The organism is Rhodococcus sp. SJ-3, from assembly GCF_051918125.1.
Taxonomy (GTDB): domain Bacteria; phylum Actinomycetota; class Actinomycetes; order Mycobacteriales; family Mycobacteriaceae; genus Rhodococcus.
This window is the reverse complement of sequence record NZ_CM123306.1, coordinates 4,867,338-5,098,023: the sequence shown is the minus strand read 5'-3', so window position 1 is coordinate 5,098,023 and position 230,686 is coordinate 4,867,338. Positions and strand designations below refer to the sequence as shown.

Below are 230,686 nucleotides of genomic sequence, written 5' to 3'. Positions count from 1 at the left end.
TGGTCGTCGGTGGCCGCGAACCGGAACTCGATCTGGCCGAGAGCCTGTTGCGCGGACAGTCCCGCCGCGACCAGGGCTCGGACGTATTCGATGCCTGCAGCGATCGCCGCACCGAGTTCTTCAGCGTCGGATGCGCCCGAGTTGTGGAAGGCGGTGCCGTCGACGGTGATGGCGCGGACGGTCTCGACGCGTTCTGCGGACGCGACGGCGAGCGCGACGGCGTCGTCGACGGTGACGTCAGCGCGGCCGGAGAAGGCGCTGGTCAGCGGCGCGGCGCCGAGTGAGATACGCACTGCGCCGCGGTCGGCGACGTCGGTGCGTGCGTCGAGCAGCGCGTACAGGGACTCCGCGGCGGCAGCGAGGTCGCTGTCTGCGTCGAGACTGACAGGCGCGAGGTCGAACAGCACCTTGTCGAGTGCCGCGGACAGTCCGTCGACGGGCAGTGCACCCTCGCCGACTCGCAGCCACAGGGCGCTGACACCGTTCTCGAGAGCATCGAGGATGCGCTCGTTCAGGTCTTTGGCGTCGCTCCCGTCGAACCGGGCGCTCACGAGCCAGCCTGCGTTGACGTCACGGGTGGACGAGCCGCCACGGGTGTACGGGAACTGCCCGGGCAGCGGAGCCTCCGGGCGTTCGTCGCGGCTGCTGTAGAGCGGAGCAACCGTCACGTCGTCGTACGTGGTGGTCTCAAGCAGGCGCTGCGGCTCCGGGCCGAGTTCTGCCGGATCGACGCGGCGCGACTTGGCGAGTACGCCCGCGACCGCTTGCTGCCACTGCGCGTATGCGCGCGCGGCGTCCTCGGCCTCTGCTGCTAATGACACGTGCGATTTCCTCCTACTGCGGGTGGGCAGGCTCTCGAGCGGCCGGGGTGGGCCGCGGGGCATGACGCCTCGCAAACACTAAGCCGATGTAGTTGTGATGCTAGCCGCACACTCCGGTGTGAAATCGTGGGGATCACCACAATTTCTCTAGCGATCGATAACCGTGGATGCTCCAGGATGCGACCCCCAGCTCGCATTCCTCCGTGCCACATGCCCACGCACCCCGCCGGGTACGCTGGGTCCCCGTGATGAGGATTCTCAGGGACCGCAGGGTCATCGGCATCCTCGCACTCCTCGCAGCACTGGCCGCGGCGGCGCTTCTGCTCCCCCATCCGTCGATCGCGCAGATCCGCCAGTGGTCGGAATCTGTCGACGGTCCGCTGCTGGTCCTGCTCTTCTTCGCTGTCCATTCGCTCGTGACGATCAGTCCGGTACCGCGCACGGTGTTCACTCTCAGTGCCGGGGTCCTGTTCGGTCCCGCCGTGGGTATCGCGGTCACCACGGCAGCCACCACGGTAAGCGCAGTCCTCGCTTTCCTGCTGGTACGGGCGCTGGGTCGGGGTGTCGTGACGTCATACCTGACCCATCCTGCAGCGAAGGCCGTCGATCTGCGTCTCGCCCGGCGCGGTTGGCTTGCCGTCGGGTCGCTGCGATTGATCGCCGCGGCGCCGTTCTTCGTCGTGAACTGCTGCTGCGCGGTGTCGTCCGTGCGCCTGGCGCCGTACACCGTCGCCACCGTGATCGGGATCCTGCCTGGCACCGTTGCCGTGGTGCTGCTGGGCGACGTGCTCACCGGGCAGTCGAGTCCTGCATTGGTGGCAGTGACGGCGCTCTGCATTGTGCTCGGTGTCGGCGGCCTCCTACTCGAGGCACGCCTTCCTCAGCCTGCGGGGTCGGCACTTGATGCCATCACGGGCACCCAAGACGAGGAGACAAGCCTGAAGGCTTGATTTCTTGATTTCAAGCCTCCATCCTTGTTCCATGTACGTGTTGACGGTCGACCAACGCGGCAGTCGCCGCGACATCGATCGCGTCGAAGATCTGCTCGTCGAACTCCACGACGTTCCCCTGCTCCGCAAGTTCGAACGCACCGCCGGCGACGAAGTCCAGGCCGTGTCCGACGACTCCGGCACGGTGATCGATCTCGCATTGGATCTGCTCGAGCGGGACAACTGGAGTATCGGCATCGGGATCGGCCCCGTCGAAACACCGCTTCCTGCCCAGACCCGAGCCGGTCGCGGTCCCGCGTTCGAGCACGCCCGCACCGCCGTAGAACGCGCCAAGAATGCGCCCGGCCGAATCGCTGCCGACGGCACCGACGCCGATTCGGCATCCGACGTCGACGCGGCCCTGACCCTCCTCGCGACCATCGTGGTGCGCCGTACCGACCAGGGTGTCGAAGCCGTCACGCTTGCGCGCGCCGGACTGTCCCAGTCCGAGATCGCCACCGAACTCGGCATCAGTAAACAGGCCGTGTCCCAGCGCCTGCTCACTGCCGGGTGGCAGGCCGAACTCGCCGGCCGTCTGTTGCTGCACCGACTCCTCGAAAGGGCCGATCGTTGACCGTCACCTCTCTGGCGCTCCTCGCTGTCGCAGCCGCCGCGCCTGCCCTGTCCTTGATCCCGCGGCTTCCGGTGTGGATCGGGGCGGCAGTGACCGCGATCGCACTCGGGTCAGCGGCTCTCACCGCAGCCGCAACCGATCCCGCTCAGGGTTTCGCGCTCGGGGCGACGCTCACCCTCACCACCGTCGTCGCCATCACCGGGGGCGGACCGGCCGTGCTCGTCGCGTTCCGGATCGCCAGGCGGCAGCCCGACGCGGGACCGACACCGACCCCACCACCGGGGCCGCTACGCGGCGGCCGGGTCATCGGCGTCCTCGAGCGCGGCGCGGTCGCGGCATCCATCCTGGCGGGATGGCCGGAAGGCATCGCGATCATCATGGCGGTCAAAGGCCTGGCCAGATACCCGGAACTGCGTGAACCGCAGGCGTCCGAGCAATTCATCATCGGCACGTCGACGAGTGTGTTGTGGGCCGCCGCGGCGTGTGGGGTCGGCCACGCCTTGATCACTTGAGTTCTCATCGACACAGCCGGACTGGCATACTTGCGGGCGCAACTGAATATGCCATTGAACTGCGGCGGGAGAGTCCCGCATCTGCGGGCGCCGAAGGAGCAACCTCCCGGGAATCTCTCAGGCCCACAGACCGCCGCACGCGAGGCAACTCTGGAAAGCAGTCCTTCGGGGCTCACCGACGGTGTAGGCGGATCCGACAGGATCCGTGAAAGCTCTCAGGTCCGATGACAGAGCGGGGAACCACCGCCCCCGGTGCGTGATGCACCCTGTCCGGAGGAAGTTCCTTGACGCTGACCGTCGGCGCATCCCCGCGCGTCCAGACTGTGCCCGCTCCCGTCGCACCGACGACCACGCCCCGGCCTGCGCGTACGAATCGACGGCTCGGCATCGCCGCCATCGTCATTTCCGCAACCGCCATGGGCGCCGCAGGGCTTTTCGGTCGCATGGCCACCCCGCCCGGCGCAGCACTGGGCGAGGCTCTGACCCTGGGCCGGATGCTCGTCGGCACCGTGGGGATGCTGCTCCTGATCGCCTTCTCCCGTCGGCTCGGCGCGATCCGCCGCACGCGGTTGTCACCGTCGATCGTGCTCGGCGGCGTGTTCCTCGGCTTGTCGCTGGCCACCTATCTGTCTTCCACGCTGCTCACCGATCTGTCGCGGGCCGTTGTTCTGCACTATCTCGGTCCGCTCATCGCAACGGTGCTTGCCCGGGTTCTTCTCAAAGAATCGATCACGCGTCTGGACGCCCTGTCGCTGGTCACCGCGTTCGCCGGAATGCTGCTGGCCGCCGGACTGATCGGCGGTGACCCGCCAGCAGGGTCCGACCAGGAGAGCCTGGGTACGGTGCTCGGCGTCGCGTCGGGCCTCTTCTACGGTCTGGCGCTGCTCTGCTACCGGTATCGCTCCGATATGCCCGCCGACGTCCGCAGCTTCTGGAACTTCGCCTTCGGTGCGGTCGCGACCGCGGCGATGGTCGTGGTCACCCGGCCCGACGTAACGGGCATGACCGCTATGAACTGGGCGTGGGCCGCCGGATTCTTCGTCGTGTGCGGTCTGCTCGCTCTGGGTCTGCTCGTCGTCGCGGGCAAGCACCTGCGGGCCGCGGAATTGTCGGGGCTGTCATATCTCGAGGTCGTGGTCGCGTTGATTCTCGGTGCCCTGGCGTTCGGCGAATCGATCTCACTCCTCGCCACCCTCGGCGCCGGGATGATCATCGCGGCGATGACGCTCCCGCTCGCCACCGGTCGCCGGCGCCGCAGCAAGATTCCCGCAGCGCAGGTCGGATCGGCGGCATGACAACGTCGCGGCCCGCACATCGGATGTGCGGGCCGCGACGGGTACCAGCGGAAGCGCTACTGCTGTTGGGGCGGGTACTGCTGGGGATCCGCTTCCTGCTCCGGCTCACCGGTGGGCATCCACCCATCTTGCGCAGGCTGTGACTGCGGCAACGCCTGCGGCGGCGTTCCTGCGGTCTGGCCTGCCTGGTGCCGCGAAGCCGATCCGGGCACATCGGGGTCGACCGGCTTGCGTGCCACCGCCTCCGCTTCGGCGACGGCCTTCGCCACGGCCGGATCGCTCTTGGTGGTGAACCAGTCCTCGACCTCGGCCGAGTCGTCCTCGGGACGCTGCAGATCCTCCTCGACCGGGCTCGGCTCGAACCGGAACACGCCGTCGTCGCCGGGCGCACCGAGGTTCTTCGCGAATCCCTTGAGGGCATCACCGAAGTCGCTGGGCAGTAGCCACACCTTGTTCGCGTCGCCCTGCGCCATCTCCGGCAGGGTCTGCAAGTACTGGTAGGCAAGCAGTTCCGGTGTCGGTTTGCCTGCCTTGATCGCTGCGAACACCTTCTCGATCGCCTTCGCCTGACCCTGTGCCTCCAGATAGCTGGCCGCACGGTCGCCCTGAGCACGCAGGATCCGCGACTGCCGATCGGCTTCCGCTTCGAGAATCGCCCCTTGTTTGGCGCCTTCCGCCGACAGGATGCGGGACTGCTTGTCACCCTCGGCGGTCTTGATCGCGGCTTCGCGGTGCCCCTCGGCGGTGAGGATCATCGCGCGCTTCTCGCGATCCGCTTTCATCTGCTTCTCCATCGATTCCTGGATCGACGGCGGTGGATCGATGCTCTTGAGTTCGACGCGAGCTACCCGCAGCCCCCATCGGCCGGTGGCCTCGTCCAGCACCCCGCGAAGCTGTCCGTTGATCGAATCACGCGACGTCAAGGTCTCTTCGAGGGTCATCCCGCCGACCACGTTGCGCAGGGTCGTCACCGTCAACTGTTCGACAGCGGCGATGTAGTTGCTGATCTCGTAGACCGCGGCCTGCGGATTGGTGACCTGGAAGTACACAACCGTGTCGATGCTCAACGTCAGGTTGTCCTGGGTGATCACCGGCTGCGGCGGGAACGAGACGACCCGCTCACGCAGATCCACCTTTGCCCGGATCCGGTCGACGAACGGCACGAGGAAGGTCAGCTGACCCGAGGCCGTTCGGTAGTACCGGCCGAGTCGTTCGATCACCGCCGCCTCGGCCTGCGGCACCAGCGACACCGATTTCGCCACGACTATCACGACCAGTGCCACCACTACGGCGAGCACGATCAACGCTTCCATCCTCTACACACCCCTCCATACGACGGCAGTAGCGCCGTCGATCTGCATCACTGTCACGGTCGTGCCGGGTTCGTACACTTCGGTCGCGTCGAGCGCCCGCGCGGTCCATACATCGCCGTCGATCTTCACGCGGCCCGACCTCTCGTCGACCTGCTCCAGAACCACAGCGGGTTTTCCGGGAAGCGCCTCTATTCCGGTCGGCAAGGCGGGCGGCGTGGCGTACCGGCGGCGGAGTGCGGGCCGCACCCCCAGCAACAGCAGTAGCGACGCCGCTCCGAACACGATCGCGTCGGCCCACACCGGGAAGTCGGTCGCCGCCGAGACACCGGCGGTAGCAAGTGCGGCGCCCCCGAGCATGAGCAACGCGAAGTCTCCGGTCAGCGCTTCACCCGCGGCCAGAGCCACTCCTACGATCAGCCATATCAACGCCGCCACAGCCCCCATCGAACCACAAATCGGACACGACAGCAGCAGCGCTGGTAGGAGCGGTTCGTCCGGAACCCGTGTCGCGCAGTCGTTCCTCAGGAAGAACCGCGTCCCCTATTGCTGCAGCTTCACGACGGCCGCAACGGCTCCGGCAGGATCTCGGCGGGCACGGTCCATTCCTGTGGCACAGCACGGACGAGTAGTCCGGCCACCGCCATTCGGCGAGGGCAGGAACACAGCACCCCAGATCTGTGGAGTCCCTTCTGCCGCAACATGTTCGACAGTCGCCATGCTGGTTCGTCGTCGCTCGCTCGGACGGCCCCGGAGAGGGGCGGTCTTTCAGCCCTCCCCTGGATCGGTGACGAAATCGACGAGCCGTTCGACCGCACCGATGAGGTTCGATTCGAGATCGCGGAACGAGTTCACCGCCGAATACACGCGCCGCCAGCCGTCCTGCGGGGTACCCCAGCCGAGTTCGCGGCACACACCCGTCTTCCAGTCCTGACCACGCGGGATGGTGGGCCAGGCGCTGATGCCGAGCGCTTGCGGCTTCACGGCCTGCCACACGTCGATGTACGGGTGACCGGTGACCATCACGTGCGGGCCGAGATTCGCGGTGAGTCGTTCTTCCTTGGAACCGGTGACGAGGTGATCGGCGAGGACACCCACGCGCCGGCCCGGGCCCGGTTCGAACTCCGTGAGCCGGGCACCGAGATTGTCGAGTCCCTCGAGTTGTTCGACGACAACCCCTTCGACGCGCAGGTCGTGCCCCCACACTCGCTCGACGAGCGCCGCGTCGTGTACGCCCTCCACCCAGATGCGGCTTCCCCGAGCCACGCGTGCCCGCAGCCCCTCCACGCGCGTCGATCCGGAGGCGGACACCGTGGGCCGAGCAGCAGGACGAGTCTTGGGCCGCACGAGCGTGACGGGGGCACCGTCGACGAGGAACGCGGCGGGGCGCATTGCGAACAGACGCGTCCGTCCTTGCCCGTCCTCGAGTCGGACGAAGTCTCCGTCGTAGGTCTTCTCGAACCCCACGACTGCTCCGCACCATCCCGTCGCTGCGTCCTCGACGACCACACCGCGGTCGGCCGGCAGTTCCGGGACGGGCTTCTTCTTCGTGCGGGTGTGGCCGGCGAAGATGTCGCCGCCGTACATGTCGCGTGGGCTCACGCCGTTCCACGTTAGGACATCGTCGGCGAGGGGTGCCGCCGCCACGCCGAGCGTCCCCGCCCGACGTCGCCGTATGCTGCGTCGGTGAGTTCTCCGAGTCTGACCCTGACACTGTGGGGCGGGTCGTGGCTCTCCGGCCACACGTCCATCGACGACATGATCGACGCACTTCACGTGTGGGCACCGCTGCAGTTGGTCGCAGCGCACGACGAACCCGCATCCGCGGCCTCGGGGGTAGCCCTCGAGCCTGTCGTCGGCGCCGCTACGTTGTCGGCTGTCATCCGCCGGGCCGCCCCGACGGATGGCTCGGGGATCCGGTTGGTCCTTCCGGCCCCCGGTGATGTGCAGGGCCTACCGACCGGAACCGCTTTCGCGACGGCGGCGCTCACGGGTGGACAGGGTGTGCTCGTGGGTGTCCCGGGCACACCCGGACTCGGGCTGGTGCCGGTCGCCGAGGGACCGGATGTGCTCCGCTGGAACGTTTTCGCTGTACCCGAACTTCCCGAGCCGTCCGCCGGCCCTGGCCTCGGCGAGGCCGAGTTCACACTGCGGGAAGCCGTGCGTGGTGCCGCGGAGGCCCTCGGAGGTATCCGAACCGTCGGTCTCGACGGCCGGGGCACCGATCCGCGGGCCGAGATCGCCGACGTCGTGGCCGAGCAGGCCCGTCACCGGTATCCGGACCACCTGCCGTCGCGGGCCGTCCGGATTCTCGATTCGGCCGATCAGGTCGCGGCGATCCTCACCGTGGCGTCCGGAGGTCGGGGCCTACAGGCCGGTTCGGCGTCAGCGGTGTCCATGCGCGAGGAGGCGTTGCGTCCGTTGTGGGCGACGGTTCGCACAGCGCGTCTGGCAGCGGCGATCGCAACATTGGAGAGCTGGCACAGGAGTGACCGGGCGACTGGCGGATGAGGAAACGGACATCGACCTTGTCGGGCCGATATACGGGACGGTGACGCGCAGCAGACGTCCGGATGGACGAACGGTGAACACACGCCACCGGCCCGCGGTGGCCTGTGCGCAGTGTCTAGTCTGGCGGCCTGAACCCGCCGGAGTCCCCCGGCGCCGGGACGAACAGGACCCCCCACGTAATGTCACAAACCCCCGAAGGATCATGGCGTTCGAACACTACGCTCGCTCGACTTCGCGCCGGACTGGGCTCGCTCGGACCGAGTGAACAGCGGGTTGCGAGGGCTGTCCTCGCCGAGCCCGCATCCGTCGTCGAACTGTCCACGGCCGAATTGGCGGCGACGTCCGGTACCTCGCCTGCGACTGTCGTCCGCGCCTGCCAGCGCCTGGGTTTTCGCGGCTTTCAGCACCTTCGTCTCGAACTTGCCCGTGCCGCACCCGATCCCGAACGCGCCGCGTCGACACCGGTCGATTCGGCGTTCGATGCAGCGGCCGAGGCACTGACCGCGACGCGCGCCACGATCGACTCCGACACGTTCGCGGAGGTGGTCGACTCCATGGTGCGCGCCCGACGGATCCTGCTGGTCGGCAACGGTTTCTCATCTCCCCCGATCCAGGACGCGGCGTTGCGTTTCACCACCGTCGGCCGCAGCGTGGAAGCGCCGCTCGACATTCTGGGGCAGCAGTTCTCGGCGCGACTGCTCACGGCCGAGGATCTGTGCCTGGCGGTCAGCTATTCGGGGGCGAACACCCACACCCTTCGTGCGTGCGCCGCCGGACGCGAGCGTGGGGCGACGATCGTCGCGGTGACCAGTTATACGAACACACCCCTGACCCGCCTCGCAGATTTCGTATTGTGGGCGGGCGCCGGTGTCCACGAGCACGAAGCGGATTCGTTCTCGGCCCGCATCAGCCAGTGCACGATTCTCTATTCGCTCACGCGGGGCATGCTGACCCATCCGGAGCAGCACGTTGCAGGTCTCGGCGTTCACGACGTGGTGGCAGACGCCCTCAGCGACACCTTGCCCGGACACCCGGATCATTCGAACAACTACGACACTCTACCCATATCCGACTGTTAACCTGCGTGTCGTCGCCTGTTCCGGCAACCGGACCCGCTCATTCAATCGGGCCCCTCACGATGTGTCCGGTCGGAACGCCGTTCCGACCGTGTTGGAACGTTGAGTGACGAAGGACGAACCGTGGATCCGATCGAAGTGGCCGGCACGTTCAATGTGCGCGCGATAGCAGGACCTGGGATCGCTCCCGGAATCCTGTACCGATCCGCAGCACTCGATCACCTCACCGAGGACGGCCGAAATCTTCTGCGCGCCCGAGGAATCACGACCGTCCTCGATCTTCGCGACGCCACCGAACGGCGGGTGGACGAAAACACCTTCTGGAAGGTCGTGCACAACCCTCTGTTCGACCCCCGGGTCGGGCCGCCTCGATCGGGTGACATCGTCGCGACCTATCACGCGTTGCTCGAAGAGCGCGGACATGCACTTGTCGCCGCGCTCCGGACACTCGCCCAGTCCCCCGGTCCCGCCCTGGTGCACTGCGCCGTCGGCAAGGATCGCACCGGTCTGGTGGTCGCGCTCGCACTGGCGGCCGTGGGCTTCCCGGACGATCGCATCGTCGACGACTACGCCCGGTCCGGCGTTCAGGTCCGACCGCACCGGGAGGCCGCGGTCCACGAGTTGCTGAGCGGACTGCCCCTCGACCCCGCCGAACATGCGCGCGCCCTCGAGTTGCACCTCGACTCACCTCCGGCGGCGATGGCCACAACACTCGCGTACCTACGTGACCGCTACGGAAACGTGCCGGGATATCTTCGCGCCCAAGGATTTACCGACGAAGACTTCGAGGCGCTGCGAACGAGACTGTGCGGCGGCGCGTCCGCGTCCGGTGAGCTCACGGTCCTGCACCTGAGCGATGTGCACGCCACCTCGGCCGAACCGCTCTTTCCCGGAGTCGACGGCATCGACCGGATCGGGCGCGTTGCCGAGCACGTCGAATCATCGCTGTTGCGGCCGGACGCCGTCGTGGTCACCGGCGACCTGGCGCAGCGCGGCGTAGCGTCGGCGTATCCGGCGTTGGCGGCGGCCCTGGACGAACTGGGTACGCGCCTGGCGTGTCCGGTGATCGCCGTTCCGGGCAACCACGACGACGAGGCAGCTTTCGCGGCGTCGTTCGGGCGGCGGCCCGTCGAGCACATCGGTGGTTTCCGGCTGATCGGCATCGACAGTTCGACCGGCAGGATCCGACGCGACGATCTCGAAGCTCTGCGCCTCGAATTACGTTCGGCTGCACCGGAAGGCACGGTGCTGGCTCTGCACCATCCACCGGTTCCGTCCCCTGCGGCAGCGCTGTCGGAGCGGGAGCTAGCCGCCCCCGACGAACTCGCCTCGGTGCTCGCCGGATCCGACGTCATCGCGGTTCTCGCAGGCCACTTCCACCATCCGATGAGTGGCGTCTTCGCCGGTATTCCTTTGTGGGTGGGCAGTTCGCTCGCCTATCTGCAAGATGTGGGATCCCCGGCCGACACCGTCGTCGGATTCGACGCGCCGAGCTATTCCATCGTTCGGTGCTCTCGACGCGGAGTCAGCGCTCTGCCCATCTCACTCCATACTCCCGAGGTGCTGTTCCGGTCACGCCCCACACCGACCGTCGCCGCCCACTGACCATCTCATCCCCCCTCGACCAGGAGAATCTTTCGTGACATCACTTCCCCGTTTCGTCTCGGTCGCCGCATTCGGCACCCTCGCCGCGGTCACCCTCGCCGCATGCTCGGAACCCGCTGCCTCCGAAACTGATTCGACCGGTGCCCCGGTCTCGGCCGGAGAGCAGGTCCTGACGGTCTACACCTCCGAGCCCCAAGCCAAGATCGATGCGCTGACCGCCGCGTTCACCGAGGAAACCGGCATCGACGTCGAAGTTTTCCGTGCCGGTACCGGCGACCTCACGGCCCGCATCGAGGCCGAACGTGCCACCGGGGAGATCGGTGCGGACGTCCTGCTCGCCGCGGACGCACCCACCTTCGAGCAGTACAAGGCCGACGGTCTGCTGCAGCAGTACGTCCCCGCCGACGCGGACGCGCTCAACCCCGACGTCGTCGATCCCGACGGCTACTACGTCGGCACCCGGATCATCCCGACCGTCATCGCCTACAACACGACCGCCGCCGATGCACCGCCGACCTCCTGGCAGGACCTCACCGATCCGCAGTACCTCGGCAAACTCACGTTGCCCAACCCGGATGTGTCGGGAGCCGCCGCATTCAACACCGCCGTCTGGATGAACACCCCCGAACTCGGCGAAGGCTGGCTCGAGGCGCTGGCCGCCAACGAACCCGTGATCGCGGAGAGCAACGGCCCGGTCGGGCAGGCCGTCGCCGCGGGCACCCAGCCGGTGGGGATCGTCGTCGACTACCTCGTGCGTGAACTCGCAGCGAAGGGATCTCCGATCGCACTGTCGTACCCGACGGACGGTGTCCCCTTCGTCTCCCAGCCGGCCGGCATCTTCGCCGACTCCGACAACACCGAGGCGGCTCGCAAGTTCGTCGACTTCCTGGTCGGCAAGCGGGGCCAGGAAATGGCCGTCGAGCAGCAGTACCTGCCCGTGCGCGGGGACGTCGGAACCCCGGAGGGCGCTCCGGCCCTGTCCGATCTCCCGCTGCTGACCCCCGACCTGGCGGAGATCACCCGGACGCAGAGCGACGCGGTCCGGAAGTTCAATGACCTCGTCGGCTGACGTTCCCGAAAAATTGTCCGAAAGCGATACGGCGCCCGCCGTCCGGATTCCCTCCGGGCGGCGGCCCGATCCCGTGACCTACGTCCGGATCGCACTGTGGGTGTTCGTCGCCGCGATCGTCGTCGCCCCACTCGCTACCGTCGTCTCCCTGGGCCTCGGCGGTAATCATGTTCGACAGCTGGTCGACGACGACATCGCAGGTGCCGCCGTCAACAGTGTCGTCTCCGCGGGCCTGTCCGCATTCTTCGCCGTGGTCCTGGCCACCGTGATGGCGCTGCTCCTCGACCGGACCGACCTCCCCGGACGCGGCGTGCTGCGATTGTTCCTGCTGTCTCCCTTGCTTATTCCCCCGTTCGTCGGAGCCATCGCCTGGACCGGGCTGCTGGGGCCGAGCGGCATGGTGAACCAGTTCTGGACCGAACACTTCGGTGGACCGCTGTGGAACATCTACGGCGGTGACGGCGTGGTGTTCCTGCTGACCGTGCACTCGTACCCGATGGCGTATCTGATCATCTCGGCCGCACTGCGGAAGATCCCCGGCGATCTCGAGCAGGTCGCACGGATCGGTGGGGCCTCTCCCGGACGTGCCCTGCGCACGGTGACGGTGCCTCTGCTGCGACCTGCCCTGCTGGCTGCGTTCACCTTGACCGCGGTGGGCAATCTCGCCGACTTCGGGATCCCCGCCCTGATCGGGCTACCCGAGCGATACGTGACCTTGTCGACGATGGTCTACCGCTACATCCAGTCCGGCACGGTGGACCGGCCCCTCGAAGTGGTCTCCACCATCGGCATCGCACTGCTGTTGCTCGCGGTTCTCGCTGTCGCTGCCGACCGCCGGCTGGCCGGGCGTCGGAGGCAACTGGACGGCCCTGTGACCGCTCCTGCACTCCTGCCTCTCGCGGGCGCGCGCACGCTCACCGGAGCCCTGGCGTGGACCGTCGGTCTCGCACTGACCGTGCTGCCCATCCTCGCCCTGGCGACGCAGGCGTTGCTTCCGGCTCCCGGAGTACCTTTCACGTGGGAAAATCTGACGCTCGACAGCATTATCGCTGCGGTCACTGCACCGGGCACCGTCGTCGGTGTGCAGAACTCGCTGATGCTCGCCGTGGGCGCCGGACTCGTCTGCGGTGTGATGGGCCTGGCGATCGGGGTGCTCACCACGCGCACCCGATCACGCGACAACGCCGGTCTGGACCTACTCGCGATGTTGCCGCAAGCAGTGCCCGGACTGGTCATCGCAGTGGGCTGGCTCATCGTGGGCCGGTACACCGGACTGTTCGACACACGCTGGGTCATCCTGTGTGCGTACATCACCGCGTTCCTCGCAATCGTGGTGCAGGCGGTTCGGGCACCGTTGTCCACCACCCCGGCAGCGCTCGAGGAAGCGGCGAGGTCGTCGGGCGCGTCCCGACTGCGGTCGTTGCGGGACGTGCCGTGGGCGATGACCATCCCGGCCGCTGCCACCGGCGGCGTGCTGGTCGCGCTGACCGCTGTCCGCGAACTGACCATGTCGGTGCTGCTCGTAGCACCGGGCACCCAGACTCTCGGCGTATCGATCTTCAACCTGCAACAGGCCGGCGACTACAACGCCGCGTCTGCGCTGTCCCTGCTCGTCGCACTCGTCGGCATCGCAGGCCTCGGTGTGGCCGCAGGCGCCCGCACAGGCCGTTGACCCCCCACAGATCGGAGTTCACCTCTCATGTCCGCGATCACTCTCACGGGTGTGGACCTGCACTACCCCGGCGGAACGACCGGGTTGACCGGCATCGATCTTGCCGTCCGCGACGGCGAGTTCGTGGCACTGGTGGGGCCGTCGGGTTCCGGTAAGACCACGCTCCTGCGCACCGTCGCCGGCTTCCTCGATCCGACTGCGGGCACGGTGTGTCTGGGAGGCGACGTCGTCGCCGACGCCCGCCACAGCGTGCCACCGGAGAAACGCGGTCTCGGCATGGTGTTCCAGCAACATGCCATCTGGCCGCATCGCAGTGTGGAGCGCAACGTGGCGTATCCGCTCGAAGTGGCGAAGGTGCCCCGCGCGCAGCGCGCAGAACGCGTCTCCGAGGTACTCGACCTGGTCGGGTTGCCAGGTGTCGAGAAACGGGATCCGGCGACCCTGTCCGGCGGACAGCGTCAGCGTGTCGCTCTGGCACGCGCACTGGCCGGAAAGCCTCGTGCCCTGCTCCTCGACGAGGCGCTGTCTGCACTGGACGAACCGCTCCGCGACCGGTTGCGTCTCGAACTGCGCACACTGACCCGTGCTCAGAACCTCACGGTCGTGCACGTCACGCACGACCGCGCCGAAGCACTTGCGCTTGCCGATCGAGTCGTCGTGCTCGACGGTGGACGGATACAGCAGGTCGGAACACCCGAGGAACTCGTGCACCGCCCACAGTCGGCGTTCGTCGCGAAGTTTCTGTCGGACGCGAATCTGCTGCGCGGAACCGTGACGACCCACGAATTCACCGGAATCGACGCCGACGTGATCGTGAGCCGGGATCTGTTGCAGGACGGTGTCACCGGCGAGGGAACCCTCGCGGTACTGCCCGGGGACATCGATGTCACGACGGTCAGCGATGCCGATACAGCCCACGGAATCGTGATGTCGTCACTGTTCGGCCGGGACGCGAGTGATGTGGTCGTGTCCTGCCGAGGCGTCGAGTTCCGGTGCTCGGTCCGTGGCGTGCGGCCGTCGGTCGGCGACCGTGTCGGGCTGTCCGTTCGGCGCGCGCTGTTCTATCCGGATGCCCCCGCGACGAGTGGGGCACCGCACCGGACGGTCGCTCTGACTGGCAGTGCGCGATGAGCAGGTCGACGCTCGCACTGGTCCGGCACGGACGGACCGAATGGAATCGTCTCGGATTGTTGCAGGGAAGAAGCGATATTCCGCTCGACGAGGTAGGGCAGGAGCAGGCACGGGCGGTCGCAGCGATGCTCGCCGACGAGGAATGGGACACCGTGATCACCTCGACGGCGGCACGAGCCGTCGGGACGGGGCGGATCATCGCGGCACACCTCGGAGTGAGCACCGCGGCTCCTCTGCCCGCACTCGTCGAGCGCAGTTACGGTGCAGCCGAGGGACTTTCCCGGTCCGATGCCGCGGCGCGCTGGCCGGACGGCCGCTACCCCGACCTCGAGTCGCTCGCGGCGGTCGCGAAACGAGGACGCCGCGCGCTCGATTCGATCGTCGCGGCGCATCCGTCCTGCCGGATCGTGGTGGTCGCGCACGGAGCACTCATTCGGGCCGTCCTGGACGACCTGTCGGGCGAACCGGCGCCGCGCATCCTCAATGGCGCGGTGAGCGAGATCGAGTGGTCGCAGGGGTGGGCGGTGCGATCGGTCAACCGCACGCCCGGACCTCCCCCTTCTCCCCGAACGTCCGGGCGGTTGTCGGAAGCCCGGTAGCGGACCGCCCTTCCCACGTGTGGGCAGCACTCAGTCGGCGCGACGAGCAGTGACCAGGAGATATTCCCAGTCCATCGCTCCTGCACCGGTGTCGTACTCACGTGCAAGGTCGGCGAGGTCCCGATCGAGGGCGGCGACCCGGTGGGGGTCGTTCGCGATGTTCCGGTAGACCGCGATGGTCGGACCGTAGGTGGCCTTGAAGAAGTCCCGGAACTCCTCGCCGGTGGAGAAACGCCCGACGTGCAGAACTGCGGTGCGGGCCGAGAAGTCGGTGACCCGGGCTCCGAGCAGCGAACGCACGTGCGTCTCGTCGCCCCACAACGGGGGCGGCTGGGCGCCGGCGGGCGGCGGCGGCGCGTACGGCTTCATGGTGGCGAACATCTGCCCGATGAAACCGGACGGGGTCCAACTCAGCACGCCGATCCGACCGTCCCGTCCGGTGACGCGGACGAGTTCGTCTGCGGCGACCTGATGGTGGGGCGCGAACATGATCCCCACACACGAGATCGCCGCGTCGAAACTCGCATCGTCGAAGGGCAACGATTCGGCATCCGCCTCGCGCCAGTCCACCTGCACCCCCGCTCCGAGCGCATCCCGGCGACCGGCCTCGAACAGTTCCGGTGTCAGATCCGTCGCGACCACCCTGGCCCCTGCTCGTGCGGCCGGGATCGAGGCGTTGCCCGATCCTGCGGCGATGTCCAACACCCGATCTCCTTCGCCGACGCCCACGGCGGACACGAGGACGGGTCCCAGTTCTGCGATGACTTCGCTCGCCACGGCGGGATAATCGCCGAGCGCCCACATCGCTCGATGTTTCGCCTTCAGTTCGCGGTCGGCCGCCGCTACGGTGATGGATTCGGTCATCACGCTCCTCCTTCGTCCGGAGTCGGCCCGAGTCGTCGGAAAGTTCCGTGGGCCGTATCTCGACTGTAGGAACGGTCGTGGATCGCCATCCAGTACGGAATCTGTACCGGAACGGCGCCGCGTACGCACTGTTCGTCGGCGCCGCAGCGGCATACCATCCGACTATGGGGTCGTCGTACCACCAGTTCTGTCCCGTCGCCAAGGCGATGGAACTGTTCGACGAGCGGTGGACGTTGCTCGTCGTACGCGAACTCGTCCTCGGAAGCGAACACTTCAACGACCTGCGTCGGGGCCTTCCCCGGATGTCACCGACATTGTTGTCGGCGCGCTTGCACCGACTCGTCTCCGCGGGCATCGTGCAGCGTGTCGCCGAAGGATCCGACGTTCGTTACGTGCTCACGCCGGCCGGACGCGACCTGGAACCGGTGGTCGAGGCACTGGGTGCATGGGGCCTGCGGTGGACGGGCCGACTCGGCGACGCCGACCTGGACCCGAAACTGCTGATGTGGGACATGCACAGAAATGTCGTTCACAGTGCGGTGCCGGAGACCGAGGTGGTCGTGCAGTTCACCTTTCCCGGAACGTCGTGGGTGTCGCAGCGATGGTGGCTCGTCATCACCGAGACTGCGGTCGACGTGTGCGATACCGATCCCGGGTTCGACGTGTCCGTGCGTGTCACCGCTGGCCTTCGCGAGTTGACGGAGATCTGGCGCGGTGAACTCGGCTGGTCGGAGGCCCTCGATTCCGGAGCGGTCGTCATCGACGGTCCGTCGTTTCTGTGCCGTTCGCTGCCGGAGTGGTTCGCGCCGCCGCTCGCCGCCGGCGACGCTCTCATCGGCGAATAGTGCTGTGCCGAAAGACAGTTTCAGTCGGCGGTCGGCCGGGACGGTCGGCGTGGCGGGGCACAACAGTCCACCGCGCACAAGCTCCCGTCGCAACCCACACCGAGCAACGGTTCGGAACCACGGCGTCTCGGCGAAGCAGAGTCGGTCTGTTCCTGCACCAGTTCGCGGACCAGTTCCGCAAATCGTGGATCCGTTCCCGCAGTGCCGGCCCGAACGAACGCCATCCCGAGTTCCTCGGCTCGTCCCCGGGCCTCGGTGTCGAGGTCCCACACCACCTCGAGGTGGTCGGAGACGAATCCGATGGGCGAGACGATCACGGCATTCACTCCCGACTCGTGCAGGCTGTCGAGGTGGTCGACGATGTCGGGTTCGAGCCACGGTACCTGCGGCGGCCCGGAACGGGACTGCCACACCAGGTCGTATTCGCCGACTCCGACGGCCTCCGCGACGAGCCGTGCGGCCTCTGACACCTGCCTGCTGTAGAGGTATCCGCCTTCTGCTGCGGGTCCGCCCGTCGCGTCGGTGGCGATGGGGATGGAGTGAGCGGTGAACACCAGCCGTGCGGTGTCGCGTACGTCGTCGGGCAGTTCGGTACGGGCGGCGTGCACCGCGTCGGCTACCGCATCGAGGAACAACGGATGGTCGTAGAAATGACGCAACTTGGTCAGCCGCGGAGCGTTCTCCACCGCCTCCCCCGCCCGGGCGATGTCCTCGTGGTATTGCCGGCAACCCGAGTACCCTCCCCACGCGGACGTGGCGAACACCAGGGCGTTCTTCACACCGTCGTCACGCATCTGCGTCACGGTGTCCTCGATCATCGGGTGCCAGTTGCGGTTGCCGAAGTAGATCGGCAGGTCGATGCCGTGCGCACTCAGTTCGGTGTGCGCCGCATCGATGATCGCGCGGTTGAGCGCGTTGATCGGAGAGACACCACCGAAGTGGAGGTAGTGCTGGGCGACGTCGTCGAGTCGTTCCGGTGGGATGCCCCGCCCGCGGGTGACGTTCTCGAGAAACGGACGGACATCGTCGGGGCCTTCGGGACCGCCGAACGACAGCACTACCAGTGCGTCGTATTCCTCGGAGTTGTTTCCCATCGACACGGCCCTTCTGCTCGTAAGGCCCTCAGCCGCCCAAACCGACCTGGGAATGGAAGCCGCCATCGACGTAGACGATGGATCCGGTGGTGCCGGGCAACCAGTCGGACAGCACGGTGCACACGGTCTTCGCGACCGGAGTCGGGTCGTCGACGTCCCAGCCGATCGGCGACGCAGCCGCCCAACCGTCGTTGAGCTTGTTCATCTCGGCGCCAGGCCCGGTGGCGTCGCCGGCGATCGCCTTTGCAGCGAGGGTCTTGATCGGGCCGGCAGACACCAGATTCGAGCGGATGCCGCGCGAGCCGACCTCCTTCGCCACATATCGGTTGACGGATTCGAGGGTGGCCTTGGAGACACCCATCCAGTTGTAGAACGGGACGGCGCGGGCGGGGTCGAAGTCCATACCGACGATGGAGCCACCGTCGTTCATCACGGGCAGGACGGCCTTGGCGAGCGCGGCGTATGAGTACGCGGACACCTCCACCGCCACCGCGACGTCCGACCAGGGAGCGTCGAGGAACGGGCTTCCCAGGCACGAGCGCGGCGCGAAGCCGATCGAGTGCACGACGCCGTCGAGACCTTCGGGCGCCAGTTCCCGGATCTTGTCTGCCAGGCCCTCGAGTTGCTCAGGATTCTGTACATCCAGCTGGATTGCGGGCGGCACCGGCTGCGGCAACCGTTGCGCGATGCGATCGATCAGCCGGAGCCGGTCGAATCCCGTGATGATCACTTTCGCGCCCTGGTCCTGCGCGATCTTCGCGGTGTGGAACGCGATCGAGGCATCGGTGATGATGCCGGTGACGAGAATGGTCTTGCCCTCGAGCAGTCCGCCCATGAGTGTGTCGATCCTCCAGTGAGTTTCGGATGTGGTTCGGTTTCGCGGGCTGCTAGTGGCCCATGCCCATACCGCCATCGACCGGAATGACGGCGCCGGAGACGTACGCGGAGTCGTCCGAGGCGAGGAAGCTGACGACCGCCGCGATGTCCTCGGGCTTGCCGAGGCGCTGCAACGGGATGAACTTCTTCGCCATGTCGCGCATGTCGTCGGACAGATCAGCAGTCATGTCGGTCTCGATGAAACCGGGCGCGACGACGTTGGCGGTGATCGACCTGGAGCCGAGTTCGCGAGTCACCGAGCGTGCCAGGCCGATGACACCGGCCTTCGAGGACGCGTAGTTGATCTGACCTGCCTGGCCTGCCATCCCGACCACCGAGCCGAGGAAGATCATCCGGCCCCAGCGTCCCCGCAACATCGCGCGGTTGGCCCGTTTCGCACACCGGAACGCGCCGGTGAGGTTGGCATCGAGGACGTTCGTGAACTGATCTTCGGTCATGCGCATCAGCAGAGTGTCGTCGGTGATTCCTGCGTTGGCGACCAGTACCTCGACCGGCCCCTGGTGGTCCTCGACCTCGGTGAAGGCACGGTCGACGGAGTCGCTGTCGGTGACATCGCAGACGACGCCGAACAGGTCTTCGGGCACGCCGGATCCGCGGTGGGTGACGGCGACCTTGTGTCCGTCCGCCTGAAGGCGGCGGGCAACGGCAAGGCCGATGCCCCGATTTCCTCCGGTGACGAGGACCGAACGGGGGGTGGTCACGTGCCGCGACGGTGTGGCGCTGGTTGCGTCAGTCATGCCGTCAAACCTATCTGGTAGGGACTCGAGTTTCGAAAAGACACCGCTGGTGCCACAACGGGCGTCAAGGCAGTCGCTGACGGAGCACCATGGCGGCGATCAGCCCCCCGGCGACAGCGAAGACACCGAGCATCAGCCACGGACGGCTGGCATCGCCGCGCGTGGTCTCGAATCCGATCTGCTCTTCGAGGGTGTCGTAGGCGCCCTCGAGTTCTTCGAGGCTGGATGCTGCAAAGAAGCTGCCGCCGGACAACTCGGCTATCTCCTCGAGCGACGGATCATCGACGGGGACAGGGATCTGTTCGTCTTCGATCGTCACGCTGCCGTACTGGGTCCCGAACGAAATGGTGGACACCGGGATGCCCTTCTCGGCTGCCTGGCGGGCCGCGGTGAAGCCGCCGCGGGGATCGTCCGGGCTTTCGGGCACCGTCTGCTTGCCGTCGGACAACAGGACGATGCGGGCAGGCGGTGCCTGGTCGCTGCCGCCGAGGACCGCAGCGAGGGTCTCGATCGATTGCATCGAGGTGAAGATCGCCTCGCCGGTCGCCGTGCGTTCACTCAGTTGTAGATGGTCGATCGCGGTCTTCGTCGCCTCCCTGTTGGTGGTGGGTGAGACGAGGACCGATGCCGTACCGGAGAAGGCGACGAGCCCGAGGTTGATGCCGGGGGTGAGATCGTCGGCGAACGACTTGGCCGCTTCCTGTGCCGCCGCCAACCGGGATGGCGCGACGTCGGTGGCTTCCATCGACAGCGACACGTCGATCGCGAGCACCACCGTCGCTCGGTTGCGGGGAACTCGCTGCTCCGAAGTCGGCCCGGCCAGCGCGATGGTCAGCAACGTCAGTCCGACGAGCAACAGTGCAACGGGGATGTGTCGCGCGCGTCCCGGTCTGTCGGGTGCGACCTTCTCGAGCAGTTCGAAGTTGGTGAACCGGAGGGTGTGGGCGAGCCGGCGGCGTTGCACGAGGACATATCCGACGGTGAGTGCCGCGACAACGACCAAGAACAGCAGCCACCATGGGGAGGCGAAACCGGAAAAACTCATCGTCGCCCCTGTCCTGCGCCGATGCTGTGCCTGCGGGACGCGACGAAGCGGACGACATCGCCGATCCAGTCACGGTCCGTGCGCAGGCTCAACCGGGGTGCGCCACACCGGCGCAGCGCCTGTTCCACTGCGTCGCGGTGGTCGGACGCCGCCTGCGCGAAGTCGGCCCGCAGTTGCGCGGTGGTGGTGAATTCGCGAGTCCGGCCGGTTTCGGGATCGTGCAGTACGACGTCGCCGAGATCGGGCAGTTCGAGATCTCGCGGGTCGAGGACCTCGACGGCGAGCACGTCGTGCCGACCGGACAGGGCCCGAAGCGGTCGCTCCCAATCGATGGGTCCGAGGAAATCGCTGATGACCACGATCAGTCCGCGGCGGCGCTGTGGGCGACGAAGTGAATCGATGACTCCCCGCAGATCGCCGCGGGTGCCGTCCGGAGGGTGCGGGGTGGTGGCGATCGTTCGCAGCATCGACTGTGCGTGCAGACGCCCACCGCGAGCAGGCATGCGTACGAAGTCGCGGCCGTTGGACACCACCGCACCGATGCGGTTTCCGCCACCCCCGGTGAGATAGGCGATCGCAGCGACCGAAGCGATGGCGAGGTCGCGTTTCTCGCAGATTCCGGTGCCGAAATCGAGGCTGGCCGACAGATCGAGCGCCAGCCAGGTCTCGAGTTCCCGGTCGGCGACGGTCTGGCGGACGTGCGGGTGGGTAGTGCGGGCGGTGACCGACCAGTCCATCTGCCGGACGTCGTCGCCGGGCTGATATTCGCGGGCGTCGCCGGGCTCGGATCCGGGGCCGGGAATCAGACCGAGGTGATCACCGTGCAGAACACCGTCCAGACGGCGCCGGACCGTCAATTCCAGCGTGCGCAGCGCGGCGGTCAGCTCGGGTTCACGCAGTTGACCGGCACGGAACGTCGGCGGCGACCCGGGGGCGCGTTCACTCACCGGGGCGCCGCACCCGCCTCGGGTGCGGTGGAGGACGCGCCGGCACGTGCCGGCTGCGGAGCCGACGCGAGAGGCGCGACCTGCGGCAGCCCGACGGTCTGCAGAATCCGGCCGATGATGTGATCCGGCGAGACGTCGTCGGCGAGCGCATCGTAGGACAGCACCAACCGGTGGCGGAGCACGTCGGGAATGACATCGATGATGTCCTGAGGGATGACGTAGTCGCGTCCGCGTACCAGTGCCAGCGCACGGGCAGCAGAGATGATGCCGAGCGTCGCGCGGGGTGATGCGCCGTAGGCGATCCAGCCCTGCACATCATCGAGGCCGACTTCGGCAGGCGCGCGGGTCGCGAAGATCACTCGCACCACGTAGTCGACGAGCGCATGGTGCACGAACACGCGGCTTGCGACCTTCTGCAGGCGGATCAGTTCGTCGCTGCCGAGGATCTGCTTGGGCTCGGGCGCGGCGACACCCATGCGGTAGACGATTTCCCGCTCTTCTTCGACGGTCGGGTAGTCGACGAGAACCTTGAACAGGAACCGGTCGCGCTGCGCTTCCGGGAGGGGGTAGACGCCCTCGTTCTCGATCGGGTTCTGGGTTGCCATGACGAGGAAGGGGTCGGGCATCGGGAAGGTCTTCCCGCCGATGGTCACGTGCCGCTCGGCCATCACCTCGAGCAGCGCCGACTGCACCTTCGCGGGGGCGCGGTTGATTTCGTCGGCCAGGACGAAATTCGCGACGACGGGGCCGAGTTCGGTATCGAACTCTTCACGACCCTGCCGGTAGATCCGGGTGCCGACCAGGTCGGTCGGGACGAGGTCGGGGGTGAACTGCACGCGGGAGAACGAACCGCCGACGACCTTGGCGAAGGTTTCCACCGCAAGGGTCTTGGCCACCCCGGGTACACCTTCGAGCAATACGTGGCCGCGCGCGAGGACGCCGACGAGCATTCGCTCGACGAGCAGATCCTGTCCGACGATGACTCGTTTGACCTCGTAGATGGCGCGCTCGAGGAGCCGGATGTCCTGAGCAGGATCAACCGCCTTCGGCGCGCCGTTGCCGTCGCGGCTCCGGCCGTCGGGTGTCGGGCCGTCGTTGCGCGGCGCGGCGGGCTTCTGCGCCTTCGTCGTGTTCACTGCTGCGTTGTTCGCCGTCGGGGTGTTCCCCGTCGGGGCATTCACAGCATTGCCTCGCTCGCCGCTCTTCTGGACGGTCGATTCGCTCTTGTCGTTCGACCCTGCAGTCCCCGACGTCCCACCCTCGCGTGAGGTCACCAACAATCCACCGCTTTCGCCTGTCGCTCCGCTGGAAACACCTGCCGGCACCACTATTGCAGGTACCGGTATTCCGTGTCGTCACCCCCGCGCGACCTGCGTCGCGTTGCCGTCACGACACCATGCGCACCACATACGGTGTCATGCCGTCCCAGCGTACCGGCGAGATCTTCACGTGCGCACCCGACTGCGGCGCCTCGAGCATGGTGCCGTCGCCGAGATACAGACCTACGTGCTGGCTTGCGTTCGGTCCGTAGAAAATCATGTCACCGCGTTTCATCTCCGAGGCGGGAACCTGTCTACCAGCGGTGTATTGGTACCCGGTGTAGTGCGGGAGGGAGACGCCGATTCCTGCGAACGCATAGATCATCAGTCCGGAACAGTCGAAGCCGACTTTGTTGTAGTCGCCGTAGCTGTCGGCGACACCACCGTCCCGGATCCCTCGGGTGGGGCCGGTCTCGTCACCGCCACCCCACGCGTAGGGCACACCGATCTGCGAGAGTCCTCGGTCGATCACCGTTTCGACGGCAGCAGCCCCGGTCAGTGTCGGACGCTGGGTTGTGCGTGGGGACGAGCGAGGGCTGGACTGGCGAGGTGTCGATGGACCCGTTTCGTCGGCGGGGTCGGGATTCGTCCATTCGCCGACGTCGTCGTCCTCGTCGATACCGGTGTCGGTGTCGGCGCCTGTTCCAGTGCCGGTGTCCGTGTCGTCGGACTCGGTTCCGGTGCCGTCGGACTCGGTGCCGGGACCGTCGGATTCGGTCGGTTCGGTCTCGGCGACTTCCGTCTCGCTCGGCGCAGTCACTGTCGGCGCCGGGATGTCGAGTTGAGTGTGGGGTCGCTGTCCGTTCGAGAGTTCTGCGGCACGCGCTCGCGCGGCGGCGTCCGCAGCCACCCGCACCGCTGCTTCGGATGCGGCCTGCGCAGCGACCTGCGCGGCCGCCGATGCGGCAGCTTCCTCCGCGCGACGACGATCGTCCCACGCCACATACTCCGCGCGCTGCCCTTCGAGCCCTGTGACATTCGTCCGTGCCTGGTCGAGTGCGGTCTGGGCCTGTGCGCGTTCCTGCTCGATGCGTTGTTTCTCGCTCGTCTGCGCCTCGAGCGCCGCCCGAGCAGTCGAAATGGCAGCTTCCGCCTCGGATCGGCGTTGTTCGGCAGCGGTCGCGGCGGCGTCGGCGTCGAGCTTCGCCGCGCGGGCCCGGGAGTTGCTGTTGGCCTCGGTGGCGCGGGCACGCTCCAAGGCCTCCAGCACCGCGGTTCTGCCTGAGGACAACAGCCGCATCACCTGTGCTCGGTCCAGAAGATCGTCAGGTCCGTCCGTCGAGAGAAAGGATGCGAGCGATGCGCCGTTGACCCCCTGCGTGTAGCTGCTGCGTGCGAAGTCGTCGAAATCGTCCTGCGCGTGCCGGATCCGGGCTCCGGCATCCTGCAGTGCCAGTTCCGAGGTGGCGACCTCTTGCGCGGCCGCATCCGCGGCGTCGCGAGCCGATTGGAGATCCACGAGTGCACGGTTGACGTCTTCGCGCTTGATCGCCACCTGCGCGTCGAGTTCGGTCAATTGCTGGTCGGCGTCTGCAATCTGCACGATCAGTGACCCGATTCGGTCGACGCCCGAACTCACCGCGGCGCCTGCAGCGTCGAGTTCCGACTCGCTCGGATTCGGTGGCGGGGGTGGCACCGCGCCTGCGGTGGACCCGAGCCCGACGACCACTGTCGTGATCAGCCCCAGCCCCGCCAGTAGCCGCGGAATGCGCCGCGCTGTTGGAGAGGACACACCCCGATCCCGGCCGGGCGGCACATCTCTGTGGGTAGCCCCGCTGCCGGATGACCAGGACTGTGGCGGAATCCCCCCGTGGATGCCGAACCGTCGCACTGTGCTCTCCCTCGATCGTGCCGACCGATCGCACCGGCCGACCCCGACGCCCGGAGAAGAGCACACAGAGAAGAGCGCACAGCACCGATCGTCCGCGGTTGTGCGGCCGATCGCTGATGATCTCGTGCGGGTAACGGGTCAGCGTCCCGCTACTCGGGTTGTGACACTTCTTCCCCAAGAGCGCCACGTGAACCGTACGACACTGTGGGCACCTCCCGCACGACAGTCACAGATATTCGTCGGAAACGCCCTGGTCATTCATTACGGGACAGCGCCGACCCCGCGCCGTCGGCGTCGCACTGGGCGGTCACTCCGACAGGAGAATCGGCCGCGATCGGGTGAAGGCGCGGCATCCGGGAGATTTCAGCGCGAAGAACTGTCCCTTTCGGGAGAAACCTGCCCCGTTGCGGAACCCGCCTCCGATTCGGCGTGCGCACGCCTGATCTTCGCGAGATACGTCAGGCCCCCGGCGGCCGCGACCAGGAGAATCAGCACGAGGGTCATCGCAGTCCACGGCGGGGAGGGTTCGAGTAGCGAGTCGACGAAGTTGGTTGTCGACTCCACCGGATCTCCCGTGTAGGTCCGGTCCTGCGCCGCTTCGAGCGTCACACGATCGAGCGCGTCGCTGAAGGTGCCCACCCAATTGGGGCTGAGTACGAGCACGGTGCCACCGTCCTCGGATCCGACGGCTGTGGCGAGGTCGCGCAGTTGCGAATCCATGTAGGGGTTGCTGTCGACCACGACGACACTGAGGTCGATGCCGTGGTCCTGGGCACGTTGTACCTGCTCGACAAGTTGAGAGGGATCGAGTTCCGAATCCGCGCTGTCGGGGACCGAGACCTGATCGTCGGCCAGGTCCGCGAGGATCGTCTCTAGAGCGACTCCGGGAGGGAGGTCCGTGGCCGCGGGCCCGGGTATACGAAGAAGTGGCGCAGACATCTCTCTCCGGTGGTCCTGGTCAGAAGCGGACGAACCGCACTCGCCGCAACAACCGGGTGCGGCGAGGACGCCGTCGGTGTCGCAGGTATGCCGCACTCGTACGGCACCCCCGCACATTACGCGATCGACCGGACCGGATCGGAAACCGCACCTCGGGCCGAGAGCCCGCGTCGCGACCCTTTCGCACCCACCCCCGGTATGTAGGACAAGCGTACTGTTAGACTTGTGGCGAGATGCCGCGGCACCGGTCAACCCCGGGCATAGTCGTGAGCCTCGCTTGAGCCGTCGACACAGCCCCGTCGACGGCGAGCCGTGACGACGAGTGGAGCTGATGTGAGCACCAGTATTGATTCGTTCGGCGCCAAGGGGACGTTGCAGGTCGGAGAGAACTCGTACGAGATCTTCCGTCTGTCGTCGGTCCCCGGCACCGAGAAACTCCCCTATTCCCTCAAGGTCCTCGCCGAGAACCTGCTGCGCACCGAAGACGGCGCAAACATCACCGCCGACCATATCCGCGCGATCGCGGGCTGGGATCCGTCGGCCGATCCGAGCATCGAGATCCAGTTCACGCCCGCCCGCGTGATCATGCAGGACTTCACCGGCGTGCCCTGCATCGTCGACCTCGCGACGATGCGTGAGGCAGTCACCGCCCTCGGCGGCGACCCGAACAAGGTCAACCCGCTCTCCCCCGCCGATATGGTCATCGACCACTCGGTCATCCTCGATGTCTTCGGCCGCGCCGACGCTCTCGAGCGCAACGTCGACCTCGAGTACCAGCGCAACGGTGAGCGTTACCAGTTCCTGCGTTGGGGCCAGGGCGCGTTCGACGACTTCAAGGTCGTCCCCCCGGGCATGGGCATCGTCCACCAGGTCAACATCGAGTACCTGGCGCCCACCGTCATGACCCGTAACGGTCAGGCCTACCCCGACACCTGCGTCGGCACCGACTCGCACACCACCATGGTCAACGGCCTCGGCGTGCTCGGCTGGGGCGTCGGTGGCATCGAAGCCGAGGCCGCGATGCTCGGCCAGCCCGTCTCCATGTTGATCCCGCGCGTCGTCGGCTTCAAACTGACCGGCGAGATCAAGCCCGGTGTGACCGCCACCGACGTGGTGCTCACCGTCACCGACATGCTGCGCAAGCACGGCGTCGTCGGCAAGTTCGTCGAGTTCTACGGCAAGGGCGTCGCCGAGGTGCCCCTGGCGAACCGCGCGACGCTGGGCAACATGAGCCCCGAGTTCGGTTCCACCGCCGCGATCTTCCCGATCGACGGCGAGACCATCAACTACCTGCGCCTGACCGGCCGCAGCGACGAGCAGCTCGCGCTCGTCGAGGCGTACGCCAAGGAACAGGGCATGTGGCACGACGCCGACGCCGAGCCCAACTACTCCGAGTACCTCGAGCTGGATCTCGGCACCGTGGTGCCGTCGATCGCCGGCCCGAAGCGCCCGCAGGACCGAATCCTGCTGTCGGATTCGAAGAACGCGTTCCGCCGCGACATCCACACCTACGTGGAGGATCAGGCCCCGGCCGATCACAGCCAGCTGGATGAGGCCGTCGAGGAGTCCTTCCCCGCGTCCGATCCCGCCGCACTCACTTTCGCCGACGACCATGCAGGTGCTGTGGCGTCCGCCGCTAACGGCGCCGAGGGCCGCCCCTCCAAGCCGATTCGCGTGACCACCCCCGAGCAGGGCGAGTTCGTGCTCGACCACGGCGCTGTCGTAGTCGCGGGTATCACCTCGTGCACCAACACCTCGAACCCGTCCGTCATGCTGGGCGCTGCCCTGCTGGCCCGCAACGCGGTCGAGAAGGGCCTGTCCACCAAGCCGTGGGTCAAGACCAACATGGCGCCGGGCTCGCAGGTCGTTTCCGACTACTACGAGAAGGCCGGCCTCTGGCCGTACCTCGAAAAGCTCGGCTACTACCTCGGTGGGTACGGCTGCACCACGTGCATCGGCAACACCGGTCCACTGCCGGAGAACATCTCGAAGGCGATCAACGACAACGACCTCTCGGTGACCGCGGTGCTCTCGGGTAACCGCAACTTCGAGGGTCGCATCTCGCCGGATGTCAAGATGAACTATCTGGCGTCCCCGCCGTTGGTCATCGCCTATGGTCTTGCAGGCACGATGGACTTCGACTTCGAGACCGACGCCCTCGGCCAGGACACCGACGGCAACGACGTGTTCCTGAAGGACATCTGGCCGTCCGCTCAGGAAATCGACGACACCATCAAGTCGGCGATCAACCAGGACATGTTCCGCAGCTCCTACGCCGATGTCTTCAAGGGCGATGAGCGCTGGCAGAACCTTGCCACTCCCGAAGGCGATACCTTCGCGTGGGACGAGAAGTCCACGTACGTCCGCAAGGCGCCGTACTTCGACGGTATGACGATGGATCCGGCTCCGGTCACCGACATCAAGGGTGCCCGCGTGCTCGCGTTGCTCGGCGACTCGGTCACCACCGACCACATCAGCCCGGCAGGCCCGATCAAGCCCGGCACCCCCGCCGCGCAGTACCTGGATGCCAACGGCGTCGAGCGCAAGGACTACAATTCGCTCGGCTCGCGTCGCGGCAACCACGAGGTGATGATCCGCGGCACGTTCGCGAACATCCGCCTGCAGAACCAGCTGCTCGACGGAGTGTCCGGTGGTTACACCCGGGACTTCACCCAGGACGGTGCGCCGCAGGCGTTCATCTACGATGCGTCGCAGAACTACCAGAAGGCGGGCATCCCGCTCGTCGTGCTCGGCGGCAAGGAATACGGATCCGGATCGTCGCGTGACTGGGCAGCCAAGGGCACCAGCCTCCTCGGCGTCAAGGCCGTCATCACCGAGTCCTTCGAGCGCATCCACCGCTCGAACCTGATCGGCATGGGCGTCATCCCCCTGCAGTTCCCGGCCGGTGAGTCGTCGTCGTCGCTCGGACTCGACGGCACCGAGTCGTTCGACATCGCGGGCATCGAGGCGCTCAACGAGGGCACCACGCCGAGCACCGTGCATGTCACCGCCACCAAGGCCGACGGCAGCAAGGTCGAGTTCGACGCGGTCGTGCGTATCGACACTCCCGGTGAGGCGGACTACTACCGTAACGGCGGCATCCTGCAGTACGTGCTGCGGAACATGATCCGTAGCTGATCCGACCCCCGTGGCCACGCGGCCACTCCGGTACGGCACCGGCGGGCCCGGGACACAACTCGTCTCGGGCCCGCCGTGCCACCACCGACCGCCTCGTTTCCGCCACGGCCCTGTTCCGGAAGGATGTAGGTAGTGCCCAAGGTCAGTGAGGATCACCTCGCCGCGCGGCGCAGCCAGATTCTCGACGGCGCACGACGCTGCTTCGCCGAATTCGGCTATGACGGAGCGACCGTCCGACGTCTCGAGATCGCCACCGGTCTCTCTCGCGGCGCGATCTTCCACCATTTCAAGGACAAGGACGGGCTGTTCCTCGCGCTCGCGCAGGAAGATGCCAAACGCATGGCGGATGTCGCCAGCAATGAGGGTCTCGTCCAGGTCATGCGTGACATGCTCTCGACGCCCGCGCAGTTCAACTGGCTCGGAACCCGGCTAGAAATCACACGCAGACTCCGCACCGATCCCGAATTCGCGAAGGCGTGGACCCAGCATTCGGCCGAGCTGACCGAGGCCACGGTCGGCCGCCTCGAGCGTCAGCGTGACGCCGGGAAGCTCCGTGACGATGTGCCGACAGAAGTGCTCGTCGCGTATCTCGATCTGGTCCTCGACGGGCTCATCTCGCGGCTCGCGTCAGGTCATGCGGAGGATGAACTCGGACAGGTGCTCGACCTCGTCGAAGAGTCGGTCCGCCGTCGCGACTGACCGCGATCATCGCAGGTCGGCGCCAGACGGTCTCAACTACCGCTGTTGCTCGCGGATGCGGCACGCCGACGATTCGGGCCACCGCGGCCGCGCAACCGCACCTGCGATTCCACCAGCACGTTGTGCACGAAGCCGTATGACCGCCCGGTTTCCTGCGCCAGTGTCCGAATACTCGCGCCGGCCTCGTAGCGTCGCTTGAGCTCGGCCTGTAACCGGTCTCTGGACTCCCCGGTCACTCTGGCTCCCTTCGCGTACGAAGGCTGCCCAGTGTCAGGATTTCGCGCCATCGAATCCTCCCGTCGCCTCGCCGAAGGTCCCAGCACCAGGCTAGTTCACGCAGGCAGCGCCCGGAGCGGATCGCGCAACGCCGACCGGATCGAGGGACGAACTCTCGGTCCGGGAACCTGCCTCGGGCCTCGCCGTCACGCCAGCTGGATCAGCTCGAGGTAGTCCTGAGACCAGTGGTCCTCGGTGCCGTCCGGCAGCATGATGACGCGCTCCGGATCGAGCGCCTCGGCAGCTCCCGGATCGTGCGTGACCAGAACCACGGCGCCTTCGTAGCTCCGTAGCGCATCGAGCACCTGCTCGCGAGAGATCGGGTCGAGGTTGTTGGTCGGTTCGTCGAGCAGCAGCACATTCGCTGCAGACGACACCAGTCCGGCGAGTGCCAGACGGGTCTTCTCACCACCGGACAGTGTGCCTGCCGGCTGATCGAGCTGCGGACCGGTGAACATGAACGCGCCGAGGAGACCGCGCAGGTCCTGCTCACCGGCGTCGGGTGCTGCGTGCCTGATGTTCTCCCACACCGTTGCCGCGTCATCGATCGTGTCGTGCTCCTGCGCGAAGTAGCCCACCTTGAGCCCGTGCCCCGGCTCCAGTTCTCCGAGATCGGGGGTCTCGACACCCGCCAACAGACGCAGCAGCGTGGTCTTACCGGCGCCGTTGAGTCCGAGGATCACGACGCGGCTACCACGGTCGATGGCCAGATCGACGCCGGTGAAGATCTCGAGGGATCCGTAGACCTTCGTCAATTCCTTGGCCATGAGCGGCGTCTTGCCGCAGGCTGCGGGCGTGGGGAACCGGATCTTGGCGACCCGGTCGGCCACGCGCACGTCATCGAGATCGTTGAGCAGTTTTTCGGCGCGCTTGGCCATGTTCTGCGCCGCAGTGGCCTTTGTCGCCTTGGCACCGAGCTTCGCTGCCTGTTTCTGCAGCGCCGAAGCCTTCTTCTCCGCGTTGGCGCGTTCGCGCCGGCGGCGCGCCTCGTCGGTCGCGCGGGCGTCGAGGTACTTCTTCCACCCCATGTTGTAGATGTCGGCCTCGCCGCGCACAGCGTCGAGGAACCACACCTTGTTGACCACGTCGGCGAGAAGATCCACGTCGTGGCTGATGACCACGAGGCCACCCTCGTGGTTCTGCAGAAAACCACGCAGCCAGGTGATCGAGTCTGCGTCGAGGTGGTTGGTGGGCTCGTCGAGTAGCAGCGTGGTGTCCGACTTGCCGCCGGATCCGTCGGACGCGGCGAACAGGATCCGAGCCAGTTCGACGCGGCGGCGCTGCCCACCGGACAGCGTGTGCAACGGCTGACCGAGAACTCGGTCGGGTAGACCGAGGCTGTGACAGATCCGGGAGGCCTCGGACTCGGCGACGTACCCGCCGAGCGTCGAGAACCGCTCCTCGAGCGAGCCGTATTTGCGCACGGCACGGTCGCGGACCTTGTCGTCGGCAGCTTCGGCCATCAGCGCCTGCTGCTTCTCCATGCTGCGGAGAATCTCGTCGAGTCCGCGCGCGGAGAGCACCCTGTCCTTGGCGAGGACCTCGAGATTTCCTTCTTTCGGATCCTGGGGAAGATAGCCGAGATCGCCCGAGCGAATCACGGTGCCCGCGTACGGTTCGCCCTCCCCGGCGAGGATGCGCAGTGTGGTGGTTTTCCCGGCGCCGTTGCGTCCCACCAGCCCGATCCGGTCACCCGCCTGGATACGCAGCGCTGATCCTGGTGAGGAGAGCAGCGTCCGCGCGCCGGCGCGGACTTCCAGGTCGGTGGCGGTGATCACGCGTAGAGCTCCTCGATGGCTGAGACTGTGTGTGGAACATGATGCCGGGCATACGGCACACGAACCATTCATTTTACTGCGCCACGCGCCGTTTCACGAGGTGAGATGCACTACGTCGGCGCGAATGCGGATTAGTGTGGCGATCATGATCAGGCTGAGAACCGTACGGCCACGACAGTGACCACGGATGTGCTGGTCGCAGGTCTGGGGCCGTCCGGGCGTGCGTTGGCCGCGCGTTGCGCGGAGGCCGGTCTGTCGGTGCGGGCCGTCGACCCGTCCCCACACCGGCCGTGGACCGCAACCTACGGCGCCTGGGCGGACGAATTGCCGTCGTGGCTACCCGACAATGTTCTCGCGACGCGGATCGAGTCCCCGGGAGTGTGGACCACGCACCCTCACGTCCTCGACCGTCCGTATGTCGTGCTCGACACCGCTGCGCTGCAGCAGTCGCTGTCACTCGAGTCGGTGGCGGTGACGCAGGCCAGCGTCCGCTCGGTCGGTCCCGGTGCGGTGGTTCTCGATGATGGGAAACGACTGCGTGCCTCACATGTGTTCGATGCCCGCGGGGTACCGGCACCGCCTACGTGTGCTCAGCAGACAGCCTTCGGCGTGGTGACCGACGCGCACACTGCGGCGCCGGCTCTCGAGGGCCACTCGGCGTGGTTCATGGACTGGCGGCAGGACAACGGCACCAGCGATGCGGACACTCCGTCGTTTCTGTACGCCGTGCCGTTGGACGACGAACAAGTTCTGCTCGAAGAGACTTGTCTGGTGGGAAGACCCGCGCTCCCCCTCCCCGAACTACAGCGCAGACTCACGAGACGACTGGCCGCACGAGACGTCGAGGTTGCTGCCACCGCCTCGGTGGAGCGGGTTCGGTTCTCCGTCGAGGGCGGAGCGCGACGGCACGACGGCGCGCTCGGTTTCGGTGCCTGTGGCGGGCTGATGCACCCGGCGACCGGTTACGCGGTTGCCGCCGCGCTCACTGCCGCGGATCCAGTGGCATCGGCGATCCGGTCGGGGGCGGATCCCTACCGGTCCCTGTGGCCGAGTTCAGCGCGTACTGTCGCTGCTCTACGGACACTCGGGCTGCGAGTGCTGCTCGGCCTGCGCCCGGCAGAGGTCCCCGAGTTCTTCGCCGCGTTCTTCGACCTGCCGCCCGACCGGCAACGCGCCTACCTCTCGGGGCGAACCGACGTCCTGGGAACCCTCGATGGCATGCGCCGACTGTTCGCAGCGGTCCCGTGGGGTGTTCGCGGATCGATCATGCGTGCAATCCTCTGAAGCGCAGCGCGGCAGGTCGAGGTCGATCATGATGGAGCCATGCGTTCGATCTGGAAGGGTGCAATCGCGTTCGGGCTCGTGAACGTACCCGTGAAAGTGTACTCGGCCACCGAAAGTCACGACATCCGGTTTCATCAGGTCCATGCGGCCGACGGTGGCCGGATCAAATACCAGCGTGTGTGCAGCGAATGCGGTGAGATCGTCCCTTTCCAGGACATCGACAAGGCCTACGAATCCGATGAGGGTGTGCGCGTCGTGCTCACCGAGGACGACTTCGAGAAGTTGCCTGCCGCCGAGAAACACGAAATTCCGGTCCTGCAGTTCGTCCCCACCGAGCAGATCGATCCGATCCTGTTCGAGAAGACGTACTATCTCGAACCCGATTCGGCTTCCCCCAAGGCCTATGCGCTGCTCGCGGCGACACTCGAACGCAGCGATCGCACCGCTCTGGTGCATTTCACGCTGCGGCAACGCACCCGGCTCGCGGCGCTGCGAACCACCGACGGGGTACTTGTCCTGCAGGCGCTGTTGTGGCCGGACGAGGTACGTGCCGCCGAGTTCGGTGCGCTCGACGATGTCGCGGCGCCGACCGACAAGGAACTCGCGATGGCCGAGACACTCGTCGAGTCGATGTCCGAGGATTTCGATCCCGCCGAGTTCACCGACGAATACCAGATGGAACTGCGTGCGCTGCTCGACGACGCGATCGAGCGCGGCGGCGAAAAGGTCTTCCAGGTCGCCGAAGCGTCGACCGAGGGTGAGGACGCCGAGGTCCTCGACTTGGTGGCCGCGCTGCAACGCAGTGTCAAGGCTGCGGGTGGGAAGCAGGACACCGACGATCAGGACGGCGGTACGAAGAAGGCCGCGACGAAGTCGACCGGGCGGAACGCATCGGCGAAGAAGACTGCTGCCAAGAAAGCGGCTCCGAAGAAGGCCACCGCGTCCAAGAGCACCGCGAAGAAGAGCACTGCGCGCAAGCGCGCCTAGAACGAGAGGCGATCCACAGTCGGTGCCGGTCAGTCTTCGTGTGCTTCGATCGAGTCGCCGAGGCGGCCGAGAAGCTCACCGAGTAGGCGGATGTCGGTGCTGTCCCAGTCCGACAATCGGGTGCGCCACTGCTCGGTCTGCACCGATTCGAGTTCGCTGAGGCGTTCGCGGCACAGCGGGGTCAGTGCCAGGAGACGAGCACGCGCATCGTGCGGGTCGGGTGTCCGCTCGACCAGACCCAGACGAACCGTGCTGTCGATCCGGCGAGTGAGAGTGGATTTCTCGATGCCCAGGTCCGCATGAAGATCGGCCATCGCCACAGCATCGGCGCGGCGCAGCATCATCAGCATCGGATAACAGACCGGATCGAGTTTGGGATGCACCGCTGCCGCACGCTCGCGAATCAGACCGCGGACGCGACGCCACAGGATCACCAGGCCCTGTTCGAGCCCGACCACCGGGTCGGCGCCGGGGCCCGAATCAGCGGCGTCCGCCGGCACCGAGGCCGACGGCGCATCCGCCGATTCAGAGGTATCTGTAGTCGTCACACCGTGAAACCGAGCGCGCGCAGCTGCTCACGCCCATCATCGGTGATCTTGTCGGGTCCCCACGGCGGCATCCAGACCCAGTTGATGCGCAACTCGTCGCACAGTCCACTACGCACCAGGGCACCGCGAGCCTGATCTTCGATCACATCGGTGAGCGGGCACGCGGCGGATGTCAGCGTCATATCGACGGTGACGGCCTCGGCAGATTCGGAAATTCCGTAGACGAGCCCGAGGTCGACGACGTTGATGCCGAGTTCGGGGTCGACCACATCGCGCATCGCTTCCTCCAGCTCATCGAGGCGCACGGGGTCCAGCGGCGGTGCTGTGTCGGCCACCAGTGCCGCAGCGTCGTCGGTGATCTGCTCGGTGTCTCCGACAGCGGTGTCGGGGGCGGGTTCGGTCATCGGTTCGGTCCTCCGCTCGATACGGTTTCGTCGTCGCTCGTACTGGCGGCGATCTGCACGACAGCATCCTTGAACGCCATCCAACCCAGCAGGGCGCACTTGACCCGCGCGGGGTATTTCGACACCCCGGCGAAGGCGATACCGTCGCCCAGCACGTCCTCGTCGCCGTCGATGGTGCCGCGGCTGCCGACCATCTCGGCGAAGCTCGCGACGGTGGTCATCGCGTCCTCTACCGGCATGCCGATCACCTGGTCGGTGAGCACCGACGTCGAGGCCTGACTGATCGAGCAGCCCTGTCCGTCGTAGGACACGTCGGCGACAACGCCCTCCTCGACGTGCACGCGCAGGGTCACCTCGTCACCGCAGGTGGGATTGACGTGGTGCACTTCGGCGCCGTACGGATCGCGCAACCCCCGGTGGTGGGGGTGTTTGTAGTGGTCCAGGATCACTTCCTGGTACATCTGTTCCATTCGCATCAGCCACGCACCCCGAAGAAGTCCTGTGCACGGCGGATCGCGGCGCCGAGCGCTGCGACCTCGTCGAGCGTGTTGTACACCGCGAAGGACGCACGCGCAGTTGCGGCAACGCCGAATCGACGGTGCAACGGCCACGCGCAGTGGTGTCCCACACGAATTTCCACGCCCTCGTCGTCGAGGATCTGGCCCAGATCGTGGGCATGGATACCGTCGACGACGAACGACACTGCGCTGCCGCGTTGTTCCGGTGTGCTCGGGCCGATGATATGCAACCCGTCGATGTCACCGAGTTCGGCAAGGGCAGCAGCGGTCAGTTCGTGTTCGTGCGCTGCGACCGCGTCCATACCGATGTCCTGTAGATACCGCACGGCGGCACCGAGACCGACGGCCTGCGACGACATCGGCGAACCGGCTTCGAATCGTTGCGGCGGAGCCGCAAACGACGTCGCGTCCATGCTCACGGTTTCGATCATCGATCCGCCCGTGATGAAAGGCGGCACCTCGGCGAGGAGTGCACGGCGTCCGTAGAGGACGCCGACACCGGACGGTCCGAACATCTTGTGCCCGGAGAACGCGGCGAAATCGACTCCGAGTGCCCGGAAATCCACCGCCATGTGCGGAACGGACTGGCATGCATCGAGCACTACCAGCGCTCCGACCGCTTTCGCGCGACGGACGATTTCTTCGACCGGGGCGACCGCCCCGGTGACATTGGACTGATGGGTGAACGCCACGACCTTGACCGCGTCGGTGAGCTCGAGTGAATCGAGATCGATGCGGCCGTCATCGGTGATGCCGTACCAGCGGAGGGTTGCGCCCGTGCGCTGGGCCAGTTCTTGCCACGGCACCAGGTTGGCGTGGTGCTCGAGTTCGGTGATGACGATCTCGTCGCCGGGGCCGAGCCGGTGCGCGAAGCGGGCGTCGGCGAATGCGTAGGCGACGAGGTTGAGCGACTCGGTGGCGTTCTTGGTGAACACCACCTCGTCGGGATCGACCCCGACGAACGAAGCGATGACGGCGCGTGCACCTTCGTATGCATCGGTCGCTTCCTCGGACAACGCGTGCGCGCCGCGATGAACCGCAGCATTGCACGTGAAGAGGAAGTCGCGTTCGGCATCGAGCACCTGCACGGGACGCTGCGAGGTCGCCCCCGAATCAAGGTAGACCAGCGGCTTGTCGTCGCGCACCGTGCGCGCGAGGATCGGGAAGTCCTCCCGTATCCGGGTGACGTCGAATGTCCGCACCGGCACCGTCATACGGTCACGCTCCCTGGGTGTCTGCCGTCGCTGCAGCGGCGGTGAAGCGCTCGTAGCCGTTCGCTTCGAGCTCATCGGCGAGCTCGGGGCCGCCGGACTCGACGATGCGGCCACCGACGAACACGTGCACGTGTTCGGGCTTGATGTAACGCAGGATGCGCGTGTAGTGGGTGATCAGCAGAACGCCGCCGTGCTCACGCTCGCGGTAGTGGTTGACCCCCTCGGACACGACGCGCAGCGCATCGACGTCGAGGCCCGAGTCGGTCTCGTCGAGAATCGCGATCTGCGGCTTGAGCAGTCCGAGCTGGAGGATCTCGTGACGCTTCTTCTCACCACCGGAGAATCCTTCGTTGACGCTGCGTTCGCCGAAGGCAGGGTCGATGTCCAGCTCGCTCATCGCCTCTTTGACCTCCTTGACCCAGTGGCGGAGCTTAGGAGCTTCACCGCGGGCGGCGGTGGCGGCAGTGCGCAGGAAGTTCGACATCGACACGCCCGGCACCTCGACGGGGTACTGCATCGCAAGGAACAGCCCGGCACGTGCACGCTCGTCCACGCTCATCTCGAGGACATCCTCACCGTTGAGGGTGATCGAACCCGAGGTGACCTCGTACTTGGGGTGTCCGGCGATTGCGTACGACAGTGTGGACTTGCCGGAACCGTTCGGGCCCATGATCGCGTGGGTCTCACCGGAGCGAACCGTGAGGTTCACCCCCTTGAGGATGTCGATCGGCTCGGCGTTCGCGTCGGTCTGCGCGACGCGCGCGTGCAGGTCTTTGATCTCGAGGACGTTCTGGGGGCTGGACATCGGTTTACTGATTCCTTCGAAAGTCAATGGGAGTAACAGCGGAGGGGCGTGTCAGACGCCGACCGCAGCGAGTTCGGCCTCGACCGCGGCTTCGAGTCGCTCACGAACCTCGGGCACGGTGATCTTCTCGAGCAATTCGTGGAAGAAGCCGCGCACGACGAGCCGCCTGGCCTGATCCTCCGGAATGCCGCGGGCACGCAGGTAGAAGAGCTGCTCGTCGTCGAAACGGCCGGTGGCGGAGGCGTGCCCGGCCCCGACGATCTCACCCGTCTCGATTTCGAGGTTCGGAACCGAGTCCGCGCGCGCACCGTCGGTGAGCACGAGGTTGCGGTTGAGTTCGAAGGTGTCGGTGCCCTCGGCCTCTGCGCGGATCAGCACGTCGCCGATCCACACAGTGTGGGCGTCGGGCTTACCCGAATCGGGGTCGCCCTGGAGCGCACCCTTGTACACCACATTCGACTTGCAGTGGGGCTGCGAGTGATCGACGAGAAGACGCTGTTCGAGGTGCTGGCCCGCGTCGGCGAAGTACAGGCCGAGAAGCTCGGCGTCGCCGCCGGGGCCGTCGTACTTGGTGGTGGCGGAGAGACGCACCAGGTCGCCGCCGAGCCCGACGGTGAAGTGCCGCAGCACGGCGTCGCGCCCGAGTCGGGCGTGGTGTGCCGCGACGTGCACGGCGTCGTCCGCCCAGTCCTGAATCGCAACGACCCGCAGTTGTGCGCTGTCGCCGAGGACGAACTCGACGTTCTCCGCGTAGGTGCCGCCGCCCTTCTGGTCGAGCACAACGGTGAGCTGCGCGAACGCGTCGAGTCGGATCTGGAGGTGCCCGAAGGCCACGTGTCCTTCGCCGGGGCCGGTCACCGTGATGGTGACGGGTTCGGCCACCTCGACCTCGCGACCGACGGTGACGACGGTCGCCGTCTCGAACGACGAGTACGCCTGCGCGGCGACCCGGTCGAATGGCACGCCACCCCGGCCCAGTCGGCTGTCGTCGCGACCCACCGTTTCGACCTGCACATTGTCGACGTCGCTGACCTCGATGGCCGCGGTGCTGTCGGCGACGGCAGTGCTGTCATGCAGTCCGCGCAGTCGGCGCAGCGGGGTGAACCGCCACGCCTCGTCCCGGCCGCCGGGGATCTCGAATGCGTTCACGTCGAACGACGTGAACACCTCACCCTTGTTCGTGGCAGGCACCGCCTGCGTGTCGACGGCCGGTGCGCGGTTCTCGCCGCGGACGGCGTCCTGGACGCCTTGCCCGCCGGCGGTCGTAATGTTCTTCGCTTCCGCAGTCATTTAGCCGACTGCCCCTTCCATCTGCAGTTCGATGAGCCGGTTGAGCTCGAGTGCATATTCCATCGGCAGTTCCTTGGCGATGGGCTCGACGAAGCCGCGCACGATCATCGCCATCGCCTCGTCCTCGTTCAGTCCGCGGCTCATCAGGTAGAACAGCTGATCGTCGCTGACCTTGGAGACGGTGGCTTCGTGGCCCATCGTCACGTCGTCCTCGCGGATGTCGACGTAGGGGTAGGTGTCGGAGCGGCTGATCTGGTCGACGAGCAGCGCGTCGCACTTGACGGTCGACTTCGAGCCGTAGGCGCCCTTGTTGACCTGGACGAGACCGCGGTACGACGCACGGCCACCGGCACGCGCGACAGACTTCGACACGATTGTCGAGGAGGTGTGCGGCGCCAGGTGGAGCATCTTCGCGCCGGTGTCCTGGTGCTGGCCCTCGCCGGCGAATGCGACCGAGAGCACCTCGCCGCGGGCGTGCTCGCCCATCATCCACACCGCGGGGTACTTCATCGTCACCTTGGATCCGATGTTGCCGTCGATCCACTCCATCGAGCCGCCCGCCTCGACCTTGGTGCGCTTGGTCACCAGGTTGTAGACGTTGTTCGACCAGTTCTGGATCGTCGTGTAGCGGCAGTGGCCACCCTTCTTGACGATGATCTCGACGACCGCGGAGTGCAGCGAGTCGGACTTGTAGATCGGTGCCGTGCACCCCTCGACGTAGTGCACGGACGCATTCTCGTCGACGATGATCAGCGTGCGCTCGAACTGACCCATGTTCTCGGTGTTGATCCGGAAGTAGGCCTGCAGCGGGATGTCGACGTGGACACCCGGCGGGACATAGATGAACGAGCCACCCGACCACACCGCGGTGTTGAGCGCGGAGAACTTGTTGTCGCCGGCCGGGATCACCGTGCCGAAGTACTCGCGGAACAACTCGGGGTGTTCGCGCAGACCCGAGTCGGTGTCGAGGAAGATCACGCCCTGCGACTCGAGGTCCTCGCGGATCTGGTGGTAGACCACCTCGGACTCGTACTGAGCGGCGACACCCGAGACGAGACGCTGCTTCTCCGCTTCCGGGATACCCAGCTTGTCGTAGGTGTTCTTGATGTCGTCGGGCAGGTCGTCCCAGCTCGCAGCCTGCTTCTCCGTGGAACGCACGAAGTATTTGATGTTGTCGAAGTCGATCCCGTCGAGTTTCGAACCCCACACCGGCATCGGCTTCTTGTCGAAGGTCCGCAGCGCCTTGAGACGGATGTCGAGCATCCAATCGGGCTCACTCTTCTTCGAGGAGATGTCACGCACGACGTCCTCGGACAGGCCGCGCTGCGCCACCGCGCCGGCAGCGTCGGAGTCCGACCAGCCGTATTCGTAGTGACCGAGAGACTCGATGGCCTCTTCCTGCGTCAGCGGTGTACCGGCGCCGGATGTCTGGTCCGATGTGACGGTCATGCGGGCTCCTTCCGGAGTGGGGTGGTTGTCGGCGCGGGCTGTACCGACGGACGAACTTCGGGTTGTCTGGTGTTTCTGATCTCTTGCGGTTCGCTGCGGATCACGGGCTCGGCGGCTCCTTGGCCGGGAGCACCGGCACATGGGTGGTGCAGAATGCGTCGCCGTTCGCGATCGTCGCGAGACGCTGCACGTGGCTGCCCAACAACTGCACGAATGCGTCCTGTTCGGCCTCGCAGAGTTCGGGGAACTCCTCGGCGACATGGGAGACCGGGCAGTGGTGCTGGCAGATCTGGACGCCGGCCCCGACGCGGCGTGTCGACGCCGCGAATCCCGCCGCACTGAATGCCGCGGCGATCTCATCGGCCACCGTGTCGATCTCGTCGTCCGATTCGACCGGTTCGATACCGCCCACGATGGATTGGACCCGGCGGCGCGCGAAATCTTCGATCGCGGCGGAACCGCCGAGTTCGCGCAGGTGGCGCATAGCGGCGCCTGCGAGATCGTCGTACGAATGTCCGAGTCGGGCACGACCGAGGGAAGTGAGCTGGAAACGCCGGGCGGGGCGTCCTCGGCCCCGCGCCTTCGCTCGCGGCGGCACCACCGACTGGGCTTCGCCCGACTCGATGAGTGCGTCGAGGTGGCGGCGCACTCCTGCTGCGCTCAGGCCGAGTCGCTCTCCGATGTCGGTTGCTGTGATCGGCCCGTTCTCGACCAGCAGTTTCACGACTGCGGCACGGGTCTGCCCTTCGTGGTGCTCGCGTCCGGCCGATGGACGTACAGAACCCGCGGCAGGTGTTCGACCTGCGCGTTCTGTATGTTCCACGAACTCTGACGGGCTTTTCACAACACCAGTGTGACGGAATTCAGAGCCCGGGTCCACCAAGGGTGCCCTTCCTCACCGCGGGAATAGTGGGATTAGATGGCACTGGCAGACACGTCCGGGCGCTTTCCCGGCGCCCGTTACGCTTCCTGAGTGCCGTCGACACCACCCGAAACCGATTCCCCCTCGGATCCGCGCTCCGACGGAACCGGTATCGGCACCCGCGCGCTCACGCTCGTCCAACGCGTCTTCGGCCTCGACGGCCGTGGCGCACGCCACGACGTGGCCGCGGTCCTGCACGGCGACGAGACCGAAGGACGCGGACTCGATGCCACCGAGACCGTCCAGCTGCACCGTATCCGGCTGTTCGGTGCGACCGGCGCCGTCCTGATGGCCATCGGCGCGCTCGGCGCCGGTGCCCAGCCCGTCCTGCAGAATCCTGTGCAGGGCGTCCGCGCGCTCGGGCTCGCCGCCCGGATGCCCAGTGCCGCGCTGACCCTGACCATGACGGGAACCGTCCTCGTCGTCCTCGCGTGGCTCCTGCTCGGGCGTTTCGCGATCGGACGCCGCGACCCCGACGGGCAACCGCGTCGCCTGACCCGGTCGCAACTCGACCGCACGCTGCTGCTGTGGATCCTCCCGCTGGTCGTGGCACCCCCCATGTTCAGCAAGGACGTGTATTCCTACCTCGCGCAGAGTGAGATCGCCGCACGCGGCATGGACCCGTACGGCATCGGGCCGGCCGGGGCGCTCGGAGTCGATCACGTCCTGACCCGGACCGTGCCGAACATCTGGCGCGATACCTCCGCACCGTACGGACCCGCGTTCATCTGGCTCGGTGAGAAGGTTGCCTTCCTCACCGGTGAGAACATCGTCGCGGGCATCTTCGTGCACCGGCTGTTCGCACTGCTCGGCGTCGCCCTGATCGTGTGGGCGCTGCCGCGTCTGGCGCGACGGTGCGGGGTGGCCCCGGTGAGCGCGCTGTGGCTCGGCGCCGCGAATCCGCTGTTGCTGTTCCATCTGGTGGCGGGCATCCACAACGAAGCGCTGATGCTCGGGCTCATGCTCGCGGGTGTCGAACTGGCACTGCGCGGGGTCTACAGCGACACCGCCCGCACCTCGCGGTGGCACGTCGCCGCATGGCTCGTGGCCGGCGCCTCTGTGATCTCGTTGTCGTCGATGATCAAGGTCCCCTCACTGCTCGCGCTCGGCTTCGTCGGCATGGCCCTCGCGCGGAAGTGGGGCGGATCGGTGCGATCGGTACTCACGGCAGCCGCGGCGCTCGGTGTCGTCGCGCTCACGGTCATCGCGTTGATCAGTTGGGGCAGCGGCCTCGGGCTGGGCTGGACACACACCTTGGGCACCGCCACCGAGGTCCGCAGCTGGATGTCGATCCCCACCCTGCTCGGCGTCGGCACCGGCCTGGCCGGAGTCGTACTCGGCCTGGGCGACCACACGACTGCGGTGTTGTCCATCACACGGCCAATCGCCGCGCTCGTGGCGGCGTTCGTCACTGTGCGGATGCTGCTGGCAGTGCTGACGGGGCGACTGCATCCGGTCGGTGCTCTGGGTGTCTCGCTCGGTGCGATCGTGCTGTTGTTCCCGGTGGTTCAACCGTGGTACCTGCTGTGGGCGGTAATTCCGTTGGCTGCGTGGGCGACCCGACCTGTCTTCCGCATCCCGACGATCGTGTTCTCCTCGGTGGTCAGCGTGATCCTGATGCCCAACGGTGGCGAGTACCAACCGTTCATCATCGTGCAGGCTGCCATCGCCACGATCGTGGTCGCAGGTCTTCTGATCGTCGCGACCCGCACCCTGCTGCCGTGGCGCGGTGAAGATCACGCACCAGCGCGCCCCACCGAGACCGCCGACGCCTAGGCTGGAAACCCGTGACCTCGAAATCTGCCGCAGGTGCGGCTCCCGCTGTGCGCCTGGACGGCGTCGTCAAGAAATTCGGGGGTGTGACCGCGGTCGACGGACTCGACCTGACAGTCGAACCCGCTCAGGTGCTCGCTCTACTCGGTCCCAACGGCGCCGGTAAGACCACCACGGTGGAAATGTGCGAGGGATTCGTCACCCCCGAAGAGGGCACCGTCCGTGTTCTCGGACTCGACCCGATCACCCAGTCCGACCTCCTGCGGCCACGGATCGGGGTCATGCTGCAGGGCGGCGGCGCCTATCCGGGTTCCAAGGCCGGGGAGATGCTCGATCTGGTGGCCGCCTACTCCGCCGACCCGCTCGATCCGGATTGGCTCCTGCAGCGCCTCGGCCTCGAGGATTCGCGCCGCACCCCGTACCGGCGGCTTTCCGGTGGGCAGCAGCAGCGCCTCGCGTTGGCCTGCGCGCTCGTCGGCCGCCCGGAACTGGTGTTCCTCGACGAACCCACGGCCGGATTGGACGCCCAGGCCCGGCTGTTGGTGTGGGAACTGATCGACGCCCTGCGCCGCGACGGTGTCAGCGTGTTGCTCACCACTCACTTGATGAACGAAGCGGAAGAACTCGCCGACGAGATCGTCATCATCGATCACGGCAAGGTCGTCGCTTCGGGAACTCCCGAAGAGGTCACCCGGATCGGTGCGGAGGGCCAACTGTGGCTGTCGGCGCCACCCGATCTCGACGTCGCCATCTTGCGGACCGCGCTGGCGGAGCACCGGGTGCGCGAGGCGCTGCCCGGACGTTATCTCGTCGAAGGCGATATCGATCCGTCCGTGGTCGCCGCGGCAGCCACGTGGTGTGCCGAGCAAGACGCGCTGGCCACAGAGATCCGCGTCGACCAGCGCAGCCTCGAGGACGTATTCCTCGAACTCACCGGACGGGAACTGAGAGGTTGAGTGTGACATCCCGCGACCGCCTGGCCGACAATCGCTTCGCTCCCGGCACCTTCACACCGGGCCCACGACCGAATGCGCCCGTGAAGATGCTCGTGGCACAGTCCCGGATGGAACTGACCCTGCTCCTGCGCAACGGCGAGCAACTCCTTCTGACGATGTTCATCCCGATCACGTTGCTGATCGGGCTCACCCTCCTGCCGATCGGCGATCTCGGCGACGCCCGCGTGGACCGGGTGCTGCCCGCGGTGATGATGGTGGCGGTGATGTCCACCGCGTTCACCGGCCAGGCAATCGCCGTCGGATTCGACCGCAGGTACGGTGCACTGAAAAGGATCGGTGCGACCGCGCTCCCGAAATGGGGCATCATCGCAGGTAAGAGCACTGCTGTCGGCATCGTAGTAGTGATGCAATCAATTCTTCTCGGCGCCATCGGACTTGCGCTGGGCTGGCGCCCGAGCGCGACGGGGTTGATCATCGGAGCGGTGGTCATCGCGCTGGGAACGGTGATGTTCGCGACGCTCGGACTGCTCCTCGGCGGCACGCTGCGCGCGGAGATCGTGCTGGCGCTCGCGAACATCGTGTGGTTCGTGCTGCTCGGCATCGGCAGCGTCGTACTACTCGACGACGTGATCCCCGAAGCCCTGGTGCACGTCGTGCGTCTGGTTCCGTCGGGTGCTTTGACCCTCTCGCTCGACTCGGCGATCGCAGGGGCCGTGGACTGGTTGTCCATCGTCGTGATGGCGGTGTGGGCCCTGATCGGCGGCGCGGCCGCGAGCCGGTGGTTCCGCTTCATCTGATCCTTGCCCGAACCACCCAACTACAGGCCGTAGTGGACGGAGTCGTACTATCGTCTCCGTGTTGTATCGCGGCTACCTGAGCCTTGTCGACCGTCTCCCTCTGCCGTCCCTTAGGACCCAGCGGGCTATCGCCTTTCTGTCGATCGTGGTGCAGGGCGGTATCGCGGTGACCGGCTCGGTGGTACGCGTGACCGCATCCGGTCTCGGATGCCCCACCTGGCCGCAATGTTTCCCCGGGTCCCTGGTTCCGGTCGGCGTATCCAGCAGCGTGAACACGCTCCACCAGATCGTCGAGTTCGGAAACCGCCTGCTCACCTTCGTCGTGGTGCTCGTCGCGGCCGCAATTGTGCTTGCGGTGACACGCGCGCGCCGTCGCCGTGAGGTCATCGCCTGGGCGTGGCTGATGCCCGCAGGCACCGTGCTGCAGGCCATCATCGGTGGCATCACCGTCCTGACGGGCCTGCTGTGGTGGACCGTCGCGATCCACCTGCTGGTGTCGATGGTGATGGTCTGGCTCGCCACCGTGCTCTTCGCGAAGGTCGGCGAACCCGACGACGGTGCGGTGGTGCAGATTCTCCCGCAGCCACTGCGGTGGTTGACCGCGCTGTCCGGTGCCGCGCTGGCCGGGGTCCTGATCGCCGGGACGATGGTCACCGGGGCGGGCCCGCACGCCGGAGACAAGAGCATCGACCGGCCTGTGCCGCGACTGGATATCGACATCACCACACTCGTGCACCTGCACGCCGAACTGCTCGTCGCGTATCTGGCGCTGCTCGTCGGCCTCACCTTCGCCGTGTATGCGGTGGAGACCACGAATGCTGTGAAGCTTCGCCTCAAGGTCGTGCTGGCCCTCGTCGTCGCGCAGTCCTGCATCGGTCTCGTGCAGTTCTGGACCGATGTCCCGGCGGTGCTCGTGGTGTTCCACGTCGCAGGGGCCGGACTGTGCACCGCCGCCACCGCCGCGGTCTGGGCCGCAGGTCGGATCCGCACCCACTCGCCCCACCGCGAGCCGGTCACGGTGTGACCATTCCTGCAGATACCACTTCGGCCGCCCGATGAACTCGGGCGGCCGAAGTGTCGTTCTGAGAGTTCCGTTCAGCGTTCGTTACGTGCCTTCGGGAAACGAGTCTGATTTGCGACCCAACCCGCCATCTTCTTCCAGTGCCCCCGGGCCGGATCGGCGATACTGGTGACCTCACGCTCCCATCCGGAGACGGTGACGTTGGGCAGTGCCGCGACGACCGCGTGAGCGGTCGGCAGGTCGGCGACCATACGATCACCGAGCACACCGTCCTCGGCGACGACGGTGATCCGCACGCCGGCATACCCGACGGGCTGAATGACCGCCTTGGCGGTTTCGCCGTGCTCGGCGACGAAGCTGCGGAGGGACGAGACGATGTCGGCCGGTGCCTGCGTGGTCTGGGTTTCGACGCTCATGTCTGCAGAATACTGTGGCGGTATGCGCGCAATCCAAGTGGCACAGCACGGCGGCCCGGAAGTACTCGTCCCCGCCGAACTCCCCGATCCCGAACCCGGCCCCGGCGACCTGCTCGTCCGGACCGAGGCCATCGGCGTCAATTTCATCGACACCTATTTCCGGACCGGGATGTACAGCACGGATCTACCGCACATCCCGGGTTCGGAAGGTACCGGCACGGTGGTGGCCATCGGCGCCGATGTCGACGACATCAGCGTCGGGCAGCGTGTGGCGTGGTGCGCGGCACCGGGCTCCTACGCCGAACTGGTCCGCGTCCCGGCTTCCGTGGCAGTGCCCGTCCCGGACACGGTTCCCGCAGAGCAAGCCGCGTCGGTGCTGCTGCAGGGAATGACCGCGCACTACCTGATCGAGTCGACCTATCCGGCGCAGCCCGGCGACACCGTGCTCGTGCATGCGGGAGCCGGCGGTGTCGGGCTGCTACTGACACAGCTCGCGGTTGCCAAGGGCGTCCGCGTGATCACCACGGTCTCGACCGACGAGAAGGAGACATTGTCGCGGGAGGCGGGTGCCGCTGAGGTCCTGCGGTACGGCGAGGATCTCGCCGAGCAGGTCCGGGCGCGCACCGGCGGCGACGGAGTCGCCGCCGTGTACGACGGGGTCGGTGCCGCGACCTTCGAGGCGTCGCTGGCGTCGCTGCGTATCCGCGGCACGCTGGCACTGTTCGGGGCCGCCAGCGGCGCAGTGCCCCCGTTCGATCTGCAGCGACTCAACCCGGCCGGATCGTTGTTCGTCACCCGTCCGACGCTGGCGCACCATACCCTGACCCGCGAGGAACTGCTTTGGCGTTCCGGCGACGTGTTCGCGGCGATCGCAGCGGGGACGCTCGACATCCGGGTCGGCGCGACGTATCCCCTCGCCGACGCCGCCCGGGCCCACACCGACCTCGAGTCACGGCGCACCACCGGTTCGATCGTGCTGCTCCCCTGACACGGCGATGCACGCGATCACCCCGGTTTCCCGAACCGAGGTGGGAAACCGGGGTGATCGCAGAAACGGGTCAGAAGTACGACGTGATGGTCGACAGGTCCAGCACCGAGTCCACCGCGAGACCGAGACACACCACGGCCAGATAGTTGTTGGACTGCAGGAACAGCTTGAGCGGCTTGACCGATGCGCCACCGCGAACGCTGTTGTACAGCTGGTGCGCGACATAAAGGAACCACGCCCCCGCCAGCACCGTCACCACTGCGTAGATGAAGCCGGCCGCGGGCACGATGACCAGTGTCGCGAGGACCGTCGCCCACGTGTAGAACAGAATCTGCTTGGTCACGTGCTGCTCGGTGGCGATCACCGGGAGCATCGGCACCCCGGCGGCCTTGTAATCCTCTTTGTAGCGCATCGCGAGCGCCCAGGTGTGCGGCGGAGTCCAGAAGAAGATCACCAGGAACAATACGATCGGTTCCCAGCTCAGGGACCCGGTGACCGCGGCCCAGCCCACCATGACCGGCATGCATCCGGCGGCCCCGCCCCACACGACGTTCTGCCACGTGCGGCGCTTGAGCACCATCGTGTAGACGAGCACGTAGAACGCAATGGTCGCCACGACCAACAGGCCCGCGAGAAGATTCGCACGCCACCACAACCACAGGAACGACGCGAGCCCCAACACCACACCGAACACGAAGGCGTTGCGGGTCGGAACGGCCTGGCGCGCGAGAGGCCGCAGCGCCGTGCGTTTCATCACCTTGTCGATGTCGGCGTCGACGACGCAGTTGAGCGCGTTCGCGCTCGCGGCACCCATCCACCCGCCGAAGAGGGTGCTCAGGATCAGGACGATGTCGACGCTGCCACGGTCTGCGAACAGCATCGCGGGGATTGTCGCGACGAGCAGCAACTCGATCACACGCGGCTTGGTCAACGCGATATAGGCGAGCACCGTGCCGGAAAGACGACCCCACGCGGTATCCGGTCGTGGCGTGGCGGGAACCTCCGGGGCGCCCAAGCCGTGACCTCCTGGTCGCCGCCCTGCTCGCACACTGTCTCCTTGTACCACGCGAATACGCACCTTCGCTCGCCCGCTCACGGTCGCCCGGTCGTTCGGACGCGCCACTACTACGGACGATGGTAGACCGCAGCCATCTGCGCACCGAATCGACCCGCTCACCACCGGGCATTAGTCTGGAGGAGCGCGTGGGGCTTTGACACCCGCCGGCACCCCGTACACCCATGTCAGGAGACTTCTGCTCGTGTCGATCACAGACGAGATCCGCACCCTCACCGAGGCGGTCCATCCCGCCGACTGGACCGACCTGGACACCAAGGCCGTCGACACCGCGCGGATTCTCGCCGCCGACGCCGTCCAGAAGGTCGGAAATGGGCACCCGGGCACCGCTATGAGCCTCGCTCCGCTGGCCTACACGCTCTACCAGCGGGTTCTGCGACACGACCCGACCGATCCGAAGTGGGTCGGTCGTGATCGCTTCGTGCTCTCGTGCGGACATTCCAGCCTGACGCTGTACGTGCAGCTGTACCTGTCCGGTTACGGACTCGAACTCGCCGACCTCGAGTCACTGCGCACGTGGGGTTCACTCACGCCCGGCCACCCCGAGCACGGCCACACCGCCGGTGTCGAGATGACCACCGGGCCGCTGGGTCAGGGGCTGGCCTCCGCCGTCGGCATGGCGATGGCCGCCCGCCGCGAGCGTGGCCTGTTCGACCCCGAGGCCGCGCCGGGCGCGAGTCCGTTCGACCACTACATCTACGTCGTCGCCTCCGACGGCGACATCGAAGAGGGCGTCACGTCCGAAGCGTCCTCGCTCGCCGGCGTGCAGGAACTCGGCAACCTGATCGTCTTCTACGACGACAACAAGATCTCCATCGAGCACGACACCGCGATCGCCCTCGGCGAGGACGTCTCCAAGCGCTACGAGGCCTACGGCTGGCATGTACAGACCATCGAGGGCGGCGAGAACGTCTCCGCGCTGCTCGAGGCCGTCGAGAACGCCAAGTCCGTCACCGACCGGCCGTCGTTCATCTCGGTGCGCACCATCATCGGTTACCCCGCCCCGACGAAGATGAACAGCGGCGACGCGCACGGGGCCGCGCTCGGCGCCGACGAAGTCGCCGCGGTCAAGACGGCCCTCGGGTTCGACCCCGAGAAGAACTTCGATGTCGCCGCCGAGGTGATCGAGCACACCCGCCGTGTCGTCGATCGCGGCACCAAGGCCCGCGAGGCCTGGCAGGCCGACTTCGATGCGTGGGCCGAGCGTGAACCGCAGCGCAAGGAACTGTTCGACCGCCTGCACGAGGGCAGCTTCCCCGAGGGGTGGGTGGACGCACTTCCCACCTACGAGCCGACCGAGAAGGGACCGGCCACGCGAGCCGCCTCGGGTAAGGCACTCGCTGCCCTCGGCCCGATCCTGCCCGAGCTGTGGGGTGGGTCCGCCGACCTCGCGGGCAGCAACAACACCACGATCGCCGGGTCCGAGTCGTTCGGCCCGGCCTCCATCTCGACGAAGGACTGGACTGCACAGCCGTACGGCCGCACCCTGCACTTCGGCATCCGTGAGCACGCTATGGGATCGATCCTCAACGGCATCGCGCTGCACGGTCCCACCCGTCCGTACGGCGGCACGTTCCTCGTGTTCTCCGACTACATGCGCCCCGCGGTGCGTCTCGCTGCGCTGATGCAGACCCCGGCGATCTACGTGTGGACGCACGATTCGATCGGTCTCGGTGAGGACGGCCCGACCCACCAGCCGATCGAGCACCTCACCGCGCTGCGCGCCATCCCGAATCTGGCGGTGATCCGTCCTGCGGATGCCAACGAGACCTCGTTTGCGTGGAAGTCGGCACTGGAGAACCGCACCGGCCCCACAGCGCTCGCCCTGACCCGTCAGAACGTTCCTGTGCTCGAGGGGACACGCGAGAAGGCGGCAGAGGGCGTCGCCCGCGGTGCCTACGTGCTCGCCGAGGCGTCGAACGGCACCCCCGAGGTCGTGCTGCTCGCCACCGGTTCCGAGGTCGAACTCGCGGTCGCCGCCCGCGACACGCTCGAAGCCGGCGGTGTCCCGACGCGAGTGGTGTCGGTCCCGGTGCTCGAGTGGTTCCTCGAGCAGGATCAGGCGTACCGCGATGAGGTGCTCCCACCGTCGGTCAAGGCCCGTGTTTCGGTGGAAGCCGGTCTGGCGATGTCCTGGTACCGACTGCTGGGGGATGCGGGTGAAGCCGTCTCACTCGAGCATTACGGCGCCTCGGCCGACTACAAGACTCTGTACCGCGAGTTCGGCATCACCGCCGAGGCCGTCGTCGACGCTGCCCGCCGCTCGCTCACCCGCGTGAAGGGATGACCCCGATGACCCAGCAGGTTTCCACTCAGAACGAGAAATTGGCGCAGCTGTCCGCCGAAGGCGTGTCGGTTTGGCTCGACGACCTGTCGCGTGAGCGCATCGAATCCGGCAACCTCGCCGAACTCGTCGCCACCCGCAGTGTCGTGGGCGTCACCACCAATCCGTCGATCTTCCAGGCGGCGTTGTCGAAGGGCCACGCGTACGACTCGCAGATTCGCGACCTCGCCGCCGCCGGCGCCGATGTCGACGCCACGATCCTCGCCGCCACCACCGACGACGTGCGGGCGGCATGCGATGTGCTCGCCCCGGTCTTCGACGCTTCGGGAGGCCTCGACGGACGTGTGTCCATCGAGGTCGATCCCCGCCTGGCGCACAAGACCGACGAGACAGTCGAGCAGGCACTCGAGCTGTGGAAGATCGTCGACCGTCCCAACCTGTTCATCAAGATCCCGGCGACGGTCGCGGGGCTGCCCGCAATCGCCCGGGTGATCGGTGAGGGCATCAGCGTGAACGTGACGCTGATTTTCTCCGTCGACCGCTACGAACGAGTGATCGACGCGTATCTCGACGGTCTCACCGCCGCCAAGGCCGCGGGCCACGACCTGTCGCAGATCCGGTCGGTGGCGTCGTTCTTCGTCTCCCGCGTCGATACCGAGATCGATCCGCGCCTCGACGAGATCGGCACCGACGCCGCGCTCGCTCTGCGCGGCAAGGCGGGGGTCGCCAACGCCCGCCTCGCCTACGCTGCGTACCGGGCGGCGTTCGAGACCGGCGCGCGGTTCCCGTCACTCGAGGCCGCTGGTGCCCACCCTCAGCGGGCCTTGTGGGCCTCGACAGGCGTGAAGAACCCGGACTACCCCGACACCCTGTACGTCACCGACCTCGTGGCGCCGAACACGGTCAACACCATGCCGGCGAAGACCCTCGAGGCCGTCGCCGACCACGGTGAGATCACCGGCGACACCGTCACCGGCAACATCGCGGCCGCCCAGCAGGTCTTCGATGCGCTCACCAAGATCGGTGTCGACCTGCCCGATGTCTTCCGCAAACTCGAGGACGAAGGCGTCGAGAAGTTCGAGGTTTCGTGGAACGAGTTGCTGGCGGCCACATCCGAGCAGTTGGCTGCCCACGCTCCGGGCACGGAGGGCTGAGCGTGCGCGAATCCGGCGCGGCGGCGTGGGTCAACCCGCTGCGGGATGGCAGAGACCGTCGTCTTCCTCGCATCGCGGGACCATGCGCCCTCGTGATCTTCGGGGTCACCGGCGACCTCGCCCGACGGAAACTGATGCCCGCGGTCTACGACCTGGCCAATCGGGGTCTGCTGCCGCCCGGATTCGCATTGGTCGGTTTCGCTCGGCGGGACTGGGCCGACGAGGACTTCGGTCAGATCGTGCACGCCGCGGTCCGTGACCATTCCCGTACCCCGTTCCGCGAAGAGGTGTGGCAACGTCTCTCCGAAGGAATCCGCTTCGTGCAGGGCTCCTTCGACGACGACAGCGCCTTCGCGGAATTGACTGCCACACTCGAGAAACTCGACCGTGAACGCGGCACCGGCGGGAACCATGCGTTCTATCTGTCGGTCCCGCCTGCCGCGTTCCCGGTGGTGTGCGGACAGTTGTCCCGATCCGGGCTCGCCGAACCTGAGAACGGCGCGTGGAGCCGCGTGGTGATCGAGAAGCCGTTCGGGCACGACCAGGAAAGCGCCCGCGAGCTCAATTCCGTCGTCGGTGAGGTGTTCTCCGAGGATTCGGTGTTCCGAATCGACCATTATCTGGGCAAGGAAACGGTCCAGAACATCCTGGCGCTCCGTTTCGCGAACCAGCTGTTCGACCCGATCTGGAACGCGCACTATGTCGACCACGTGCAGATCACGATGGCCGAAGACATCGGCCTCGGTGGTCGCGCGGGGTATTACGACGGTATCGGCGCGGCCCGCGACGTCATCCAGAACCATCTGCTTCAGCTGCTCGCTTTCACCGCCATGGAGGAACCGGTCAGCTTTGCGCCGTCCGAGCTGCGCGCCGAGAGAATCAAGGTGCTGTCCGCGACCCGTCTCGCCGAGCCGCTCGACGAGACCACCGCCCGCGGCCAGTACACCGCGGGCTGGCAGGGCGGCGAACCCGTGGTGGGGCTGCTCGAAGAGGACGGGTTCGCGTCCGATTCGACGACGGAGACCTACGCCGCGATCACCCTCGAAGTCGATACCCGCCGGTGGGCGGGAGTGCCGTTCTACCTCCGCACGGGTAAACGGCTCGGTCGCCGTGTCACCGAGATCGCGGTGGTGTTCAAGCGCGCACCGCACCTTCCGTTCGACACCACGATGACCGAGGAACTCGGCCAGAACGCCCTCGTCATCCGGGTTCAGCCCGACGAAGGCGTCACGATGCGTTTCGGCTCGAAGGTCCCCGGCTCCGAGATGGAGGTCCGGGATGTGAACATGGACTTCAGCTACGGCCAGGCGTTCACGGTGTCGTCCCCCGAGGCGTACGAGCGGTTGTTGCTCGACGTACTGCTCGGTGAGCCGTCATTGTTCCCGGTGAACCAGGAGGTCGAATTGTCCTGGCACATCCTCGATCCGGTACTCGAGCACTGGGCGAAGTCGGGTCGCCCCGAAGGGTACGAGTCGGGTACGTGGGGCCCCGCTGCCGCCGACGAGATGCTGCGCCGCTCCGGCCGCGAATGGAGGCGACCGTGAGAGTTCAGTTGCGCGACACGTCCGCCGTGGATGTCAGCAAGAAGATCGTGGAACTGCGGCGCACGGGCGGTGTCGTCACGCAGGGTCGCGTTCTGACGTTGATCGTGTGTGCGGGCGACGCACGGCGTCTCGAAGCGTCGATCTCGGCGGCGACCGACGCGTCCCGCGAACATCCGTGCCGTGTCATCGTGATCGGCCGGGGACGCATGGACGGCCCCCCGCGCCTCGACGCGGAGATCCGGGTCGCCGGGGAGGCCGGGGCATCCGAGGTGCTGATCCTCGCGTTGCACGGCGAGCTCGGCGACCATCAGGAATCCGTGGTCGTCCCGTTCCTGCTTCCGGACACACCGGTGGTCGCCTGGTGGCCGAATCAGGCCCCCGCCGTTCCGGCCCTGGATCCGGTCGGGAAGCTCGCGGTGCGGCGCATCACCGATGCCACCAATGCGATCGATCCGCGGGCCGACATCGTGGGGCGCCTCACGGGCTACCGGCCCGGCGACACCGACCTTGCGTGGGCCAGGATCACGTACTGGCGCGCGCTGCTCGTCTCCGCGTTGGATCAGCCACCCTACGAGAAGGTCCTCTCGGCGACAGTGTCGGGTCTGCACGGGGAGGTCGCGATCGATCTGCTGGCGGGGTGGCTCGCGAGCCGGCTCGATTGCCCGGTCCAGCGCGCAGTCGGCGAGCTGCGCGTCGAGTTGCACACCGAAACTCAGACGATCGTGCTCGATCGGCCTCAGGACGGGCGTGTGGCGACGCTGCAGCGCACCGACAAACCCGACGCCCTGATCACCCTGGCTCGCCGTGACTCTGCCGAGTGTCTCGCAGAGGAGTTGCGGCGCCTCGATCCCGACGAAATCTACGAGGCCGCGCTGGCCGAACTGTCGAAGGTGGAATATGTCTGAGTTCGGACCCGTGGAGGTCGCGAAGTTCGCCGATGCCGATGCGGTCGCAAAGGCTGCTGCATCGCAGTTCGTCGAGGCGATCGTCGCCGCACAACGCGAGCGCGTGCAGGCATCTGTTGTCCTGACCGGCGGAGGTACCGGCATCGCGGTTCTCGAGCACGTGCGACGCGATCAAGGCGGCATCGATTGGTCGGCGGTGAACGTGTTCTTCGGCGATGAGCGCTTCCTGCCGCCCGGCCACCCCGACCGCAACGAGGTGCAGGCCCGCGCCGCGTTGCTCGATCTGGTTCCGATCGGCGCGTCGCGCGTCCACACGATGCCGGGGCTCGGCGAGAACGGCTGCACCACGCCGCAGGAGTCCGCTGCTCGCTACGCGGAGGTGCTCGCCCAGCACTCCCCCGACAACACCGTCCCCACCTTCGATGTGCACCTGCTCGGCATGGGCGGGGAGGGGCACATCAATTCGTTGTTCCCCCATACCGATGCGGTGCGTGAGGACGCCCGGTTCGTCGTCGGTCTCGACGATTCCCCGAAACCCCCGCCCGCGCGGGTGACGCTGACGTTGCCCGCGATTCAGCGGGCGCGACAGGTGTGGCTGCTCGTCACCGGTGCAGCCAAAGCCGACGCGGTCGCCGCGGCGGTCGGCGGCGCCGATCCGCATGAGATTCCCGCAGCGGGTGCGAGGGGCCGCGAGCGGACAGTGTGGTTCGTCGATCCGGCTGCGGCAGCGGATCTCCCGAAGCCCTGATCGTCCGACCTGTTCTACGCTCCGCGGAAGCTCATGCGGTAGTCGCGCGGATTGGTTCCGACAACACGCCTGAAGTGGTATCGGAAGGTTTCCGCGGCATCGAATCCTGTTGCACGTCCGATCGCCTCGACCGGCCGATCGGTGTGTTCCAGCAGCGACATCGCCGCTCGAATGCGCTGGCGGACAAGCCAGTCCAAGGGCGAGAACCCTGTGTATGCCCGGAATCTCCGATGTAGTGTGCGCGGCGACACGTTCGCTTCGGCCGCAAGATCCTGAACTGTCCACGGGCGGCCGACGTCGTCACCGACCGCACCGAGTATGCGCGTGAAGGCGGGGTCGTCGCGCACCTGAATCCGGTCGACGTCGACGAATTGGGCCTGGTCTGCGTGGCGATGTGGTGTCATGACCAACCGCCTGGCGATGTCGTTGGCGCGGTCCGGCCCGTGATCGTCCCGGATGAGGGCGATGCTGAGGTCGAGACCCGCGGATGCTCCGGCGCTGGTGACGAAGTTGCCGTCGCGCACGACGATCGCTGCGATGTTCAGGTCGACGGCCGGAAATGCGGACCTCATGAGGTGTTCGTGCCGCCAGTGTGTCGTGGCCCGTCGACCGTCGAGGAGTCCCGCTTCGGCGAGGGCGAACGCACCGGTGCAGACCGACACCATCCGGGCGCCACGTGCGGCGGCGGTGCGAAGCAGGTCGCCCCACTCGGCACAACGGTCGCGGTCGACATCGCGGACACCGGTCACGATGACCGTGTCTGCGTCGGCGATCGCCTCGATCGGGAATCGAGGGACGAGCGCCGCACCACTGAGCGTGGTCACGCCGGTCTTCGGCCCGCAGCTGCGCAGTTCGTAATCGAGTTCGGGCAGCTCGGACCACCGGAATCCCAGGGCTTCGATCACCGCCCCGTATTCGAGCAAGGTCATGCCGTCGTACACCGGAAGCGCCACCACGTGCGACATGGCCAAATATTACCGATACATGGCATCACTGCCACTGTTTCTACGGCATCGGCGGTGGTGTGCTCGAAGTGCCCGAGTAGTGATTCCGAACAGTGATTCCGAGGAGGTTCGTCCGTGAAGACCCACCCGTTGATCTCGACGCTGCATCATTTCCTCGCCGGGCTGGATGCTGCGACCCTGACCCACCACGGTATTCCCATTCCACCGACCCACCTCGCCCGCACAGCACCGGACGCCGCTCCGCAGCTCACTCCTCCCGCTCGTTCCGATCCGGGTCGTCCTGACCCGACCGATGCTGCGGCGTAGCCCCTCCCACATGCACGCAACGCATCTGCCTCAGGGAACGCGGGCCGCGGGCCACACGCAGGGTCCTCAGTGGTGACCTGGTTGGTACACATCGCGTCGTGCGTGGATCCATGCGGCGGGCTCCTCACGTGGTTGCCGCGGCGTGTCGCCGCGTGATTTCCCTCTCGTCAAGTTCGACGCGGCGGAGACCCGAACGGTTCCCTCCCCCACCCAATATGTCACCGCAACGTCGGCACACTGCGCGACAATGGGTGGAGCACGACGCCCAGAACGTGGGAGAGGAGAGTCACTGTGAGCACCCCGACGACCATCCCCGGAGCTGTTCGCCCCGAGCAGGATTGCCCGGACGGCTCGACCCTGGTCACGCTGCGGTATCAGCGCGTGGTCGTCTGTTCACTCGGCGAGATGTGGACCGCCCTGACCGATCCCGAATCCCTTTCCCGCTGGTACGGCTCTTACACCGGCGACCCCACTACAGGATGGATTCGACTGACGATGTCGGATCAGCACGACACGAGCACCAGCGATGTACGGGTGGTGACCTGCACTCCTCCGACGGGGTTCGTCGTCGACATCGACGGATGGTTGCTCGAAGTAGCGCTGCACTCGATCGGCCGGGTCACCACCGTCGAATTCTCCCATCGACACGTGCCCCGCTCGCAGGTCGGAGAAATCGGTCCCGGCTGGCAGTACTACCTCGACCGGCTCGAGGCTGCGGTGCTCGGGACCCGGCTACCACGGTGGGACGAATATCCCGATCTCGCCGACGAGTATCGGTAGTCTTCGTGCCTCACTTCGGCGTGATCTCGCTGAGCTTCATCGACAGGTACCGGCGTTCGGGCGCGGTACCCGCGAGGTCCAGCGCGCGCCGATACAACTCGGCGGCTTCATCGTGACGTCCGAGGCGGTGCAGCAACTCGGCTCGGGCTGCGGCGTACGGGTGGTGATTGCGAATAGCCGGTTCGCCGGCCAGGTCCTCGAGCAGAGTCAGTCCCGCAGCGGGACCGTCGCGCATCGCAACAGCCACCGCGCGGTTCACCGCGACGATCGGTGACTGCGTGAGGGCGCCGAGCACGTCGTAGAGCGCCACGATCTGCGGCCAGTCGGTGTCGTCGGCGCGCTCCGATTCGTCGTGCACCGCCGCAATCGCCGCCTGCACCGCATAGGGGCCGGGACGTCCGCCGGTCAATGCTTCACCGACCAGATACCGACCTTCGTCGATCATCGGGAGGTCCCAGCGAGTGCGGTCCTGATCGGCGAGCAACACCAGCGCGCCCGACGAATCGGTGCGCGCTTCGCGGCGGGCGTGCACGAGCAGTGTCAGGGCAAGAAGCCCGGTCACTTCACGTTCCGAGGGCATCAGCCTGCGCAGGATCCGGGCCAGGCGGATCGCTTCTTCCGCGAGGTCGAGGCGCTGCAGTGACTCTCCGGTGCTCGCCGTGTACCCCTCGGTGAAGATCGAGTACACGGCGCCGAGCACCACCGGCAGCCGCTCCGGCAGCTCGTCGGGGCGCGGCACCCGGAACGGGATGCGTGCACCACGAATCTTGTTCTTGGCACGCACGATCCGCTGGGCCATGGTGGTGCGCGGGACGAGGAAGGCCCGCGCAACCTCGCCGGTATCGAGTCCAGCGAGGCAGCGCAGGATCAGCGCGATGCGGTCGTCCGGCGACAATGCCGGATGGGCGCATGCGAAGAAGAGTTCAAGCCGATCGTCGGGCAGGTCGTCGCCCTCGGGAACCGTGCGGGGCGCGGATCTCTCGGATTCCACTGCGAGGACCGCCAGCCGCTCTGCGTAGGCGCGGTCACGGCGGAGACGATCGAGAGCGCGCCGGCGTGCAGTTGTGAGCAACCACGCTCCGGGGCGATCCGGGACGCCGTCCACCGGCCAGTGAATCAAGGCAGCTTCGATCGCTTCGGACGCCACTTCCTCGGCGAGGTCGAGGTCACCGAACCGGTGGACGAGCGCCGCGAGCAGCCGGCCGTGTTCCTCCCGGAACACCGTCTCGATCCGCAGCGCGGCATCTGCGGAGGTGTCCGGGTCGGTCACAACTTAGGCCCCGAACTCCGCGATGGGTCGCACCACGACACGGCCGCCGTCGCGGGACCCGGGGCAGCGTGCCGCCCAGTCGAGCGCGACGTCGAGGTTCGGTACGTCGATGACGTCGTACCCTCCGAGAACCTCACGACTCTCCGCGAACGGGCCATCGGTGACGCTGCGACGGCCTTCGGCGTCCACCTGGACGGAGGTGGCGGTGACGAGGTCTTCGAGGGCATGCCCGGAAACAAGGATCCCCGCCTCCTTCAACTCCTTGTCGTATTGCTGCCAATCCTCGAAGTCACAGGTGGGCTCGATGTCGGTTGCGGTGTCTGCGTAGATCATCAGCATGTATTTCACGACGGATCTCCAGTGTGCGGATGTGCGGCCGGGTTGCCGTACATGATGACGACGAACGGACCTGCCTCGAATCGACATACCGCGCGAAATTTCTTTCGGGGGATCTCAGCCGCTGTTGCGCAGCGCGGTGGCGAGTCCGTTCATGGTCAGCTGTATCGCACGCTTGACCTCGTCGTTGTCCTCGCCGCCACGATATCGCCGCAACAGTTCGACCTGCAGGTGGTTGAGCGGTTCGAGATAGGGGAACCGGTTGTGAAGCGACCGTTCCAAGGCGGGGTTGTCGGCGACCAGCGAGTCGTATCCGGTGATCTGCAAGTACACCTGCACCGTGCTCTCGTGTTCGGCGACGATCCGACCGAACACCCGCGCGCGTAGTCCTTCGTCCTCCACGAGTTCCGAGTAGCGGGCCGCCAACCCCAGATCCGATTTGGCCATGACCTGGGCCATGTTCGACAGTACGGAACGGAAGAACGGCCACCGTCGGTAGAGCTCCTGCAGAGTCGCGAGCCGGTCGGGGGCGTTACCGATCCATTCCGTAATGGCACTGCCCGTGCCGTACCAGCCGGGAAGCATCACACGCGACTGGGTCCAGGCCAGCACCCACGGGATGGCACGCAGGTCGGCTATCGCCTCGGTCGGTTTACGAGACGCCGGGCGGCTCCCGATGTTCAGATCACCGATCTCGGCGACGGGAGTCGAAGTGGTGAAGTACTCGACGAAGCCCGGTGTATCGTGCACCAGGCTCCGGTAGGCCCGATAAGCGAGATCCGCTAGTTCGTCGAAGACTCTGTAGGCCGCCGGTGCGTCGGCACCGAGGCCTTCGACATCGAGGAGCGTCGACTCGAGTGTGGCGGCGACGAGTGCCTCCAGGTTTCGGCGGGCCAGAACAGGATCACGGTACTTCGCGGAGATCACCTCGCCCTGTTCGGTCAGGCGCAGCGATCCGTTCACCGCGCCAGGTGGTTGCGCGAGGATCGCATCGTAGCTCGGGCCGCCGCCGCGGCCGACCGTGCCGCCCCTGCCGTGGAACAGCCGCAGCCGGATTCCGGTCGCGCGCGCGGCATCCACCAAGTCCAGTTCGGCGCGATACAGCGCCCAGTTCGCGGCGAGATAGCCGCCGTCCTTGTTCGAGTCCGAATACCCGAGCATCACTTCCTGCACGCCGTCGTGGGCATCGACGAGGCTGCGGAACTCGGGGACGGCAAGTGCCGCGGTCAAGGTCGTCGCTCCCCCACGCAGATCGTCGATGGTCTCGAACAGAGGTATCACCTGGACGGTGCATCGTGGGTAGCCCGCGTCGAGATCGAGCAGCCCCACCTCCTTGAGCAACACCTCCACTTCGAGCAGGTCCGAGACCGACGTGCACATGCTGATGACGTAGTGCTCGATCGCGGTAGGACCGATGCGGCGCACCGCAGCCGCAGCGGCACGGAGGATCGCGAGTTCTTTTGCGGTCTCCTCCGTCAGGTGGGCCTCGGGCGTGCTCAATGGCCGACGGACGCGCAGTTCCGCGGTGAGCAGTGCGACCCGGGCATTCTCGTCGAGCTCACGGTAGCGGTCGGTCACCCCCGACCAGGCGAACAACTCGGCCACGACGCGTTCGTGGACCTCCGAGTTCTGGCGCAGGTCCAGCGGGGCGAGGTGGAATCCGTACACCTCGACAGCCCCGCGGAGCCGGGCCAGGCGGTCATCGGCGATCACCGCGCTGCCCGCACCCCGCAACGAGACGTCGAGGATTCCGAGATCGGCGAGCAACTGGGCCGGCCTCACGTAACCCACCGGCTCACCGTCGACGGTGTCGGCCAGTTCGAGTCCCGGATGCAGGCGCATCACGGTCGCAGAGAGCCGGCGGCGGATCCCGTGGACCGCTCGGCGGTACGGCTCGTCGCAATGGGCAGGGTCGTTGTCGCCGGAACCGTCCGCGAGCGCCTTCAGCTGTTCGGTGACCGGAGTGATCCGAGCCGACATCGACAGTTCGCGCTCTAGCGCCGCGAGTTCGCCGAGGTGGTGACGCAGCGCCGTCGCGCTGGCTCTGTCGCACGCTGTCGCCACGACGTCGGCGTCGACGTTGGGGTTGCCGTCGCGGTCACCACCGATCCACGACCCGGGGCGCACCAGGGGCTGGGTGAGGATCGCTGCACTGGGCCAGCGGCGGCGCAATTCGCGGCGGATCTCGGTGTTGAGTTCGGGGACGACATCGAACAGCGCGAGTTCGTAGTACCGCAGACCGTTCTCGATCTCGTCGCTGATCCGTGGCCGCGACAATCGGATCAACGCCGTCTGCCACAGCGTCAGGATCTGTCGGTGCAGGTCTTTGTCGAGTAGCTCACGCGCATGCGCGTCGGCCACGTTGTCGCGGCGACGCATGAGTTCGGTGACGGCGGTTTGCACGTCGAAGATGGTGCGGCGACGGGTTTCGGTCGGATGCGCGGTGATGACGGGAGCGACAAGCGCGGCGGCGAGGGCGTCGGCGACAGTGCCCGGATCGAGGTGCGCCGCATCGAGCCGGATGTAGGTCGCGGCGAGGGAGCTGTCCGGTGCTGGGTCGCCCGCATGGACGTGGACGGCGCGGCGACGTTCGCGGTGGAGATCTTCGGCAAGGTTCGCGAGCAGAGCGAAGTGACTGAAGGCACGCACCACCGGAATGGCATCGGCGGTGGGGACCGCGGTGAGACGCGCGGCCAGCTCGGAGCGTTCCAGTTCGGAACGCCGGATCTGGAAGCTGGCGACACGTGCTGCTTCGACAAGACCGAAGATCTCGTCGCCCGCATGTTCTCGGACGACGGCGCCGAGGATGCCGCCGAGCAGTCGGATGTCGTCGCGGAGTGGTTCGGTGGCCGAAGCCGGAGCGGTGTCGGTCATGCGCTCAGTATCCGCGGCCGGTTGCCGCTCCGCGAGCGCTACAGCGTCAGCTGAACTTGATCTGCAGCCCGATACCGAGGATGGAGATGACCCAGATGATGCCGACGAAGAGGGTCACTCGGTCGAGGTTCTTCTCCGCGACGGTCGAACCGGACAGGCTCGATTGGACTCCGCCACCGAACAGGCTCGACAGGCCGCCGCCCTTGGCGCGGTGCAGCAGCACCAACAGGATCAGCAGGAGGCTGGTGGCGATCAGGAGGATGTCCAGGAACAGTGCCATGTCGGTGTTCGGTGTCCTTCGGCTGGTGGGTGACGTCGGCCGTCAGCTTACCCGGTGGCCGGGTGCATGCAGATTCGCGGCACCGCAGTCATGCATGACCTCGCGTTGCCGCGAAACGCAGTCGAGCTTCGACAATGACTGTGGGGTGCAGGATCAGCACGGATCCTGCACCCCACAGCGGTGACACCAGCGTGTCGATTGCCTAGAGCAGCGGGCCTCCGGCAGCGATCGCCGACAATTGCGCGAACTCGTCGGCCTTGAGCGATGCACCGCCCACGAGACCTCCGTCGACGTCGGTTTGAGCGACGAGCTCACCGACGTTCTTGGCGTTGACGGAACCGCCGTAGAGGACACGGACGGACGCCGCGACCTCGGGCGAGGCCAGCTCGGCGAGGGTGGCCCGCACCGCGGCACACACCTCCTGAGCGTCGGCGGCCGAGGCCACCTTGCCCGTGCCGATGGCCCAGACCGGCTCGTATGCGACGACGATCTTGGCGATGTCGTCGGCGGACAGCCCGGCGAGCGAACCCTTCAACTGTTCGACGTTGTAGGCGACGTGGTTGCCCGCCTCACGAACGTCGAGACCTTCACCGATACATACGATCGGGATCAGACCGTGCGCGAGCGCAGCCTTCGCCTTGTCGCGGACGAGCTCGTCGGTCTCTCCGTGGAGGGTGCGCCGCTCGGAGTGTCCGACGACGACGTAGGTGCATCCGAGTTTGGCGAGCATGGCACCGGAGATCTCGCCGGTGTAGGCACCGGAACTCTGCGCCGACACGTCTTGCGCACCGTAGGTGAGCCCGATCTTGTCGCCTTCGATCAGGGTCTGCACCGAGCGGATGTCGGTGAACGGCGGGATGACCGCGACATCGACCTTCTCCAGGTACTTGTCGGGGAGGGTGAACGCGATCTTCTGCACCAGTGCGATGGCCTCGAGGTGGTTGAGGTTCATCTTCCAGTTGCCCGCGATGAGCGGTTTGCGTGCCATCTCATGCCTCCAGAACAGCGATGCCGGGCAGTTCCTTGCCCTCGAGGTATTCGAGGGAAGCGCCACCACCGGTCGAGATGTGCGAGAACCCGTCGTCGGGCAGACCCAGCTGACGCACCGCCGCTGCGGAGTCGCCGCCGCCCACGACGCTGAACGCACCCTTACCTGTGGCTTCGACGATGGCCTCGGCTACGCCTCTGGTGCCTGCCGCGAACTTGTCGAATTCGAACACGCCCATCGGGCCGTTCCAGAACACGGTCCGGGCCGCCGTGAGCAGCGACGCGAAACGCTGCACCGACTCCGGGCCGATGTCCAGCCCCATCCACCCGTCCGGAATCTCGGCGACGGGAACGGTCTTCGCTTCGGCATCGGCGGAGAAACTGTCGGCCACCACCACATCCTGCGGGATGTGGAGGACGTCGGCGAACCGGTCGAGCAGGCTCTTGCACGTGTCGATCATCGACTCCTCGAGCAAGGAGTTCCCGACGGAAATACCCTGTGCGGCAAGGAATGTGAAGCACATACCGCCGCCGATGACGAGGGTGTCCACCTTCGGTGCGAGCGCTTCGATCACCGCAAGTTTGTCGGAGACCTTCGAACCGCCGAGAACCACCGCGTATGGACGTTCGGTATCGGTGGTGAGCTTGGCCAGCACCTCCACCTCCGCAGCGACGAGACCGCCCGCGTAGTGCGGAAGCAGCTTTGCCACGTCGTACACCGACGCCTGTGCGCGGTGCACGACACCGAAACCATCGGAGACGAACGCGCCGTCGTCACCGACTAGCTCGACGAGCTCACGGGCGAGCGCCTGACGCTGAGCCTCGTCCTTGCTGGTCTCACGCGGATCGAACCGAATGTTCTCCAGCAGGAGGATGTCGCCGTCGGTCAGGCCCTCGGAACGAGCGAGGGCGTCCTGCCCGACGACATCGCCGGCGAGCTGGACGTTGCGGCCGAGCACCTCACCGAGCTTCGCCGCAACGGGAGCAAGCGAGAACTTCGGATCCGGCTCGCCCTCGGGGCGACCGAGGTGCGCGGTGACGACAACCTTGGCGCCCGCTTCCGCGAGTGCTGCGATCGTCGGCGCAGACGCGAGGATACGTCCGGGATCGGTAATCGTCGCGCCGTCCAGGGGGACGTTGAGGTCGGAGCGCACGAGCACACCGCGCCCCTCCACCCCGGCGTCGAGCAGATCCTTCAGGGTCTGAACTGCCACTGTTCGGGTGTCCTGTTCGTGTGGGGTGTCAGAGCGACTTGGCGACGAGACCGATGAGATCGGCCAGGCGGTTCGAGTAACCCCACTCGTTGTCGTACCAGGAAACGATCTTGACCTGGTCGTCGATGACCTTGGTCAACGGCGCGTCGAAGATCGACGAATGCGGGTCGGTAACGATGTCCGACGACACGATCGGGTCGGTGTTGTACTTCAGGATGCCCTTCAGCGGTCCCTCGGCAGCAGCCTTCATCGCCGCGTTGATCTCGTCGACGGACGCCTTGGTGCGAAGGTTGGCGGTGAGGTCGGTGACCGAGCCGGTGGGGATCGGCACACGCAGTGCGTAGCCGTCGAGCTTGCCGAGCAGCTGCGGGAGGACCAGGCCGATGGCCTTGGCGGCACCGGTGCCGGTGGGGACGACGTTCAGTGCGGCGGCGCGGGCACGGCGCAGGTCGGAGTGCGGACCGTCCTGCAGGTTCTGATCCTGCGTGTAGGCGTGGACCGTCGTCATGAGGCCCTTCTCGATGCCGAAGCTGTCATCGAGGACCTTGGCGATCGGGCCGAGGCAGTTGGTGGTGCACGACGCGTTCGAGATGATGTTCTGGCTGCCGTCGTACTTGTCGTCGTTGACGCCCATCACGATGGTGATGTCCTCGCCCTTGGCGGGCGCGGAGATGACGACCTTCTTGGCGCCTGCGTCGAGGTGGCCCTTGGCCTTGGCTGCGTCGGTGAAGATACCGGTGGACTCGACGACGACGTCGACACCCAGGTCGCCCCACGGCAGTGCGGCGGGGCCTTCCTTGATCTCGAGAGCCTTGATCTTCTGGTCGCCGACCACGATGAAATCGCCCTCGACACGCACGTCCTTGTCGAGGCGACCGAGGATCGAGTCGTACTTCAGGAGCGTCGCCAGGGTGTCGTTGTCGGTGAGGTCGTTGACCGCGACGATCTCGATGTCCGTGGTGCCGAGCGCCTTCTGCGCCTCGACAGCACGGAAGAAGTTACGTCCGATACGACCGAAGCCGTTCACGCCTACGCGGACAGTCACAGTGAAGCTCCTTTGCCCAGAATTTAAGTTTGCCCAGAATCCAAGATGAGTCTGCTGGTGTGACCACTACTCTAATGTGCGTGGTTCACCACTCGGGATCCGCCCTTGCGTGGCACGAATCACCACATCAGAGTGAAGCCCTAGGCTTCCTCGAGCAACTCCGCAGTCACCGCGGACTCGGTGTCGGGGACCCCGATTTCCTTCGCACGGCGATCGGCCATGGACAGCAGCCGTCTGATCCGACCGGCGACAGCGTCTTTGGTCATCGGCGGATCCGCGAGCTGACCGAGTTCCTCGAGCGATGCCTGTCGGTGCTGCACCCGCAGCGTGCCCGCTGCCGCGAGATGATCCGGCACATCGGCGCCGAGGATGGCCAGTGCCCGCTCGACCCGGGCAGCCGCCGCGACCGCGGCTCGCGCCGACCGCCGCAGATTCGCATCGTCGAAGTTCGCGAGCCGGTTGGCGGTCGCACGCACTTCACGCCGCATTCGACGCTCTTCCCAGATCAGCCGGGTGTCCTGCGCGCCCATGTGGGTCAGCAACGCACCGATGGCCTCGCCGTCGCGGATCACGACGCGATCGGCGCCGCGGACCTCACGTGCCTTCGCGGTGATCCCGAGACGACGGGCGGCACCCACCAGGGCGAGCGCTGCCTCCGGTCCGGGGCAGCTGACCTCGAGGGCAGAGGAGCGACCCGGTTCCGTCAGTGAGCCGTGCGCAAGGAACGCACCGCGCCACGCTGCAGCGGCATCGGACACGCTGCCGCCGACCACCTGCGCAGGCAACCCCCGCACCGGTCGACCGCGGTTGTCGAGCAGTCCGGTCTGCCGTGCGAGTGCCTCACCGTCCTTGCCGACCCGCACCACGTAACGCGAACTCTTGCGCAACCCGCCGGCACCGAGTACGAGCACCTCCGCCTGGTAGCCGTACAGCTCGAAGATCTCCTTGCGCAACCGCCGCGCGATCGACCCGAGATCGGCCTCCGCCTCCACGACTACACGTCCCGCGACGATGTGCAGACCGCCCGCGAACCGCAGCAACGAGGACACCTCGGCCTTGCGATTGCTGGTGCGGGTGACGACGAGCCTGCTCAGCTCGTCCTTGACCTCCGCTGTCATTGCCACGAGACGATCTCCCTTCCGCCACCGCCCACGGAACTGCTGCGTCCGTGCGGCGTGGTCAGATACTGTCCGAGCGCCCTCGCCAACTTGGCGGGGTCGTGCCGATGGGTGCCGGGTTCTGCGACGTCGACGAAGTCGACATCGGCGCCGAAACCGGTCGCAGCGCGCCGAAGGTGCTCACGTTCGCGACCGGCGGGTACCGATGCTTCGTCGACGACGACATTGTCGACGCGGAAGTCCGGCGCGTGCTGCGCCAGAACGTGCAGGTGGCGTTCCGCAGAGAACCCGGCGGTTTCGCCTGGTTCGGCAGCCAAATTGAGCACAAGCACCTTACGGGCGTTCGTGTGGATCAGGGCATCGTTGAGATCCGGGACCAACACGTGCGGGATGACGCTCGAGAACCACGAGCCCGGCCCGAGCACCACCATGTCGGCATCGCACACCGCGTCCAGCGCCTCGGGACCGGCCGGTGGGTTGGCCGGGATCAGCCGCACACGCCGCACTTTCCCCGGTGTGGTCGCGACCGCGACCTGTCCGCGGATGCATCGGCTCGCCCGCGGATCTGCTTCGAGGCCGGAGACGTCTGCCTCGATGTCGAGCGCAATCGGTGACATCGGCAGGACCCGACCACGCACCTGCAGGAGGCGGCCCACGGCATCGAGGGCGGCGACGGTGTCACCCAGCACCTCGGTCAGGCCCGCGAGAATCAGGTTACCCACCGAATGCCCGGCAAGGGCACCGGTACCACCGAAGCGGTGCTGCACGGTCTGCGTCCAGATATCCACCTCGGCATCGGCGGCAGACATCGCGGCGAGCGCCATCCTGAGGTCGCCGGGGGGGATCACGCCGAGCTCGGCGCGCAGCCGGCCCGATGACCCGCCGTCATCGGCGACGGTGACGACGGCCGTGACCCGGTCGGTGAGCCGGCGCACGGCGCGCAGCGTCGCGAACAGGCCGTGTCCCCCGCCGAGTGCCGTGATCGCCGGACCTGTCGGAGAATTTCCCAGATAGGTGCTCACTCGCGCCCCAGATCACGATGTACCACGTGCACGTCGAGTCCGGGCTCGCCGCTCAATCGACCCGCGAGGGCTTCGGTCATGGCAACGCTGCGGTGCTTGCCGCCGGTACAACCCACCGCGATGGTCATGTAACGCTTCCCCTCGCGCCGATAGCCGGCGGTGGTCAGTTCGAGCATCCGCTGGTAACTGTCGAGGAACTCCGGTGCACTCTCGTGGGACAGGACGTAGTCGCGCACCGGCGCATCGCGGCCGGTCTGCGGACGCAGGTCGGGAACCCAGTGGGGGTTCGGAAGGAAGCGCACATCGCATACGAGGTCGGAGTCCATCGGCAGACCGTACTTGAAGCCGAATGATTCGACGGTCACCTGAATGGTGTCGGACGTCGCGTCTCCGAAGGCCGTTTCGATCTTGCGCCGCAGTTCCGGCCCCGTCAGCGCGGACGTGTCGACGACGAGGTCGGCCGCTGCCTTTACGGGTGCGAGTTGTCCGCGTTCGGCCGCGATCCCGTCGGTGAGCGTGCGGTCGGCGGTGTCGGACTGCAAGGGGTGACTGCGCCGGACCTGCTCGAATCGTCGGACGAGCACGGCATCGGTGGCCTCGAGGAACAACACACGGGTCTGGACCGGCCGCGCAGCCAGTTCGTTGACGACCTGACCGAGATCGCCGGTGAACAGACGGCTGCGCACATCCATGACGATGGCCAACCGTTCGAGTGGCGGCTCGGCGCGCACCGCGAGATCGATCATGGAGATGACCAACTGCGGCGGAAGATTGTCGGCGACGAACCATCCGAGGTCTTCGAGCGCGGTGGCCGCGGTGCTCATCCCGGCCCCGGACAGTCCGGTGATGATGATCACCTCGGCGCGGGGTGCGGCACCGCCTCGACCCGATCCGATGGTGTCACTACCGACATCCGTCATTGCTGCGACTCCGCTCGTATTTCCGACACGCCGACTGTGTCATCATTGCCCACCGGCGTGTCTCCTGCATCCGGACCGGGTTCCGGAGTCGAGTCGGGTGGGGACGTCGAGACACCGCTCACCATCTCGCCGCGGAGTGCGTCGTGCACGGTCTGCGCGGTCGCGCGACCGATCCCCGGGACCGCCGTGATCTCCTCGACGGTGGCCAGACGCAGTTTCGCCACCGACCCGAAATGCATCACGAGCGCTTTTCGCCGCGTGTCACCGAGCCCCCGGATCCCGTCGAGCGCGGATGCTGTCATGCGCTGCGAGCGTTTGCTGCGGTGGTAGGTGATCGCAAACCGGTGTGCCTCGTCGCGCACTCGTTGCAGCAGGTACAACGACTCGCTCGCGCGCGGCAGAATGATCGGGTCGTCCTCGCCGGGCACCCACACTTCCTCGAGGCGCTTGGCGAGACCGATCACGGCAACGTCGGTGATACCGAGATCATCGAGGACTTCTGCGGCCGCCGCCACCTGTGGCGCACCACCGTCCACCACATACAGGTTCGGTGGATACGCGAAGCGGCGCGGCCTGCCGGTGGCAGGGTCGAGCGCGGCCTCCGGTGCTGCGTCACCACCGTCACCACCGCCCTCGCCGGTCGCGGCGTGCGCGACGTCGCGGTTGTGCCGGAGGAACCGGCGGCGCGTGACTTCGGCGATCGAACCGACATCGTCGGATCTGCCCTCACCCGCAGCTTCCTTGATCGCGTAGCGCCGATAGTCGGATTTGCGCGGAAGCCCGTCTTCGAAGACCACCAGCGACGCAACGACATCTGTGCCCTGCACATGGCTGATATCGACGCATTCGATGCGCAGCGGCGCCGAGTCGAGGTCGAGGGCCTCCTGAATACCCTGCAAGGCCGCCGACCGAGCGGTGAAATCGCCGGCCCGCCGCAGTTTGTGCTGCGTCAACGCTTCTTTCGCATTGCGCAGCACCGTCTCGGCGAGCGCCTTTTTGTCGCCGCGCTGCGGTACGCGCAGCCGCACCGGTCCGCCCCGAAGACCCGACAACCAGCGGCTCATCTCGTCCGGGTCCGGTGGCAGCGCCGGAACCAGGACTTCACGTGGTACCGCGCTTGCGGCGCGGTCGCTGTCAGCAGCGGTGGTGACCGCAACCTCCTCGCCGTAGAACTGTGTGAGGAACTGTTCGACGAGCAGCGACAACTCTTCGTCGCGATCGGCGTCGTCGGATCCGGACGGCCGCGCGTCGCGATCCGCCGGACGGTCGACGACGTCGCCGGACTTCTCCACGACCCAGCCACGCTGACCGCGGACGCGGCCACCGCGCACGTGGAACACCTGGACGGCGACCTCGAGATCGTCGCCGGCGAACGCGACGAGATCGGCGTCCGTTCCGTCACCGAGTACCACGGCCTGCTTCTCGAGCGCCTTCCGCAGCGCGCCGAGATCGTCGCGCAGACGTGCTGCAAGCTCGAAATCGAGTTCCTCGGAGGCAGCGTGCATTCGTGTCTCGACCTCGCGGACGAGCCGGTCGGTGCGGCCGGCGAGGAAGTCACAGAAATCGTCGACGATCCGGCGGTGTTCGTCGGCGTCCACCCGACCGACACAGGGAGCCGAGCACTTGTCGATGTAACCGAGCAGGCACGGCCGCCCGATCTGCGAGTGCCGTTTGAAGACGCCTGCCGAGCAGGTACGGGCGGGGAACACCCGCAACAACAGGTCGAGGGTTTCCCGGATCGCCCACGCGTGGGAGTAGGGACCGAAGTAACGCACGCCTTTTCGTCGGGGACCGCGGTAGACGAACAGTCGCGGGAACTTCTCCCCCACACTCACGGCCAGCATCGGATACGTCTTATCGTCCCGATACCGCACGTTGAAGCGCGGATCGAATTCCTTGATCCAGTTGTACTCGAGTTGCAGCGCCTCGACTTCGGTGCGCACCACCGTCCACTCGACGCTGCCTGCGGTGGTGACCATCTGCCGGGTGCGCGGGTGCAACGAGGAGACGTCGGCGAAATACGAGTTCAAACGCGAACGCAGGCTCTTGGCCTTGCCGACGTAGACGACCCGGCCGTGCGGGTCGCGGAATCTGTACACCCCCGGCTCCGTGGGGATGGTGCCGGGGGCGGGGCGGTATGTCGAGGGGTCGGGCACGACGTCCAGGCTAGCCGTCCGCGCCGACACCCCGGCCGTACCGTGCTTCTATCGCACGAAAGCGCTCCAAGGCGTCGACAGCGTGTGCGCCGTCGCGGGCCTGCACCGCGACCACGGCCAGATACTCGTCGTCGGGAAGTTCGAGATGAGCCCAGGGCGCGTCGTGCGGAAATGAGATTCCGCGCACCTGATTCCAGCCGAAATGCTTCTCCTGGAACATGTTCCGAATCGAGATACCGCTCGCACCTGCACGCAGCCGGGGGCGGGTGAACAACAGTACCCCGGCCGCGACCACGAGTCCGATCAGGACCATCGCGATCTGATCGGCGACCCGCAGGTGCACACCGGTGTCGCCGCCCGACCGCAGGACCACGGCCGCTCCGATGTGGCCGACCACCAGGAACCCGGCGATGATCTGCGCCACCCGGGTCATCTTGCGTGCGCGGACGTCGAGTTCCCACGCGGTATCGGTCGCTGCCGTCACCGCGCCGCTCCTCGGAGCCGTCGCAGAGTCACGGCGGTGTCGAGTGCGGCTGCACATGCCTGGCCGCCTTTGTCCTCGATCGAATCCGGCAGCCCGGCACGGTCGAGTGCCTGCTGCTCGGTGTCGGTGGTGAGCACACCATTGCCGACCGGGGTGCCCTCGTCGAGGGCGACGCGGGTCAATCCGTAGGTCACGGCGTCGCACACGTATTCGAAATGCGGGGTCCCGCCGCGGATCACGACACCCAACGCGACCACGGCATCGTGTGTGCGGGCAAGTTGCTGCGCGACCACGGGCAGTTCGATCGCACCTGCGACACGTTCGACGGTGATCTCGGTGATCCCGGCGTCCACGGCGACTCGCCGGGCCCCGGCGATGAGCGCATCGGAGAGCGCGGTGTGCCACCGGCCCGCAACGATCGCCACACGCAGACCGGCGGCGTCCGCAAGTTGCAGGTCGGGTAGCCCTTCACCGCTCATCAGGCGTCACCGGCCTCGTAGTCGTCGAGTCCGATCAGGTCGTGACCCATCCGGTCGCGCTTCGTACGCAGGTAGGTGAGATTCTCCGCGTTCGCACGCAGCGGCATCGGGACACGCTCGGTGATCTGCAGGCCGTATCCGTCCAGCCCGACCCGCTTGGCCGGGTTGTTGGTCAGCAACCGCATCGACGCGATACCGAGATCGACGAGGATCTGCGCGCCGATGCCGTAGTCGCGTGCGTCGGCGGGCAACCCCAGTTCCAGGTTCGCGTCGACGGTGTCGGACCCCGCATCCTGCAGCTGATAGGCCTGCAGTTTGTGCATCAGCCCGATGCCGCGGCCCTCGTGCCCACGCATGTAGAGCACGACACCGCGCCCCTCCGCTGCCACCATCTCGAGTGCCGCGTCGAGTTGAGGACCGCAATCGCAGCGCAGCGATCCGAAGACGTCACCGGTCAGGCATTCGGAGTGCACGCGCACCAGCACGTCCGCACCGTCACCGTCGGGGCCGGCGAGGTCACCGCGGACGAGCGCGACATGCTCTACCTCGTCGTAGATGCTCTGGTACCCGACCGCGGTGAAGTCACCGTGCCGGGTGGGGATACGGGCCTCGGCGACCCGCACCACGTGCTTCTCGTGCTTGCGACGCCACGCGATGAGATCCGCGATGGAGATCAGGGCGAGGTCGTGTTCGTCGGCGAACACCCGGAGCTCGTCGGTGCGGGCCATGTGGCCCTCGTCCTTCTGCGAGACGATCTCGCAGATCACGCCTGCCGGGCGCAGATCTGCCATTCGGGCGAGGTCGACGGCCGCCTCGGTGTGGCCGGGGCGTCGCAGGACGCCCCCCTCCTTCGCGCGCAACGGCACGACGTGGCCCGGACGCGTGAAGTCCAGCACGGTCGAGTCGGGGTCTGCGAGCAGCCGCATCGTGGTGGCACGGTCGGACGCCGAGATGCCGGTGCCGATACCTTCCTTCGCATCGACCGTGACCGTGTACGCGGTACCGTGCTTGTCCTGGTTCGTGGAGTACATGGGGGGCAGACCGAGCCGGTCGCAGTCGTCGCCGTCGAGCGGCACACACAGATAACCGGAGGTGTAGCGCACCATGAACGCCACGAGTTCGGGAGTGGCCTTCTCCGCAGCGAAGATGAGGTCGCCCTCGTTTTCACGGTCTTCGTCGTCGACCACGACGACCGCCTTACCGGCGGCGATGTCGGCGACCGCGCGCTCGATGGTGTCGAACCTCGTCACTTGCCCTGACTCCAAATCTTCTAGTCGGACGACTCGTGCTTCGCGTCCACTGTCCTGTTCCACAGTACGACCTCTCACCGAGCGTTCTGCAGTCGCTCCACGTACTTCGCGATCACGTCGACCTCGAGGTTGACGGTGGTACCCGCCTCGGCGCCACCGAGCGTGGTCAGCGACAACGTCGTCGGGATCAGCGAGATCTCGAACCATTCGTCGCCGGGCTCGCCGCCGAGCGCCGACACCGTCAGCGACACGCCGTCGACCGTGATCGAACCCTTCTCGACGACATACCGGGCGATGCTCGCAGGCAACGAAATCCGGACCACCGTCCAGTTCTCGGACGGCGTGAGCAAGAGCACGGAGCCCGTCCCGTCGACGTGGCCCTGGACGATGTGCCCGCCGAGTCGGCTGTTCACCGCTGCCGCGCGTTCGAGGTTGACGCGGCTGCCCGCGGCAAGGCCCTCGAGGCTCGAACGGTTCAGTGTCTCCTGCATCACGTCCGTGGTGAACGAGTCGGTGTCGACGACGTCGACGACGGTCAGGCACACACCGTTGACCGCGATCGAGTCACCGTGTTTGGCGTCGGCTGTCACCACCGGCCCCCGCACAGTGAATCGAGCGGCATCCGCGAGGTCTTCGCGCGCCACGATTTCACCCAGTTCTTCCACGATGCCGGTGAACACGGTCGGCTCCTTCACTCCCGGTCGGTGACCGGGTTCGTCAGTCCCGGTCCGGGACCAGGGTCATGAGGACATCGGCGCCGACGGTCTCGACGCGCTCCCGACGAAACCGTAGCGCCTCGGTGATCGTGGTGACGCCCGCGTCCTGCACGGCGGCGCTCCCGTCTCCGAGCACGACCGGCGCGATGTAGGCCTGGATTCGATCGACCCGGCGGGCCGCCAGGAATGCCCCCGCGAGACGCGGGCCACCCTCGAGAAGCACGTCGGGGTGGTCGGCGAGCGCGGCAAGGACCTCGTCGACGTCGTGGGTGCGCAGTACGAGGGTGGGCGCGCTGTCGTCGAGCACCCGCGCATCGGTGGGGATGTCACTGAACCCGACGACCACACGCAAGGGCTGATGGGGTGCGAGATCACCGTCGGGCAGGCGCGCGGTCAGCCACGGGTCGTCGGCGAGAACGGTGCCGGTGCCCACGACGATCGCGTCCAGTCTGCTGCGTTCGTCGTGCACGCGTGTGCGGGCGTCCGCTCCGGAGATCCACTGACTGGTGCCGTCGGCGGCCGCGCTGCGGCCGTCGAGCCCGGCCGCGTATTTCCAGGTCACGTGCGGACGGCCGGTGCGCTGCCGATGCAGCCACGCGCGAAGTGAGCTGTGGGCCACGGTGTCCGCGCCGAGACCTTCGTGGACCGCCACGCCTGCGCCACGCAGGGTGTCTGCGCCGCCCCCTGCGACCGGGTTCGGATCTGCGATCGCGTAGTGCACTATCGCAATACCGGCATCGATCAAGGCTTGTGCGCAGGGTCCGGTACGACCGGTGTGGTTGCAGGGTTCGAGGGTCACGACGGCGGTTCCGCCACGCGCCCTGTCTCCGGCGGCCGCGAGGGCGCGCACTTCGGCGTGGGGACCGCCGGGCGGTGCGGTGGCCCCCACTCCGGCGATTCGACCGTCCGCGTCGACGATGGTCGCGCCCACCGGCGGATTGGGGCTCGTCGTCCCGCGCACTGCTTCCGCGGCGTCGAGCGCGAACTGCAGCGCTTCGGTGAGTTCCGGCGCGATCACGGCGCGAGGGTCAGGTGCGCGGAGGCCCTCCCGGCCTGCGCGCGCAGTTTGCGCACCGCTTCTGCGGGATCCTCCGCGCCGTAGACAGCGGAGCCTGCGACGAAGCAATCGACACCGGCCTCGGCAGCGGCCTCGATGGTATCGGCGTTGATCCCCCCGTCGATCTCCACGAGCAGACGCAGTTCACCGGAATCCACCAGTTTCCGGACCGCGCGGGCTTTGCCGAGCACGTCGGGGATGAAGGACTGGCCACCGAATCCCGGTTCGACACTCATCACGAGGAGCGTGTCGAACTCCTTCAGGATCTCGAGGTACGGCTCGATGGGAGTTCCGGGCTTCACAGACAGCCCGGCCTTACCACCTGCGGCGCGGATATCCCGCGCGACGGCGATGGGATCGTCCGTGGCCTCGGCGTGAAACGTGACGTTGTGCGCGCCTGCCTCGGCGTACGGCGGCGCCCACCTACCCGGATCCTCGATCATCAGATGACAGTCGAGAGGAATGTCGGTTGCCGCGAGCAACGACTGCACGATCGGCAGGCCGAGAGTCAGGTTCGGCACGAAATGTGCGTCCATGACGTCTACATGCAGCCAGTCGGCGCCGGCGACGGCCTCGGCCTCATCGGCGAGGCGCGCGAAGTCCGCGGAAAGAATGGAGGGGGCAATCATCGGGTGGGCCACATCGGGAAAGTCTAGTGCGCGGCCGGACCCGATCGAAAACAATGCCGGGTCGCCACCGCCGACGTAGATGAGGACCTATGGCACTGGCCCCCGAAGCCGCGAAATGGTTGAGTCGAGGCTGATCAACTCTTCACTCACCGGTGCATCGTGCCGATCCGACCCGAGCGATACTTCGGGGCGTCACTCGGCGACCGATCGATGGCAAGTGAATGACCTGGCCGGGGTTGCGGCCACCACAGCGCCGCAGGGGGGCGCTCCGGTGACCGCGGTCCCGGGGCACGGACGGATCCGCTCCCGAAAGCCACCAAGTACGCCCATACTCGACGGCATCCGACGAAGGGGCACAGGTGAGCACTCCGAATCCGGCACCACTGGCCGGCAAAACCATGATCATGTCCGGCGGAAGCCGTGGGATCGGCCTCGCCATCGCACTGCGCGCCGCCCGGGACGGCGCCGACATCACACTGATCGCCAAGACCGACACTCCGAATCCGAAGCTGCCCGGCACCATTCATACCGCCGCTGCCGAACTCGAGAAAGCAGGCGGACGCGTGCTGCCGTTCGTCGGCGATGTCCGCGACGACGACGCGGTCGCCGAAGCGGTCCGGCAGACGATCGAGCGGTTCGGTGGGATCGACATGGTCGTCAACAACGCCTCCGCGATCGACCTGTCACCCACCACCGACATCGCGATGAAGAAATACGACCTCATGCAGGACATCAACTGCCGCGGCACGTTCCTGCTCTCGAAGCTGTCCATCCCCGCTCTGCGCGACTCGGCGAAAGCAGGCCGTAACCCGCACATCCTGACGCTGTCACCACCACTGAACCTCTCCCCCAAGTGGGCAGGAGCGCATCTTGCCTACACGATGGCCAAATACGGGATGAGTCTGACGACACTCGGTCTCGCCGAAGAATTGAAGAACGACGGAATCGGCGTCAACTCGCTCTGGCCGCGCACCACGATCGCGACCGCCGCCGTCCGCAATCTCCTCGGCGGTGAGCAGATGGTCGATTCGTCGCGGACGCCGGACATCTACGCCGACGCCGCGTACGCCGTCCTGACCTCACCGAGCACCGAGGCGACCGGAAACTTCTACATCGACGACGAAGTGCTCGCCGATGCCGGCATCACCGACCTCGAGCCGTACCGGGCGGGCACCGGCGAACTCCAACTCGATCTGTTCCTCGACTGATGAGAGGTACCACGCGCAGCGACCGGGATGCGCGTGGTACGGCAGGCACGAAGCCGCGGCCCCGTCGACATCACAGACTGCGGGCGAGGGCGTCGAAGCGATCGATGTCTTCGCGCCGGCAGACGTGGCTGCCTGCTGTGAGCAGCGCGGCGGAGCCGCAGGCGATTCCCAACGCCAACGCATCGCGCAGCGGCCGATCCTGCAACAACCCCACTACGAGCCCCGCCACCATGCTGTCACCGGCCCCGACCGCGCTGCGCACCTCGACGTCGAGGGCGGGCACCTGCACCGTTTCGGCGGCGGTGACCATGATGGCCCCGTCGGCACCGAGGGAGACCACGACGACCTCCGCGACACCGCGGTCCACGAGTGCGCGGGCGGCGCCGATCCGGTCCTCCGATGTGGGGAGGTCGTGACCGACCCACTCGCACAATTCGTCCAACGACGGTTTGACGAGAAACACCCCCGACTCGATGCTCGCGAGTGCGTCACCCGAAGAGTCGAGGACGAACCGCGCTCCGGCGTCGCGGGCGGCCTCGGCGATCTGCCGCACGAAGGTGCCCGGCACACCGGGCGGGAAGCTTCCGCTGGCGACGACATACTTAGCGTCCTTCGCCACCTTCGTGAGCGCGACCAGGCACTGTTCCTGTTCCTCGGCTGTCAGCTCTGGGCCGGGAGTGACGAACCGGTACTCGAGGCCGCTCGCGCGGTCGATCGTCGTGAAGCACTCCCGGGTGTCGTCGACGATGGGCACGATGTGCTCTTCGACATCGTCGTCGTCGAGTAACCCGCTCATCTGTTCGCCGCGTGCACCTCCCGCCGGGTACACCGCGGCGGCCGACGCACCGAGCACGCGCGCGACCTTCGCGACGTTCACCCCGCCCCCGCCTGCATCGTAGAACGGCTCGTCGCACCGGAGTTTGCGGGTGGGAACCACCCGGTCGGTGAAAGTGGTGACATCGAGGGCCGGGTTCATGGTCAGTGTGACGATGTCGGGCATACGCGAACCCTATTGGCAGGGGTGCTTGCACGTCGACCCGGAGAAACTTGCCGTGGTCGGCGCCGACCTCTAGGCGAGCGAAATCCTCGTCACGCCGCGGTCGCCGCGGCGACCTGCCGTTTGTTCTTCTTACCCCACCCCTTGCTCCGGCATGCGACGGCGGAGCCGAGCATGAGCAAACGCATCGATCGTGCTGCGGCATCGACGAGCAGGTCGTGACCGTTGGCGACGGCGTCCTCCAGTTTCATCGGGACGGGGATGATCGACGCGATCGCACCGATTCCGACGTCGTGTACGTCCAATGCGCCTGGGCCGAGCGACCCGGCGAGCGCAAGCACCGGTACCCCGACTCGCTGAGCGCGCCGAGCGATCTCGGCGGGTACCTTGCCGCGCGGTGTCTGGAAGTCGATGCTCCCCTCTGCGGTGATGATCAGGTCGGCGCGCGCGACGAGGGCGTCGAGGTCGATGCAGGAAAGGCCGCTGTCGAGCAGTACGTCGAAACGGGACGCGATTCGGGCCCCGATAACGGCAAGTCCTGCGCCGAGCCCGCCCGACGCCCCACTGCCCGGGCCGGTCCTGACATCGAATCCCGTAGTAGTGCAGTGCTGTTCGAGCACCGTCGCCCACCTGTCCAACGCGGCCGAAAGCTCCTCGACCTGCGCGGGACTCGCACCCTTCTGCGGCCCGAACACGCGGGCGACACCCCCCGGCCCGCACAACACGTTGTGGGTGTTGCACGCCAGGACGATCTCTGCATCGGCGAGCGCTGGGTGCAGGGCGTCGAGTTCGAGCCGATCGGACCGAGCCAGATGGTGACCCCCGTCGGGAAGATCGTGCCCGTCACAGTCGAGGATCCGAGCGCCGAGCGCCTGCAGGGCGCCGGCACCTCCGTCGCAGGTGCCGGAGTCGCCGCATCCGACGATGATGCGGCGGACGCCGTCGTCGAGTGCGGCAGCGATGAGCTCACCCACACCTCGGCTTGTGGTCCGGCCGGGGTCGCGGCGGTCGCCGGGCACGAGGCGCAGGCCCGCGGCCGAGGCCATTTCGATCACTGCAGTGCCAGCGGCAGCGCCCCCGAGTAGTGCCCAATGCGCGACCACTGGTTCGCCGACGGGGCCGGTGACCGTGGTCGGCACGAGAGTGCCTCCGGTGGCCGCCGCGAGGATCTCGGCGGTACCCTCCCCTCCGTCCGGGATCGGGACGGTGTCGACGGCGACGCCGGGCAGTGCCCTCCGGACACCGACCGCGATCGCCGAGGCCACGGACGGGGCGTCGAGACTCTCCTTGAATCCGCTGGGCGCGACGAGAATTCGGTGTGGAACCTTCAGTGCCATGACGTCGCTCCTATCGGTACGGTGAAAGCATTCAGTGGGGACCATGGGCGGAATCACGGGAACAGCGCCATGCCGAGCAACGGCCAGACGAACCACGCGAACACGAGCACCAGCACCGCGCTGAGCGGGCCGAGCACCATGGACAACCGCAGCAGGTCCCTGCTCGTGTACGTGGGGAGTTCCGGCACCGACGAGAACAGCGTCACCGGTTTCGCGGAACTGGGTAGGGTATGACAGAAGCCGGCCGCGGCGGTCGAGACGAACGCTGCCGCGAGTGGATCGACGCCCACACTGGGAGCGAGTGCCACGACCACGGGGATGAGCACCGCCGACCTGGCCGAACGTGACTGGATCACCAGGTGCGCAGCAGTCGAGATCAAGACGACGACCACGACGAAGAGCGGCCCCGCCGCGGCACCGCGTGAGGTGAGCGGACCGAACGCGGTGGTTGCCAGCCAGTCCGCTGCGCCGCTGGTAGTGAGCGCGGTACCGATCGACAACGTCGCGGCCATGAACAGCAACAGCGTCCACGGCACGGTCTTCAGTGCTGCTCCGAGCCTGACCGACCCGTAGCGCGGTGAGGTCGCCACGAGCGCGCCGAGCAGCGCCACCACAGCAGGATGGATGCCGTGCAGCGGTTCGGTACACCACAGCACCGTCACGACGGCGAGCAGCAGCGCTGCCCTGGACTCGGCGACGGTCAACGGACCGGTTACCGGAGTCGAGGACTGCGCACCGATGTCCTCGGCGGTGATCGACAGGTCCCGGTGACGGTCCTCCGTGTCGGTGAACATCCAGAGCACCAGTTCCGCCGCAGCATGCGACGAGACGATCGCCAGGGGCAGCCCCAGCAGCATCCACGTCGCGAAATCGAATCCGCTGCCGGTCGCGGCGGTGACGATCCGGCTCGTGATCAGGTGTGCACCGGCACCGAGCAACGATGCCACGGCCGACAGAAGTATCACGGTCGGGAACAGCAGCGCCAGGGCGCGCACCAGCCGGGGGCGGTCCGCCAGGGCGGTGGCAATCGCGACGAAGACCGGCAGCACGAGCGCCGCACGCCCCGATGTCGACGGCACGGCGAACGCAGTCACCACCAGCGCCGCGGTCACCAGGTGGATCAGAGCCCGTGGCGTTCGCGCGCCGGTGACGAGGAACGTAGCGCCGCGGGTGGCCAGCCCGGAGGAGGCAACGCCTGCGGCGATGACGAACGCCGACAGGAGCAGCCAGACGATGTCGTCGCCGAGCGCGGCGAACAGCGCATCGGCGTCGGTGACTCCCACGACGGTGAGCGTCGCGGCAGCACCGAGCGCTATGTAGGTGTCGTCGACACGGGTGAAGATCCACAACCACACCGCGATCACGAACACGATCAGGGTGAGTGCGGCGTCCGCGCTCAGAGCGACATCGGTGCGGGCGAGATACACGATGCCGGCGCATGCGACGAACAGGACGACGAGGGCAGACAGACGGCCGGGGGCCGGCAAGCGCCGCTCCCACCGAGGTGAGGGCGGCGAGGTTGCCGGCGCGCGCGGTGGCGTGGTCGCGAAGTACGTCATCGCAGCCGATACCCCGCTCCGCGGATCGTCTCCACCCGGTCGCCGCCGATCTTGCTGCGCAACGCGCGGACGTACACATCGACGACGTTGGAGGCCGGGTCGAAGTCGTAGCCCCACACGTGCCCGAGGATCTGTTCACGGGAGAGCACCTGGCCGCGATGCCGCAGGAATACCTCGAGCAAGGAGAACTCGCGGCTGGTGAGGTCGACGGTGGCGCCACCGACTTCGACGCGGCGGGTGCGGAGGTCCAGTGCAAGATCGCCGTCGCCCAGCACCGACGTCGGATCGGTCGCGCCGACGTCACCGATGCGCAGCCGGATCCGTGCGAGGAGTTCGGCGAACTGGAACGGTTTGCTCACATAATCGTTGGCTCCGCCCTCGAGCCCCGCGACGGTGTCGGTGACGCTGTCGCGTGCGGTGAGCACGATGACGGGGGTGCGGACCCCTTCGCCCCGGAGCCGGTCGAGCACGGTGAACCCGTCCATCTTGGGCAGCCCGATATCGAGGATGACAAGGTCGAACGCGTCACTGCGGGCCAGCAGCAGCGCCGTCTCCCCGTCGCCCGCATGGGTGATGGTGTAGCCGGCAGCGCGCAGCCCCTTCTCCAGGAAGGCGACGATCCGTGGGTCGTCCTCGGCGATCAAGATGCGGCTCAATGGATTACGGCCTCTCGAGGGTTGGGGCTGATACGGGCTCGCGGGGTCCCGGCTCGGTGTGTTCGCGGTGGTCGATGGCGTGGACGCGTGCACCGGGACCGTCTGCAGGCAGGTCGATACCGAAAGTGGCGCCCTCTCCCGGGGTGCTGTCTACCCACACCGATCCGTGGTGGGCGTCGGTGATGGCCCGCACGATCGCCAATCCGAGTCCCGCACCGCCACGTTCGGGTGCCTGCCCGCCGACGTCGGCAGGGCTGGGGTTGCCACGCCGGAACCGCTCGAAGATGCGACTCGCGTCTTCCGGTGCCACACCGGGGCCGGTGTCCTTCACCCACACGCGGAACAGACGATGCCCGTCGTCGACGACGAAGGCGGATCCGAGCTGGATGATGTCGCCGTCGTGAGTGTGGGAGACCGCGTTGGTGGCGAGCTGCAACGCGGCCTGGGTGACACGCTGGCTGTCGATGTCGGCGACCCCCTCGGCCACTTCCATGAGCTGCCAGTCGCGGGTCCCGAGCATCTGCGCCTTGGCTTCGATGTCGAGCGTCAGGTCGGTGACATCCACCTCGCGGCACGTCACGAAGTCGGGGCGTTCGGCCTTGGCAAGCACCAGCAGGTCACTGACGATGCGGGCCATGCGATCGAGCTCGTCCTCGACGAGGCGAAGAGTCGCGGCGCGGGTGATGGCATCGGCGGTTCGGTCGAGTTCCATCACTTCGAGGTGCCCGCGGATCACGGTGATCGGCGTGCGCAATTCGTGTCCGGCGTCATCGACGAACCGTTGCTGGGTGGCGTGGGCCTGTTCCAAGCGATCGAGCATCGAGTTGAAGGTTTCGGCGAGCGCGGCGATATCGTCGCGCCCGTGGACGGGCACCCGACTCGTGAGGTCTTTCTCTCCGATCGCCGCGGCGACTTCGCGCACCTGCCGGATCGGGGCGAGTATCTGGCCGGCGACAAGCCAGCCGATGACTGCGGTGAGTCCGAGTCCTCCGACCGCGACGAGGGCGATGGTGCCGATGGTTTCGCCGACCTGGGCTCGTTGTTCAGCGGTGAACACCGCAACGACCAGTGCGCCGTCGTCATTGCCCGAGGTGACGTCGGACCGGGCCCACCGGACCCGCCCGCCCTCGGCGTCTATGACACCCGAGTTGGTGGGTGTGCCGAGCATCCGGTCGAAGAGATTTCCGTCTTCGGTCAGGCCCGGCGGCAGGTCGGGCCGGTCGAGGGCGATACGCCGATCGAACAACAACTGACCACCGACGACCCCGACGATCACCTCACCTTCCGAGGTGTGTTGCCGGTTCAGGTACACCTCGAGCATCCGGTCGACACTGGTGAACGGCGCAGCGGTGGTCGGGTCGACACCGACGGACGCGAAGGCGCGGAACTCGTCGATCTCCTGCGTGATATCGGCGTTCGCGTCATGGTCGACATCGTTGAGCAGCAACGCTCGGGTCGTGACAACGACCGACACCAGTGCGACGGCGGTGGTGAGGAGAATCCAGGTGAGGATGCGCCAGCGGGCCGGCAGGGCTGATCCTCGCGGTCCTCTCACCCCGTCACTCGCCATCGTCGTCCCAGTCATCATCCTCGGTGTCGTCGTCCCAGTCGTCGTCCCCATCGTCATCGTCCCAGTCGTCATCCCATTCCTGTGCGGGAGCGGGAAGCGGCTGCCGTTGCACATCGGAGATCTGAGGTGCGGGGGGCACCGTGTTCTCTGCCGTCGGCGCGACAGGTTCCACCGCAGGAACCGGGCCGGGACGCATTGCCTCGGGTCCCGGCGCGTCGGTTTCCTCTGCACCGGCACCGGGTGGCTGCGGTTCGCGCCCGCGGGGAGCGTCGTCGGTCGTGCCGGGGTCGCGAGGATCGACCGACACCGTGATCGAAGCGTTGCCCACGTCCGGGGACCCGGCATGACCGCCGAGCAACTGGCCGGCCCATGCGAGTCCGGCCGGGATGATCAACAGGGCCACCAGTGCAGAGATGCGCTTCACGACTGCCATGGCAACAATGCTCTGACGTCGGCGTGAACAGTTCGTGAAACGAAGATGAGAGAGTCTTCATCTTCGGCATACGCTGCGGCACTCGACCGTCGCGAGGTTCACCGGTCGCATCGCTGCACCGTAGGGCCGGTTACGCCACCGGCTTCCGGAGCGCCGCCATGAACATCGCGTCGGTGCCGTGCCGATGCGGCCACAGCTGCACGCCCGGTCCGGCACCGAGTTGCGGCACCCCCGGGACGAGCTCACGGGTGTCGAGTTCTTCGACCCCGTGGCGGCGCACCGCGTCGGCGACGACCGCCACCGTCTCGGACACGTGCGGCGAGCACGTCGAATACAGCACGACACCGCCCGGACGCAACAGTCCGATCGCAGATGCGAGGAGTTGCTTCTGCAGGCGCACCAGATCGGCGACGTCACCGGGTCGGCGCCGCCACCGCGCTTCAGGCCTGCGACGCAGTGCACCGAGCCCGGTACAGGGTGCATCGACGAGGATACGATCGTAGCCGGGTTCGAGTCCCGGTTCGCGACCGTCCGCCACATGCACGGTGACCGGCAGTCCGCGGGCGGTCTTACGGACCAGATCGGCGCGGTGTTCGATCGGTTCGACGGCATCGACGGTGTAGCCGTCGAGGTCGGCGAGGGCGCCGAGCAACGCGGCTTTCCCGCCGGGCCCGGCACACAGGTCGAGCCAGCGTCCACTGTCGTTGCCGGTGAGCGGAGCGAGAGTCAATGCCCGGGCGACGAGTTGGCTGCCTTCGTCCTGCACGGCGGCCATGCCTTCGCGGACGGGTTCGAGCCGACCGGGATCGCCGTGGTCGAGATGCACCGCGTACGGCGACCACTTGCCTTGTTCCCCACCGGTGATGAGCGCGAGTTCCTCGGCGGTGATGATGCCGGGGCGTGCCACGAGGTGCACGATCGGGCGGGCATCATCTGCAGCGAGCACCTCGGCGAGCTCCCCGGCGTCCTGGCCGAGTGCATGCGCGAACGCCTGCGCTATCCACACCGGGTGTGCGTGGCGGAACGCGAGGTGTCCCACCGGATCCCGGTCCGCGTCCGGGGCCAGCCGCTCGACCCACTGGTCCTCGGTCTGCTCTCCCACTCGCCGCAACACCGCGTTGACGAATCCTGCTCGGCCCTGGCCGAATTCGGTGCGGACCAGATCCACGCTGGTCGCGACAGCAGCGTGATGCGCGACGCGAGTCCGCAGCAGCTGGTAGGTACCCAGGCGCAGCACGTCGAGCAGCGCACCGTCGATCTCGTCCACGGGACGCTGCGCGGCGGACTCGATGACCGCGTCGAGCATCCCTTGAGCGCGGCACGCACCGTACGTGAGTTCAGTCGCGAGCGCCGCGTCGCGGGAATCGAGCTTCCGTTCGCGCAACAACGCGGGAAGTACGAGATTGGCGTAAGCGTCACGGTCCCGTACCGCGCGCAGCACGTCGCGAGCTGCGGTGCGCGCCGGATCCACCGCAGACTGCGACGGGCGCCTGGCCTGACGCGGTTTCGGGTTGCGATCCCCGGTTCCTTTTCCGGGACGCCGTGCGGGCCTGCGGGATTCGGTCACTGTGCACTCACTTCGGTGTCGAGGCGGGCGCCGCGCGCCCAGTCGGCGGCGGCCATCGCCTTCTTGCCGGGTGGCTGGACGGTGCCGAGCCGGACGGCGCTGGTTGCCGTTCCGATGAACAGGCCGTCTTTCCGAGCGAGAATCTCGCCGGGTTCGAGAGACTCGTCCGTTACGGTGACGGGTCCGAGCTTCACACGCAGGTCACCGATCATGGTCCACGCTCCGGGTGCCGGGCTGACGGCACGGATGTGGCGGTCGACGACGTGCGCGGGATGCGTCCACGTGACCCGGGCCGCGTCGACTGTGATCTTCGGGGCCAGCGAGACTCCATCGGAGGATTGGGGTGCGGGGCTGAGTATGCCGTCGGCAATGCCGTCGAGGGTCGATTCGAGGAGGATCGCTCCAGCGTCGGCGAGACGGTCGAGGAGGTCACCGGCCGTGTCGGTGGGGCGAATGGTCTCGGTGACCACGCCGTAGACGGGACCCGTGTCGAGTCCGGCCTCGAGCCGGAAGGTGCTCGCGCCGGTGATCTCGTCACCCGCGGCGAGCGCTGCCTGCACGGGGGCGGCACCGCGCCACGCAGGCAGCAGCGAGAAATGCAGATTCACCCAGCCGTGGACGGGGATGTCGAGCACGGGCTGCGGGAGCAGCGCTCCGTACGCGACAACCGGGCAGCAGTCCGGTGCCAGCTCGGTCAGCCGCGCGATGAAGTCCGGGTCGCGCGGCGAACGCGGGGTGAGCACCTCGATGCCGTGTTCGTCGGCGAGTCGGCCGACGGCCGAACGCACCGTCTTCCGGCCGCGGCCGGCGGTGGTGTCGGGGCGGGTCACCACGGCGACGACGTCGTGCCGGGCGGACTCGATCAGGCGGCGTAGCGACGGGACAGCGGGTTCGGGTGTGCCCGCGAACACGACGCGCATGTCAGCGCACCACCGGCACGACGCGATGCGGTGTGGTGGGGATGGGTCCGGCCGGACGTGTCACGAATACTGCTCCCGAATCTCGACGACGATGATTCCCACAGTCTAGGGAGTCGACCAGCATGGGGAGTCGACCAGTACGGGAGTCGACGGGCGGCAGATCTGATGCAGTGGAATACCGGTGGGCTCAGAAGTTGCTCTGGATGATCATCTCGGGGATACCGGTACCCAAAGCCACGGGAACGCAATCGCCGAGCCCGTAGCGGTCCGGATCGAGGGCGTGCCGCATCAGAGACAGCGCGAACGGATCGTAAACCATGTTGAAATGCCCGGTCAGGTCCTGCGGGCACAGATCCTGGATCACGTAGTTCACCGCGTCACCGCTGCGCAGCGCGACGTTACCGGCGGGTTGGATCACCTCGTCGACATTCGTGCCGATCGTCGTGTACCGCACTCCGGGCACCGTGTCGGTGGGGGTGTTGAGCTGCTCGAGCAGGTCCGAACCCTCGAGCTGCTGGACCAGCGCCACGGAGAACGACTCCTCTGCGAGCTCCAGCGCACCGGGCACCAGGGCAGCAGCGGCACCGAGACCGTAGAAGGTGCCCCCATAGCTGGGGGACGCGACACCTACCCAGCGGTCGACGACGTCGGCACCGCTGAGCTCGTTGATGTAGTAGCGGGCGACGGTGGCACCCTGCGAGTAGCCGAGGAGGTCGACCTCGTCGGCACCGGTGGCCGCACGTACGGTGTCGACGAAACCGCCGAGCTGGGCGGCACTGACACGAATGTCTCCGGTGCCGTACTCCTCGTCGCCCGCGGCGAGGCCGTAGTTCAGGACGAACACGCACCAACCGGACTCCACGAGCAGTGGGGCAAGAGCAGCGAAATCCGAGTAGCTGTTGGAATCCGTACCGTGCGCCAGAATCACCGGCTTGGGGTGTTCGTTCGAGGGCCGGCAGGTGAAGTCGTTGGTGCCGTCCGGCGCTGCACCCGGATGAGTTTCGGCGTACTCGGCAGCCTCTGCGTGCGTGTGCACAACCGGACCGGGGGTCACAGGGACGAACTCGGTGGAGCCTCCGGCGGGTTGTGCACCCGCCGGTCCCGCGACGAGAGCAAGGGTGCACAGCGCACCCACGACCGCCGCACCCACTGTCCGATGTCTCCGCACAGCGACTTCCTTTCCTCTGGACCAACCCCACATAATTGTGACCTGTAACAGCTCGCTTGTCGTGCCGGTAGGAGGCAATACAGTGCGAAGGGTAGGTCTCCCGTGAGTCGCGGCTAGCATGTCGGGGTGGCAACAACCGGAGTGATCACCGTCAGTGCAGTGGTGTTGAGGAACGCAGCGGGATCGTCGGTGCTGACCGTCCGCAAGCGCGGAACCACCAGCTTCATGTTTCCCGGCGGCAAACCCGAACCGGGCGAGACCGCCGCCGAGACACTCATCCGTGAATTGGAAGAGGAACTGGGGGTGCGCTTGGATCCGGCCGCGCTGCGTCCACTCGGGGTGTTCCGGGCTGCAGCGGCCAACGAAGCCGGCTTCGAAGTCGAAGCCACGGTCTTCGAGCATCCGACGGTGCCGATAGGCGGCCCGGCTGCCGAGATCGACGAGGTCCGTTGGCTCGACCTCGGTCTCGAGATCATCCCCGACGACATCGCGCCACTGACCGCACTGATGCTCCCCGCTCTACAGGCCGATCCGCAGGAGCGCTGACCTTCTCCGGCTAGCCGATCTTCGGCGGGTCCATCTGCACGCGCAGCGGCCCGTTCGCACGGCGCGCGGTACGCGTCGCCTGCGCTTGACGCAGCGCCAGACCGAGCTCCCGCCCGCGGGTGCGTGCAACTCTGATGAGCATGCGGTGCACCTCGTCGGGCTCCGGAGCGTCGGCACTGAAGGGCAATCGCTGACCGGGCGGCAGCGGCACCGGACCGAGCACTTCCGCACCTTCGGGGAGATGTGTGGCCGCGATCAGCTCGGCAACCGCCGACGACCCCCCGTCGACAGCCGCCATGTGCACAGCCGGCGGGAATCCCACCTCGGCGCGCTCCTCGACCTCGGTCCGGGCGTGCCCCACCGGGTCCCAGCGCACGAGCGCCTGCACGGTGGGGATCCCGGAATCGGCAACCACGACCACCTGACCGCCGTCCGCAGACGAGCGCACCAGCGCCGACGCAGTGAGCCACCTGCGCATCGTCTCTTCCGCGGCTCTCAGGTCGGCACGCCCGAGCAACGCCCACCCATCCAGCAGAAGCGCGGCACCGTATCCCCCGGGCGCAACCGGTTCCGCACCGACGGTGGACACCACGAGTGCCGCTCCTTCCGGAGCAACGGCCTTCACGTCTGCTCCACCCGAGGTCACCACCGGTACACCGGGAAACGCGCGACCCAACTCCTCGGCGGTGCGTCCTGCTCCTACCACGACCGCACGCAACGACCGGGCACCGCACGCATGGCACCGATGAGTGGCGTCGACAACACCGCACCAGCGACAGGCCGGCACCGCCGCCCCGTCGGATCCACCGGCCGACGGCAGCGCCAAGGGCCCGTTGCAGCGGCGGCACCGAGCGGGTGCTCGGCACTTTCCGCACGCCAGAGCGGGGACATAGCCGCGACGCGGTACCTGCACCAGCACACCGTGCCCCGCACCGAGCGCGGAGCGGGCTGCTGCGAAGGCAATCGCGGGGAGCCGCGCTGCCCGGGCCGCAGGATCACGAGCCAATGCCTGATCGCTATCGGCGAGCGCGGTGACCTTCGGTGCCCACGCACGCAACACGTCGCGGGACGGGACGAGATCGTGTGCCCATCCTGCCTCGACGAGCGCCTGGGTCTCAGCGGTGCGAGCATGCCCGGCGATCACCACCGACGCGCCCGTCGCGTGGGCGCGAAGCGCCGCGACCTCCCGGGTGTGTGGGTAGGGCGAGCGTGGTTCGCAGTGTAGGTCGTCGCCGTCGTCCCAGATGACGAGCAGTCCGAGCCGCGATGTGGGGGCGAACACGGCGGCGCGAGTACCGACCACGATGCGGGCCGAGCCGCGCAATGCAGCCAGCCAGCGTCGATACCGCTGCGCGGGACCGAGACCGGCCGCGAGACCCACGACGTGTTCGGCCCCGGCCACTTCGACGCACGCGGACAGGACCCGGTCGAGGTCCCGCTGATCGGGGACGACGAGCACCGCCGCGCGGTCACCGGCCGCGACGAGTGCCGCTAGCTCGGCGAGTCGTCGCGGCCAGTCGTCGCCGGGAAGTACCTGCCACGCGGCACGAACGGCACGACCGGCGCCGAGCGCTTCGAGAAAGTTGGCGCCATGTCGGTAGCGGGCCCACGCCGCGTGATCGATCTCGGGCACCGGAGGCACCGCGGTGACGCGGGGGGTTTCGGCTTCGACGCGGGCGTGTCTCGGCGGGACCGCGAGTCGCAAGACGTCTGCGCGGGTCCCGGCGTAGCGAGTCGCGACCTCGTCGGCGAGTCCGACGATCTCCTCGGTGAGGACCACTTCCCCGGACACCACGCGATCGAGCCAGCCCAGCTTTCCTGGATGATCACTCGTAGCGACGCGGGACAGCAGGAATCCGTCGACGAGCCGCCCGGCAAACCGCACGCGGACGCGGACGCCCGGTCGGGCGTCCGCGTCGAGTTCGTGCGGGATCAGGTAGTCGAATTCGCGGTCGAGGTGCGGCAACGGAAGCAGTGGAAGTATCCGCGCGACCGGGTCGACTTCGGCGGCGTGTCGTGGTTCGGCCACCGCTGTCCGATCCCGGGGTTACAGACCGGCGGCCGCGCGGAGTTTCTCGGCGCGGTCGGTGCTCTCCCAGGGCAGGGAGATGTCGGTGCGACCGAAGTGGCCGTACGCGGCGGTCTGCGCGTAGATCGGACGCAGCAGGTCGAGGTCGCGGATGATCGCGCCGGGGCGCAGATCGAACACCTCGCCGATGGCCTGCTGGATCTGCGCGGGATCGGTCTTCTCGGTGCCGAAGGTCTCCACGAACAGCCCGACGGGCGCGGCCTTGCCGATGGCGTAAGCGACCTGCACCTCGATGCGGTCGGCCAGGCCGGCGGCGACGGCGTTCTTCGCGACCCAGCGCATGGCATAGGCGGCCGAACGGTCCACCTTGGACGGGTCCTTGCCGGAGAACGCACCGCCGCCGTGGCGTGCCATGCCGCCGTAGGTGTCGACGATGATCTTGCGGCCGGTGAGCCCCGCATCGCCCATGGGGCCACCGAGCACGAACGATCCGGACGGGTTGACCAGCAGCCGGATGTCGGAGGTGTCGAGCTGCGCGAGGTTGGGGTCGGCCAGCACGGCATCGACGACATGGGTACGCAGGTCGGGGGCGAGCAGGTTGTTCAGATCGATGTCCGCGGCGTGCTGCGTGGAGATGACGATGGTGTCGAGACGAACGGGGATGTCGCCGTCGTACTCGATGGTGACCTGGGTTTTGCCGTCCGGCCGCAGGTACGGGAGTACACCGGTCTTCCGGACCTCGGTGAGCCGACGAGCCAGCCGATGCGACAGGGAGATCGGAAGGGGCATCAGTTCCGGGGTGTCGGAGCAGGCGTAGCCGAACATCAGGCCTTGATCGCCGGCTCCCTGGAGGGCCACCTCGTCGTCGGTCAGCGTGCCGGTGCGTGCTTCGTGGGAGACGTCGACGCCACCCGCGATCTCCGGGGACTGCGCGCCGATCGCGATATTGACGCCACACGAGTTTCCGTCGAAGCCCTTGGACGACGAGTCGTATCCGATCTCGAGGACACGGTCACGCACAATTTTGGGGATGTCTGCGTAGGCAGAGGTGGTGACTTCGCCGACGACATGGACCTGCCCGGTGGTGACGAGGGTTTCCACCGCTACCCGCGAGCGGGGATCCGCAGTGAGCAGCGCGTCGAGGACGGAGTCGCTGATCGCGTCACAGATCTTGTCCGGGTGTCCTTCTGTCACGGACTCACTGGTGAAAAGACGACCGCCGGTCTTGCTCACAGAACTCCCTCTCGCCTGTTGGATGTAGCGCTGAACCGTACCTGGTGGAACACGAATGCTGCCGATCGGAACACATCCGACCACGTGCCGACGCTACTGCTCCCGGAGCGTCGGCGCGAGTGCTGAAAATCACTCGAGCAAATTGCCGGGTGGGTCGCGATCAACTCGGCCGGGGAAGCAGCGGACGCAAGGCGTCGAGGACGCGACTGGCCATGAGTGCCTTCGAGCCGTGCGCGAGCGCGGTCTCCGAGCCGTCTGCCGCGAGCAGCCACCCGTCGTTGTGATCGACTTCGAACGCTTTACCGTCGCCGACCGCATTGACCACGAGCAGGTCGCATCCCTTGCGGGCGAGCTTCGCGCGCGCATAGGTGAGCACATCGCCCTGTTCGTCGCCGGTCTCGGCAGCGAACCCGACGATGACCGTCTCGGCCGACAGGTTGCCGTCGTTGCGGGACTGCACCAGACCGGCGAGGATGTCGTCGTTCTTGGTCAGTGCGATCGAGTCCGGCTCCCCCGCACCTTTCTTGATCTTGCTACTGGCGAAGGTCGCGGGCCGGAAATCGGCGACTGCGGCCGACATGATGACGGCGTCGGCACCGACGGCGTGTTTGGTGACGGCCTCGCCCATCTGCTGGGCGGTCTGGACTTTCACCACGTTCACTGCGGCCGGATCGTCGAGTCCGGCGACCGCCCCGGCGACGAGGGTGACCTCGGCGCCGCGCTGCGCGGCGAGGCGCGCGAGCGCGTAGCCCTGCTTACCGGAGCTGCGGTTTCCGAGGAAACGCACCGGATCGAGTGGTTCACGGGTACCGCCGGCCGAGATCACCAGGCGGCGACCTGCGAGGTCGCGGGGCAGGGCATCCGCGCGTTCGAGGAGCAACGAGGCGAGCGCGAAGATCTCATCCGGTTCAGGCAGGCGCCCGGCTCCGGTGTCCTTGCCGGTCAGTCGTCCCGACGCGGGCTCGACGACGATGCTGCCGTGTCGGCGCAAGGTGGCGACGTTCTCGACCGTGGCAGGGTGTTCCCACATCTCGGTGTGCATCGCGGGCACGAACATCACCGGGCAACGCGCGGTGAGCAGTGTCGCGCTCAGCAGATCGTCGGCGCGTCCGGTAGCGGCACGCGCCATCAGGTCGGCGGTCGCGGGGGCGATCACGACGAGATCGGCTTCCTGACCGAGTCGCACGTGCGGTACCTGCGGCACATCGGTGAACACGCCCGTGTGCACGGGGTTCCCGGAGAGTGCTTCGAAGGTGGCACGCCCGACGAACTCCAGAGCGGATTCGGTCGGCACGACACGAACCTGGTGCCCGGACTCGGTGAGGGCGCGGATCAGCGCGCAGGACTTGTAGGCGGCGATACCACCGGCCACCCCGACGACGACGCGACGGCGCCCGGAGTCCGGGGCGCCGTCGACAGCCGGAGCGTTCACTCGCCTTCGGTGTGTTCGAGCAGATCCGAGTGGATCTCGCGCATCGCGATCGACAGCGGCTTCTCCTGCAGGCCCGGCTCGACAAGGGGGCCGACGTACTCGAGGATGCCGTCGCCGAGCTGGTTGTAGTAGTCGTTGATCTGGCGGGCACGCTTGGCCGCGTAGATCACCAGCGCGTACTTCGAGGACGCACGCTCGAGCAGCTCGTCGATCGGCGGGTTGGTGATACCCAGCGGGGTGTCGTAGACCGGGAGGGCGTCGCCCGCCATGTCGGTCGCGGCTGCCTGAATGCTGCTCACTCGGTGTTCTCCTGAGTATTGGCGGGAATGAAAACTGTGGCGCACGCGCCCCGAACCGCAGTCGACCGAGGGGTCGGTCGGGAACGTCGGCTAGGTGGCGCGGGATCCAACCAACAAGGATACCAACTCCGCGCAAGCGCGGTCGACATCATCGTTGACGATCACAGTGTCGAACTCGTCTTTCGCCGCGAGTTCGGTGCGCGCGGTCTCGAGTCTGCGGGCCACCACATCCTCGGATTCCGTGCCGCGACCGGTCAGCCGCTCGACGAGCACCTCCCAGCTGGGTGGTGCAAGGAAAGCGAGTGTGGCCTCGGGCATCGCAGCGCGCACAGCGCGGGCACCGGCGAGATCGACCTCGACGAGTACGGGCCGGCCGGCGGCCAGCGCTTCCTCCACCGGCCCGGCAGGCGTTCCTGATCGTTGCAGGCCACCATGGATGTCCGCCCATTCGAGCAACTCACCGTTGCCGATCATGCGATCGAAGGCATCCCTGGTGACGAAGTAGTAGTCGTGTCCCTCGACTTCGCCGGGTCGCGGGTCGCGGGTCGTCGCCGACACGCTGAACAGCAGATCCGGTACAAGGGTGCGCAGGACGCGCACGACAGTCGACTTCCCGACGGCGGAGGGGCCGGCCAGAACGACCAGCCGACCCCTTCGCGTCTCGGGTGCGCTGTCCGACACAGGTTGTGCGTCAGCCACCACGGTGCTCAGGCTTCGAAATCGAACCTGGCAAGCAGTGCCTTGCGCTGGCGATCGCCGAGTCCGCGCAGACGGCGGGTCGGAGCGATCTCCAGTTCGGTCATGATCTCCTGCGCCTTGACCTTGCCGACCTTCGGCAGTGCCTCGAGCAGGGCAGACACCTTCATCTTGCCGAGGATCTCGTCGTTCTCGGCATCAGCGAGCACCTGCTTGAGGTCGGTGCCGCCACGCTTCAGGCGCTCCTTGAGCTCTGCCCGGGCACGACGGGCAGCAGCCGCCTTCTCCAGAGCAGCGGCGCGCTGCTCGTCAGTCAGCTGGGGAAGGGCCACGGTTCCTCCGTCTCATCGTTGGAAAACAGTCTTCGACCGCTGTAACCAGCGGCGATAGCGACCGTACTCACGCGCGCCGACGATTGCGAACCCGACCCCCGCCGTTCCACTCGAAAATCCGTGCGGTAATGCACGCGGATCCCGCGGCGCGGAACGCGCAGGTCGCCGCGCCCCCAGAACGGCCGTCCCCTCCCCTGTCGACGAAGAACCGCAGGTGAGAGGCACATGCCACGGCGTTCGCCTGGCCCCGGCAGCACGCGCACCCGGCCGCCGCGAATCGAGCGCGGGTCCTTCGAAGCGCCGGACGAAAAAAATCTGTGCCCTGCGCGTGTCGCGCAGGGCACAGAGCTGCGAAAAGGCGTGCACCGTGCATGTTCGGCCCGTCGGCCGGCCCGGCGCTCAGGCTCGGAGGAACGCGAACCCGTCGACGGTGCGTGCCACCGCGTCACGCAATGCCGCGACAGACGGTCCCGCTCGCAACACGTCACGTGAGACGTTCGGCACCACCCACCCGAGCGCGTCACCGGCGAGACGACGCACGTCGTCGGCGGTCCCTCCCTGCGCGCCGACTCCGGGCATCAGAATCGGTCCGTGCAGTGCACTCAGGTCCGGAGCATCGGTCAGGGTCGCTCCGACCACCACACCCACCGAGCCGAGGGTGTCGGCGCCTGCGTTGCGGGCGGCCGCCTCGTCGACCATCACCTGCGCGACGGTCCGGCCGTCTTCCACCCTGGCGCGTTGCACCTGGGCGCCCTCCGGGTTGGAGGTGGCGGCGAGCACGAATACCCCGCGCTGGGTCTGTGCAGCCAGCTCCAGGGCCGGAGCAAGCGCTCCGAAGCCCAGGTAGGGCGATACGGTCACAGCGTCGGAGCGCAGCTCGGAGGGGTCGGAGAGCCAGGTGCGTGCGTACGCGTCCATGGTCGAGCCGATGTCGCCGCGTTTGGCGTCGGCGAGCACCAGGGTGCCCGAAATCCGCAATGCCTCGAGGGTGCGTTCGAGCACAGCGATCCCCGCCGACCCGAAGGCCTCGAAGAACGCCACCTGCGGCTTCACCAGCGCAACCGAGCCGAACGCCTCGACGCACCGTTCGCTGAACGCCTCGAGTCCTGAGACATCGACGGTCAGGTCCCATTCGGTGAGCAACCGCGGGTGCGGATCGATGCCCACGCACAGCGGCCCACGCTCGGCCATGGCCGACGCGAGCCGCTTCCCGAACGGCGTGCCTGCTACGTGCTCGGTCACTGGGCAGCGCTGTCGCGCAGCCGCGCCTGCAGACGCTGGATCGACGCGACCCCGATGTCCCCACGCAGGGCCGCCTCGATGCCCTGGATCGCGGCGGACGCACCCTGCACGGTCGTGACACACGGAATGTTGGCCGCGACCGCCGCACTGCGGATCTCATATCCGTCGACGCGCGGACCGGAGTTGCCCCACGGAGTGTTGATCACCATATCGACGTCACCGGCCCTGATGCGGTCGACGATGTCCAGCGCGCCCTCTGGGCGGTCTTCGCCCGACACCTTGTACACCTGCTCGCACGGGATACCGTTGCGGCGCAACACCTCCGCCGTACCGACGGTAGCCATCACATGGAACCCGAGATCCGCAAGCCTCTTCACCGGGAAGATCATCGACCGCTTGTCCTTGTTGGCGAGCGAGACGAACACCACTCCGGAAGTCGGCAGCGGACCGTATGCGCCGGCCTGGCTCTTGGCAAACGCGGTGCCGAAGTCGTCGTCGATGCCCATCACCTCACCCGTCGACTTCATCTCGGGGCTGAGGAGGGTATCGACACCGGTGCCATCGGCCCGGCGGAACCGATTGAAGGGCAGCACCGCTTCCTTGACCGCGACCGGGGTGTCGAGCCGGGTGTCGCTGCCGTCGCCGGTTGCGGGCAGGATGCCCGATACGCGTAGTTCAGCGATGGTCTCACCGAGCATCACCCGTGCACACGCCTTGGCCAGCTGTACCGCGGTCGCCTTCGACACGAACGGCACCGTGCGGCTCGCGCGGGGGTTCGCCTCGAGGACGTAGAGGATATCGTCCTTGAGGGCGTACTGCACGTTGAGCAGACCCTTGACACCGATGCCCTTCGCGAGCGCTGCCGTCGAGCGGCGAACGTTGTCGATGTCGGCACGGCCGAGGGTGATGGGAGGCAGCGCGCACGCCGAGTCGCCGGAGTGGATTCCGGCCTCCTCGATGTGCTCCATGATGCCGCCGATGTACACCTCGGTGCCGTCGCACAGGGCGTCGACGTCGATCTCGATCGCGTCGTCGAGGAACCGGTCGACCAGCACGGGCCGATCGTCGGAGATCTCGGTGGCGTTCTCGATGTAGGTGGCGAGTGATTTCTCGTCGTAGACGATCTCCATGCCGCGCCCGCCGAGGACGTACGACGGGCGCACCAGCACCGGGTAACCGATTCCGGCGGCGATCTCGCGTGCGCCGTCGAACGTGGTGGCGGTTCCGTACTTCGCGGCGGGCAAGTCCGCCTCGTCCAGCACACGACCGAATTCGCCGCGGTCCTCGGCGAGGTCGATGGCCTCCGGACTGGTGCCGACGATCGGGACGCCCGCGTCCTTCAGTCGGCGCGCCAGTCCCAGCGGTGTCTGGCCGCCGAGCTGCACGATCACGCCCTCGACCGTGCCGGATTCACATTCGGCGCGGTACACCTCGAGCACGTCTTCGAAGGTGAGCGGCTCGAAGTACAGACGATCGGCCGTGTCGTAGTCGGTGGAGACGGTCTCCGGGTTGCAGTTGACCATGACGGTCTCGTATCCGGCCTCCGACAGGGTCATCGCCGCGTGCACACACGAGTAGTCGAACTCGATGCCCTGGCCGATGCGGTTCGGACCGGAGCCGAGGATCAATACCTTCGGCTTGTCCGGCTGCGGGGCGACTTCGGTCTCGGCCGCGGGGTCCAGCTCGTAGGTCGAGTAGTGGTACGGGGTCTTCGCCTCGAACTCCGCGGCACAGGTGTCGACGGTCTTGTAGACGGGGTGGATGCTGAGCTCTCCGCGCAGCGCCCGCACGTCGTCCTCGGACCGGAACTGCGTGGGACGCAGCTCCGCGATCTGCCGGTCGGAGAACCCGTGGTGCTTCGCATACCGCAGCTCGGTCGCGCCGAACTCGCCGGCCGAACGCACGTGCTCACCGAGCTCGGAGATCTGCTGGAACTGATCAAGGAACCAGGGATCGATTGCGGTGGCATCGAACAGCTGCTCGACGGTCGCACCCAGGTCGAGAGCCCGCGCGATCTGGTAGAACCGCCCGTCGGTGGGGGTCTTGATCGCCTCGAGCAACTCGTCGAGGGTGCCCTCCACCTCGGGGCCGGTCCAGAACCCGGCGCGCTTGGTTTCGAGCGAGCGCAATACCTTGCCGAACGCCTCGGTGAAGTTGCGGCCGATGGACATGGCCTCTCCCACCGACTTCATCGTGGTGGTGAGGGTGCCGTCGGCGCCCGGGAACTTCTCGAACGCGAACCGCGGCGCCTTGACCACGACGTAGTCGAGCGTCGGCTCGAAGCAGGCCGGGGTTTCCTTGGTGATGTCGTTGACGATCTCGTCGAGCGTGTAGCCGATCGCGAGCTTGGCAGCCATCTTCGCAATCGGATAGCCGGTCGCCTTCGAGGCGAGCGCCGAGGAACGTGACACGCGCGGGTTCATCTCGATGACGACCAGGCGCCCGTCCCGCGGGTCCATCGCGAACTGGATGTTGCAGCCGCCGGTATCGACACCGACCTCGCGCAGGATCGCGATCGACAGGTCGCGCATCGCCTGGTACTCGCGGTCGGTCAGCGTCATGGCGGGGGCGACGGTCACCGAATCACCGGTGTGCACGCCGACCGGGTCGACGTTCTCGATCGAGCAGACGATGACGACGTTGTCGCGCCCGTCGCGCATCAACTCGAGTTCGTATTCTTTCCATCCGAGGATCGACTCCTCGATCAGGACGTTCGCGGTCGGTGACGCAGCGAGACCGCCGCCGGCGATACGTTCGAGGTCGGCTTCGTCGTAGGCCATGCCGGAGCCGAGACCGCCCATGGTGAACGACGGCCGGACCACGACGGGGTACCCGAGGTCGGCGACGGTCGCACGTACCTCGTCCATCGTGTAACAGACTGCCGAACGGGCAGATTCGCCGCCGCACTTGGCGACGATGTCCTTGAATTTCTGCCGGTCCTCGCCGCGCTGGATGGCGTCGAAGTCGGCACCGATGAGTTCGACGTCGTACTTGTCGAGGATTCCTTGCTCGGACAACGCGACAGCGGTGTTGAGCGCGGTCTGTCCGCCGAGTGTCGCGAGCACCGCATCGATGGGGGTGCCGTTCGCCGCCTCGGTCGCGAAGACCTTCTCGACGAATTCGGCGGTGATCGGCTCGATGTAGGTCGAGTCGGCGAATTCCGGGTCGGTCATGATCGTCGCGGGGTTCGAGTTGACGAGCGAGACCCGCAGGCCTTCCTCGCGCAGCACCCGGCAGGCCTGTGTGCCGGAGTAGTCGAACTCACAAGCCTGACCGATGACGATCGGACCTGAGCCGATGACCAGAACGTGGGAGAGATCGGTACGGCGTGGCATCAGTTCTTCTCTCCCTCGAGCATGCGGGTGAAACGGTCGAACAGGTAGGCGGCGTCATGGGGTCCGGCAGCCGCTTCCGGGTGGTACTGAACGGAGAACGCGGAACCGTCGGCGAGCTTGACGCCCTCGACGGCACCATCGTTGGCGCACGTGTGGCTGACCACCGCACGACCGAACGGGGTGTCGAACTCTTGGCCGGCTTCTCCTTCGAGCGCGAACCCGTGATTCTGTGCGGTGATCGCGATGCGACCGGTCTCGTGCTCGACGACCGGGATGTTGATGCCGCGGTGGCCGAACTTCATCTTGTAGGTGCCCAGCCCCAGCGCGCGGCCGAGGATCTGATTGCCGAAGCAGATCCCGAACAGCGGCAGCCCCTGCCCGAGCACCTCCTTGGTCAGGTGAACCGCCCCGTCGGCGGTGGCCGGGTCACCCGGCCCGTTCGACAGGAATACGCCGTCGGCCTTCAGGTCGAGGATGTCGTGGAGCGTCGCGGTGGACGGCAGCACGTGGACTCGGATACCGCGCTGCGCGAACATGCGCGGCGTGTTGGTCTTGATGCCGAGGTCGATCGCCGCGACAGTGAAGCGCGGTTCACCGTCGGTGGGTTCGACGACGTACCCGCTGGTGGTGCTCACTTCCCCGGCGAGATCGGCGCCGAGCATCGACGGCTGACTCTTCACGCGGTCGACAAGGGTGTCGATGTCGAGGTCGTCGCCCTTCCACACGAGCGCGTCGCCGGAGAACACGCCGGCACGCATCGAACCGCGAGTGCGTAGGTGCCGCACCAGCGCGCGGGTGTCGATCCCCGCGAGTCCCACGACGTTCTGTCGCTCGAGCTCGTCCTGGAGCGAGCCGGTGGCACGCCAGCTCGACGTGCGACGGGACGGGTCGCGGACCACGAATCCCGCCACCCAGATCTTCGACTCGGCGGACTCGCCGGTCGGGCCGACCGACTCGTTGTCTTCCTGGTTCCAGCCGGTATTGCCGATCTGCGGCGCGGTGGCCACCACGATCTGGCGGTGATAGCTGGGGTCGGTCAGAGTCTCCTGGTATCCGGTCATGCCGGTGCTGAAAACGGCCTCACCGAGAGTCTGGCCGACGGCGCCGAAAGGGACGCCGCGGAATACTCGCCCGTCCTCGAGAACCAACACTGCGGTGCCACCGCCGAATGTTCTGCCGCTCATGCGTTGTCTCCGTTCTGTTCGACCTCACCAGAGCCGGCCGCATGGGCTGAATTCTCGCGTGTCGTGATTGTCGTGATCGTCATCGTCGTTGTGATCGTCACAGTCCTATGAGTTTTCGTTCTCGTCGCGGGTCCAGGCCGGATACACCGACTTGTCATCGCCGCGGAATCCGGTGTCGATCTCGGTGCCCGAGGGCAACTCCCAGCGAATCACCAGGACGCCGTCCTTGGTCATCACCTTCCCCGCCAGTCCCCGTTCGGTTCGGATGGCGCGGATCGAGTCCTGCGGAATCCAGATGGGCGTCTCACCGCTACGCCGCAACAGGATGCCTTCGGTGTAACGGCTCAGTTCCGACTCTGCCCGGTGCCCGAGGTCACCGACCGCGATGCGGTCCTGCCAACTCGGGGCGAGAGTGCTGCCGACGTACAAACCGGTGCTCGGGGCGATCAGTTCGCTGCCGAGATCGTCGGGCAGCGTAGGCAGCTCGCCGACAACGTCGGCCTGTCGTCGGGCGCGACCGCGCCAGCCCTTCCACATGAGCAGGACCAGCACCACCCACAGTGCAGCGAAACCCAGAGTCAGCAGAATGCGGTCCATCAGAGCACTCCTTCGCCGCCGTGACGCGGGAACACCGCACCGTCACGGGCAGTGATGCGCCCGCGCAGCACAGTGGCCGTCACCTTGCCCGGCAACGTCATCGCGTCGTAGGGAGTGTTGTGCGAGATGCTCGCCAGATCGGGCCCGCTGACGGTCCACTCGATGTCAGGGTCGACGAGCACCACGGTGGCAGGTTCACCGACTTCGAGCGGCCGGCCCTGATCGTCGAGACCGACGATCTGCGCGGGTCGCTCGCTCATCACCTTCGCGACACCGCGCCAGTCGAGAAGGCCCGGGCGCACCATCGTCTCGATCACGATCGACAGGGCCGTCTCCAGCCCCAGCATGCCCGGGCGGGCCTGGGAGAACTCACAGCACTTGTCCTGGTCGGCGTGCGGGGCATGATCGGTGGCCACACAGTCGATGATTCCTGCGGCCAGACCGCGACGGAGCGCTTCCACATCGGAGCGTTCACGCAGCGGCGGGTTGACCTTGTTCACTGCGTCGTAGGTCTCGAGCCTCGAGTCGTCGAGCAGCAGGTGGTGTGGGGTGACCTCGGCGCTGATCGAGATACCCTGCCCGCGAGCCCATTCGACGAGCGCGACTGTGCCCGCTGTGGAAGCGTGGCAGATGTGCACGCGCGCCCCGGCGTCGCGAGCGAGCAGCGCGTCGCGCGCTACGATCGATTCCTCGGCTGCGCGCGGCCAGCCTGTCAGGCCGAGTCGCGCGGCGGTAGGTCCTTCGTGCGCGACCGCACCGACCGTCAGCCGCGGCTCTTCTGCGTGCTGCGCGATGAGCACTCCGAGCGAGCCCGAGTATTCGAGCGCACGCCGCATGATCAGGGGGTCGTAGACGCATTTGCCGTCGTCGGAGAACATCTTGACCTGACCGATGCCCGCGGCCATGGTGCCCATCTCGGCGAGCTGCTTGCCCTCGAGCCCCACGGTCACGGCCCCCACCGGGTGCACGTCGACGAGGCCGCATTCCTGGCCGCGGCGCCACACGTGGTCGGTGATGACCACCGAGTCGGCGACCGGGTCGGTATTGGCCATGGCGAAGACAGCGGTGTAACCGCCGAGCGCGGCTGCGGCCGAGCCCGTCTCGATCGTCTCGGTGTCCTCACGACCGGGTTCACGCAAGTGTGTGTGCAGATCCACGAACCCGGGCAGCAGGATCTGTCCGGTTCCGTCGAGGACGGTCGCGCCGGCGGGCGCTGCGACGGCGGTGCCGATCTCGAGGATCTGTTCGTCGCCGAGCAGGACGTCGACCGGATCCCCTTCGCCGTAGAGCCGGACGTTGCGGATGAGCACCTGCGGCGTCACCGGGGTATCTCCTGTTCCTGAAGGGTGGGTCATGACAGCTCCCCTTCCGCGCCGACGAGCAGCCGGAAGAGCACCGCCATACGAACGTGCACACCGTTGGTGACCTGCTGGAGGACGGCGGTCTGCGGTGCATCGGCGACCGGGAATCCGATCTCCATGCCGCGCAGCATGGGGCCTGGGTGCAGCACCACGGCGTGCTCGGGCAGCATCGCGGCACGTCGGGCGTTGAGTCCGTAGCGGATCGAGTACTCGCGTGCGGACGGAAAGAACCCGCCGTTCATGCGTTCGGCCTGCACGCGCAGCATCATGACCGCGTCGAGTGCCGGCAGTTCGGCGTCGAGCGAGTCCGCGACGGTCACCGGCCACGTTTCGACCCCGACCGGCAGCAGCGTGCGCGGGGCGACGAGCACGACCTCCGCACCGAGCATGCTCAACAGCAGCGCATTCGATCGGGCGACGCGGCTGTGCAGGACGTCGCCGACGATCGCGACGCGGCGGCCCTCGACCGAGCCGAGCCGCTGACGGATCGTCAGAGCGTCGAGCAGCGCCTGGGTGGGGTGTTCGTGGGTGCCGTCACCGGCATTGATCACTGCCGGACCCGATCCGGATTCGTTGGTCCACTCCGCAATGCGGTGCGCAGCACCGGATGCGGGATGCCGGACGATCAGGGCGTCCGCGCCGGCAGCGTGCAGTGTCAAGGCGGTGTCGCGCAGCGACTCGCCCTTTGCCACCGACGAACTCGATGCGGACACGTTGATCACGTCCGCGCTCATCCATTTTCCGGCGACCTCGAAGGAGACGCGCGTACGGGTGGAATTCTCGAAGAACACGGTCATGACGGTGCGGCCCCGCAGCGTAGGCAGTTTGCGGACCTCACGGCCGAGCAGTGCCTGTTCGAAGCGTTCGGCGTCGTCGAGAAGCTCGGTCGCGGAGTCCCGGGTCAGGTCCGCGATGGAAAGCAGGTGCTTCACGAGGTCTTGCCTCCCGAGATTTCCACGGCATCGCGGCCGTCCTGTTCGTCGAGCAGCACGCGGACGTCTTCGGTGCGCGCGGTCGGGACGTTCTTCCCGACGTAGTCGGCGCGCAGCGGCAGTTCACGATGTCCGCGGTCGACGAGGACAGCCAGCTGCACGGCGTCGGGCCGACCGAGGTCGCGTAACGCATCGAGGGCAGCGCGCACCGAACGTCCGGAGAAGAGCACGTCGTCGACGAGGACGACGAGAGTGTGGTCGACGCCGCCTTCGGGCACAGAAGTGCGTTCGAGGGGACGGTGCGGTTTGGTGCGCAGGTCGTCGCGGTAGAGGGTGATGTCGAGTGATCCCACGGGGACACGCACACCGGAGAAGTCTTCGATACGGTCTGCGAGGCGGTGTGCCAGTGTGATGCCCCGGGTCGGGATCCCGAGCAGGACGACGCGGGGTGCGCGGTCGTCGGAGGCATCCAGTGCGGTCTTCTCGATGATCTGATGCGCGATGCGCGCGATGGTCCGGCTGACATCAGCGGCGGACAACAGTTCGCGGGCCTGCGCGGACACGTCGGGTGTCGACTCGGGTGAAGCTGTGGACCTGTCCTCGGACATGGCCATGCAGCGACCTCCTTCTCCGCCTCACTGGACGGGTCGTTAAAGGATGCCTGACGGTCAATCAGCCTATCAGCGGCCCGGCAGCACCCGGCCCCGGTTCCCGGGTGAAGCTCAACACAGCCACTGCAGCAACGTCGGCCGCCGACACATGAGGAAAACGTGTGAGCGGGCCCGCCAGAAGACCCGGACGAACCCGCTCACACGGAACAGCTGAGGAGGCCCGTCAGGACCGGTCGACGCCTGCCGAGTCCCCGCCGGAGCCCGCTTCCTCGGTGGCCGGACGGGCCGACGTGGCCGCAGCCGCCGCACGCACCTGGTCCGCGAGGGTCACGATCTGGCCGAGCACACCGTTGATGAAGGCCGGCGAGTCGTCGGTCGAGAGCTGCTTGGCCAGCTCGACGGCCTCGTCGACGGCTACTACCGGCGGCACATCCGCGGTGTGGAACAGCTCCCAGACCGACAACCGCAGGATCGCGCGATCCACGGCAGGCAGACGATCGAGAGTCCACTCGTGCAGATGATCGGCAATCGTGCGGTCGATCTCGTCGAGGTGCTCGGCGACCCCGCGAATGATTGTCTGCGCATATGGCGGCACCGGCGCAACCTGGTCGTCGCGGACTGCGAGCGCGACCCGATCGGCCGCGAGGTCGACGGGGTGAGTGTCGCGGGCTTCCGCCTCGAACAAAAGGTCGACGGCGCGTTTACGCGCCTTGTGACGAGCCCCGAGTTTCTTCTGGGTACCGGACACTCAGGAGTTCACTCGTCCCAGGTAGTTCCCGTCGCGGGAGTCGACCTTGAGCTTGTCACCGGTGTTGATGAACAACGGGACCTGGATCTCGGCGCCGGTCTCGAGAGTCGCGGGCTTGGTGCCGCCGGTGGAGCGGTCACCCTGCAGGCCGGGATCGGTGTGCTTCACGACGAGCTCGATCGTGACGGGAAGCTCGACGAACAACGGCAGATCCTCGTGTGTCGCCACCTGGACCGGCATGTTCTCGAGCAGGAACTTCGCGGCATCGCCGAGCAGTTCGGGCGTAATCGAGATCTGGTCGTAGGTCTCGCCGTCCATGAAGACGTAATCGGTGCCATCGTTGTACAGGTAGGTCATGTCGCGGCGGTCGACCGTGGCGGTCTCGACCTTGACACCGGCGTTCCACGTCTTGTCGACAGTCTTGCCCGACGTCACATTCTTGAGCTTCGTGCGCACGAATGCGGGGCCCTTGCCCGGCTTGACATGCTGGAACTCGATGATCTGCCAGAGCTGGCCTTCGATCTTCAGAACGAGACCGTTCTTGAAATCACTGGTGTCAGCCACTTATTTCGCGTCTCCTAGAGTCGGGGGGACCGCCCTTACACGACGGTCAATGTCTTGGCGGTGAGCGTCAACAGCTCCGGAGACTGCTCGCGCACCACGAGCGTGTCCTCGATCCGCACGCCTCCGCGCCCCGGGAAGTACACACCCGGCTCGACGGTCACCGCCGCACCGGCGACAAGTGTACCGGTCGCGGCGGCACCGATTCCCGGCGCTTCATGGATCTCGAGGCCGACACCGTGCCCGAGACCGTGCAGGAACAACTGCGCGTGGCCGGCCGCGGCGATGACCGAGCGGGCCGCCGCGTCCACAGCAGCACACTCGATACCCGGTGCGAGAGCTTCGCGACCTGCGCGTTGGGCCCGCAAGACCACGTCGTAGACATCCCGCTGCCAGTCGGCCGCACGGTCGAGGATGTAGGTGCGGGTCATGTCGGAGTGATACCCGCCCACCTGCGCGCCGAAGTCGAATTTGACGAAGTCTCCGGACGCGAGGATCGCACCGGTCGGGCGATGGTGCGGTACCGCAGAATTGGCGCCGGCCGCGACGATCGTCTCGAATGAGATGCCGTCGGCTCCGTGCTCGAGCATGCGCCATTCGAGGTCGCGCGCGACCTCCTTCTCGGTGCGGCCGGGCCGCAAGCCCCCGGCGTCGATCAGATCGGCAAGCGCCCGATCCGCGGCACCGCACGCCTGCCGGAGCAGGTCGATCTCGTGTTCGTCCTTGATCATGCGCAGCTGCTCGACGAGGCGGGGCGCGGCAACGAAGGAGACGGCAGCGTCGAGGCCATCCCATTCGGCACGGTCGTCGACGGTCACGATATGGCTTTCGAAACCCCAGGACCGGTTCGGTCCCCGCCCTGCGGCACCCACCAGGTGGACTGCCGACGCGCGGGCGATCTCGGCGCGCAGATCGGGGACCTGTTCGGCCACCTGGGACAGGTAGCGTCCGTCGGTGCAGATCAGGGTACGAGACTCGTCGGCGTCCTCATCGGTCGACACGAGCAGGGCTGCGTTGGATCCGGTGAATCCGGTCAAATACCGGATATTGAGCAGATCGGTGACCAGCATGGCGTCGAGGCCACGTTCGGCCAGGAGTCCGCGCAGCGCCGCGCGGCGGGAAGCATGATCGGCAGACATGGTGGTCAACCTACCGCGCAGAGGGAATGTGGGCCCTGCCACACTTCTGCTGCGGCAGGCGTTACCCTCGGGTACATGAACTCCTGGTTACTTCGCGGGCTCGGGCTCGCCGTGGTCCACGTCGTCGTGCGTGTCCTGCTCGGTGCCGCACTGATCCAGTGGCCCCTGCAGGGTTCGCTCCTGCGGTGGGCCGGACTGGTCGTGGTCATTCTTGCGGCGGTGGCATGGGCCGGTCTCGACGGGATTCGCGACCGTCGCGCTCACCCGGACCCGGACGACGGCGACGATCTGACGATGCGGTGGCTCGCCGCAGGCGCGGTCACCGGCCTCGCCGGCGGCTTCGTCACCTGGCTGGTCGACACCATCACCGCGATTCCGGTGGGGGTGAAGTCGCTGTTCTTCGAACTGACTTCCGGTGCCGCATTCACCGTGCTGCTGGTGTTCCTCCCGGCGATGGTCGCGGTCGGAGTCGGACGGTACCTGGTCCGGCACGACAAGCCGGCAGACGACGACTGGTCCGAACATTCGAACCGTCCGGAGCGCGAGCACGCGATGGCCGCACAGGGTGCCTCCACGGCAGATTCGACCCGCGATACCGCCGCGACGGAAGCCTGGCGCAATGAGGAGGCACCGACAGAGGTGTTCCCGGCGGTCGACCCGGGCCGCAACCGCGACTCCTGATGCACCAACCCTTCCCTGAACAACCCTATCGTTCCCCATTGATCCGCGTGATGCGGAACGATAGGGTTGTTTCATGCCTGACGTGCTGTATTCGGTGGATCAAGTGGCGGAGCGCCTAGGACTACATGTGCGCACCGTCCGCAACTACGTGCGCGAGGGAAAACTCCCAGCGGTGCGCATCGGCAAGCAGTATCGAATCGCCCGCGAAGATCTCGAGGCGTTCACCGGCCGCTCCGCTCCACCACCGCTCCGCGAGCGCACCGTGACCGAGCGGCACAGTGAAGTGTCGAGCATCGTCGAGATCGATGCCGTCGACCCCCACACCGCTTATCGTCTCAGCACGCTCCTCACAGCGTCGGTGGCCCAGCGCGACGACGGCCCGGCATTGCGCCTCGACACGGTCTACGACGAACAGCGCGGGCGCATGAAGGTCGTCATTCTCGGAGGCCTCGCCGACACTGCACGCCTGCTCGAATCCGTCGAGGCGGTGCTCGACTCGTGAGTACCATCTACCGATCCGAAGCCGGTGGACGCCGGATCATGCAGCGCTACCGCGAACAACTCAGCGCGTGGCCCGTACCCGCCGAGCACCTGCGCCTCGACACGCGACAAGGCGAAACCTTCGCCCTCGCATCCGGTCACCTCGATGCACCACCCGTGCTGTTGTTGCACGGATCCGGTGCGAATTCGTCGACATGGCGGGAAGATATCGCGTCCTGGTCCAGGAGTTTCCGTGTGTTCGCGGTCGACATGGTCGGCGAGCCCGGCCTGAGTGCCCCGTCCCGCCCCCGCCTCGACACCGAGGATGTCTCTCTGTGGCTCGACGATGTCCTCGACGGACTCGGCCTCGCCGCAACCGCGCTGATAGGAATGTCGCTCGGCGGGTGGAGCGCGCTCGACTACACCCTCCGCCGACCGGAGCGGGTCGCCCGGCTGGCACTGCTGTGCCCGGGCGGAATCGGACGGCAAACCACCGGACGCGTGGCGCTGACCGCAGCGCTGAGTCTGTTCGGGCAATCGGGTCGACGCCGGTCCGCTGCGCGGATGACCGGACTCGACCCGAACGATCCCGTCGTCGACGAGATCCTCGCCACCTTCTCGACCTTCCTGCCCCGCACCGAGCGACTCCCGATTTTCGACGACGCTGCGCTGGCCGGCATCCGTGTACCGGTGCTCGCCCTCGTCGGCGACCGCGACCTCATGTTCGACTCCGCCGACACCGCGACACGACTCGAACGCGCCCTGCCCACCGCACGCGTACACGTCCTGTCCGGTGTCGGACACGCGATCCTCGGCCAGACCGACACGATTCTCGAATTCCTGCAGGAGCCCTGACCGCGCTCAGTTTCGCACTTGCCCGTAGTCAGTACAGCCAGAACCGCTGACCGAGGAGAGACCATGTCCGAAATGCTCGACCTGTCCCCTGCCGCAGACCGGATGGCCGATGCCCTCGAGAACATCGACGACGATCACCTGGATCGGCCTACTCCATGCGACGGAATGCCGGTCCGGGTTCTCGTCGACCACGTGCTGGGCCTGTCCCTCGCGTTCGAGGCCGCCGCACGTAAGGATTTCGGTGCTCTTACCGACAGCACGCCGTCGCCCGGCACGGACGAGCTCCCCACCGACTGGCGGGCACTCGGTCGCGAGCGTCTCGACGCGCTCCGGCAGGCATGGCGGGACCCTGCCGCGTGGTCGGGCCCCACCCGAGCCGGCGGCCTCGACCTACCCGGCTACATCGCGGGACTCGTCGCACTCGACGAACTCGTGGTACACGGCTGGGATCTCGCCGTCGCCACCGGCCGCTCGTACTCGTGCACGCCGTTCGAGATCGCCGCGTGCACAGCCTTCGCCGAGTCGATCACCGACGAGCAGCGCGACGCCGGTGGCCTGTTCGGTCCTGCGGTACCTGTTGCGGATCGCGCCTCGGATCTTGATCGGTTGATCGGACTCACAGGCCGCGACCCCGCGTGGTCGCCTGACGGAAGCTGACGAACTACAGCAGAACTGTGCCTGCGTCGGCCGTGCCCTGCCGAGCCACCTCGGAATAGGCGGCGGCCAGCAGCGACGGATCCGGACCCTCGAGCCGACCCGGCTTCGCAAGTCCGTCGAGCACCACGAACCGCAGCAGGCCTGCGCGGTTCTTCTTGTCGGTCTGCATGCCCGCAAGCAGATCACCGAACGCATCCGACGCATACGTCGTGGGCAGACCCACCGATTCGAGGATTACGCGGTGCCGCTCGGCAGTAGCGTCGTCGAGACGCCCCGCGAGCCTGCCCAACTCCGCGGCGAACACCAGACCGACCGACACCGCCGCGCCATGGCGCCACTTGTACCGCTCGCGTCGTTCGATGGCGTGACCGAGTGTGTGGCCATAGTTGAGAATCTCGCGCAGACTCGATTCCTTGAGATCTGCCGCCACAACCTTCGCTTTGACCTCGACCGACCGTCGAATCAACTCGGGCAGGACGGCCCCGGCCGGGTCGAGTGCGACCTCCGGATTCTCCTCGATCAATTCGAGGATCACCGGATCGGCGATGAATCCGGTCTTGATGACCTCGGCCAGCCCCGCGATAATCTCATTGCGCGGTACCGTCTCGAGGGTCGCGAGGTCGACGAACACCGCCGACGGCTCGTGGAACGACCCCACAAGATTCTTGCCCGCCTCGGTGTTGATGCCGGTCTTACCGCCCACGGCCGCATCGACCATGGCGAGCAGCGTCGTCGGAATGTGGTAGACCCGCACCCCGCGCATCCAGGTTGCGGCCACGAAACCCGCGAGGTCGGTGGCGGCGCCACCGCCGAGGCCGACGATCGCATCCGAACGCGTGAGGCCGATTTTTCCGAGCACCTCCCAGCAGAAACCGGCAACGGCGAGTTCCTTGCCGTCCTCGGCATCCGGGATCTCGATGCGATGCGCGTCGATCCCTGTCTCCGCAAGCGCTTCCCGCACCGCTTCCGCGGTGGCGGCCAACGTCGGCTGATGGAAGATCGCGACAGTGCGAGTGCCCGCGAGGGTCTCGACGACATCGCCGAGCAGTCCACGTCCGATGACAACCGGGTAAGGCTGGGAGGTTTCGACGTCGATGCGTACCGGTTCGGTCACGGTGTGCTGCTCCGATTCTCTTCGCTGGTCATGATGTTCGAGTTCTCCTGCGCCGAATCGAGTTTGGCGAGCACCTGCTGGACGACGCGACCTGGGCTGCGGCCATCGGTGCGCACCCGGATCGTCGCCGACTTCCGGTAGAGCGGCCGCCGCCTCCGCATCAGATCGCGGTACTTCTGCGCAGGATCCCCGCCGTTGAGCAGAGGCCGGGTGGTGTTCGTCCCGGTCCGGCGCAAGCCTTCCGCGACACTGAGTTCGAGGTAGACCACCGTGTGTCCTGCCAGCAGCTCACGGGTCCGATCCGACAGGATCGCCCCCCCACCGAGTGACACCACCCCGTCGTGCGAGGCAAGAGCCGATGCGACGACCTGCTCCTCGATCCGGCGGAACTCCGGTTCTCCGTCCTCGGTGAAGATCTCGGGAATCGTCCGTCCCGTAACGCGCTCGATCTCGACATCGGTGTCGAGCAACGGCACATCGAGCGCCTGGGCGACCCGTCGCCCGATGGTGGATTTCCCGGCCCCCGGGGGTCCGATCAGGACTGCACGCGGCACCATGGCTGTCACCGCGGCGGGCGCGCCGCGATCCCCTTCACGTAATGGTCGACGTTGCTCACTGTCTCGGCAAGCGAGTCGCCACCGAACTTCTCGAGCGCTGCCTGGGCGACGACGAGTGCCACCATCGCTTCGGCTACCACACCCGCTGCCGGCACCGCGCACACGTCCGAGCGCTGGTGGATCGCGACGGCTTCTTCACCTGTGCTCATGTCGATCGTGGACAACGCACGCGGCACCGTCGAGATCGGCTTCATCGCCGCACGAACGCGCAGCGCCTCACCGTTGGTCATGCCACCTTCGAGACCACCGGCGCGGTTCGTCGATCGGACCACCCCATCCGGCCCCGGCACCATCTCGTCGTGGGCAGCGCTGCCGCGGCGACGCGCGGTTTCGAAGCCGTCACCGACTTCGACGCCCTTGATCGCTTGAATACCCATCAAGGCAGCGGCGAGGCGTGCATCGAGACGCTCGGCGCCACTGACGAACGAGCCGAGACCCACCGGCAGACCATGCACCACGACCTCGACAACACCGCCGAGAGTGTCGCCGTCGCGCTTGGCTGCCTCGATCTCGTTGATCATCGACTCTTCCGCCGCCTTGTCGAAGGCGCGAACGGGACTCGCGTCGATCGCCCCGAGGTCTGCAGCCGACGGCCCCGGGCCCACATACGGATCAGAGGCTCCGATCGAGATGACGTGCGAGACGACTTCGGCCCCGAACACCTGGCGCAGGAAGTTGCGGGCCACTGTTCCGGCGGCGACGCGCGCCGCGGTCTCACGCGCGCTCGCGCGTTCGAGCACTGGGCGTGCGTCGTCGAATCCGTACTTGAGCATGCCCGAATAGTCGGCGTGACCGGGGCGGGGACGGGTCAGCGGGGCGTTGCGCGCCTGCCCGGCGAGCAGTTCCGGGTCGACCGGATCGGCAGCCATGATGGTCTCCCACTTGGGCCACTCGGTGTTGCCGATCTCAACGGCGACGGGGCCACCGAGTGTGCGTCCGTGCCGGACACCTCCGATGATGGTGACCTTGTCGGCCTCGAACTTCATGCGCGCGCCACGTCCGTAACCGAGTCGTCGCCGCGCAAGCTGCTCCGAGATGTCGTTCGATGTCACCTCGACACCAGCAACCATGCCCTCGAGCATCGCGACGAGGGCGGGACCATGGGATTCTCCGGCAGTTATCCAGCGCAGCACGCGTCCATCCTTCCATGGTCACCGGGCGAGCTGTGACGCCACCCTGTTGACGTCCTCCCGGCCGAGAACAACCGGGATTCCTACCGCAGCGCAACACGCCACCTCGGTGGGTTCCTGTTTCATCGAGCCACGCTCCCCACTAAACAGGAAGACTTACCATCTCTCCGCAGGCGTTTCGCCCCTCCGCCCGTCCAGCGGCGAGGATGTTTCGTGCTGCATTGACATCGCGATCGTGGACCACACCACACCCCCGACAGGTCCACTCCCGCACCGACAACGGCTTCGATCCGTCGACCCGCCCGCACGCCGAGCACAGCTGCGACGACGGAAACCACCGATCCACCTTCACCAACACCCGCCCATACCGGGCGGCCTTCTCCTCCAGCATGCGGGTGAACATGCCCCACCCGGCATCGTGCACCGACTTCGCCAACCGCGTCCGTGCCACACCCTTCACGCACAGATCCTCGACGAACACCGCTTGATTCTCGCGGATGATCGCCGTGGAGTGTTTGTGCGCCCACTCGCTGCGGGCATCGGCCACCCTCGCGTGAGCTCTGACGACCTCGAGGCGGGCCTTTGCCCGGTTCTTGCTGCCCTTGTCCTTGCGAGACAGATTCTGCTGCGCCCTGCGGAGTCTGCGTTCGGCGCGTCGGAAGAACCTCGGGGACTCGATGACCTTCCCGTCCGAGAGCACCGCGAACGTGGCGAGCCCGAGGTCGATCCCCACCTCGGTGTCGCACTCCGACAGCGGCTCGTCGGTGGTCTCCACCACGAACGACACGAAATAGCGGCCCGCCGCATCCTTGATGATCGACACACTCGACGGTTCCGACGGCAACTCCCGTGACCAGGCGACTTTCAGCTCGCCCACCTTCGCGATATACAGCCTCTGGTTGCTCGGATACCGAACCCGTTCCGGGTCAGCCGGATCGACTGCCGAGTGCCCTTGCGAGACCGGAACCGCGGAGCCCCCACCCTGCGACCCTTCCGCTTCCCGGACAGCGACTCGAACCAATTCCGATACGCGCGACGCGCGTCCTGACAGGCTTGGACCAACACCACCGACGCCACCTCGGACAGCCACACCCGCTGCGGAGTCTTCTTCGCCTCGGTGACCACCCGTTTCTGCACGGCGGTGTCCGAGATCTTCACCCCGGCGCATACGCGTCCTGCCGGGCGCGCAACGCATCGTTGAACACCACCCGCGCGCATCCGAACGACCGCGCCAGCATGTCCTGCTGGCCGGGCGTCGGATACACGCGGTAGCGGTATCTGAGTTGCACGCCCGCACCGTACAAGCGACCACCGACACACACCGCTCGAGGGATCGGCTGTCCCGGCCGTGAACGACCGGACTTGCGCCGAAGACAGTGCGGTCAACCGGCGGACAGCACTGCCAGCATCGTCGCGACACACATCGACGGACCGTGCGGCACCACCGTCGACCCGGACGATCGCTCACCCGACGAGACCCGGCCGAGACGCCGGTACAGAAGGACAACCGACCCGACGACGGCGGTCAGCAACGGCGGGAGCAGCAGCGCGATCATCCAGGCCTGCGCTCCGGCGACCCCCGCGGCGGCGCCTAATCCGATCGCGAGTTTGACATCGCCGGCCCCCAACGAGCGTGGGGACAGCAGATGTGCGGTGAGCATCACCCCGGTCAGCAGGGCCGCGCCGACGACCGCGGCGCGTCCGTGTCCCGCACAGGCCCCGATCGTCACGACCGCCAGTCCCCCACCGAGGGTGAGCACGTTGGGAAGCCGTCGCACCAGCAGATCGACTCCACTGCAGCTCACGCACCACCACATCAACAATGCGAGCGCAGCCGCCGCAGGCCACGTCGCCGCGGTGGCGAGGGCGCCGCCGGTGGCGCACGCGATCTCGCATGCGCCGCGCCACGGCTCGGCTCCGGACAGTCGCGTCGTGAGCGTCCGCACACTCACGCCCACCACCGCTCCGATCAGCGCCATCACCACCGCTCCGAGGAACGGGATCGCGGGAGTCACGACGGTGGGGATCACGCGTCACAGCATCGCCCGACCACGAAGGCCATGGGAGACGCCGGCACCGGAATCGCCCGATCTGTGGATCGATGTGCCTCCTGTGGACAACTCGGCGTGTAAGCATGGGCCGGTCGGTTGTCCGGGGTAGGAGGGAGCGTCACTGATGCAGGTGGCAGAGCTACTCGAGCACGTGGGCTCCGCGATCGATGTCGTCGGGGTCGCATGCATCGTTCTCGGCGCGGCAGTGTCCACGTGGATCGCGCTGGATTCGTGGCGACGCCGGACCGGCGCGAAGATCTACGAGCCGTACCGCCGAAATCTCGGTCGGTCGATCCTGCTCGGACTCGAGTTCCTGGTCGCGGCCGACATCATCAAGACCGTCGCGGTGACGCCCACGTTCACTTCGGTCGGCGTGCTCGCGATCATCGTACTCATCCGGACCTTCCTGAGCTGGTCTCTCCAACTCGAGATCGAAGGTCGATGGCCGTGGCAGAAGGAGTCCCCCACCGCTACGGCGAGTTGAGCTCGTCGCGGCGGCGCAGCAGGAACTGTCGTTCGAGCCCCGGGGTATGTTCGGCTACGCACATCAGGGTTGCTGTGCGAGCTCCTGGCGAAGGAGAGCCGTCCGCCCCGATCGAGAAGTCATCGAATTCGGGCATGCTCGTCGAGGAACTGCCGGGTCATTTCTGCGATCGCCGCCGCGTGGGCATGGAACAGGTAGTGGTGGCCATCCATGACCATGACCTTCTGAATTGCAGGGTTGCTGATCGCGGCGCGATGCACCGGTTCCCATTCTGGTTCCACCTCGACAGAGGAGGCTGTGAGGATCGAAAGGGTCGGTAGCGTCGGCGGGAACACTGCCCCCTCGGCTGTTCGCACGTTCTCCGCCTCGTGGGCCATCTCGTCCAACATGGTCGGGTTCAACACCCACGAGTACGCGCGCAGGTACAAATCCTGTTGGTCCGTGGTGTATTCGCCAGCGTCACCGAGACTGTCCCGGTAGTCGGCCACTAGCCCTAGGTAGTCGGTGCTCTCGTCCAGGGCGATCAGGTCTCGGGTGCCCCCGACGGCGTTGACGGAGGCCATCCAACTCGGCCAATCCGGTGAGCCCTGGGCTCCGTCGGAGGTGTAGCGCTCCTCGTCCAGGCCCACCAATGCGGCGACCTCATCGGGATGATGAGTAGCCCACCACATCGCGTACAGACCTGAAATCGAATGTGGCATCAAGACGTAGGGGCCACTGAGTCCCAATTCGCGCAATGCCGAACGGGTCTCGTCGACGATCGCCCCACTGGTGCGCGGAACGTCGGTGCCGTCGCTCAATCCCAGCCCGAACGGCTCGATCGTGACGACCGTGTTCTGCTCCGCTAGGCGCTCGGCCAACGGGGCGAATCCGAGGATCGGTTCCGGTGTGCCCAGGCCAGGCATCAGGACGATGGTTCGCGGCCCCGAACCCTGAACCGCCACGCTCATTTGATGTCCGTCCACCTCGACGTACCGATGCTCGGGGCCGATCAGATGCTCGATAGCCCGCTTGTCGCGAGGTGTCTGCCACCAGTGGAAAGATGCCGAAATCGCTACGGCAACAACAACTAACCCGGCTACTCCGACGAAGATCCATCCCACTGCACGAAATGTCCGCCGCCTCGGAGGCGTCGAATCTGCTACTGCTTCACTCGGCCGATCGCCGTCACTCCGATCTCCTGATTCCACGTCGGTCGTAGACGGATCAGGCCTCCCCAGCATCCCCATGCAACGAAGATAACCGACAACGCCCACACGGTGGGGGCCATTTACTACATGGCGTAGTAAAAATATCTGTGCAGTACAGCGCGTGCCTGGGTTCCTGGTGTTCGTACAGAGAGCCTCGGCCTCTCATCGACAATCCGTGACACGCGGCGCAAGTCGGCACAAGGTTCGCCGAACCCGCATCGCGGTCTGCTCGTGGTGCGGAGGCCTCGCTCGAGTCAACTGCACGAGCCCACTTGCAGGGGTCGTACTTCGCTTGGCAGGGTGGCCGCCTCCGCGAGTGTACGTCCCTGGTTGAGTGCGTCGCGGTCAGGTGCCTCGATGACCTTGAAGCCCGAGCTGTTCCTTGCCGTCGAGATACGGGCCGTCAGGGGTGAGGATCTCGACGCCCTTCACCGAGGCCGACCGCCGCGGCCATCGCTTCCTTCGGCGCGGGACGACCCGTGAACTGTTCCACCTGACCGAATGCCTGATGCAGCAGCATCGACAGGCCGGACACGACGACACTGCCGCGCGAGCGCGCGGCCGCACCGAGCGGAGTCGGCCACGGGTCGTAGATCGCGTCGAGAATGAACGGCGCCCGCGCCAGCACATCGGCGTATGACGCTGCCGCCGCGGCGGGCACCGTCGAGACCAGTGCGCCTGACGCCGCACACACCTCACCGAGCGCCGGATCGTCGAACGACACCCACCGCGGCGTGACCCCCACGGACTCGGCGCAGTCGAAGGTTTCGGCTGCACGCTGCTTCGAGCGCGCCACGATGGTCACCTCGCGGACACCCAGGTCTGCGAGGCCGGCGATAGCGGGACGGGAGGTGCCGCCGTTACCGACTACCACAGCGGAACGGCCCGTCAGATCGGTCACTCCGATGGTTCCGAGCGCACCACTGACACCGTCGATATCGGTGCAGTCGGCGCGCCAGCCACCGTCGGTGCGGACAAGCGTATTCGCCGAACCGATCACGACGGCACGCTCCGTGCGTTCCGTCGCGAATTCGAGCGCGGCGAACTTGCCCGGCATGGTGACGGACAGACCGACCCATTCGTCACCGAGTCCGGACACGAGGTCCGGTAGCTGCTCAGCTGTGCATTCGATGCGCTCATAGGTCCAGTCGGCAAGTCCGAGCGCCCGATATGCGGCGAGGTGCAGCAGCGGAGACTTCGAATGCCCGATCGGGCTGCCGAGTACGGCCGCCTTGCGGACCGTGTTCGTGTTGTCATCTGCCACTGTCGAGAATTCCGCTTTCGAGAGCCAACTGGGTATTGACGAGGTGTTCCTCATAGGTGTCGGCGAACAGGGTGGTTCCCTGGTCGTCGATCGTGACGAAGTAGGTCCACTCGCCCGGTTCCGGGTTCTCCACGGCCTGCAAGGCACCGATGCTCGGCGACGAAATCGGGGTAGCAGGCAGACCTACGCTCGCATAGGTGTTCCACGGCGTCACGCGTGCACGGTCCGCATCGGTGGTCGCGAGTTCGGTCTCATCGAGCGCATAGTTGACCGTCGAGTCGAACTGCAGCATCTGGTCGATCTCGAGGCGGTTGAGGATCACCCGTGCGACCCGCGCGAAATCGTCGGGCATGGCTTCACGCTCGACCAGGGACGCGGCGACGAGCAATTCGTACGGGGTCAGGCCCACCTTCGGCGCAGCGGCAGAGATTCCCGTCTCGTCGTATCGTGCGGCGCTGCCGGTCACGAGTGTCCGCAATACCTCTCCGGGCTCGGCCGAAGGGTCGAAATCCCAGCTACCCGCAGCGATGAGGCCTTCGAGCTGACGCTCACGATCCGGCACCTGCACAACAGCGTCGCGCGCCCATGCCGGGACCCCGAGCGCGTCCAGATCGGCGCTGGCGCCGGCTGCGACGAGTTCCTCGTAGGTCAGGCATTGTGTGACACCGGCATCGTCGTAGCAGCTTGCTTCTGCGATGAGGGTGTAGATGCCCTTGCGAACGGCGCCGGTGTTGACGTCTCGGATGTCGTGAAGCTGGCGGCCTTCCGAGATCACGAGCGCGCCCACCCGGCTCTCCGGGGAGACGAAGGCGGTGACTGCGTCGACACCGGAGATATTGGTGGGGATTGCATAGAAGCCGGGGTGCACAGCGTTCATACCTGCGTTCTGCACCGCAGCGTTGTAGAACGCGCCCGCACTGGCGGTCACGCCTTTGTCAGCGACTTCACTGCTGATCTCCGTCGCGGTTTCGCCCGCATGGACCTGCACGATGGCGACCGGCCCGGGAGGACCGGCGAAATCGGGCGGCAACCCCGGGCCCATGAATCGGTCGTAGGCGAAGTAGCCCCCTCCCACCACCACGATGAGAAGCAGCACAGCGGCCAGGGAGCCGACTACCTTACCTCGCCTGCGACGCTTTGCCGATGCGCTGGACTCGGCGCGCTGCTCCGTCGTGGCGCCGACGACGGCCGGGGCTGCGCGCTCGTCGTCCCACGAATCGGCATCCATGTCGTCGTGGACAGGTATTGCGGCGATGGTCTCGGTCCGATCGAATACACCGGGCTCGTCGTACTCTGCGCCGTCGTAATAATCGTCTTCTCGACGTTGGGCGTATGAGTAGCCACCGACGTACTCGTCGTCGTGACGAGCCCCTCCGCGTTCGTCCTCGAACCCCGCTTGTCGGTGCGGCGGGGGGCCGTCGAACACGCCCTCATCGAAATGCAGGATGTTGGTCGGATCGTCGTCCGGGTGCCGACCGTCAGCGGGTCGGTTCTGGCCGTATTCTTCGCGCCGCGGCGCCGGGTCGGGGCCAGGCGGGGTGTAGCGACCTGCGGTGTCGTAGGTTCCGGCGTAGGGGTCGCTGAACATACCGCCATGCCGAGTATCGGGAGTGTCGTCGCCGTACCGTCCGTCCCGGCTCACCGGCCGCTCCCCTGGTCCCCGTCTGCCACGTTCAATGCTGCACTCCGCTCGTCCAACCAACCTTGCAAGATGGCGACGGCCGCGGCCTGGTCGATCACGGGCCGCGCGCCGCGCGCGCTGACTCCACTGTCGCGAAGCGCACGCGCCGCAGTGACCGTGGTGAAGCGTTCATCGGCCATCCGAACGGGAACCTCGGGAATCTCCCGACGAAGTCGACGTGCGAACGAACTCGCCAGCTTCGCGGCCTTCCCCGGCTCGCCGCGCAGGGTCTGCGGCAGCCCGACGATAACCTCAACCGCCTCGTATTCCATAACAATCTGGACAATGCGCCGGATATCGGGCGCGTCGGGGCCGCGCTCCTTGGACCTCGGCACAGTCTCGACCGGGGTGGCGAGGATACAGTCGGGGTCGCATGACGCCACTCCGATCCGCACACTGCCGACATCGATGGCGATACGACGGCCCCGGCCCGGATCATCCGAACCGGGACGATCAGGGCCGGGTAGCTCGGCCACGATCAGCCGGCCAGCTCGCGCGCTCGGCCACGGAACGCGTCGAGCGCCGCATCGATACCCGATGCGTCCGAGCCCTGGCCCTGGGCCATGTCGGGTTTTCCGCCCCCGCGACCACCGATCGCCGGGCCGAAGCTCGACACGAGGTCGCCGGCTTTGATGCCCTTGTCCCGCGCAGCGTCGTTGGTTGCCACGACGAACGGCACCTTGCCATCGGCGCTGCCGAGCAGCAGCACCACGGCCGGGTCGCTGCCGAGCCGCCCGCGGATGTCCGACACCAGGGTGCGCAGGGCAGCGCCGGATACACCTTCCGGTGCTCGGCCCGCGACGACGAGCACATCACCGATGCGTTCCGCTTTGTCGGCGAACGAACCTGCTGCCGCGGCCACGTTCGCGGCACGGGTCTTCTCGAGTTCCTTCTCGGCGACCTTGAGTCGTTCGAGAAGCGACTCGACTCGTCCAGGAACCTCTTCGGAGGGCACCTTGAGGGTCGACGACAGGCCCGCGAGCAACGCGCGTTCCTTCGCCAGGTGCCGGTAGGAGTCGAGGCCGACGTAAGCCTCCACCCGGCGCACGCCCGAGCCGACGGACTGTTCTCCGAGCAGTGTGACCGTGCCGACGTGCGACGAGTGCTGCACGTGCGTGCCGCCGCACAGTTCCATCGAGAACGGCCCGCCCATCTCCACGACACGCACTTCGTCGCCGTAGTTCTCACCGAAAAGCGCCATCGCGCCCATCTTCTTGGCCTTGTCCAGATCGGTGACGAACGTGTTGACCGGGTAGTTCGCAGCGACAGCCTCGTTGGTGACGGTTTCGATGTCCTGCTTCTGCTGTTCGGACAGCGCTCCCGGCCACGAGAAGTCGAAACGCAGGTATCCGGGCTTGTTGAGCGAACCGGCCTGCACGGCGTTCGGGCCGAGGACCTCCCGCAGCGCCGCGTGCACCAGGTGGGTGCCCGAGTGCCCCTGCGTGGCACCCTTACGCCATTCCGGATCGACCTGAACGAGAACAGCGTCGCCTTCGACGACCTGACCCTCGAGCACTGTGACCTTGTGCACCCACAACTGCTTGGCGATCTTCTGCACGTCGTTGACCTTCACGCGCAGACCGGTTGCGGTGATGGTGCCCACATCGGCGATCTGACCGCCGGATTCGGCATACAGCGGGCTGCGGTCCAGGATCAGTTCGACGTCCTGGCCGGCGCTCGCGGCGTGCAGGCGCTCACCTCCGGTGATGACGGCCAGAACGTGCGCCTCCGACACGAGTTCGTTGAAGCCGGTGAACTCGGTGGGGCCGCGGTCGAGCAGTTCCTTGTAGATCGTCAGGTCGGCGTGAGCGTGCTTGCGCGCGCGGGCATCGTCCTTCGCGCGCTGCCGTTGCTCGGCCATGAGCGACCGGAAGCCGTCCTCGTCGACGGTGAGTCCTGCTTCGGACGCCATCTCGAGGGTCAGGTCGATCGGGAACCCGTAGGTGTCGTGCAATGCGAAGGCCTCGGAACCGCCGAGCACGGTCTTGCCCTGCGCCTTCACCGACTCGACGGCACCTTCGAACAGTTTGCTGCCGGTACCGAGGGTCTTGAGGAACGCCGTCTCCTCGCCGACAGCCACGGTCTCGATGCGCGCGAAGTCGGTGGCCAACTCGGGGTACGACGGGGCCATCGTGTCGCGGACGACAGCCATGAACTCGGCCATCGTGGGCTGCTCGGCGCCGAGCAGACGAGCCGATCGGACGATGCGGCGCAGCAGTCGGCGCAGAACGTAGCCGCGGCCGTCGTTGCCGGGGTTGACGCCGTCGACGATGAGCATCGCAGCGGTGCGCGCGTGGTCGGCGATCACACGGAATCGCACGTCGGAACTGTGGTCGGCGCCGTAACGGCTTCCGGTCAGTTCCTGAGCCTTGTCGATGACCGGCCGCAACAGGTCCGTCTCGTAGACGTTCTCGACACCTTGCAGCAGGAAGGCAACACGCTCGACGCCCATACCCGTATCGATGTTCTTCTTCGGCAGCGGGCCGAGGATCTCGAAGTCTTCCTTGCTGGCGCCCTCGCCACGCTCGTTCTGCATGAACACGAGGTTCCAGATCTCGATGTAGCGGTCCTCGTCGGCCTCCGGGCCGCCTTCGACGCCGTAGTCGGGCCCGCGATCGTAGAAGATCTCCGAGCACGGGCCGCACGGGCCGGGGATACCCATCGACCAGTAGTTGTCCTTCATGCCGCGACGCTGAATCCGTTCGGCCGGGACACCGATCTTGTCGTGCCAGATCGAGTACGCTTCATCGTCGTCGAGGTAGACCGTGGCCCAGAGCTTTTCCGGATCGATGCCGTATCCGCCCTCGCCGACGGAATCGGTGAGCAGCGACCACGCGTGTGTGATGGCGTCTTCCTTGAAGTAGTCGCCGAACGAGAAGTTGCCGGCCATCTGGAAAAAGGTGTTGTGCCGGGTGGTGATCCCCACCTCCTCGATATCGAGGGTGCGCACACACTTCTGCACCGAAGTGGCCCGCGAGTAGGGCGGGGTCTGCTGCCCGAGGAAGAACGGCACGAAGGGGACCATGCCTGCGTTGACGAACAGCAGGTTCGGATCGGCCAGGATCAGCGAGGCACTCGGCACTTCGGTGTGGCCTGCCTTCACGAAGTGGTCGAGAAAGCGCCTGCGGATCTCGTGGGTCTGCACGTCGATGGTCCTTTGTGGTCTGACGGTGGCGGAGCTGCCCGGCATGGGGCGGACGATCCAGTCGATCGGCCGCCTTTCAGCTTATCGCGCCCTCGCGAACGGATTATCAGGACCGCGGCGGCTACCGCGGTCCGCGTACGATCCGACGCAACTTCGGCACCCGGGACGACAGATCACGCTCGACTCCGCGGCCCGTCGGCTCGTAGTAGTCGACGCCCACGAGCTCGTCGGGCGGGTACTGCTGTGAGAGGACACCGTCCGGGTGGTCGTGCGGATACCGGTACCCGATGGCGTTCCCGAGCTTCTGCGCGCCCTGGTAGTGACCGTCACGCAGGTGATTCGGCACGGGTCCGGCCTTCCCTGCCTTCACATCGCCGATGGCAGCGAACAGCGCGGCGGTCACCGATCCGGACTTCGGTGCGGTGGCGATGTGGATGGTGGCCTGCGCGAGGGCGAGCTGAGCCTCCGGCATACCGACCTGCTGGACCACCTGTGCCGCGGCGACCGCCGCCTGGAGCGCGGTGGGGTCGGCCATACCGACCTCCTCGCTGGCCTGGATCATCAGGCGCCGGGCGATGAACCTCGGGTCCTCCCCAGCCACGATCATCCGCGCGAGATAGTGCAATGCGGCATCGACGTCGGAGCCGCGCAGTGACTTGATGAAGGCACTGGCGACGTCGTAGTGCTGGTCACCGTCGCGGTCGTACCGGACCGCGGCCTTGTCGATGCTGGATTCGACGGTCGGCAGGTCGATGACTGCGTCGGTGTCACCCGCGCGGTCGAGCGCCGTTTCGGCGGAGGCTTCCAACGCCGTCAGGGCGCGGCGAGCATCGCCGCCCGCGAGCCGGACGAGGTGATCGAGCGCCTCGTCGGTGATCGCGACCGTCCCTGCGAGCCCCCGCGGGTCCGTGCGGGCCCGTTCGAGCAACGCCCGGATGTCGTCCGGGCCGAGGGGCTGCAATTGGAGTACCAGCGACCGCGACAGCAGAGGTGCGACGACGGAGAAGGACGGATTCTCGGTCGTGGCCGCCACCAGCAGGACGATCCGGTTCTCCACCGCGGCGAGCAGTGCGTCCTGCTGGGTTTTGGAGAACCGGTGGACCTCGTCGATGAACAGCACCGTCTGCTCGCCATGGGTGAGCCGACGGCGAGCGAGGTCGATCACGGCGCGGACGTCCTTCACACCTGCGGACAGCGCGGACAACGCTTCGAAGCGTCGACCCGTGGCACCGGAGATGAGCGACGCAAGGGTGGTCTTGCCGGTTCCCGGAGGCCCGTAGAGGACGACGGAAGCGGCACCTGACCCCTCGACGAGTCGCCGCAGCGGCGCGCCCGGCTCCAGCAGGTGCTGCTGCCCGAGGACCTCGTCGAGGTTCGCCGGGCGCATCCGTGCCGCCAGCGGTGCGTTCGGCCCGGTCGGGCCGACCGGGGTACGCCGGATCGACGGTTCGGGATCCGGCTCCGATTCGCGCGGCGCTTCGAACAAGGCGTCCGGTTCGGCCGACGGGTCGTTCGCCCCGAAGAGATCACTCACGCCGACGACGCTACAAGCGCCACCGCCCTTCGAGCGAATGTGCGGTCGATCTCCTCACAGCGAGCGAGTATGCCGTGCACTCGGATATCGGTTCCCGGACGACGAACGCTCGGTGAAATCCGAACACTCGGTGAAATCTTGGCGGGCATCCTGCTCGTTCGTCGAACACCCGTCCAGAACTGTGTTCGGATCGGTGCGTGATCTCTACGCGATTGTCCCGCCGCACATTCCTGCGCTCCGGAGTCGGCGCCGCCGGCGCTGCCGCACTCGCCGCCACCGGGAGCGCGGCATCGGCGTCACCGTCGGTGTTCCGCCACGGCGTCGCCTCCGGAGATCCGCTCCCGGACGCGGTGATCCTGTGGACGCGGGTGACCCCGTCGCCTGAGGCGACACCCGGTTCTGGACTCGGACCCGAGACAACAGTGCGGTGGGAACTCTCCCGCAACACGAACTTCGAGTCGATCGACGCGACCGGGACGGTCACCGCGTCCGCCGCATCGGATCACACCGTCAAGATCGACGCGACCGGACTCGCCGCCGCAACCGAGTATCACTACCGTTTCGTCGTCGGAGATGTCGTGTCGCCGACGGGGCGCACCCGCACCGCGCCCGCCCCTGGCACACCGACGGATCATCTGCGCTTCGGGGTGGTGTCGTGCTCGAACTGGGAGGGCGGCTTCTTCGGTGCGTATCGGCATCTCGCAGCCCGCGACGATCTGTTCGCGATCCTGCATCTCGGCGATTATCTGTACGAGTACGCGGCGGGCAGGTTTCCTGTCGCAGGCACCGACGCCAGGACCCATGCCCCGGCCAACGAGATCGTGACCCTGGCCGACTACCGGATCCGACACGGGCAGTACAAGACCGACTCCGATCTGCAGGCCCTCCACGAGACCGTGCCGTGGATCGTCGTGTGGGACGACCACGAATCGGCCAACAACGCCTACGCGGGCGGTGCGGAGAATCATGATCCAGCGACCGAGGGCGATTGGGCCACGCGCAAGGCCGCCTCGGTCAGGGCCTACTCGGAGTGGATGCCGGTCCGTATGGACGGCACCCGCCTCTACCGGCGGCTTCAGTTCGGGGACCTCGCCGAACTGTCCATGCTCGACCTGCGCAGCTACCGGAGTGAGCAGGTCCGCCCCGGGGCGCAGTGGCGCACCGTCGACGACGACACGCGCACGATCACGGGGCCGGAACAGATGGCGTGGTTGACCGCGGGGCTGACGAGCTCGCAGACGAAGTGGCAGCTGGTGGGGAACTCGGTGATGATTGCACCGGTGCTGTTCCCGCCCTTGGACCCTCAGGCGACAGGCGCGCTGACCGAGCTTCTCGGTGTGCCGTCGAACGGCATCCCGTACAACGCCGACCAGTGGGACGGTTATCCCTCCGATCGCCGACGACTGCTCGACGCGATCACCGCGGCAGGTCGTCGCAATGTCGTGTTCCTCACCGGAGACATCCACACGTCTTGGGGCGCAGCCGTCCCCGTCGACGCCGCCGCGTATCCGAACGCGGGAAAGGTGGCAACCGAATTCGTGGTGCCCTCGGTGACGTCAGCGAATATCGACGAGTTGCTCGGGGTTCCGCCGCGGACGGTCGGCGCCGCGATCGAATCCGCCATCCGGACCACCAATCACCACATCGAGTACGTCGAACTCGACTCCCACGGCTACGGAGTGCTCGACGTCACCCCCGAGGCGATCCAGATGGACTGGTTCCACCTGCACGACCTTTCCGATCCCCACACCGGCGTCACACGGGCGGCGGGACTACGAGTGGCTGCGGACAGCGCGAGCACGGAGCCCGCACCGCCATTGTGAGGACCGACGACGTCAGGGCTCCACGTGCCCCAGGTTCTCGAGAACCTCGCGCGCGTGCGCCGCAACATCGTCGTGGCCGGTATCGCTTGCGAAGTCCGCGAGCAACGACCACCTCGAACTCAACGCGCGAAGCCGCGCCACCGACAGTTGGTGGGTGCGCACCGACGCGATGCGGGCGTGCTCCTCGGGCAGGAACAGGTGGGTGCTCAACCAGACGCAGGCGAGCTGGGCGTCGAGGAGACGCTCGGCGAGAACTTCGTCGTAGGCAAGTTGCGGCCACATGCCCACCACCTCGGCGCGCCAGGCATCCGCCATGGCCCGCACCCGCTCGGAGGTCAGGGGCGCTGCACACAGGCACAATGGGAACGAGGTGAGCGCATACGCGATGTCGAGCGTCGCGTCGCGGAACCCGCCCCATTCGTAATCGAGAAACTGCACCCCGTCGTCGCCGACGACGATGTTGTCGGGGCACAGATCCGACGGACTGAACGCACGGAACCGTCCCCCGGTGAACAGCTTCGCAGCGCGCTCCGCGCGGTCGAGTACCGACTGGGGAACGGTGAGCCCGAAGTCCGTGGCGAGTAGTTCGGGCACGCCCCGGACCGCGTCGATGGCCTGTTCGGCCACCGCATCGCCGACGGATACGACCCCGGCTCTGCGGAGCAACGCCGAGAAATCTTCCTCACGGCCGACGGTCGCGGCATGCATGCGACCGAGAGCCTGCGCGAGCGCCATGAGCGTATTTCCGACGGTATCGGTGTCGCCACTGCGCAGCAGCGTCGCCAGCGGGGTGGCATCGCCGAGGTCGCTGAGCACCAGCAGCCGGGTCTCGAAATCGTAGGCGAGGAGTTCCGCTCCAGGTCGATGGTCCTTGGCGAGCGCGGTCGCGAACTGGTACGACACAGCTTCGCGGAGGAAGGCAACCTCCTCGTCCGTCGTGGCACCCCGGAGGTCGACGTGGCCGGCGCCGCGAGTCGGCGGCACCTGCTTCAGGACGAGGGTGCGGGGCAGAGAGAAGGGGTTGGCAGCGACTCGTACGCGAAGAACCACCGAGCGGCCGCTGCCGCCGAGATCCACAGGATCCGCGAGCGTAACCGGGGCGCCGGTGCGACGAGTGAGCAGCGTCTCCGCCGCTTGCACTACCTCCGAAACGGGGTCTGCCAATGTTGCGGTCATCACCGAACAATCTACATCGTCGCGGCCTCCGACAGGGCGTGCGGAATCCCCCACCGACTCGGGACCAAGGTCCATTTCGACCGAACCAGCGACGCCGCACTACTCCACGGTCCGGGTTGCGCCTGATCATCGACGCGTTTCACCGAAACGGACAATCCGCACCCAAGCCTTATGACCGCTTCGAAAGTTCTTCTCGGAAGCGCGAATCGAGGAGGTATTTTCGTGAATGAGAACTACCACGGCTATCGATTCGGCATATGAAGCTCTTCCGTACCGTCCGAAATCCAGAGTGCAGGACCGACGAACGGGGCGAGCTCACCTGGATGAACGCGCCCCGTCGATGTGGGCAGGGTTTCCGCGGCTGTCCCTCTTCCGGCAGTCGGCGAACCCTCTGCCCCGTGGCCGCCGCGGTGTCTCTACTGCGCGGTGACCGCTGCGGTGTCCTTCACGTCGTCGGGCTTGAAGTCCATACCGGATTCCTTGCGCTGCTCGGCGCTGATCGGGCCGGGTGCGTCGGTGAGCGGGTCGACTCCCCCACCCGACTTGGGGAACGCGATGACCTCGCGGATCGAGTCCACACCGGCAAGCAGCGCGGTGATCCGGTCCCAGCCGAAGGCGATACCTCCGTGCGGCGGCGCACCGTATTTGAACGCCTCGAGCAGGAAGCCGAACTTCTCGTTCGCTTCCTCCTCAGGAATTCCCATCACCTTGAACACGCGTTCCTGGATGTCGGGCCGGTGGATACGAATCGAGCCGCCACCGATCTCGTTGCCGTTGCAAACGATGTCGTAGGCGTAGGCCAACGCCGTACCCGGATCGGTGTCGAACGTGTCGAGGAACTCCGGCTTCGGTGAGGTGAAGGCGTGGTGTACTGCCGTCCAGGCAGACGAACCGAGAGCGACGTCACCCGATGCGGTCGCATCGGCTGCCGGCTCGAACATGGGAGCGTCGACCACCCACACGAAGGCCCACGCCTTCGGGTCGATGAGGTCGAGCTTGCGGGCGATCTCGCCGCGCGCCGCACCCAGCAGGGCGCGCATCGGCTTGGTCGCACCGGCGGCAAAGAAGATGCAGTCGCCGGGGACGGCACCCACATGCGCGGCCAACCCGGCCCGCTCGGCGTCGGTGAGGTTCTTCGCGACGGGGCCGGTGAGCTCGCCGTCCTCGCCCACGAGCACGTACGCAAGGCCCTTGGCGCCGCGCTGCTTGGCCCATTCCTGCCATGCGTCCAGCTGACGACGCGGCTGCGAAGCACCGCCCGGCATGACGACCGCACCGACGTACTCCGCCTGGAATACGCGGAAAGTAGTGTCCTTGAAGAACTCTTTGCACTCGACGAGTTCGATGCCGAAGCGCAGGTCCGGCTTGTCGCTGCCGAAACGTCGCATGGCGTCGGCGTAGGTCATGCGCGGGATCGGGGTCGCGAGCTCGTATCCGACCAGACGCCACAACGCGTGCAGCACCTCTTCGGCAAGCAGGATCACGTCGTCCTGGTTCACGAACGCCATCTCGATATCGAGCTGGGTGAACTCCGGCTGCCGGTCGGCGCGGAAGTCCTCGTCTCGATAGCAACGCGCGATCTGGTAGTACCGCTCGATGCCACCTGCCATGAGCAACTGCTTGAACAGCTGCGGCGACTGCGGCAGCGCGTAGAAGTTGCCGGGCTGCAGACGCGCAGGCACCAGGAAGTCGCGGGCACCCTCGGGCGTCGAGCGAGTCAGCGTCGGGGTCTCGACCTCGACGAACTCGTGATGGGCAAGCACCGAGCGAGCTGCAGCGTTGACCTTGCTCCGGAGGCGAATGGCCTTGCCGGGCCCCTCCCTGCGCAGGTCCAGGTAACGGTACTTGAGTCGGGCCTCTTCACCGGCCTGGTCGTCGAGCTGGAACGGCAGCGGCGCCGCCTCACCCAGCACCTCGAGTTCGACGGCATTGACCTCCACCGCACCCGTCGGGATCTCGAAGTTCTGGTTTCCTTCGGGCCGGATCTCGACGACTCCGGTCACCTTCACGCAGTATTCGGCGCGCAGCTTGTGCGCCTGCTCGAGCACCTTTGCGTCACGGAAAACCACCTGGGACACACCGGAGGCGTCGCGCAGGTCGATGAAGATGACCCCGCCGTGGTCGCGGCGCCGGGCAACCCAACCGGTGAGGGTGACGGTTTGCTCGGCGTGCTCGGCTCGCAACGAGCCGGCGAGATGGGTGCGCAGCACGGAATTCCTTTCGAAACGATCATCGACGGGGTTCGTCGCTGCAATCCTACGAAAGACACGAACCGGCCGAGCACACACGTGCCGAAACGGCCGTGCCAGACTTGTGCGGCTCGAGTGGCTCGACGACAAGGCGGATGCAATGACGTTCAACGAGGGCGCACGACGCGATCCGAACCGGGTTCGTGTCGGTGGAGGCGGCCGCGGTGGCAAGATCGCGCTGGGGGGCGGCGCGGGTGGCCTCATCGTGCTGATCCTGGCGCTGCTGTTCGGCGGCGACCCGACGTCACTGCTCGGATCGGGTGTCGCGGACCAACCCGACCCGTACAGCGCCGGGGGAACCCTCGAGGGATGCGAAACCGGCGGCGACGCGAACTCGAGCGTCGACTGCCGCGTCGCCTTCACTGTCGAATCCCTCGATACCGTGTGGGAGCAGCAACTCGCCGCTCAGACAGGCATTGCATACCAGATGCCCGAAGTCGAATTGTTCACCGCGGCGACTTCGACCGGATGCGGCAACGCCACCAGCGACATCGGCCCGTTCTACTGCCCCGCGGATCGGACGGCGTATTTCGACACCAGCTTCTTCGAGCAGCTCGTGACCCAGTTCGGGTCGAGCGGCGGGCCCCTCGCCCAGGAATACGTGGTTGCGCACGAAGTAGGCCATCACCTGCAAAATCAGCTGGGAGACCTCGGTCGCGCACAGACGGATCCCCGCGGACCGGAGTCGGGCGCGGTGCGCACCGAACTCCAGGCCGATTGCTATGCCGGGGTGTGGGCGCACTACGCGGACACCCTCCCCGACCCGGACACAGGTATTCCGTTCCTGGCGCCGCTGAACGACACCGATATCCGGGATGCGCTCTCGGCCGCCTCTGCGGTCGGCGACGACCGTATCCAGTCCGCTGCAACGGGCCGTGTCAACCCGGAAGCGTGGACCCACGGCTCGTCCGAGCAGCGCCAGAAGTGGTTCATCGCGGGATACAACACGGGCCGGATCGCAGCGTGCGACACCTACTCCGCGTCCGATCTGGACGCTCCGCCCGCGTTGCGATGAGCGCTGGATCTGCACCCGGGCGAGTCGCACACCACGCCCCTGCTGCCACTCACGGGACGGGATCGACGATGAGCCGTACCACCTCGTCGTCGACCCTCCACCACGAATCCGGATTCTCACGCGCCGCGGTGTAGACGAGACCGGCGGCGTCCCCGGTGATCACTCCGGGTAATCCCGGATCGTCCGTCCTGAACGTGGCGGGGTGAGGGCCCGGCCACGACGGAACAACGCCGTCCGGAGCGGCCCCCGCCTGCGGTTCATGGACGTGCACGGTTTCGGGCACGAAAGGTTCGGCCTCACCCTGGGCCAAGTCCCAGGCCTCCGAAATCACGTCTCGCAATGCTGCGCGATTCTCGAGTGCGGCCGGTGACAGATCCTGCTCGAACCGGGTACCGAATGCGTAGACACGCAATTCCGAGGCGTCACCGTATCCATGAAAGGCGACGGTGGTCGTCGCCTGATCGGTCACTCCGGGACTTCCGACATCGGTGCCCAGATCGATGAGGTACAGATCCTCGATATCCGCCGCGAACCGGGCCACATCGTCCGGATCTGCCTGAGCCACCAGGTATTCAGGTGGGGCCATCATGAGAGGTTCGGTTCGTTCGGTGTAGACCACCCGGCCATCGCCGTAAACCGAGATCACCGGAGAGTGAAGCGCCTGGACCACGAACGGGAGCCATCCGTGGCCACCGGCGCCGACGCTGAACACAAGTTGGTCGGCCGGCAGGCGGTCCAGGTGCTCGCCCGGCGACGCACAGGAGATCGACACCAGTGCCCCGATACCGACCCAGGTCGACTTACGAATTCGACTCGCCGACGACACATTCCCCCCACCCGTAGCTCCTGTTCAGGTTAGGGGATCGGACGACGGTGCGATGCCGATATCTTCATCCCACAGTTCTGGTGAGTTGTCGATGAAGCGGGTCATCATCGCCACGCAGCGGGGGTCGTCCAGCACCGTGACCGAGACTCCGCAGTCGACGAGCCACCCGTGGCCGCCGCAGAACGTGACCGCCTCCCCGACGATGACGGACCCGATGCCGAACTGACGCACCAGACCACTGCAATACCAGCACGGCGAGAGCGTCGTGACCATGATTGTCGACCTGTAGTCGCGACGGCGACCGGCCGCGCGAAACGCCGCGGTCTCTGCGTGGATCGTCGGATCGCCATCTTGGACGCGTCTGTTGCGCCCCCGACCGAGCAGTGTGCCCTCGGAGTCGAACAGCGCGGCTCCGATCGGTATGCCGCCTTCGGAAAGCCCCACCTCGGCCTCTGCGCGTGCGACGTCGAGGAGCGCGTACGCGTCGATCCCCATTCTGCGAAGCCTCAGGTCACCGTGACGGTCATGTCGGCGAGTGCCGCAGACAGGTCCATGTGCCTGCGCATCCGCAACGACAGCGGCCACGTGCCCGGCCGCTTCGCGCGGAGGTAGAACACCCGTTCACTCGTGGCTCCGGGCAGCGGATTGTTCGAGGGAACGAACCTGATGTCGCGTAGGTTGAGCCCTTTCCCGATTCGGGTCGTGGACCAGCAGTAGTCGCGGGAGGTGTTCTCCGGCAGGTGCAGTTCGATGGTGTCCCCCACATCGACCGTCAAATCGCGTGGACCAGTGGTGATGTGCTTCATGGATCCAGGGTACGGCGATAATGTGATACAGACCACCACTATCAGCGGTCGGGAGCACCGCCCTCGCGGTCGAAGTCGTCATCCGCCCCCCGCACCCTCACGCTGCTGCCCACTTCGGCTGCGCTGAAAGCGCGGGACAGCCACCATCAGTACCGAGTCGCAGTTCCGGTGGATCCGGTGTCGCCGAGCGCAGTCGCCGTCATGATGCGAGTGATCTCCTCCTGATCGGTAGGACCCGGTAGGCCCCATCCTTCCCGGTAGCCGTACAGCTCGGTCAGTGTCACAGAGCGTCGGTTGCCGTCGGCGATCTCGACATCGTCGGAGGTGATCAGGCTCGGGTGCGGCACGCCACACGCCTGCGACACCTTCAGCAGGTCGCGACGTAATGCACGCAGATACTGCTCCACCCGGTCCGCTTTCGACGGAACGTCCAATCCGCGTTGCAGCCAGGGCTTCTGCGATGCAACGCCGGTCGGACAGGTGTCGGTATGACACTTCTGGGCCTGGATACAGCCGACTGCGAACATCGGTTCGCGCGCGACGTTGAGCATGTCGCATCCGAGAGCCATGGCCGCGACGGCGTTGTCGGGGAGACCGAGTTTCCCCGACCCGATGAAGGTGACCCGCTCGGCAAGGCCTGCGTCTGCAAACTGCCGATAGACACGGGCGAAGCCACTGCGGAACGGGAGGGAGACGGTGTCCGCGAATACCAGCGGCGCAGCGCCCGTACCACCTTCCCCTCCGTCGATCGTCACGAAGTCGACTCCGCGGTCGCCGCTGCGCATCCGGTCGATGAGGACCTGCCAGAATCTCGGATCGCCGACTGCAGCCTTGATTCCCACGGGCAGCCCGGTTCTCTCGGCGAGGAGTTCGACGAAATCGAGCATGGTATCGACATCGTGGAACGCGGTGTGCCTCGACGGACTCACGACATCGCGCCCCACCGGTACGCCGCGGATCCCGGCGATCTCCGCCGTGACCTTTGCTCCGGGCAGCAGGCCCCCGAGCCCGGGTTTCGCGCCCTGACTCAGCTTGATCTCGAGCGCCTTGACCGGCGCCGACTCGGTGAGCGCAACAAGCCTGTCCAGGTCGAATCGCCCTTCGGCGTCGCGACATCCGAAGTAGGCGGTGCCGATCTGGAAGACAAGATCTGCGCCGTTGTGGTGATACGGCGACAGGCCTCCTTCACCCGTGTTGTGGAGGCACCCCGCGGCCGCCGCGCCCTTGTTCATCGCGACCACCGCAGCCGCCGACAACGAGCCGAAGCTCATCGCCGAGATGTTGACCACCGAACCGGGGCGGAACGCCTTCGCACGACCGCGTGGTCCGCCCAGGACCTTCGCGGAGGGAATCGCCACGTCCTCGTCACTGTGCGGTGCGGCGGACGGCGGAACCTGGGAGAAGGTGCGGTGTTTGATGACGGTGTATCCGTCGGTGCGCTCGATGTCGTTGTCGGTGCCGAAACCGAAGGTGTTGTTCTCCTGCTTCGCCGATGCATAGATCCACCGGCGCTGGTCCCGGGTGAACGGGCGTTCCTCGTCGTTTCCGGCAACGATGTACTGCCTCAGTTCGGGGCCGATGGCCTCGATGAAGTAGCGGGCATGCCCGATTACAGGAAAGTTGCGCAGCAGCGAGTGTTTTCGCTGCAGCAGGTCGTACGACGCCACCGCGGCCACCGCGGCAGCGGGGATTCCGAGAGTCTTCCGCCAGTCCATTGCCGATCAGCCGATGAGCGCCGCGGCGAGGTCCCGGTAGGCCTGCGTGGGGAACGACGTCGGATCTGCAGTCAGTACCTGAACAGGTACTTCGTCGGCACCGGCCTCGTAGTGCCGTTCGATCCCGGCGACGACGCGTTCGATGCTGCCCGACGGAATCAGCGCCTCGCGCAACCGGTCGCTGCCTGCCCCCGCCACGTCCTCCTCGGTGAACCCGAGTCGCAGGAGGTTGCCGGAGTAGTTCGGAAGCGACAGGTAACCCCGCATGTACTCTTGCGCGATTCCTCGGGCGGTGTCTTCGTCCTCATCGAGCACTACAGCAACTTCGGGTGCGAGGAGCGGGCCGTCACCGAGGATCTCCCGGGCCTGAGCTGTGTGTTCGGCGGGAGTGAAATAGGGGTGTGCGCCTGCGGTGCGCTCGGCCGACAACGTCAGCATGCGAGGGCCGAGCGCTGCCAGTACGAGACGGTCTGCTGGAACCGGGGTGTCCGCTCGGTCCAACGCGTCCAGATATTCGACCATGCGACTGTAGGGTTTCGTGTAGCGGCCGGCTTCGGTCGCGTTGACGACGGGGCCGTGACTAGCGCCGAGACCGAGCAGGAAACGTCCGGGATGTTCGCGTTCGAATCGATCGACCGTCGTCGCGGCGTCCTCAGGATCCGCGTGCCAGATGCTGACGATTCCGCTCGCGACACCGAGCCTCGGTGTCGCAGCGAGCACCTCTCCGTAGATCGGGGGAACACCGTCGCCGAAGCCGCCGGATGTCCATAATCTCGCGTAGCCGAGTTCATCGAGTTCCCGCGCCGCGTCGAGAGCGGCTTCCCTGGTTTTCCGGCTTAGCCAGAATCCGCCGCCCCATACGCTCACTCGTCGTGTCATGGTTCCGACACTATCTGCCCGCGCCGGGATACCGTCGGCGGATGACGACCGCATCGGCTCACGCCGGCTCCCCGACCGTCGAACGGCGGCCGTATTTCTCGGTGTTCGGGCTGGATTTCGTCGGCCTCGTGGTCGCGGTGTTCTTCTTCGCGTGGAGTCTGAGTCCGTCGTTGATTGCCCGGGAGTGGCTGTACCAAGGCCTCATCAGCGGAATCACGAGCGTCACGGGATACGGAATCGGTGTTCTGCTCGCCTATCCGGCGCGCCGCTGGATCGCGCCGCACCTGACATGGTGGCGCAGACGACGCACCGCCCGCATCATTGCGCAGATCGTCGTCGCTGTTCTTGCGCTGGTCACAGTGACCGGATCTCTTCTGGTTGCGGCCAACTGGCAGAACGATATCCGAGCGCTCATGGGTGTCGAGGACACCACGTCGTTCGCGTACTTGCGCACCGGACTGGTCAGTGCCACCATCTTCGCTCTCCTCCTGCTGCTCGGGCGCGGCCTCCGACGCATCGCCCGCCGTTTCGCGCGATTCCTCAGCGCACAGCTGCATATCCCGGTTCCGGCGGCGCACGTGATCGCACCGGCGGTGCTCGCAGCCTCGGCAGTGGTCTTCGTCGACCAGGTGATCCTCGCGAGCACGTCGACCGCCGCACGATTCGTGTTCGCGTCCGACAACAACAGCACCGACCCGGGTGTCGCACAACCACGGGAACCGCAGCGGTCCGGCAGTTCTGCGTCCGCATCGTCGTGGGACAGCCTCGGCAGGCAGGGTCGCACGTTTGCCGACGGCGGCCTGAGGGCCGACGAATTGACCGAAGTCAACGGCACTCCCGCCAGTGAACCGATCCGGGTGTACGCCGGGCTTTCGGCCGACACCTCCACCGCATCGCAGGTGCAGTTGATTCTCGACGAACTGGACCGGACCGAGGCGTGGGAGCGCGAGATCCTCGTGGTGTCGGGGACGACCGGAACCGGGTGGGTCAACCCCGTCGCGGCGGATTCGATCGAAATGATCTACAACGGTGATTCGGCGATCGCGGCGATCCAGTATTCGTTCCTGCCGAGCTGGATTTCGTTCCTCGTCGACGGTTCGGCCGCGAAAGCGGCGGGTGACGCACTTATCCACGGTGTGTACGAGCGATGGGCGCAGCTTCCGGAAGGGCGACGCCCGAAGCTGGTGGTGTACGGCGAGAGTCTCGGATCGCAGTCCGCAGAGGCGGCGTTCGACGACCTCGCCGATCTGCGCAATGACATCGACGGCGCACTGTTCGTGGGTCCGCCCAATTCGAACTCGCTGTGGCGAGGTCTCGTCGCCAACCGTGACCCCGGCTCTCCGCAGGTACTGCCCACGAACAACGACGGGCTCGAGGTGCGCTTCGCTGCGAGCCCGGAGAATCTGGAGTCATTCCACGGGCCGTGGCACGATCCGCGCGTGCTGTACCTGCAACACGCATCGGACCCGGTGGTGTGGTGGGGTCCCGAGTTACTGATCGAGCGACCCGATTGGCTCGCCGAGCCACCGGGCGCAGATCGGGTGCCGTCGATGCGCTGGTATCCGATCGTCACGTTCTGGCAGGTGGCGGCCGACATCATGGTCGGCACTTCACCCCCGGTCGGGCACGGGCACAACTACGAGGATCTCATCCCCTACGGGTGGGCAGCGGTCACAGCGCCGGACGGATGGACGGACACGGACACCCAACGGGTCGCGGACACGATCACCGACATGCACTTCGGAGATTGACCTCCCACAACCACGTCGCGGACACACCCCTGCTCATGCGACGGGATGTCCGCCGACGGCGGCGGATGCGCTATGCCGCCAGCTGACGGAGCACATACTGCAGAATTCCGCCGTGCCGGAAGTACTCTGCCTCTGCTGGGGTATCGATACGCACCATTGCATCGAACTCGATGTCCCCTGCGCGCACATGTACGGTCTCCGGTATCGCGTCTGCATCGGCCAGTCCGGTGATCTCGAATTCTTCCTCCCCTGTCAGGCCGAGACTTTCGGCCGAGGTGCCCTCAGGGAATTGCAATGGCAGCACCCCCATTCCGATGAGATTGGACCGGTGGATTCGTTCGTACGACTGCGCAATCACCGCGCGCACCCCCAGCAGCAGTGTGCCTTTGGCCGCCCAGTCACGCGACGAGCCCGAACCGTATTCGGCGCCGGCCAGCACGACCAGCGGAGTGCCGTCGTCCGCGTACTTCTGCGCGGCGTCGTAGATATCCATCTGTTCGCCGGTGGGAAGGTAGCGGGTGACTCCTCCTTCGACATCAGGGACGAGCCCGTTCCGCAACCGGATGTTCGCGAAGGTACCGCGGATCATCACCTCGTGATTACCGCGCCGCGACCCATACGAGTTGAAGTCTGCGAAATCGACGCCGTGCTCCTGCAGATAACGTCCCGCGGGACTGTCGCGACGGATCGCACCGGCCGGCGAGATGTGGTCGGTGGTGACCGAGTCACCGAGAAGTGCCAGGACCCGTGCGCCCGCGATGTCGCGTAGCGGCTCCGGCTCCGCTGTCATCCCGTCGAAGTACGGTGGGCGCCGCACGTACGTCGAGTCGTCCTTCCACTCGAACACTTCACCGGTCGGGACATCGAGGTTTCGCCACGTGTCGTCACCGTGATAGACATCGGCGTAGCCCGACTCGAACATCTCCGAGCGCACGCACTCGTCGATGACGGCCTGAATCTCCTCCGTGGACGGCCAGATGTCGCGCAGAAACACGGGGTTGCCGTCGGCATCGGTACCGAGTTCGTCCTCGAAGATGTCGACGAGCATCGACCCCGCGAGGGCATACGTGATGACCAATGGCGGCGAGGCGAGGAAGTTCATCTTCGTCTGCGGATGGATCCGGCCTTCGAAATTGCGGTTTCCCGACAACACCGCCGACACGTTGAGGTCGTGTTCGTCGACCGCGGAGGCGATTTCATCGAGTAAGGGACCTGAGTTGCCGATACACGTGGTGCATCCGTAACCCACGAGGTTGAAGCCGAGCTTATCGAGATACGGTGTGAGTCCCGCTCGTTCGTAGTAGTCGGTGACGATCCTCGATCCGGGCGCGAGGCTGGTCTTCACCCACGGTTTGCTGCGCAGGCCCTTGTCCACCGCATTCTTGGCGAGCAGTCCGGCACCGATCATCACCGACGGGTTCGACGTGTTGGTGCACGAGGTGATCGCAGCGATCACAACGTGGCCGTGGTCGAGTTCGAATTCGGGGCCGTCGCCGATGTGCACGGGCACCTTGTTCGACGGCGGATCTGCCGCGGTGAAGTCGTCGGGCAGGGGGTCACGCGGTGGTGCGCTGGTGTCCTTACCGAAGATCGCGACGGGATCGCTCGCGGGAAACGACTCGATCGAGCCCTCGTCGAGACCCACCTCCTGCACCTGCGCGACGACGCCGGGCACATCGGCGCCGGCGAGCAGCGCCCCGACCGCCTGCGGTGCGAGAGCCGCCGGAATGCGGTCCTGCGGTCGTTTGGGACCGGCGATCGACGGGCGCACCGTCGACAGGTCCAGCTCTACGACCTGACTGTATGCCGGTTCGCGGGACGGGTCGTGCCACAGCCCCTGTGCTTTGGCGTAGGCCTCGACGAGACGCACTTGCTCCTCGGCACGTCCGGTCAGCCGCATGTAGTCGAGCGTGACGTCGTCGATCGGGAAGATGGAGATGGTCGAACCGTATTCGGGACTCATGTTGCCGATCGTGGCCCGATTCGCAAGCGGCACATTCGCCACGCCGGGTCCGAAGAACTCGACGAATTTGCCCACCACGCCGGTTTTGCGCAGCATTTCGGCGACTGTGAGAACCAGGTCGGTGGCGGTGGTGCCCTCCCTCAGTTCTCCGCTGAGCTTGAATCCCACGACCTGCGGGATCAGCATCGAGGCGGGCTGACCGAGCATCGCGGCCTCGGCTTCGATTCCGCCGACACCCCACCCGACGACACCGATACCGTTGATCATCGGAGTGTGCGAATCGGTTCCGACCAGCGAGTCAGGGTAGGCCAGCGTCTCTCCGTCCTCGGTCTCACGGGTGAAGACGACCCGACCGAGGTGCTCGAGGTTGACCTGATGGCAGATGCCGGTACCGGGAGGTACGACCTTGAAGTCGTCGAACGCACTCTGCGCCCACCGCAACAGTTCGTAGCGTTCGCGGTTACGGGAGAATTCGAGGTCGGTATTGATGCGGAATGCGTCTTCGGTTCCGAAGACATCGGCGATCACCGAGTGGTCGATGACCAGTTCCGTGGGAATCAGTGGATTGATTCGTGTGGCGTCGCCGCCGCGGGTCGTCATTGCGTCGCGCATCGCGACGAGGTCCACGACACACGGCACACCGGTGAAATCCTGCATGAGCACACGGGCAGGTGAGAACTGGATTTCGCGGTTGTGCTTGGACGCGGGGTCCCAGCCGGCCACGGCCTCGATCTGTTCGCGCGTGACCAGACGGCCGTCCTCGGTGCGCAGGAGGTTCTCGAGAAGGATCTTGAGACTGTAGGGAAGGCGATCCGACCCGGGGACCCTGTCGATGCGATGGATCCGGTAGTCGATGCCGTCGACGGTCAGGGTGTCGCGGGTTCCGAAGCTGTCGTGACTCATTACTGCCTCCAGGGGCTGCAGTGCTTACACGCAGGCGTGCGTTCGAGCGGGCTGGGCTCGTCGTGTCGATCACCGTGCCGAACGGCGTCACCTCGACGCTACGACACACAGCGCGGCCCGTCAGGGAATCGGCCGGGTGACCATCCGGCGGACTGCTGCCCCGGCCACGGAACGGCTCGACCGCCCAAGTTGCGGCAGTCGGCGACGGGCCCGACGTTCGTGAACGGGATACTGCGTCGGGTCCACTCGAACGCACCTCGTGAACGGAGTTCAGACGTGAAGCATGCATCAGCAGGTCGATCCACCCGGGCGATCCACGGCACCGGCCTCACCGATGCCTACGGTGCACCGCACCTGCCGGTCTACAACACGACGACGTTCTCGTTCGAGAACACCGCGGCGCTGCTCGAAGTCGCCGACGGGCACACCGAGGGGCCGCTCTACACGCGCTACGGTCTGAACCCGACGATTTTTGCGCTAGAGGAAACCATGACGTCGATCGAGGGTGCGGAGGGCGCTTTGGCGTTCTGTTCGGGTATGGCCGCTGAAACAGCCTTGTTCACTCAGTACGGACGCGACGGCATCGTGTGTGTCGGCGACGCTTACGGCGGCACGATGGAACTGCTCACCGCGCAGCTTTCCTTGCTCGGCATCACCACCACATTCCTCCTCGGCGACGAACTCCACCGCCTGGACGATGCCCTCCGTGGCGGAGCGAAGCTGGTGTTCTTCGAAACGCCCACCAATCCCGCGCTCGGGATCTACGACATCGCGGCGATCGCCGACCTCGCACACAGTCACGGTGCTCTCGTGGCGGTCGACAACACGTTTGCGTCACCCGTCAATCAGAATCCTCTCGAGTTCGGCGCCGATCTCGTCTCGTACTCGGCCACCAAGTACCTCGGTGGCCACTCCGATGTCACGGCCGGACTCGTGCTCGGGGCTGCCGCGCTCATCGACCCGTTGAAGCCCTGGCGCAAGAGCTTCGGGTCTTGCATCGCACCCGAGGCCGCCGCGTTGCTGTCGCGTAGCCTGCGCACCCTCATCGTCCGCGTCAGACAACACAACGCCAATGCACAGGCGGTCGCAGAAGCGATGGAGGCCGATCCCCGGGTCGCGCGGGTGTTGTACCCGGGCCTGCCGAGTTTCTCCGGGCACATGCTCGCGGCGAAGCAGATGACGGGTTTCGGCGGGATCGTGACGATCGAGATCGCCGCGGACACCGAGACGACAGTGCAGGTGGTCGATCGTCTTCAGTTGTTCACTCTTGCACCGAGTCTCGGCGGAGTCGAAAGTTTGGTCACGCAACCGGTGACCACCACCCACTACGATCTTTCACCGCAGGAGCGGCTGCGACGCGGCATCACCGGCTCCATGGTCCGCTTGTCGGTCGGTCTCGAGGACGCCGATGACCTCATCGCCGATCTCACACATGCCCTCGAGGTCGTCACCGTGTGACTGCCCATACGGGGTGCGACTGCTCACTACGGGCAGGGCAGCGTACGAGTCCCCGCGGGCCATCCGACGACGGCGGTCACGCGTCATCTCGACGGCCGGGCACCCACTGCGCCGAGGCGGGCCTCGAAGAACGAGGTCACCCACGCCGAGACAGCGATCGCAAAGCTCAATCCGGTGACGAACAACGGACGTGCGACAGCTCCGACCAGACCTCGGTCGTCGGCGTCCGTCCGCGCGTTCCCTCCCGGCGCTTCGCGGATGTCACCTGCCGGAATCCACGTCGGGGCGGGGTCCGAATCTGCGGAACGGAAATACCACAATCCGGACGGATAGATCCGGTGCGGGCCGGACACTTGGAGATTCCGCCCCTGGTAGCGAGCTGTCATGCTGAGTGCGGTGTCGTCGGTGGGTGTGGTGTCGTTCATGGGTGCGATGTTGCTCATGCGATCACGTCCCGTAAGTAGGAAGTGGCGGTGCCCGTGAGGCGCCGATTCGGTGGGTGACGTCTATGGCAGCTACCACCCCCGAGCGTAATGGTGGGTCGGCGCGCGTGCATCGCCGAGATAGTGCGAGAAGAAACACCGCTACAGGTGCCGACGCGAGTTCGATCTCTCTGGCATCTCTGTCTCCTGACAGAATTCGCGGTATGCATTCAGATCCCTCGACACCGTCGCCCTATCGCAACGGCGCAGGCAGCACAGCTCTCGTCGCCGGGATCGCTGCGGTGGTGTTCGCCATCGTTCCCATCGTCGGCGATCTGGTCACCGTCCCGGCCGGACTGGTGGCGGTGGTATGCGGCTGGATCGGGATGATGCGTGTGGAGAAGGGCGTGGCCGACAACCAGCGGGACGCCCTGATCGGTGCAGTGCTCGGCATAACCGGATTGTTCGTCGTTTTCCTGGTTTTCGTTGCGACCCACAGTGCGGGTCGATAGTCGGCAGAGCGTAAGCGAAACGTCAGGACATCGGACGGAAGCGTCAAGATTTCGTATGGATCGACTCCGACCACGCTGATCGGACGCGATGGTGTGATGCGGCGCCGACCGGCGCCGATCCGTGTCGACGACAGGAAACGAGATGGCAGACGCCGCCTATGTGGCGCTTCTGATCGCTGGGATCGTGACGTGCGCTCTGACGCTGCGCGCCCTCCACAGCATCGACCTCCACACGACTGGGGGACGCAGGTGACGTGGGCCGGAGTGACAACCACTGCTTTGATTGTGATTGCCGCGGTGACCGTGGTGTATCTCCTCGTCGCATTGCTCGATCCGGAGAGGTTCTGACGCCGCCATGACTCCTGCATTTGCTGCGGGACTGCAGATTGCACTGGTAGCCGCGGTGCTCGCCGTGGTGTATGTCCCTCTCGGTGACTACATGGCGAAGGTGTACACCACCGAGACCGGGCTTCGGAGCAAGGATCTGAAGATCGAGACGCTTCTCTACCGGGCGTGCCGCATCGACTCCCGCGCTGAACAAACCTGGTACGGGTACGCCACCAGCGTGCTCGGTTTCTCGCTCGCGAGCGCGCTCCTTCTCTACGGCCTGCAACGGATCCAGGGTGTGTTGCCGCTGAACCACGGACTCGAGGGTGTCAGTCCCGCCGTCGCGTTCAACACCGCGATCTCGTTCGTCACCAATACGAACTGGCAGTCTTACGTTCCCGAAACAACGATGAGCCCGCTGACACAATCCGCCGGACTCGCAGTGCAGAACTTCGTCTCCGCCGCAGTGGGTATGGGCGTCGCCGTCGCGTTGATTCGCGGGCTCGTGCGCGTCGGCCGAGGAGGGGAGCTCGGCAACTTCTGGGTGGATCTCACCCGCGGCACACTACGCATCCTGCTGCCGCTCTCGATCGTCATCGCGATGATCCTGTTGAGTCAGGGCGTAATCCAGTCCTATCGGAGTGGTTTCGTCGCGGCAGGACTCGATGGGAACGCGGTGACCACCGCGCTGGCTCCGGTCGCGTCACAGGAGGCGATCAAGGAGCTGGGGACCAACGGAGGCGGAGTGCTGGCTGCGAACTCGGCGCACCCGTTCGAGAATCCGACACCGGTGAGCAATATCGTGGAGATCATTGCGATTCTGCTCATTCCGGTCGCGCTCACCCGCACATTCGGCACCATGATCGGTAGCCGGCGCCAGGGGCTGACGGTGCTGGCAGTGATGGCGGCGCTCTATACCGCGATCCTCGCGATCACCCTCACGGCCGAAACCCGCACGCACGGTGTCGCCGCCGACGCGGCGGGTGCCATGCTCGAAGGTAAAGAGGTGCGCTTCGGCATACCGGGTTCAGTGCTCTTCGCGGTGTCCACCACGGGCACGAGCACAGGTGCGGTCAATTCTGCGCACGACAGCATGTCACCACTCGGTGGCGGCGCCCTGCTACTGAACATGCTGCTCGGCGAAATCGCGCCGGGTGGGGCCGGGACCGGACTCTACGGCATTCTCGTCATCGCCATGGTGGCCGTGTTCATCGGCGGGCTGCTCGTCGGCCGCACACCGGAGTTCCTCGGCAAGAAATTGCGTACGAGGGAGATCACCCTCGCCGCACTGAGCATCCTGGTGATGCCCGCCCTCGTGCTGATCGGCACCGCAATTGCCGTTGTTCTTCCTGCTACAGCAGGCGCACTCGGTAATTCTGGGGATCCAGGGACACCCGGTGCGATTCACGGATTCACCGAAGTGCTCTACGCATACGCATCGGCGGCGAACAACAACGGCAGCGCGTTCGGCGGGCTCACCGTCACGAACGACTGGTTTCAAGCGAGCCTCGGGGTGTGCATGCTCTTCGGGCGTTTCCTGCCGATCGTGTTCGTGCTCGCGCTCGCCGGATCCCTGGCCTCACAGCAACGTGTGCCCGCAGGTTCAGGGACCCTGCCCACCTCGGGAATCGCGTTCGCCGGATTGCTCACCGGCACAGCTGTTCTGGTGGCAGCACTGACCTTCTTCCCCGCCCTTGCGCTGGGCCCGATTGCGGAGACACTGCATTGACCGCACCCACTACTCCCACGACTTCCCCCGACCCGGCACCCGCCGAGGTGAATGCCGAACGCATCACCGCGGGCGTGTTCGACGCTCGTCAACTCTCCGCTGCCGTCCCCGGCGCATTCCGCAAGCTCGATCCGCGACACGTCGCACGCAATCCCGTGATGTTCGTCGTGCTGGTCGGGTCTGTGATCGCAACGATCGCGGCCGTCGTCGACCCGAGCACATTCGCATGGGCGATCGCCGCATGGCTGTGGTTCACCCTGTTGTTCGCCAACCTCGCCGAGTCCGTCGCCGAAGGACGCGGCAAGGCCCAAGCCGAGTCACTACGAAGGACCAAGCAAGACACCGTCGCCCGCCGATTGGTCGCCCCGGATCTCGAAGAGTCGGTCAACGGCACCCAGCTACGGGTCGGCGACCTCGTCGTGGTCGAAGCCGGAGAGGTCATCCCAGGTGACGGCGATGTGGTGGACGGTATCGCGACGGTCGACGAGTCCGCGATCACCGGCGAATCCGCTCCCGTGATCCGGGAATCCGGAGGTGATCGTTGTGCTGTCACTGCCGGCACCACGGTGCTGTCCGATCGCATCGTCGTCCGGGTCACCGCCGAGCCCGGACATACGTTCGTCGACCGCATGATCGCGCTCGTCGAAGGTGCGGTCCGGCAGAAGACCCCCAACGAGATCGCATTGAACATCCTTCTCGCCGCCTTGACGATCGTGTTGCTGCTCGCGGTGGTCGCGGTCGGGCCGATGAGCGCGTATGCCGGTGCGGAACAAGGGTCGATAGAGCTGATCGCGCTGCTGGTGTGCTTGATCCCCACCACGATCGGTGCGCTGCTGTCGGCGATCGGTATCGCAGGAATGGATCGGCTCGTGCAGCGCAACATCCTGGCCAAGTCGGGCCGCGCCGTCGAAGCAGCAGGCGACATCGACACGCTACTACTCGACAAGACCGGCACGATCACCTACGGCAATCGGCGCGCCACTGCACTGCATCCTGCGCCCGGCGTCACCGAACACGATCTGGCCGTCGCAGCGAGAATGTCCAGTCTGTCGGACGGCACTCCGGAGGGACGCAGCATCGTCCGACTGTGTGCAGAGCAGTACCGGCTCGACTCCCACAGTTCGACCGCCGAGAACTCTGCCGAGTTCGTGCCGTTCACCGCGCAGACCCGGATGAGCGGCGTCGACATCCTCGACGCCGGAAACATCGTCCGTGTCCGCAAAGGCGCCGCCGACACCATCGCACGCTGGGTGCGCGAGCAGAAGGGGGTTGTGCCCCGCGAGGTGACCGAGGCAGTCGACGACATCGCAGGTCGCGGCGGCACGCCGCTGGTGGTCGCACAGGGACGAGAGATTGCCGGCGTCGTCGAACTCTCCGATGTGGTCAAACCCGGTATGGCCCAACGATTCGCCCAGCTGCGTGCGATGGGGATCCGGACCGTGATGATCACCGGCGACAATCCGCTGACCGCGGAAGCGATCGCGCGGGAAGCGGGTGTGGACGACTATCTTGCCGAAGCGACTCCCGAAGACAAGCTGGCACTGATCCGCTCGGAGCAGCGCGGTGGCCGCCTCGTCGCAATGACCGGAGACGGCACCAACGACGCACCCGCGCTCGCGCAGGCGGATGTCGGTGTCGCGATGAATACCGGGACCTCCGCCGCAAAGGAGGCGGGCAACATGGTCGATCTCGATTCCGACCCGACCAAGCTGATCGAGGTCGTCGAGATCGGCAAGCAACTGCTCATCACGCGCGGTGCCCTGACCACGTTCTCCCTTGCCAACGACCTGGCCAAGTACTTCGCAATCCTGCCCGCGTTGTTCAGCGGGATCTACCCGCAACTCTCGGAACTGAACATCATGGGCCTGGCGACCCCGCAATCCGCGATCCTGTCGGCGGTGATCTTCAATGCGCTCGTGATCCTCGCGTTGATTCCGCTGGCACTGCGAGGAGTCCGCTATCGGCCGTCGAGCGCGTCGTCGTTGCTGGGCCGCAACTTGCTTGTCTACGGCCTCGGTGGCGTCGCCGCACCGTTCGTCGGCATCTGGCTCATCGACCTTGTGGTTCGACTCGTACCGGGAATGGGATAGGACATGCACACGATGAATTTCCTGCGTCAACTCCGCGTGGGCGCGGTCCTGCTGCTGATGCTCACCGCCGCCGTCGGCGTCGGGTATCCCGCGACCGTGTGGGCGGTGAGCCGCCTCGGGATCGACAGCGCTGAGGGAGCGCCGTTGACCGACACGAACGGGTGCGTCGTCGGTAGCCGGTTGATCGGTGTGGATCCGCAGGTCGCGCCCGGCGATCCCGACCCGTTCTTCCATCTGCGGATGGTCGGGTCGGTCGCCGAGGACGACCCTTTCGCTCCGGGCGACCCTGCAGCCGCGCTCCCGTCGAACCAGGGCCCGAGCAGCGATATCCTGGAAATGTTCATCGAGGAGCGCCGCGCGACGATCGCGGTCCGCGAAGCTGTGGTTGCAGAGGAGGTACCGGCCGATGCGGTCACAGGGTCGGGGTCCGGCGTCGACCCCCACATCTCCCCCGACTACGCCGAACTGCAGATCCCCCGAGTGGCCCGGGTCACAGGCCTGAACATCGACTACGTCCGCGAGCTCGTCTCCGAACACACCGAGGGCAGGCAATTCGGGTTTCTCGGCGAGGAAAGGGTGAATGTGCCTGAACTGAACGTGGCACTCGGGCTGACCTCACCCGGATGCACCACCGGACCGTGAAGTGGCGATGAGCGAAAACCCCGGTCCCGCGACTCGACGCGGACTCCTGAGGATCTACCTCGGCGCAGCGCCGGGTGCAGGAAAGACGTACGCCATGCTCGGAGAAGCGCATCGACGCCTTGCGCGCGGCGGCGACGTGGTGGTCGCGATCGTCGACACCCACGGGCGTGTCCGCACCGCCGAGCAGGTCACAGGTCTCGAAACAGTTCCGCCTCGGCGGTGGAAGTATCGGGGAGTCGAACTCGACGAACTCGACCTCGACACCGTGCTCGCACGCAGGCCCGCGGTGGCGTTGGTCGACGAACTCGCCCATACGAACGTGCCGGGCAGCAGAAACGAGAAGCGCTGGCAGGACGTCGAGGAACTGCTCGACGCAGGCATCGATGTCCTGTCCACCGTCAACATCCAGCATCTCGAATCGCTCAACGACGTCGTCGAGCAGATCACCGGCGTCGCGCAACGCGAAACCGTCCCGGACACGGTGGTGCGCCGAGCCGAGCAGGTCGAGCTCGTCGACATCACTCCGCAAGCGCTGCAGCGGCGGCTCGCGCATGGCAACGTCTACTCGCAGGACAGGATCGACGCTGCGCTGCGCAGCTATTTCCGTGAGGGGAACCTGACGGCGTTGCGCGAGATCGCGTTACTGTGGCTTGCCGATCAGGTCGATGTGGCGCTCGCAAAATATCGCGGCGAGCACGCCATCACCGACACGTGGGAAACACGCGAACGCGTGATCGTCGCCGTCACAGGCGGCCCCGAGTCCGCCACTCTGATCCGTCGTGCGAGCCGGATCGCGGCCAAGGCCAGCGCCGAACTGGTCGTCGTCAATATCGTCCGCGGGGATGGTCTCACCCGTGTCTCGGAACGCCGGATGAGCACGGTCCGGAAGCTCGCCGCAAGCCTGGGTGCGGGGATGCACCAGGTCGTCGGCGACGACGTACCCTCGACGTTGCTCGCGTTCGCGAGAGAGGTGAACGCCACTCAACTCGTGATCGGGACGTCACGGCGTTCACGCTGGGCCCGCATCCTGGACGAGGGTATCGGAGCAGCCGTGGTCCGCGACTCCGGCAAGATCGATGTGCACACGGTCACTCACGAACATGCCGTGGGCACACCGAAGGTCGCCGTGCTGGGGCGTCACGAACGACGGCTCCAGGCGTGGCTCGCCGCAGTCGTGATCCCCCTCGCTGCCACCGCACTGATGATGCTGGTCGATCGCGTCGTGGGTGTCGCAGGCCAAGAGGCATTGTTCTTCGTCGTCGTGCTGACCGTCGCCCTCTTCGGCGGCATCGGTCCGGCCATCGTGGCGGCGCTGCTGTCCGGCCTACTGCTGAACTACTTCTTCACCGAACCCCACCACAGCCTCACGATCGCCGCGCCGGAGAATTTCGTCACCACCGTCGTGCTGCTCATCGTGGCCGTGGCCGTGGCGGCACTCGTCGACGCCGCCGCCGAGCGTGCGCGGGAAGCTCGTTTCGTGTCGCAGGAAGCCGAACTGCTCGCGCTGTTCGCCGGGGCCGTCCTGCGCGGTGCAGACGTGCACACACTGCTTGCCAAGGTGCGGGAGACCTACGGTCAGAAGGGTGTGGCCGTCCTGCGAGTCGAGGGCGACACCCACGTTGTGCTCGACAGCGCCGGCGTCGAGATACCGACCTCGCGCGACGACGCCGACACCGTGTGCGAGATCGACGAGGGGCGGTACATGCTCTTGCTGTCCGGGCGTCGTTTGCGTCCACGCGACCGACGGATCCTGACCACTGTCACCGGACAGATCGCCGGGTTGGTCCGGCAAGGTGAGCTTGCAGCCGAAGCGTCCCACGCCTCGGCGCTCGCCGAAACCGACCGGCTACGACGGCTGCTGCTGTCTGCGGTCAGTCACGATCTGCGCACGCCGCTCGCGGCGGTCAAGGCATCCGTATCGAGTCTGCGCAGCACCGACATCGAGTTTTCGAAGGAAGACACGTCCGAATTACTCGCGACGATCGAGGAATCCACCGATCAACTCACCCGCCTGGTGACGAATCTGCTCGACTCGTCGCGCCTCGCGTCCGGGGTCGTCGCTCCGGCACTGGATCTGGTGTATCTCGACGACGTGGTCGAACGTGCCGTGCTCACTCTCGCGAACGGTGGCCACGACAACGTGCTCGCCCTCCGAGAACGCATCGAGGTCGACGTCGACGACACAACCGTCTGCGCCGACGAGACATTGCTCGAGCGGGCTTTGGCGAACCTCATCGACAACGCGCTGCGGTACGCGCCGGGCAGTCCGGTCCTCATCGGCGCGACCATCGCCGACGACCACAACATCGTCACCGTCGTCGACCGCGGCCCCGGGCTGCGACGCGACGAGCGCGGTGACGCGTTCACCGTTTTTCCTCGGGCCGGCGATCAGCGCACGACCGGGGGTGCAGGTCTCGGACTCACTGTGGCACGAGGGTTCATCGAGGTCATGGGCGGAACCCTCACCCCGACCGACACTCCGGGCGGCGGCACCACCATGGTCATCGACCTCCCCACTGCACCGGCGAAGATGAAGCCATGACTCGTATCCTGGTCGTCGACGACGAGCCGCAGATCCTGCGCGCCCTGCGGATCAACCTCAAAGCCCGTGGGTACGACGTCGTCACCGCTGCCGACGGCACCACGGCCCTGCGTGCCGTCGCGCAGCACCACCCGGACGTGATCGTCCTCGACCTCGGCCTGCCCGACATCGACGGGATCGAGGTGCTCGCCGGACTCCGTGGCTGGTGCACCACCCCGGTGATCGTGCTCTCTGCCCGCAACGATGCCGCCGACAAGGTCGCTGCGCTCGACACCGGTGCCGACGACTACGTCACCAAACCGTTCGGAATGGAGGAGTTTCTGGCCCGGATCCGCGCGGCCGTCCGACGCGCCACCGCGATCTCCGGGCTTCCGGATCCATTGGTGGTGGCCGCGAACTTCACCGTCGATCTCGAATCCAAGAAGGTCACACGCGAGGGCGTCGACGTGCACCTGACACCGACCGAATGGGGCATGCTCGAGATGCTCGTCCGCAACCGCGGCAAGCTCGTCGGGCAACGCGAACTGCTCACAGAGTTGTGGGGCCCGGCCTACACGACCCAGAGTCATTATCTGCGCGTCTATCTCACCCAGCTTCGTCGCAAGCTCGAACTCGATCCAGCGCATCCCCGTCACCTGCTCACAGAGCCCGGACGTGGGTATCGCTTCGAAATGTGATCGATGCGGAATCGCCGGCTCGAGCCGCGCAGGTAGGCTCGATCCGGCGAATGTCAGACGTCGCCCGATACCCCTGAGCACCTAACGGAGATCTCCAGATGACAGCGCGTGCCCACGACGAACTCGTGGTTCTGCTCGACGAGGACGAGCGACCCATCGGAACAGCTCCGAAAGCCACCGTCCATCACACGGACACTCCGCTTCACCTGGCATTCTCCTGCTACGTGTTCGATGACGAGGGCCGGGTCCTCACGACTCGACGCGCACTGGACAAGATCACATGGCCCGGCGTGTGGACGAATGCGTGCTGTGGTCATCCCGGACCCGACGAATCCCTCGAGGACGCGATACACCGCCGTCTCGAGCAGGAGCTGGGCCTCGCGGTCGACGACCTCACATGCATGTTGCCGCGTTTCCGCTATCGCGCGACGGCAGCCGACGGGACCGTCGAGAACGAAGTCTGTCCGGTGTTCTGCGCCCGCGCAGCATCCCGCCTCGAGCCCGACCCGTCCGAGGTGATGGACTGGTCGTGGGTGTCATGGGCCGATATGCAAACCGCCTCAACCCTTCCGTGGCTGATCAGCCCGTGGTCGGCCGAGCAGATTCCGCAACTCGCTCGGACCGGCGTGGCGCGATGGGTCGACGCCGCGATCTGAACCTCGCCTGCCCGACGGTCGTACTCGACCGGCGGTGCCCATGACAAGCGCGCTCGTCGAAGGGGTTCACGCTTCGGACCACACACCCAGTTCGTTTCCACTCGGATCGAGGAAGGTGAACCGGCGCCCTCCGGGGAAATCGTACGGCCCCGACGAAATTGTGCCCCCGGCATGTTCGACCGCACCGACCGAGGCATCGAGGTCGCTCGAGTACAGCAGGACCAGCGGTCCGGCTGTACCCGGTGCGCGCAGGGTCGTGAGCCCGCCGACCTCCCCGTCACCTTCTGCGGCGCGGATACCGGCGTACTTCGGACCATAGTCGTTGAATTTCCACCCGAAAGCAGCCTCGTAGAATGCGCGTGAGGCGCCGAGATCTGTAGCGGCGAGTTCGATGTAGTCGAATGTGTGATGAGTGTTGACCATGGAACCATGGTGAACCTGCCCACCGACACGGTGCAGTGGCGACGCGTGATCGGCCAGTTCACTCGCGGCTTCCCTCCGGACCGATGTCGATGCTGCGGTCGATCTCCCGAAGGACGAGATCGACCGCAGCGTCCGCGTCCATCCCCGCAATCAGCACGGATTGTGTCGCACCGGTACTGACCGCAACCAACCTCACGGCTTCGTTGTGCGCCCGGGCCTCGGAGAACCCGACAAGACGGAGTAGACGCCCGGCCTCGCTGACGGTTCCACCCGATGCGTCGGCAAGAAAGGATCTGATCCACGGATCGTTCGTCGCTTTCGCAAGGTAGGCATACCAGACCGAGACACCGACGCGTGCGGGTGCATTCGTCGGAACAGGCTGGGTGAGCAATGCCGCGAGGGCCGATCTCGGATCACCGGGGCATCCGTGTTCGCGATAAACCTGTTCGGCACCGGTGACCATTTCCTGCGCTCCGGCCCGGATCAGATGCTGTTTCGATTCGAAGTAGTGCTGGATCCTGCCGATCGAGACGCCGGCCTCCTCAGCCACCGCATGCAACGTGACCCCGTCGATTCCCCGCTCGTGGATCACCGCCCACAGGGCCCACACAATCTCTTTGCGACGCTCGGCATGGTCGACAACTTTCGGCATGACCGCATTTTACAATATGCCTATACTGCAAAAGGTACTGATACTCGACGATCAGGGGTTGCATATGAGTGAGTACGCCGCACGCACAGATTCCCGGACCGAGCATCCACCACCAGCTCGTCCGCGTTACCGATGGCTTCGTCGCAGCGGGCTGGTCGTCCTCGCCGCGCTCACAGCGCTGGGTGCTGTGAGCGTGCAGCAGTTCTTCTTCGGAGCACCCGGCGTGGGTCATTTCCGCGACGCAGAAGGACGCCAGAGCTACGTCGCGGCGTACGAGCAAGCGATGTCCTCACTCCCCTCACCCACATCGACCCACGACCTCGCGACCCGCTTCGGCACAGTTCGCGCTTATGAGTGGAGCTCCCCGGACACCGCGGACACCGTTCCGGTCGTCCTGGTGCCGGGCCGGTCGTCGGGTGTTCCGATGTGGGCCGAGAACCTTGACGACTTCCTACCTCACCGACGGGTTGTTGCTTTCGACGCACTCGGTGATGCCGGTTTGTCGGTACAGAATGTTCCGCTCACCTCCTTCGGCGACCAGGCCATCTGGATCACCGACGCACTCGACGCACTCGCAACCGACACCGTGCACATCGTCGGTCATTCGTTCGGTGGAGCAATCGCAGCGACATACGCGCAGCATTTCCCGGAGAGGGTCCGGTCGCTGACACTCCTCGAACCGGTTTTCACCTTCGCGCGTCCCTCGGCCCGCATGATGGCGTGGACCATGGTGTCGTCTCTCCCGTTCCTGCCCGAGTCCTGGCGCACGACCGCGCTCGGAAAGGTAGGCGGGGCCGAGTTCGACTCGAACGACGACATGGCGAAGATGATCGCCGCGGGTTCGGAGCACTTCTCGGCGGTCCTGCCGATTCCTTCTCCCCTGAGTGATGACGAGATGGAGGCCCTCGCCATGCCCACCTATGTCGCTATCGCCGAACGCGATTCGCTCGCCGGAGGCGACACTGCAGTGCAGCGGGCACGAACACTCCCGCGCGCACTCGTCGATATCTTCCCGAACACCACCCATTCGCTACCGATGCAAGCGAAGGAGGCTCTGGCAGTAGAGCTTCCAGAATTCTGGCACGAGGCCGAACAGAACTGATCCGACGGGTCACCGGCCGGGCACATAGGTCAGCGTCGGAACGCGCCCTCGTACGCAGTCCGTCCAGTGATCAGGTGCGGCAAGGGTGAAGGTCGCAGGCACATACGGATCAGGGCCCGGCAGGATCAGCACTCGCCACTGCGGAACCCAGGTCCCGATCTCCCCACAAGCGTGGACCGCGTCGGCGATCGCAGCGGTGTCATGGTGACGGAATACGAGTCGTATTCCATCCCAAGATAATTCGACGCGCGTCTCGTCCAGGACGCGCACCAGCGCGCCGACACTGAGATCGGAATCGTCGAAAGCCTTACGGGCGCGGATGAAGTGTACGTGGTGCCCGTCGCCGAACGAAGCGCACTCGTGAGCACCTACGTGATCGGTACCGCGAATATGGTCGGTCATGATTTCCTCCGGGTCGGCCCCGGGCGGGGCGCTCGTGCCCGGGCCGGTCGGCCGCGAGCCGCTTCGTCATCCGAGCCACCCGCGAGCGTGGGGTTGGCGTGCCGTCAAGTCGGAGCTTGGCGACGGCATCTCGTGAAGCACCGCCAATATACATGATGGAGCGACCTCACAACCCGAGCCACCGCCTGCGGAGAAGAACGCAACGCATCCTTACTGCTCCGAAACGCCACGGTGACCGACCCCGCCGACACTGGTCGGCACTGTTCGCATCAGGAGGTTGCCGTGTCCTACGTTCCACCCGCCGAGCTGGCCCGCGCGATGGTCGACGCCGGCCAGAGCAAGGTCCTCATGTCTACCCGCGACACCCTGATCAGGGCGTATATGGCCGGTGCGATCCTCACACTCGGGGCAGCATTTGCAATTACCGTCACCGTGCAGACCGGCAACGCCCTCCTCGGAGCCATTCTCTTCCCGGTCGGATTCTGTCTGCTGTACCTACTGGGTTTCGATCTTCTCACCGGGGTGTTCACGATGGTCCCCATCGCATACCTCGACAGACGCCCGGGGGTGACGATCGGGTCGATGCTCCGCAACTGGGCTCTGGTCTTCGTCGGAAACTTCCTCGGCGCCTTCACCGTGGCCGTGCTGATCACCTTCATCCTCACCTACGGCTATTCGATCCCGCCGGACGCGGTCGGCGAACGTCTCGGTGAGATCGGTGAAGCGCGCACTCTCGGGTATGCAGAGCATGGCGCGGCGGGCATGGCAACCCTGTTCTTCCGCGGCATGCTGTGCAACTGGATGGTCTCCACCGGCGTTGTCGCAGCGATGATGTCCAAGAGTGTGCCGGGCAAGGTTCTCGTGATGTGGATGCCCGTCATGCTGTTCTTCTACATGGGTTTCGAGCACTCGGTCGTCAACATGTTCCTGTTCCCGTCCGGCCTGCTTCTCGGCGGTGACTTCACCCTCGGTGACTATCTGATCTGGAACGAGGTCCCGACGGTTCTGGGCAACCTTGTCGGCGGTGTCGTGTTCGTGGGTCTCGCTCTCTACATCACCCACGTGCGGACGCAACCCAAGCGCGCGATCGGGGCGCCTGCCTCGGACCGCGCCGCAGCGTCGGCCAGGACTCCCGAACCCGTGTGATGCGATCCGTGGCTTCGATTCTCCCGACGCACAGGCCCTATCGCGGCAGAGGGATGTCGGGTCACGCCGGCGATACCCTGATCGGATGGCGTCGTTCACACCGATCTCACCTGCTGTACTCACCGAACTACTCGCCGAACGTGCATACGCACTACCGGGCCCGGTCGCCATGGCAATTTCGGCCGCCGACGCCGCAGAACCGATGGATCTGGCGAGCCGGGTTGTCGAGGCCCTGCGCGCCGCGGGGCGTCCCGCGCACGCCGTGTCACTGCACGATTTCGTCCGACCTGCCTCGCTCCGTCTCGAACACGGGCACGCCGATGAAGAGAGTTATCGGTCGGGCTGGTACGACTACGACGCGCTGGACCGCGAGGTGGTCTCGTCCCTGAAGAGCGGGCATCGCTTTCTGCCGCGGTTGTGGGACGAGGCCACCGACCGGTCGGCGCGAGCACACCGGGTCGGCGCCGCAGACGATCACGTGCTTGTCGTAGCAGGACCGATGCTCCTCGGCCGAGGCATCCCGTTCGATGTGACCGTCGACCTGAAAATGTCCCGGGGTGCGCTCGAACGGGGAACTCCCGCCGCCGACCATTGGACGATCTCCCCGCTACTCGCACACGAGGCCGAGGTCTCTTCCGCGGCCGACATCGTGGTGCGCTTCGAACATCCGGATCGGCCCGCGCTGCGGGATTCCTGAACTATCCGGCAGCCAGGGCCTTGGCCAATGGCGAGGGGAATCGCGGCAGCACCCGCACACCCTCCAGCCATTCCTCGAGCCGAGCAGCTTCGGCGGTGAGAAAGGCCGATGCTTCCTTCCCTGCGTCCTCGAGCATATGGAGCCGGACGGCGCCGTCGTCGGATTGCCACCACGTGCCGACAACCCGGCCGTCCCACCACGCCGTCGGCCCTGCGTTTCCACTGGTGTCGAAGAGTTGCTGCTTGTACGGGCCGAGGTACCACTCTCGCTCGAACCAACCCATCGTGGTGGGATCGAGAGACGGCAGCAGGGCGCCCCACGGCTCAGCAGAGGGCGCGGGGTCGACGTCGTCCGGGAGGAGATAGCCGACACGCCCGTCGAGGTCGACTTCCACAGCCGCGAGTTCGGTCAGCGCAGCTCGGACCGCTTTGATCGTCGAGCCGAGCCACCATTTGATGTCGGCTTCGGTGCCCGGCCCGAACGCGCCCAGCCACATCGCCACAAGGTCTCGAAGTCCCTCGGATTCACTTCGCGGTTCGATCTCCTCCCCCAACCACGAGGCAGTCCGCACCCAGTTCGGACGCGAGATTCGCCACGACCCGTTGTTGGAGGCCCGGAGCACCTGGCCCGAGGCCGAGAGCACCGTCATGACTCGTGGGGCGAAGGAAACCTTCCCGCCCCACGACTTCCCGACGCCGTAGTCGATCGATGCGTCGAGAACAGGTAGTTCGGAACGTAATTCGGACGCGGTGGCCTCGCGTCCACCTGCCAAGGCGGCGAGAACCCCGGCGGTGGCGTCGTCGAGCCACTGTGCGCCGTCCCGGTGCAGGCCGGCCCGTTCGGCGTCTTTGATCACGCTGCGGCGCTGAGCGGCTGCAACCCGATTACTTGCCCCGGCCTGTGCCGCCGCGAGCGCGGCACGCGGAAACACAAAGACGGTACGACGCATCGCGAGGTGCTTGACCAGCGTCCGATCTCTGTAGAGCGCGGCATCGAGTTCCGCCGCGGAGAAGTCGGTGACTCTCGACCACGTGGAGAGGTACACGGTCGCAGGATCGGTGCCGTGCAGGCACACCATGCTCCTGGCGGCTTCGACTGCGTCGGCCGCACGATACGCCGGGGCAATGCGGTGGCGAGCCGCGAGGCGCGCTCTGCGTTCACCGACGTCGACAGTCCGAAGCATCATGCGCTCACTCTAGATGCGGGTACCGACATGCGTTGTTACTGTCCCGTCGTGACCTGGACCGAGATTCGCGATTCCGCCGAGTTGACCGAACTTTTCGGCGAGCCGACCTTCCGCGCGGCACACAAGGTACGTGCGAGGTTGCACCCGTACGACGTGGATTGGCTTGCCGCATCACCGTTCTGCGTCGTGGCCACAACCGACGAGACCGGTCGATGCGACGCATCACCCAAAGGTGACCGACCCGGCAGGCTGGCGTATGTGATCGACGACCGCACGATCGCACTCGCCGAGCGCCCCGGCAACCGACGCATGGACGGTTTCCGAAACGTCCTGCGAAACCCGTTCGTGGGCACGAACTTCTTCATCCCCGGACGCGGCGACACGCTACGGGTCAACGGGCGCGCGCGCCTGATCACCGATGCGCCGTTCTTCGACGACCTCGTCGTGCAGGATCACCGTCCTATCCTGTGCCTCGTCATCGAGATCGAAGAGATCTTCCACCACTGCGCCAAGGCATTCATGCGGTCCGCGTTGTGGGACCCGGACACCTGGGATCCGGACGCGCTGCCCTCGGTGGCGACACTGTCGAAGACGATGGTGCCCGACGGTCCCGAGACCCTTGAAGAACTCGAACAGTACTACGGTCCGGCCTACGCCGACCAGCTCTATCGCCCGCAGCACCCGGCACCCGATCCTCGGTGGGGAGCGCGGTCAGCGTCGTAGCTCAGGCGGGAAACCGCCGGTGGCGACCGGTCCCCAGGAGTCGATGGTTATCCGGATGAGCGATTTGCCCTGCGCGCGCATCGCATCGCGGTACTCGTCCCAGTCCGGATGCTCCCCGGAGATGCATCGGAAGTAGTCGACGAGCGGCTCGACAGCGCCCGGCATGTCGAGCACCTCCGCGACGCCATCGACCTGGACGTACGCACCGTTGAACTCGTCGGACAGGACGCACACGGTCGCGCGTGGGTTGCGGCGCAGGTTCACCGCCTTTGCCCGCTGCGGGTAGGTCGCGATGACGATTCTGCCGTCGCCATCGAGGCCGAGAGTCACAGGCGAGACCTGTGGTGTGCCCGATTTCCGCCACGTGATCAATACGCCACGGTGGCGGGGGCGGACGAAGTCGAGCAGTTCGTCGCGCGAGACGTGGTCGGCGGTTGCGATTGCCATAGCGCCCAGGATAGGTGGCGCGCACGCACCCGGCCCCGATGTTCGGAAACGAGTCGGACCCGGAGGCCGTAGTCCCCGGGTCCGATGATCGACAGAACTACTGCTGGGCGCTGCTGATTCCTTCAGCGGAACCGCTGAAGAAGTCGAGTGCCCCGAAGAGGTCAGCGGCGTTGACGAAGAATTCGGCCAGGTCAGCGAGCATGTGTAAATCCCATCTGTGGAGAATCAACAGCGGTCCGGTCGCGGTAGCGACCGCGATTCAATTGTTACCAGAGAATTCCGATTCCGCAGCACAGACGAGTGAGAAACAAATCACATTCTGCCGGTCGGAACCCAATCACGAATCGATCACGGATGTGAGAAAATCTACATCTTCGCAGGTAGATGAGGTATCTCTGCCCGAAGTCTTTCCGCGGCCGAACTCGTCGCCGAAGCCTTGAAACAGACTCGGAAAATACCGACAGAAGATCGAATTACACAGCGTCGAGCAAACTTCCTGCGCTGCCATTATTCACACATCGGACAAATGGAAATTACCCACCAGTTCGATGTAAGGGTCCTCACGCCGCGCCGGAACCGAACGCTCTCCGCCTTGTTCACCGATCATTCTTCGCCCCACCATCGTCGCCGCGCTTGGGCCGAGGGGACACCGACACGACGGCAGTCGACGCACCGCACCGGCGCGGACCCCCTATCCTGAACAGGTACCTGTCCGCGAATACACACAGAGAGAACTATGAGACGCGCCAAGCGCAAACCTCGAAGACCCGCCCCGTCCCCGTCCGTGGACGACCACCCTGTCCCTGAACCTCAGTTCGTTCCCGACGCTCGGAACACCGAATGCTGACCGCGCTCGGGATCGCCTTCGGAATCTTCGTCGTCCTGGCCATCACCGCATTGACCGGATACTTCGTGGCCCAGGAATTCGCCTACATGGCGGTCGACCGCTCGCGGATGAAGGCCCGCGCCGAAAGCGGAGACAAAGTCGCCTCACGCGTTCTGTCGGTCACTCGCCGCACCTCGTTCATGCTTTCCGGCGCACAGCTGGGTATCACGATCACAGGCCTCCTCGTCGGTTACGTCGCCGAGCCCCTCATCGGCAGTGGCCTCGGTGTGGCGCTCGGAGGAGTGGGAGTGCCCACCGCCGTCGGCGTCGCTGTCGGCACCGTCCTCGCGGTGTTGTTCTCCACTGTGGTGCAGATGGTCTTCGGTGAGCTCGTCCCGAAGAACCTCGCGATCGCCCGGCCCGAGCCGGTCGCCCGGTGGCTCGCACTGTCCACCACGGTGTACCTGAAGCTCTTCGGGTGGCTCATCCGGCTGTTCGATGCCTCGTCGAACCTGCTGCTGAAAGTGTTGCGGATCGAGCCGGTCCACGACGTGGAGCATTCGGCCACACCCCGGGATCTCGAGCACATCGTTGCCGAATCCCGCGACACCGGCGAGCTGCATCCCGAGCTGTCGAAACTGCTCGATCGGATCCTCGACTTCCCCACCCGCACTGCAGAACACGCCATGATTCCCCGTGCTCGCGTGGATTTCGTCGACGTCGACGAACCCGTCGCCAGCGTCTTCGAGAAAATGGGTACCGGGCACACCCGATACCCGGTTGCGGGCACCTCGTCCGACGACATTCGAGGTGTCGTTCATCTGCACGATCTCCTGGCAATCGACAATCCGACCGGTACGGCCGGAGACGTGTGCCGATCCGCAGTGATCGTCCCGACGACCCTGGCACTGCCCGAAGTACTTGCGCAGCTCAACGCCGCGGGAGAGGAGATGGCGCTGGTGATCGACGAGTACGGCGGCTTCGCCGGAGTCGTCACGGTCGAGGACATCGCCGAAGAAGTCGTGGGCGAGATCGCAGACGAGCATGATCCCGCGCTGGAGACCCAGGTGATCACCCGATCGGGTGACGGGTGGCTCATCCGAGGCGATGCGCACCTCGACGAAGTGGTCCGCACGCTCGATGCCGAACTCCCCGAGGGGGATTACGAAACCCTCGCGGGCCTGGTGATAGCAGAGTTCGGCGGACTTCCCGAGGTCGGCGACACGGTGACAATCGACGTCGATCCGGATCCGGCGGATCTGGTGCACGAATCGCATCCTGCGGCGAAATTCCTCATTGCCGAGGTCCGCTCGGTCGACAAGCACGTTCCGTCCTCGATCTTCGTGACCCTACGCACCGACGGAAGCGCGCGCGGCGAGGCCACGAACGACGACACAGCGGTGGACGCCAAGACGGACGGCGAGGTGAAGCACCATGGATAATCCATGGGTGGTCGCAGTCGCGACCGTCGTGTTGATCGCGGCGAGTGCATTCTTCGTCGCCGTCGAGTTCGCATTGATCGCTGCACGACGCCACCGGCTCGAAGATGCGGCACCGGAGAGTCGATCGGCTCGTGCTGCATTGCGCAGCGCTTCGGAGCTTTCGGTGCTCCTGGCGGGGTCACAGCTCGGGATCACCGTGTGCACATTGGCACTCGGCGCGATCACCAAGCCTGCGGTCCACCATTGGCTCACACCGGCGTTCGAAAGTTGGGGCGCGCCGGTGTGGCTCGCCGACGTCGCCGGATTCGTTCTGGCTCTGATCATCGTCACCTTCCTGCACCTCGTGGTCGGTGAGATGGCTCCGAAGTCATGGGCCATTGCGCATCCGGAAAAGTCGGCGACTTTGCTCGCGCTGCCGATGCGCGGCTTCATGTGGGTCATGCGGCCGCTCATCATGCAGCTCAACCACATGGCGAACTGGTTGCTCCGCAAGGTCGGAGTGGAGCCGGTGGACCAGGTCGCATCGGGCCAGGATCCGGACGCACTACGCCACCTCGTCGAGCATTCGGCCACGGTCGGGACACTCGACGAGCGGTACCACGGGCATCTGAGCAGCGCACTCGAACTCGAGACGCTCACGGTGGGTGACATCGTCACCCCCCAGGCGGATCCGAGCAGTGTCCGGCCCGAGGCCACCGTGGCACAGATCCAGGACGTGGTGCGCCGCACCGGGCACCTTCGGCTGCTCGTCCGGGGCAACGGCCACATCGACGGTGTCGTCCACGTGCGCGACAGCCTGCAGGCCGGCGACAGTGTCACCGCCGCAGACCTCATGCGGCCGGCGCTGACACTCGACGCGGCGATTCCGGTGTACGAGGCGCTCGCCACGATGCGCGAGTCGAGGAATCACCTCGCCACAGTGACCGACGACAGCCGGGTGGTCGGCCTGATCACCCTCACCGACGTGCTGGCCCGACTGCTCCCCTCCGAGCAGGACACCGCATAAATTCGTTCGACGTCACCGGTCGCTGTCCCCGAGTACACGCCTCAGGGCCTGCGGGGACAGCTCCGGTGCGTCGAGGAGCGCGCGGACCGCGTCGTGGCCGCCGTCCGGAACGCGGTGCAAACCGAGGTAGTTGTGCCACTGCCCGCAGACCGGGAGTGGCCGGACCAGGACGGTCTCACCGACGCCCACATCGTCACCCACAGTCCGGTCCATCACTCGCGTGGTCGTGCCGTTGCTCGGGTCGCGAATGGTGAATCCGTCGCCGGGACGCACCTCCTCGAGCACTCCCATCACCAGTGCCGCACCCAGCCACCGCTGCGCGAGGTCGCGTTCGTCCTCGGGAAGCATCCAAGCCCAGTGCTCGACGAAATCGTCGAACGCTCCACCGTCGAACAGCACGACGTCCGCTACCAGCCGCACGTTGTCGTCGGTCTGATCGACCTCGGCCGAGAGTCGTTGCCAGCGCGGTTGGTCCATGACCAGACCTGCCTTGGCGTACAACCATACGGCGCGGTGCTCGAGCGCGGCGCGGCCCTCACCGAGGTGACACACCTTGTACTTGCGGCCCGAACCGCACCAGCAGCGGTCGTTGCGGCCCAGTTCTGGGTGTTCGACCGGCTTGAAATGCTGCAGGAACGGATACATGGGGTGCTGCGTTCCGGTCGCGGTGCGCTCGAGCAACAGCAGACCCGTGGTTGTCTCGCCTCGCATCGATGCGAATGTCGCGAGACCTTCCGATGCGGGCGCGAAACCGGGGTTCTCCGAGGATGCGAGTCGGTAGCGGCGTTCGGCCTCGTGGACGTCGCCGCGCGCGAGTTCGGCCCGTCCGATCATCCAGTGTGCGACGGCCCGGGTGACGCGAGGCCCGCGACGTAAGAGCTGTTCCGCGGCCTGCGTCACCTCGCGCGGTCCGATTCCGAGCCGGAGCAGCGCCTCGTCCACCACCAGCTGCGCAACAGCCGGAGTTGCGAGTGGTGTCAGTGCGGCGGGATCCTCGAAGTACTCGTCCAGATCGGCTTCGAGCATGTGATCATCGTCGTTCTCGGGGGACCACGACACCAGAACAGCCAGGAATCGAGTGGCCGCGCGCGCCGAGAATTCGTCGAGCCCGAACGTCTTGCCGAACCAACCGGACGCTGCGGTCTCCTGTTCGGCTTCTCTCGCGGCCGGTGCAACATCCGTCCGGATCAACCTGTTACCTGCGCGTGCGAATCCGGCCTCGACGAGTTGTTCGCTCAGCGGGGCACACCGGTCGCGGGCCAGTTGCGGATCGGCGACAAGTGCCTCGAGCAGATCGAGTTCGAGATAGACATCCGATTCGGGGGCCCGCGCCGAGATCGCCGAGGCCCACGCGCCGACCGTGCCCGCAATCGCTTCGTCTCCGAGTTGCTCGACGGTGACCTCACCGTGTCGGACGGTGAGCGCGACGAGGTCGCCTGCCTTGCGCGAAGCCAGAACGTCTTCGGGCAGGATGACGACCCCGAATTGCGCCCAGGGCTTGTCGGTCAGTGAACGGGACGCGAGCATATCGTCGTGGAATCCGGGAACAGCGACGCTGATCGGTGAATGGGCCTGGACCACCAAGGCGGGGAGCAATACGTCGAACAATTCGACGGCATTCGCCGCGATCTCTTCCGCGGTGAGACGATGAGCGAAAACGCGCCCGTCGAGCACGGCATCGAGCGCGACATAGCGTCCGTCGCGCAGCTCGGTGACGACGGGGTCGGAGAGGGCATCGTCGAGTTCGATCGCGGCCTCGATCTGCGTGCGATCTCCGAATCCGCGGTCGGCGAGAGCTGCCGCGAGCTCCGACAGAGTGCGCGGCCCACCGTCACGGAGCAGCGCTGCCGCTGTAGCGGCGAGATCGGCCGAAGAGAAGTCCACGGGCACGAGCCTACTGTGGTGCTCAGGCCCGGTCAGCCGCCGACGGTGGCGTGCATTTCCCACACGAGGACTTCGGCACCGGTATCGGTGGTGAGCTGTTGCCCACCGCCGCCGCTGACGCGCACCGCGTCGCCTTCGACGAGCAGACCGACCCCTTCGAGAGCGACATTGCCGCGCGCAACGAACAGATGCAGGAACGGTGCGTCGGGCAACGTGACCGGCCGCCCGGGCTGCATCCGCGCCACGTGCAGTGCCGCATACCGGTTCCGGATGCGAATTGCCGCGTGATCCGCGTGGTCGTCCATCCCGGACGCTACGGGTACGAGGTCACCGGCGAGCAGTTCGCGGTCGATCTCGAGCTGCTCATATCCCGGTGCTACCCCGGCTTCGTCGGGCAACACCCACATCTGGACGAAGTGAACGGGTTCATCGTGCTGTTCTGCGTGCAGACCGGTGGCGCCGTCGAAACGCCACGAGTCGTTCTTCTCCGAGTGCAGAATTCCGGAGCCCGCGGTCATGCGCTGAGCCAGCCCCGGATAGATGACGCCGGAATGACCGGTCGAATCCTGGTGGACGAGTGAACCCTTCAGAACCCAAGTGACGATCTCCATGTCCTGATGGGGGTGTGTGTCGAAACCTTGGCCGGGGGTGACGATGTCGTCGTTGTTCACCATCAGAACGCCGTGGTGGGTGTTCGCGGGGTCATAGTGCTGCCCGAAGGAGAAGGAGTGCTTCGAATCGAGCCAGGCGATCTTGGTCTTGGGCCGGTCGTCTGCGCGGCGGACGTCGAGGTGCGGTTCGTGGACAGCGGTGCTCATGATGATCGTTTCTCCGGGTCAGCAGTTCGGGTCAGCAGTTCGGGTCAGCGGTGGGTGGGTTGCGGCGGGGACGGATCTGAGCGTTCGGCAGACCCGGAGCAGGAAGCCTCGCGACGTCGCCGACGTATCCTTCGACGCGCCCGAACCTGTCGGACCCGTTCTGCCAGGCATCGCGGTAGGCGACGATCTCGTCGTGGGAGCGACCGACGAAGTTCCACCACATGACGATTTCCTCCCCGAACGGCGTACCTCCGAGCAGGAGCACTCGCGCGGGTTCGTCGGTGCGGTTGGCCAGGGTCAGCCGGGGTACGCCGGTGCCGACGTAGCCGAGTGCGGCGCGCTCCAGGACGGTGTCGAAGAGCGCAACTTCTCCGGTGTCGACGAGGATCCCGTGCTCGAACGCGGAGTCGACGTCGAGCGTGAGGGTCGCGCCCGCGTCGATGACGATTTCGACACCGAGTAGCGGTGTGAAGGTGCGGACCGGCGAGGTGTCGCCGGCGAGGGTTCCGAGGAACACCTTGCCGGTGCCGCCGCCGAGGTCGGTGGGTTCGGGTACGTAATGCTGGAACTCGCGCGGGGCCTCGCGGTCGGAGTCGGGCAGAGCCACCCACAGCTGCACGCCGTGAAGCGTGGTCGTCGCCCGTGTCGAGACCTCCGAGTGGCAGATGCCGTGGCCACCGGTCATCAGGTTCATCTCGCCAGGGCGGACCATGGCGTGCACTCCGTCGCTGTCCCGGTGTTCGACTTCTCCTGTGAACAGCCAGCTCACGGTCTGCAGGCCGGTATGAGGGTGAGGTGCGACGTCCATGCCTCCGGTGACCGAGACATCGTCGGGTCCGTAGTGGTCGACGAAGCACCACGCGCCGATGAGGGAACGTTGTCGTTGAGGAAGGGTGCGTCGCACGGGCATGGCACGCGGACCGCCGAGAGGCACCTCACGCGAGGTGATGATCTCGACGCGTGGATTCCGGGTGTCACCGACCGGAGGGTCCTCGGTGCGGCAGCGGATCTCAGTGGGTGTGGCGTCGGTGTTGCTCATCTCGATCGTAGCCTTCCGTCTTGTGCCGAACTCATGGTTCAGTTTGCGCCATCGGTGCTTCACACCCCGGATGTCATCGACTCAGAGGATGGTCGAGCCGTACATTTCACCGAGCGGATCGGCGATTAGCTCGAGGCGTTCGCCGTCGGGGCCCGGAAAGTACAACGAAACCTCGCTGTGTTGGGCGAGTTCGATTCCTGCGGCGGTCAGCTTGTCACGCACGTGAGTCCATTTGGCAGGTTCCATGCTGATGGCGATGTGATGCAGTCCGCCGAGCACTTCCCGGTAGGGGCCGACATCGAGACCCGGGAAGTCGAAGAACGCCAAGAGGTTTTCGTTGCCTATATCGAAGAAGAAGTGTGATGATCCGGGATAGTCGCGATTCTCGATGAGTTCGACCAGGGGAAACTCGAGCAGTTCCTGATAGAACACCACGGTGCGCTCGACGTCGCCACTCACAATGGCCGTGTGGTGCAAGCCCCGCGCAGATGATTCGGGTCGCGTTCCCACGGGCAGCAGATAGCGATCACGGATCTCCTCGCGGCGATGCGCGAACGAATCCTGGCCTTGCGCGGTGACAGCCATCCGAGCCCTCCTCCATACACCGGCAGCGGCAAGCCGCCCACCAACTGATTGATCTGTCAACTATTGTGACAGATTGATAGTTGCTTCGTCAACTACCTGCTATGGTTGACCTATGGAACCGACGAAATGGCTGGCCCACGACGAGCACCGGCTGTGGCGTTCCTATCTCGACGCCACCCGTATGCTCTTCCAATCCCTGGACAAGCAGTTGGTGCGCGATTCGGGTATCTCGTTCGCCGACTACGAGATTCTCGTCCTGCTCTCCGAAGCGGAAGACCACAGACTTCGGATGCGAGAACTCTCCGACGCGAGCACCACCACCCGGAGCGGGATCACCCGTGCCATCACCCGCATGGAGGGCGCCGGGTGGGTCCGGCGCGTCGAATGCGAATCCGACAAGCGCGGCGCATGGGCGGAGTTGACCGATACCGGCGCCGCGATCCTTGCCTCGGCCGGACCCGGCCATGTCGCCGCAGTACGCGCGACCATGTTCGACGTCCTCTCCCCCGAGGTCATCACCGTGATGGGCGATGCCTTCACCGCGATCCAGAACCACATGCAGGAACACAGGCGCACCAGCTGACCCGGTGAACCACGAGAACAGCCGACGACCCATCCATTCGCAGCTACGCTCAAAGGCTGCCACACTTGCCGGAAGGATTCTGATATGTCCACGAATACTCCCGATCCCCGCCTCGCCGACATCAGCGTCACGCACAATCCGCAGCGCAGTCGCTACGAAATCCTCGACGGCGACACCGTCGTCGGGCACGCCGACTACCGGCCCGGCGAAGGCACTCGACGCGTGTTCGTCCACACCGAGGTGGACGAGAACTACGGGGGCCTCGGCCTCGCGGGTCGCCTCGTGAAGTTCGCGCTCGACGACGTCGCGGCGGCGGGCGGGCGCATCGTGCCGGTGTGCCCGTACGTCGCCAAATACGTCGCCGAGCACCACGACTACGACACCATCGTCGACCGGCCGGAGGGCACACATGAAACGTAGTGAGCGCATCCCCATCGATAAGCAGACTCGCCCGGTGTACCGCGCGCAGGTGGCCGTCGCGGTCGCCGTCCGAGACGCGGTGAGCGAGGCGGGCCTCGACCGGAAGCTCACCGAACTCGTCAATGTCCGCGTGTCGCAGATCAACGGATGCGCCTACTGTCTCGACGTGCACATTCGTGACGCACTGAAGGCAGGTGAGAAGGCACAGCGTCTCGCCGTACTGCCTGCATGGCGCGACACGGACCTGTTCACCGAGGCGGAGGGTGCCGCACTGACCCTCGCCGAACTGGTGACGACCCTGCCGTCGTCGTACGAGCAGGACTGCCGCTATGCGGAAGCCCGGAAGACCCTCGACGATGCACAGGTTTCCGCGATCATCTGGGTTGCGATCGCTATGAACTCGTTCAATCGCATCTCGATCCTCAGCCGCCACGCGGTTCGTCCGGCCGACTGGAAGTCCTGACCGGATCCGACCCACGGGATGCGCCGATCCGGTCCGCAATCGGCAGTAGTGCCGCCGTCACCAAGGACACGGCCAGCAAACCCAACGCCATGCCTGAGAACACGTCGTGAACGTAGTGCACGCCGCCTGCGACGCGTGAGAGACCGAGCACCGCGGCCAGCGGGGCGACGAACCAGAGCGTTCGCCGGACCGCAAGCACACACGCGGTGGCGAACGACGCAGCGATCACGGAGTGGTTCGACGGCCACGACCAGTCCCCGATCTCCGGGCATTCCAGAACGGTCCGAATGCCAAGGGCACGGCACGGCCGCGGTTCGGTCACCACCAGCTTGATGAATTCGCTCGACAAGTACGCGACGATCACCCCGATCCCTGCCACCACGAGAGTGATGAAGGCGCGGCGATCCTCGAGCCAGGACCACACAGCGAGCACACCTGTGGTGGCCACGAGAACGAGTAACCCCTTGTCTGCGACGACACCTGCTGCAGGCCCCGACCATGACCCTTCGAAAGTCTGCGCGATGGCCAGATACAACTCGTCGCGCACGGGGACTGCTGCCACGGCGAGCAACGCCAGGACGATCGCAGTCGACAAAGCAGCCAACAGCGTCGGCTGGGCCAACTGTGCGGGAACACGAGGTGAATGCTCGGTGACGACCATGATCGACAACGCTAGCGTGGCGGCCGACTCGATCACAGCCCGACTCTGCCGGGTGCCACCGGAAGTACGCTGTGGCTCATGTGGAGAACCTGGGTGCCCTCGTTGGTGATCGCGGCTGTCGCCGTGCTCGTCCTGGCGACCGGAGCTCTCGCCCCTGCCTCGATCGCGATCGCGGTCGTTCTGCTTGTGCTCGCCTGGGTCGGATCCCCGCTGGCATTCCCGCGCCACATCGACGATGCCGCGGCCCGCATCGAGGCAGCCGACACCAACACCCCCGTGATCTATTGGCGCCCGGGATGCATGTTCTGCATGCGCCTGCGGGCATCACTGTTCCGCCGCGCCGATCGCGCGATCTGGGTGAACATCTGGCGCGACCCCGCAGCGGCAGCACGGGTGCGTGCGGTCAACGACGGCAACGAGACCGTACCGACCGTGTTTGTCGGAGGACGCGCACACACCAACCCCGACCCCGCCTGGATGCGCGCGCAACTCCACTGAACGAGATCGGCGCCGCCTCCTCGATCCGCCGTAGGTATCGTGATGCACACCTACACCTGCACGAGAGGCCGGACCACCGATGCGTCACGATCCGCGACGGCTGTCGCAGGACCTCTACCCGCTGCGCCGCACAGTCACTCCGCTGTTCGGTGACGTCGACGCCCTGGGCCATGTCAACAACGTGTCGATCGCCCGATACTTCGAACAGGCCCGCGTCCTCGTGATGGAGGAACTCACCTCGGCTCTCGACGGGCCCGCCTTCGAACGGGCGGTGCTGGCCCGGATCGAGATCGATTATCTCGCCGAGGTGTTCTATCCACACGAAGTCGTGATCTCCACCGGCGTACTGAAGATCGGCACCTCGTCGCTGGTTCTCGGCTCAGCGCTGTTCCAGCACGGCCGGTGCGTGGCGCTGGCGACCTCGGTGGATGTCGGCACGAAACCGGAAGGCGGTGCGGCACCGATCTCCGACGAGGTGCGGGTCGTGCTCGACAAGTATCTGCTCGAGCTGCCGAACTGACCGTGTCGATCGATCACCGGCCTCCGGGAAGGAACGAGCCCGCTCGGCGCACGATGTGATCGTGCAGCCGCGCGACTGCCGGAGTCGGGCGGTGATTCCCTCTGATCAGACCGATGTCCCGCTCGCGGTGTCCGGTCAGCCCGATACCGACGAGGTTGCCACCGGAAGCGACTCGACCGGTGGCGATTCGGCGCTCGGGCACCGGCAACAGTGCGACCCCGAGTCCCTGCGCTATGAGTGCGCGCGCAGTCTCGAACTCACCGATCTCGATCGCTACCTGCGGTACGAAACCCGCGTCCATGCACCAGGTGTCGAGGAGCTGCCGCAGATGGTACTCGGGTGGGTTCGCGATGAATCGCTCGTCGGCGAGTTCGGTGAGGTCGATCTGCGTCCGCCCTGCCAGCGGGTGTGACGGCGCGACGTAGAGCAGAATCCGCTGTGTCCCGATGTGCACGGCAGGCAGGTCCTCCGGGGGCGGGATCACGACGGCAAGGTCGAGGCGGCCGTCGCGGACCATCGCGCACAGAGCCTCGCCGTGGGCTTGGACGAGACCGAACCGGATCCGTGGTGCGGTCTCGTGGAACTCGGCGAGCAGGGAGGGAATGCTGACCGGACCGAGGGTGAGCGGGAACCCGAACCGGACCGATCCGCTGTCGGGGTCGGCGTTGCTGCGCACGACGTCGACCGCGTCGTCGAGCCCGCGAACCGCGCCGCGGGTACGTTCGTGCAGATCGCGACCCGCTGCGGTCAATGCGACACCCCGACCGACCGGCTGGAACAGCGCCACCCCGAGGATCTGCTCGAGTGATTTCAGTCGCCTGCTCAGTGACGACTGCGGCACACCGAGGACGGCGGCCGCGTGAGTGATGTGCCCCTCCGTCGCAGCGGTGTCGAATGCTGCGAGCAGCGGCACCATCTCGGCGATCTCGGCCGACAGATTTCCATCCATATTCGGATGATAATTCTTCAATCACCTCATTGGACGGATCGGTCTCCGTGGAGGAACCTGTGGGCACCCGCGAGAGAAAGAGTGTTTCCCATGAGAGACAACACATCCGACACTGTCCACGATGTCGTCCTGATCGGAGGCGGAATCATGTCCGCCACGCTCGGCGCCATGATGTCCCGCGTCGAACCCGACGCCTCGATCGTCCTCCTCGAACGTCTCGACGAGATCGCCGGGGAGAGTTCCGCCGCATGGAACAACGCGGGCACCGGGCACTCGGGCTACGCAGAACTCAATTACATGCCCGACCCCACTGACGGAGCGACGGCGCAGGACATCGCGCGCCGGTTCTGTCTCTCCAGAGGGTTCTGGTCGTCGCTGGCAGCCGACGGCACCATGCCGGAGTTCCTCACTCCCGCACCCCACATGGACCTCGTCTTCGGCAAACGAGACATCGAGTACCTCCGCACACGGGTAGCCACCCTGCGGACATCGCCGGCCTTCTCCGACATGGAATACACCGAGGACCCCGAGACCATCCGCGAGTGGGCCCCCCTGCTGATGGAGGGCCGCACCGACGCCGAGCCCATGGCAGCCTCACGCCACCACGCCGGCACCGACCTCGATTTCGGCGCCCTGACACAGTGGCTCGTCGAAGACATCGCCACCCGCGGCGCCGAGGTGCGATTGCACCACGAGGTCTCACGCCTGCACCGCCGCGACGATGGCCTGTGGATGATCTCCGGCCGAGACCGCGCCGGCGGGCAACGCTTCCGTCTCACATCTCGGTTCGTCTTCGTGGGCGCGGGCGGCTGTTCGCTGGAGTTGCTCCAGAAGGCGCGACTCGACGAGGTGCGTGGATACGCCGTGTTCCCCGTCGGAGCGCAGTTCTTCCGCACCGACAACCCGGCGATCGTCGCACGGCACGCCGCGAAGGTCTACGGTCAGGCCGACATCGGTACTCCGCCGATGTCGGTGCCGCACCTCGACCTGCGCGTGGTCGACGGGACACGGTCGTTGATGTTCGGTCCGTACGCAACATTCAGCACCCGGCTACTGCGACACGGCCGGTTGTCCGACCTGTTCCGCACGATCCGCCCGCGCAACGCCGCCGTGATGGCCACCGCAGGCCTGCGCAACCTGGCCCTCGCGCGGTACCTCCTCGGGCAACTCGCTTCGTCGAAGAAACGCAAGTTCGCGCAGCTCCTCCGGTTCTACCCGGGCGCGGATCCCGCTGATTGGCACCTCGTGCAGGCCGGGCAGCGTGCACAGCTGATCAAGCCGGACGAACACGGCCGCGGCGTGCTCACATTCGGCACCGAGCTCGTCACGAGCGCCGACGGGACCATCGCAGGACTACTCGGTGCGTCGCCGGGAGCGTCCATCGCGCCTGCCGTCATGGTCGATCTGCTCACACGGTGCTTTCCGGACCGGAAGGAGACGTGGGCGCCCGCCCTCGACACCCTGGTGGCCGACCGGTCGCGAAAGACAACCTGACCCGACACCGCGCCGGGGGCTTCTCGCCGTGCCCCAGCATCATTCGACGACGATCTTCCCCATCGCGCCGCGGTCACCGTCGAACATCCGATGGTTGAGGAACGTGTAGGTACCGGGTTCGAGGAACTGCAGTTCGACGAACCCACCCTGCGCGACCGCGAGGTCGAGGACCTGCGAGCCCCCGCTGTCCGGATCGCCGGCACGCACGAGATACGCACCTTCCTTGTAGACGGTGTCGAATTGGGCACCGACGACGTGGAAGGCGACGGTCTCGTTGGGGCCGGCATCGAGGATCCAGATGCGCAGACGGTCGCCGGCCGCTGCGTGTAGCGGACGATGCACGTACTGGTCGGCAAACCCGTTGAACATCACCAGATCCGGATTACCTGCCGCGACCTTTGCTGCGTCGACCTGTCCGTCGCCGAGGTAGGTGTCCGACTGCACCATGAGGTACTCGGCATCGACCGGTCCGAGGCTCGGCGGGTCGATGACGACCGCACCGAACATCCCCGCGGCGATGTGTACCGCCATCGGCGGAGTCGCGCAGTGGTACAGCCAGATTCCGCTGTGCTCGGCCCGGAAGCGATAGATCAGCTCCTCACCCGGATTGATCGTGCGCATGGGCTCGTCGGGCCCGACCATGCCGGCGTGGAAGTCGACCGAGTGCCCCATACTTCCGTTGTTGACCATCGTGATCTCGAAGAGGTCGCCGACCTTCCCCCTCAGAGTCGGTCCCATCGCTCGCCCGTTGTAGGTCCACATGGTCTGTGGTACACCGGGAGCGTATTCACCTGGCACTTCGGTGATCTCGAAGGTGTAGCGATGTGTTGTGCCCGCAGGTGCAGCCTCGAGCACAGGGTCTCGGGCCACGAAACCCTCGCCCGGGTCTGCAGCGAGGTCGATTGTCGGCGCGCCGCCTGTCGAGACGTGGCCGTGGCTCATCGATTCACCGTCACCAGCGTCCGCGTCGATGCGGAAGATCATGCCCTGCTGCCGATGCCCGACGATCGAACACCAGCCCTCGACGTCGGAGCCGACGACCCCCACTTCGAGCGTCGCGGACTCACCCGGCGCAAGCCTGCCGGTATCGTGGCCGGTCGCAAGAACAAGATCGTGCACCTGTTCGTCCGAATTCGTGACAGTGAGGACCAGTCGGTCGCCCGCAGGCACAGTAACGATATCGGGAGTGAAACGCATCCCGACGGCCTCGATGTGAACCTCCGTGATATTTCCGGTCGGGGTGACCCCTGCCGAAGCGTCCTGCCCACCGATACTCCCGCCACCGACACCCGAGGAGACAGCGAAGACGAGCGCGAGGCAGGCCAGCGCCGCGGTGGCCTGCAAACCACGCTGATGAACGGCCGGGTCGTGGTCCGGTGGTGCCTGCCCCGCCATCACAGCTCGACGGCCCGCCGCCGACGCCCTGGCACTGGTGATCATGATGGGGAGAAACATCACGAAGGCGAGCATGACGAGTGAGGTGACCCCGACTCGCATCCAGCTCGGGAGTGGCACGAGGAACAACAACAGACCTGTGTTGATGACGACGATCCGCCAGATCCACCACCGGTTCATCTTGTCTACGCCTGTGCCGACCACCGCGGGCCCCCCACCCATCAAGGTTGGCAGCAGGTGACTCATGACTCCGAACAGCAATTGCGCCGCGAATCCGGCCAGGAAGGGCACGGTCATCAGCGTTGCCCGATGGGAGTCCATCGGCCCGGTCGCGAGCACGATCGCCAGGGCGGCGAGTGACCCGAGCAACCACAGCATCGCTGCGGTGACGGAGGCCGCAGCGAATCCGTTGGGCGGATGAGACAGCGCATCGCGCAACAACGGTGCTGCCACGACGATCCATCCGGCAAGGTAGACCACGCAACCGGCCGCCGCGACGAGCGAGTTTCCGGTCAAGGCCCCGGCCGTGAGCACCGCAATACCGATGAGCAGGACAGCCAGGGCTACAGGGCGTCGTCCCGACGATGCGTCCGGTGCCCCGATCAGATTCGGATACATGACGGTGAGCACTCCGGCGGCGGCCAGACCAAGGAACCCCAGCAGGTTCATGGCCTGGTGAGCAAGGAGAAATCCGGCTTCGGTGTGCTCCGTGGCCCCGTAGGCCAGCACTGCGCCGAATCCGGCACCGAACGGCAGCATCGCCGACGACGCGACGAGAAACCACACGCGCTGTGCATGTCCGGCCGGCCGGTCCCCCGCCCGGGTCCTCTCCCGCTGCGCCCGCACGGTCAGCAATATCAGGGAAATCGCATGCCAGGCCACCATCGCACCGATGAGTACCGCTCCGGCGAGGGTCGCCGGGAACCATCCACCGACGACGCCGACGATCGTGACGACGATGCCGGCATTCAGAGCGTAGATCTTGGTGAGCTGTGGCCCGCGCTCGGTTTCGGAGAGGTGAAATCCCAGGAATCGTTCGGCAAGGGTCTGCGACCACACCACGATCGAGTTGGTGACTGCTCCCAATGTGAACAGATGCACGAGCAGCCATCGCGACTCCGGCAGGAACGGATGCGCGAGCCCGGCGAAGATCAGTAACACGAGCCATACCCGCACAGGAAAACCCGCTCGCTGGTGCCAACTCTTGGGTCGCTTCACCCGTCTCGTGGTGGTCACGGCTCGATGGTAGGACCACAGCGATGTCGAATACTACCTATTGTCGTAGCGCCCACACCGGTGTTGCCGAAATCCTTTGGAGGTGAAGGCCGAAAGCCTCTATGAACGCATCCGCACCTCAGAAAAGCGTGGGAGAACCGATCGTTTCACCCTCCCGGGCGGGGGCAGGCAGGGCCGCGCTTCGATGCGTCTTTCGTCCACCCCCGAGTCCGAACTGTTCGACAAGCGGATCGACTCGCGCTTCGAGCCAGCGCGCGTACTCCCCGCCCACATAGGCGCCTCGACCGTAGAGCCTCCGATATCGCGGCAGCAGAGCGGGATGCTCCGAACCCAGCCACGACAGGAACCATCCGCGCGTGGATCCACGCAGATGCATCGGAATCACGGTCACTCCGGACGCACCCGCAGCCGCGAGGCCGGCGAACAGACCCTCGAGGTGCCGTCTCGAATCCGTGAGATACGGGATGACAGGAGCGACCATCACATGACACGACATGCCCGCGTCGGTGATCGCACGGATGAGATCGAGCCTCGCCTTCGGAGACGGTGTCCCCGGTTCGATCTGTTGTTGCAATTCGAGGTCGCCGATCGCCAGGGAGACCGAGAGACGGACATCGACCTGACGTGACGCAAGCGTGAGCAACGACAGATCGCGTCGGAGGAGCGTGCCTTTCGTCAGAATCGAGAACGGAGTACCGGATTCCGTGAGGGCACCGATGACGCCCGGCATCAGGCGATACCGGCCTTCGGCACGCTGATACGGATCGGTGTTGGTGCCGAGCGCCACGTGCTGGCGTTTCCAGGACTTGCGCGCGAGTTCCCGACGAAGGACGGCCGCGACGTTGGTCTTGACCACGAGCTGAGTGTCGAAGTCGTGGCCGGCATCGAGGTCGAGGTACTCGTGTGTCGGGCGCGCGAAACAGTAACGGCACGCGTGACTGCAACCTCGGAACGTGTTGACCGTGTACTCGAATGGCAGACGTGATGCCTCGGGTGTCTTGTTCAATGCACTCTTGCACAACACCTCATGGAAGGTGATGCCCTCGAATTCGGGGGTCTGCACGCGGCGAACAAGATCGGAGCGCCCGAGCCCGGGCAGCGCACCGTCGTCCGCGTCCACTGCCTGCGTCGTCCACCGCATACCCACAGTCGAACACTAGTACGAGCCACTGTCAACCATCTCGTCGAATCGGTGTTCGATCCTCACTCCCACCGACCCGACCATTCGCTCCACATGGAGGCCCGGTCGCGCTACCGGACACCTCGAGTTAAAGTGCTCCACACGTTGATATCGAGGGGGGTTCGATGAGCGGTTTGATTCCCGGTGCCGGAATCCGGGTGGTTCCCGATGGAGTACGACTGTACGGAAGCACCAATCTTCATGCAGCAGAACAGGTTGCGCGTGCCGGATCGATGGATCTGGGAGCGAATGTCGCGTCACTGAGTCCGGCAATGGGGTTGATCGGCGCCGATTTTCTCGCAGCGTTCGTCGCCGCACAGAGCGAACACACGCGCGCTGTGGGGCAACTGGCACTCGCGTACGCATCCAACGGCATTGCGGCACATGAGGCCGCCGCCGCATACGACGGCACCGATACTGCCACCGCTGTTGCTCTCACACGCTCCAACGGGAGCCTCGCGTGAACGCTGTCGCACCGATGCAGGCGCCCGAGGTCTCGCCCACCGTACTCGATGCCTTGCGCGCATCGCCCGTGGCGCCCGTGCTCGACATGCCACTGCCATCGGCACCCGAACTGCCTACCTTCGCACCGCCGACGGCACCCGGACCGGACACCATCAACGAACTGCTGCAATCGATTCCGATCCCTACACTGCCCGAGTTCGACGAGCTGCTCCGCCCCCTCGTCGAACTCGGAAACATGTTCGGCACCGGCATCTGCGGAGCACTCGATCCCTCGGCCATCCTGGAGCAGGGTGCAGGGCTGCTCGACGGTGCCGCCACGCTCGGCCGATCGGCGCTGTCCGCCCTTCCTGAATCGTGGGAGGGCACAGCAGCCGATACCACCGCCGAGCACTCGACCAAAGCGCAGTTCGCGTCGTACGAACTGAGTGAGCGCGGCAACCTCATCGGTCAGGTGACCCGCGCGGCGAGCGCTACCGTGGAGCGCGGGAACATCGAGTTGACCGGCATCGCACAGTCTTTCATTGCGTCCGCCGTCGCGACCGCGCCGGTGGCCATGACTCCGCCCGGACAGGCTGCGCTGATAGCGTCGGCCGTCGAGCACGTCAGTTCTGCACTTGCGGTCGTCGCACGGACCCGCGGCGAACTCACCGGGCACACAGTAGCGATGAATGCACTGACTCCGCCGATCCCGGTGCCTGCGCCTGCCATGACATCGATGCCGCTCGATCCGAGTGGGTTCGCCAGCTCGGCTTCGGGCGCTATACCGAGGATCGGTGAGATCTTCCCGGGCCCTGTCGGCGAGCCCGCCTCGACCCTGCCCACCTCGACAGGAACGACGGGCGCAACCGCCACGCTCGCCACCTCGGTCACGTCCGGTACCGCCGCGGCAGGTCTCGGAACGGGAAGTTCGGGTGCGGCGTACGGCAGTGCGGCAGGCAGCTACGGCGCGGCGAACTCCGGTGCGACGGCGATTCCGCCGGCCGGGGCACCTATCGCAGCGGCCCCCACCTCCGCCGGCGCGGGTACAGCCGGTAATGCAAGTGGCGCCGCCCGCGGGCCTGCCCTCGGTGGCGCGCCGGTGACTGCAGCGAACCGCGCCGAGGACGCCGAGCAACGTCGAACCCGAGGGATTCTCGTCACCTCCGGGGCCACCAGCGAGGTGGTCGGCGAGCTACCGTTCGTGACCCCCGCGGTGATCGGAGCCGTCGACGACCAGTGGTGATCCGTCCCGGCAGGCATCACGAGGTGGCATCACTCGACGAGTGATGCCACCTCGTGATCGGTCAGAGTCGTCTGAGGTACCCGTCCCGCGCCGCGCGCCAGTTCGACCGCGCGGTACAACGGGCGTTCACCGAGTCCGGCATCCCGCGCTTCCGCGCGTAATTGCTCGACGAGGACAGACGAGATCGCGGCCGCCGAAGCCAGTTCACTCGAGGCGAAGGCATCTGCCAACCTCCGTAGCGCAAGGATGTCCAGCTCGCGGCCACCGTCACCGCTGTACAACGCGATCGGAACCATGATCAGACCGTGGCTGCCATCGTTGACTCGCACGATGACCTGCGACACCCGGCCCACACGCACCAGCAGTTCGATTCCCGCGAGGTGCTCGAGTTCGACCCTGCGCGATCGGAACAGTCCGCTCGCTGTGATCACCGTTCCGTCGAGACGGATATGCCGTTTCGTGACGGTGATCGCACCGAGTGCCGGGACGAGGCCCACGACAGCGGCAACGAGGGCCGCGATCCACCACGATGCCACCAGCCACACGATCGCGCCCACGATCAGACCGACGAGAACCGCGAGCATCGCGAGTTTCCGGGCTCGCGGTGCCAGTAGCTGCGCGGGGATCAGGTCGAGTGCGATCGGTTCCGGTCTCGGCGCGTGCCGACCGTCAGGCGCGGTCAACTGCCTCACCCACGCGTGCGACGACGTCGGCGAGCGGCACTGTCTCCTGCTCACCGTTGCGGAGATCCTTGACGACGATCTCTCCGGCCTCGAGTTCCCGATCTCCGAGGACCAGTGCGACAACGGCGCCGGACTTGTCGGCTGCCTTCATCGCGCCCTTGAGCCCTCGGCCGCCATAGGCCAGATCGACGCGGACTCCCGCGGCTCGCAATCGGTGCGCCACCGGTACGAGCGCACCCTTGGCTGCATCCCCCATCGGAATGCCGTACACCTCGCACCGTGCGGAGGTGGCCGCAGTCTTGCCCTCTGCGGCGAGCGCGAGGATCGTGCGATCGACACCCAACCCGAAACCGATGCCGGACAACGCCTGTCCGCCGAGCTGCTCCATGAGTCCGTCGTACCGGCCGCCCCCGCCGATGCCGGACTGGGCGCCGAGTCCGTCGTGTACGAACTCGAACGTGGTCTTGGTGTAGTAGTCGAGTCCGCGCACCATGCGGGGATTGACCACGTACGGCACGCCGAGCGCGTCGAGATGTGCGCGCACCTCGTCGAAGTGGGCCTGCGCGCTCTCGGACAGATGGTCGAGCATCAACGGCGCACCTGCGGTCATCTCCCGAACCTCGGGACGCTTGTCGTCGAGCACCCGTAGCGGGTTGATCTCCGCGCGACGACGCGTCTCCTCATCGAGAGGAAGACCGAACAAGAACTCCTGCAACCGTTCCCGATACTGCGGTCGGCAGGTGTCGTCGCCGAGAGAGGTGAGCTCGAGGCGGAAACCGTCGAGGCCGAGGGTCCGGAATCCCGCATCCGCGATCGCAATTACCTCGGCGTCGAGCGCCGGGTCGTCGATACCGATCGCTTCGACCCCGACCTGCTGCAACTGTCGGTAGCGCCCGGCCTGGGGTCGTTCGTAACGGAAGAACGGGCCCGAGTACGACAGCTTGACCGGAAGCTGCCCGCGGTCGAGACCGTGCTCGATCACCGCGCGCATGACGCCTGCGGTGCCCTCCGGTCGCAGTGTGACCGATCGATCGCCGCGATCGGCGAAGGTGTACATCTCCTTGGTGACGACATCGGTCGACTCACCGACGCCACGCGCGAACAGCCCCGTGTCCTCGAAGATCGGCAGTTCGATGTGCCCGTATCCCGCCAGGCGCGCAGCTCGTGTCAAACCGTCGCGTACCGCCACGAACTCGGCGGACTGCGGGGGAACGTAATCGGGCACGCCCTTGGGAGCCGAGAACGTGGAGGCCTTGCTCACTGTCGCTGCTTTCTCTCGTCGGAAGATTCGATACTTCGTCCCGGGTCAGCGGGATCCGGTGAGACCGACCAGGAACGGGTTCGAGGACCGCTCCTGCCCGATCGTGCTGGAACCGCCGTGGCCGGGCAGAATCGCTGTGGTGTCGTCGAGCACCAGCAGCTTCGCGGCGATCGACGCGAGCAGTTGCTCATGGTTGCCGCCGGGCAGGTCGGAACGACCGATCGATCCCTGGAAGAGCGTGTCGCCGGTCAGGGCAACGTCGAACTCGACACCGTCCGGGTTGCTCGTGCGGGTGCGAAGGACGACCGAGCCCTGGGTGTGGCCGGGCGTGTGATCGACGACGAACGTCATGCCCGCATGCTCGATCTCGTCGCCGTCGGCGAGTTCGATCACCTCGTGCGGCTCGGTGAACGTGGTTCCTTCCAGCAGCGGAGCGAGGCTCGATCCCAACCCCACGCCGGGATCGCTGAGCATGTGGCGATCATCCGGGTGAATGTAGGTGGGGATCGAGAATCGATCGGCGACGGTCTGGGCAGACCAGACGTGGTCGAGGTGACCGTGCGTGAGGAGCACCGCGCGCGGCGTCATGTCGGAGCCGGTGAGGAACTCGATCAGAGGCTCCGCGGCGTCCTGGCCCGGGTCGACGACGACGCACTCCTTCGCGTTGTCCTGCGCAAGGATGTAGCAGTTCGTCTGGAACATCCCCGCGGGAAATCCGGTTACGAGCACGAGCATCGCTCCTACTGTGTGGGCATTCGTGGTCTCGTACAGCCTAAGCGCTGTGCCCTGACGCCCCGTTCTCAGGTTGGGGTGGCAAACTCGACTCGGCCTGAACGCGGGCACCAGCACATCGATCGGTTCACGGGAGGACAAACGCAGTGCCGAGCAATGCACAGCGGCGCCAGGCCGCGAAACGCAAACTCGAGCGCCAGCTCGAGCGCCGAGCGGAACGCGAACGTAAACGACGCCGTCTGACAATCGCACTGTCGGCACTCGGCATCGTCGTGGTGGTCGGTGCGGTCACTGTCCTGTGGACCATGAACGGAGGTTCCGAGGACACTTCCGAGACCGCAGCGACCGACACCTCCGAACCCGAATATCCTGCACTGCCCGACGGCCGGGCCGAACCCCTCGCCGAATCCGTGAGCTGCGAGTATCCGGCCGATGGCCGCGAACCGTCGAAACCGGTAGAGCCTCCGCGCACCGAGGGGATCCTCACCTCCGGTGAGGCCAACACGGACATCAGCGTCAGTGTCGAGACATCGCAAGGCAACATCGGGTTGATCCTGCACAACGCCGATTCGCCGTGCACGGTCAACAGCTTCCTGTCCCTCGCGTCACAGAGCTACTTCGACGCGACCACGTGCCATCGGCTGACGACGGCCCCCAGCTTGCAGGTGTTGCAGTGCGGCGATCCGACGGGGTCCGGGTCCGGCGGGCCCGGCTACCAATTCGCGAACGAGTTCCCGACCGATCAATTCGCGCCCGACGACCCCGCATCCCAGGAACCGATGACATACAAGCGCGGCACCCTCGCGATGGCGAATGCCGGACCGGGGACCAACGGCAGCCAGTTCTTCTTGGTGTACGGCGATTCCGTCCTGCCGCCGCAGTACACGGTCTTCGGTGAAATCGACGAGACCGGACTCCAGACACTCGACAAGATCGCGGCGGACGGAGTTGCCGGTGGCGGCCAGGACGGCGCCCCGGCCCTCGAAACAACTCTCACGAGTGTGAGGATGGACTGATGATCCGATTGCGCACCACCGTTGCCGCCGGCGCAGGCCTGGCTCTGCTGCTGGCCGGCTGCGCCGACGACTCCGCGAGCGACACCACGACGACCACATCCATCAGCTCCGAGGCCGACCAGCCGCCCGCGTCGGGCGCACTGCCGGAGCGTCCCGCGGACGGCGAACCCGTCTCGTGCACTTACGCACAGGACGGGCAAGCCGCCAAGGACGTGACACCGCCGTCCGACTCGGACGTGTCTGCGGCAGGCATCGCCGAGGTTTCGATGACGACGAGCGCCGGGCCCATCGGGTTGTTGCTGGACCGGGCATCTGCACCATGCACGGTGAACAGTTTCGTCTCACTCGCCGAGCAGGGCTACTTCGACGACACTCCCTGTCACCGGCTCGTGACGTCGCCCGGACTGCAGGTACTGCAGTGCGGTGACCCGACGGGCACCGGCACCGGTGGCCCGGGTTACGGATTCGACACCGAGTACCCGGAGAACTTCTACGCCAAGGGTGCCCCGCAGCTGCGTCAGCCGGTGGTATACCCGCGCGGCACGATCGCCATGGCCAACACCGGACAGCCAGGTAGCAACGGCAGCCAGTTCTTCCTCGTCTATGAGGACTCGCAACTGCCTCCGACGTACACCGTGTTCGGCACAGTCGACGAAGCAGGCCTCGCAGTCATCGAGGAGGTCGCTGCGGCGGGCGACGACGGTTCGATGTCGGCGGGCGGCGGCGCTCCGAATCTCCCCGTACAGATCGAATCGGTGACCGTCTCGTCGTAGAGCACGGCTCCTGACCCACGGGGTGTTCCTCGCCGCCACGGCGAGGAACACCCCGTCTTCTGTGTCGGCCGCCGAAACATCCGTGTGCAGTTTACGGAAAAGTGACAACACCTCTATCAAATCGTGATTCTTTCCACTACGCTACCGACTCTGTGATATCTCCTACATCGATCGGCTCGTCCGGATTGCGCGGTTTCGCCGCCGCAGGCGTGCTCCTCGGTGCCGCACTGACAGCCGGCTGCTCCAGCGGTACAGCCGCAACGCCACCACCCGCCACCACCACAACCGAGGCTCCCAGTCACGCACTGACCAGCGAAGCCGTATCGCGTTACCCCCGCCTCCCCGACGCCCCTCCGGTGGATTCCCCCACTGCCTCCTGCTCGTACACAACTTCGGGATCGGCCGCACGGAGCGCGACGCTTCCCTCGAAGTCCGCCTCGACCACCGGCACAGGGGACCTAACATTCGAGACCTCTATCGGCCGTATCGAACTCGTCCTCGACAGAGGCCGTGCACCCTGCACGGTCAACAGTTTCGTCAGCCTGGCCCAACAAGGCTTCTACAACGGCACGTCATGCCATCGGCTGGCCGACGAAATCGGTCAGCAGTACTACCAGTGTGGCGACCCGACAGGAACCGGCACGGGTGGACCGGGCTACACCTATCCGGACGAGTACCCGGTGCAGCAGTTGATGGCACAGACCGCGACGGGAAGGCCCCCGCAGATAGTCGCCTACCCGCGCGGGACGGTAGCCGTGGCCGACAGCGGCAGAGCCGACTCGAACGGGAGTCAGTTCTTTCTGATCACCGGCGACACACTGCTGCGCCCCGATTACACGGCCTTCGCCCGCATCACCGACGAGTCACTGGCGCGTCTGGATGCCGCGGCGGCGACCGGTCACGACGCCAGCTCGATTCTGGGCGGCGGCGTACCGAACACCCCTGTGACGATCACGTCGGTGGGGTAACCGCTCGATCCGTCCTAGGCTGCCGACGTCACCCGGTAGACGTCGTATACACCCTCGACGTTGCGGACCACGTTCAGCACGTGCCCGAGATGCTTCGGATCACCCATTTCGAAGGTGAATCGGCTCACCGCAACCCGGTCGCCAGTGGTGGTGACGGATGCAGACAGAATGTTGACCTTCTCGTCGGCCAGCGCCTTCGTCACATCGGAGAGCAACCGGTGCCGGTCGAGTGCCTCGATCTGGATCGCGACGAGGAACACCGATGACGGCGACGGCGCCCACTCGACCTCGATGATCCGCTCGGATTGCTCACGCAGAGAACCCGCATTCGTGCAGTCTGTGCGATGCACGCTCACCGAGCCGGTGCGCGTCACGAACCCCATGATCTCGTCGCCCGGGACCGGGGTGCAGCACTTCGCGAGCTTCGATACGGTGCCAGGTGCGCCCGGGACGAGGATGCCGGAGTCGCCGCTCTGCCGCGAGCGGGTGGGGATCGTGGACGGTGTGGACCGCTCGGCGAGTTCTTCTTCGACGCCGCCGACACCGCCGAGCAATGCCACGAGGCGCTGGACGGCGTGATGAGCCGACACATGATGCTCACCGACAGCGGTGTAGAGCGCCGACACATCGGCGTAGTGCAGCTCCTTGGCGACCGCCACCATCAGATCGGCGTTCATCAACCGCTGCAACGGCAGTCCGACTCGGCGGACTTCCTTCGCGATCGCGTCCTTGCCCGCTTCGAGTGCTTCCTCTCGGCGTTCCTTCGCGAACCACTGCCGGATCTTCGCCTTCGCGCGAGGAGAGACAACGAACGCCTGCCAGTCGCGGCTCGGCCCGGCATTCGGGTCCTTCGAGGTGAATACCTCGACGACCTCGCCGTTCTCGAGCTTGCGTTCGAGGGCTACGAGTCTTCCGTTGACTCGTGCCCCGATACATCGATGTCCGACCTCGGTATGCACCGCGTACGCGAAGTCCACGGGGGTCGAACCCGATGGCAATGTGATGACCTCGCCCTTGGGGGTGAACACGAAGATCTCTTTGACGGCGAGGTCGTACCGCAGAGATTCGAGGAATTCGCCGGGATCGGCAGCTTCACGCTGCCAGTCGAGCAGTTGACGCATCCACGCCATGTCATCGACCTCGGCGACATCGCCCGAGTGCCTGCCTTTGGTCTCCTTGTACCTCCAGTGCGCGGCAATCCCGAACTCGGCGGTCCGGTGCATGTCGCGCGTCCGGATCTGCACTTCGAGCGGCTTACCCTCGGGACCGATGACCGTCGTGTGCAGCGACTGATACACCCCGTACCGCGGCTGCGCGATGTAGTCCTTGAACCGCCCCGCCATCGGCTGCCACAGGGAATGGACGACGCCGACAGCGGCATAGCAATCGCGGACCTCGTTGCACAGAATCCGCATACCCACCAGGTCGTGGATGTCGTCGAAGTCGCGGCCCTTGACGATCATCTTCTGGTAGATCGACCAGTAGTGCTTCGGGCGGCCTTCGACGGTCGCGTCGATCCGTGACGCAGCGAGCGAGGACCCGATCTCGTCGCGCACCTTGGCCAGGTACGTGTCGCGGGACGGGGCGCGGTTCGCGACCAGTCGCACGATCTCCTCGTACTTCTTCGGATGCAGGATCGCGAACGAGAGGTCCTCGAGTTCCCACTTGACGGTCGCCATGCCGAGTCGGTGCGCGAGCGGCGCGATGACCTCGAGCGTTTCGCGGGCCTTACGTGCCTGCTTCTCGGGCGGCAGGAACCGCATCGTGCGCATGTTGTGCAGTCGGTCGGCCACTTTGATCACCAGAACCCGCGGATCGCGGGCCATGGCAATGATCATCTTTCTGATGGTCTCGGCCTCTGCAGCATTGCCGAGCACGACCTTGTCGAGCTTCGTGACACCGTCGACGAGGTGCGCAACTTCCTCCCCGAACTCCGAGGTGAGCTGTTCGAGGCTGTACCCGGTGTCTTCGACCGTGTCGTGCAGCAACGCGGCGATCAACGTCGTCGTATCCATGCCGAGTTCGGCGAGGATCGTCGCGACCGCCAGCGGATGGGTGATGTACGGATCCCCGGATTTGCGCCGCTGACTCGCGTGCCGTTCCTCCGCGACATCGTAGGCACGCTGCAACTGCGACAAGTCGGCCTTGGGATACAGCTCACGATGGATCGTCACCAGCGGTTCGAGCACCGGCTTGACAGCGGTGCTGCGCTGACCGGTGATCCGGCGCGCGAGGCGAGCCCGCACACGCCGCGAGGCCGAACTCGACGCAGGTGTCGCTGCGGGTGCCGCACCAGCGCTCTGGGACTTGTCAAGATTCTGGGTCATCCCCGTTCCTCCCATCGCTGGCTCCGGAACACCGGCTTTCCGCCAACTGTAATCCTCAGAGACGCACCAGCGACGTCAGCGGGTAGCTTTCCAGGCGCGCACGTCCGCCGAGCGCTTCGAGTTCGGTCACCACGGTGACCCCGACGACGTCCGCCCCGACCCGCTCGAGCAGTTCCAGAGTGGCGCCGAGCGTCCCGCCGGTGGCGAGGACATCGTCCACCACGAGCACTCTGCGCCCACGCAACGACGGCGACTCGTCGGGAATCTCGATGGCGGCCGTACCGTACTCGAGCGTGTACTCACACGTCTGCACCGGTGGCGGCAGTTTGCCTGCTTTGCGCACAGCGAGCACGCCCACACCGAGCTCGCGCGCCATCCCACCGCCGAGCAGGAAGCCACGGGCATCGATCCCGGCAACGATCTCGGCGTCCGGTGCGGCCGAGGCCAGCGCCGCGACGACTGCCGCGTACGCCGGGCCGTGGGCGAACACCGGTGTGAGATCGGCGAAGCGAACGCCGGGGCTCGGAAAATCATCGACCCAGCGCGTATGAGCCGTCACCGCGGCAGCGGCCTCTCGGAGCAGGTCAGGATCGGCGGTGCGTAGAACGTTCACCCGGTAAGTATCCACCGATCCATATTCCAACCCGCACCTGCGGCCGTCGGATTGCTGAGTGCGGCGTGCATGTTCGGGGCGAATCCGATGGTGCGCGGCTGCAGGAACAGCGGCAGTGTGGGCATCTCGTCCCACAGGATCCGCTCGCCTTCCTCCACGAGCCCCAGCACCGTGGCATTGTCGCCTGCCACGAGGAGACCGTCGAGGATCTCGTCGATACGCCCGTTGGCGTAGCCGCCGATGTTGCTTCCCGCACGTGAATGCAGCGCGCCACGTGCACCTTCCATGTCGGCCCGGCCTCCGGCCCCCGACGCCCCGGCGGTCCCGGCGAGCACCGCGTCGATCTGGCCCGCACCGAGCTGCGACGGAACGAATGTCTCGGACCCCGCGTCGACGATGTCGATGCCTGCGTCACGGCACGACTGCGCGATCAGTTCGACAGTGCGCGCGCGGCGCATGTCCGGTGCCGTGTATCCGACCCGTACCTGGATTCGCTCCTGCCCCGAACGTTCACGCTCAGCGCGCGCCGCTTCGAGATCCACCGTGCCGAACCGGTCGGACGGACCCAGCACGAGTGGGTACAGCGGCGAATCCGTCGGGAGCAATCTCGACCCGACAAGCCCCGACCGTTCGTCGTCGGTCGCCGCACCGAGTTCGTCGAACAGTTGCTGCCGTGGTACGCACGACGCCAATGCTCGACGGGCCGCGGGGTTCCCGAAGACTCCATTCGTCGCGAGGACGAGTTGTTCGAGGTTACGGGAGGCCGAAGTGGACGACTCCACCGTCTCCCCCAGCGCCGAGATGTGCCCGAGCGCTCCGTCGGCACTGTCGACGACCTGGACCTGTCCTTCCTCGGCCGCTGCCTGCGCGGCGGTTCCGCGGGGCCACACGACGATCCGGTCGGTACCGGGTGGATTACCCCACCACCGGTCGTTCGCCACGAGGACGAGCCCCTCGTCTTCGGTGTAGGACTCGATCCGATACGGCCCGGATGACGGCAGCAGAGCCGGATCCAGGGCTCCCGGTGTCAATGCCCACCCGGTGTTCCAGAATTCGGCGATCGGCCGGACCGCCTCGACATCGCCGCCGGTCAGGACACCCACCAGATCGGTGACCCCGGAAGCACGCGCTGCGACGTGCGAAGGCATCAGCTCGGTGGCACCGAACAGCGACTTCCAGTCGGTGTCTCCACGGTCCTGGCGGAACACCACGGTAGCGTCCTTGGAACCCGGGGCGCAGTCGATGCGCTCGATGTCGGCGTAACCGCCGCGGAGCGCCGCATCGAAGAGATCGGACTCGGTACCCGACTCGTCCGGCGCGGTGAAACGCCCACTGGCGGCAGCCCAGGTGAGCACAAGGTCGTCGCATGACATCGGCACACCGTCGGAGTAGACGCTGCCGGGCGAGAGCCGGTACTGCACGGTGAGCTGATCGCCCGGGACCGCCGTTGCCGTACCGATATCGGTGTCGGCGACGACGCGGCCGGCCGGGCCAACGTACCCGAAACCGGGCAGGACCCTGGCCAGCGCCTGCCGGGCTCCCGAGGCAGCGCCGTCCACCGTATTCGCGTTGTACGAGGTCACTGTGTTGTCGATCATGTATCCGATCGACGGCAGCGGCTCATCTTCCGTGCCGCAGGCCACGGTGGTCACGGCAGCCGCGGTGAGTGCCGCGCCGACCGCAACCACCCTCCGGAAGAGTCGGCTGCGTCGGTGGTGGGGTCGCTCGTTGCTTTCGCTCGCAGCCATATCAGGACCTTCTCTTGGCACGCTTTCCGGTCGGGCGGGCACCTGGTTGCGGGGTCCGCTGTGCAGGCGCCGAGCGCTGCGCTGCGAAGCTCACGGTCGGCGCGGCCGAGGCCTCGTCGCCCGCAGGCGCGAGATCACCGGCACGGCTCTGCGCACGCGCTGCTGCCTCTTCCCGCTTCGCGAGGACCTTGCGGGTGTGCTTCGCGATCGGGCCACGCCATTCCTTCAGCGTAACGAGAAGCGGACTCGCGAAGAACACCGACGAGTACGCACCGACCACGATCCCCACCAGCTGCACGAGCGCGAGATCCTTGAGGGTTCCCACACCGAGCATCCACACAGCGATCACCATCAGGGCGATCACCGGCAGTACCGAGATGATCGTTGTGTTGATCGACCGCATCAGAGTCTGGTTGACCGCCAGGTTGGTCTGTTCCGCGTAGGTCCGCCGGTGCAGATGCATGAGCCCGCGGGTGTTCTCCTCGACCTTGTCGAATACGACCACCGTGTCGTACAGCGAGAACCCGAGGATCGTCAGCAGACCGATGACGGTTGCGGGTGTCACCTCGAACCCGATCAGAGAGTAGACGCCTGCGGTGACGATGATGTCGAAGAACATCGCTGCGATGGCCGCGACGGCCATGTCCCGCTCGTACCGAACCCCGATGTAGACGCTCACGATCACCAAGAACACGAGCAGTGCGATCAGCGCCTTCTGCGTGATCTGTCCGCCCCAGGTCTCGCTGACGTCCGCGACACTGATGGCGTTGCGCGACGGCTCTCCGTCGGCACCCAACGGCTGGAATTCGTCGTACAGCGCGGTCTGCACCGCCTCGACCTGACCCAGGTCGAGAGTCTCCGACCGGATCTGGAAGGTTGCGCCCGCGCCCGCGCCGACGGTCTGCACCGATTCCGGCTCGGTTCCGATCGTGTCGCTGAACACCGTTTCGACCTCGGAGGCGGTCGCGCCTGCCACCGCGGGCATCTGGATCCGGGTACCACCCTCGAAATCGATACCCCAGGTGAAACCGCGCACGAGCATGCTCAGCAGAGCAACAGCCACGATCGCGGCGGTGATGATGTAGTAGCGCTTGCGCTGCCCGATGATCTCGAAGGCTCCTGTGCCGGTGTACAGACCGGAGAACCTTCCCTTCCGCGAGCCGATCGATGCCGTCGTCGTCGTGTCGGTCATCGTCACGCCTCCTTCGCCGAAGCCGCAGCGAGCTGACGCTCACGCGCCACCTCTTGAATCGCGCCGAGACCGTTCATGCTCGGCTTGGACCACGTCTTCGACTTGGACGCGAGATGGACGAGTGGCCAGGTCACAAGGAAGACGACCACGACGTCGAGGATGGTGGTCAGACCCAGGGTGAATGCGAAGCCCCGGACCTGGCCGACTGCCAGGACATACAGCACGGCGGCAGCGATGAAACTGACTGCGTTACCCGAGAGGATGGTGCGGCGGGCTCGAGCCCAACCACGCGGTACCGCCGACCGGAAGCTGCGGCCCTCCCGGATCTCGTCCTTGATTCGTTCGAAGAACACGACGAACGAGTCGGCGGTCATGCCGATTCCGATGATCAGACCTGCGATACCCGCCAGGTCGAGGGTGTACCCGATGTAGCGGCCGAGCAGCACCATGATGGCGTAGACGGCCAGGCCGGCCAGCACCAGCGACAACGCGGTGAGGAGACCCAGCGCCCGGTAGTACACGAGGCAGAAGATCAGCACGAGGACCAGACCGACCGCACCGGCGATCAGGCCCGCTTCGAGAGAGGCGAAGCCCAGCGTCGCGGACACCGTCTGGGCTTCGGAGGCTACGAATGACAACGGGAGCGAGCCGTATTTGAGGGTATTCGCCAACTCGGTGGCCTGGGTGTTGGTGAACTGGCCCGTGATCGAGGTGGCGCTACCGGCAGGTGTCGCGCCCTGGATGACAGGTGCACTCACGACCTTCGAATCGAGGACGAACGCAGCCTGCGAACCGATGTTCGCGGCGGTGTACTGCGCCCAGGTGGTGCTGCCTTCGTCATCGAATGTCAGGCTCACCTCGTAACGCGACTGCTGGCTGTTGAAACCGGACGTCGCGTCGTCGATCTGCTGCCCATCGATGATGCTCGGTCCGAGCAGGTAGATCGCCGTGCCGTCGGTCGAACATGCCACGAGCGGGAGCGCCGGATCATCGTTGCCTGCCAGCGGATCGGTGGCCGAGCAGTCGAGTGCGAGCGCGGCTTCCTGCTGCACCATCGGGTCTTCGCTCTGCCTGGTCGCCTTCGCTGCGGCGATGTCGGCTGCGGCCTGCTCCTGCTGGGTGAGCGGCTCGGAGTCCTGCGGTGCCGAGGCAGGTTGCTCCGGTGCGGGAGCAGCGTCGTCCCCCGGCTCGGCCGGAGCATCGGTTTCGGCCGGGGTATCGGTGGGATCCTGCGCTGGGAACGGTCGGCCCTGCGGTTCCGGAGCATCGTTCGGTGTCTGCTCCGCAGACTCCGGCTGAACCGGTGCTGCCGGGTCAGAGCCTTCCGGTGCGGTGGCGGCGCCCTGCGGCGCTGCGGGATCGGCGCCCTGCGGCGCTGCCGGATCCACGCCGTCCGCCGGTGCTTGCTCGGTGAGCTGGTCCGCCGTCATGGAACTGTCGATCGGGCCACCGATCACCGGCCGGATGTACAGACGGGCGGTCTGGCCCAGCGTCTTGGCCTGCGCACTGTCGTCGCCGGGAACCGTGATCACCAGGTTGTCGCCGTCGACGACGACCTCGGAACCCGACACGCCGAGACCGTTGACGCGGGTCTCGATGATCTGCTGGGCCTGCGAGAGACTCTCCTGGCTCGGGTTGCTCCCATCGGGGGTGCGTGCCGTCAGCGTCACTCGCGTGCCGCCTTGCAGATCGATGCCGAGTTTCGGGGTCGGCGACTTGTCCCCGGTGAAGAAGACCAGTGCATACAACGCGACGAGAATCACCCCGAACAGGGCGAGTGCGCGCGCGGGATGCACCGATCCATTGGAAGGTGCCACGGTCTGTCAGTCTCCTCGATACGAGTGAGTGGGTCGGTGAAGCGGCCGCGCAGGGCGTGACGGGTCGACACCGGCTACCGCGGTGTCGACCACGTGGGACGCGTCGGCGGGTCGAGACGGCTGAGCGTACGCCTCAGTGCTCGGTCGGACCCGACTCGGGTGATGTGGTGTCGGCGTCCTTGCGGAGCGAGATCGAGTCGAGGTCATCGGCCACCGCCGGCTCCTCGATCCGCTCACGGATGACCAAGCGCGACCACACTGTGACGACACCCGGGGCCACCTCGAGACCGACGGTGTCGTCGTGCAGGTCCACCACGGTGGCGTGCAGGCCCGCCGTGGTGACGACTCGGTCGCCGACAGTCAAGGAGTCCTGAAGGGCGGTAACCTTCTGCATCTCCTTCTTCTGGCGCCGCACACCCAGGAACGTGGGCACGAGCAGTGCGAGAATCAGGAGCGGGAAGAGCAATTCCATCGTTGAAGTCAGTCCTCGGGTTCGTAACCGGTGTAGCCGTGGTGTCCACCACAGCAACGCTCTGTCGGCCTCCACGGACCGACGCAATAGACCAGTGTGCCACTACCTCGAACGGGAAGGTATGTCCTGCCGTCCGGTGTGCGGCGATGAGACTCCTTCACTCCTCGGCATACGAATCGACGTGCGGTTCGCGGGCACGTACCTCGATCCCGCCGGCTGCAGCATCCGGAGGGGGTGTGAGCCCCAGCTGCAACCACGCGGCCTGCGTCGCGACACGTCCCCGTGGAGTGCGTGCCACCATGCCCGCACGTACGAGGAACGGTTCGCAGACCTCCTCGACCGTGGCAGGTTCCTCCCCCACTGCAACCGCAAGCGTCGACACACCCACCGGCCCGCCTCCGAAGCTGCGCACGAGCGCACCGAGCACGGCGCGGTCGAGGCGATCGAGCCCGATCGGATCCACGTCGTACACCTCGAGAGCGGCCTGCGCGATCTCGCGTGTGACGACGCCGTCAGCGCGAACATCGGCGTAGTCGCGGACACGTCGCAGCAGGCGGTTCGCGATGCGCGGGGTTCCGCGGGAACGACCGGCGATCTCCGCGCTGGCATCTTCGTGCAGGTCGATACCGAGTATGCGGGCCGAGCGCTGCAGGATCCGCTGGAGTTCGGGGGGGTCGTAGAAGTCCATGTGCGCGGTGAAGCCGAAACGGTCGCGCAGCGGGCCGGTGAGGGCACCGGAACGCGTGGTCGCGCCGACCAGCGTGAACGGGGCGACCTCGAGGGGGATCGATGTCGCGCCGGGGCCCTTGCCGACGACGACATCCACCCGGAAGTCCTCCATCGCCAGATAGAGCATCTCCTCGGCGGGCCGGGCGATACGGTGGATCTCATCGATGAAGAGCACATCGCCTTCGACCAGGTTCGACAACATCGCGGCAAGGTCGCCTGCACGTTCGAGTGCCGGGCCGGAAGTCAGCCGGAGCGAGGATCCCAGCTCGCCCGCGATGATCATCGCCATCGAGGTCTTCCCCAACCCGGGTGGGCCGGACAGGAGGATGTGGTCGGGCGTGCCGCCGCGCATCTTGGCACCGCGTAGCACCAGTTGCAGCTGCTCCCGGACCCGGGGTTGACCGATGAAATCGTCGAGACTCTTCGGACGGAGGCTCGCTTCGATGTCGCCGTCGGACGAGGTGTATTCGGCTGTCACCGGCGATTCCTCGACGAACTCGTCGACGAAAGGAGCGGGTGCGTCGTCGTCGGTCATCGTGACTTACCCAACGCCGACAGTGCGGCACGCAATGCGGTGGAGGTGTCGGCGGCGGGATTCGCCGTCATCGCAGTATCGGTCGACTGTTCCGCCTGCTTGAGCGGAAAACCCAGGCCGACGAGGGCCTCGACGACCTGCTCTCTGATCGGCGTGGATATCGCCGACGAGGTAGGCGCGTTCTCGTCGACGCCGTACGCGGCGACTTTGTCGCGTAGTTCGACGATCATGCGCTCGGCGCCGCGCTTGCCGATACCGGGTACCCGGGTCAGTGCCGCGGTGTTCCCGTCGGCGAGGGCAGCACGCAGCGCTGCGGGTTCGAGGACGGCCAGGGTCGCCATCGCGAGGCGGGGGCCCACACCCGACACCGTTTGCAGCAGTCCGAAGAGATCCCGCGCCTCCGAATCGGCGAATCCGTAGAGGGTCATCGAATCCTCGCGGACGATCATCGCCGTCACGAGTCGTGTCTCCTCCCCACGACGCAACGTCGCGAGGGTGGCCGGCGTAGCGTTGACGCGGTACCCGATCCCACCGCATTCGACAACGACGTGGTCGAGCCCGATCTCGAGGACCTCTCCGCGTACCGAGGCGATCACCGTGTCCCTGCCTTCCGGGCCGCGACCTGTTCGCGTAACCGTTGTTCGTACCGTCGCTTCTGTTCTTCCGCCGCAGCTTCTGCTGCCGCCATCCGCGCCAGCATCGGCGCCCGCCAACAGTGACAGATGGCCAAGGCCAATGCGTCGGCGGCGTCGGCCGGTTTCGGCGGGGTATCGAGCCCGAGAATGCGGGTGACCATCGCGGTCATCTGCTTCTTGTCGGCGCTGCCGTTTCCGGTGACCGCGGATTTGACCTGGCTGGGAGTGTGGAACATGACCGGGATACCCCGTCGGGCGGCCGACAGGGCGACCACGCCCCCTGCCTGCGCGGTTCCCATCGCGGTGCGCACATTGTTCTGGGAGAAGACCCGCTCGACGGCGACAACGTCCGGCTTGTAACGGTCGAGCCAGTCTTCGGCGGCATCGGAGATCTGCAACAGCCGCTCGGCAAGATCGAGATCCGGGGGCGTGCGTATCACGTCGACCGCAACGGGTACGACGACTCGGCCTCGGCCGGTGTCGACCATCCCGAATCCGCATCGTGTCAGGCCGGGGTCGACACCCATCACACGCAACCGCCACACCCTTTCCCGCGCTACGAACAGTTGTTCGAGAGCCTAGCGGAACACCCCGGCCGCTGCCTCGACGACACGCATCGCACATCCGACCTGTCGTGGCGCCTGCCCAGGAGCCGGCGCCACGGCGGTCGATCAGGCGTCGAGTTCGGCGAGGACTTCGTCCGGGATGTCGACGTTCGAGTAGACGTCCTGCACATCGTCGCAATCTTCGAGCGCGTCGATCAGCTTCATGACCTTCCGCGCACCCTCCGCATCGACAGGCACCTCGACCGACGCACGGAAGTCGGGATCGGCTGCGTCATAGTCGATTCCCGCATCGATGAGCGCGGTGCGAACTGCAACGAGATCCGTCGGTTCGGAGACGATCTCGAAGGACTCTCCGAGGTCGTTGATCTCTTCGGCGCCAGCGTCGAGGACGATCTCGAGAAGGTCGTCCTCGGACCGGCCGTTCTTCTCGAGCGTGACGACGCCCTTGCGGGTGAACAGGTATGCGACGGAGCCGGGATCGGCCATATTGCCGCCGTTACGAGTCATCGCGGTACGGACCTCGCCCGCAGCGCGATTACGATTGTCGGTCAGGCACTCGATGAGCAACGCGACACCGTTGGGGCCGTACCCCTCGTAGGTGATGGTCTGCCAGTCGGCGCCGCCGGCTTCCTCGCCCCCACCGCGCTTACGCGCGCGTTCGATGTTGTCGTTCGGAACCGAGCTCTTCTTCGCCTTCTGGATGGCGTCGAACAGGGTCGGATTCCCGCCGGGGTCCCCACCGCCGGTACGAGCTGCCACTTCGATGTTCTTGATGAGTTTCGCGAACATCTTGCCGCGCTTGGCGTCGATGGCCGCCTTCTTGTGCTTGGTGGTGGCCCATTTGGAGTGGCCGCTCATTCGCTTCGAGCCCCTTCCGGCGATGTGAAGTCGGTGAAACCGACAGTTCGGAGAGTCGAGTCTACCTACCGGCCCGCTACGTGCGAGCGCACAGCCTCGACGAAGAGCCGATGGACCCGCAGATCACCGGTCACCTCGGGATGGAACGACGTCGCGAACACCGCGTCCCGCCGCACCGCCACGACCCGCCCCTCGGCCGGGCCGTGGGGAACCCGGGCGAGGATGTCGATCCCGGCCCCGACCCGCTCCACCCATGGTGCGCGAATGAACACGGCCCGCACCGGTCCATTGTCGATGCCGACCATGTCGAGATCGGTCTCGAACGAATCCACTTGGCGGCCGAAGGCATTCCGTCTCACGGCGATGTCGAGCACGTCGAGATGCTCGGCGTCGGGCCGGGTGTCGAGTACCTCGGTGGCGAGCAGAATCATCCCGGCACACGAGCCGTACGCAGGCATCCCGTCCTTCAGACGCGCGCGGAGCGGTTCGAGCAGGTCGAACACTCGCAGGAGCCTACCCATGGTCGTCGATTCGCCACCGGGAATCACGATCCCGTCGACCGCATCGAGTTCTCGTTCACGGCGTAGCGCGACGGTGCGCGCACCTGCCGCGTCGAGCGCTGCTCGATGTTCCCGCACATCGCCTTGGAGTGCGAGCACTCCGATGGTCGGGGTGGTGTGCAGCAGCGAAGTTGCCACGGCGGACCGCCTTCCTCTCCATGTCATCGGTGGCCGCCTCCGTACCCGGTCCGAGCAGATCAGGACTCACGCAGACAGCGCGTAAGCCCTTCCTGCACGACCGCGGCGACCATGTTTCCTTCGCTGTCGTAGATCCGGCCCTGGGTCAACGCACGGCCGAACCCCGCCGACGGGGACGTCTGGTCGTAGAGCAACCAGTCGTCGGCCCGGAACGGGCGCAGGAACCACATGGCGTGGTCGAGCGACGCGTCCTGGGTCTCTACGTCGGGATGAATCACATGAGCGGAACCGAGCAAGGTCATATCGCTCATGTAGGCGAGTGTGCACACGTGGAAGACCGGGTCGTCCGGAAGTGCGGCACGCGAACGGAACCACACCCGCTGATGCGCAGCTACGCCCCGGTCCGCGACCATGTGCTCCGGTGGCACGAATCGGAAATCCCAGTTCGACCACTCACGCAACGCCCACGCAAACTCCTCACGACCCTGCTCGACGAGGGTCTTCGCGTCGGGGAGCTCTTCCGGTCGCGGCACCGTAGGCATCTCGTCCTGATGCTCGAGGCCACGATCGTCGACGTGGAAGGACGCCGACATCGTGAAGATCGCACGTCCGTCCTGTACGGCAGTGACCCGGCGCGTACAGAACGAGCGCCCGTCCCGGATCCGGTCGACCTGGTACACGATGCCCTTCGTGGGATCTCCGGGACGGAGGAAGTAGCCGTGCAGGGAATGGACCTGGAACTCCGGAACCACGGTGCGGACCGCCGATACCAGCGCCTGTCCCGCCACCTGGCCGCCGAACGTCCGAGGCAGCAACGTCTCCGTCGCAATACCGCGGAAGATGTTCTCTTCGATTCGTTCGAGCTCGAGGATGTCTTCGATCTTCGCCATGCGGGACCTTTCCGTTTTGTACTCGGAAGTAGGTTATCCGCCGGGCCTCGGAGAGAAGGCAGGGATGGCTACCAACCGCGCTCGGCGAGCCGATGCGGCACCGGAATGTCATCGACGTTGATGCCGACCATGGCTTCGCCCAGCCCGCGAGACACCTTCGCAAGCACGTCGGGATCGTCGTAGAAGGTGGTGGCCTTGACGATTGCTGCGGCGCGCTGCTCGGGGTTGCCGGATTTGAAGATCCCGGAGCCGACGAACACGCCTTCGGCACCGAGTTGCATCATCATCGCAGCATCCGCAGGCGTAGCGATTCCCCCGGCCGTGAACAACGTCACCGGAAGTTTGCCTGCTTTCGCAACCTCGACGACGAGGTCGTACGGGGCCTGCAGTTCTTTCGCTGCGACGTAGAGCTCGTCTTCGGGTAGCGAGCTCAGCCGCCGGAGTTGCTGACGGATCTGCCGCATGTGGGTAGTGGCGTTGGAGACATCGCCTGTGCCCGCCTCCCCCTTGGAACGGATCATCGCGGCGCCCTCGTTGATACGGCGCAAGGCTTCCCCGAGGTTGGTGGCACCACACACGAAAGGCACGGTGAATGCAAACTTGTCGATGTGGTTCTCGTAGTCGGCGGGGGTGAGGACCTCGGATTCGTCGATGTAGTCGACTCCGAGCGCCTGCAATACCTGTGCTTCGACGAAGTGCCCGATCCGAGCCTTCGCCATGACGGGAATCGACACGGCCTCGATGATGCCGTCGATCATGTCGGGGTCACTCATCCGTGAGACCCCTCCCTGTGCGCGGATGTCCGCGGGTACGCGTTCGAGTGCCATGACTGCGACCGCACCTGCGTCCTCTGCGATCTTCGCCTGGTCGGGCGTCACCACATCCATGATCACACCGCCCTTGAGCATTTCGGCCATGCCTCGCTTGACGCGGGCGGTCCCGGTGGGGGCGGTGGTGTCCGGGGTACTCACAGCTGAACTCCTCAGAAGATCTCGACACAGCAGAACGGGATGCAGCGATCCGGCAGGACAATCCGGCACGACGGTACGGCGCGGAAGAGTCGGCGCGGAAGGGTCGGCGCGCAGCAGCGGATCGCGACCCGCCGAGCCTATGACCGCATGCGGGTGTTCCCCATAGCCAGTCGCGATGCGCTGGCCTTCTCGGTCGCCCGCCGGGTCAGCGGATGGCGCGCAGCGGGGTGTTCGATGCGGTGTGCGTTCGGGTGCCTGCCAGACGCCTTGCCTCGTCGAGGAGTTCCGGCAGGTCCTGCGGATACAGCGGTTCTCCGGTAGCGACCAGTTCGCGGAGTCCGTCGTTGTCGAACCACCTGAACTCGAGGTCCATGCGACGTTCGAGTTCGGTGAACCCCTCGGAACCCGGTTCGAATCCGGGTGTCTGGAGGACGAAGAACAGTTCTTCGGAATGCAGGACTTCACCGTTGAACGGGAAGACGGCCACTCGCCGCCACACCGGTCCGACAAGCTGTTCAGGGGCGACGCCGCGTCCGGTCTCCTCGGCGAGTTCCCGGACGGCCGCGACACGCAGATCCTCGCCCGGTTCCACGGCGCCGCCGACGGTGAACCAGAAGCACACCTCCGGACGTGCCGGATCGTGACCGCGAAGCAGCAGCACGCGCCCGTCGTCGTCGAGCAGCACCACCCGCGCCGACGTGCGAGCCCGATCCGGTGTCCGTGACTGCGAGGGAACAACCCCCGGCTTCTCGACATCGCCGATTCTCTCGACGGCACCGGTCTTGTCGACTTCGCGTTCGGCGATCTCGAAATAGGTCGGCAGCGGCGCGGTGCCGCCGAGATGAAGCCAGCGCACCGGGCGACGGGTGCGTAACGCGAGTGTGTCGCGCACAGCATCGTTGTGGAACCTTCTGGCAATGAGCACGCGGGCTTCCGAGTCGGCGAGTTCGGCGACCAACTGCGGGCGCAGACGCTCCACATCGAGACCGGCCAGCGCAACGGACAGTTCGTTCTCAGCGGCCTCCCGATGCGCACGGTCCGCACGTTCCGCTCGGTCGGCGAGCGCCGACAACCGGCGCCCCTCCGCCGCGGACGTGGACGCCGCAAGGCTCCGGGTCACCACAGCGCGACGGGCGAGGGCAGCGTCGAGTGCCTGCCACGACAGGTCCGACCGCACATGCAACCGATCGAGGCGATTCGCTGTCCCATATGCCCACAGACCCAGCAACAGGACGATGGACGCGGTCAACGCCAGGACAAGGATCGTCAGAGCGCTGAGGGTCACGAGCGAACCTCCCGTACCGGTCCGGCACCGACGGTGACCGTCTCGTACACCCGCAGGATCTGGTCGGCCACCACCGGCCAATCGTAGGTTTCCACGACCTCGGACCCGGCCTGAACCAACGCGGCGCGGCGGCCCTCGTCGTCGAGGACCTCCAGGATGCCGTCGGCCAGTGCCGTCGCGTCACCGATGGGAACGAGCACACCTGCTCGCCCATCGCGCAGCACGCGTCGGAACGCATCGAGTTCGGACGCGACGACGGCAGTACCGGCCGCCATCGCCTCGACCAGGACGATCCCGAAGCTCTCCCCGCCGAGATTCGGTGCGCAGTACACATCGGCGCTGCGCATCGCCGAGGCCTTCTCGTCGTCGTCGACCTGCCCGAGAAAGCGGAGGTGACCCGAGTGTGGACCGGCGTCCTTGCGGAGTCTGTCCTCGTCGCCGCGACCCACAACGAGGATCTCGATGTCCGGGTAGTGCGCCACCAGTGCGGGCAGCGCACCGACGAGCACGTCCATACCTTTCCTTGATTCGTCGAAGCGACCGAGGAACAGCACCGTCCGGCCTGCCCTCGGATAACCGGATAGCAGTGGAGAGTGCCGGAAGAATGGCACGTCGACCCCGTTCGGGACCTCGACTGCATCGGCTCCGAGCGAGGTGACCTGCCAGCGGCGGGCGAGCTCGGAAACGGCGATCCGACCGCTGATCTTCTCGAGGAACGGCTGCAGGACTCCCTGGAAAGTGCTCAGAACCAGCGACTTCGTCGTCGACGTATGGAACGTCGCGACGATGGGCCCCTCGGCAATTTTCAATGCGAGCATCGACAAGCTCGGGGCGTTCGGTTCGTGGATGTGGAGGACATCGAAGTTGTTGTCGTTGATCCAGCGGCGCACCCGCGCATAGGAGACCGGTCCGAAACTCAGCCGGGCCACTGAGCCGTTGTAGGGAATCGCAACTGCTCTACCCGCAGAGACTACGAAATCGGGCAGCGTCGTGGTCTCCGAGGCGGGCGCGAGCACACTCACCTCGTGGCCGCGGGCAATGAGAACCTCGGCGAGGTCCACTACATGAGCCTGGACACCACCCGGGACATCGAACGAGTACGGGCAGACCATTCCGATCCTCACTCACTCCTCCATTCGGGCGCGTCGTGAGTCGGACAGATCGTCCATCCACAGTGGTTGCAACATGTGCCAGTCTGCAGGGTGCTCCACGATGTCGGCAGCGAAACGGTCGGCCAGTAGCTGCGTCGCGTTGCCGATACCGCCGCTGACGTCGATCTCGGGGTGGACCTGGAATCCCCAACCGTCGTCGGTGAACCAGCAGTGCACGGGAAGGAGGGCCGCGCCGGTGTCGATCGCCAGTTTCGCGGGTCCGGCGGGCATGCGCGTGGATTCGCCCATGAACGTCACGGGCACGCCCTTGCGCGCGAGATCGCGCTCCCCCAGCAGACACACGACCTTGTTGTCGCGCAGACGCGCCGACAACTCGACAAATGGGGGGCTTTCGCCACCCGAGAGGGGGAACACCTCGAACCCGAGGCCCTCCCGGTACTCGACGAAGCGGCGGAACAACGACTCGGGGCGCAGTCGCTCTGCCACCGTGGACAACCCGCCGTAGGTGCGGACGCACCACACGCCTGCCATGTCCCAGTTGCCACTGTGCGGTAGCGCCAGAACCGCGCCGCGTCCGGTGGCCAACGCCGCCTCGATATGTTCGCGGCCTCGGATCGCCGAATCGATCGACGCCGCAGTGGCGTCGAGATCCATCGACGGAAGCCGGAAGGACTCGCGCCAATATCGTGCATACGATCGGATCGAAGCCCTGATCAGGTCATCCGGGACCTGTTCGGGTGGGACCCCGAGAACGCGGGAAAGATTGCGGCGCAGTTGCTTCGGTCCGCCGTTCCGACGAGCAGCGAAGTCGGCTCCCGCATCGAACAGCCAGGTCGCGACACGTTCCGGCAAGAGCCGAACCAGGCGCCATCCCGCCGCGTATCCGAGGTCCGAGAGACGCTCGGCCGCATTCATACCCGGTCCTCGCCGTTCACGACCGCTCCCCGTCCTCGGTATCCGTCTCACACGTCGAGTCCGATGGCGGCGCGATCGGTAGCAATTCGCGCGCGCCCGGAGAGTCCCGCACCGCGAGTACCCGCTGGAACACTGTGATGACCGACCCCGCAGCGAGCAACCACATCGCGATGTGGATCGCCCAGTCGAGACCGAGACCGGTCAGCCCCGAACCGACCAGCACGATCACGAGACGATCGGGGCGCTCGATGAGACCCCCGTCGGCCGACAGACCGCTGGCTTCGGCACGCGCCTTCGCATACGAGATCACCTGCGAGCACACGAGGCAGATCAGCGTCGCGATCACCAGCGGTCTGCTCTGCTCGTGATAGACGGCCCACCAGGCCAGACCGGCGAAGATCGCTCCGTCTGCGACCCGATCGCACGTGGCATCCAGTACCGCACCGAAACGTGTTCCGCCGCCGCGGGCACGTGCCATTGCACCGTCGAGCATGTCGAACATCACGAACAACCAGATGACGAGTGTGCCGACGAAAAGGTGGCCCGAGGGAAACAGCGTGAGAGCAGCCGCGATCGTTGCGACAGTGCCGATGATGGTTACGGCATCCGGGGTCAGACCCGTACGAATCAAGGCGTGACCGAGCGGTGCGGTCACCTTCGAAACCGATGCGCGACCGAAGAAGCTCAGCATTCCGAGACCCCCGAATTCTCCTTCGACCGACGTGCCCGGAATCCGATCCTGCCACGACGCACCGTCTGACCACGGGTGTAATCAGGGACTGGTCCGCCTTCGGCAGGCGCTACTCGTCCCATGCCGAAGCCAGCAATGCGCGGGTGTCGCGCAGCAGCTGCACCATCACCTTGGATCCGCCGAGGACTGTGATGAAGTTCGCGTCGCCACCCCACCGTGGCACCACGTGCAGATGCAGGTGTTCGGAGAGCGAACCACCCGCAGCGGCACCCAGATTGAGCCCGACGTTGAACCCGTGGGGACGCGACACCTTCTTGATCACTCGAAGTGCCCGCTGAGCGAACGCCATGAGCTCGGTGCTCTCGTCCACCGAGAGATCCTCGAGGTTCGCCACCCGCCGATACGGCACCACCATGAGGTGGCCCGGGTTGTAGGGATAGAGATTGAGCACCGCGTACACGGATTCGCCGCGGGCGACAACCAGCCCCTCTTCGTCGGCCATCTTGGGGATCTCGGTGAACGGCTCGTACGGCTCGCTCCGCAATCCCGGAGATTCGGTGATGTACGACATGCGATGCGGGGACCACAGCCGCTGCAGGTGGTCGGATTCACCGACCCCTCGGTCGATCATCGAGTCGGACGTGTCGGCCGGCCCTGGAGTTCCCTCGCCCGTCAAGAGGTCGCTCCCCGTTCTTCCGGACGCACCAGCTCCGCAGTGGGAGAAGCGTTGTCGCGTCGACGAACCCACTCGGCGATGATGCTCACGGCCTCGTCGACGGGCACACCGTTGACCTGGGTACCGTCGCGGAACCGGAAGCTCACCGCGCCTGCGGCGACATCGCGTTCGCCTGCGAGCAGCATGAAGGGAACCTTCTGCGTGGTGTGCGTTCGGATCTTCTTCTGCATGCGGTCGTCGGAGATATCCACCTCGGCGCGGATACCGGACGACTTCAGTTTGCCGACGACGTCGAACAGATGCTCTTCGAACTCGGCGGCCACTGGGATACCTACCGCCTGAACCGGCGAAAGCCACGCGGGGAACGCACCGGCATAGTGCTCGGTGAGCACACCGAAGAAACGCTCCATCGAACCGAACAGCGCACGGTGGATCATCACGGGGCGATGCTTGGCACCGTCGGATCCGGTGTATTCGAGTTCGAACCGCTCGGGGAGGTTGAAGTCGAGTTGGATCGTCGACATCTGCCAGTTGCGACCGAGCGCGTCGTTGACCTGAACCGAAATCTTCGGTCCGTAGAAGGCGGCGCCGCCCGGATCGGGCACGAGGTTCAGCCCCGAGGCCTCGGCGACCTCACGGAGCGTGTCGGTGGCGGTCTCCCACAACTCGTCGCTACCGACGAACTTCTTGGGGTTCTTGGTCGAGAGCTCGAGGTAGTAGTCGTCGAGTCCGTAGTCCTTCAGTAGATCGAGGATGAATTCGAGCACGGTGGTCAACTCGTCGCGCATCTGCTCGGGGGTGCAGAAGATGTGCGCGTCGTCCTGCGTCATGCCGCGCACACGGGTCAACCCGTGGACGACACCGGACTTCTCGTAGCGATACACCGAACCGAATTCGAACATGCGCAACGGGAGTTCGCGGTACGACCGCCCACGCGACCGGAAGATCAGGTCGTGCATGGGGCAGTTCATCGGCTTGAGGTAGTAATCCTGGCCGGGTTTGCGGATCGTGCCGTCGTCGTTCAGTTCCTCGTCGATGTGCATCGCGGGGAACATGCCGTCCTTGTACCAATCGAGGTGGCCGGAGACCTCGTAGAGATGCCCTTTGGTGATGTGCGGGGTGTTGACGAAGTCGTATCCGGCGTCGACATGGCGCTGTCGCGAGTAATTTTCCATCTCCTGGCGGATGATGCCGCCCTTGGGATGGAACACCGGCAGACCCGAGCCGAGCTCGTCCGGGAACGAGAACAGATCGAGTTCGGCGCCCAGCTTGCGATGGTCGCGGCGCTCGGCCTCGGCGAGCAGTTCGAGATGCCGGTCCTGCGCCTCCACGGACTCCCAAGCAGTGCCGTAGACACGCTGCAGGTCGGCGTTGTCCTGGTCGCCGCGCCAATAGGCGGCCGAGCTGCGGGTCAGCTTGAACGCGGGAATGAACTTGGTGGTCGGGATGTGCGGCCCGCGGCACAGGTCCTTCCACACCACCTCGCCCGTGCGCGGGTTGAGGTTGTCGTAGATGGTCAGCTCGCCGCCACCGATCTCCATGATCTCGGGGTCCGGCTCGAAATCGCTGCCACCCGACTTGTCGTCGATGAGTTCGAGCTTGAACGGCTCGTTCTTCAATTCGTCGCGGGCGTCGTCGAGGCTCTCGACGACGCGGCGGGAGAAGCGCTGAGCGTCCTTGACGATCTTCTTCATCCGCTTCTCGAGCTTCGCGAGATCCTCAGGGGTGAAGGGGCGCTCGACCTGGAAGTCGTAGTAGAAGCCGTCTTTGATCGGCGGGCCGATGCCGAGCTTGGCCTCGGGGAACTCCTGCTGGACGGCCTGCGCCAGAACATGCGCGGCCGAGTGGCGAATGACGCTGCGGCCGTCCTCGGTGTCCGCGGCGACTGCCTCGACCTCGGCGTCGGTCTCCGGCGTCCACGACAGGTCGCGCAGGGCGCCCTCGGAGTCGCGGACGACGACGATCGTGTCGGGTCCCTTGACCGGCAATCCGGCTTCGCGCACGGCGGCGCCGGCAGTGGTTCCCGCTGGCACCCGGACGAGCGTGGCTGTTTTCGCGGATGCGGGCGTGGTCACTGGCTGGACTCCTCGGCTCGATGCCTGTTCTCGGGGGCTGCTGCCCGGCGCGGCACAGCGCGTCGGCAACCTCCCCACATGCTATCGACATGCGCTCACACAGCGAACACAGGGCGTGCCGGAACGAAACACGGTTGCGGCATCCGAAACTCTCAGAGCGAGTGCAGCCCTGTGAGCACCCGTTCGAGAAGTTCGCTGCCCGGTCCGACCCGGTCCACCGTGCTGTGGACGGTCAGGATGCCCGCCCCCGCGAGGTCGCCGATCAGCACACGGGCGACTCCGAGGGGGATCCCCGCCAGAGCGGCCACTTCCATGGTCGAGCGCGGTTGTGCGCACAGACCGACGACCACCCGGTGCTCCTCGGCGAACTTGCCTGCCATCAGGCTCGTCGAGGACGGGACCGTGGACACGAGGGCCTCTAGCGGCAGGTCCATATCGCTCCGGGTGCGGCCACCGATGCGGACGAAGGGCCTCACGAACGATGATGTGTGATCTTCCAATTTTCCGACTCCCCCAGCGCTTTCGTACCCAGTTCCGTCGAACGTCCGATCCATCGCGCGGGACACCCGGGGCCCCGTCTCGCTGACAGCGGCCTGTGCTGCGGTGGTCGGCGTCCCCCCTTCGGCCGACGGCGGCGCGACAGCATCCAGCTCCGACGACCGCTCCCCCTCTTCAGGGGGCGAATATACAAGATCGTCCCGCTTAGTGCGGTGACGTGGACGCCGGGACCCGAAGCGGGCACCGGTCGTCCCCACGGCCTGCCATGCGCCATCTGCGACACTCATCCTGCACATCCTCCTCGAACCACCGCGGTCTGTCCCGACCTCGCCCACGCGGACATCGATGGCCGCAGACGCGCACATCGTCGAGCCGGCAACGAACCTCTCGTCGGCCGGATCACGCAACTCCCGCTGCGTTCGACAGTTGCATGCCAAGATACGCAAAAAGGGCACCCTGTGCAGGGTGCCCTTGTGCGGACCTGTGGTCCCGGCTGGGATCGAACCAGCGACCTCCCCGGTGTGAACGGGACGCTCTTCCACTGAGCCACGGGACCGTGCCGCTTCGCAGCGGCTCGAACGCAAAGAAACTTAACACGCCCCTGCGCGCGAACACGAATCAGCAGGTCACGCAGAGTTTCCGGAATCGCGCTCGACCGACCGCTCGCCACCAGCTCCTCTGGATCCCGCCCTACAGGGCAGCACCCCCTCTACAGTGCAGCGCCCCCTCGAGTAACGGAACACCAGAACGCGGAACTCGGCGGCACATCGGGCGCGAGCAACCCTCAGCACACCACTTACTCACCGCACGTGTTCCCGTCGCCCCCAGAGCACTCGAAACCCCTCCGACAGCACCCCCACAGCACTTCCAACGCCGTCCTCGCTGAGTTTTCTTGCGTTGACCTGCAGATTTGTGTGATTCCGCGATGGTCGGCTAAGTTTTTAACCGCACCACGGAGAGCGCAACGCCACGGTGCGAATGCGGATGTAGCGCAGCTGGTAGCGCATCACCTTGCCAAGGTGAGGGTCGCGGGTTCGAATCCCGTCATCCGCTCGAGAGGTTGGACTCGACCTTTTATGGTGGAGTGGCCGAGTGGTGAGGCAACGGCCTGCAAAGCCGTGCACACGGGTTCGATTCCCGTCTCCACCTCGCGCGATTAGCTCAGCGGGAGAGCGCTTCCCTGACACGGAAGAGGTCACTGGTTCAATCCCAGTATCGCGCACCAGGGTCGATCAGCACGTGGGTCGACCCCAGTTTCACCGCAACGTGCACACGCGGATGTAGCGCAGCTGGTAGCGCATCACCTTGCCAAGGTGAGGGTCGCGGGTTCGAATCCCGTCATCCGCTCCACACCGGCGTAGGAAGCCGGCGCGATTAGCTCAGCGGGAGAGCGCTTCCCTGACACGGAAGAGGTCACTGGTTCAATCCCAGTATCGCGCACCAGAAGTAGCAAAAGTCCCCCTTCGGAATCCCGAAGGGGGACTTTTGCGTTCCCGATCAGTGGACGGCGCTGAGCCGGTTCGCACCGGCAATCATGGCGCGCAGCGTGGACTCGGTTGCACTCGACCCCGTTCCCATCGCCCACCCCCGACGGTCCCCGTGACTGCAGAAGAGGAACGTCGCCTGGGCTCCACCGACTTCGCACTGATGAAACGACAGGATCTCGAGGTGAATCCCGAGCCCGTGAAGCATTGCCGTCATTCCTGCCACCGGACCGTTCGCGACAGCCGATGCGGTGTGGATCGACGCACCCACCGCGAGTGTTGCCTCATATGAGCTGCGACCCGCGGACACCGCAGTGATTGCCCATGCTCCCATACGCAGCGGACCGTTCTGCGGTCCGTAGAGGTCAGCGAACTCTTCCCAGGTGAGTCCCGCAGCCTCGGCCCGCAACGGCAGGGGCAGACGGTCTGGCCAAGACGAGACGGGGATGTTTGCATCAGCCGAGGTAGACGTGTGGACAGCGTTCGAGTCGAAGGCATTCATCGAAGGGGTCTTCCGCGAGAAGGAAGGACCGACACATAGCTCAGGGACCCGCAGCGAGGGGTCGGTCCGAATCAGACCCCGCTACGGCGGTGAACTACGAGTACGCGCTTCATGACGCCCACCCTAGAACCTATATGTGACGAGTGCAAACGTCGGGCCTCGAAGCATGTGACGAAACCGTGACCGCGCGAATCGGGCCGCAACTTGGAAGCTGAGGAATCCCTCATGTATCGTGGTAAGTGCCATCCCCCCCGATGGTAATGAGCCCCAGCCATGACCCCCCATCCAAGGCTGGGGTTCAGCCATTTTCGGGTATTTTCCAGGCCGGCACGCGGGAGACCGACTGCGGCTGCTTCACTGGAAGCATGCCGTCTCCACTCGAAGAAACCACCGCTGCTGTATCTGTGGAACGTGCGGGCATCTGGGATGCCGAGCGCATCGCCGACGTGGCGGCAACGACGTTTCCGTTGGCATGCCCACCCGATGCAACGGGTGCGGACATTGCCGCATTCATCGAGACCGCACTCACGGCGGAGCGCTTCAGTGAGTATCTGACGGACCCCGCAAGAACCGTTCTCGAGGCCACGATCGACGGCGAGATCGTCGGATATCTCATGGCAATCGACACACCACCCGACGATCCGGAGATTGCAGCGTTGCTCACCGCACGGCGGTCGATCGAGATCAGCAAGTTGTATGTGCTCCCCGGCCAGCACGGCACGGGGGTCTCGAACGCACTCATGGGGGCCGTCGTCGAGCTCGGACGTTCTGGCGGTCACGACGGGTTGTGGCTCGGCGTCAATCAGCAGAATGCGCGAGCCCGTCGCTTCTATGCGAAAGAAGGTTTCGAGGTCGTAGGCGAACGCAGGTTCACGGTGGGATCGCAGGTCCACGAGGACTACGTGATGGAGCGCATCCTGTGAGCGGCCACCTCAGAAGCGCACCAGTGCCTGTGCTGCCGGCAGATCCGAACCTGTGAACCGGAACTGCCGACCAGACCGGAAAGTCAGGCGGGGACCTCGAAACGCGACAGCGCGAGAAGGCGCGAGGTGGCACGCAGATACTTCTTGCGGTAGCCGCCGGCCAGCATCTCGGGTGTGAAGATCTCGTCGAGTTTCGCTCCGGCAACCGTCACGGGGACACTCGCGTCGTAGAGCCGGTCGGCGAGGACCACCAGTCGCAGAGCTACGGACTGATCCTGAGCCGGGTGGACACCGTTGAGGAACACCGCGCTGACGCCCTCGACCAGTTTTCCGTAGCGCGATGGGTGGAGCGTACTGAGGTGGGCACACAACTCGTCGAAATCGTCGAGCGTCGCGCCGGGAATCTCGTTGGCACGTTCGACGAGAGCCTTCGAGTCGACCGGTTCGGGTGCAGGCGGAAGGTCGCGGTGACGGTAGTCGGGACCGTCGACCCGGAGCGTCTCGAATATGGACCCGAGCTTCTTGATCTCGCGGAGGAAGTCCTGCGCAGCGAACCTGCCCTCGCCGAGCTGTCCGGGGAGGGTATTGGAGGTGGCGACGATCGAGACACCCCGCGCCGACAACTCGGTCAGCAGCCGCGACACGAGCATTGTGTCGCCGGGATCGTCGAGCTCGAACTCATCGATGCACAACACACTGTGACTCGACAGCTCCTCGACAGCCTTGTTGAAGCCGAGCGCACCGACGACGTGGGTGAGTTCGACGAATGTGCCGAAGGCTTTGGGCGAGGGAGCACTGTGGAAGATCGAGGCCAAGAGGTGCGTCTTGCCGACGCCGAATCCGCCGTCGAGGTAGAGACCGGCACCCGTGGACGGAGCTTTCCTGCCGAACAACCCGCGCTTGCCGCTGCGTATCTTGCCGACCTTACCGACGAAGGCTTCGGCCGCAGCAACGGCCGCTGCCTGGCTGGGCTGTTCGGGATCCGGGATGTACGACGCGAAACTCACCTCGTCGAACATGGCGGGCGGCACCATCTGGGCCACAAGTTGGTCTGCGGGCACCACCGGATTCCGGTCGACGAGGCGTTCGTGCATTACACCAGGATAGTGGCGGCAAATGACACATCCAGCACAGGACCGGGTAATGGGACCTACTTCACAGACCGTTCACGGTGAGTTCACCGAACCGGAGCAGATGAAGGGTATGTGGCCTAGGCGTCCGAGCGCACCGGTGCACACCGTCACTGCGCGCACCTGGCAGGCTGTCCGCATGCGCAGAACCGGGGTGCTCGCTGTGTGTTGGCTCGCAGTTGCGTCGGTGGTGGCCGCGTGCGGAGCGGGTCCCTCGATCCGTCCCGATGTGGCTGTCGTCCAGGACGTAGGAGGCGAGCAACCGGCCGAACCTGAACAACACGACCCGGGTACGACCGAACTCCCGGTACCGCAGAACGACCTCGCGTGGCGCGACTGCACCGCCGAGACGATCGGTGGTTTCGCGCTGCCGCCGGGCCCGGCCGGGCTCGTTCTCGAGTGCGCCCAGGTTCCTGCACCGATCGACGTGACAGGGACGGTACCTGGAACGTTCCCCCTCGGAGTGCTCCGGGCACGGACTTCCGAGACTCCCGGCGACGTCGCACCACTGGTTGTGACCACCGGGTCCGATCTCCCGTCGAGCCGCGCGCTCGCCGCACTCGCTACGGGCCCGATGTCGACGATCCTGACCGCGCGTCCCCTGGTCGCCGTCGACCGTCGCGGGCTCGGGATGTCCCAGGAAATCGACTGCATCTTCGGCGCCGATCGCCGTGCCCTTGCCGACCTCGGGCAGTTCGGTCGCAGCGGTGAGGCGTCCGATCGCGTCGCCGAACTCGGTCGGCAAGCCACTATCTCGTGCACCGACTACCTGCAACCGCAGCAACTGATGTTCGGCGCGTCCCACGCTGCGAGCGATATCGAGCAGCTGCGCCGCGCCTGGGATGTCGATCGGTTGGGGCTGCTCGGAATCGGTAATGGCGCAACGGTTGCGCTCGCGTTCGCAGCGGCCTATCCAGGTGGCGTCGGGCGGCTGATCCTCGACTCGCCTGCGGCGGCGACCGCAGACGCCGAACTGCTCGCCGAATCCGCTGCGCGCGGCGCAGAAGCCGCCGTCGACGAGTTCTCCCGCCGCTGCGCCGCACTGGAGTGTTCGTTGGGGCCGGACCCGCGCGGAGCGATCGAGGATCTCCACGGTCGCGCCGCGGACGGCCTGCTCGCACCAGTGTCGTCGAATGCCCTGCTCACGGCGATCTCCGCTTTCCTGGGCACCCCACGTGCCGACCTGCAGTCCCGTATCCGCGAGCTGTCCGACATCCTTGCCGCGGCCAGGGACGGCGACGTGATGCCACTGCTCGAATCCGTAGGGACGGCAGAAGCGATGCTGACGACCGACGGCCAATGGGTGTCACAGTGCAGCGACGGGCAGCGATGGCCGACGGCGATGCGCGCCGCCGAACTTCAGACGTCGTGGTCCACGACGTATCCGTTGTTCGGTGGTGATGCCGCCGTCGCGGCGACCTCGTGCGCGGCGTGGCCGAGCATGGCGGCGCCGTCCCTCCCAGCAGCACTCGACGTACCGGTACTCGTCACCAGTGCGGCAGCCGACCCCATCGTCGGAAATGCAGGCTTGGATTCGGTGACCGGTGCATTGACCGCGAGCGGCATTCGATGGACGGCACTCGCGTGGCAGGGGGCCGGGTATTCCGCAACGCTCCATTCGGCCTGCGCGCAAAGTCGCGCCGAAGCGTATCTGGCAAACGGAGAGCTTCCACCGAACGGGAGCCTCTGCCCGGCCTGATCGCAGCTGCTCGGAGTGCCTGGATGCGCCGTTCGGTGCGGTTGCGGTGTACCGTGCCGTAGTGTTCCTCAGCAGTCTCGAGCCTCGCACCGCCCGCACTACAGCGGAAGTGGTCAAGTGCGTCGTATGGCCACTGGCCGTACTGACGGTGCTGCATCGGGTCGTCATCAAAGCCGTCAACAGGTTCCGAACCGATGATTTCAAGCCCGTGTACGAGGCTGCACTGGCCTTCCTCAATCGCCGCCCGGTGTACACCGCCAACTTCGACTGGGTCGACCCGCACTATCTGTACCCGCCGTCGGGGACGCTGCTGATTTCACCGATCGCCGTGATCGACCCGGAACGCTCGCGCTGGTTGTTCATCCTTGCAAACGCCGTCGCGATCCTGATCGCGCTCTACCTGTTGTTGCGGATGTTCGGATTGCGTCTCGATTCTCCGGTCGCGCCGATTCTCGTGCTGGCCGCGTTCTCATCCGAAACGGTCACGAACACCCTCGTCTTCACCAATATCAACGGTCTCGTCTTGCTCGGCGAGGTGGCCTTCCTGGCGCTGCTGCTCAAACGTCGTGACCTGTGGGCAGGCGCGGCACTCGGTCTCACGTTCGCCGTGAAACCTATTCTGGCGCCCCTGCTGCTGTTGCCGCTGGTGCGGGGTCAGTGGAAGGTGTTCGTCACCGCTGCTGCTGTTCCCATTGCACTGACGGCCATCGCGTGGCCGTTGTCGGTCGATGCGTGGCAGTTCGTCGAGCACACCGTCCCGTACCTTCTCGAAACGCGGGACTACTTCAACAGCGCGATCGTGGGCAACGGGATGTACTACGGTCTGCCCGGCTGGCTGGTCGTAGGCCTGCGGGCCGTGCTGGGTCTGATGGTCGTGGCCTCGATGTGGTTGCTGTACCGCTACTGCCGCGACGACGAACTGTTCTTCGTCTGTACCAGCGCCGGCGTGCTTCTCGGCGCATCGTTCCTGCTCACCTCGCTCGGCCAGATGTACTACTCCATGATGCTGTTCCCGCTACTGATGACAGTGCTGCTGCCGAATTCGGTGATGCGGAACTGGCCCGCGTGGCTCGCCGTCTACGGGTTCCTCAGCTACGACTCGTGGTTGTCCGGTCGCTGGGTCGAGGCCGGTCGTGCAGCGGAGTACATGAAGACGACCTTCGGCTGGTCCCTGCTCCTGATCGTCATTTTCGCCGTGCTCCTCGATCGCTATCTGGCCGCCCGCCGCGAGGGCCGTCTCGATGGCGGTATAGAGCCGTCACACTTGTTGCGATCTACCCGGTCGAGTGCCACCGCACGGTCGAAGCCGGATCAGGAACCTGAACCAGAGGTCGCAACACCGTGATCCGGCTGCCGGCCGCCCGTACCCGACCGGACGCACCTCGTGGCACAGTCACTCGCACACCGCTAGCGTGGATGTCATGACTACCCCTCCCCGATCGGAACCCGCACCCAAGGTCACCCATAGCGACGACGAGTGGCGCGCCAAGCTGACGCCCGAGGAATACGCCGTGCTTCGCCGGGCGGGTACCGAACGCCCATTCACCGGCGAATACACCGATACCGATACCGTGGGCGTCTACGAGTGCCGCGCGTGCGGTGCGGAATTGTTCCGTAGCTCGGAGAAGTTCCACTCGCACTGCGGCTGGCCGTCGTTCTTCGATCCGGCGGAGTCCGACGCCGTGATCCTCCGGACCGACGACAGCCTCGGAATGCGGCGGGTCGAGGTACTGTGCGCGTCGTGTCATAGCCACATGGGCCATGTATTCGAGGGCGAGGGCTATCCGACTCCCACTGATCAGCGGTACTGCATCAACTCGATCTCCCTGCGCCTGGTTCCGAAGGACTGATGCCTGCTGCCGACAGTGCTCGCCACAGCGCATCGGGCCGGTCCGCGGTGGGAAGAGGCTCCACGAGCCGGAACGAACAGCCGATCTCTCGTGCGGCACCGTCGGCCTTCTCGCTGTCGCCGATCATGAGGGTACGGGCAGGATCTACGTCCAGTGTCTCGACAGCGTGCCGGAAGATCTCCGGTTCCGGCTTCACCGCCCCGACCTCGAACGAGAGTGTGAACACCGAGACGAGGTCGTCGATTCCGAGCGCCGCGAACGCCGGCCGGATATCGAAGGCAATGTTGCTGAGCACGCCGATGCGATAGCCGTCACCCGAGAGTGCCTCTATCACCGGGACCGTGTCGGGATAAACCGTCCAGCACGCGGGGTCCGTCACTTTGGCATACAGATCCCGTGCCTGCTGCGGATCGGCGACACCGGATCTTCTCAGCACCGTGAGATAGGCCTCCCGATGCCACGCCGGGTCGCGATCACGATTGGTCCAGGCATGGTGCTCTTCGGCATCCATCTCCACCGGTTGCCCGGTCGGTGCAGTGAGGCGGCGCATCAATTCTGCCTGCCGGTGCACATCGAACGGCGCACCGCCGCTGTCGGTGATCTGCTCCATCCAACTGTCGTCCTCCTCGAGCCTGAAAAGCGTGCCGGAGAAGTCGAACAGGACCGCGTCGAAGGGGTTCGTGCCCATACTTCGAAGGCTAGCCGTTCCTGTCGATGCCGGGCGGATCTCAGAGACCGTACATTCCGTCGATCAGACCCTTGGCGATCGTGGTGGCCGGATCACGGCCGTCGGCACCGGGCGCCAAGTTCGCCCACACGATCAGCGTGATCCCGTTCTCCGGATCGGACCCCATGAACGAGTTGTATCCAGGAAGCTCTCCCGTGTGCCCGTACATCGGGCCCATCTTGGCGATACCCCAGCCGTAACCCGCCGCGTCCGGCATGGACGGATCGGTCGGGACGATGCTGTCCATTCGCTGCTGCTGTAGCTCCGCGTCGAGCACCGAACCGTTCGTGAGTGCCTCGACCCATGTGGCCAGGTCTTCGGCGGTTGCGATGCCTGCCCCTGCCGACCAGGCCCAGGACGGATTGGTGTTGGTGACATCAGTAGGGGCAAGCGTTCCGTTCTCGGCTTCGGTCTGCATCTCCTCCGGCAGGGCCGGGTCGGTGAGAGTGAGCATGTTCGTGCCGAAGAAGTAGCCGTGGGAATAGGGCGTCGGTAGCTCCACCTCGGTCGGGTCCGGGAACGAGGAGTCGGACATCCTGGCCGGCCTGAATATCCGCTCGTCGAAGATATCCGGCAACGGCTTGCCGTCGAGTTGGACCGCGATCAGACCGAGCAGCACATAGTTGGTGTTCGAGTAGTGATAGCCCTCCCCCGGCGGGAAATACGGTGGGTTCGCAAACCCGAGAGCGAGCAACTCGTCAGGTTGCCACACCCGCCCCGGATCATTGTCGAGCGCCTCGTTGAGTTCCGGTGTCTCGCTGTAGTTGTACAGCCCGGAGCGCATGTTCAACAGCTGCTCGATCGTGATGTTCTCGCCGTTGGGAACGTCGGGACGATGCTTCGATACCGGATCGGACAGGGACAGTGCGCCTTCGGCCACCATCTGCAGGATGACCGTGGCCGTCCAGGTCTTCGTGTTCGAGCCGACGCGGATATGGTCGTCGAGGGAGACCGGTTCGCCCCCGTCGTGCTCGGTGGTCCCGTAGGTCGCGGTGATGGTTCCGGAGGGCGTCCGAAGCAGCGCGACCGCGCCGGGTAGCAGAAACTCCTGCGCTCCGGATTCGAGAGCCGACTGTAGTTCGGCTTGATCCACCGGAGTCGGGGCCCCGGCCGCGGACGTCTCGGAGCCCGACGTCTCCGACGCCGCGCCCGAAGGGGACGTGGGCGAGGATGCGTCCTCTCCCGAATCCGTACATGCGCCGGCGAAGAGGATCAATGCCACCGCGGCACCGGCAGCCCGCAGACGACGATCGTTGACTGCACGACGCTTCATGAGCACTCAGAATACTGCCACACCACCGATGAAAGTGATGAAACTCACAGATGACGCAGGATCGTCGGTGGGTCGTACGCGCGGATCGGTGGCAACTCCCCCACGAAGAGCTCGATCTCGACGAGCACATGCTGCCCCGTGCAGCCGTGAGACAGACGCGACGTACCCACATCGGCCGTGAGCACGTTCGGGTTTCCGTGCACGCACATCGACTCGGGGTCTTCCGGTTCGTAAGGGTCGTACCACGCTCCTGTCGAGAGCTGAACGACACCGCGCAGCACCCCGTCGTCGAGCACCACCCCGGCAAGACAGGCGCCACGGTCGTTGAACACCCGAACCACATCACCTTCCGAGAGGTTGCGTGCCTCGGCATCGCCCGGGTGCATCCGGATCGGCTCGCGGCCCCGAATCTTCGACGCCTGACTGAATGCACCGTGATCGAGCTGACCATGGAGCCGGGTGCTCGGCTGATTCGCGATGAGATGCAGTGGGAACTGCTCAGCGCGTGCGCCGCCGAGCCACTCCTCGGGCTCGTACCACTTCGGATGGCCTGCGCAGTCCTCGTAGCCGAATCCGTCGATGTCCGCAGAGAAGATCTCGATGCGGCCGCTCGGGGTCCGCAGCGGGTCGCGTTGCGGGTCGTCGCGAAACTCTTCGAACAACGTCAGATCGTCCTCGGTGCGCATCCGCACGTGACCGTGACGCCAGAACTCGTCGAACTCGGGTGGGTCCTCGACCCTGGCCGGATCTGCGAGAACGAATCCGCGCCACTGCTCGTAGAGATATTCGAGCCACTCCTGTGCGCTGCGCTTCTCGGTGAACCGGTCGCCGAAACCCAGTCGGTACGCGAGCGCCGAGAACGTGTCGTAGTCATCGCGGGCGTCCTCGAATCGGGGTACAGCCGCGTGCATCGCAACGAGTAGCGGGTCGCTGCGCGTACAGGTCAGGTCGTTGCGTTCGAGGGTCGTGGTGGACGGCACCACGATGTCGGCGTGCTTGGCCATCGGGGTCCAGTACGGATCGTGGACCACGATCGTGTCGGGGCGGCCGAGTGCACGACGGAGCCGGCCGATGTCCTGATGGTGATGGAACGGATTCCCGCCCGCCCAGTAGACAAGCCGGATATCGGGAAACGTGTATCGGTTGCCGTCGTAGTCGAACTTCTCCCCCGGTCGCAGCAACAGATCCGAGATCGCGGCCACCGGTATGAAGTCGTCCACCTCGTTGTTTCCCTGGAACAGGGTGGGCAGTGGATACGGCACCGGCGCGGTGCCGGGCTCGTTCATCGACCCGTACCCGTGGCCGAAGCCTCCGCCCGGCAGACCGATCTGTCCGAGCATGGCAGCCAGCGTGATTCCGGCCCACGGCGCCTGCTCCCCGAACCGCACACGTTGAAGCGACCACGACACGGTCACCAACGTCCGTGAGGACGCCATTCGGCGCGCGAGTTCGGTCAACGTATCCGCGGACAGTCCCGACACCTCCGCCGCCCACTGCGGCGATTTCCGGATCCCGTCCGTCCGGCCGAGCAAATAGTCCTCGAACTTGTCGTAGCCGGTGCAATACCGATCGAGGAATCGGCGGTCGGCGAGCCCCTCGGTGGCCAGGACATAGGCCAGCGCCAGCATCACCGCGACATCGCTTCCCGGCCTCGGCGCGAGCCACTCGCACTCGCCGTGCGTGTCGTCGCGCAGCGGACTGATCGACACGATCCGGCCGCCGCGAGCCCTCATCCGGTCGAGCGCGTCGCGGGTCGGGTGGTCGCTGTTCCCGCCGTCATTGATCGACGTGTTCTTGACGGGGACACCGCCGAAACACACGAAAAGTTCCGTGCGCCCGGCGATGAGATCCCAGTGGGTCGAACGCGCGAACAGTTTCCAGTGGGTGCCGACGACGTGCGGCATGACCACACCGGTCGCGCCGAGCGAATAACTGTGCACCGACCGCGTGTAACCGCCGAACATCTTGAGAAAACGGTGAACCTGGCTCTGCGCATGGTGGAATCGTCCGGGCGCCGACCATCCGTACGAACCACCGAAGATCGCACGGTTCCCGTATCGGTCCGCGACGCGTCGCAATTCACGGGCGAGCAGTTCGGTCAGTTCCTCCCACGACACGGCGACGAACTCGTCGCTGCCGCGGCTGCTGCTGGGCCCGGGACCGTGCTCGAGCCACCCGCGACGCACCGCGGGCCCGGCGATGCGGGCGCGGTGCCGCACCGAGCCCGGCACGTTCGCGAGGATCGGTGACGGGTCGCGGTCGCCGGGGAACGGGTGCGCGGCGACGACCTCGCCATCGCGCACCTCCGCCGAATACATCCCCCAGTGCGCCATGTGCGAGTACCTCGCGTGCGCCATGTGCGAGTACCTCGCGTGCGCCATGTGCGAGTACCGCGCCCCGTCGGACATGATCAGGGAAGCGAAGCGATCAGAGACTCGGGCGCCACACGCGGCCCCGAGAAGAACGGCGTCTCCTCCCGGACGTGCCGCCGCGCCTCGGTGGCACGCAGATCGCGCATCAGGTCGACGATCCGATCGAGGGCAGGTGCCTCGAACGCGAGAATCCATTCGTAGTCGCCCAGCGCAAATGCCGGGACCGTGTTGGCACGCACATCCGGGTACGGACGCGCTTCCTTGCCGTGGTCGGCGAGCATCTTGCGACGATCGGCATCCGGAAGCAGGTACCAGTCGAGCGACCGCACGAACGGGTACACACAGATGTAATCACCCGGCTCCTCACCGGCGACGAACGCCGGGAGGTGGCTCTTGTTGAACTCCGCCGGCCGGTGCAGTGCGGTATTCGACCACACCGCGGTACTCGCACGCCCGAGGATCGTGGTGCGGCGGAACTCCGCGTAGAACTTCTGCAGATCCTCGATGTGCTCGGCGTGGGTCCAGATCATGAAGTCGGCGTCGGCGCGCATCCCTGCAATGTCGTAGATCCCGCGCACGATCACGTCGGTGCCCTCGAACGAGGCGAGGAACTTCTGGAAGTCCTCTACGGCCTCTGTGCGATCTTCACCGAGTGCGCCCGGTCTGACCTGGAACACCGACCACATCGCGTAGCGAAGCGTGGAATTGAGCTTTTCGAAATCGAGACGTGCCATACCCCTCATCCTGCCACTCGCGCCGCGAGCCGTGCTGCGGCCTTTGTACCCGATGCGACACACGCCGGAACGCCCACTCCGTGCAGCATCGCCCCGGCCACCGCGAGGCCGTCGATCTCGTCCATTTCCCGCTCGAACGCTGCCACCGTCTCGGTGTGTCCGGCGCGGTACTGGGGTAGTCCGCCGTGCCAGCGCTGCACGAATGCCGCGACCGGTTCGTCGGCGACGCCGGTGACCGTGGCGAGGTCGGCGCGGGCGAGGGTGATCAGCTGTTCGTCGGATGCGCCGACCAGGGCGTCGTCGCCGAACCGGCCGAAGGATGCGCGGGCGAGGGCGACGTCGCGTTCGGCGAGGTGGGGCCACTTGCGACCCGACAGGGTGAACGCCTTGGCCGACAGTTCCTCACCGGTGGCAACGAGAATTCCCGAGTTCTGCGGGAGCGCAGCACCGGACGGAAATGCCATGGAGACGACGACCGAGGACGCCAGTGGAATCCGGCCGGCATATGCCGAAGCTGCCGGAACCGGCTCGGTGAGCAACGCCGCCGCCTCCGGCGCCGGCACCGCGAGCACCACACCGTCGACCTCACCGATCGGTTCGAGCGACCACCGGCCACCACTGCGACGCAGATTCGCGGCGACGGTGTCGTAGCGGACCTCGGCGCCGGCGGCGCGTTCGAGTGCGTCGAGGAGCATCCCGTATCCGCCTCGCAACGCGCCGAACACGGGCTTGCCGGACGGTACCGGGAGAGCTCGGACGACCGCCTCGGTCAGGCTCGCTGCGCCCTCGTCGAGTGCGCGCGCGAGGGTCGGTACGGTAGCGCGGATGCCCGCGGTGTCGGACAGACCCGAGTAGACGCCGCCGAGCAACGGGTCGACGCTCCGACGGACCACCTGCTCACCGAACCGGGATCCGACCAGCTCTGCTACCGACATATCCCCGGTGCGGTCCCAGGCCAAAGGCACTGCGGACTCCCCCTCGATCCGGGTGAGCGTGGCGTCGTCGACGAGTCCGGCGACCGACTGCGCGTTCGCGGGAATGCCCATCAGTGTGCCGGTGGGCATGGGGTGCAGTTCTGCTCCCGCATAGATGAGCGGGCGAGCTCCGGACGGGTGGACGAGTTGATCGGTGAGGCCGAGTTCGTCGAGCAGCGCGGGCACCTCGGGCCGGCGCCCGATGAATGCCTCCGCGCCCACGTCGACGGGCCCGCCCGCAAGGGAGACGGTGCGCAGCTTGCCGCCGAGTCGATCGGACCGTTCGAGAATCACGATGTGCGCGTCGGGGCCGAGCGTTCCGCGCAGGCGGTACGCCGCGACGAGACCGGTGATGCCGCCGCCGACGACGGCGACAACGGGTGCGGTCACAGGGAATGCACCAGCTCGACCACCCTGGTGAGGATCTCCGGATCGGTGTCGGGGAGCACGCCGTGCCCGAGGTTGAAGATGTGTCCGGTCGCCCCGCAGGCAAGAGCACGGTCGGCCGACGCGATGACGCGACGGACCTCGGATTCGACGACATCCCACCCGGCGAACAACAGCGCCGGGTCGAGGTTGCCCTGCAGGGCCTTGCCCGCGCCGACACGGTTCGCCGCGACATCGAGCGGCACCCGCCAGTCGACACCCACGACATCCGCGCCGACCTCGCCCATCGCACCGAGGAGTTCACCCGTTCCCACGCCGAAGTGGGTCCGGGGAACGCCGAAGGATTCGAGCTCGGCGAAGACCCGCTGCGAGTGCGGCATCACGAACTCCCGATAGTCGACGAGCGAGAGTGCGCCCGCCCACGAATCGAAGAGCTGGATTGCATCGACACCCGCTTCGAGTTGCGCACGCAGAAATACGATCGCGACATCGGTGAGCTTGCCGAGGAGTGCATGCCAGGTCTTCGGGTCGGCGTGCATGAGTGCCTTCGTGCGCTCGTGATTTCGGCTCGGCCCCCCTTCGACCAGGTACGACGCGAGCGTGAACGGTGCGCCGGCGAATCCGATCAGCGGTGTGTCGCCGAGTTCGCGAGTCAGCAGAGTCACTGCGCGCGCAACGGCACCGACCTGGTCCTGTTCGAGATTCGGCAGTGCTGCGACATCGGCGGCCGTGCGAATGGGATTCGCGACGACCGGGCCGGTACCGGCGACGATGTCGAGGTCTATACCTGCTGCTTTGAGGGGCACAACGATATCGGAGAACAGGATTGCGGCGTCGACCTTGTGTCGCCGCACGGGCTGCATCGTGATCTCGCACACGAGCTCGGGGTCGAAGCAGGATTCGAGCATGCCGATGCCTGCTCGGATCTCGCGATACTCCGGCAGCGATCGACCCGCCTGACGCATGAACCACACCGGCCGGTGCGCCGGTTGCTCGCCACGCGCTGCAGCGAGAAGTGGGGCATGCGGGAGAGCCCGCCGAGTGGGGTGCTGGGTGGCCGCAGCAGAGCCGACGTTCGTGTTCTCCAAGCCGGTCATCGATCCTCGTTCTTCCGAAAGGCACGGGTCGTAGCCCATGCTGCCACGCGTGTCGGGTGGGCTGGAATCGGCGCGCCTCCCGCGTGTGCTCGGTCACCGGCACTAACGTCCGCTGGCGTGACCACCTCGCCTGCCGAGCCGGCCCGTTTTCGCGCTGCTGTCGATGCGATGAATGCGGCCACCGTACGCCCGGAGATCGAGGTCGAGCCGATCCGGCCACCGCAGCGACTCGCGCCGTTCAGCTATGCACTCGGTGCCGAGGTGCTCCATCCCGACGCGACAGAAGTCCCGGAGGAGTCGGAGGGTGACGCATTCGGACGCCTGATTCTGTTGTACGACCCCGACGGGGACGAGGCCTGGCACGGCACCACCCGCCTTGTCTCGTACATCCAGGCCGATGTCGACGCGACCCTGGCCGCCGACCCGCTACTGCCCGAGGTGGCGTGGAGCTGGCTCGTCGATGCGCTCGAGGCCCATCACGAACCTCTCACCGCGCTCGGAGGAACCGTCACCTCGACGAGTTCGGTGCGTTTCGGTGACATCGCGGGACCGGCTCGCGCACATCAGTTGGAATTGCGTGCGTCGTGGACGCCGACCTCCGAGGTACTCAGCCCCCACGTCGAGGCATTCTGCGAGGTCCTCGCGTATGCGGCGGGACTGCCACCGGCCGGGGTCGCCCGCTTGCAGCGATAGAGTCACGGCCATGCCGGCAGGAAACGATCAGGACCCGATCCCCTCGGACGACGCGCCCGCTGCGGCCACCGAGCCGTTGTTGAGCCCGCGCGGGGGTGTCCCCGACGTCGTCACCACCGCAGCCGGAGCCGAGGAAGCCGCGGCACTGCTGGCGCGCGGTCACGGACCGCTCGCTGTCGACGCCGAGCGCGCCTCCGGTTATCGATACTCCGCTCGCGCGTATCTCATCCAGCTGCGCCGCGAGGGCGCAGGCACTGTCCTGCTCGATCCCATTCCGATCGCAGGAGACCTCGAGCCTCTCGCGGCGGTGGTCAACGAACTCGAGTGGGTTCTGCACTCCGCCGATCAGGACCTACCCGGACTGGAAGAGCTCGGCCTGCGTCCGGCGGCGCTGTATGACACCGAACTTGCCGGCCGGCTCGCGGGGTTCCCGCGGGTCGGGCTGGCCGCGATCGTCGCGCAGACCCTCGGCCTCGAGCTGAAGAAGGGGCACGGCGCCGCCGACTGGTCGAAACGTCCGTTGCCCGACTCGTGGCTCAACTACGCTGCGCTCGACGTCGAGATTCTCGTCGAACTCCGTGCCGAGATGGCCGCCGAGTTGGATCGGCAGGGCAAATCGGAGTGGGCTGCACAAGAGTTCGAGCACATTCGGATTGCTGGGCCACCCGCACCGAAGCCCGAGCGGTGGCGGCGCACCTCAGGCGTTCACGCGATCAAGAACGCCCGCCAGCTGGCGATCGTTCGGGAATTGTGGTCGGCGCGAGACGAAGTGGCCGCCCGACGCGACATTGCACCGGGTCGGATCCTCCCGGATTCCGCGATCGTGGCAGCAGCACAGGCCGTTCCACGAACGATCGGCGACCTACGCGAGCTGCCTGTCTTCGGCGGGCCGCGTCAACGTCGATCGTCTCGGGCATGGCTTTCGGCGATCGAACGCGCCCGCGGCCTTCCGGACTCGGAGCTTCCGCCACTGACACAGCCGTTCGACGGACCTCCTCCCGCGGGGCGCTGGTCGCGCCATCACCCCGAGGCTGCGGCCCGTCTCACGACCGCCCGTACCGAGCTCTCGGCGTTGAGCGCCGAGGTCTCGGTCCCGATCGAGAATCTGGTGAGCCCCGAACTCGTGCGGCGCCTGTGCTGGGAGTGGGAAGTCACTGCGCCGACCGAGACCGCGGCCTACATCGACTCGAGGTTCACCGCAGGCGGTGCACGTCCGTGGCAGCGCGAGCTGACGGTTCCGCGGCTCGCGAAGGTGCTCGCAGGAGAGATGTAGGGGACTTCTGCGCCTTGCAAGTTACTCACCGGTAACGAAGATGTAGGGTGGTGCCGAGGCAGGTCACCGTTCGGTGCCCGGCCCACATCGCCTCGCCGCGGAACGTGTCGGCGAGGACACCGCTCCACCGGGAGGAAAACGCGTGGCTTCCACCACCTCGAACCAACGCAACGTCGTCTTCGTCGACGGCATACGTACCCCGTTCGGCAAGGCGGGCCCGAAAGGCATCTACGCCGACACCCGTGCCGACGATCTTGTCGTCAAAGCCATCCGGGAACTGATGCGCCGCAACCCCCAGCTCGACCCGGCCCGCATCGACGAGGTCGCCGTCGCGGCGACCACGCAGACCGGCGACCAGGGACTGACGATCGGGCGCACCTCCGCGATCCTTGCAGGGTTACCCGAAACAGTGCCCGGCTTCGCCGTCGATCGCATGTGTGCGGGCGCAATGACCGCCGTGACCACCACTGCATCAGGAATCGGCTTCGGGCAGTACGACGTCGCGATCGCCGGCGGCGTCGAGCACATGGGACGCCACCCGATGGGCGAAGGCGCCGACCCCAACCCGCGCTTCCTCGCCGACAAGCTCGTCGACCCGAGCGCGCTCGTCATGGGCAACACCGCCGAGAACCTGCACGACCGGTTTCCCAGCATCACCAAGGCACGCACGGACGCCTACGCGGTGAACAGCCAGAACAAGTTCGATGCCGCCAAGAAGGCCGGCTGGATCGCCGACACCCTCGTACCTGTTGCCACCCGTTCCGCCGCAGGATGGGGCCTCGCAACCGAAGACGAGCCACCCCGCCCCGGAACGACGATCGAGGACCTCGCGAAGCTCAAGACCCCCTTCCGCCCCGCCGGACGCATCACTGCCGGTAACGCTGCCGGTCTCAACGACGGGGCAACCGCGGCGATCCTGGCGGGCGAGGACACCGCGCGCGAGCTCGGCCTGCCGATCGGTATGCGCATGGTCGGTTTCGCCTTCCAGGGCGTCGATCCGGCCGTCATGGGTATCGGCCCCGTCCCAGCGACCGAGAAGGTCCTGGCACGTACCGGACTGAGTATCGACGACATCGGTCTGTTCGAGATCAACGAGGCATTCGCCGTGCAGGTGCTCGCGTTCCTCGAGCACTTCGGTATCGCCGACGACGATCCCCGCGTCAATCAGTGGGGTGGCGCGATCGCGTGCGGGCACCCGCTCGCATCATCCGGTGTGCGCCTGATGACCCAGCTCTCACACCAGTTCACCCGGAACCCCGAAGTCCGCTACGGCCTGACCACCATGTGCATCGGGCTCGGCATGGGCGGCACCGTGATCTGGGAGAACCCGAACTTCGAGGGAGACAAATAGTCATGACCGATCTTTCGTCCCTGTTCGCCGACGAGGTCGTGACGAACGCCTACACCAGGTTCGTGTCCGTCCCCGGCCTCGACGGGCAGATCGCGCTGGTCACCCTCGACAACGGGTTCGACCACACCAAGCCGAATTCCTTCGGACCCGCGGGGCTGACCGCGTTCGGCGCTGCCCTCGACGAGGCGTTCGCCGCGAACCCCGCAGCCGTCGCCGTCACCGGCAAGCCGTTCATCTTCGCCGCCGGCGCCGATCTCAAGGGTGTCCCCGCAGTCACCGAGCACGCGCAGGGTGTGGAGCTCGGCAAGCTCGGCCACGACGTGTTCCGGAAGCTGCGCGACTCGTCGATCCCGACGTTCGCGTTCGTCAACGGCCTGGCTCTCGGTGGTGGGCTCGAAGTGGGTCTGCACGCGCACTACCGCACCGTTGCGGACAACGTTCCGGCTCTCGGCCTGCCCGAGACGATGCTCGGTCTCGTCCCGGGATGGGGCGGAACGCAACTGCTGCCGAACATTGTCGGCCCCGACCACGCGGTCACGCTCATCCTCGAGAACCCGCTGAACAACGGGCGCACGATCCGCGCTGCCCAGGCGAAGAAGCTCGGCTACGCCGACGAGGTGTTCGGCTCGGCCGATTTCCTCGAGCAGTCGCTGGCGTGGGCCGCCAAGGTCCTCAACGGCGAGATCACACCCGCCCGCCCCGAGATCGACCGTGGCGCCGGGTGGGATGCCGCGATCACACGGGCGAAGGCACTGGTCGACGGCAAGACCCGCGGGCACGCTCCCGCCCCGGCCCGCGCGATCGAGTTGCTCGACCTGGCCCGCAGCACCGACATTGCAGATTCCGCGTCGCTCGACAAGGGTTTCGCTGCCGAGGACGAAGCACTCGCCGATCTGTTGCTCACCGATGAGCTGCGCGCGGGCCTGTACTCGTTCGATCTCGTCAACAAGCGTGCCAAGCGTCCTGCGGGTGCGCCGGACAAGTCGCTCGCCCGGAAGATCACCGGTGTGGGCATCGTCGGGGCCGGACTGATGGCGAGTCAGCTCGCGCTGTTGTTCGTGCGTCAGCTGAAGGTGCCGGTGATCCTCACCGACATCGATCAGGAGCGAATCGACAAGGGTGTGGGCTATGTGCACACCGAGATCGACAAATTACAGGGCAAGGGCCGCCTCTCCCCTGACGCGGCGAATCGCCTGAAGGCACTCGTGTCCGGTTCTCTGGACAAGGCGGCGTTCGCGAAGACCGATTTCATCATCGAGGCCGTGTTCGAGAACATGGACGTCAAGAAGAAGGTGTTCGCGGAACTCGAACAGCACATCTCTGCCGAGACGATCCTCGCGACGAACACTTCGTCGCTGTCGATCACCGAGATGGCCGCGGATCTGCAGCATCCGGAGCGGGTTGTGGGCTTCCACTTCTTCAACCCGGTCGCGGTACTGCCGCTGCTCGAGGTGATCAAGGGCGACCGGACCGACGACGCCACCCTCGCGACGGCCTTCGCCACCGCGAAGTCACTGAAGAAGTCGGCGGTGTTGTGCGGTGACAAGCCCGGATTCGTCTTCAACCGCCTCGTCACCCGCACTCTCGGTGAGGTCATGACCGCAGTGGACGAGGGGACACCGTTCGACGTGGCGGACAATGCTGTCGGCGCGCTGGGTATGCCTATGTCGCCGTTCACGCTACTCGCCCTCGTCGGCCCCGCCATTGCACTGCATACCGGCGAAACCCTCCAGGCTGCATACCCGGACCGCTTCGTGTCCTCTCCAGGCCTCGAAGCACTCGTCGAGGCGAAGAAACCCGGCGTGTGGTCGTACGAGGGCGGCACGCAGGTCGTCGATCCCGACGTGGCCGCGTTGTGGCCGCAGGGAGACAGCCCGTCGACCGCCGACCAGGTGCTCGACAGGACCCGGCGCGCATTTGCCGAGGAGATCCGGATCATGCTCGCCGAGGGTGTGGTCGCAGCACCCGAGGACATCGACCTGTGCCTGATCCTCGGGGGCGGTTTCGCGTTCTGGAACGGTGGTATCACGCCATACCTCGACCGCACCGGCGCCTCCGAAGCGGTCAACGGAAAGCGCTTCCTGGCACCGGGAGTCGCCAGCGTCTCCTGAGGACCCCGAACGTACGAAACGAGGGTGTGTCACCGATCGGTGACACACCCTCGTTTCGTGATCTTGCCGCGGAGCGGGGTACCGAGGGTTAGCGTGAGTTCGTCCGACAGTGCACACGGGGGCGACCTCGTCGTCGTTGCACACGGCAGCGACCTCGTCGTCGTTGCGCACGACCAGGATCCGCCTGGAGCGGCCCCCACGGGAGAGCAGGTGCGAGAGGATATGCCCGAGCCAACACAACCCTCGACCGGACACGCCGCCAAAGTCATCGCCGTGACGGTCGCTGCCGCAGTCGGCGGCTTCCTCTTCGGTTTCGACAGTTCGGTCATCAACGGGGCGGTCGACTCCATCCAGGGTCATTTCGAGTTGGGTTCTTTCTTCACCGGCTTCGCCGTCGCCATCGCACTACTCGGTTGTGCCGCGGGTGCGTGGTTCGCCGGCCAACTCGCAGATCGATGGGGTCGCAAGAAGGTCATGTTGCTCGGCTCGGCCCTGTTCACGATCTCGTCGATAGGCTCAGGTCTGGCCTTCAGCGTGCCGGACCTGATGTTGTGGCGTGTCCTCGGCGGCCTCGGCATCGGCATCGCGTCCGTCATCGCACCCACCTACATCTCGGAGATCGCTCCGGCGCGTTACCGCGGCAGCCTGGCCTCGCTACAACAACTCGCGATCACCCTGGGCATCTTTGCCGCGCTGTTGTCCGACGCGATCCTGCAGAACGCCGCGGGCGGCGCCTCCAACGAGCTTTGGTGGAATCTGGAGGCGTGGCGATGGATGTTCCTCGTCGGCGTGGTCCCCGCCCTCGTGTACGGTGTGCTCGCTCTGATGATCCCGGAGTCCCCACGCTATTTGGTCGGCAAGGACCTCGACGAGGAAGCCGCCCAGGTTCTCGCCAACGTCACCGGCGACCTCCACCCGGACGAACGTGTCGCCGAGATCCGGCTGACGCTGCGCCGCGAGACTGCCCGGTCATGGGACGACATCCGAGGCCCGGTGTTCGGCCTGCAGTCCCTGGTGTGGGTCGGCATCACGATGGCGATCTTCCAGCAGTTCGTCGGCATCAACGCAATCTTCTACTACTCGACGACGCTGTGGAAATCCGTGGGGTTCAGCGAGAATCAGTCGTTCACGACGTCCGTGATCACCGCAGTCATCAACGTCGTCATGACGTTCGTGGCGATACTGTTCGTCGACAAGATCGGACGGCGTCCCCTGCTGATGGTGGGCTCGATCGGCATGTTCGTGAGCCTGCTGCTCGCCGCCATCGCGTTCTCGCAGGCCACCGGTAGTGGTGAGGATCTGCAGTTGCCTGCGCCGTGGGGCACGGTGGCACTCATCGGGGCCAACGCGTTCGTGGTCTTCTTCGCCGCCACGTGGGGCCCCATCATGTGGGTGATGCTCGGCGAGATGTTCCCCAATCGGATGCGAGCCCTGGCGCTGGGGTTGAGCACCGCTGCCAACTGGATCGCGAACTTCACGGTGACCCTGGCGTTCCCGCCGCTCACGGAATCGGTGGGGCTGTGGTTCCTCTACGGACTGTTCGCGTTCTTCGCGCTGCTGTCGTTCTTCTTCGTCAAGTCGAAGATCCCGGAGACCAAGGGGATGGAGCTCGAGGACATGCGCACCTGACGACGCATTGCGCTATCCATCGGCTCAGCATTGCCCGATCCGCCGCCTCAGCGTTGCGCGATGGTCTCCGAGGCGTCACTGCCGTCGAGACCCACCACCCAGCCGGTGACCTGCCGCGCGACATCCTGCGCGGTCAAGCCGAGCTGCTGATGGATCTCCCCCCTCGACCCGTGGTCGAGAAACTCCTGGGGTACCGCGATGTCGCGCGTAGGCACGTCGATGTCGTTGCTACGCAACGCCGATGACACCGCCGAGCCGACACCGCCGTGAATACCACCGTCCTCGATGGTCACGACGAGGCGGAACGCATCCGCCAGATCGGTGACCGCGTCGGGAACCGGCAGCACCCACCGCGGGTCGACGACAGCGGCGGTGATGCCCTGCTGAGCAAGCCGGTCGGCGGCGTCGAGCGCCAAGGATGCGAATACACCCACCGCGACGAACAGAACATCGCCCGTTCGACGCTCGGGCATTCGCAGCACATCGACTGTGCCGCCGAGGCGCTCGATCGCGGGAATATCCTCTCCGACAGCGCCCTTCGGGAACCGGAGCACAGTCGGGCCGTCATCGACCCCAAGGGCCTCACCGAGTTCTTCGCGCAGGGTGGAACCGTCGCGCGGCGCTGCCACGCGGATCCCGGGGACGATGCCGAGGAGTGACATGTCCCACATGCCATTGTGGCTCGCGCCGTCCGTTCCCGTGATTCCGGCTCGATCGAGCACCAGCGTCACGGGTTGTTTCAGCAGGGCCACATCCATGAGGAGCTGGTCGAACGCCCGGTTGAGGAACGTCGAATACACCGCGACGACAGGGTGCATACCGCCGAGTGCAAGACCCGCCGCAGAGGTCACGGCGTGCTGCTCGGCGATCCCCACATCGAATGTCCGCTCGGGGAATCGTTCGCCGAACTTCGCAAGCCCGGTGGGGCCCGCCATCGCAGCAGTGATCGCGACCACGTCTTCGCGCGCTTCGGCGTGGGCGATGAGTTCGTCCGAGAACACGGACGTCCAGTCAGGCTTCGACGACGAGGTTGCGCGCCCCGTACGCGGATCCATCACACCGGTGGCGTGCATCTGGTCGGCCTCATGGTTCTCGGCAGGCGCGTACCCCGCACCTTTCCTGGTGACCGCGTGCACGATCACCGGACCGCCGTATGCCTTAGCGCGGCGCAGGGCCGCTTCGAGTGCGGGCTCGTCGTGTCCGTCGACCGGTCCGAGGTATTTGATTCCGAGGTCGGTGAACAGCACCTGCGGGCTCACCGCATCTTTGAGCCCGGTCTTCATCCCGTGCAGCACGGAGTACGCCGCCGCTCCGAGCCACGGGATCTTCTTGACCATGCGGCGACCGTTGTCGAGCGCACGCTCGTAACCGGGCCGCAGACGAAGCGCAGCCAGGTGCTCGGCGAGACCTCCGATCGTCGGCGCGTACGAGCGGCCGTTGTCGTTGACCACCATCACCAACGAGCGGGTGCTGCCTGCGGCGATGTTGTTGAGCGCTTCCCAGCACATTCCCCCGGTGAGGGCTCCGTCTCCGACCACTGCGACGACCGTACGTTCCTGGCCACTGAGCTGGTATGCCTTCGCGAGACCATCGGCGTAGGACAGCGCGGCCGAGGCATGCGACGACTCGATCCAGTCGTGCTCGCTCTCGGCCCGGCACGGATACCCGGACAGGCCACCGCGCTGCCGCAGTGTGTCGAAGTCGTCCTTGCGGCCGGTGAGAATCTTGTGGACGTAGGCCTGGTGGCCGGTGTCGAAAAGGATCGGATCGTGCGGCGAGTCGAACACGCGATGGAGTGCGAGCGTCAATTCGACGACACCGAGGTTGGGGCCGAGGTGCCCCCCGGTTGCCGCCACCTTCTCGACAAGGAAGCCGCGGATCTCACCTGCGAGTTGCGCGACCTCGCTGGGCGAGAGGCGACGCACATCGTCGGGTGACTGGATGCGGGACAGGACACCCAACTGATCTAGCTCCCTCCGGATCGTGATTCCCGCGACGGTGCGCGAGCAGTTACTGCATTCTACGGAGCGGCTGCACGGTTCGGACCGTCACATCACTCACACCGCGAGACGCACGGGTCCGGCGACACATGTGCGCCTCGCTCGATGCCTCTCTACACCTCGGCGGCAGGGGCACGACGGTCGGTCGCGGGCTCCTCGTCGACGATGTCGATCGTGGTGCGCAGCTCACGGTTCGGGATGAGCACCACTGCCACCAGAGTAATGAGTGCGAATCCGGCGGCTACGAGGAAGAGCGTACCCGTGGCGTCGCCATAGGACGTATGCACGACCTCCGCAACCGGTGCGGGGAGCGCGTCGATGTCCAGATTGGCACCGCTGCCGCCGGACGCCGAGGTGTCGATGCCCAGTTTCGCGAATCCATCCGCCGAGAGTGTGGCCACGCGAGCCGCAAGGATCGACCCGAGGATCGACACACCGATCGCGCCGCCGAAGGTGCGGAAGAATGCGACCGAGCTACTTGCTGCGCCGATGTTCTTCACACTCACGGTGTTCTGCACGGCGAGCACCAGGTTCTGCATCAACATGCCGGTGCCCAGACCCACGATCGCGATGTAGATGCCGATGACCACGAGCGAGGTGGTGTGGTCGAGCGTCCCGAGAAGCGCGAAGCCGACGAACTGGAGCACTGCGCCACCGACGATGAACGGCTTCCACTTACCGAATCGGGTGATCAGTTGTCCCGACACCATCGAGGAGACCAATGTGCCCGCCACCATCGGGATGGTGAGCAGACCCGCCGAGGTCGGGCTGAAGCCGCGCGCGGTCTGGAAGTACTGGGTGAGGAACGTGGTGGCACCGAACAAACCGACACCGACTGCGATGGACGCGATGATGGCCAGCGCGGTCGTCCGCTCGGTGATGATCTTCAGCGGGATGACCGGATCGGACACCTTCGACTCGACGAACACCGTCAGAGCAAGAAGCGCAAGACCGGCGAAAACGTAGAGGGCCGACTCGAGAGAGATCCACTCGTAGTAGCCTTCCTTGCCTGCGAACGAGACCCAGATCAGGAGAACGCTGACACCAGCGGTGATCAACGTCGCACCGAGCCAGTCGATCTTCACGTTCGTCTTACGTTCGGTCGCAATCTTCAGAGTGCGCTGTAGCAGGAACAGTGCCACCACGGCAAGAGGGACACACACGTAGAAGCACCAGCGCCAGCCCAGCGGGCTGTCGACGATCACACCGCCGAGGACCGGGCCGCCCGACATCGCGACGGCCATCACTGCACCCATGTAGCCGGAGTACCGGCCGCGCTCACGCGGCGGAATGATGCTGCCGATGATCGCCACGACCAACGCGGTCAGACCGCCCATCCCGATGCCCTGGATAACGCGTGCGCCGAGGAGGATGTTCACATCCTGAGCGAGACCCGCAAGCACGGAGCCGCCGACGAAGATCAGAATCGACAGCTGAACGAGCAGCTTCTTGTTGAACAGGTCGGAGAGCTTGCCCCAGATCGGTGTGGACGCTGCATTGGCGAGCAGTGCTGTGGTGATGACCCATGCGTACTGCGTCTGCGTGCCCCGGAGGTCGGCGATGATCGTCGGGAGCGCGGTGGAGACGATAGTGCTGCTGAGCAATGCGGTGAACAATGCGGCGAGCAGGCCGGCGAGGATCGCGAGGATCTCGCGGTGGGTCAGGAGTGCTTCTGCATCCTGACCGGTACCGGGCGGCGTCGATGCACCGTCCGTGACTGCGGTTGTACTCATGAACAGATCCTTTGTGCGTTAGTGGTGCCTACGCCGGCGGCAACAATGGGCCCCAGCGCGTTGTTGAGCCGATCGAGAACGTCGAGAGCGTCCTCGAGTTGCTTTTCGTTCCAGTCCCCGAGTTGGGCGGCCAGTCGTTCGGTACGCCGATCTCTGATTGCACCCAATATGTCGAGCCCCGCGGACGAGCAGGTCACGAGATGCGCCCGCTTGTCATCGGGATCCGGATGCTTGTCGACCAAGCCACGGTCGACGAGCTCACCGATCTGGCGGCTCAACGACGATTGACCGACGTGCATCTCGGCTGCGAGTTCACTCGGACGACACTGCCCGGTACGAGCCAGGAGAAAGAGCACCCCAGCGAGAGCATTGGGAAGCAGATCGACCTCGCTGTGCGAGAGCGCGGCCCGCAGGGTTCGGCCGAACAGGAAGATGGCGTCAGTGAGCGCGTGGACGGTATCCGGCTGGACAGCGGTCACGCGATCCTCCGATTCTACGAAAATAATTTGCTTGCGGCATGCAACTATATAATTAGTTGCATGCCGCAAGCAAATACCTCGAAACGGACAGCGCGCGTCCCCTCATGTGGGACGACGGATCAGCGTGTGAACAACGCGAGGCACTCCACGTGGTGCGTCGAAGGAAACGCAGCGAACGCACGCAGCTCGGCCAGCTCGAATCCCCGTGCGCGATAGAGGCCGACATCCCGCCCGAACGACGCCGGGTCGCAACCGACATGGATCACTCTCCGGGGTGCCGCATCCGCGATCGCAGCGACGACGTCCTTACCCGCACCGGCGCGCGGCGGATCGAGAATCACCACGTCGGGGGACGCCAGTGCGCCGATCACGCGCTCTACCCGCCCGTGCCGAAACGACACCTGCGACAGGTCAGCGAGCGCCTTCGTGCCGTCGTCCACCGCCTGCCGGGACGACTCCACCGACTCGACTCGTCCGGACGCACCGACCTGCCCGGCCACCGCAGCCGCGAACACACCCACCCCGCCGTAGAGATCCCACACGGTGCTGCCCACCCCGGCATCCGCCCACTCGCTCACCACGGTCGAGTACGTATGCGCAGCCCCTCGATGAGCCTGCCAGAATCCGGTGGCTGCCAGCCGCCATTCCCGCGATCCGACCCGCTCGACCGGACGACCGGACCCCTCGACGACTTTCTCCGCGCGCGGTGCGTTCACTGCAGCACGGCGCGCCGACGCGCCGCGCCTGCCCGGGCTACGCCGACCGGTGCGTGAGACCACCGGCGGTGCGATCTCCACCACATGCCGTTTGCCGTCCGCGTCGAGGACGACCTGCAGGTCGGAGCCCGGCTGCCAGACGTGGTCGGGCAGGTCGATGTAGGCGCGTCGGTCGATCTGAGTGCAGCCGAGCTCCGGCACCACGTCGTTGCTGTGGTAGCGCCGGTATCCCGGCGTTCCCGCCGCATCGACCGCCAATCGGACCCGCGTTCGCCACCGAGTGCCGTCCGGTGTGCTTCCGGGTACCTCCTCCACGAGAACGTCACGCTCCACCCCGCCCAGGCGGCGCAGTTGTTCGGCGACCACGGCCGCCGCAATGTCCCGTTGCGCCGACGGCGTGACATGCGCCATGTCGCAGCAACCTGCGCCGCCAGGGCCGGAGATGGGGCACACGCGGTCGACGCGATCATCCGACGCTTCGAGGATCTCCACCGCGTCGGCGAAACAGAAGGAGCCGCCACGGTCCTCGGTGACGACCGCGAACACCCGCTCCCCCGGCAGGCCGTGTCGCACGAACACCACCCGCCCTTCGTGGCGGGCGACGCAGAAGCCGCCGTGTGCGGGATTGCCGAGCATCAGCTCGATCCGTTGCCCGGACCAGTCGGTTCCTGCGCTCTGCTGACCCTGGCGGCTCACTGATCTTCCTCCTGTTTTGCGGATCGGTGACCCGCTTGGTTCTGCAACCCGCGGCGGATCGCCCCCGGCACGGTGTCGACTCGGTCCTTCGGTACCTTCGCAGACGAACGCAACTGCCACGGCACACTCGTGACCATCACTCCCGGCTGGAAGAGCAGTCGACTCTTCAATCGCAGGGCGCTCTGGTTGTGAAGGATCTGCTCCCACCAGTGCCCGACCACGTACTCCGGAATGAATACGGTGACGACGTCGCGCGGGGAATCCCGCCGTACGCGTCGCACGTAATCCAGAACCGGCCGGGTGATCTCGCGATACGGCGACTCGACGACCTTCAACGGTACCGTGATGTCGCTGGCGTCCCAGTCCCGGACCAGCTGACGGGTATTCACGTCGTCGACGTTGACTGTGATTGCCTCGAGCGTGTCAGGCCGTGTCGCCCGCGCAAAGGCCAAGGCTCGACGTGTCGGCAGGTGCAGCGTCGACACCAGGACGATCGAGTGTGTGCGGCTCGGCAGTACTCCGTCCCACTCCGCAGCCTCGAGTTCAGCGGCCACGCTGTCGTAGTGACGCCGGATCGCTTTCATCAGCACGAAAATCACCAGAATCATGAGGACCGCGATCCACGCTCCCCCGGAGAATTTGGTGACCAGCACAATGATCAACACCACCGCGGTCGCAATCAAACCGAGACCGTTGATCATGCGTGCGCGGATCATCCGTCCCCGTTCGGACGGATCGGTCTCCACCGCCAAGTGCCGGGTCCAGTGCCGCACCATGCCCGCTTGTCCGAGCGTGAACGCGACGAATACTCCCACGATGTACAGCTGAATCAGCTGGGTGACCCGAGCATCGAACACCCACACGAACACGACGGCCACACCCGACAGGAACAGAATCCCGTTACTGAACGCCAGCTTGTCACCACGAGTGTGCAGTTGTCGCGGGAGATACCGATTCTGCGCGAGCACCGACGCCAGCGCCGGGAACCCGCTGAACGCAGTGTTCGCTGCGAGCAGCAGGATCAATGCCGTAGCCACGGTGACGAGGAAGAAACCGACGGGAAAGCCCTCGAACACCGCGTGTGCGAGTTGCGCGACAAGCGTCTTCTGTTCGTAGCCCTCCGGTGCGCCCCTCAATTGGGTGGCGGGATGCTCGGCCACCACCACACCGATCCGACCTGCGAGGAACACCACCCCGAGGAACAACGGCACGGCCACCGCGCCCAGCAAGAGCAACGTGGTCGCAGCGTTGCGGGCCTTCGGCTTGCGGAACGCAGGCACTCCCGTGCTGATCGCTTCGACACCCGTGAGAGCGGCACACCCGGAGGAGAACGCCCGGGCGATCAAGAACACGAAGGCGATCGCCGTCAGATCCGTCTGCTCCGCGACGAGTTCGAAGTCGGCGGACTCCGCGCGCAGATCGTCCCCGAGCACGAATATCTGCACGAACCCCCAGACGATCATGATGGCCATGGCGGCCATGAACGCGTATGTGGGGATGGCGAACGCGGTTCCCGCCTCCCGCATGCCGCGCAGGTTCATGGCCGTGAGGAGCCCGATCGCCAGGATCGCGAACAACACCTTGTGCTGCGCGACGAACGGTACGGCCGACCCGATGTTGGCCGCGGCCGACGAAATCGACACCGCGAGAATGAGCACGTAGTCCACGAGTAGCGCACTGCCGACCGTGAGCCCAGCGATGGATCCGAGATTCTTCGTCGCCACCTCGTAATCGCCGCCACCGGACGGGTAGGCGCGCACATTCTGCCGGTAGCTCGCCACCACTATGACGAGCACGACCGCAACAGCAATACCGACCCACGGAGTGAAGGCATATGCCGAAAGTCCCGCCACCGACAGGACCAGGAATATCTCCTCCGGCGCGTATGCGATCGACGACAGGGCATCGGAGGCGAACACGGGCAGCGCGATGCGCTTGGGAAGCAATGTGTGCCCGAGGGTGTCACTTCGAAACGGCCGACCCAATAGAAGCCGCTTCGTGGCGGTTGAGAGCTTGGACACGGGCCCAGCCTAAGCCGTACCGGGCCGGTCACGACCCGGTGTCCGGGTCATTTCGCCCGCTGTTGCCGTCGGAGCGGTACGGTTTCCGTTCGGCAGGACGAGCCGACGAACGGAGTGCGCGGTGTACATGGTGGTCATGGGTTGCGGCCGCGTGGGATCCTCGGTGGCCACCGCGCTGACCCGGCTCGGACACGAGGTCGCGGTCATCGACCGGGACGCAGGGGCGTTCCTTCGACTGGGCGACGACTTCCCCGGCCGCACGGTCGTCGGGATGGGGTTCGACCGCGAGGTCCTCATCGACGCCGGAATCGAACGCGCTGACGCCTTCGCGGCTGTGTCCTCCGGAGACAATTCCAATATCATCGCGGCGCGCACGGCCCGCGAGATCTTCGGCGTGGAACGTGTGGTCGCACGCATCTACGACGCGAAACGTGCCGCCGTGTACGAGCGGCTCGGAATTCCCACCATCGCCACTGTGCCGTGGACCACCGATCGGCTCCTGCACACCCTCACCCACGAAAGTGAGAACGCACGCTGGCGTGATCCGACGGGTTCGGTCGCGGTCTGCGAGGTCAACGTCCACGAGGACTGGGTGGGAAAGCGGGTAACCGATCTCGAAGCGGCCACCGGAGCGAGAGTTGCATTCCTCATCCGGTTCGGTGCGGGGGTGCTCCCGGACCGGAGAACCCTGATCCAGGCCGACGACCAGGTCTACATCGCGGCGGTCTCGGGAACCGTCGCCGAATCGATTGCGCTGGCCGAGAATCCGCCCGCCGACAACGACGAGTGAGGACGTGCCGATGAAGGTGGTCATCGCAGGTGCAGGCGCGGTGGGGCGCTCCATCGCCCGCGAACTTCTGCGTAACGAGCATGAGGTGATGCTCGTCGAGCGCAAGCTCGATCACGTCGATCCCGCGGCCGTGCCCGATGCGAAGTGGGTCCACGGCGATGCTTGTGAGCTCAGTCTCCTCGAGGCAGCAGGACTCGAACAGTACGACGTGGTGATCGCAGCTACGGGCGACGACAAGGCAAATCTCGTGCTGAGCCTGCTCGCAACCACGGAGTTCGGGGTTGCGCGTGTGGTTGCCCGCGTCAACGACCCGCGCAACGAATGGCTGTTCGACGAGTCGTGGGGCGTCGACGTGGCCGTCTCCACCCCCAGGATGTTGGCCTCGCTCGTCGAGGAAGCGGTCTCGGTCGGCGATCTCGTGCGGTTGATGACACTGCGCAAGGGCGCGAATCTCGTCGAGATCACGCTCCCGGACACCACCGCACTGGCAGGCAAACCGGTGCGCAAACTTGCACTACCCCGAGACGTCGCGCTCGTGACGATTCTGCGCGGTGACCGCGTGA

Annotated in this window: 213 protein-coding genes, 6 tRNA genes and 2 riboswitches (2 of these 221 only partly in view); of the genes, 80 read left to right on the top strand and 139 right to left on the bottom strand. The window is 66.2% G+C overall.

The window, feature by feature from the left end:
• On the bottom strand, positions 1–821 hold the 5' end (the start) of the coding sequence (mutA, locus tag ACTDXD_RS23795) for a methylmalonyl-CoA mutase small subunit (RefSeq protein WP_440124642.1). It extends 1,048 nt beyond the left edge of the window; only the first 821 of its 1,869 coding nucleotides appear in the window; the start codon lies at positions 819–821; its stop codon lies beyond the left edge, outside the window.
• Positions 822–1,069: 248 nt separating this feature from the next.
• On the opposite strand from mutA, the gene ACTDXD_RS23790 reads away from it, so the two are divergent.
• The 4 genes from ACTDXD_RS23790 to ACTDXD_RS23775 all read left to right on the top strand — a co-directional run bounded on the left by ACTDXD_RS23790 (position 1,070) and on the right by ACTDXD_RS23775 (position 4,191).
• Positions 1,070–1,771 carry a TVP38/TMEM64 family protein gene (locus ACTDXD_RS23790; protein ID WP_440127771.1) on the top strand — a complete coding sequence of 234 codons (702 nt, stop codon included), beginning with the start codon at positions 1,070–1,072 and terminating at the stop codon, positions 1,769–1,771.
• 31 nt (positions 1,772–1,802) lie between these two features.
• A complete protein-coding gene (locus ACTDXD_RS23785) occupies positions 1,803–2,384 on the top strand; it encodes a hypothetical protein (protein ID WP_440124641.1) in 582 nt (193 codons plus the stop codon).
• Positions 2,381–2,896: a hypothetical protein gene (locus tag ACTDXD_RS23780; RefSeq protein WP_440124640.1), complete on the top strand. Its 516-nt coding sequence runs from the start codon at positions 2,381–2,383 to the stop codon at positions 2,894–2,896. Before ACTDXD_RS23785 ends, ACTDXD_RS23780 begins: the two co-directional genes overlap by 4 nt.
• A 55-nt stretch (positions 2,897–2,951) precedes the next feature.
• Positions 2,952–3,039: riboswitch (glycine riboswitch) on the top strand.
• Positions 3,040–3,180: 141 nt separating this feature from the next.
• On the top strand, positions 3,181–4,191 hold the full coding sequence (locus ACTDXD_RS23775; protein WP_440124639.1) for a DMT family transporter: 1,011 nt from the start codon (positions 3,181–3,183) through the stop codon (positions 4,189–4,191).
• 56 nt (positions 4,192–4,247) lie between these two features.
• Here ACTDXD_RS23775 and ACTDXD_RS23770 read toward each other — a convergent pair whose 3' ends face one another.
• From ACTDXD_RS23770 to ACTDXD_RS23760, 3 genes are all read right to left on the bottom strand, one after another.
• Positions 4,248–5,504 carry an SPFH domain-containing protein gene (locus ACTDXD_RS23770; protein WP_440124638.1) on the bottom strand — a complete coding sequence of 419 codons (1,257 nt, stop codon included), beginning with the start codon at positions 5,502–5,504 and terminating at the stop codon, positions 4,248–4,250.
• A gap of 3 nt (positions 5,505–5,507) precedes the next feature.
• A complete protein-coding gene (locus ACTDXD_RS23765; protein WP_440124637.1) occupies positions 5,508–5,948 on the bottom strand; it encodes an NfeD family protein in 441 nt (146 codons plus the stop codon).
• Positions 5,949–6,269: 321 nt separating this feature from the next.
• The gene (locus tag ACTDXD_RS23760; protein WP_440127770.1) at positions 6,270–7,088 is read right to left on the bottom strand and encodes a DUF3097 domain-containing protein; all 819 of its coding nucleotides are present in this window, start codon (positions 7,086–7,088) and stop codon (positions 6,270–6,272) included.
• Between the two features lie 99 nt (positions 7,089–7,187).
• On the opposite strand from ACTDXD_RS23760, the gene ACTDXD_RS23755 reads away from it, so the two are divergent.
• The 7 genes from ACTDXD_RS23755 to ACTDXD_RS23725 all read left to right on the top strand — a co-directional run bounded on the left by ACTDXD_RS23755 (position 7,188) and on the right by ACTDXD_RS23725 (position 15,164).
• A complete protein-coding gene (locus ACTDXD_RS23755; RefSeq protein ID WP_440124636.1) occupies positions 7,188–8,012 on the top strand; it encodes a hypothetical protein in 825 nt (274 codons plus the stop codon).
• A gap of 179 nt (positions 8,013–8,191) precedes the next feature.
• Positions 8,192–9,091 carry a MurR/RpiR family transcriptional regulator gene (locus ACTDXD_RS23750; RefSeq protein WP_440124635.1) on the top strand — a complete coding sequence of 300 codons (900 nt, stop codon included), beginning with the start codon at positions 8,192–8,194 and terminating at the stop codon, positions 9,089–9,091.
• A gap of 120 nt (positions 9,092–9,211) precedes the next feature.
• Positions 9,212–10,693, top strand: coding sequence for a tyrosine-protein phosphatase (locus ACTDXD_RS23745; protein ID WP_440124634.1), 1,482 nt, complete (start codon positions 9,212–9,214; stop codon positions 10,691–10,693).
• 34 nt (positions 10,694–10,727) lie between these two features.
• Positions 10,728–11,762 carry an ABC transporter substrate-binding protein gene (locus ACTDXD_RS23740; RefSeq protein WP_440124633.1) on the top strand — a complete coding sequence of 345 codons (1,035 nt, stop codon included), beginning with the start codon at positions 10,728–10,730 and terminating at the stop codon, positions 11,760–11,762.
• Positions 11,746–13,434: an ABC transporter permease gene (locus ACTDXD_RS23735; protein WP_440124632.1), complete on the top strand. Its 1,689-nt coding sequence runs from the start codon at positions 11,746–11,748 to the stop codon at positions 13,432–13,434. The genes ACTDXD_RS23740 and ACTDXD_RS23735 overlap by 17 nt, the downstream gene beginning before the upstream one ends.
• 27 nt (positions 13,435–13,461) lie before the next feature.
• Positions 13,462–14,565, top strand: a complete 1,104-nt coding sequence (locus ACTDXD_RS23730; protein ID WP_440124631.1) for an ABC transporter ATP-binding protein — start codon at positions 13,462–13,464, stop codon at positions 14,563–14,565.
• Positions 14,562–15,164: a histidine phosphatase family protein gene (locus tag ACTDXD_RS23725; RefSeq protein WP_440124630.1), complete on the top strand. Its 603-nt coding sequence runs from the start codon at positions 14,562–14,564 to the stop codon at positions 15,162–15,164. Before ACTDXD_RS23730 ends, ACTDXD_RS23725 begins: the two co-directional genes overlap by 4 nt.
• 30 nt (positions 15,165–15,194) lie before the next feature.
• Here ACTDXD_RS23725 and ACTDXD_RS23720 read toward each other — a convergent pair whose 3' ends face one another.
• Positions 15,195–16,028: a class I SAM-dependent methyltransferase gene (locus ACTDXD_RS23720; protein ID WP_440124629.1), complete on the bottom strand. Its 834-nt coding sequence runs from the start codon at positions 16,026–16,028 to the stop codon at positions 15,195–15,197.
• A 164-nt stretch (positions 16,029–16,192) separates the two neighbouring features.
• On the opposite strand from ACTDXD_RS23720, the gene ACTDXD_RS23715 reads away from it, so the two are divergent.
• Positions 16,193–16,873: a winged helix-turn-helix transcriptional regulator gene (locus tag ACTDXD_RS23715; protein ID WP_440127769.1), complete on the top strand. Its 681-nt coding sequence runs from the start codon at positions 16,193–16,195 to the stop codon at positions 16,871–16,873.
• A 20-nt stretch (positions 16,874–16,893) separates the two neighbouring features.
• On the opposite strand, the gene ACTDXD_RS23710 is transcribed toward ACTDXD_RS23715, so the two are convergent.
• From ACTDXD_RS23710 to ACTDXD_RS23675, 8 genes are all read right to left on the bottom strand, one after another.
• On the bottom strand, positions 16,894–17,967 hold the full coding sequence (locus ACTDXD_RS23710) for a ferrochelatase (protein ID WP_440124628.1): 1,074 nt from the start codon (positions 17,965–17,967) through the stop codon (positions 16,894–16,896).
• A gap of 28 nt (positions 17,968–17,995) precedes the next feature.
• Positions 17,996–18,802: an NADH-dependent enoyl-ACP reductase InhA gene (gene inhA, locus ACTDXD_RS23705; RefSeq protein ID WP_440124627.1), complete on the bottom strand. Its 807-nt coding sequence runs from the start codon at positions 18,800–18,802 to the stop codon at positions 17,996–17,998.
• 52 nt (positions 18,803–18,854) lie between these two features.
• Complete coding sequence (gene fabG1, locus ACTDXD_RS23700; protein WP_440124626.1) at positions 18,855–19,601, bottom strand: 3-oxoacyl-ACP reductase FabG1; 747 nt, start codon at positions 19,599–19,601, stop codon at positions 18,855–18,857.
• Between the two features lie 64 nt (positions 19,602–19,665).
• Entirely contained in the window at positions 19,666–20,646 is a 981-nt protein-coding gene (locus ACTDXD_RS23695; protein ID WP_440124625.1) for a VWA domain-containing protein, read from the bottom strand.
• Complete coding sequence (locus ACTDXD_RS23690; RefSeq protein ID WP_440124624.1) at positions 20,643–21,593, bottom strand: DUF58 domain-containing protein; 951 nt, start codon at positions 21,591–21,593, stop codon at positions 20,643–20,645. The genes ACTDXD_RS23695 and ACTDXD_RS23690 overlap by 4 nt, the downstream gene beginning before the upstream one ends.
• Entirely contained in the window at positions 21,590–22,867 is a 1,278-nt protein-coding gene (locus ACTDXD_RS23685) for an AAA family ATPase (RefSeq protein WP_440124623.1), read from the bottom strand. Before ACTDXD_RS23685 ends, ACTDXD_RS23690 begins: the two co-directional genes overlap by 4 nt.
• A gap of 112 nt (positions 22,868–22,979) precedes the next feature.
• Positions 22,980–24,644, bottom strand: a complete 1,665-nt coding sequence (locus ACTDXD_RS23680) for an NlpC/P60 family protein (RefSeq protein ID WP_440124622.1) — start codon at positions 24,642–24,644, stop codon at positions 22,980–22,982.
• Between the two features lie 462 nt (positions 24,645–25,106).
• Positions 25,107–25,682 carry an Rv1476 family membrane protein gene (locus ACTDXD_RS23675; protein ID WP_440124621.1) on the bottom strand — a complete coding sequence of 192 codons (576 nt, stop codon included), beginning with the start codon at positions 25,680–25,682 and terminating at the stop codon, positions 25,107–25,109.
• Between the two features lie 333 nt (positions 25,683–26,015).
• Here ACTDXD_RS23675 and acnA point away from each other — a divergent pair, with 333 nt between their 5' ends.
• Together acnA and ACTDXD_RS23665 are read left to right on the top strand one after the other, a co-directional pair.
• Positions 26,016–28,820, top strand: coding sequence for an aconitate hydratase AcnA (acnA, locus tag ACTDXD_RS23670; protein WP_440124620.1), 2,805 nt, complete (start codon positions 26,016–26,018; stop codon positions 28,818–28,820).
• Between the two features lie 132 nt (positions 28,821–28,952).
• Entirely contained in the window at positions 28,953–29,519 is a 567-nt protein-coding gene (locus ACTDXD_RS23665; protein ID WP_440124619.1) for a TetR/AcrR family transcriptional regulator, read from the top strand.
• A gap of 32 nt (positions 29,520–29,551) precedes the next feature.
• On the opposite strand, the gene ACTDXD_RS23660 is transcribed toward ACTDXD_RS23665, so the two are convergent.
• Positions 29,552–29,806 carry a helix-turn-helix domain-containing protein gene (locus ACTDXD_RS23660; RefSeq protein ID WP_440124618.1) on the bottom strand — a complete coding sequence of 85 codons (255 nt, stop codon included), beginning with the start codon at positions 29,804–29,806 and terminating at the stop codon, positions 29,552–29,554.
• A 135-nt stretch (positions 29,807–29,941) separates the two neighbouring features.
• Positions 29,942–31,573, bottom strand: coding sequence for an ABC-F family ATP-binding cassette domain-containing protein (locus ACTDXD_RS23655; RefSeq protein WP_440124617.1), 1,632 nt, complete (start codon positions 31,571–31,573; stop codon positions 29,942–29,944).
• Between the two features lie 177 nt (positions 31,574–31,750).
• Between ACTDXD_RS23655 and ACTDXD_RS23650 the strand changes: the two genes are divergently transcribed.
• Entirely contained in the window at positions 31,751–32,857 is a 1,107-nt protein-coding gene (locus tag ACTDXD_RS23650; protein ID WP_440124616.1) for a lycopene cyclase family protein, read from the top strand.
• A 39-nt stretch (positions 32,858–32,896) separates the two neighbouring features.
• Positions 32,897–33,844 carry a non-homologous end joining protein Ku gene (gene ku, locus ACTDXD_RS23645; protein WP_440124615.1) on the top strand — a complete coding sequence of 316 codons (948 nt, stop codon included), beginning with the start codon at positions 32,897–32,899 and terminating at the stop codon, positions 33,842–33,844.
• Between the two features lie 29 nt (positions 33,845–33,873).
• On the opposite strand, the gene ACTDXD_RS23640 is transcribed toward ku, so the two are convergent.
• The 8 genes from ACTDXD_RS23640 to ACTDXD_RS23605 all read right to left on the bottom strand — a co-directional run bounded on the left by ACTDXD_RS23640 (position 33,874) and on the right by ACTDXD_RS23605 (position 40,952).
• On the bottom strand, positions 33,874–34,392 hold the full coding sequence (locus ACTDXD_RS23640; protein WP_440124614.1) for a MarR family winged helix-turn-helix transcriptional regulator: 519 nt from the start codon (positions 34,390–34,392) through the stop codon (positions 33,874–33,876).
• Positions 34,389–34,796 carry a metal-sulfur cluster assembly factor gene (locus ACTDXD_RS23635; RefSeq protein ID WP_440124613.1) on the bottom strand — a complete coding sequence of 136 codons (408 nt, stop codon included), beginning with the start codon at positions 34,794–34,796 and terminating at the stop codon, positions 34,389–34,391. The genes ACTDXD_RS23640 and ACTDXD_RS23635 overlap by 4 nt, the downstream gene beginning before the upstream one ends.
• The gene (gene sufU / locus ACTDXD_RS23630) at positions 34,793–35,272 is read right to left on the bottom strand and encodes a Fe-S cluster assembly sulfur transfer protein SufU (protein ID WP_440124612.1); all 480 of its coding nucleotides are present in this window, start codon (positions 35,270–35,272) and stop codon (positions 34,793–34,795) included. Before sufU ends, ACTDXD_RS23635 begins: the two co-directional genes overlap by 4 nt.
• Complete coding sequence (locus ACTDXD_RS23625) at positions 35,272–36,528, bottom strand: cysteine desulfurase (RefSeq protein ID WP_440124611.1); 1,257 nt, start codon at positions 36,526–36,528, stop codon at positions 35,272–35,274. Before ACTDXD_RS23625 ends, sufU begins: the two co-directional genes overlap by 1 nt.
• 4 nt (positions 36,529–36,532) lie before the next feature.
• Positions 36,533–37,333 (bottom strand): Fe-S cluster assembly ATPase SufC, encoded by an 801-nt coding sequence (sufC, locus tag ACTDXD_RS23620; protein WP_440124610.1) that lies wholly within the window; start codon positions 37,331–37,333, stop codon positions 36,533–36,535.
• A 51-nt stretch (positions 37,334–37,384) separates the two neighbouring features.
• Positions 37,385–38,623, bottom strand: a complete 1,239-nt coding sequence (gene sufD, locus ACTDXD_RS23615) for a Fe-S cluster assembly protein SufD (RefSeq protein ID WP_440124609.1) — start codon at positions 38,621–38,623, stop codon at positions 37,385–37,387.
• A complete protein-coding gene (sufB, locus tag ACTDXD_RS23610; RefSeq protein ID WP_440124608.1) occupies positions 38,624–40,072 on the bottom strand; it encodes a Fe-S cluster assembly protein SufB in 1,449 nt (482 codons plus the stop codon).
• A gap of 100 nt (positions 40,073–40,172) precedes the next feature.
• Positions 40,173–40,952: a helix-turn-helix transcriptional regulator gene (locus ACTDXD_RS23605; RefSeq protein WP_440124607.1), complete on the bottom strand. Its 780-nt coding sequence runs from the start codon at positions 40,950–40,952 to the stop codon at positions 40,173–40,175.
• Positions 40,953–41,045: 93 nt separating this feature from the next.
• On the opposite strand from ACTDXD_RS23605, the gene mptB reads away from it, so the two are divergent.
• The 4 genes from mptB to ACTDXD_RS23585 are packed head-to-tail and all read left to right on the top strand — an operon-like array spanning position 41,046 to position 45,544.
• The gene (gene mptB / locus ACTDXD_RS23600) at positions 41,046–42,770 is read left to right on the top strand and encodes a polyprenol phosphomannose-dependent alpha 1,6 mannosyltransferase MptB (protein ID WP_440124606.1); all 1,725 of its coding nucleotides are present in this window, start codon (positions 41,046–41,048) and stop codon (positions 42,768–42,770) included.
• Between the two features lie 11 nt (positions 42,771–42,781).
• Positions 42,782–43,723 carry an ABC transporter ATP-binding protein gene (locus tag ACTDXD_RS23595; RefSeq protein ID WP_440124605.1) on the top strand — a complete coding sequence of 314 codons (942 nt, stop codon included), beginning with the start codon at positions 42,782–42,784 and terminating at the stop codon, positions 43,721–43,723.
• Positions 43,720–44,520 (top strand): ABC transporter permease, encoded by an 801-nt coding sequence (locus ACTDXD_RS23590; protein WP_440124604.1) that lies wholly within the window; start codon positions 43,720–43,722, stop codon positions 44,518–44,520. Before ACTDXD_RS23595 ends, ACTDXD_RS23590 begins: the two co-directional genes overlap by 4 nt.
• A 58-nt stretch (positions 44,521–44,578) precedes the next feature.
• The gene (locus ACTDXD_RS23585) at positions 44,579–45,544 is read left to right on the top strand and encodes a COX15/CtaA family protein (protein WP_440124603.1); all 966 of its coding nucleotides are present in this window, start codon (positions 44,579–44,581) and stop codon (positions 45,542–45,544) included.
• Between the two features lie 71 nt (positions 45,545–45,615).
• On the opposite strand, the gene ACTDXD_RS23580 is transcribed toward ACTDXD_RS23585, so the two are convergent.
• On the bottom strand, positions 45,616–45,957 hold the full coding sequence (locus ACTDXD_RS23580; RefSeq protein ID WP_169690557.1) for a hypothetical protein: 342 nt from the start codon (positions 45,955–45,957) through the stop codon (positions 45,616–45,618).
• Between the two features lie 22 nt (positions 45,958–45,979).
• Here ACTDXD_RS23580 and ACTDXD_RS23575 point away from each other — a divergent pair, with 22 nt between their 5' ends.
• Positions 45,980–46,945: a quinone oxidoreductase family protein gene (locus ACTDXD_RS23575; protein ID WP_440124602.1), complete on the top strand. Its 966-nt coding sequence runs from the start codon at positions 45,980–45,982 to the stop codon at positions 46,943–46,945.
• 70 nt (positions 46,946–47,015) lie between these two features.
• Here ACTDXD_RS23575 and ACTDXD_RS23570 read toward each other — a convergent pair whose 3' ends face one another.
• The gene (locus ACTDXD_RS23570) at positions 47,016–47,993 is read right to left on the bottom strand and encodes a heme o synthase (protein WP_440124601.1); all 978 of its coding nucleotides are present in this window, start codon (positions 47,991–47,993) and stop codon (positions 47,016–47,018) included.
• A 211-nt stretch (positions 47,994–48,204) separates the two neighbouring features.
• Here ACTDXD_RS23570 and tkt point away from each other — a divergent pair, with 211 nt between their 5' ends.
• The 5 genes from tkt to pgl are packed head-to-tail and all read left to right on the top strand — an operon-like array spanning position 48,205 to position 54,655.
• Positions 48,205–50,307 (top strand): transketolase, encoded by a 2,103-nt coding sequence (tkt, locus tag ACTDXD_RS23565; RefSeq protein WP_440124600.1) that lies wholly within the window; start codon positions 48,205–48,207, stop codon positions 50,305–50,307.
• Positions 50,308–50,312: 5 nt separating this feature from the next.
• Positions 50,313–51,458, top strand: a complete 1,146-nt coding sequence (tal, locus tag ACTDXD_RS23560; protein WP_440124599.1) for a transaldolase — start codon at positions 50,313–50,315, stop codon at positions 51,456–51,458.
• Between the two features lie 2 nt (positions 51,459–51,460).
• The gene (zwf, locus tag ACTDXD_RS23555; RefSeq protein ID WP_440124598.1) at positions 51,461–53,002 is read left to right on the top strand and encodes a glucose-6-phosphate dehydrogenase; all 1,542 of its coding nucleotides are present in this window, start codon (positions 51,461–51,463) and stop codon (positions 53,000–53,002) included.
• The gene (gene opcA / locus ACTDXD_RS23550; protein ID WP_440124597.1) at positions 52,999–53,907 is read left to right on the top strand and encodes a glucose-6-phosphate dehydrogenase assembly protein OpcA; all 909 of its coding nucleotides are present in this window, start codon (positions 52,999–53,001) and stop codon (positions 53,905–53,907) included. The genes zwf and opcA overlap by 4 nt, the downstream gene beginning before the upstream one ends.
• Positions 53,900–54,655 carry a 6-phosphogluconolactonase gene (gene pgl, locus ACTDXD_RS23545; protein ID WP_440124596.1) on the top strand — a complete coding sequence of 252 codons (756 nt, stop codon included), beginning with the start codon at positions 53,900–53,902 and terminating at the stop codon, positions 54,653–54,655. Before opcA ends, pgl begins: the two co-directional genes overlap by 8 nt.
• Before the next feature lie 14 nt (positions 54,656–54,669).
• Here pgl and ACTDXD_RS23540 read toward each other — a convergent pair whose 3' ends face one another.
• Entirely contained in the window at positions 54,670–55,620 is a 951-nt protein-coding gene (locus tag ACTDXD_RS23540; RefSeq protein ID WP_440124595.1) for a GlxA family transcriptional regulator, read from the bottom strand.
• A 114-nt stretch (positions 55,621–55,734) separates the two neighbouring features.
• Between ACTDXD_RS23540 and ACTDXD_RS23535 the strand changes: the two genes are divergently transcribed.
• Both ACTDXD_RS23535 and ACTDXD_RS23530 read left to right on the top strand, forming a co-directional pair.
• Positions 55,735–55,926: a hypothetical protein gene (locus ACTDXD_RS23535; protein ID WP_440124594.1), complete on the top strand. Its 192-nt coding sequence runs from the start codon at positions 55,735–55,737 to the stop codon at positions 55,924–55,926.
• Between the two features lie 291 nt (positions 55,927–56,217).
• Positions 56,218–56,706 carry an SRPBCC domain-containing protein gene (locus ACTDXD_RS23530; protein ID WP_440124593.1) on the top strand — a complete coding sequence of 163 codons (489 nt, stop codon included), beginning with the start codon at positions 56,218–56,220 and terminating at the stop codon, positions 56,704–56,706.
• A 10-nt stretch (positions 56,707–56,716) separates the two neighbouring features.
• On the opposite strand, the gene ACTDXD_RS23525 is transcribed toward ACTDXD_RS23530, so the two are convergent.
• The 17 genes from ACTDXD_RS23525 to rpe all read right to left on the bottom strand — a co-directional run bounded on the left by ACTDXD_RS23525 (position 56,717) and on the right by rpe (position 74,555).
• The gene (locus ACTDXD_RS23525; protein WP_440124592.1) at positions 56,717–57,976 is read right to left on the bottom strand and encodes an RNA polymerase sigma factor; all 1,260 of its coding nucleotides are present in this window, start codon (positions 57,974–57,976) and stop codon (positions 56,717–56,719) included.
• A 3-nt stretch (positions 57,977–57,979) separates the two neighbouring features.
• On the bottom strand, positions 57,980–58,324 hold the full coding sequence (locus ACTDXD_RS23520) for a YciI family protein (RefSeq protein ID WP_440124591.1): 345 nt from the start codon (positions 58,322–58,324) through the stop codon (positions 57,980–57,982).
• A 105-nt stretch (positions 58,325–58,429) separates the two neighbouring features.
• A complete protein-coding gene (ppc, locus tag ACTDXD_RS23515) occupies positions 58,430–61,186 on the bottom strand; it encodes a phosphoenolpyruvate carboxylase (RefSeq protein WP_440124590.1) in 2,757 nt (918 codons plus the stop codon).
• Positions 61,187–61,232: 46 nt separating this feature from the next.
• Entirely contained in the window at positions 61,233–61,466 is a 234-nt protein-coding gene (gene secG, locus ACTDXD_RS23510; RefSeq protein ID WP_054720914.1) for a preprotein translocase subunit SecG, read from the bottom strand.
• 202 nt (positions 61,467–61,668) lie between these two features.
• Positions 61,669–62,454, bottom strand: coding sequence for a triose-phosphate isomerase (gene tpiA, locus ACTDXD_RS23505; RefSeq protein WP_440124589.1), 786 nt, complete (start codon positions 62,452–62,454; stop codon positions 61,669–61,671).
• A 1-nt stretch (position 62,455) separates the two neighbouring features.
• Positions 62,456–63,667 (bottom strand): phosphoglycerate kinase, encoded by a 1,212-nt coding sequence (locus tag ACTDXD_RS23500; protein WP_440124588.1) that lies wholly within the window; start codon positions 63,665–63,667, stop codon positions 62,456–62,458.
• A gap of 28 nt (positions 63,668–63,695) precedes the next feature.
• Positions 63,696–64,712: a type I glyceraldehyde-3-phosphate dehydrogenase gene (gap, locus tag ACTDXD_RS23495; RefSeq protein ID WP_440124587.1), complete on the bottom strand. Its 1,017-nt coding sequence runs from the start codon at positions 64,710–64,712 to the stop codon at positions 63,696–63,698.
• Between the two features lie 140 nt (positions 64,713–64,852).
• Positions 64,853–65,830 carry a DNA-binding protein WhiA gene (gene whiA, locus ACTDXD_RS23490; protein WP_440127768.1) on the bottom strand — a complete coding sequence of 326 codons (978 nt, stop codon included), beginning with the start codon at positions 65,828–65,830 and terminating at the stop codon, positions 64,853–64,855.
• Positions 65,827–66,852, bottom strand: a complete 1,026-nt coding sequence (locus ACTDXD_RS23485; RefSeq protein WP_440124586.1) for a gluconeogenesis factor YvcK family protein — start codon at positions 66,850–66,852, stop codon at positions 65,827–65,829. Before ACTDXD_RS23485 ends, whiA begins: the two co-directional genes overlap by 4 nt.
• Positions 66,849–67,772: an RNase adapter RapZ gene (rapZ, locus tag ACTDXD_RS23480; RefSeq protein WP_440124585.1), complete on the bottom strand. Its 924-nt coding sequence runs from the start codon at positions 67,770–67,772 to the stop codon at positions 66,849–66,851. The genes ACTDXD_RS23485 and rapZ overlap by 4 nt, the downstream gene beginning before the upstream one ends.
• Positions 67,769–69,928 (bottom strand): excinuclease ABC subunit UvrC, encoded by a 2,160-nt coding sequence (gene uvrC / locus ACTDXD_RS23475; RefSeq protein ID WP_440124584.1) that lies wholly within the window; start codon positions 69,926–69,928, stop codon positions 67,769–67,771. Before uvrC ends, rapZ begins: the two co-directional genes overlap by 4 nt.
• 10 nt (positions 69,929–69,938) lie before the next feature.
• Positions 69,939–70,412, bottom strand: coding sequence for a PH domain-containing protein (locus ACTDXD_RS23470; RefSeq protein WP_440124583.1), 474 nt, complete (start codon positions 70,410–70,412; stop codon positions 69,939–69,941).
• Positions 70,409–70,891, bottom strand: a complete 483-nt coding sequence (ribH, locus tag ACTDXD_RS23465; RefSeq protein ID WP_440124582.1) for a 6,7-dimethyl-8-ribityllumazine synthase — start codon at positions 70,889–70,891, stop codon at positions 70,409–70,411. The genes ACTDXD_RS23470 and ribH overlap by 4 nt, the downstream gene beginning before the upstream one ends.
• Complete coding sequence (locus ACTDXD_RS23460; protein WP_440124581.1) at positions 70,891–72,141, bottom strand: bifunctional 3,4-dihydroxy-2-butanone-4-phosphate synthase/GTP cyclohydrolase II; 1,251 nt, start codon at positions 72,139–72,141, stop codon at positions 70,891–70,893. Before ACTDXD_RS23460 ends, ribH begins: the two co-directional genes overlap by 1 nt.
• A gap of 74 nt (positions 72,142–72,215) precedes the next feature.
• Complete coding sequence (locus ACTDXD_RS23455; protein WP_440124580.1) at positions 72,216–72,821, bottom strand: riboflavin synthase; 606 nt, start codon at positions 72,819–72,821, stop codon at positions 72,216–72,218.
• 37 nt (positions 72,822–72,858) lie between these two features.
• A complete protein-coding gene (ribD, locus tag ACTDXD_RS23450) occupies positions 72,859–73,875 on the bottom strand; it encodes a bifunctional diaminohydroxyphosphoribosylaminopyrimidine deaminase/5-amino-6-(5-phosphoribosylamino)uracil reductase RibD (protein ID WP_440124579.1) in 1,017 nt (338 codons plus the stop codon).
• Complete coding sequence (gene rpe / locus ACTDXD_RS23445) at positions 73,872–74,555, bottom strand: ribulose-phosphate 3-epimerase (protein WP_440124578.1); 684 nt, start codon at positions 74,553–74,555, stop codon at positions 73,872–73,874. Before rpe ends, ribD begins: the two co-directional genes overlap by 4 nt.
• A 347-nt stretch (positions 74,556–74,902) precedes the next feature.
• Here rpe and ACTDXD_RS23440 point away from each other — a divergent pair, with 347 nt between their 5' ends.
• Positions 74,903–75,751 (top strand): SDR family oxidoreductase, encoded by an 849-nt coding sequence (locus ACTDXD_RS23440; RefSeq protein WP_440124577.1) that lies wholly within the window; start codon positions 74,903–74,905, stop codon positions 75,749–75,751.
• A 70-nt stretch (positions 75,752–75,821) separates the two neighbouring features.
• Here ACTDXD_RS23440 and ACTDXD_RS23435 read toward each other — a convergent pair whose 3' ends face one another.
• From ACTDXD_RS23435 to ACTDXD_RS23395, 9 genes are all read right to left on the bottom strand, one after another.
• Positions 75,822–76,751 carry a 1-phosphofructokinase family hexose kinase gene (locus tag ACTDXD_RS23435; protein WP_440124576.1) on the bottom strand — a complete coding sequence of 310 codons (930 nt, stop codon included), beginning with the start codon at positions 76,749–76,751 and terminating at the stop codon, positions 75,822–75,824.
• 89 nt (positions 76,752–76,840) lie between these two features.
• The gene (locus ACTDXD_RS23430; RefSeq protein ID WP_440124575.1) at positions 76,841–78,085 is read right to left on the bottom strand and encodes a glycerate kinase family protein; all 1,245 of its coding nucleotides are present in this window, start codon (positions 78,083–78,085) and stop codon (positions 76,841–76,843) included.
• Between the two features lie 53 nt (positions 78,086–78,138).
• A complete protein-coding gene (locus ACTDXD_RS23425; protein WP_440124574.1) occupies positions 78,139–79,572 on the bottom strand; it encodes an SLC13 family permease in 1,434 nt (477 codons plus the stop codon).
• A gap of 68 nt (positions 79,573–79,640) precedes the next feature.
• Complete coding sequence (locus ACTDXD_RS23420) at positions 79,641–80,300, bottom strand: response regulator transcription factor (RefSeq protein WP_440124573.1); 660 nt, start codon at positions 80,298–80,300, stop codon at positions 79,641–79,643.
• A gap of 4 nt (positions 80,301–80,304) precedes the next feature.
• Positions 80,305–81,855: a sensor histidine kinase gene (locus ACTDXD_RS23415; protein WP_440124572.1), complete on the bottom strand. Its 1,551-nt coding sequence runs from the start codon at positions 81,853–81,855 to the stop codon at positions 80,305–80,307.
• A gap of 4 nt (positions 81,856–81,859) precedes the next feature.
• Complete coding sequence (locus ACTDXD_RS23410; protein WP_440124571.1) at positions 81,860–82,303, bottom strand: hypothetical protein; 444 nt, start codon at positions 82,301–82,303, stop codon at positions 81,860–81,862.
• A gap of 130 nt (positions 82,304–82,433) precedes the next feature.
• Positions 82,434–83,870, bottom strand: a complete 1,437-nt coding sequence (locus tag ACTDXD_RS23405; RefSeq protein ID WP_440124570.1) for an RsmB/NOP family class I SAM-dependent RNA methyltransferase — start codon at positions 83,868–83,870, stop codon at positions 82,434–82,436.
• Complete coding sequence (fmt, locus tag ACTDXD_RS23400) at positions 83,867–84,790, bottom strand: methionyl-tRNA formyltransferase (protein ID WP_440124569.1); 924 nt, start codon at positions 84,788–84,790, stop codon at positions 83,867–83,869. The genes ACTDXD_RS23405 and fmt overlap by 4 nt, the downstream gene beginning before the upstream one ends.
• A 187-nt stretch (positions 84,791–84,977) precedes the next feature.
• Positions 84,978–85,958 (bottom strand): esterase/lipase family protein, encoded by a 981-nt coding sequence (locus tag ACTDXD_RS23395; protein ID WP_440124568.1) that lies wholly within the window; start codon positions 85,956–85,958, stop codon positions 84,978–84,980.
• A 126-nt stretch (positions 85,959–86,084) separates the two neighbouring features.
• Here ACTDXD_RS23395 and ACTDXD_RS23390 point away from each other — a divergent pair, with 126 nt between their 5' ends.
• Positions 86,085–86,504: an NUDIX hydrolase gene (locus tag ACTDXD_RS23390; protein ID WP_440124567.1), complete on the top strand. Its 420-nt coding sequence runs from the start codon at positions 86,085–86,087 to the stop codon at positions 86,502–86,504.
• A gap of 10 nt (positions 86,505–86,514) precedes the next feature.
• Here ACTDXD_RS23390 and ACTDXD_RS23385 read toward each other — a convergent pair whose 3' ends face one another.
• The 16 genes from ACTDXD_RS23385 to ACTDXD_RS23310 all read right to left on the bottom strand — a co-directional run bounded on the left by ACTDXD_RS23385 (position 86,515) and on the right by ACTDXD_RS23310 (position 104,235).
• Positions 86,515–88,533: a primosomal protein N' gene (locus tag ACTDXD_RS23385; protein WP_440124566.1), complete on the bottom strand. Its 2,019-nt coding sequence runs from the start codon at positions 88,531–88,533 to the stop codon at positions 86,515–86,517.
• Between the two features lie 18 nt (positions 88,534–88,551).
• Positions 88,552–89,766: a methionine adenosyltransferase gene (gene metK / locus ACTDXD_RS23380; RefSeq protein ID WP_169690594.1), complete on the bottom strand. Its 1,215-nt coding sequence runs from the start codon at positions 89,764–89,766 to the stop codon at positions 88,552–88,554.
• Positions 89,767–89,926: 160 nt separating this feature from the next.
• Complete coding sequence (gene coaBC, locus ACTDXD_RS23375) at positions 89,927–91,198, bottom strand: bifunctional phosphopantothenoylcysteine decarboxylase/phosphopantothenate--cysteine ligase CoaBC (protein ID WP_440124565.1); 1,272 nt, start codon at positions 91,196–91,198, stop codon at positions 89,927–89,929.
• Positions 91,195–91,467, bottom strand: coding sequence for a DNA-directed RNA polymerase subunit omega (gene rpoZ / locus ACTDXD_RS23370; protein WP_206040507.1), 273 nt, complete (start codon positions 91,465–91,467; stop codon positions 91,195–91,197). Before rpoZ ends, coaBC begins: the two co-directional genes overlap by 4 nt.
• Positions 91,468–91,587: 120 nt before the next feature.
• Complete coding sequence (gene gmk / locus ACTDXD_RS23365) at positions 91,588–92,199, bottom strand: guanylate kinase (protein WP_440124564.1); 612 nt, start codon at positions 92,197–92,199, stop codon at positions 91,588–91,590.
• A gap of 5 nt (positions 92,200–92,204) precedes the next feature.
• Complete coding sequence (gene mihF, locus ACTDXD_RS23360; RefSeq protein ID WP_054720859.1) at positions 92,205–92,525, bottom strand: integration host factor, actinobacterial type; 321 nt, start codon at positions 92,523–92,525, stop codon at positions 92,205–92,207.
• A gap of 399 nt (positions 92,526–92,924) precedes the next feature.
• Positions 92,925–93,767: an orotidine-5'-phosphate decarboxylase gene (gene pyrF / locus ACTDXD_RS23355; RefSeq protein WP_440124563.1), complete on the bottom strand. Its 843-nt coding sequence runs from the start codon at positions 93,765–93,767 to the stop codon at positions 92,925–92,927.
• Positions 93,764–97,102, bottom strand: a complete 3,339-nt coding sequence (gene carB / locus ACTDXD_RS23350; RefSeq protein WP_440124562.1) for a carbamoyl-phosphate synthase large subunit — start codon at positions 97,100–97,102, stop codon at positions 93,764–93,766. The genes pyrF and carB overlap by 4 nt, the downstream gene beginning before the upstream one ends.
• The gene (gene carA / locus ACTDXD_RS23345) at positions 97,102–98,286 is read right to left on the bottom strand and encodes a glutamine-hydrolyzing carbamoyl-phosphate synthase small subunit (RefSeq protein WP_440124561.1); all 1,185 of its coding nucleotides are present in this window, start codon (positions 98,284–98,286) and stop codon (positions 97,102–97,104) included. Before carA ends, carB begins: the two co-directional genes overlap by 1 nt.
• Positions 98,287–98,391: 105 nt before the next feature.
• Positions 98,392–98,883, bottom strand: a complete 492-nt coding sequence (locus tag ACTDXD_RS23340) for a PH-like domain-containing protein (protein ID WP_440124560.1) — start codon at positions 98,881–98,883, stop codon at positions 98,392–98,394.
• Complete coding sequence (locus ACTDXD_RS23335; protein ID WP_440124559.1) at positions 98,883–100,238, bottom strand: dihydroorotase; 1,356 nt, start codon at positions 100,236–100,238, stop codon at positions 98,883–98,885. The genes ACTDXD_RS23340 and ACTDXD_RS23335 overlap by 1 nt, the downstream gene beginning before the upstream one ends.
• Positions 100,235–101,176 (bottom strand): aspartate carbamoyltransferase catalytic subunit, encoded by a 942-nt coding sequence (locus ACTDXD_RS23330; RefSeq protein WP_440124558.1) that lies wholly within the window; start codon positions 101,174–101,176, stop codon positions 100,235–100,237. The genes ACTDXD_RS23335 and ACTDXD_RS23330 overlap by 4 nt, the downstream gene beginning before the upstream one ends.
• Positions 101,173–101,790 carry a bifunctional pyr operon transcriptional regulator/uracil phosphoribosyltransferase PyrR gene (pyrR, locus tag ACTDXD_RS23325; protein WP_440124557.1) on the bottom strand — a complete coding sequence of 206 codons (618 nt, stop codon included), beginning with the start codon at positions 101,788–101,790 and terminating at the stop codon, positions 101,173–101,175. Before pyrR ends, ACTDXD_RS23330 begins: the two co-directional genes overlap by 4 nt.
• Before the next feature lie 220 nt (positions 101,791–102,010).
• A complete protein-coding gene (gene nusB, locus ACTDXD_RS23320) occupies positions 102,011–102,535 on the bottom strand; it encodes a transcription antitermination factor NusB (RefSeq protein ID WP_440124556.1) in 525 nt (174 codons plus the stop codon).
• Complete coding sequence (efp, locus tag ACTDXD_RS23315; protein WP_054807759.1) at positions 102,536–103,099, bottom strand: elongation factor P; 564 nt, start codon at positions 103,097–103,099, stop codon at positions 102,536–102,538.
• A gap of 35 nt (positions 103,100–103,134) precedes the next feature.
• Complete coding sequence (locus ACTDXD_RS23310) at positions 103,135–104,235, bottom strand: M24 family metallopeptidase (protein WP_440124555.1); 1,101 nt, start codon at positions 104,233–104,235, stop codon at positions 103,135–103,137.
• 75 nt (positions 104,236–104,310) lie between these two features.
• On the opposite strand from ACTDXD_RS23310, the gene ACTDXD_RS23305 reads away from it, so the two are divergent.
• The 4 genes from ACTDXD_RS23305 (at position 104,311) to ACTDXD_RS23290 (ending at position 106,908) form a co-directional block, all read left to right on the top strand.
• Complete coding sequence (locus tag ACTDXD_RS23305) at positions 104,311–104,916, top strand: B-4DMT family transporter (RefSeq protein ID WP_440124554.1); 606 nt, start codon at positions 104,311–104,313, stop codon at positions 104,914–104,916.
• Between the two features lie 73 nt (positions 104,917–104,989).
• The gene (locus tag ACTDXD_RS23300) at positions 104,990–105,418 is read left to right on the top strand and encodes a helix-turn-helix domain-containing protein (RefSeq protein WP_440124553.1); all 429 of its coding nucleotides are present in this window, start codon (positions 104,990–104,992) and stop codon (positions 105,416–105,418) included.
• Entirely contained in the window at positions 105,415–106,251 is an 837-nt protein-coding gene (locus tag ACTDXD_RS23295; RefSeq protein WP_440124552.1) for an alpha/beta fold hydrolase, read from the top strand. The genes ACTDXD_RS23300 and ACTDXD_RS23295 overlap by 4 nt, the downstream gene beginning before the upstream one ends.
• 63 nt (positions 106,252–106,314) lie before the next feature.
• Positions 106,315–106,908 carry a TIGR03086 family metal-binding protein gene (locus ACTDXD_RS23290; protein WP_440124551.1) on the top strand — a complete coding sequence of 198 codons (594 nt, stop codon included), beginning with the start codon at positions 106,315–106,317 and terminating at the stop codon, positions 106,906–106,908.
• Between the two features lie 4 nt (positions 106,909–106,912).
• Here ACTDXD_RS23290 and aroB read toward each other — a convergent pair whose 3' ends face one another.
• The 6 genes from aroB to ACTDXD_RS23260 form a co-directional block, all read right to left on the bottom strand.
• Positions 106,913–108,022, bottom strand: coding sequence for a 3-dehydroquinate synthase (gene aroB / locus ACTDXD_RS23285; protein ID WP_440124550.1), 1,110 nt, complete (start codon positions 108,020–108,022; stop codon positions 106,913–106,915).
• Positions 108,019–108,579, bottom strand: a complete 561-nt coding sequence (locus ACTDXD_RS23280; protein WP_440124549.1) for a shikimate kinase — start codon at positions 108,577–108,579, stop codon at positions 108,019–108,021. Before ACTDXD_RS23280 ends, aroB begins: the two co-directional genes overlap by 4 nt.
• A 5-nt stretch (positions 108,580–108,584) precedes the next feature.
• Positions 108,585–109,772, bottom strand: coding sequence for a chorismate synthase (aroC, locus tag ACTDXD_RS23275; protein WP_440124548.1), 1,188 nt, complete (start codon positions 109,770–109,772; stop codon positions 108,585–108,587).
• A gap of 139 nt (positions 109,773–109,911) precedes the next feature.
• Positions 109,912–110,646: an RNA-guided endonuclease InsQ/TnpB family protein gene (locus tag ACTDXD_RS23270; RefSeq protein ID WP_440124547.1), complete on the bottom strand. Its 735-nt coding sequence runs from the start codon at positions 110,644–110,646 to the stop codon at positions 109,912–109,914.
• 277 nt (positions 110,647–110,923) lie between these two features.
• On the bottom strand, positions 110,924–111,058 hold the full coding sequence (locus ACTDXD_RS23265) for a helix-turn-helix domain-containing protein (protein WP_440124546.1): 135 nt from the start codon (positions 111,056–111,058) through the stop codon (positions 110,924–110,926).
• 93 nt (positions 111,059–111,151) lie between these two features.
• A complete protein-coding gene (locus ACTDXD_RS23260) occupies positions 111,152–111,799 on the bottom strand; it encodes a prepilin peptidase (protein WP_440124545.1) in 648 nt (215 codons plus the stop codon).
• Between the two features lie 145 nt (positions 111,800–111,944).
• On the opposite strand from ACTDXD_RS23260, the gene ACTDXD_RS23255 reads away from it, so the two are divergent.
• Positions 111,945–112,304 carry a DUF1622 domain-containing protein gene (locus ACTDXD_RS23255; RefSeq protein ID WP_440124544.1) on the top strand — a complete coding sequence of 120 codons (360 nt, stop codon included), beginning with the start codon at positions 111,945–111,947 and terminating at the stop codon, positions 112,302–112,304.
• A gap of 119 nt (positions 112,305–112,423) precedes the next feature.
• Here ACTDXD_RS23255 and ACTDXD_RS23250 read toward each other — a convergent pair whose 3' ends face one another.
• The 6 genes from ACTDXD_RS23250 to ACTDXD_RS23225 form a co-directional block, all read right to left on the bottom strand.
• Positions 112,424–113,407, bottom strand: a complete 984-nt coding sequence (locus ACTDXD_RS23250; protein ID WP_440124543.1) for an alpha/beta fold hydrolase — start codon at positions 113,405–113,407, stop codon at positions 112,424–112,426.
• A gap of 490 nt (positions 113,408–113,897) precedes the next feature.
• Entirely contained in the window at positions 113,898–114,758 is an 861-nt protein-coding gene (locus ACTDXD_RS23245) for a shikimate dehydrogenase (RefSeq protein ID WP_440124542.1), read from the bottom strand.
• Complete coding sequence (locus tag ACTDXD_RS23240) at positions 114,748–116,400, bottom strand: endolytic transglycosylase MltG (RefSeq protein WP_440124541.1); 1,653 nt, start codon at positions 116,398–116,400, stop codon at positions 114,748–114,750. Before ACTDXD_RS23240 ends, ACTDXD_RS23245 begins: the two co-directional genes overlap by 11 nt.
• Positions 116,397–116,918 carry a Holliday junction resolvase RuvX gene (ruvX, locus tag ACTDXD_RS23235; protein WP_440127767.1) on the bottom strand — a complete coding sequence of 174 codons (522 nt, stop codon included), beginning with the start codon at positions 116,916–116,918 and terminating at the stop codon, positions 116,397–116,399. Before ruvX ends, ACTDXD_RS23240 begins: the two co-directional genes overlap by 4 nt.
• Positions 116,918–119,584: an alanine--tRNA ligase gene (alaS, locus tag ACTDXD_RS23230; protein WP_440124540.1), complete on the bottom strand. Its 2,667-nt coding sequence runs from the start codon at positions 119,582–119,584 to the stop codon at positions 116,918–116,920. Before alaS ends, ruvX begins: the two co-directional genes overlap by 1 nt.
• Before the next feature lie 121 nt (positions 119,585–119,705).
• Positions 119,706–121,118: a replication-associated recombination protein A gene (locus ACTDXD_RS23225; RefSeq protein ID WP_440124539.1), complete on the bottom strand. Its 1,413-nt coding sequence runs from the start codon at positions 121,116–121,118 to the stop codon at positions 119,706–119,708.
• Between the two features lie 197 nt (positions 121,119–121,315).
• Here ACTDXD_RS23225 and ACTDXD_RS23220 point away from each other — a divergent pair, with 197 nt between their 5' ends.
• The gene (locus tag ACTDXD_RS23220; protein WP_440124538.1) at positions 121,316–122,941 is read left to right on the top strand and encodes an alkaline phosphatase D family protein; all 1,626 of its coding nucleotides are present in this window, start codon (positions 121,316–121,318) and stop codon (positions 122,939–122,941) included.
• Between the two features lie 12 nt (positions 122,942–122,953).
• On the opposite strand, the gene ACTDXD_RS23215 is transcribed toward ACTDXD_RS23220, so the two are convergent.
• Both ACTDXD_RS23215 and aspS read right to left on the bottom strand, forming a co-directional pair.
• Positions 122,954–124,117: a phosphotransferase family protein gene (locus ACTDXD_RS23215; RefSeq protein WP_440124537.1), complete on the bottom strand. Its 1,164-nt coding sequence runs from the start codon at positions 124,115–124,117 to the stop codon at positions 122,954–122,956.
• Between the two features lie 416 nt (positions 124,118–124,533).
• Positions 124,534–126,327, bottom strand: a complete 1,794-nt coding sequence (gene aspS / locus ACTDXD_RS23210) for an aspartate--tRNA ligase (RefSeq protein ID WP_440124536.1) — start codon at positions 126,325–126,327, stop codon at positions 124,534–124,536.
• A 139-nt stretch (positions 126,328–126,466) separates the two neighbouring features.
• Here aspS and ypfJ point away from each other — a divergent pair, with 139 nt between their 5' ends.
• Entirely contained in the window at positions 126,467–127,381 is a 915-nt protein-coding gene (gene ypfJ / locus ACTDXD_RS23205; protein WP_440124535.1) for a KPN_02809 family neutral zinc metallopeptidase, read from the top strand.
• 49 nt (positions 127,382–127,430) lie between these two features.
• Here the strand turns inward: ypfJ and ACTDXD_RS23200 are convergent, their stop codons facing one another.
• The 5 genes from ACTDXD_RS23200 to ACTDXD_RS23180 all read right to left on the bottom strand — a co-directional run bounded on the left by ACTDXD_RS23200 (position 127,431) and on the right by ACTDXD_RS23180 (position 131,607).
• Positions 127,431–128,207, bottom strand: a complete 777-nt coding sequence (locus tag ACTDXD_RS23200) for a hypothetical protein (protein WP_440124534.1) — start codon at positions 128,205–128,207, stop codon at positions 127,431–127,433.
• A gap of 24 nt (positions 128,208–128,231) precedes the next feature.
• The gene (locus ACTDXD_RS23195) at positions 128,232–128,702 is read right to left on the bottom strand and encodes a nucleoside deaminase (protein WP_440124533.1); all 471 of its coding nucleotides are present in this window, start codon (positions 128,700–128,702) and stop codon (positions 128,232–128,234) included.
• An 11-nt stretch (positions 128,703–128,713) separates the two neighbouring features.
• Positions 128,714–129,013, bottom strand: coding sequence for a protease inhibitor I42 family protein (locus ACTDXD_RS23190; protein WP_169691000.1), 300 nt, complete (start codon positions 129,011–129,013; stop codon positions 128,714–128,716).
• Positions 129,014–129,159: 146 nt separating this feature from the next.
• On the bottom strand, positions 129,160–130,728 hold the full coding sequence (locus ACTDXD_RS23185; RefSeq protein ID WP_440124532.1) for an FMN-binding glutamate synthase family protein: 1,569 nt from the start codon (positions 130,726–130,728) through the stop codon (positions 129,160–129,162).
• Between the two features lie 6 nt (positions 130,729–130,734).
• On the bottom strand, positions 130,735–131,607 hold the full coding sequence (locus ACTDXD_RS23180) for a TIGR03620 family F420-dependent LLM class oxidoreductase (protein WP_440124531.1): 873 nt from the start codon (positions 131,605–131,607) through the stop codon (positions 130,735–130,737).
• A 41-nt stretch (positions 131,608–131,648) separates the two neighbouring features.
• Here ACTDXD_RS23180 and ACTDXD_RS23175 point away from each other — a divergent pair, with 41 nt between their 5' ends.
• The gene (locus ACTDXD_RS23175) at positions 131,649–133,358 is read left to right on the top strand and encodes an alpha/beta hydrolase (protein ID WP_440124530.1); all 1,710 of its coding nucleotides are present in this window, start codon (positions 131,649–131,651) and stop codon (positions 133,356–133,358) included.
• A gap of 70 nt (positions 133,359–133,428) precedes the next feature.
• Here the strand turns inward: ACTDXD_RS23175 and ACTDXD_RS23170 are convergent, their stop codons facing one another.
• Positions 133,429–136,224 carry an aconitate hydratase gene (locus tag ACTDXD_RS23170; protein ID WP_440124529.1) on the bottom strand — a complete coding sequence of 932 codons (2,796 nt, stop codon included), beginning with the start codon at positions 136,222–136,224 and terminating at the stop codon, positions 133,429–133,431.
• A gap of 276 nt (positions 136,225–136,500) precedes the next feature.
• On the opposite strand from ACTDXD_RS23170, the gene ACTDXD_RS23165 reads away from it, so the two are divergent.
• Positions 136,501–137,682, top strand: coding sequence for a trans-sulfuration enzyme family protein (locus ACTDXD_RS23165; protein ID WP_440124528.1), 1,182 nt, complete (start codon positions 136,501–136,503; stop codon positions 137,680–137,682).
• 83 nt (positions 137,683–137,765) lie between these two features.
• Here the strand turns inward: ACTDXD_RS23165 and ACTDXD_RS23160 are convergent, their stop codons facing one another.
• Complete coding sequence (locus ACTDXD_RS23160) at positions 137,766–138,125, bottom strand: hypothetical protein (RefSeq protein ID WP_440124527.1); 360 nt, start codon at positions 138,123–138,125, stop codon at positions 137,766–137,768.
• Positions 138,126–138,328: 203 nt separating this feature from the next.
• Between ACTDXD_RS23160 and ACTDXD_RS23155 the strand changes: the two genes are divergently transcribed.
• The 8 genes from ACTDXD_RS23155 (at position 138,329) to idi (ending at position 147,279) form a co-directional block, all read left to right on the top strand.
• Entirely contained in the window at positions 138,329–138,616 is a 288-nt protein-coding gene (locus ACTDXD_RS23155; protein WP_440124526.1) for a hypothetical protein, read from the top strand.
• A 249-nt stretch (positions 138,617–138,865) separates the two neighbouring features.
• Positions 138,866–138,964, top strand: coding sequence for a potassium-transporting ATPase subunit F (locus ACTDXD_RS23150; protein WP_440124525.1), 99 nt, complete (start codon positions 138,866–138,868; stop codon positions 138,962–138,964).
• A 7-nt stretch (positions 138,965–138,971) separates the two neighbouring features.
• A complete protein-coding gene (gene kdpA / locus ACTDXD_RS23145) occupies positions 138,972–140,672 on the top strand; it encodes a potassium-transporting ATPase subunit KdpA (protein WP_440124524.1) in 1,701 nt (566 codons plus the stop codon).
• 47 nt (positions 140,673–140,719) lie between these two features.
• Positions 140,720–142,762 carry a potassium-transporting ATPase subunit KdpB gene (gene kdpB / locus ACTDXD_RS23140; protein WP_440127766.1) on the top strand — a complete coding sequence of 681 codons (2,043 nt, stop codon included), beginning with the start codon at positions 140,720–140,722 and terminating at the stop codon, positions 142,760–142,762.
• 3 nt (positions 142,763–142,765) lie between these two features.
• Positions 142,766–143,404, top strand: coding sequence for a potassium-transporting ATPase subunit C (locus ACTDXD_RS23135; RefSeq protein WP_440124523.1), 639 nt, complete (start codon positions 142,766–142,768; stop codon positions 143,402–143,404).
• A gap of 7 nt (positions 143,405–143,411) precedes the next feature.
• A complete protein-coding gene (locus tag ACTDXD_RS23130; protein ID WP_440124522.1) occupies positions 143,412–145,946 on the top strand; it encodes a DUF4118 domain-containing protein in 2,535 nt (844 codons plus the stop codon).
• Complete coding sequence (locus tag ACTDXD_RS23125; RefSeq protein ID WP_440124521.1) at positions 145,943–146,623, top strand: response regulator; 681 nt, start codon at positions 145,943–145,945, stop codon at positions 146,621–146,623. The genes ACTDXD_RS23130 and ACTDXD_RS23125 overlap by 4 nt, the downstream gene beginning before the upstream one ends.
• A gap of 98 nt (positions 146,624–146,721) precedes the next feature.
• The gene (gene idi / locus ACTDXD_RS23120) at positions 146,722–147,279 is read left to right on the top strand and encodes an isopentenyl-diphosphate Delta-isomerase (RefSeq protein WP_440124520.1); all 558 of its coding nucleotides are present in this window, start codon (positions 146,722–146,724) and stop codon (positions 147,277–147,279) included.
• 66 nt (positions 147,280–147,345) lie between these two features.
• Here the strand turns inward: idi and ACTDXD_RS23115 are convergent, their stop codons facing one another.
• Together ACTDXD_RS23115 and ACTDXD_RS23110 are read right to left on the bottom strand one after the other, a co-directional pair.
• Positions 147,346–147,702: a VOC family protein gene (locus tag ACTDXD_RS23115; protein WP_440124519.1), complete on the bottom strand. Its 357-nt coding sequence runs from the start codon at positions 147,700–147,702 to the stop codon at positions 147,346–147,348.
• Between the two features lie 58 nt (positions 147,703–147,760).
• Complete coding sequence (locus ACTDXD_RS23110; RefSeq protein ID WP_440124518.1) at positions 147,761–148,354, bottom strand: TetR/AcrR family transcriptional regulator; 594 nt, start codon at positions 148,352–148,354, stop codon at positions 147,761–147,763.
• Positions 148,355–148,418: 64 nt separating this feature from the next.
• Between ACTDXD_RS23110 and ACTDXD_RS23105 the strand changes: the two genes are divergently transcribed.
• Positions 148,419–149,456, top strand: a complete 1,038-nt coding sequence (locus tag ACTDXD_RS23105; RefSeq protein WP_440124517.1) for an alpha/beta fold hydrolase — start codon at positions 148,419–148,421, stop codon at positions 149,454–149,456.
• A gap of 9 nt (positions 149,457–149,465) precedes the next feature.
• Here ACTDXD_RS23105 and ACTDXD_RS23100 read toward each other — a convergent pair whose 3' ends face one another.
• Complete coding sequence (locus tag ACTDXD_RS23100; RefSeq protein WP_440124516.1) at positions 149,466–149,858, bottom strand: hypothetical protein; 393 nt, start codon at positions 149,856–149,858, stop codon at positions 149,466–149,468.
• Positions 149,859–149,883: 25 nt separating this feature from the next.
• Positions 149,884–149,996: riboswitch (SAM riboswitch) on the bottom strand.
• A 144-nt stretch (positions 149,997–150,140) separates the two neighbouring features.
• Between ACTDXD_RS23100 and ACTDXD_RS23095 the strand changes: the two genes are divergently transcribed.
• The gene (locus ACTDXD_RS23095; RefSeq protein WP_440124515.1) at positions 150,141–151,004 is read left to right on the top strand and encodes a formate/nitrite transporter family protein; all 864 of its coding nucleotides are present in this window, start codon (positions 150,141–150,143) and stop codon (positions 151,002–151,004) included.
• Positions 151,005–151,089: 85 nt separating this feature from the next.
• On the top strand, positions 151,090–151,701 hold the full coding sequence (locus tag ACTDXD_RS23090) for a uridine kinase (protein ID WP_440124514.1): 612 nt from the start codon (positions 151,090–151,092) through the stop codon (positions 151,699–151,701).
• A gap of 1 nt (position 151,702) precedes the next feature.
• Here the strand turns inward: ACTDXD_RS23090 and ACTDXD_RS23085 are convergent, their stop codons facing one another.
• On the bottom strand, positions 151,703–152,887 hold the full coding sequence (locus ACTDXD_RS23085; RefSeq protein WP_440124513.1) for a winged helix DNA-binding domain-containing protein: 1,185 nt from the start codon (positions 152,885–152,887) through the stop codon (positions 151,703–151,705).
• Positions 152,888–152,935: 48 nt separating this feature from the next.
• Here ACTDXD_RS23085 and ACTDXD_RS23080 point away from each other — a divergent pair, with 48 nt between their 5' ends.
• Positions 152,936–153,610: an MSMEG_1061 family FMN-dependent PPOX-type flavoprotein gene (locus tag ACTDXD_RS23080; RefSeq protein ID WP_440124512.1), complete on the top strand. Its 675-nt coding sequence runs from the start codon at positions 152,936–152,938 to the stop codon at positions 153,608–153,610.
• Here the strand turns inward: ACTDXD_RS23080 and ACTDXD_RS23075 are convergent.
• Positions 153,599–154,057, bottom strand: coding sequence for a PPOX class F420-dependent oxidoreductase (locus ACTDXD_RS23075; protein ID WP_440124511.1), 459 nt, complete (start codon positions 154,055–154,057; stop codon positions 153,599–153,601). The two genes, ACTDXD_RS23080 and ACTDXD_RS23075, sit on opposite strands and share 12 nt — an antisense overlap.
• A gap of 840 nt (positions 154,058–154,897) precedes the next feature.
• Between ACTDXD_RS23075 and ACTDXD_RS23070 the strand changes: the two genes are divergently transcribed.
• Positions 154,898–156,325 (top strand): hemolysin family protein, encoded by a 1,428-nt coding sequence (locus ACTDXD_RS23070; protein ID WP_440124510.1) that lies wholly within the window; start codon positions 154,898–154,900, stop codon positions 156,323–156,325.
• Positions 156,318–157,331 (top strand): hemolysin family protein, encoded by a 1,014-nt coding sequence (locus ACTDXD_RS23065; protein WP_440124509.1) that lies wholly within the window; start codon positions 156,318–156,320, stop codon positions 157,329–157,331. Before ACTDXD_RS23070 ends, ACTDXD_RS23065 begins: the two co-directional genes overlap by 8 nt.
• A 12-nt stretch (positions 157,332–157,343) precedes the next feature.
• On the opposite strand, the gene ACTDXD_RS23060 is transcribed toward ACTDXD_RS23065, so the two are convergent.
• From ACTDXD_RS23060 to ACTDXD_RS23045, 4 genes are all read right to left on the bottom strand, one after another.
• Positions 157,344–159,215: an SEC-C metal-binding domain-containing protein gene (locus ACTDXD_RS23060; RefSeq protein ID WP_440124508.1), complete on the bottom strand. Its 1,872-nt coding sequence runs from the start codon at positions 159,213–159,215 to the stop codon at positions 157,344–157,346.
• A gap of 32 nt (positions 159,216–159,247) precedes the next feature.
• Complete coding sequence (locus ACTDXD_RS23055) at positions 159,248–160,033, bottom strand: pirin family protein (RefSeq protein WP_440124507.1); 786 nt, start codon at positions 160,031–160,033, stop codon at positions 159,248–159,250.
• A gap of 31 nt (positions 160,034–160,064) precedes the next feature.
• The gene (locus ACTDXD_RS23050; RefSeq protein ID WP_440124506.1) at positions 160,065–161,072 is read right to left on the bottom strand and encodes a pirin family protein; all 1,008 of its coding nucleotides are present in this window, start codon (positions 161,070–161,072) and stop codon (positions 160,065–160,067) included.
• A gap of 81 nt (positions 161,073–161,153) precedes the next feature.
• Complete coding sequence (locus tag ACTDXD_RS23045) at positions 161,154–161,657, bottom strand: VOC family protein (RefSeq protein WP_440124505.1); 504 nt, start codon at positions 161,655–161,657, stop codon at positions 161,154–161,156.
• A gap of 112 nt (positions 161,658–161,769) precedes the next feature.
• On the opposite strand from ACTDXD_RS23045, the gene ACTDXD_RS23040 reads away from it, so the two are divergent.
• From ACTDXD_RS23040 to ACTDXD_RS23030, 3 genes are all read left to right on the top strand, one after another.
• Entirely contained in the window at positions 161,770–162,240 is a 471-nt protein-coding gene (locus tag ACTDXD_RS23040; protein ID WP_440124504.1) for a MarR family winged helix-turn-helix transcriptional regulator, read from the top strand.
• An 84-nt stretch (positions 162,241–162,324) separates the two neighbouring features.
• The gene (locus ACTDXD_RS23035; RefSeq protein ID WP_440124503.1) at positions 162,325–162,660 is read left to right on the top strand and encodes a GNAT family N-acetyltransferase; all 336 of its coding nucleotides are present in this window, start codon (positions 162,325–162,327) and stop codon (positions 162,658–162,660) included.
• Positions 162,650–163,123: a carboxymuconolactone decarboxylase family protein gene (locus tag ACTDXD_RS23030; protein ID WP_440124502.1), complete on the top strand. Its 474-nt coding sequence runs from the start codon at positions 162,650–162,652 to the stop codon at positions 163,121–163,123. The genes ACTDXD_RS23035 and ACTDXD_RS23030 overlap by 11 nt, the downstream gene beginning before the upstream one ends.
• Here ACTDXD_RS23030 and ACTDXD_RS23025 read toward each other — a convergent pair.
• Entirely contained in the window at positions 163,083–163,820 is a 738-nt protein-coding gene (locus ACTDXD_RS23025) for a phosphatase PAP2 family protein (RefSeq protein WP_440124501.1), read from the bottom strand. The two genes, ACTDXD_RS23030 and ACTDXD_RS23025, sit on opposite strands and share 41 nt — an antisense overlap.
• A 42-nt stretch (positions 163,821–163,862) precedes the next feature.
• Between ACTDXD_RS23025 and ACTDXD_RS23020 the strand changes: the two genes are divergently transcribed.
• Both ACTDXD_RS23020 and ACTDXD_RS23015 read left to right on the top strand, forming a co-directional pair.
• Positions 163,863–164,282, top strand: coding sequence for a glutaredoxin domain-containing protein (locus tag ACTDXD_RS23020; protein ID WP_440124500.1), 420 nt, complete (start codon positions 163,863–163,865; stop codon positions 164,280–164,282).
• A 79-nt stretch (positions 164,283–164,361) separates the two neighbouring features.
• Positions 164,362–164,802, top strand: a complete 441-nt coding sequence (locus ACTDXD_RS23015) for an acyl-CoA thioesterase (RefSeq protein ID WP_440124499.1) — start codon at positions 164,362–164,364, stop codon at positions 164,800–164,802.
• Between the two features lie 13 nt (positions 164,803–164,815).
• On the opposite strand, the gene ACTDXD_RS23010 is transcribed toward ACTDXD_RS23015, so the two are convergent.
• Positions 164,816–165,751 (bottom strand): LysR substrate-binding domain-containing protein, encoded by a 936-nt coding sequence (locus tag ACTDXD_RS23010; RefSeq protein ID WP_440124498.1) that lies wholly within the window; start codon positions 165,749–165,751, stop codon positions 164,816–164,818.
• Positions 165,752–165,841: 90 nt separating this feature from the next.
• On the opposite strand from ACTDXD_RS23010, the gene mqo reads away from it, so the two are divergent.
• A complete protein-coding gene (gene mqo / locus ACTDXD_RS23005; RefSeq protein WP_440124497.1) occupies positions 165,842–167,245 on the top strand; it encodes a malate dehydrogenase (quinone) in 1,404 nt (467 codons plus the stop codon).
• 39 nt (positions 167,246–167,284) lie between these two features.
• On the opposite strand, the gene ACTDXD_RS23000 is transcribed toward mqo, so the two are convergent.
• Both ACTDXD_RS23000 and ACTDXD_RS22995 read right to left on the bottom strand, forming a co-directional pair.
• Positions 167,285–169,876, bottom strand: a complete 2,592-nt coding sequence (locus tag ACTDXD_RS23000; protein WP_440124496.1) for a multicopper oxidase domain-containing protein — start codon at positions 169,874–169,876, stop codon at positions 167,285–167,287.
• 118 nt (positions 169,877–169,994) lie between these two features.
• Positions 169,995–171,017, bottom strand: coding sequence for an Rv2578c family radical SAM protein (locus ACTDXD_RS22995; protein ID WP_440124495.1), 1,023 nt, complete (start codon positions 171,015–171,017; stop codon positions 169,995–169,997).
• A gap of 164 nt (positions 171,018–171,181) precedes the next feature.
• Between ACTDXD_RS22995 and ACTDXD_RS22990 the strand changes: the two genes are divergently transcribed.
• Positions 171,182–171,520 (top strand): type VII secretion target, encoded by a 339-nt coding sequence (locus ACTDXD_RS22990; protein WP_440124494.1) that lies wholly within the window; start codon positions 171,182–171,184, stop codon positions 171,518–171,520.
• Positions 171,517–172,743 carry a hypothetical protein gene (locus ACTDXD_RS22985; RefSeq protein WP_440124493.1) on the top strand — a complete coding sequence of 409 codons (1,227 nt, stop codon included), beginning with the start codon at positions 171,517–171,519 and terminating at the stop codon, positions 172,741–172,743. The genes ACTDXD_RS22990 and ACTDXD_RS22985 overlap by 4 nt, the downstream gene beginning before the upstream one ends.
• Positions 172,744–172,772: 29 nt before the next feature.
• Here ACTDXD_RS22985 and ACTDXD_RS22980 read toward each other — a convergent pair whose 3' ends face one another.
• The 3 genes from ACTDXD_RS22980 to ACTDXD_RS22970 form a co-directional block, all read right to left on the bottom strand.
• Positions 172,773–173,327 carry a hypothetical protein gene (locus ACTDXD_RS22980; protein ID WP_440127765.1) on the bottom strand — a complete coding sequence of 185 codons (555 nt, stop codon included), beginning with the start codon at positions 173,325–173,327 and terminating at the stop codon, positions 172,773–172,775.
• An 85-nt stretch (positions 173,328–173,412) separates the two neighbouring features.
• Positions 173,413–174,687, bottom strand: coding sequence for a histidine--tRNA ligase (gene hisS / locus ACTDXD_RS22975; protein WP_440124492.1), 1,275 nt, complete (start codon positions 174,685–174,687; stop codon positions 173,413–173,415).
• 45 nt (positions 174,688–174,732) lie between these two features.
• Entirely contained in the window at positions 174,733–175,416 is a 684-nt protein-coding gene (locus ACTDXD_RS22970; protein WP_440127764.1) for an MBL fold metallo-hydrolase, read from the bottom strand.
• 149 nt (positions 175,417–175,565) lie between these two features.
• Here ACTDXD_RS22970 and ACTDXD_RS22965 point away from each other — a divergent pair, with 149 nt between their 5' ends.
• From ACTDXD_RS22965 to ACTDXD_RS22955, 3 genes are all read left to right on the top strand, one after another.
• Positions 175,566–176,435 (top strand): peptidylprolyl isomerase, encoded by an 870-nt coding sequence (locus ACTDXD_RS22965; RefSeq protein WP_440124491.1) that lies wholly within the window; start codon positions 175,566–175,568, stop codon positions 176,433–176,435.
• Positions 176,435–177,208, top strand: coding sequence for a peptidylprolyl isomerase (locus ACTDXD_RS22960; RefSeq protein WP_440124490.1), 774 nt, complete (start codon positions 176,435–176,437; stop codon positions 177,206–177,208). The genes ACTDXD_RS22965 and ACTDXD_RS22960 overlap by 1 nt, the downstream gene beginning before the upstream one ends.
• A gap of 152 nt (positions 177,209–177,360) precedes the next feature.
• Positions 177,361–178,176 (top strand): peptidylprolyl isomerase, encoded by an 816-nt coding sequence (locus ACTDXD_RS22955; RefSeq protein WP_440124489.1) that lies wholly within the window; start codon positions 177,361–177,363, stop codon positions 178,174–178,176.
• Between the two features lie 14 nt (positions 178,177–178,190).
• Here the strand turns inward: ACTDXD_RS22955 and ACTDXD_RS22950 are convergent, their stop codons facing one another.
• From ACTDXD_RS22950 to ACTDXD_RS22850, 21 genes are all read right to left on the bottom strand, one after another.
• The gene (locus ACTDXD_RS22950; RefSeq protein WP_440124488.1) at positions 178,191–180,503 is read right to left on the bottom strand and encodes a RelA/SpoT family protein; all 2,313 of its coding nucleotides are present in this window, start codon (positions 180,501–180,503) and stop codon (positions 178,191–178,193) included.
• A 55-nt stretch (positions 180,504–180,558) separates the two neighbouring features.
• Positions 180,559–181,116, bottom strand: a complete 558-nt coding sequence (locus ACTDXD_RS22945; RefSeq protein ID WP_374229884.1) for an adenine phosphoribosyltransferase — start codon at positions 181,114–181,116, stop codon at positions 180,559–180,561.
• The gene (locus tag ACTDXD_RS22940; RefSeq protein WP_440124487.1) at positions 181,113–182,864 is read right to left on the bottom strand and encodes an ABC transporter substrate-binding protein; all 1,752 of its coding nucleotides are present in this window, start codon (positions 182,862–182,864) and stop codon (positions 181,113–181,115) included. The genes ACTDXD_RS22945 and ACTDXD_RS22940 overlap by 4 nt, the downstream gene beginning before the upstream one ends.
• A 1-nt stretch (position 182,865) precedes the next feature.
• Entirely contained in the window at positions 182,866–184,056 is a 1,191-nt protein-coding gene (secF, locus tag ACTDXD_RS22935) for a protein translocase subunit SecF (protein WP_440124486.1), read from the bottom strand.
• Between the two features lie 2 nt (positions 184,057–184,058).
• Positions 184,059–185,873: a protein translocase subunit SecD gene (gene secD, locus ACTDXD_RS22930; protein ID WP_440124485.1), complete on the bottom strand. Its 1,815-nt coding sequence runs from the start codon at positions 185,871–185,873 to the stop codon at positions 184,059–184,061.
• Positions 185,874–186,006: 133 nt separating this feature from the next.
• Complete coding sequence (gene yajC / locus ACTDXD_RS22925; protein ID WP_440124484.1) at positions 186,007–186,345, bottom strand: preprotein translocase subunit YajC; 339 nt, start codon at positions 186,343–186,345, stop codon at positions 186,007–186,009.
• A 157-nt stretch (positions 186,346–186,502) separates the two neighbouring features.
• Complete coding sequence (gene ruvB, locus ACTDXD_RS22920) at positions 186,503–187,609, bottom strand: Holliday junction branch migration DNA helicase RuvB (protein WP_440124483.1); 1,107 nt, start codon at positions 187,607–187,609, stop codon at positions 186,503–186,505.
• Positions 187,606–188,205, bottom strand: a complete 600-nt coding sequence (gene ruvA / locus ACTDXD_RS22915) for a Holliday junction branch migration protein RuvA (RefSeq protein WP_440124482.1) — start codon at positions 188,203–188,205, stop codon at positions 187,606–187,608. The genes ruvB and ruvA overlap by 4 nt, the downstream gene beginning before the upstream one ends.
• Positions 188,202–188,780, bottom strand: a complete 579-nt coding sequence (ruvC, locus tag ACTDXD_RS22910; protein WP_169688934.1) for a crossover junction endodeoxyribonuclease RuvC — start codon at positions 188,778–188,780, stop codon at positions 188,202–188,204. Before ruvC ends, ruvA begins: the two co-directional genes overlap by 4 nt.
• A 135-nt stretch (positions 188,781–188,915) precedes the next feature.
• Complete coding sequence (locus ACTDXD_RS22905; protein ID WP_440124481.1) at positions 188,916–189,668, bottom strand: YebC/PmpR family DNA-binding transcriptional regulator; 753 nt, start codon at positions 189,666–189,668, stop codon at positions 188,916–188,918.
• Positions 189,669–189,733: 65 nt separating this feature from the next.
• Positions 189,734–190,351 carry a pyridoxal 5'-phosphate synthase glutaminase subunit PdxT gene (pdxT, locus tag ACTDXD_RS22900; RefSeq protein ID WP_440127763.1) on the bottom strand — a complete coding sequence of 206 codons (618 nt, stop codon included), beginning with the start codon at positions 190,349–190,351 and terminating at the stop codon, positions 189,734–189,736.
• Between the two features lie 74 nt (positions 190,352–190,425).
• Positions 190,426–191,256: an acyl-CoA thioesterase gene (locus ACTDXD_RS22895; RefSeq protein ID WP_440124480.1), complete on the bottom strand. Its 831-nt coding sequence runs from the start codon at positions 191,254–191,256 to the stop codon at positions 190,426–190,428.
• 68 nt (positions 191,257–191,324) lie between these two features.
• Positions 191,325–192,227, bottom strand: a complete 903-nt coding sequence (gene pdxS, locus ACTDXD_RS22890) for a pyridoxal 5'-phosphate synthase lyase subunit PdxS (RefSeq protein WP_169688850.1) — start codon at positions 192,225–192,227, stop codon at positions 191,325–191,327.
• A 205-nt stretch (positions 192,228–192,432) separates the two neighbouring features.
• On the bottom strand, positions 192,433–193,512 hold the full coding sequence (locus tag ACTDXD_RS22885; protein ID WP_440124479.1) for an NUDIX hydrolase: 1,080 nt from the start codon (positions 193,510–193,512) through the stop codon (positions 192,433–192,435).
• A complete protein-coding gene (locus tag ACTDXD_RS22880) occupies positions 193,509–194,636 on the bottom strand; it encodes a glycosyltransferase family 4 protein (protein WP_440124478.1) in 1,128 nt (375 codons plus the stop codon). The genes ACTDXD_RS22885 and ACTDXD_RS22880 overlap by 4 nt, the downstream gene beginning before the upstream one ends.
• Complete coding sequence (locus ACTDXD_RS22875) at positions 194,637–195,539, bottom strand: phosphatidylinositol mannoside acyltransferase (protein WP_440124477.1); 903 nt, start codon at positions 195,537–195,539, stop codon at positions 194,637–194,639.
• A 16-nt stretch (positions 195,540–195,555) separates the two neighbouring features.
• A complete protein-coding gene (gene pgsA, locus ACTDXD_RS22870; protein ID WP_440124476.1) occupies positions 195,556–196,230 on the bottom strand; it encodes a phosphatidylinositol phosphate synthase in 675 nt (224 codons plus the stop codon).
• 109 nt (positions 196,231–196,339) lie between these two features.
• Positions 196,340–196,861 (bottom strand): HIT family protein, encoded by a 522-nt coding sequence (locus ACTDXD_RS22865; RefSeq protein ID WP_440127762.1) that lies wholly within the window; start codon positions 196,859–196,861, stop codon positions 196,340–196,342.
• Positions 196,862–196,902: 41 nt separating this feature from the next.
• A complete protein-coding gene (gene thrS / locus ACTDXD_RS22860) occupies positions 196,903–198,981 on the bottom strand; it encodes a threonine--tRNA ligase (protein ID WP_440124475.1) in 2,079 nt (692 codons plus the stop codon).
• 152 nt (positions 198,982–199,133) lie between these two features.
• Entirely contained in the window at positions 199,134–199,457 is a 324-nt protein-coding gene (locus tag ACTDXD_RS22855) for a DUF742 domain-containing protein (RefSeq protein WP_440124474.1), read from the bottom strand.
• Between the two features lie 506 nt (positions 199,458–199,963).
• A tRNA-Val gene (locus ACTDXD_RS22850) sits at positions 199,964–200,035 on the bottom strand.
• Positions 200,036–200,459: 424 nt separating this feature from the next.
• Between ACTDXD_RS22850 and ACTDXD_RS22845 the strand changes: the two genes are divergently transcribed.
• The 5 genes from ACTDXD_RS22845 (at position 200,460) to ACTDXD_RS22825 (ending at position 200,922) form a co-directional block, all read left to right on the top strand.
• Positions 200,460–200,532: transfer RNA gene (locus ACTDXD_RS22845), tRNA-Gly, on the top strand.
• Between the two features lie 25 nt (positions 200,533–200,557).
• Positions 200,558–200,628 (top strand) — tRNA-Cys (locus ACTDXD_RS22840).
• Position 200,629: 1 nt separating this feature from the next.
• Positions 200,630–200,704 (top strand) — tRNA-Val (locus tag ACTDXD_RS22835).
• Positions 200,705–200,753: 49 nt separating this feature from the next.
• Positions 200,754–200,829, top strand: a tRNA-Gly gene (locus tag ACTDXD_RS22830).
• 18 nt (positions 200,830–200,847) lie between these two features.
• Positions 200,848–200,922, top strand: a tRNA-Val gene (locus ACTDXD_RS22825).
• A gap of 54 nt (positions 200,923–200,976) precedes the next feature.
• Here ACTDXD_RS22825 and ACTDXD_RS22820 read toward each other — a convergent pair.
• Positions 200,977–201,465 carry a 2-isopropylmalate synthase gene (locus ACTDXD_RS22820; RefSeq protein WP_440124473.1) on the bottom strand — a complete coding sequence of 163 codons (489 nt, stop codon included), beginning with the start codon at positions 201,463–201,465 and terminating at the stop codon, positions 200,977–200,979.
• A gap of 365 nt (positions 201,466–201,830) precedes the next feature.
• Between ACTDXD_RS22820 and ACTDXD_RS22815 the strand changes: the two genes are divergently transcribed.
• Positions 201,831–202,388 carry an N-acetyltransferase family protein gene (locus ACTDXD_RS22815; RefSeq protein WP_440124472.1) on the top strand — a complete coding sequence of 186 codons (558 nt, stop codon included), beginning with the start codon at positions 201,831–201,833 and terminating at the stop codon, positions 202,386–202,388.
• Between the two features lie 83 nt (positions 202,389–202,471).
• Here ACTDXD_RS22815 and zapE read toward each other — a convergent pair whose 3' ends face one another.
• Entirely contained in the window at positions 202,472–203,482 is a 1,011-nt protein-coding gene (gene zapE / locus ACTDXD_RS22810) for a cell division protein ZapE (RefSeq protein WP_440124471.1), read from the bottom strand.
• A 175-nt stretch (positions 203,483–203,657) separates the two neighbouring features.
• On the opposite strand from zapE, the gene ACTDXD_RS22805 reads away from it, so the two are divergent.
• The 3 genes from ACTDXD_RS22805 (at position 203,658) to msrB (ending at position 207,067) form a co-directional block, all read left to right on the top strand.
• Positions 203,658–205,217, top strand: coding sequence for an alpha/beta hydrolase (locus ACTDXD_RS22805; protein ID WP_440124470.1), 1,560 nt, complete (start codon positions 203,658–203,660; stop codon positions 205,215–205,217).
• A 61-nt stretch (positions 205,218–205,278) separates the two neighbouring features.
• Complete coding sequence (locus ACTDXD_RS22800; RefSeq protein ID WP_440124469.1) at positions 205,279–206,562, top strand: glycosyltransferase family 87 protein; 1,284 nt, start codon at positions 205,279–205,281, stop codon at positions 206,560–206,562.
• 76 nt (positions 206,563–206,638) lie between these two features.
• Positions 206,639–207,067 carry a peptide-methionine (R)-S-oxide reductase MsrB gene (msrB, locus tag ACTDXD_RS22795; protein ID WP_440124468.1) on the top strand — a complete coding sequence of 143 codons (429 nt, stop codon included), beginning with the start codon at positions 206,639–206,641 and terminating at the stop codon, positions 207,065–207,067.
• Here the strand turns inward: msrB and ACTDXD_RS22790 are convergent.
• From ACTDXD_RS22790 to hemE, 6 genes are read right to left on the bottom strand one after another with little or no spacing between them, the layout of a single operon-like run.
• Positions 207,030–207,755, bottom strand: a complete 726-nt coding sequence (locus ACTDXD_RS22790; protein WP_440124467.1) for an HAD family hydrolase — start codon at positions 207,753–207,755, stop codon at positions 207,030–207,032. The two genes, msrB and ACTDXD_RS22790, sit on opposite strands and share 38 nt — an antisense overlap.
• A gap of 40 nt (positions 207,756–207,795) precedes the next feature.
• On the bottom strand, positions 207,796–209,067 hold the full coding sequence (locus tag ACTDXD_RS22785; protein WP_440124466.1) for a serine hydrolase domain-containing protein: 1,272 nt from the start codon (positions 209,065–209,067) through the stop codon (positions 207,796–207,798).
• A 44-nt stretch (positions 209,068–209,111) separates the two neighbouring features.
• On the bottom strand, positions 209,112–211,424 hold the full coding sequence (locus ACTDXD_RS22780) for a molybdopterin-dependent oxidoreductase (protein ID WP_440124465.1): 2,313 nt from the start codon (positions 211,422–211,424) through the stop codon (positions 209,112–209,114).
• 53 nt (positions 211,425–211,477) lie between these two features.
• Positions 211,478–212,173, bottom strand: coding sequence for a hydrogen peroxide-dependent heme synthase (gene hemQ, locus ACTDXD_RS22775; RefSeq protein ID WP_440124464.1), 696 nt, complete (start codon positions 212,171–212,173; stop codon positions 211,478–211,480).
• A gap of 5 nt (positions 212,174–212,178) precedes the next feature.
• Positions 212,179–213,537 (bottom strand): protoporphyrinogen oxidase, encoded by a 1,359-nt coding sequence (locus ACTDXD_RS22770; RefSeq protein ID WP_440124463.1) that lies wholly within the window; start codon positions 213,535–213,537, stop codon positions 212,179–212,181.
• Complete coding sequence (hemE, locus tag ACTDXD_RS22765; RefSeq protein WP_440124462.1) at positions 213,534–214,631, bottom strand: uroporphyrinogen decarboxylase; 1,098 nt, start codon at positions 214,629–214,631, stop codon at positions 213,534–213,536. Before hemE ends, ACTDXD_RS22770 begins: the two co-directional genes overlap by 4 nt.
• Positions 214,632–214,748: 117 nt before the next feature.
• On the opposite strand from hemE, the gene ACTDXD_RS22760 reads away from it, so the two are divergent.
• From ACTDXD_RS22760 to ACTDXD_RS22740, 5 genes are all read left to right on the top strand, one after another.
• Entirely contained in the window at positions 214,749–215,324 is a 576-nt protein-coding gene (locus ACTDXD_RS22760) for a DUF3000 domain-containing protein (RefSeq protein ID WP_440124461.1), read from the top strand.
• A 10-nt stretch (positions 215,325–215,334) separates the two neighbouring features.
• On the top strand, positions 215,335–216,597 hold the full coding sequence (locus ACTDXD_RS22755; protein WP_440124460.1) for an HRDC domain-containing protein: 1,263 nt from the start codon (positions 215,335–215,337) through the stop codon (positions 216,595–216,597).
• A 142-nt stretch (positions 216,598–216,739) separates the two neighbouring features.
• Complete coding sequence (locus ACTDXD_RS22750; protein ID WP_440124459.1) at positions 216,740–217,948, top strand: thiolase family protein; 1,209 nt, start codon at positions 216,740–216,742, stop codon at positions 217,946–217,948.
• A 2-nt stretch (positions 217,949–217,950) separates the two neighbouring features.
• Positions 217,951–220,059: a 3-hydroxyacyl-CoA dehydrogenase NAD-binding domain-containing protein gene (locus ACTDXD_RS22745; RefSeq protein WP_440124458.1), complete on the top strand. Its 2,109-nt coding sequence runs from the start codon at positions 217,951–217,953 to the stop codon at positions 220,057–220,059.
• Between the two features lie 222 nt (positions 220,060–220,281).
• A complete protein-coding gene (locus ACTDXD_RS22740; protein WP_440127761.1) occupies positions 220,282–221,688 on the top strand; it encodes a sugar porter family MFS transporter in 1,407 nt (468 codons plus the stop codon).
• Positions 221,689–221,735: 47 nt separating this feature from the next.
• Here the strand turns inward: ACTDXD_RS22740 and dxs are convergent, their stop codons facing one another.
• The 5 genes from dxs to ACTDXD_RS22715 form a co-directional block, all read right to left on the bottom strand.
• A complete protein-coding gene (gene dxs, locus ACTDXD_RS22735) occupies positions 221,736–223,649 on the bottom strand; it encodes a 1-deoxy-D-xylulose-5-phosphate synthase (RefSeq protein WP_440124457.1) in 1,914 nt (637 codons plus the stop codon).
• A gap of 152 nt (positions 223,650–223,801) precedes the next feature.
• Positions 223,802–225,421: an MDR family MFS transporter gene (locus tag ACTDXD_RS22730; protein ID WP_440124456.1), complete on the bottom strand. Its 1,620-nt coding sequence runs from the start codon at positions 225,419–225,421 to the stop codon at positions 223,802–223,804.
• Positions 225,418–225,900: a MarR family winged helix-turn-helix transcriptional regulator gene (locus tag ACTDXD_RS22725; protein ID WP_440124455.1), complete on the bottom strand. Its 483-nt coding sequence runs from the start codon at positions 225,898–225,900 to the stop codon at positions 225,418–225,420. The genes ACTDXD_RS22730 and ACTDXD_RS22725 overlap by 4 nt, the downstream gene beginning before the upstream one ends.
• Before the next feature lie 119 nt (positions 225,901–226,019).
• Positions 226,020–227,252, bottom strand: a complete 1,233-nt coding sequence (locus ACTDXD_RS22720) for a class I SAM-dependent RNA methyltransferase (protein ID WP_440127760.1) — start codon at positions 227,250–227,252, stop codon at positions 226,020–226,022.
• 56 nt (positions 227,253–227,308) lie between these two features.
• Entirely contained in the window at positions 227,309–229,333 is a 2,025-nt protein-coding gene (locus tag ACTDXD_RS22715; protein ID WP_440124454.1) for an APC family permease, read from the bottom strand.
• Between the two features lie 121 nt (positions 229,334–229,454).
• Here ACTDXD_RS22715 and ACTDXD_RS22710 point away from each other — a divergent pair, with 121 nt between their 5' ends.
• Complete coding sequence (locus tag ACTDXD_RS22710) at positions 229,455–230,123, top strand: potassium channel family protein (RefSeq protein ID WP_440124453.1); 669 nt, start codon at positions 229,455–229,457, stop codon at positions 230,121–230,123.
• A 10-nt stretch (positions 230,124–230,133) separates the two neighbouring features.
• On the top strand, positions 230,134–230,686 hold the 5' portion of the coding sequence (locus ACTDXD_RS22705) for a potassium channel family protein (protein ID WP_440124452.1). Its footprint extends 101 nt past the window's final position; only the first 553 of its 654 coding nucleotides appear in the window; it begins with the start codon at positions 230,134–230,136; its stop codon lies beyond the right edge, outside the window.

Coding starts and splice junctions, on each gene's coding strand:
- inhA (WP_440124627.1), bottom strand. CDS start 18,802: ATGGGCGGACTGCTCGAGGGCAAGACCATTCTCGTCACCGGCATCATC.
- yajC (WP_440124484.1), bottom strand. CDS start 186,345: ATGGAATTGCTCTTCCCGCTCCTGATTCTCGCACTGCTCGTGCCCACG.
- whiA (WP_440127768.1), bottom strand. CDS start 65,830: ATGACAGCGGAGGTCAAGGACGAGCTGAGCAGGCTCGTCGTCACCCGC.
- hemQ (WP_440124464.1), bottom strand. CDS start 212,173: ATGGCACGTCTCGATTTCGAAAAGCTCAATTCCACGCTTCGCTACGCG.
- fmt (WP_440124569.1), bottom strand. CDS start 84,790: ATGCGCGTCGTGTTCGCGGGCACACCCGAACCCGCTGTCCCGTCGCTA.
- rpoZ (WP_206040507.1), bottom strand. CDS start 91,467: ATGGCGGGCGACGCCCTCCCGGTCTACGACACCCCGCTGGGTATCACC.
- ACTDXD_RS23215 (WP_440124537.1), bottom strand. CDS start 124,117: ATGACCGCAACATTGGCAGACCCCGTTTCGGAGGTAGTGCAAGCGGCG.
- ACTDXD_RS23105 (WP_440124517.1), top strand. CDS start 148,419: ATGAGTGAGTACGCCGCACGCACAGATTCCCGGACCGAGCATCCACCA.
- ACTDXD_RS23280 (WP_440124549.1), bottom strand. CDS start 108,579: ATGGTGCCGCGTGCAGTCCTGATCGGACCCCCGGGGGCCGGGAAATCC.
- ACTDXD_RS22805 (WP_440124470.1), top strand. CDS start 203,658: ATGCGCAGAACCGGGGTGCTCGCTGTGTGTTGGCTCGCAGTTGCGTCG.
- fabG1 (WP_440124626.1), bottom strand. CDS start 19,601: ATGACTGACGCAACCAGCGCCACACCGTCGCGGCACGTGACCACCCCC.
- ACTDXD_RS23020 (WP_440124500.1), top strand. CDS start 163,863: ATGTGGAGAACCTGGGTGCCCTCGTTGGTGATCGCGGCTGTCGCCGTG.
- ACTDXD_RS22895 (WP_440124480.1), bottom strand. CDS start 191,256: ATGGCGAAGATCGAAGACATCCTCGAGCTCGAACGAATCGAAGAGAAC.
- ruvB (WP_440124483.1), bottom strand. CDS start 187,609: ATGACCGACGACGACGCACCCGCTCCTTTCGTCGACGAGTTCGTCGAG.
- sufU (WP_440124612.1), bottom strand. CDS start 35,272: ATGCGAATGGAACAGATGTACCAGGAAGTGATCCTGGACCACTACAAA.
- ACTDXD_RS23720 (WP_440124629.1), bottom strand. CDS start 16,028: ATGACCGAATCCATCACCGTAGCGGCGGCCGACCGCGAACTGAAGGCG.
- ACTDXD_RS23190 (WP_169691000.1), bottom strand. CDS start 129,013: ATGAAGCACATCACCACTGGTCCACGCGATTTGACGGTCGATGTGGGG.
- ACTDXD_RS23085 (WP_440124513.1), bottom strand. CDS start 152,887: ATGATGCTTCGGACTGTCGACGTCGGTGAACGCAGAGCGCGCCTCGCG.
- ACTDXD_RS23075 (WP_440124511.1), bottom strand. CDS start 154,057: ATGGCAATCGCAACCGCCGACCACGTCTCGCGCGACGAACTGCTCGAC.
- ribH (WP_440124582.1), bottom strand. CDS start 70,891: ATGAGCGGTGAAGGGCTACCCGACCTGCAACTTGCGGACGCCGCCGGT.
- mqo (WP_440124497.1), top strand. CDS start 165,842: ATGAGAGACAACACATCCGACACTGTCCACGATGTCGTCCTGATCGGA.
- ppc (WP_440124590.1), bottom strand. CDS start 61,186: ATGACCGACACCGCTCCGGCTTCGGCCACCGAACCACTCCGCGACGAC.
- ACTDXD_RS23790 (WP_440127771.1), top strand. CDS start 1,070: ATGAGGATTCTCAGGGACCGCAGGGTCATCGGCATCCTCGCACTCCTC.
- idi (WP_440124520.1), top strand. CDS start 146,722: ATGACAGCGCGTGCCCACGACGAACTCGTGGTTCTGCTCGACGAGGAC.
- ACTDXD_RS22780 (WP_440124465.1), bottom strand. CDS start 211,424: ATGGCGCACGCGAGGTACTCGCACATGGCGCACTGGGGGATGTATTCG.
- secF (WP_440124486.1), bottom strand. CDS start 184,056: ATGACCGACACGACGACGACGGCATCGATCGGCTCGCGGAAGGGAAGG.
- ACTDXD_RS22820 (WP_440124473.1), bottom strand. CDS start 201,465: ATGAATGCCTTCGACTCGAACGCTGTCCACACGTCTACCTCGGCTGAT.
- ACTDXD_RS22745 (WP_440124458.1), top strand. CDS start 217,951: ATGACCGATCTTTCGTCCCTGTTCGCCGACGAGGTCGTGACGAACGCC.
- ACTDXD_RS23675 (WP_440124621.1), bottom strand. CDS start 25,682: ATGTCTGCGCCACTTCTTCGTATACCCGGGCCCGCGGCCACGGACCTC.
- ACTDXD_RS23335 (WP_440124559.1), bottom strand. CDS start 100,238: ATGACCCACCCTTCAGGAACAGGAGATACCCCGGTGACGCCGCAGGTG.
- ACTDXD_RS22790 (WP_440124467.1), bottom strand. CDS start 207,755: ATGGGCACGAACCCCTTCGACGCGGTCCTGTTCGACTTCTCCGGCACG.
- ACTDXD_RS23625 (WP_440124611.1), bottom strand. CDS start 36,528: ATGACGGTGCCGGTGCGGACATTCGACGTCACCCGGATACGGGAGGAC.
- ACTDXD_RS23055 (WP_440124507.1), bottom strand. CDS start 160,033: ATGAGCACCGCTGTCCACGAACCGCACCTCGACGTCCGCCGCGCAGAC.
- ACTDXD_RS22785 (WP_440124466.1), bottom strand. CDS start 209,067: ATGAAGCGTCGTGCAGTCAACGATCGTCGTCTGCGGGCTGCCGGTGCC.
- ACTDXD_RS23195 (WP_440124533.1), bottom strand. CDS start 128,702: ATGGGGATCGACGCGTACGCGCTCCTCGACGTCGCACGCGCAGAGGCC.
- ACTDXD_RS23725 (WP_440124630.1), top strand. CDS start 14,562: ATGAGCAGGTCGACGCTCGCACTGGTCCGGCACGGACGGACCGAATGG.
- ACTDXD_RS23735 (WP_440124632.1), top strand. CDS start 11,746: ATGACCTCGTCGGCTGACGTTCCCGAAAAATTGTCCGAAAGCGATACG.
- tpiA (WP_440124589.1), bottom strand. CDS start 62,454: ATGGCACGCAAACCGCTCATCGCGGGCAACTGGAAGATGAACCTCAAC.
- ACTDXD_RS22755 (WP_440124460.1), top strand. CDS start 215,335: ATGCCGGCAGGAAACGATCAGGACCCGATCCCCTCGGACGACGCGCCC.
- ACTDXD_RS23750 (WP_440124635.1), top strand. CDS start 8,192: ATGTCACAAACCCCCGAAGGATCATGGCGTTCGAACACTACGCTCGCT.
- ACTDXD_RS23065 (WP_440124509.1), top strand. CDS start 156,318: ATGGATAATCCATGGGTGGTCGCAGTCGCGACCGTCGTGTTGATCGCG.
- ACTDXD_RS23410 (WP_440124571.1), bottom strand. CDS start 82,303: ATGGCAGTCGTGAAGCGCATCTCTGCACTGGTGGCCCTGTTGATCATC.
- sufD (WP_440124609.1), bottom strand. CDS start 38,623: ATGACTGCGGAAGCGAAGAACATTACGACCGCCGGCGGGCAAGGCGTC.
- ypfJ (WP_440124535.1), top strand. CDS start 126,467: ATGACGTTCAACGAGGGCGCACGACGCGATCCGAACCGGGTTCGTGTC.
- ACTDXD_RS23125 (WP_440124521.1), top strand. CDS start 145,943: ATGACTCGTATCCTGGTCGTCGACGACGAGCCGCAGATCCTGCGCGCC.
- ACTDXD_RS23040 (WP_440124504.1), top strand. CDS start 161,770: ATGGAACCGACGAAATGGCTGGCCCACGACGAGCACCGGCTGTGGCGT.
- ACTDXD_RS22730 (WP_440124456.1), bottom strand. CDS start 225,421: ATGAGTACAACCGCAGTCACGGACGGTGCATCGACGCCGCCCGGTACC.
- pgsA (WP_440124476.1), bottom strand. CDS start 196,230: ATGCTGAGCTTCTTCGGTCGCGCATCGGTTTCGAAGGTGACCGCACCG.
- ACTDXD_RS23045 (WP_440124505.1), bottom strand. CDS start 161,657: ATGGCTGTCACCGCGCAAGGCCAGGATTCGTTCGCGCATCGCCGCGAG.
- ACTDXD_RS23160 (WP_440124527.1), bottom strand. CDS start 138,125: ATGAGCAACATCGCACCCATGAACGACACCACACCCACCGACGACACC.
- pyrR (WP_440124557.1), bottom strand. CDS start 101,790: ATGGCCATGTCCGAGGACAGGTCCACAGCTTCACCCGAGTCGACACCC.
- ACTDXD_RS23695 (WP_440124625.1), bottom strand. CDS start 20,646: ATGAGTTTTTCCGGTTTCGCCTCCCCATGGTGGCTGCTGTTCTTGGTC.
- kdpA (WP_440124524.1), top strand. CDS start 138,972: ATGACTCCTGCATTTGCTGCGGGACTGCAGATTGCACTGGTAGCCGCG.
- ACTDXD_RS22865 (WP_440127762.1), bottom strand. CDS start 196,861: ATGATCGACCGAGGGGTCGGTGAATCCGACCACCTGCAGCGGCTGTGG.
- ACTDXD_RS23435 (WP_440124576.1), bottom strand. CDS start 76,751: ATGCCCGACATCGTCACACTGACCATGAACCCGGCCCTCGATGTCACC.
- hemE (WP_440124462.1), bottom strand. CDS start 214,631: ATGACCGGCTTGGAGAACACGAACGTCGGCTCTGCTGCGGCCACCCAG.
- ACTDXD_RS23575 (WP_440124602.1), top strand. CDS start 45,980: ATGCGCGCAATCCAAGTGGCACAGCACGGCGGCCCGGAAGTACTCGTC.
- ACTDXD_RS23135 (WP_440124523.1), top strand. CDS start 142,766: ATGCACACGATGAATTTCCTGCGTCAACTCCGCGTGGGCGCGGTCCTG.
- ACTDXD_RS23010 (WP_440124498.1), bottom strand. CDS start 165,751: ATGGATGGAAATCTGTCGGCCGAGATCGCCGAGATGGTGCCGCTGCTC.
- sufB (WP_440124608.1), bottom strand. CDS start 40,072: ATGACCGTCACATCGGACCAGACATCCGGCGCCGGTACACCGCTGACG.
- ACTDXD_RS22990 (WP_440124494.1), top strand. CDS start 171,182: ATGAGCGGTTTGATTCCCGGTGCCGGAATCCGGGTGGTTCCCGATGGA.
- ACTDXD_RS23715 (WP_440127769.1), top strand. CDS start 16,193: ATGGGGTCGTCGTACCACCAGTTCTGTCCCGTCGCCAAGGCGATGGAA.
- ACTDXD_RS23580 (WP_169690557.1), bottom strand. CDS start 45,957: ATGAGCGTCGAAACCCAGACCACGCAGGCACCGGCCGACATCGTCTCG.
- ACTDXD_RS23130 (WP_440124522.1), top strand. CDS start 143,412: ATGAGCGAAAACCCCGGTCCCGCGACTCGACGCGGACTCCTGAGGATC.
- ACTDXD_RS23050 (WP_440124506.1), bottom strand. CDS start 161,072: ATGAGCAACACCGACGCCACACCCACTGAGATCCGCTGCCGCACCGAG.
- ACTDXD_RS23015 (WP_440124499.1), top strand. CDS start 164,362: ATGCGTCACGATCCGCGACGGCTGTCGCAGGACCTCTACCCGCTGCGC.
- ACTDXD_RS23785 (WP_440124641.1), top strand. CDS start 1,803: ATGTACGTGTTGACGGTCGACCAACGCGGCAGTCGCCGCGACATCGAT.
- ACTDXD_RS23305 (WP_440124554.1), top strand. CDS start 104,311: ATGAACTCCTGGTTACTTCGCGGGCTCGGGCTCGCCGTGGTCCACGTC.
- ACTDXD_RS23180 (WP_440124531.1), bottom strand. CDS start 131,607: ATGACACGACGAGTGAGCGTATGGGGCGGCGGATTCTGGCTAAGCCGG.
- ACTDXD_RS23155 (WP_440124526.1), top strand. CDS start 138,329: ATGCATTCAGATCCCTCGACACCGTCGCCCTATCGCAACGGCGCAGGC.
- ACTDXD_RS22905 (WP_440124481.1), bottom strand. CDS start 189,668: ATGAGCGGCCACTCCAAATGGGCCACCACCAAGCACAAGAAGGCGGCC.
- ACTDXD_RS23100 (WP_440124516.1), bottom strand. CDS start 149,858: ATGACCGACCATATTCGCGGTACCGATCACGTAGGTGCTCACGAGTGC.
- sufC (WP_440124610.1), bottom strand. CDS start 37,333: ATGTCCAGCCCCCAGAACGTCCTCGAGATCAAAGACCTGCACGCGCGC.
- ACTDXD_RS23660 (WP_440124618.1), bottom strand. CDS start 29,806: ATGGCGCGAAATCCTGACACTGGGCAGCCTTCGTACGCGAAGGGAGCC.
- ACTDXD_RS23310 (WP_440124555.1), bottom strand. CDS start 104,235: ATGTCTGCCGATCATGCTTCCCGCCGCGCGGCGCTGCGCGGACTCCTG.
- ACTDXD_RS23730 (WP_440124631.1), top strand. CDS start 13,462: ATGTCCGCGATCACTCTCACGGGTGTGGACCTGCACTACCCCGGCGGA.
- ACTDXD_RS23175 (WP_440124530.1), top strand. CDS start 131,649: ATGACGACCGCATCGGCTCACGCCGGCTCCCCGACCGTCGAACGGCGG.
- ACTDXD_RS22815 (WP_440124472.1), top strand. CDS start 201,831: ATGCCGTCTCCACTCGAAGAAACCACCGCTGCTGTATCTGTGGAACGT.
- ACTDXD_RS22940 (WP_440124487.1), bottom strand. CDS start 182,864: ATGGCTGCGAGCGAAAGCAACGAGCGACCCCACCACCGACGCAGCCGA.
- ACTDXD_RS23170 (WP_440124529.1), bottom strand. CDS start 136,224: ATGAGTCACGACAGCTTCGGAACCCGCGACACCCTGACCGTCGACGGC.
- ACTDXD_RS22740 (WP_440127761.1), top strand. CDS start 220,282: ATGCCCGAGCCAACACAACCCTCGACCGGACACGCCGCCAAAGTCATC.
- ACTDXD_RS23035 (WP_440124503.1), top strand. CDS start 162,325: ATGTCCACGAATACTCCCGATCCCCGCCTCGCCGACATCAGCGTCACG.
- msrB (WP_440124468.1), top strand. CDS start 206,639: ATGACTACCCCTCCCCGATCGGAACCCGCACCCAAGGTCACCCATAGC.
- rapZ (WP_440124585.1), bottom strand. CDS start 67,772: ATGACGGATGTCGGTAGTGACACCATCGGATCGGGTCGAGGCGGTGCC.
- tal (WP_440124599.1), top strand. CDS start 50,313: ATGACCCAGCAGGTTTCCACTCAGAACGAGAAATTGGCGCAGCTGTCC.
- ACTDXD_RS22950 (WP_440124488.1), bottom strand. CDS start 180,503: ATGACCCAGAATCTTGACAAGTCCCAGAGCGCTGGTGCGGCACCCGCA.
- carA (WP_440124561.1), bottom strand. CDS start 98,286: ATGAGCGGCAGAACATTCGGCGGTGGCACCGCAGTGTTGGTTCTCGAG.
- ACTDXD_RS23110 (WP_440124518.1), bottom strand. CDS start 148,354: ATGCCGAAAGTTGTCGACCATGCCGAGCGTCGCAAAGAGATTGTGTGG.
- ACTDXD_RS23185 (WP_440124532.1), bottom strand. CDS start 130,728: ATGGACTGGCGGAAGACTCTCGGAATCCCCGCTGCCGCGGTGGCCGCG.
- ACTDXD_RS23115 (WP_440124519.1), bottom strand. CDS start 147,702: ATGGTCAACACTCATCACACATTCGACTACATCGAACTCGCCGCTACA.
- ACTDXD_RS23255 (WP_440124544.1), top strand. CDS start 111,945: ATGCAGGTGGCAGAGCTACTCGAGCACGTGGGCTCCGCGATCGATGTC.
- ACTDXD_RS22720 (WP_440127760.1), bottom strand. CDS start 227,252: ATGCTCGGCAATCCCGCACACGGCGGCTTCTGCGTCGCCCGCCACGAA.
- ACTDXD_RS23290 (WP_440124551.1), top strand. CDS start 106,315: ATGTCCGAAATGCTCGACCTGTCCCCTGCCGCAGACCGGATGGCCGAT.
- ACTDXD_RS23070 (WP_440124510.1), top strand. CDS start 154,898: ATGCTGACCGCGCTCGGGATCGCCTTCGGAATCTTCGTCGTCCTGGCC.
- ACTDXD_RS22995 (WP_440124495.1), bottom strand. CDS start 171,017: ATGCGGTGGACGACGCAGGCAGTGGACGCGGACGACGGTGCGCTGCCC.
- ACTDXD_RS23300 (WP_440124553.1), top strand. CDS start 104,990: ATGCCTGACGTGCTGTATTCGGTGGATCAAGTGGCGGAGCGCCTAGGA.
- ACTDXD_RS22875 (WP_440124477.1), bottom strand. CDS start 195,539: ATGAATGCGGCCGAGCGTCTCTCGGACCTCGGATACGCGGCGGGATGG.
- pgl (WP_440124596.1), top strand. CDS start 53,900: ATGTCTGAGTTCGGACCCGTGGAGGTCGCGAAGTTCGCCGATGCCGAT.
- zapE (WP_440124471.1), bottom strand. CDS start 203,482: ATGCACGAACGCCTCGTCGACCGGAATCCGGTGGTGCCCGCAGACCAA.
- ACTDXD_RS23340 (WP_440124560.1), bottom strand. CDS start 98,883: ATGGACCGCATTCTGCTGACTCTGGGTTTCGCTGCACTGTGGGTGGTG.
- ACTDXD_RS23710 (WP_440124628.1), bottom strand. CDS start 17,967: ATGGGAAACAACTCCGAGGAATACGACGCACTGGTAGTGCTGTCGTTC.
- ACTDXD_RS23090 (WP_440124514.1), top strand. CDS start 151,090: ATGGCGTCGTTCACACCGATCTCACCTGCTGTACTCACCGAACTACTC.
- ACTDXD_RS23765 (WP_440124637.1), bottom strand. CDS start 5,948: ATGGGGGCTGTGGCGGCGTTGATATGGCTGATCGTAGGAGTGGCTCTG.
- secG (WP_054720914.1), bottom strand. CDS start 61,466: ATGGCACTGTTCCTGGACATCCTCCTGATCGCCACCAGCCTCCTGCTG.
- ACTDXD_RS23760 (WP_440127770.1), bottom strand. CDS start 7,088: ATGTACGGCGGCGACATCTTCGCCGGCCACACCCGCACGAAGAAGAAG.
- ACTDXD_RS23540 (WP_440124595.1), bottom strand. CDS start 55,620: ATGTCGCACGTGGTGGCGCTTCCGGTGTACGACGGCATGACCTTGCTC.
- ku (WP_440124615.1), top strand. CDS start 32,897: ATGCGTTCGATCTGGAAGGGTGCAATCGCGTTCGGGCTCGTGAACGTA.
- ACTDXD_RS23030 (WP_440124502.1), top strand. CDS start 162,650: ATGAAACGTAGTGAGCGCATCCCCATCGATAAGCAGACTCGCCCGGTG.
- ACTDXD_RS22980 (WP_440127765.1), bottom strand. CDS start 173,327: ATGCTCGCGGTTCTCGTCGGTCTGATCGTGGGCGCGATCGTGTGGCTG.
- ACTDXD_RS22960 (WP_440124490.1), top strand. CDS start 176,435: ATGATCCGATTGCGCACCACCGTTGCCGCCGGCGCAGGCCTGGCTCTG.
- carB (WP_440124562.1), bottom strand. CDS start 97,102: ATGCCACGCCGTACCGATCTCTCCCACGTTCTGGTCATCGGCTCAGGT.
- ACTDXD_RS23635 (WP_440124613.1), bottom strand. CDS start 34,796: ATGACCGAACCCGCCCCCGACACCGCTGTCGGAGACACCGAGCAGATC.
- ACTDXD_RS23770 (WP_440124638.1), bottom strand. CDS start 5,504: ATGGAAGCGTTGATCGTGCTCGCCGTAGTGGTGGCACTGGTCGTGATA.
- ACTDXD_RS23430 (WP_440124575.1), bottom strand. CDS start 78,085: ATGGCACTGAAGGTTCCACACCGAATTCTCGTCGCGCCCAGCGGATTC.